The organism is Parasphingorhabdus pacifica, from assembly GCF_054779195.1.
In genome coordinates, this window is sequence record NZ_BAAGYS010000008.1 from 343,927 (window position 1) to 572,926 (window position 229,000).

General features: G+C 67.2%; 212 protein-coding genes, 9 pseudogenes and 1 riboswitch (1 of these 222 cut by a window edge). Of the genes and pseudogenes, 119 read left to right on the forward strand and 102 right to left on the reverse strand.

From position 1 onward, the window contains the following. Window positions 1-455: the start of a GDSL-type esterase/lipase family protein gene (locus ACYVAN_RS13270; protein ID WP_460959312.1), read on the reverse strand. It extends 766 nt beyond the left edge of the window; only the first 455 of its 1,221 coding nucleotides appear in the window; its start codon is at window positions 453-455; its stop codon lies beyond the left edge, outside the window. A gap of 643 nt (window positions 456-1,098) precedes the next feature. Here ACYVAN_RS13270 and gltB point away from each other — a divergent pair. Both gltB and ACYVAN_RS13280 read left to right on the forward strand, forming a co-directional pair. Beyond that, window positions 1,099-5,637, forward strand: coding sequence for a glutamate synthase large subunit (gene gltB / locus ACYVAN_RS13275; RefSeq protein WP_460959314.1), 4,539 nt, complete (start codon window positions 1,099-1,101; stop codon window positions 5,635-5,637). Then, complete coding sequence (locus ACYVAN_RS13280) at window positions 5,630-7,081, forward strand: glutamate synthase subunit beta (protein ID WP_460959316.1); 1,452 nt, start codon at window positions 5,630-5,632, stop codon at window positions 7,079-7,081. The genes gltB and ACYVAN_RS13280 overlap by 8 nt, the downstream gene beginning before the upstream one ends. A 171-nt stretch (window positions 7,082-7,252) precedes the next feature. Here the strand turns inward: ACYVAN_RS13280 and ACYVAN_RS13285 are convergent, their stop codons facing one another. Then, entirely contained in the window at window positions 7,253-7,861 is a 609-nt protein-coding gene (locus ACYVAN_RS13285) for a helix-turn-helix domain-containing protein (protein WP_460959318.1), read from the reverse strand. A 66-nt stretch (window positions 7,862-7,927) separates the two neighbouring features. Here ACYVAN_RS13285 and ACYVAN_RS13290 point away from each other — a divergent pair, with 66 nt between their 5' ends. The 4 genes from ACYVAN_RS13290 (at window position 7,928) to ACYVAN_RS13305 (ending at window position 12,502) form a co-directional block, all read left to right on the forward strand. Next, complete coding sequence (locus tag ACYVAN_RS13290; RefSeq protein WP_460959320.1) at window positions 7,928-8,971, forward strand: NAD(P)/FAD-dependent oxidoreductase; 1,044 nt, start codon at window positions 7,928-7,930, stop codon at window positions 8,969-8,971. A 74-nt stretch (window positions 8,972-9,045) separates the two neighbouring features. Continuing rightward, window positions 9,046-9,669, forward strand: a complete 624-nt coding sequence (locus ACYVAN_RS13295; RefSeq protein WP_460959322.1) for a class I SAM-dependent methyltransferase — start codon at window positions 9,046-9,048, stop codon at window positions 9,667-9,669. Window positions 9,670-9,880: 211 nt separating this feature from the next. Further along, window positions 9,881-10,963, forward strand: coding sequence for a pyrimidine utilization protein A (gene rutA, locus ACYVAN_RS13300; protein WP_460959324.1), 1,083 nt, complete (start codon window positions 9,881-9,883; stop codon window positions 10,961-10,963). A gap of 144 nt (window positions 10,964-11,107) precedes the next feature. Further along, window positions 11,108-12,502: an FAD-binding oxidoreductase gene (locus ACYVAN_RS13305; RefSeq protein ID WP_460959326.1), complete on the forward strand. Its 1,395-nt coding sequence runs from the start codon at window positions 11,108-11,110 to the stop codon at window positions 12,500-12,502. A gap of 27 nt (window positions 12,503-12,529) precedes the next feature. On the opposite strand, the gene ACYVAN_RS13310 is transcribed toward ACYVAN_RS13305, so the two are convergent. The 5 genes from ACYVAN_RS13310 to ACYVAN_RS13330 are packed head-to-tail and all read right to left on the reverse strand — an operon-like array spanning window position 12,530 to window position 19,686. Then, window positions 12,530-14,755: a thiamine pyrophosphate-dependent enzyme gene (locus tag ACYVAN_RS13310; protein ID WP_460959328.1), complete on the reverse strand. Its 2,226-nt coding sequence runs from the start codon at window positions 14,753-14,755 to the stop codon at window positions 12,530-12,532. Then, complete coding sequence (locus tag ACYVAN_RS13315; protein WP_460959330.1) at window positions 14,752-15,705, reverse strand: LysR substrate-binding domain-containing protein; 954 nt, start codon at window positions 15,703-15,705, stop codon at window positions 14,752-14,754. Before ACYVAN_RS13315 ends, ACYVAN_RS13310 begins: the two co-directional genes overlap by 4 nt. A gap of 15 nt (window positions 15,706-15,720) precedes the next feature. Further along, entirely contained in the window at window positions 15,721-16,902 is a 1,182-nt protein-coding gene (locus ACYVAN_RS13320) for a Glu/Leu/Phe/Val family dehydrogenase (protein ID WP_460959332.1), read from the reverse strand. 46 nt (window positions 16,903-16,948) lie between these two features. After that, window positions 16,949-18,103: an NAD(P)/FAD-dependent oxidoreductase gene (locus tag ACYVAN_RS13325; protein WP_460959334.1), complete on the reverse strand. Its 1,155-nt coding sequence runs from the start codon at window positions 18,101-18,103 to the stop codon at window positions 16,949-16,951. Further along, window positions 18,100-19,686, reverse strand: a complete 1,587-nt coding sequence (locus tag ACYVAN_RS13330; protein WP_460959335.1) for an aldehyde dehydrogenase family protein — start codon at window positions 19,684-19,686, stop codon at window positions 18,100-18,102. The genes ACYVAN_RS13325 and ACYVAN_RS13330 overlap by 4 nt, the downstream gene beginning before the upstream one ends. Window positions 19,687-20,042: 356 nt before the next feature. Here ACYVAN_RS13330 and ACYVAN_RS13335 point away from each other — a divergent pair, with 356 nt between their 5' ends. Further along, complete coding sequence (locus ACYVAN_RS13335) at window positions 20,043-20,837, forward strand: SAM-dependent methyltransferase (protein ID WP_460959337.1); 795 nt, start codon at window positions 20,043-20,045, stop codon at window positions 20,835-20,837. Window positions 20,838-20,895: 58 nt separating this feature from the next. Continuing rightward, the gene (locus ACYVAN_RS13340; protein ID WP_460959339.1) at window positions 20,896-21,030 is read left to right on the forward strand and encodes a hypothetical protein; all 135 of its coding nucleotides are present in this window, start codon (window positions 20,896-20,898) and stop codon (window positions 21,028-21,030) included. Window positions 21,031-21,164: 134 nt separating this feature from the next. On the opposite strand, the gene ACYVAN_RS13345 is transcribed toward ACYVAN_RS13340, so the two are convergent. Further along, window positions 21,165-22,796, reverse strand: a complete 1,632-nt coding sequence (locus ACYVAN_RS13345; RefSeq protein WP_460959341.1) for an amidohydrolase — start codon at window positions 22,794-22,796, stop codon at window positions 21,165-21,167. A 94-nt stretch (window positions 22,797-22,890) separates the two neighbouring features. Beyond that, window positions 22,891-23,724 carry a hypothetical protein gene (locus tag ACYVAN_RS13350; RefSeq protein ID WP_460959343.1) on the reverse strand — a complete coding sequence of 278 codons (834 nt, stop codon included), beginning with the start codon at window positions 23,722-23,724 and terminating at the stop codon, window positions 22,891-22,893. A gap of 591 nt (window positions 23,725-24,315) precedes the next feature. Here ACYVAN_RS13350 and ACYVAN_RS13355 point away from each other — a divergent pair. The 4 genes from ACYVAN_RS13355 to ACYVAN_RS13370 all read left to right on the forward strand — a co-directional run bounded on the left by ACYVAN_RS13355 (window position 24,316) and on the right by ACYVAN_RS13370 (window position 28,854). Then, a complete protein-coding gene (locus ACYVAN_RS13355) occupies window positions 24,316-25,482 on the forward strand; it encodes a Glu/Leu/Phe/Val dehydrogenase dimerization domain-containing protein (protein WP_460959961.1) in 1,167 nt (388 codons plus the stop codon). Between the two features lie 325 nt (window positions 25,483-25,807). Beyond that, window positions 25,808-26,011: a cold-shock protein gene (locus ACYVAN_RS13360; protein ID WP_460959344.1), complete on the forward strand. Its 204-nt coding sequence runs from the start codon at window positions 25,808-25,810 to the stop codon at window positions 26,009-26,011. Window positions 26,012-26,168: 157 nt separating this feature from the next. Further along, window positions 26,169-27,110 (forward strand): NAD-dependent epimerase/dehydratase family protein, encoded by a 942-nt coding sequence (locus ACYVAN_RS13365; RefSeq protein ID WP_460959346.1) that lies wholly within the window; start codon window positions 26,169-26,171, stop codon window positions 27,108-27,110. Between the two features lie 370 nt (window positions 27,111-27,480). After that, entirely contained in the window at window positions 27,481-28,854 is a 1,374-nt protein-coding gene (locus ACYVAN_RS13370) for an FAD-binding oxidoreductase (RefSeq protein WP_460959348.1), read from the forward strand. Window positions 28,855-28,909: 55 nt separating this feature from the next. On the opposite strand, the gene ACYVAN_RS13375 is transcribed toward ACYVAN_RS13370, so the two are convergent. The 4 genes from ACYVAN_RS13375 to ACYVAN_RS13390 form a co-directional block, all read right to left on the reverse strand. Beyond that, window positions 28,910-29,383: a thioesterase family protein gene (locus ACYVAN_RS13375; protein WP_460959350.1), complete on the reverse strand. Its 474-nt coding sequence runs from the start codon at window positions 29,381-29,383 to the stop codon at window positions 28,910-28,912. Further along, window positions 29,380-30,345 carry a 3-hydroxyacyl-CoA dehydrogenase NAD-binding domain-containing protein gene (locus tag ACYVAN_RS13380; RefSeq protein WP_460959352.1) on the reverse strand — a complete coding sequence of 322 codons (966 nt, stop codon included), beginning with the start codon at window positions 30,343-30,345 and terminating at the stop codon, window positions 29,380-29,382. Before ACYVAN_RS13380 ends, ACYVAN_RS13375 begins: the two co-directional genes overlap by 4 nt. Window positions 30,346-30,370: 25 nt before the next feature. After that, entirely contained in the window at window positions 30,371-31,258 is an 888-nt protein-coding gene (locus tag ACYVAN_RS13385; protein ID WP_460959354.1) for a beta-keto acid cleavage family enzyme, read from the reverse strand. Between the two features lie 93 nt (window positions 31,259-31,351). Continuing rightward, a complete protein-coding gene (locus ACYVAN_RS13390) occupies window positions 31,352-32,212 on the reverse strand; it encodes a TetR family transcriptional regulator C-terminal domain-containing protein (protein WP_460959357.1) in 861 nt (286 codons plus the stop codon). Window positions 32,213-32,547: 335 nt separating this feature from the next. On the opposite strand from ACYVAN_RS13390, the gene ACYVAN_RS13395 reads away from it, so the two are divergent. Beyond that, complete coding sequence (locus ACYVAN_RS13395; RefSeq protein ID WP_460959359.1) at window positions 32,548-34,110, forward strand: BCCT family transporter; 1,563 nt, start codon at window positions 32,548-32,550, stop codon at window positions 34,108-34,110. A gap of 90 nt (window positions 34,111-34,200) precedes the next feature. Here the strand turns inward: ACYVAN_RS13395 and ACYVAN_RS13400 are convergent, their stop codons facing one another. The 5 genes from ACYVAN_RS13400 to ACYVAN_RS13420 form a co-directional block, all read right to left on the reverse strand. Next, on the reverse strand, window positions 34,201-34,380 hold the full coding sequence (locus ACYVAN_RS13400; protein ID WP_460959361.1) for a hypothetical protein: 180 nt from the start codon (window positions 34,378-34,380) through the stop codon (window positions 34,201-34,203). A gap of 131 nt (window positions 34,381-34,511) precedes the next feature. Beyond that, window positions 34,512-35,264 (reverse strand): enoyl-CoA hydratase-related protein, encoded by a 753-nt coding sequence (locus tag ACYVAN_RS13405; RefSeq protein ID WP_460959363.1) that lies wholly within the window; start codon window positions 35,262-35,264, stop codon window positions 34,512-34,514. Between the two features lie 318 nt (window positions 35,265-35,582). Beyond that, window positions 35,583-37,703: a catalase gene (locus tag ACYVAN_RS13410; RefSeq protein WP_460959365.1), complete on the reverse strand. Its 2,121-nt coding sequence runs from the start codon at window positions 37,701-37,703 to the stop codon at window positions 35,583-35,585. Between the two features lie 121 nt (window positions 37,704-37,824). Continuing rightward, a complete protein-coding gene (locus ACYVAN_RS13415) occupies window positions 37,825-38,319 on the reverse strand; it encodes a VTT domain-containing protein (protein ID WP_460959367.1) in 495 nt (164 codons plus the stop codon). A 175-nt stretch (window positions 38,320-38,494) separates the two neighbouring features. Continuing rightward, on the reverse strand, window positions 38,495-39,205 hold the full coding sequence (locus tag ACYVAN_RS13420; RefSeq protein WP_460959369.1) for a FadR/GntR family transcriptional regulator: 711 nt from the start codon (window positions 39,203-39,205) through the stop codon (window positions 38,495-38,497). Window positions 39,206-39,394: 189 nt separating this feature from the next. Here ACYVAN_RS13420 and ACYVAN_RS13425 point away from each other — a divergent pair, with 189 nt between their 5' ends. The 4 genes from ACYVAN_RS13425 (at window position 39,395) to dhbC (ending at window position 45,228) form a co-directional block, all read left to right on the forward strand. Then, window positions 39,395-40,762, forward strand: a complete 1,368-nt coding sequence (locus tag ACYVAN_RS13425) for an SLC13 family permease (RefSeq protein ID WP_460959371.1) — start codon at window positions 39,395-39,397, stop codon at window positions 40,760-40,762. A 26-nt stretch (window positions 40,763-40,788) separates the two neighbouring features. Then, entirely contained in the window at window positions 40,789-42,222 is a 1,434-nt protein-coding gene (locus tag ACYVAN_RS13430) for an acyl-CoA synthetase (RefSeq protein WP_460959373.1), read from the forward strand. Next, complete coding sequence (locus ACYVAN_RS13435; protein ID WP_460959375.1) at window positions 42,215-43,567, forward strand: carboxyl transferase domain-containing protein; 1,353 nt, start codon at window positions 42,215-42,217, stop codon at window positions 43,565-43,567. The genes ACYVAN_RS13430 and ACYVAN_RS13435 overlap by 8 nt, the downstream gene beginning before the upstream one ends. 410 nt (window positions 43,568-43,977) lie before the next feature. After that, entirely contained in the window at window positions 43,978-45,228 is a 1,251-nt protein-coding gene (dhbC, locus tag ACYVAN_RS13440) for an isochorismate synthase DhbC (RefSeq protein ID WP_460959377.1), read from the forward strand. A gap of 41 nt (window positions 45,229-45,269) precedes the next feature. Here the strand turns inward: dhbC and ACYVAN_RS13445 are convergent, their stop codons facing one another. Further along, entirely contained in the window at window positions 45,270-46,862 is a 1,593-nt protein-coding gene (locus ACYVAN_RS13445) for a beta-N-acetylhexosaminidase (RefSeq protein WP_460959379.1), read from the reverse strand. A gap of 208 nt (window positions 46,863-47,070) precedes the next feature. Then, window positions 47,071-48,948: a propionyl-CoA synthetase gene (locus ACYVAN_RS13450; protein WP_460959381.1), complete on the reverse strand. Its 1,878-nt coding sequence runs from the start codon at window positions 48,946-48,948 to the stop codon at window positions 47,071-47,073. Window positions 48,949-49,476: 528 nt separating this feature from the next. Here ACYVAN_RS13450 and ACYVAN_RS13455 point away from each other — a divergent pair. The 8 genes from ACYVAN_RS13455 to ACYVAN_RS13490 all read left to right on the forward strand — a co-directional run bounded on the left by ACYVAN_RS13455 (window position 49,477) and on the right by ACYVAN_RS13490 (window position 57,238). Continuing rightward, window positions 49,477-49,701: a hypothetical protein gene (locus ACYVAN_RS13455; RefSeq protein ID WP_460959383.1), complete on the forward strand. Its 225-nt coding sequence runs from the start codon at window positions 49,477-49,479 to the stop codon at window positions 49,699-49,701. 116 nt (window positions 49,702-49,817) lie between these two features. Next, entirely contained in the window at window positions 49,818-50,546 is a 729-nt protein-coding gene (locus ACYVAN_RS13460) for a CDP-alcohol phosphatidyltransferase family protein (RefSeq protein ID WP_460959385.1), read from the forward strand. Window positions 50,547-50,695: 149 nt separating this feature from the next. Beyond that, window positions 50,696-51,082 (forward strand): glycine cleavage system protein GcvH, encoded by a 387-nt coding sequence (gene gcvH, locus ACYVAN_RS13465; RefSeq protein ID WP_460959387.1) that lies wholly within the window; start codon window positions 50,696-50,698, stop codon window positions 51,080-51,082. Between the two features lie 117 nt (window positions 51,083-51,199). Then, complete coding sequence (gene garA / locus ACYVAN_RS13470) at window positions 51,200-51,664, forward strand: glycogen accumulation regulator GarA (protein WP_460959388.1); 465 nt, start codon at window positions 51,200-51,202, stop codon at window positions 51,662-51,664. Window positions 51,665-52,040: 376 nt separating this feature from the next. Continuing rightward, a complete protein-coding gene (locus ACYVAN_RS13475; protein ID WP_460959390.1) occupies window positions 52,041-52,517 on the forward strand; it encodes a bifunctional nuclease family protein in 477 nt (158 codons plus the stop codon). A gap of 436 nt (window positions 52,518-52,953) precedes the next feature. Beyond that, on the forward strand, window positions 52,954-53,499 hold the full coding sequence (locus tag ACYVAN_RS13480) for a MerR family transcriptional regulator (RefSeq protein WP_460959392.1): 546 nt from the start codon (window positions 52,954-52,956) through the stop codon (window positions 53,497-53,499). A gap of 92 nt (window positions 53,500-53,591) precedes the next feature. Next, window positions 53,592-53,697, forward strand: a riboswitch (glycine riboswitch). 177 nt (window positions 53,698-53,874) lie between these two features. After that, window positions 53,875-56,775: an aminomethyl-transferring glycine dehydrogenase gene (gcvP, locus tag ACYVAN_RS13485; RefSeq protein ID WP_460959394.1), complete on the forward strand. Its 2,901-nt coding sequence runs from the start codon at window positions 53,875-53,877 to the stop codon at window positions 56,773-56,775. Between the two features lie 178 nt (window positions 56,776-56,953). Further along, on the forward strand, window positions 56,954-57,238 hold the full coding sequence (locus ACYVAN_RS13490) for a hypothetical protein (RefSeq protein ID WP_460959396.1): 285 nt from the start codon (window positions 56,954-56,956) through the stop codon (window positions 57,236-57,238). Between the two features lie 151 nt (window positions 57,239-57,389). On the opposite strand, the gene ACYVAN_RS13495 is transcribed toward ACYVAN_RS13490, so the two are convergent. From ACYVAN_RS13495 to ACYVAN_RS13510, 4 genes are all read right to left on the reverse strand, one after another. Continuing rightward, the gene (locus ACYVAN_RS13495) at window positions 57,390-58,256 is read right to left on the reverse strand and encodes a hypothetical protein (RefSeq protein WP_460959398.1); all 867 of its coding nucleotides are present in this window, start codon (window positions 58,254-58,256) and stop codon (window positions 57,390-57,392) included. Between the two features lie 16 nt (window positions 58,257-58,272). Further along, window positions 58,273-59,328: a hemolysin family protein gene (locus tag ACYVAN_RS13500; RefSeq protein ID WP_460959400.1), complete on the reverse strand. Its 1,056-nt coding sequence runs from the start codon at window positions 59,326-59,328 to the stop codon at window positions 58,273-58,275. Continuing rightward, the gene (locus tag ACYVAN_RS13505) at window positions 59,325-60,671 is read right to left on the reverse strand and encodes a hemolysin family protein (RefSeq protein ID WP_460959402.1); all 1,347 of its coding nucleotides are present in this window, start codon (window positions 60,669-60,671) and stop codon (window positions 59,325-59,327) included. Before ACYVAN_RS13505 ends, ACYVAN_RS13500 begins: the two co-directional genes overlap by 4 nt. 195 nt (window positions 60,672-60,866) lie before the next feature. Continuing rightward, window positions 60,867-61,430 carry a TIGR03086 family metal-binding protein gene (locus tag ACYVAN_RS13510; protein WP_460959404.1) on the reverse strand — a complete coding sequence of 188 codons (564 nt, stop codon included), beginning with the start codon at window positions 61,428-61,430 and terminating at the stop codon, window positions 60,867-60,869. A 217-nt stretch (window positions 61,431-61,647) separates the two neighbouring features. Between ACYVAN_RS13510 and ACYVAN_RS13515 the strand changes: the two genes are divergently transcribed. Beyond that, entirely contained in the window at window positions 61,648-63,123 is a 1,476-nt protein-coding gene (locus ACYVAN_RS13515; RefSeq protein ID WP_460959406.1) for a peptide MFS transporter, read from the forward strand. 51 nt (window positions 63,124-63,174) lie between these two features. On the opposite strand, the gene ACYVAN_RS13520 is transcribed toward ACYVAN_RS13515, so the two are convergent. Both ACYVAN_RS13520 and ACYVAN_RS13525 read right to left on the reverse strand, forming a co-directional pair. Continuing rightward, window positions 63,175-64,575: a pyridoxal phosphate-dependent decarboxylase family protein gene (locus tag ACYVAN_RS13520; protein ID WP_460959408.1), complete on the reverse strand. Its 1,401-nt coding sequence runs from the start codon at window positions 64,573-64,575 to the stop codon at window positions 63,175-63,177. A 113-nt stretch (window positions 64,576-64,688) separates the two neighbouring features. Then, the gene (locus tag ACYVAN_RS13525) at window positions 64,689-65,282 is read right to left on the reverse strand and encodes a TetR/AcrR family transcriptional regulator (protein ID WP_460959410.1); all 594 of its coding nucleotides are present in this window, start codon (window positions 65,280-65,282) and stop codon (window positions 64,689-64,691) included. A gap of 445 nt (window positions 65,283-65,727) precedes the next feature. On the opposite strand from ACYVAN_RS13525, the gene egtA reads away from it, so the two are divergent. The 5 genes from egtA (at window position 65,728) to ACYVAN_RS13550 (ending at window position 70,825) form a co-directional block, all read left to right on the forward strand. Beyond that, window positions 65,728-66,960 (forward strand): ergothioneine biosynthesis glutamate--cysteine ligase EgtA, encoded by a 1,233-nt coding sequence (egtA, locus tag ACYVAN_RS13530; RefSeq protein WP_460959412.1) that lies wholly within the window; start codon window positions 65,728-65,730, stop codon window positions 66,958-66,960. Between the two features lie 40 nt (window positions 66,961-67,000). Continuing rightward, a complete protein-coding gene (egtB, locus tag ACYVAN_RS13535; protein ID WP_460959414.1) occupies window positions 67,001-68,383 on the forward strand; it encodes an ergothioneine biosynthesis protein EgtB in 1,383 nt (460 codons plus the stop codon). A 107-nt stretch (window positions 68,384-68,490) separates the two neighbouring features. Further along, window positions 68,491-69,249 (forward strand): ergothioneine biosynthesis protein EgtC, encoded by a 759-nt coding sequence (egtC, locus tag ACYVAN_RS13540; protein ID WP_460959416.1) that lies wholly within the window; start codon window positions 68,491-68,493, stop codon window positions 69,247-69,249. Further along, complete coding sequence (gene egtD, locus ACYVAN_RS13545) at window positions 69,246-70,217, forward strand: L-histidine N(alpha)-methyltransferase (protein WP_460959418.1); 972 nt, start codon at window positions 69,246-69,248, stop codon at window positions 70,215-70,217. Before egtC ends, egtD begins: the two co-directional genes overlap by 4 nt. Before the next feature lie 131 nt (window positions 70,218-70,348). Then, window positions 70,349-70,825 (forward strand): nitroreductase family deazaflavin-dependent oxidoreductase, encoded by a 477-nt coding sequence (locus tag ACYVAN_RS13550; protein WP_460959420.1) that lies wholly within the window; start codon window positions 70,349-70,351, stop codon window positions 70,823-70,825. A 129-nt stretch (window positions 70,826-70,954) separates the two neighbouring features. Here ACYVAN_RS13550 and ACYVAN_RS13555 read toward each other — a convergent pair whose 3' ends face one another. Together ACYVAN_RS13555 and ACYVAN_RS13560 are read right to left on the reverse strand one after the other, a co-directional pair. After that, window positions 70,955-71,182: a hypothetical protein gene (locus tag ACYVAN_RS13555; RefSeq protein ID WP_460959422.1), complete on the reverse strand. Its 228-nt coding sequence runs from the start codon at window positions 71,180-71,182 to the stop codon at window positions 70,955-70,957. 325 nt (window positions 71,183-71,507) lie between these two features. Continuing rightward, a complete protein-coding gene (locus tag ACYVAN_RS13560) occupies window positions 71,508-72,221 on the reverse strand; it encodes a TSUP family transporter (RefSeq protein ID WP_460959424.1) in 714 nt (237 codons plus the stop codon). Window positions 72,222-72,546: 325 nt separating this feature from the next. Between ACYVAN_RS13560 and ACYVAN_RS13565 the strand changes: the two genes are divergently transcribed. Further along, window positions 72,547-73,764, forward strand: coding sequence for an LCP family protein (locus ACYVAN_RS13565; protein ID WP_460959426.1), 1,218 nt, complete (start codon window positions 72,547-72,549; stop codon window positions 73,762-73,764). A 128-nt stretch (window positions 73,765-73,892) separates the two neighbouring features. Here the strand turns inward: ACYVAN_RS13565 and ACYVAN_RS13570 are convergent, their stop codons facing one another. Continuing rightward, window positions 73,893-76,703 (reverse strand): aconitate hydratase, encoded by a 2,811-nt coding sequence (locus ACYVAN_RS13570; RefSeq protein WP_460959428.1) that lies wholly within the window; start codon window positions 76,701-76,703, stop codon window positions 73,893-73,895. Window positions 76,704-77,013: 310 nt separating this feature from the next. On the opposite strand from ACYVAN_RS13570, the gene ACYVAN_RS13575 reads away from it, so the two are divergent. Continuing rightward, on the forward strand, window positions 77,014-77,661 hold the full coding sequence (locus ACYVAN_RS13575; RefSeq protein ID WP_460959430.1) for a GntR family transcriptional regulator: 648 nt from the start codon (window positions 77,014-77,016) through the stop codon (window positions 77,659-77,661). Beyond that, on the forward strand, window positions 77,613-78,608 hold the full coding sequence (locus ACYVAN_RS13580) for an EamA family transporter (protein WP_460959432.1): 996 nt from the start codon (window positions 77,613-77,615) through the stop codon (window positions 78,606-78,608). Before ACYVAN_RS13575 ends, ACYVAN_RS13580 begins: the two co-directional genes overlap by 49 nt. 476 nt (window positions 78,609-79,084) lie before the next feature. Here the strand turns inward: ACYVAN_RS13580 and ACYVAN_RS13585 are convergent, their stop codons facing one another. From ACYVAN_RS13585 to ACYVAN_RS13625, 9 genes are all read right to left on the reverse strand, one after another. Continuing rightward, entirely contained in the window at window positions 79,085-83,533 is a 4,449-nt protein-coding gene (locus ACYVAN_RS13585; RefSeq protein ID WP_460959434.1) for a cation-translocating P-type ATPase, read from the reverse strand. After that, window positions 83,530-83,898 (reverse strand): hypothetical protein, encoded by a 369-nt coding sequence (locus ACYVAN_RS13590; RefSeq protein ID WP_460959436.1) that lies wholly within the window; start codon window positions 83,896-83,898, stop codon window positions 83,530-83,532. The genes ACYVAN_RS13585 and ACYVAN_RS13590 overlap by 4 nt, the downstream gene beginning before the upstream one ends. 168 nt (window positions 83,899-84,066) lie before the next feature. Beyond that, window positions 84,067-84,768, reverse strand: a complete 702-nt coding sequence (locus ACYVAN_RS13595) for a sirohydrochlorin chelatase (protein ID WP_460959438.1) — start codon at window positions 84,766-84,768, stop codon at window positions 84,067-84,069. Then, a complete protein-coding gene (locus tag ACYVAN_RS13600; protein WP_460959440.1) occupies window positions 84,753-85,940 on the reverse strand; it encodes a uroporphyrinogen-III synthase in 1,188 nt (395 codons plus the stop codon). Before ACYVAN_RS13600 ends, ACYVAN_RS13595 begins: the two co-directional genes overlap by 16 nt. Beyond that, window positions 85,937-86,260 carry a nitrite reductase small subunit NirD gene (gene nirD / locus ACYVAN_RS13605; RefSeq protein ID WP_460959442.1) on the reverse strand — a complete coding sequence of 108 codons (324 nt, stop codon included), beginning with the start codon at window positions 86,258-86,260 and terminating at the stop codon, window positions 85,937-85,939. The genes ACYVAN_RS13600 and nirD overlap by 4 nt, the downstream gene beginning before the upstream one ends. Continuing rightward, window positions 86,257-88,776: a nitrite reductase large subunit NirB gene (gene nirB / locus ACYVAN_RS13610; protein WP_460959444.1), complete on the reverse strand. Its 2,520-nt coding sequence runs from the start codon at window positions 88,774-88,776 to the stop codon at window positions 86,257-86,259. Before nirB ends, nirD begins: the two co-directional genes overlap by 4 nt. Further along, on the reverse strand, window positions 88,773-90,188 hold the full coding sequence (locus ACYVAN_RS13615; RefSeq protein WP_460959446.1) for an FAD-dependent oxidoreductase: 1,416 nt from the start codon (window positions 90,186-90,188) through the stop codon (window positions 88,773-88,775). The genes nirB and ACYVAN_RS13615 overlap by 4 nt, the downstream gene beginning before the upstream one ends. Next, on the reverse strand, window positions 90,185-92,290 hold the full coding sequence (locus ACYVAN_RS13620) for a molybdopterin oxidoreductase family protein (RefSeq protein WP_460959448.1): 2,106 nt from the start codon (window positions 92,288-92,290) through the stop codon (window positions 90,185-90,187). The genes ACYVAN_RS13615 and ACYVAN_RS13620 overlap by 4 nt, the downstream gene beginning before the upstream one ends. After that, window positions 92,283-93,653: an MFS transporter gene (locus ACYVAN_RS13625; RefSeq protein ID WP_460959450.1), complete on the reverse strand. Its 1,371-nt coding sequence runs from the start codon at window positions 93,651-93,653 to the stop codon at window positions 92,283-92,285. The genes ACYVAN_RS13620 and ACYVAN_RS13625 overlap by 8 nt, the downstream gene beginning before the upstream one ends. Before the next feature lie 175 nt (window positions 93,654-93,828). On the opposite strand from ACYVAN_RS13625, the gene ACYVAN_RS13630 reads away from it, so the two are divergent. The 7 genes from ACYVAN_RS13630 to ACYVAN_RS13660 all read left to right on the forward strand — a co-directional run bounded on the left by ACYVAN_RS13630 (window position 93,829) and on the right by ACYVAN_RS13660 (window position 101,285). Then, complete coding sequence (locus ACYVAN_RS13630; RefSeq protein WP_460959452.1) at window positions 93,829-94,656, forward strand: SIR2 family NAD-dependent protein deacylase; 828 nt, start codon at window positions 93,829-93,831, stop codon at window positions 94,654-94,656. A gap of 389 nt (window positions 94,657-95,045) precedes the next feature. Then, window positions 95,046-96,311 (forward strand): NlpC/P60 family protein, encoded by a 1,266-nt coding sequence (locus ACYVAN_RS13635; RefSeq protein ID WP_460959454.1) that lies wholly within the window; start codon window positions 95,046-95,048, stop codon window positions 96,309-96,311. 114 nt (window positions 96,312-96,425) lie between these two features. Further along, on the forward strand, window positions 96,426-97,013 hold the full coding sequence (gene mobA, locus ACYVAN_RS13640; RefSeq protein ID WP_460959456.1) for a molybdenum cofactor guanylyltransferase: 588 nt from the start codon (window positions 96,426-96,428) through the stop codon (window positions 97,011-97,013). A gap of 314 nt (window positions 97,014-97,327) precedes the next feature. Continuing rightward, window positions 97,328-98,443, forward strand: coding sequence for an AAA family ATPase (locus ACYVAN_RS13645; RefSeq protein WP_460959458.1), 1,116 nt, complete (start codon window positions 97,328-97,330; stop codon window positions 98,441-98,443). A gap of 14 nt (window positions 98,444-98,457) precedes the next feature. After that, window positions 98,458-99,420 (forward strand): DUF58 domain-containing protein, encoded by a 963-nt coding sequence (locus ACYVAN_RS13650; protein WP_460959460.1) that lies wholly within the window; start codon window positions 98,458-98,460, stop codon window positions 99,418-99,420. After that, a complete protein-coding gene (locus tag ACYVAN_RS13655; protein ID WP_460959462.1) occupies window positions 99,420-100,412 on the forward strand; it encodes a VWA domain-containing protein in 993 nt (330 codons plus the stop codon). The genes ACYVAN_RS13650 and ACYVAN_RS13655 overlap by 1 nt, the downstream gene beginning before the upstream one ends. Window positions 100,413-100,562: 150 nt before the next feature. Then, window positions 100,563-101,285, forward strand: a complete 723-nt coding sequence (locus ACYVAN_RS13660; RefSeq protein WP_460959464.1) for an MgtC/SapB family protein — start codon at window positions 100,563-100,565, stop codon at window positions 101,283-101,285. 25 nt (window positions 101,286-101,310) lie between these two features. On the opposite strand, the gene crcB is transcribed toward ACYVAN_RS13660, so the two are convergent. From crcB to ACYVAN_RS13685, 5 genes are all read right to left on the reverse strand, one after another. Beyond that, on the reverse strand, window positions 101,311-101,685 hold the full coding sequence (gene crcB / locus ACYVAN_RS13665) for a fluoride efflux transporter CrcB (protein ID WP_460959466.1): 375 nt from the start codon (window positions 101,683-101,685) through the stop codon (window positions 101,311-101,313). After that, a complete protein-coding gene (locus tag ACYVAN_RS13670) occupies window positions 101,682-102,032 on the reverse strand; it encodes a DUF190 domain-containing protein (protein ID WP_460959468.1) in 351 nt (116 codons plus the stop codon). Before ACYVAN_RS13670 ends, crcB begins: the two co-directional genes overlap by 4 nt. Continuing rightward, a complete protein-coding gene (locus ACYVAN_RS13675; RefSeq protein WP_460959470.1) occupies window positions 102,029-102,532 on the reverse strand; it encodes a fluoride efflux transporter FluC in 504 nt (167 codons plus the stop codon). The genes ACYVAN_RS13670 and ACYVAN_RS13675 overlap by 4 nt, the downstream gene beginning before the upstream one ends. Window positions 102,533-102,780: 248 nt before the next feature. Beyond that, complete coding sequence (locus ACYVAN_RS13680; protein WP_460959472.1) at window positions 102,781-103,125, reverse strand: hypothetical protein; 345 nt, start codon at window positions 103,123-103,125, stop codon at window positions 102,781-102,783. A 109-nt stretch (window positions 103,126-103,234) separates the two neighbouring features. Continuing rightward, complete coding sequence (locus tag ACYVAN_RS13685; protein ID WP_460959474.1) at window positions 103,235-106,129, reverse strand: FAD-binding and (Fe-S)-binding domain-containing protein; 2,895 nt, start codon at window positions 106,127-106,129, stop codon at window positions 103,235-103,237. Between the two features lie 251 nt (window positions 106,130-106,380). On the opposite strand from ACYVAN_RS13685, the gene fabG reads away from it, so the two are divergent. The 3 genes from fabG (at window position 106,381) to ACYVAN_RS13700 (ending at window position 109,014) form a co-directional block, all read left to right on the forward strand. Beyond that, window positions 106,381-107,085 (forward strand): 3-oxoacyl-ACP reductase FabG, encoded by a 705-nt coding sequence (gene fabG, locus ACYVAN_RS13690; protein WP_460959476.1) that lies wholly within the window; start codon window positions 106,381-106,383, stop codon window positions 107,083-107,085. A gap of 82 nt (window positions 107,086-107,167) precedes the next feature. Then, a complete protein-coding gene (gene fabI, locus ACYVAN_RS13695; protein WP_460959478.1) occupies window positions 107,168-107,935 on the forward strand; it encodes an enoyl-ACP reductase FabI in 768 nt (255 codons plus the stop codon). 59 nt (window positions 107,936-107,994) lie between these two features. Then, window positions 107,995-109,014, forward strand: a complete 1,020-nt coding sequence (locus ACYVAN_RS13700; RefSeq protein ID WP_460959480.1) for a ferrochelatase — start codon at window positions 107,995-107,997, stop codon at window positions 109,012-109,014. A gap of 88 nt (window positions 109,015-109,102) precedes the next feature. Here the strand turns inward: ACYVAN_RS13700 and ACYVAN_RS13705 are convergent, their stop codons facing one another. The 3 genes from ACYVAN_RS13705 to ACYVAN_RS13715 all read right to left on the reverse strand — a co-directional run bounded on the left by ACYVAN_RS13705 (window position 109,103) and on the right by ACYVAN_RS13715 (window position 110,576). After that, entirely contained in the window at window positions 109,103-109,330 is a 228-nt protein-coding gene (locus ACYVAN_RS13705; protein WP_460959482.1) for a hypothetical protein, read from the reverse strand. Between the two features lie 26 nt (window positions 109,331-109,356). Continuing rightward, window positions 109,357-109,620, reverse strand: a complete 264-nt coding sequence (locus tag ACYVAN_RS13710) for a hypothetical protein (protein ID WP_460959484.1) — start codon at window positions 109,618-109,620, stop codon at window positions 109,357-109,359. 161 nt (window positions 109,621-109,781) lie between these two features. After that, complete coding sequence (locus tag ACYVAN_RS13715; protein ID WP_460959486.1) at window positions 109,782-110,576, reverse strand: hypothetical protein; 795 nt, start codon at window positions 110,574-110,576, stop codon at window positions 109,782-109,784. A gap of 105 nt (window positions 110,577-110,681) precedes the next feature. Between ACYVAN_RS13715 and ACYVAN_RS13720 the strand changes: the two genes are divergently transcribed. From ACYVAN_RS13720 to ACYVAN_RS13740, 5 genes are all read left to right on the forward strand, one after another. Further along, window positions 110,682-111,485 carry a DUF3097 domain-containing protein gene (locus tag ACYVAN_RS13720; RefSeq protein ID WP_460959488.1) on the forward strand — a complete coding sequence of 268 codons (804 nt, stop codon included), beginning with the start codon at window positions 110,682-110,684 and terminating at the stop codon, window positions 111,483-111,485. Between the two features lie 159 nt (window positions 111,486-111,644). Beyond that, window positions 111,645-112,073 carry an NfeD family protein gene (locus ACYVAN_RS13725; RefSeq protein WP_460959490.1) on the forward strand — a complete coding sequence of 143 codons (429 nt, stop codon included), beginning with the start codon at window positions 111,645-111,647 and terminating at the stop codon, window positions 112,071-112,073. A 9-nt stretch (window positions 112,074-112,082) separates the two neighbouring features. Beyond that, entirely contained in the window at window positions 112,083-113,285 is a 1,203-nt protein-coding gene (locus ACYVAN_RS13730; protein ID WP_460959492.1) for an SPFH domain-containing protein, read from the forward strand. A 614-nt stretch (window positions 113,286-113,899) separates the two neighbouring features. Beyond that, the gene (locus tag ACYVAN_RS13735) at window positions 113,900-115,030 is read left to right on the forward strand and encodes an FAD-dependent oxidoreductase (protein WP_460959494.1); all 1,131 of its coding nucleotides are present in this window, start codon (window positions 113,900-113,902) and stop codon (window positions 115,028-115,030) included. A 19-nt stretch (window positions 115,031-115,049) separates the two neighbouring features. Further along, window positions 115,050-115,304 carry a DUF4158 domain-containing protein gene (locus tag ACYVAN_RS13740; RefSeq protein ID WP_460959963.1) on the forward strand — a complete coding sequence of 85 codons (255 nt, stop codon included), beginning with the start codon at window positions 115,050-115,052 and terminating at the stop codon, window positions 115,302-115,304. A 113-nt stretch (window positions 115,305-115,417) separates the two neighbouring features. On the opposite strand, the gene ACYVAN_RS13745 is transcribed toward ACYVAN_RS13740, so the two are convergent. From ACYVAN_RS13745 to ACYVAN_RS13755, 3 genes are all read right to left on the reverse strand, one after another. Further along, a complete protein-coding gene (locus ACYVAN_RS13745; protein ID WP_460959497.1) occupies window positions 115,418-115,987 on the reverse strand; it encodes a DUF1062 domain-containing protein in 570 nt (189 codons plus the stop codon). A 345-nt stretch (window positions 115,988-116,332) separates the two neighbouring features. Then, on the reverse strand, window positions 116,333-117,073 hold the full coding sequence (locus ACYVAN_RS13750) for a VOC family protein (protein WP_460959498.1): 741 nt from the start codon (window positions 117,071-117,073) through the stop codon (window positions 116,333-116,335). 301 nt (window positions 117,074-117,374) lie between these two features. After that, a complete protein-coding gene (locus tag ACYVAN_RS13755; RefSeq protein WP_460959500.1) occupies window positions 117,375-118,106 on the reverse strand; it encodes a GntR family transcriptional regulator in 732 nt (243 codons plus the stop codon). Between the two features lie 143 nt (window positions 118,107-118,249). Here ACYVAN_RS13755 and ACYVAN_RS13760 point away from each other — a divergent pair, with 143 nt between their 5' ends. Both ACYVAN_RS13760 and ACYVAN_RS13765 read left to right on the forward strand, forming a co-directional pair. Further along, the gene (locus ACYVAN_RS13760) at window positions 118,250-119,467 is read left to right on the forward strand and encodes an MFS transporter (protein ID WP_460959502.1); all 1,218 of its coding nucleotides are present in this window, start codon (window positions 118,250-118,252) and stop codon (window positions 119,465-119,467) included. A 176-nt stretch (window positions 119,468-119,643) separates the two neighbouring features. Further along, the gene (locus tag ACYVAN_RS13765) at window positions 119,644-121,077 is read left to right on the forward strand and encodes an aldehyde dehydrogenase family protein (RefSeq protein ID WP_460959504.1); all 1,434 of its coding nucleotides are present in this window, start codon (window positions 119,644-119,646) and stop codon (window positions 121,075-121,077) included. A 66-nt stretch (window positions 121,078-121,143) separates the two neighbouring features. Here ACYVAN_RS13765 and ACYVAN_RS13770 read toward each other — a convergent pair whose 3' ends face one another. Continuing rightward, a complete protein-coding gene (locus tag ACYVAN_RS13770) occupies window positions 121,144-122,016 on the reverse strand; it encodes an oxygenase MpaB family protein (RefSeq protein WP_460959507.1) in 873 nt (290 codons plus the stop codon). Window positions 122,017-122,120: 104 nt separating this feature from the next. Here ACYVAN_RS13770 and ACYVAN_RS13775 point away from each other — a divergent pair, with 104 nt between their 5' ends. After that, the gene (locus ACYVAN_RS13775; protein ID WP_460959509.1) at window positions 122,121-122,723 is read left to right on the forward strand and encodes a TetR/AcrR family transcriptional regulator; all 603 of its coding nucleotides are present in this window, start codon (window positions 122,121-122,123) and stop codon (window positions 122,721-122,723) included. Window positions 122,724-122,842: 119 nt separating this feature from the next. On the opposite strand, the gene ACYVAN_RS13780 is transcribed toward ACYVAN_RS13775, so the two are convergent. Next, the gene (locus ACYVAN_RS13780) at window positions 122,843-124,315 is read right to left on the reverse strand and encodes an amidase (protein ID WP_460959511.1); all 1,473 of its coding nucleotides are present in this window, start codon (window positions 124,313-124,315) and stop codon (window positions 122,843-122,845) included. Then, on the reverse strand, window positions 124,315-125,295 hold the full coding sequence (locus ACYVAN_RS13785) for a D-2-hydroxyacid dehydrogenase (RefSeq protein ID WP_460959513.1): 981 nt from the start codon (window positions 125,293-125,295) through the stop codon (window positions 124,315-124,317). Before ACYVAN_RS13785 ends, ACYVAN_RS13780 begins: the two co-directional genes overlap by 1 nt. A gap of 268 nt (window positions 125,296-125,563) precedes the next feature. On the opposite strand from ACYVAN_RS13785, the gene ACYVAN_RS13790 reads away from it, so the two are divergent. The 4 genes from ACYVAN_RS13790 to ACYVAN_RS13805 all read left to right on the forward strand — a co-directional run bounded on the left by ACYVAN_RS13790 (window position 125,564) and on the right by ACYVAN_RS13805 (window position 128,458). Further along, complete coding sequence (locus ACYVAN_RS13790) at window positions 125,564-126,058, forward strand: DUF3830 family protein (protein WP_460959515.1); 495 nt, start codon at window positions 125,564-125,566, stop codon at window positions 126,056-126,058. A gap of 12 nt (window positions 126,059-126,070) precedes the next feature. Then, on the forward strand, window positions 126,071-126,829 hold the full coding sequence (locus ACYVAN_RS13795; RefSeq protein ID WP_460959517.1) for a maleate cis-trans isomerase family protein: 759 nt from the start codon (window positions 126,071-126,073) through the stop codon (window positions 126,827-126,829). Between the two features lie 163 nt (window positions 126,830-126,992). After that, window positions 126,993-127,757 carry a maleate cis-trans isomerase family protein gene (locus ACYVAN_RS13800; RefSeq protein WP_460959519.1) on the forward strand — a complete coding sequence of 255 codons (765 nt, stop codon included), beginning with the start codon at window positions 126,993-126,995 and terminating at the stop codon, window positions 127,755-127,757. Between the two features lie 14 nt (window positions 127,758-127,771). Further along, window positions 127,772-128,458, forward strand: coding sequence for a GntR family transcriptional regulator (locus ACYVAN_RS13805; RefSeq protein WP_460959521.1), 687 nt, complete (start codon window positions 127,772-127,774; stop codon window positions 128,456-128,458). Between the two features lie 88 nt (window positions 128,459-128,546). Here ACYVAN_RS13805 and ACYVAN_RS13810 read toward each other — a convergent pair whose 3' ends face one another. Next, window positions 128,547-130,034 (reverse strand): NAD-dependent succinate-semialdehyde dehydrogenase, encoded by a 1,488-nt coding sequence (locus tag ACYVAN_RS13810; RefSeq protein ID WP_460959523.1) that lies wholly within the window; start codon window positions 130,032-130,034, stop codon window positions 128,547-128,549. A gap of 127 nt (window positions 130,035-130,161) precedes the next feature. On the opposite strand from ACYVAN_RS13810, the gene ACYVAN_RS13815 reads away from it, so the two are divergent. Beyond that, window positions 130,162-131,418, forward strand: a complete 1,257-nt coding sequence (locus tag ACYVAN_RS13815) for an aspartate aminotransferase family protein (RefSeq protein WP_460959525.1) — start codon at window positions 130,162-130,164, stop codon at window positions 131,416-131,418. A gap of 223 nt (window positions 131,419-131,641) precedes the next feature. After that, the gene (locus tag ACYVAN_RS13820; RefSeq protein ID WP_460959527.1) at window positions 131,642-132,775 is read left to right on the forward strand and encodes an LCP family protein; all 1,134 of its coding nucleotides are present in this window, start codon (window positions 131,642-131,644) and stop codon (window positions 132,773-132,775) included. A 98-nt stretch (window positions 132,776-132,873) separates the two neighbouring features. Here ACYVAN_RS13820 and ACYVAN_RS13825 read toward each other — a convergent pair whose 3' ends face one another. Continuing rightward, on the reverse strand, window positions 132,874-133,761 hold the full coding sequence (locus ACYVAN_RS13825; protein WP_460959529.1) for a lysozyme: 888 nt from the start codon (window positions 133,759-133,761) through the stop codon (window positions 132,874-132,876). A 266-nt stretch (window positions 133,762-134,027) separates the two neighbouring features. On the opposite strand from ACYVAN_RS13825, the gene ACYVAN_RS13830 reads away from it, so the two are divergent. Then, a complete protein-coding gene (locus ACYVAN_RS13830) occupies window positions 134,028-135,773 on the forward strand; it encodes an ABC-ATPase domain-containing protein (protein ID WP_460959531.1) in 1,746 nt (581 codons plus the stop codon). Between the two features lie 87 nt (window positions 135,774-135,860). Next, on the forward strand, window positions 135,861-136,520 hold the full coding sequence (locus ACYVAN_RS13835) for a phosphoribosyltransferase (protein WP_460959533.1): 660 nt from the start codon (window positions 135,861-135,863) through the stop codon (window positions 136,518-136,520). Between the two features lie 220 nt (window positions 136,521-136,740). Here the strand turns inward: ACYVAN_RS13835 and ACYVAN_RS13840 are convergent, their stop codons facing one another. Next, a complete protein-coding gene (locus tag ACYVAN_RS13840; protein ID WP_460959535.1) occupies window positions 136,741-137,130 on the reverse strand; it encodes a hypothetical protein in 390 nt (129 codons plus the stop codon). A 234-nt stretch (window positions 137,131-137,364) separates the two neighbouring features. On the opposite strand from ACYVAN_RS13840, the gene ACYVAN_RS13845 reads away from it, so the two are divergent. After that, window positions 137,365-137,514 (forward strand): hypothetical protein, encoded by a 150-nt coding sequence (locus tag ACYVAN_RS13845; RefSeq protein WP_460959537.1) that lies wholly within the window; start codon window positions 137,365-137,367, stop codon window positions 137,512-137,514. Window positions 137,515-137,662: 148 nt separating this feature from the next. Here the strand turns inward: ACYVAN_RS13845 and ACYVAN_RS13850 are convergent, their stop codons facing one another. Beyond that, window positions 137,663-138,556 (reverse strand): NADP-dependent oxidoreductase, encoded by an 894-nt coding sequence (locus ACYVAN_RS13850; RefSeq protein WP_460959539.1) that lies wholly within the window; start codon window positions 138,554-138,556, stop codon window positions 137,663-137,665. Between the two features lie 76 nt (window positions 138,557-138,632). Here ACYVAN_RS13850 and ACYVAN_RS13855 point away from each other — a divergent pair, with 76 nt between their 5' ends. After that, on the forward strand, window positions 138,633-139,196 hold the full coding sequence (locus ACYVAN_RS13855) for a TetR/AcrR family transcriptional regulator (RefSeq protein WP_460959541.1): 564 nt from the start codon (window positions 138,633-138,635) through the stop codon (window positions 139,194-139,196). A gap of 626 nt (window positions 139,197-139,822) precedes the next feature. Here the strand turns inward: ACYVAN_RS13855 and ACYVAN_RS13860 are convergent. Then, a complete protein-coding gene (locus ACYVAN_RS13860; RefSeq protein ID WP_460959543.1) occupies window positions 139,823-140,017 on the reverse strand; it encodes a hypothetical protein in 195 nt (64 codons plus the stop codon). 107 nt (window positions 140,018-140,124) lie between these two features. Here ACYVAN_RS13860 and ACYVAN_RS13865 point away from each other — a divergent pair, with 107 nt between their 5' ends. The 7 genes from ACYVAN_RS13865 (at window position 140,125) to ACYVAN_RS13895 (ending at window position 149,397) form a co-directional block, all read left to right on the forward strand. Beyond that, window positions 140,125-141,573: an MFS transporter gene (locus ACYVAN_RS13865; protein ID WP_460959545.1), complete on the forward strand. Its 1,449-nt coding sequence runs from the start codon at window positions 140,125-140,127 to the stop codon at window positions 141,571-141,573. A 98-nt stretch (window positions 141,574-141,671) separates the two neighbouring features. Then, window positions 141,672-142,106: a nuclear transport factor 2-like protein gene (locus ACYVAN_RS13870; protein WP_460959547.1), complete on the forward strand. Its 435-nt coding sequence runs from the start codon at window positions 141,672-141,674 to the stop codon at window positions 142,104-142,106. 105 nt (window positions 142,107-142,211) lie between these two features. Next, window positions 142,212-144,626, forward strand: coding sequence for an ATP-dependent Clp protease ATP-binding subunit (locus tag ACYVAN_RS13875; protein WP_460959549.1), 2,415 nt, complete (start codon window positions 142,212-142,214; stop codon window positions 144,624-144,626). Between the two features lie 32 nt (window positions 144,627-144,658). Then, window positions 144,659-145,300, forward strand: coding sequence for a class I SAM-dependent DNA methyltransferase (locus ACYVAN_RS13880; RefSeq protein ID WP_460959551.1), 642 nt, complete (start codon window positions 144,659-144,661; stop codon window positions 145,298-145,300). A gap of 139 nt (window positions 145,301-145,439) precedes the next feature. After that, window positions 145,440-147,374, forward strand: a complete 1,935-nt coding sequence (locus tag ACYVAN_RS13885) for an aconitate hydratase (RefSeq protein WP_460959553.1) — start codon at window positions 145,440-145,442, stop codon at window positions 147,372-147,374. Window positions 147,375-147,658: 284 nt separating this feature from the next. Continuing rightward, window positions 147,659-148,156: an STAS domain-containing protein gene (locus ACYVAN_RS13890; protein WP_460959555.1), complete on the forward strand. Its 498-nt coding sequence runs from the start codon at window positions 147,659-147,661 to the stop codon at window positions 148,154-148,156. Window positions 148,157-148,845: 689 nt separating this feature from the next. Beyond that, window positions 148,846-149,397, forward strand: coding sequence for a gamma carbonic anhydrase family protein (locus tag ACYVAN_RS13895; protein ID WP_460959557.1), 552 nt, complete (start codon window positions 148,846-148,848; stop codon window positions 149,395-149,397). 542 nt (window positions 149,398-149,939) lie between these two features. Here ACYVAN_RS13895 and ACYVAN_RS13900 read toward each other — a convergent pair. Further along, window positions 149,940-150,200: a hypothetical protein gene (locus ACYVAN_RS13900; RefSeq protein ID WP_460959559.1), complete on the reverse strand. Its 261-nt coding sequence runs from the start codon at window positions 150,198-150,200 to the stop codon at window positions 149,940-149,942. A gap of 306 nt (window positions 150,201-150,506) precedes the next feature. Here ACYVAN_RS13900 and ACYVAN_RS13905 point away from each other — a divergent pair, with 306 nt between their 5' ends. The 3 genes from ACYVAN_RS13905 to ACYVAN_RS13915 all read left to right on the forward strand — a co-directional run bounded on the left by ACYVAN_RS13905 (window position 150,507) and on the right by ACYVAN_RS13915 (window position 151,800). After that, entirely contained in the window at window positions 150,507-150,914 is a 408-nt protein-coding gene (locus tag ACYVAN_RS13905; RefSeq protein ID WP_460959560.1) for a YciI family protein, read from the forward strand. A gap of 39 nt (window positions 150,915-150,953) precedes the next feature. Continuing rightward, window positions 150,954-151,226 carry a sigma factor gene (locus ACYVAN_RS13910; RefSeq protein ID WP_460959562.1) on the forward strand — a complete coding sequence of 91 codons (273 nt, stop codon included), beginning with the start codon at window positions 150,954-150,956 and terminating at the stop codon, window positions 151,224-151,226. 430 nt (window positions 151,227-151,656) lie between these two features. Continuing rightward, window positions 151,657-151,800, forward strand: coding sequence for a hypothetical protein (locus tag ACYVAN_RS13915; protein WP_460959564.1), 144 nt, complete (start codon window positions 151,657-151,659; stop codon window positions 151,798-151,800). 77 nt (window positions 151,801-151,877) lie between these two features. Here ACYVAN_RS13915 and ACYVAN_RS13920 read toward each other — a convergent pair whose 3' ends face one another. Both ACYVAN_RS13920 and ACYVAN_RS13925 read right to left on the reverse strand, forming a co-directional pair. Next, window positions 151,878-152,519: an FMN-binding negative transcriptional regulator gene (locus ACYVAN_RS13920; RefSeq protein WP_460959566.1), complete on the reverse strand. Its 642-nt coding sequence runs from the start codon at window positions 152,517-152,519 to the stop codon at window positions 151,878-151,880. 30 nt (window positions 152,520-152,549) lie between these two features. Beyond that, on the reverse strand, window positions 152,550-153,386 hold the full coding sequence (locus tag ACYVAN_RS13925) for an EamA family transporter (protein ID WP_460959568.1): 837 nt from the start codon (window positions 153,384-153,386) through the stop codon (window positions 152,550-152,552). A gap of 115 nt (window positions 153,387-153,501) precedes the next feature. On the opposite strand from ACYVAN_RS13925, the gene ACYVAN_RS13930 reads away from it, so the two are divergent. The 5 genes from ACYVAN_RS13930 (at window position 153,502) to ACYVAN_RS13950 (ending at window position 157,971) form a co-directional block, all read left to right on the forward strand. Continuing rightward, entirely contained in the window at window positions 153,502-154,083 is a 582-nt protein-coding gene (locus ACYVAN_RS13930) for a helix-turn-helix domain-containing protein (RefSeq protein ID WP_460959570.1), read from the forward strand. 194 nt (window positions 154,084-154,277) lie between these two features. Next, on the forward strand, window positions 154,278-154,892 hold the full coding sequence (locus ACYVAN_RS13935) for a TetR/AcrR family transcriptional regulator (protein WP_460959572.1): 615 nt from the start codon (window positions 154,278-154,280) through the stop codon (window positions 154,890-154,892). 36 nt (window positions 154,893-154,928) lie between these two features. Further along, a complete protein-coding gene (locus tag ACYVAN_RS13940) occupies window positions 154,929-155,876 on the forward strand; it encodes an ATP-binding cassette domain-containing protein (protein WP_460959574.1) in 948 nt (315 codons plus the stop codon). A 21-nt stretch (window positions 155,877-155,897) separates the two neighbouring features. After that, window positions 155,898-156,743, forward strand: coding sequence for an ABC transporter permease (locus ACYVAN_RS13945; RefSeq protein ID WP_460959576.1), 846 nt, complete (start codon window positions 155,898-155,900; stop codon window positions 156,741-156,743). 13 nt (window positions 156,744-156,756) lie between these two features. Next, window positions 156,757-157,971 (forward strand): macrolide family glycosyltransferase, encoded by a 1,215-nt coding sequence (locus ACYVAN_RS13950; protein ID WP_460959578.1) that lies wholly within the window; start codon window positions 156,757-156,759, stop codon window positions 157,969-157,971. Window positions 157,972-158,046: 75 nt separating this feature from the next. Here ACYVAN_RS13950 and ACYVAN_RS13955 read toward each other — a convergent pair whose 3' ends face one another. Together ACYVAN_RS13955 and ACYVAN_RS13960 are read right to left on the reverse strand one after the other, a co-directional pair. Continuing rightward, the gene (locus tag ACYVAN_RS13955) at window positions 158,047-159,033 is read right to left on the reverse strand and encodes a malate dehydrogenase (protein ID WP_460959580.1); all 987 of its coding nucleotides are present in this window, start codon (window positions 159,031-159,033) and stop codon (window positions 158,047-158,049) included. A gap of 302 nt (window positions 159,034-159,335) precedes the next feature. Continuing rightward, window positions 159,336-159,908 carry an ASCH domain-containing protein gene (locus ACYVAN_RS13960; RefSeq protein WP_460959582.1) on the reverse strand — a complete coding sequence of 191 codons (573 nt, stop codon included), beginning with the start codon at window positions 159,906-159,908 and terminating at the stop codon, window positions 159,336-159,338. 236 nt (window positions 159,909-160,144) lie between these two features. Here ACYVAN_RS13960 and ACYVAN_RS13965 point away from each other — a divergent pair, with 236 nt between their 5' ends. From ACYVAN_RS13965 to ACYVAN_RS13980, 4 genes are all read left to right on the forward strand, one after another. Further along, window positions 160,145-160,861 (forward strand): 3-keto-5-aminohexanoate cleavage protein, encoded by a 717-nt coding sequence (locus tag ACYVAN_RS13965; RefSeq protein ID WP_460959584.1) that lies wholly within the window; start codon window positions 160,145-160,147, stop codon window positions 160,859-160,861. Further along, complete coding sequence (locus tag ACYVAN_RS13970; protein ID WP_460959586.1) at window positions 160,858-161,274, forward strand: PaaI family thioesterase; 417 nt, start codon at window positions 160,858-160,860, stop codon at window positions 161,272-161,274. Before ACYVAN_RS13965 ends, ACYVAN_RS13970 begins: the two co-directional genes overlap by 4 nt. Window positions 161,275-161,530: 256 nt before the next feature. Next, window positions 161,531-162,337, forward strand: coding sequence for a putative protein N(5)-glutamine methyltransferase (locus ACYVAN_RS13975; RefSeq protein ID WP_460959588.1), 807 nt, complete (start codon window positions 161,531-161,533; stop codon window positions 162,335-162,337). Between the two features lie 144 nt (window positions 162,338-162,481). Next, a complete protein-coding gene (locus ACYVAN_RS13980) occupies window positions 162,482-162,772 on the forward strand; it encodes a 4a-hydroxytetrahydrobiopterin dehydratase (RefSeq protein ID WP_460959590.1) in 291 nt (96 codons plus the stop codon). 1,371 nt (window positions 162,773-164,143) lie between these two features. On the opposite strand, the gene ACYVAN_RS13985 is transcribed toward ACYVAN_RS13980, so the two are convergent. Further along, a complete protein-coding gene (locus ACYVAN_RS13985; protein ID WP_460959965.1) occupies window positions 164,144-164,962 on the reverse strand; it encodes an NAD-dependent epimerase/dehydratase family protein in 819 nt (272 codons plus the stop codon). Window positions 164,963-165,203: 241 nt separating this feature from the next. Here ACYVAN_RS13985 and ACYVAN_RS13990 point away from each other — a divergent pair, with 241 nt between their 5' ends. Beyond that, complete coding sequence (locus ACYVAN_RS13990; protein WP_460959592.1) at window positions 165,204-165,581, forward strand: hypothetical protein; 378 nt, start codon at window positions 165,204-165,206, stop codon at window positions 165,579-165,581. Between the two features lie 145 nt (window positions 165,582-165,726). On the opposite strand, the pseudogene ACYVAN_RS13995 reads toward ACYVAN_RS13990, so the two are convergent. Next, window positions 165,727-165,981: pseudogene (locus ACYVAN_RS13995) on the reverse strand (recombinase family protein); the annotation flags it as partial. Window positions 165,982-166,046: 65 nt separating this feature from the next. Beyond that, window positions 166,047-166,226 carry a recombinase family protein gene (locus tag ACYVAN_RS14000; RefSeq protein WP_460959594.1) on the reverse strand — a complete coding sequence of 60 codons (180 nt, stop codon included), beginning with the start codon at window positions 166,224-166,226 and terminating at the stop codon, window positions 166,047-166,049. A 208-nt stretch (window positions 166,227-166,434) separates the two neighbouring features. Here ACYVAN_RS14000 and ACYVAN_RS14005 point away from each other — a divergent pair, with 208 nt between their 5' ends. Further along, window positions 166,435-167,253 carry a DUF899 family protein gene (locus ACYVAN_RS14005; RefSeq protein ID WP_460959596.1) on the forward strand — a complete coding sequence of 273 codons (819 nt, stop codon included), beginning with the start codon at window positions 166,435-166,437 and terminating at the stop codon, window positions 167,251-167,253. A gap of 106 nt (window positions 167,254-167,359) precedes the next feature. Here the strand turns inward: ACYVAN_RS14005 and ACYVAN_RS14010 are convergent, their stop codons facing one another. The 7 genes from ACYVAN_RS14010 to ACYVAN_RS14040 all read right to left on the reverse strand — a co-directional run bounded on the left by ACYVAN_RS14010 (window position 167,360) and on the right by ACYVAN_RS14040 (window position 174,243). Next, window positions 167,360-168,142: a DUF4158 domain-containing protein gene (locus tag ACYVAN_RS14010; protein ID WP_460959598.1), complete on the reverse strand. Its 783-nt coding sequence runs from the start codon at window positions 168,140-168,142 to the stop codon at window positions 167,360-167,362. Between the two features lie 160 nt (window positions 168,143-168,302). Beyond that, window positions 168,303-169,097, reverse strand: a complete 795-nt coding sequence (locus ACYVAN_RS14015) for a cation transporter (RefSeq protein ID WP_460959600.1) — start codon at window positions 169,095-169,097, stop codon at window positions 168,303-168,305. Then, entirely contained in the window at window positions 169,094-169,453 is a 360-nt protein-coding gene (gene cmtR / locus ACYVAN_RS14020; RefSeq protein WP_460959602.1) for a Cd(II)/Pb(II)-sensing metalloregulatory transcriptional regulator CmtR, read from the reverse strand. Before cmtR ends, ACYVAN_RS14015 begins: the two co-directional genes overlap by 4 nt. Before the next feature lie 319 nt (window positions 169,454-169,772). Next, window positions 169,773-170,924, reverse strand: coding sequence for a hypothetical protein (locus tag ACYVAN_RS14025; protein ID WP_460959604.1), 1,152 nt, complete (start codon window positions 170,922-170,924; stop codon window positions 169,773-169,775). A 70-nt stretch (window positions 170,925-170,994) separates the two neighbouring features. Beyond that, complete coding sequence (locus ACYVAN_RS14030; RefSeq protein WP_460959606.1) at window positions 170,995-172,026, reverse strand: tyrosine-type recombinase/integrase; 1,032 nt, start codon at window positions 172,024-172,026, stop codon at window positions 170,995-170,997. Window positions 172,027-172,166: 140 nt separating this feature from the next. Beyond that, window positions 172,167-172,712 carry an SRPBCC family protein gene (locus tag ACYVAN_RS14035; RefSeq protein ID WP_460959608.1) on the reverse strand — a complete coding sequence of 182 codons (546 nt, stop codon included), beginning with the start codon at window positions 172,710-172,712 and terminating at the stop codon, window positions 172,167-172,169. 64 nt (window positions 172,713-172,776) lie between these two features. Further along, complete coding sequence (locus ACYVAN_RS14040) at window positions 172,777-174,243, reverse strand: MFS transporter (protein ID WP_460959610.1); 1,467 nt, start codon at window positions 174,241-174,243, stop codon at window positions 172,777-172,779. Between the two features lie 57 nt (window positions 174,244-174,300). Between ACYVAN_RS14040 and ACYVAN_RS14045 the strand changes: the two genes are divergently transcribed. Continuing rightward, window positions 174,301-175,005: a TetR/AcrR family transcriptional regulator gene (locus ACYVAN_RS14045; protein WP_460959612.1), complete on the forward strand. Its 705-nt coding sequence runs from the start codon at window positions 174,301-174,303 to the stop codon at window positions 175,003-175,005. A gap of 137 nt (window positions 175,006-175,142) precedes the next feature. On the opposite strand, the gene ACYVAN_RS14050 is transcribed toward ACYVAN_RS14045, so the two are convergent. Next, window positions 175,143-176,177 carry an AsnC family transcriptional regulator gene (locus ACYVAN_RS14050; protein ID WP_460959614.1) on the reverse strand — a complete coding sequence of 345 codons (1,035 nt, stop codon included), beginning with the start codon at window positions 176,175-176,177 and terminating at the stop codon, window positions 175,143-175,145. 106 nt (window positions 176,178-176,283) lie between these two features. Between ACYVAN_RS14050 and ACYVAN_RS14055 the strand changes: the two genes are divergently transcribed. The 3 genes from ACYVAN_RS14055 to ACYVAN_RS14065 all read left to right on the forward strand — a co-directional run bounded on the left by ACYVAN_RS14055 (window position 176,284) and on the right by ACYVAN_RS14065 (window position 180,802). Then, window positions 176,284-177,504: a M20 metallopeptidase family protein gene (locus ACYVAN_RS14055; protein ID WP_460959616.1), complete on the forward strand. Its 1,221-nt coding sequence runs from the start codon at window positions 176,284-176,286 to the stop codon at window positions 177,502-177,504. Beyond that, window positions 177,501-178,931 (forward strand): MFS transporter, encoded by a 1,431-nt coding sequence (locus ACYVAN_RS14060; RefSeq protein ID WP_460959618.1) that lies wholly within the window; start codon window positions 177,501-177,503, stop codon window positions 178,929-178,931. The genes ACYVAN_RS14055 and ACYVAN_RS14060 overlap by 4 nt, the downstream gene beginning before the upstream one ends. 392 nt (window positions 178,932-179,323) lie before the next feature. Continuing rightward, window positions 179,324-180,802, forward strand: a complete 1,479-nt coding sequence (locus ACYVAN_RS14065) for a diguanylate cyclase domain-containing protein (RefSeq protein ID WP_460959620.1) — start codon at window positions 179,324-179,326, stop codon at window positions 180,800-180,802. Between the two features lie 76 nt (window positions 180,803-180,878). Here the strand turns inward: ACYVAN_RS14065 and ACYVAN_RS14070 are convergent. Next, a pseudogene (locus ACYVAN_RS14070) lies at window positions 180,879-181,082 on the reverse strand (transposase); the annotation flags it as partial. A 534-nt stretch (window positions 181,083-181,616) separates the two neighbouring features. Here ACYVAN_RS14070 and ACYVAN_RS14075 point away from each other — a divergent pair. Then, the gene (locus ACYVAN_RS14075) at window positions 181,617-182,225 is read left to right on the forward strand and encodes a DUF5701 family protein (RefSeq protein WP_460959622.1); all 609 of its coding nucleotides are present in this window, start codon (window positions 181,617-181,619) and stop codon (window positions 182,223-182,225) included. Window positions 182,226-182,523: 298 nt separating this feature from the next. On the opposite strand, the gene ACYVAN_RS14080 is transcribed toward ACYVAN_RS14075, so the two are convergent. After that, window positions 182,524-183,171 (reverse strand): ArsR/SmtB family transcription factor, encoded by a 648-nt coding sequence (locus ACYVAN_RS14080; RefSeq protein ID WP_460959967.1) that lies wholly within the window; start codon window positions 183,169-183,171, stop codon window positions 182,524-182,526. 45 nt (window positions 183,172-183,216) lie between these two features. On the opposite strand from ACYVAN_RS14080, the gene ACYVAN_RS14085 reads away from it, so the two are divergent. Beyond that, window positions 183,217-184,155: a class I SAM-dependent methyltransferase gene (locus ACYVAN_RS14085; protein WP_460959624.1), complete on the forward strand. Its 939-nt coding sequence runs from the start codon at window positions 183,217-183,219 to the stop codon at window positions 184,153-184,155. Here ACYVAN_RS14085 and ACYVAN_RS14090 read toward each other — a convergent pair. Next, window positions 184,101-184,901, reverse strand: coding sequence for a phosphatase PAP2 family protein (locus ACYVAN_RS14090; protein ID WP_460959626.1), 801 nt, complete (start codon window positions 184,899-184,901; stop codon window positions 184,101-184,103). The two genes, ACYVAN_RS14085 and ACYVAN_RS14090, sit on opposite strands and share 55 nt — an antisense overlap. 807 nt (window positions 184,902-185,708) lie before the next feature. Here ACYVAN_RS14090 and ACYVAN_RS14095 point away from each other — a divergent pair. Beyond that, the gene (locus tag ACYVAN_RS14095; protein ID WP_460959983.1) at window positions 185,709-185,897 is read left to right on the forward strand and encodes a hypothetical protein; all 189 of its coding nucleotides are present in this window, start codon (window positions 185,709-185,711) and stop codon (window positions 185,895-185,897) included. 216 nt (window positions 185,898-186,113) lie between these two features. Here ACYVAN_RS14095 and ACYVAN_RS14100 read toward each other — a convergent pair. Together ACYVAN_RS14100 and ACYVAN_RS14105 are read right to left on the reverse strand one after the other, a co-directional pair. Next, window positions 186,114-186,164 (reverse strand): annotated as a pseudogene (locus tag ACYVAN_RS14100) (hypothetical protein); the annotation flags it as partial. A 50-nt stretch (window positions 186,165-186,214) separates the two neighbouring features. Continuing rightward, entirely contained in the window at window positions 186,215-186,361 is a 147-nt protein-coding gene (locus tag ACYVAN_RS14105) for a hypothetical protein (protein WP_460959627.1), read from the reverse strand. A gap of 218 nt (window positions 186,362-186,579) precedes the next feature. Here ACYVAN_RS14105 and ACYVAN_RS14110 point away from each other — a divergent pair, with 218 nt between their 5' ends. The 3 genes and pseudogenes from ACYVAN_RS14110 to ACYVAN_RS14120 form a co-directional block, all read left to right on the forward strand. Continuing rightward, a complete protein-coding gene (locus tag ACYVAN_RS14110) occupies window positions 186,580-187,182 on the forward strand; it encodes a sigma-70 family RNA polymerase sigma factor (RefSeq protein ID WP_460959629.1) in 603 nt (200 codons plus the stop codon). Between the two features lie 318 nt (window positions 187,183-187,500). Next, entirely contained in the window at window positions 187,501-188,217 is a 717-nt protein-coding gene (locus ACYVAN_RS14115; RefSeq protein WP_460959631.1) for an SDR family oxidoreductase, read from the forward strand. Between the two features lie 441 nt (window positions 188,218-188,658). After that, a pseudogene (locus tag ACYVAN_RS14120) lies at window positions 188,659-188,949 on the forward strand (SGNH/GDSL hydrolase family protein); the annotation flags it as partial. A 10-nt stretch (window positions 188,950-188,959) separates the two neighbouring features. On the opposite strand, the gene ACYVAN_RS14125 reads toward ACYVAN_RS14120, so the two are convergent. After that, on the reverse strand, window positions 188,960-189,166 hold the full coding sequence (locus ACYVAN_RS14125) for a hypothetical protein (RefSeq protein ID WP_460959985.1): 207 nt from the start codon (window positions 189,164-189,166) through the stop codon (window positions 188,960-188,962). 438 nt (window positions 189,167-189,604) lie between these two features. Between ACYVAN_RS14125 and ACYVAN_RS14130 the strand changes: the two genes are divergently transcribed. From ACYVAN_RS14130 to ACYVAN_RS14140, 3 genes are all read left to right on the forward strand, one after another. Next, complete coding sequence (locus ACYVAN_RS14130) at window positions 189,605-190,534, forward strand: hypothetical protein (RefSeq protein WP_460959633.1); 930 nt, start codon at window positions 189,605-189,607, stop codon at window positions 190,532-190,534. Window positions 190,535-190,701: 167 nt separating this feature from the next. Continuing rightward, on the forward strand, window positions 190,702-192,795 hold the full coding sequence (locus ACYVAN_RS14135; RefSeq protein WP_460959635.1) for a putative bifunctional diguanylate cyclase/phosphodiesterase: 2,094 nt from the start codon (window positions 190,702-190,704) through the stop codon (window positions 192,793-192,795). Window positions 192,796-192,999: 204 nt separating this feature from the next. Continuing rightward, complete coding sequence (locus tag ACYVAN_RS14140) at window positions 193,000-194,394, forward strand: DUF2254 family protein (protein ID WP_460959637.1); 1,395 nt, start codon at window positions 193,000-193,002, stop codon at window positions 194,392-194,394. A gap of 50 nt (window positions 194,395-194,444) precedes the next feature. Here ACYVAN_RS14140 and ACYVAN_RS14145 read toward each other — a convergent pair whose 3' ends face one another. Further along, a complete protein-coding gene (locus ACYVAN_RS14145) occupies window positions 194,445-194,912 on the reverse strand; it encodes an FHA domain-containing protein (protein ID WP_460959969.1) in 468 nt (155 codons plus the stop codon). 250 nt (window positions 194,913-195,162) lie between these two features. Continuing rightward, window positions 195,163-195,615 (reverse strand): STAS domain-containing protein, encoded by a 453-nt coding sequence (locus ACYVAN_RS14150; RefSeq protein WP_460959639.1) that lies wholly within the window; start codon window positions 195,613-195,615, stop codon window positions 195,163-195,165. Between the two features lie 503 nt (window positions 195,616-196,118). Here ACYVAN_RS14150 and ACYVAN_RS14155 point away from each other — a divergent pair. The 4 genes and pseudogenes from ACYVAN_RS14155 to ACYVAN_RS14170 form a co-directional block, all read left to right on the forward strand. Next, complete coding sequence (locus ACYVAN_RS14155; RefSeq protein ID WP_460959641.1) at window positions 196,119-196,616, forward strand: hypothetical protein; 498 nt, start codon at window positions 196,119-196,121, stop codon at window positions 196,614-196,616. Window positions 196,617-196,865: 249 nt separating this feature from the next. Next, entirely contained in the window at window positions 196,866-197,699 is an 834-nt protein-coding gene (locus ACYVAN_RS14160) for an aldo/keto reductase (protein WP_460959643.1), read from the forward strand. Between the two features lie 752 nt (window positions 197,700-198,451). Further along, window positions 198,452-198,862, forward strand: coding sequence for an ester cyclase (locus ACYVAN_RS14165; protein WP_460959645.1), 411 nt, complete (start codon window positions 198,452-198,454; stop codon window positions 198,860-198,862). A 25-nt stretch (window positions 198,863-198,887) separates the two neighbouring features. Further along, window positions 198,888-199,334: pseudogene (locus ACYVAN_RS14170) on the forward strand (Tn3 family transposase); the annotation flags it as partial. A gap of 62 nt (window positions 199,335-199,396) precedes the next feature. Here ACYVAN_RS14170 and ACYVAN_RS14175 read toward each other — a convergent pair. The 3 genes from ACYVAN_RS14175 to ACYVAN_RS14185 form a co-directional block, all read right to left on the reverse strand. Beyond that, window positions 199,397-199,822: a PaaI family thioesterase gene (locus ACYVAN_RS14175; RefSeq protein ID WP_460959647.1), complete on the reverse strand. Its 426-nt coding sequence runs from the start codon at window positions 199,820-199,822 to the stop codon at window positions 199,397-199,399. Between the two features lie 61 nt (window positions 199,823-199,883). Further along, window positions 199,884-200,879 carry an NADP-dependent oxidoreductase gene (locus ACYVAN_RS14180; protein WP_460959649.1) on the reverse strand — a complete coding sequence of 332 codons (996 nt, stop codon included), beginning with the start codon at window positions 200,877-200,879 and terminating at the stop codon, window positions 199,884-199,886. 81 nt (window positions 200,880-200,960) lie between these two features. Continuing rightward, on the reverse strand, window positions 200,961-201,827 hold the full coding sequence (locus tag ACYVAN_RS14185; RefSeq protein WP_460959651.1) for an alpha/beta fold hydrolase: 867 nt from the start codon (window positions 201,825-201,827) through the stop codon (window positions 200,961-200,963). Window positions 201,828-202,027: 200 nt separating this feature from the next. Here ACYVAN_RS14185 and ACYVAN_RS14190 point away from each other — a divergent pair, with 200 nt between their 5' ends. After that, window positions 202,028-202,573 carry a TetR/AcrR family transcriptional regulator gene (locus tag ACYVAN_RS14190; RefSeq protein WP_460959971.1) on the forward strand — a complete coding sequence of 182 codons (546 nt, stop codon included), beginning with the start codon at window positions 202,028-202,030 and terminating at the stop codon, window positions 202,571-202,573. 47 nt (window positions 202,574-202,620) lie between these two features. Here ACYVAN_RS14190 and ACYVAN_RS14195 read toward each other — a convergent pair. Next, window positions 202,621-202,764 (reverse strand): annotated as a pseudogene (locus ACYVAN_RS14195) (helix-turn-helix domain-containing protein); the annotation flags it as partial. Between the two features lie 267 nt (window positions 202,765-203,031). Between ACYVAN_RS14195 and ACYVAN_RS14200 the strand changes: the two are divergent. Continuing rightward, window positions 203,032-203,220, forward strand: coding sequence for a hypothetical protein (locus ACYVAN_RS14200; protein ID WP_460959653.1), 189 nt, complete (start codon window positions 203,032-203,034; stop codon window positions 203,218-203,220). A 206-nt stretch (window positions 203,221-203,426) separates the two neighbouring features. On the opposite strand, the gene ACYVAN_RS14205 is transcribed toward ACYVAN_RS14200, so the two are convergent. Together ACYVAN_RS14205 and ACYVAN_RS14210 are read right to left on the reverse strand one after the other, a co-directional pair. Further along, complete coding sequence (locus ACYVAN_RS14205) at window positions 203,427-204,851, reverse strand: sodium:solute symporter family protein (protein ID WP_460959654.1); 1,425 nt, start codon at window positions 204,849-204,851, stop codon at window positions 203,427-203,429. After that, on the reverse strand, window positions 204,848-206,071 hold the full coding sequence (locus ACYVAN_RS14210; RefSeq protein ID WP_460959656.1) for a metal-dependent hydrolase family protein: 1,224 nt from the start codon (window positions 206,069-206,071) through the stop codon (window positions 204,848-204,850). The genes ACYVAN_RS14205 and ACYVAN_RS14210 overlap by 4 nt, the downstream gene beginning before the upstream one ends. Before the next feature lie 127 nt (window positions 206,072-206,198). On the opposite strand from ACYVAN_RS14210, the gene ACYVAN_RS14215 reads away from it, so the two are divergent. Beyond that, on the forward strand, window positions 206,199-207,170 hold the full coding sequence (locus ACYVAN_RS14215; RefSeq protein ID WP_460959658.1) for an AsnC family transcriptional regulator: 972 nt from the start codon (window positions 206,199-206,201) through the stop codon (window positions 207,168-207,170). A gap of 448 nt (window positions 207,171-207,618) precedes the next feature. Here ACYVAN_RS14215 and ACYVAN_RS14220 read toward each other — a convergent pair whose 3' ends face one another. Next, window positions 207,619-207,885: a hypothetical protein gene (locus ACYVAN_RS14220; RefSeq protein ID WP_460959660.1), complete on the reverse strand. Its 267-nt coding sequence runs from the start codon at window positions 207,883-207,885 to the stop codon at window positions 207,619-207,621. 1 nt (window position 207,886) lies between these two features. Here ACYVAN_RS14220 and ACYVAN_RS14225 point away from each other — a divergent pair, with 1 nt between their 5' ends. Further along, the gene (locus tag ACYVAN_RS14225) at window positions 207,887-208,054 is read left to right on the forward strand and encodes a hypothetical protein (protein WP_460959662.1); all 168 of its coding nucleotides are present in this window, start codon (window positions 207,887-207,889) and stop codon (window positions 208,052-208,054) included. Between the two features lie 279 nt (window positions 208,055-208,333). Beyond that, window positions 208,334-208,564, forward strand: coding sequence for a hypothetical protein (locus ACYVAN_RS14230; RefSeq protein ID WP_460959664.1), 231 nt, complete (start codon window positions 208,334-208,336; stop codon window positions 208,562-208,564). Window positions 208,565-208,631: 67 nt separating this feature from the next. Here ACYVAN_RS14230 and ACYVAN_RS14235 read toward each other — a convergent pair whose 3' ends face one another. The 3 genes from ACYVAN_RS14235 to ACYVAN_RS14245 all read right to left on the reverse strand — a co-directional run bounded on the left by ACYVAN_RS14235 (window position 208,632) and on the right by ACYVAN_RS14245 (window position 210,222). Continuing rightward, window positions 208,632-208,994: an alpha/beta fold hydrolase gene (locus ACYVAN_RS14235; protein WP_460959666.1), complete on the reverse strand. Its 363-nt coding sequence runs from the start codon at window positions 208,992-208,994 to the stop codon at window positions 208,632-208,634. Window positions 208,995-209,179: 185 nt separating this feature from the next. Further along, the gene (locus tag ACYVAN_RS14240; RefSeq protein ID WP_460959668.1) at window positions 209,180-210,004 is read right to left on the reverse strand and encodes an arylamine N-acetyltransferase family protein; all 825 of its coding nucleotides are present in this window, start codon (window positions 210,002-210,004) and stop codon (window positions 209,180-209,182) included. Window positions 210,005-210,006: 2 nt separating this feature from the next. After that, entirely contained in the window at window positions 210,007-210,222 is a 216-nt protein-coding gene (locus ACYVAN_RS14245) for a hypothetical protein (RefSeq protein WP_460959670.1), read from the reverse strand. Window positions 210,223-210,236: 14 nt separating this feature from the next. Between ACYVAN_RS14245 and ACYVAN_RS14250 the strand changes: the two genes are divergently transcribed. The 3 genes from ACYVAN_RS14250 to ACYVAN_RS14260 are packed head-to-tail and all read left to right on the forward strand — an operon-like array spanning window position 210,237 to window position 211,172. Further along, window positions 210,237-210,728 carry a GatB/YqeY domain-containing protein gene (locus tag ACYVAN_RS14250; RefSeq protein ID WP_460959672.1) on the forward strand — a complete coding sequence of 164 codons (492 nt, stop codon included), beginning with the start codon at window positions 210,237-210,239 and terminating at the stop codon, window positions 210,726-210,728. Further along, window positions 210,725-210,925 carry a hypothetical protein gene (locus ACYVAN_RS14255; RefSeq protein WP_460959674.1) on the forward strand — a complete coding sequence of 67 codons (201 nt, stop codon included), beginning with the start codon at window positions 210,725-210,727 and terminating at the stop codon, window positions 210,923-210,925. Before ACYVAN_RS14250 ends, ACYVAN_RS14255 begins: the two co-directional genes overlap by 4 nt. Next, window positions 210,900-211,172: a DinB family protein gene (locus ACYVAN_RS14260; RefSeq protein WP_460959676.1), complete on the forward strand. Its 273-nt coding sequence runs from the start codon at window positions 210,900-210,902 to the stop codon at window positions 211,170-211,172. The genes ACYVAN_RS14255 and ACYVAN_RS14260 overlap by 26 nt, the downstream gene beginning before the upstream one ends. A gap of 81 nt (window positions 211,173-211,253) precedes the next feature. On the opposite strand, the gene ACYVAN_RS14265 is transcribed toward ACYVAN_RS14260, so the two are convergent. Together ACYVAN_RS14265 and ACYVAN_RS14270 are read right to left on the reverse strand one after the other, a co-directional pair. Further along, window positions 211,254-212,009, reverse strand: coding sequence for a sulfite exporter TauE/SafE family protein (locus ACYVAN_RS14265; RefSeq protein ID WP_460959678.1), 756 nt, complete (start codon window positions 212,007-212,009; stop codon window positions 211,254-211,256). A gap of 1,071 nt (window positions 212,010-213,080) precedes the next feature. Beyond that, on the reverse strand, window positions 213,081-213,284 hold the full coding sequence (locus ACYVAN_RS14270; RefSeq protein ID WP_460959680.1) for a cold-shock protein: 204 nt from the start codon (window positions 213,282-213,284) through the stop codon (window positions 213,081-213,083). A 314-nt stretch (window positions 213,285-213,598) separates the two neighbouring features. On the opposite strand from ACYVAN_RS14270, the gene ACYVAN_RS14275 reads away from it, so the two are divergent. Beyond that, complete coding sequence (locus tag ACYVAN_RS14275) at window positions 213,599-214,276, forward strand: HAD-IA family hydrolase (protein WP_460959682.1); 678 nt, start codon at window positions 213,599-213,601, stop codon at window positions 214,274-214,276. A gap of 194 nt (window positions 214,277-214,470) precedes the next feature. Here the strand turns inward: ACYVAN_RS14275 and ACYVAN_RS14280 are convergent, their stop codons facing one another. After that, window positions 214,471-215,352, reverse strand: a complete 882-nt coding sequence (locus ACYVAN_RS14280; protein ID WP_460959683.1) for an MBL fold metallo-hydrolase — start codon at window positions 215,350-215,352, stop codon at window positions 214,471-214,473. A gap of 102 nt (window positions 215,353-215,454) precedes the next feature. Here ACYVAN_RS14280 and ACYVAN_RS14285 point away from each other — a divergent pair, with 102 nt between their 5' ends. Genes ACYVAN_RS14285 through ACYVAN_RS14295 form a run of 3 tightly spaced genes read left to right on the forward strand, consistent with a single transcriptional unit; the run spans window position 215,455 to window position 217,671 of the window. Next, entirely contained in the window at window positions 215,455-215,664 is a 210-nt protein-coding gene (locus ACYVAN_RS14285; protein WP_460959685.1) for a hypothetical protein, read from the forward strand. Continuing rightward, window positions 215,651-217,066 (forward strand): amidase, encoded by a 1,416-nt coding sequence (locus tag ACYVAN_RS14290; protein WP_460959687.1) that lies wholly within the window; start codon window positions 215,651-215,653, stop codon window positions 217,064-217,066. The genes ACYVAN_RS14285 and ACYVAN_RS14290 overlap by 14 nt, the downstream gene beginning before the upstream one ends. A gap of 26 nt (window positions 217,067-217,092) precedes the next feature. Then, window positions 217,093-217,671, forward strand: a complete 579-nt coding sequence (locus ACYVAN_RS14295) for a TetR/AcrR family transcriptional regulator (RefSeq protein ID WP_460959689.1) — start codon at window positions 217,093-217,095, stop codon at window positions 217,669-217,671. Between the two features lie 97 nt (window positions 217,672-217,768). Here ACYVAN_RS14295 and ACYVAN_RS14300 read toward each other — a convergent pair whose 3' ends face one another. Continuing rightward, window positions 217,769-218,608, reverse strand: a complete 840-nt coding sequence (locus ACYVAN_RS14300) for an SDR family oxidoreductase (protein WP_460959691.1) — start codon at window positions 218,606-218,608, stop codon at window positions 217,769-217,771. A gap of 324 nt (window positions 218,609-218,932) precedes the next feature. Here ACYVAN_RS14300 and ACYVAN_RS14305 point away from each other — a divergent pair. After that, window positions 218,933-219,091 (forward strand): annotated as a pseudogene (locus ACYVAN_RS14305) (DUF4158 domain-containing protein); the annotation flags it as partial. A 35-nt stretch (window positions 219,092-219,126) separates the two neighbouring features. On the opposite strand, the gene pip reads toward ACYVAN_RS14305, so the two are convergent. After that, window positions 219,127-220,104, reverse strand: coding sequence for a prolyl aminopeptidase (gene pip, locus ACYVAN_RS14310; protein ID WP_460959973.1), 978 nt, complete (start codon window positions 220,102-220,104; stop codon window positions 219,127-219,129). Between the two features lie 190 nt (window positions 220,105-220,294). On the opposite strand from pip, the gene ACYVAN_RS14315 reads away from it, so the two are divergent. Continuing rightward, window positions 220,295-220,897, forward strand: a complete 603-nt coding sequence (locus tag ACYVAN_RS14315) for a recombinase family protein (RefSeq protein WP_460959693.1) — start codon at window positions 220,295-220,297, stop codon at window positions 220,895-220,897. A gap of 326 nt (window positions 220,898-221,223) precedes the next feature. Here ACYVAN_RS14315 and ACYVAN_RS14320 read toward each other — a convergent pair whose 3' ends face one another. Together ACYVAN_RS14320 and ACYVAN_RS14325 are read right to left on the reverse strand one after the other, a co-directional pair. Beyond that, a complete protein-coding gene (locus ACYVAN_RS14320) occupies window positions 221,224-221,400 on the reverse strand; it encodes a hypothetical protein (protein WP_460959695.1) in 177 nt (58 codons plus the stop codon). 80 nt (window positions 221,401-221,480) lie between these two features. After that, on the reverse strand, window positions 221,481-222,023 hold the full coding sequence (locus tag ACYVAN_RS14325) for an STAS domain-containing protein (protein ID WP_460959697.1): 543 nt from the start codon (window positions 222,021-222,023) through the stop codon (window positions 221,481-221,483). Between the two features lie 280 nt (window positions 222,024-222,303). Between ACYVAN_RS14325 and mug the strand changes: the two genes are divergently transcribed. Beyond that, window positions 222,304-222,912, forward strand: a complete 609-nt coding sequence (gene mug / locus ACYVAN_RS14330; protein ID WP_460959699.1) for a G/U mismatch-specific DNA glycosylase — start codon at window positions 222,304-222,306, stop codon at window positions 222,910-222,912. Here mug and ACYVAN_RS14335 read toward each other — a convergent pair. Then, window positions 222,871-223,605 (reverse strand): TetR/AcrR family transcriptional regulator, encoded by a 735-nt coding sequence (locus ACYVAN_RS14335; protein WP_460959701.1) that lies wholly within the window; start codon window positions 223,603-223,605, stop codon window positions 222,871-222,873. The two genes, mug and ACYVAN_RS14335, sit on opposite strands and share 42 nt — an antisense overlap. 105 nt (window positions 223,606-223,710) lie before the next feature. Here ACYVAN_RS14335 and ACYVAN_RS14340 point away from each other — a divergent pair, with 105 nt between their 5' ends. From ACYVAN_RS14340 to ACYVAN_RS14355, 4 genes and pseudogenes are all read left to right on the forward strand, one after another. Next, entirely contained in the window at window positions 223,711-224,619 is a 909-nt protein-coding gene (locus ACYVAN_RS14340) for an AurF N-oxygenase family protein (protein WP_460959703.1), read from the forward strand. Between the two features lie 8 nt (window positions 224,620-224,627). After that, window positions 224,628-226,277 (forward strand): 4Fe-4S dicluster domain-containing protein, encoded by a 1,650-nt coding sequence (locus ACYVAN_RS14345; protein WP_460959705.1) that lies wholly within the window; start codon window positions 224,628-224,630, stop codon window positions 226,275-226,277. Window positions 226,278-226,304: 27 nt separating this feature from the next. Beyond that, on the forward strand, window positions 226,305-226,502 hold the full coding sequence (locus tag ACYVAN_RS14350; protein ID WP_460959975.1) for a DUF4158 domain-containing protein: 198 nt from the start codon (window positions 226,305-226,307) through the stop codon (window positions 226,500-226,502). 237 nt (window positions 226,503-226,739) lie between these two features. Then, window positions 226,740-227,186 (forward strand): annotated as a pseudogene (locus ACYVAN_RS14355) (Tn3 family transposase); the annotation flags it as partial. A 117-nt stretch (window positions 227,187-227,303) separates the two neighbouring features. Here the strand turns inward: ACYVAN_RS14355 and ACYVAN_RS14360 are convergent. From ACYVAN_RS14360 to ACYVAN_RS14370, 3 genes and pseudogenes are all read right to left on the reverse strand, one after another. Further along, the gene (locus ACYVAN_RS14360) at window positions 227,304-228,194 is read right to left on the reverse strand and encodes an NmrA family NAD(P)-binding protein (RefSeq protein ID WP_460959707.1); all 891 of its coding nucleotides are present in this window, start codon (window positions 228,192-228,194) and stop codon (window positions 227,304-227,306) included. Between the two features lie 143 nt (window positions 228,195-228,337). After that, the gene (locus ACYVAN_RS14365) at window positions 228,338-228,580 is read right to left on the reverse strand and encodes an aldo/keto reductase (protein WP_460959709.1); all 243 of its coding nucleotides are present in this window, start codon (window positions 228,578-228,580) and stop codon (window positions 228,338-228,340) included. Between the two features lie 127 nt (window positions 228,581-228,707). Then, window positions 228,708-228,929, reverse strand: a pseudogene (locus tag ACYVAN_RS14370) (aldo/keto reductase); the annotation flags it as partial. Window positions 228,930-229,000 lie beyond the last annotated feature (71 nt).

Here is a 229,000-nt window from a genome sequence, read left to right on the forward strand (position 1 = left end):
TTGACGCGATCGGGCAGATCGGGGAATCGGACGGTTCCGACCGGTCCGGGCCTGGCTTCCACGGACCCGGTGGTCATGTCCACGGTCCGGACGTTCCCGCCGGACCCACCGGCCCGCCCCATCGGGCGGCCGTCGACGAGCAGGTCGTATACGCCGTCCGGACGGGGCGGGGCGCCCTGGTAGGCCATCTTCGTGCGGAGCGTGTCCAGCTCGACGGTGGTGGCTCGAGTGCGGAAGACCACCCGTACGCCGGAGGGCTGGGCCTCCGCCATGGCCAGCTGCCCGTCGGCGCACTGCGCGCGGGCAGTGGCCGGCAGCCGGTGCGGCAGCAGCCCGTGTTCGGTGTGTTCCAGCTCGAGCGCGCCGCGCAGGAGGTTCGCGGTGATGTGCGTGGTGGTCCAGTCGGTCGTCCGGTGCGTGGTGGAGTCGGGGACTGGATCGTGCTTGGGGGTCACGGCTTCAGCCTGCCAATGGGGAAGCCGGTCCGCACCGGGTTTTCCAGTTGACTACCCGGGTGACCCGGGCCCGATCGCCGCCGTCCGCCAAGTGATCAGCGCGATCGTTCACCGGCTCGGTGGAGCCGCCGCGTGTTCCGTGGGTGCGTCATCTGCAAGGTCATCAGCCCGTGATTCGGCCGGGGGGGGGGAGTCTCGGCAGGCGTGGAACGAGGCGGGTGAAGTGAGCGCCGGGCAAGAGGTCGACACCGTGCGCATCATCACGGTTCGGTGATGCTGAACCGAGTCCGGATGCGTGCGCAGGCCCCGCTGCGACTGCGATTGTGTGGCCAACGCCGCACGAGAGTGGCCTTGCTGTCGAATATGGACGGAGCGGCCGCGCGTGTTTCCGGTGCTCAGCACTGGAAAGGGGCCACCGTCTCACCCAGTGGGAGATATGTCCTGTGATTTACGTCGTGTTACTGGACGGTCGCATCTCGCTCGTTCGATATGTAGAGTGCCCAAAACTGACCGAGTGTGCAACGGCGCATCCTTTTGTCAGTGCCCGATTAGGTTCTTGCGGGCTTGCGCTGAGTGACTCTGCCCTCGCGCGGCTCGTGGCCTGGCGACGGGAGGTCCGATGCCGAATTCCCAGAGTTTGAGAGTGGCGCAGCGTGGCGCCGAACCGCAGGGTCTGTACGACCCTGCCAACGATCGGGACGCCTGTGGCGTCGCGTTCGTTGCCGATATGCACGGTCGGCGAAGCCATACGATCGTGAGCAATGCGCTCGAAGCGTTGCGCAACCTCGAGCATCGTGGCGCGAAGGGTGCGGACCCGGATACCGGTGACGGCGTGGGTCTGTTGACCCAGGTGCCGGACGAGTTCTTCCGGGGTGTGGTCGACTTCGAGCTTCCCGAGCGGGGTGCGTACGCGGTGGGGATCGCATTCCTGCCCGCGGATGCGGACGCGGCCGGCGAAGCGGTCGCGACCATCGAACGGATTGTGTCCGAAGAGGGACTCAGTCTGCTCGGTTGGCGCGAGGTGCCGGTCGAGCAGGGTGTGGCCGGCAGCACCGCGCGTGAGGTCATGCCCGGGTTCCGGCAGCTGTTCGTCGGACGTGGTCCCGAATGCGCGGCCGACGAGACCGCGTTGCAGTTCGAGCGGCGTGCGTTCTGCGTGCGCAAGCGCGCCGAGCACGAGGCCGACGTCTACTTCCCGAGCCTGTCGGCTCGCACCATGGTCTACAAGGGGATGTTGACCGAGACCCAGCTCGCGGGTTTCTTCCCCGACCTGACCGATGAGCGGTTCGCCAGTGCGATCGGTCTGGTCCACTCGCGGTTCTCGACCAACACGTTTCCGGCGTGGCCGTTGGCGCACCCGTACCGATTCATCGCGCACAACGGCGAGATCAACACCATGAAGGGCAACCGCAACTGGATGCGGACCCGCGAGAGCATGCTCGAGACCGACCTGATTCCGGGCGATCTCAAGCGGCTTTACCCGATCGCCACACCGGATGCGAGCGACTCGGCGACCTTCGACGAGGTACTGGAGCTGTTGCACCTCGGCGGGCGTTCGCTGCCGCACTCGGTGTTGATGATGATCCCCGAGGCGTGGGAGAACCACGCCGAGATGGACGCTGCGCGGCGCGCGTTCTACGAGTTCCACAACTACCTGATGGAGCCGTGGGACGGTCCCGCGCTGGTGGCCTTCACCGACGGGACCCAGATCGGAGCGGTGCTCGACCGCAATGGTCTGCGGCCCGGCCGTTACTGGGTGACCGATGACGGTCTGGTGGTGCTGGCCAGCGAGGTCGGCGTGCTGGACCTGGACCCGTCGAAGGTAGTCCGCAAGGGCAGGCTCCAGCCTGGCCGCATGTTCCTCGTGGACACCGACGCGGGCAAGATCGTCGACGACGAGGAGATCAAGGGCGGGCTCGCCGCCGAGCACCCCTACCAGGAGTGGCTCGACGAGGGCGTCGTGCACCTGTCCGACCTGCCCGACCGCGAGCGCGAGGTGCCTTCGCACGCGTCGCTGGTACACCGGCAGCAGGTCTTCGGCTACACCCAGGAAGAGCTCGGGGTGTTGCTCAAGCCGATGGCGGGCGGTGGCGCCGAGCCGATCGGTTCGATGGGCAACGACTCGCCGTTCGCGGCGTTCTCGCACCGCCCGCGTCAGCTGTTCGACTACTTCACCCAGCTGTTCGCCCAGGTGACCAACCCGCCGTTGGACGCCATCCGGGAAGAGCTGGTCACGTCGCTGAGCACGCACGTGGGCCCCGAGCACAACCTGCTCGACCACGACCCGGAGGCGTGCCGCCAACTGGTGCTGCCGTTCCCGGTGATCGACAACGACCAGCTCGCCAAGATCGTGCACATCAACGACGACGGCGAACACCCCGGCCTCAAGCCGGCAACGATCGACATGGCCTACGAGGTCGCCGGTGGTGGGCAGGCGCTGCGTGATCGGCTCGACGAGATCTGCCGCGAGGTTTCAGCGGCGGTCGCCGACGGTGCGCACGTGCTGGTGCTCTCCGACCGCGCTGCCGACGCCGACCACGCCCCGATCCCGTCGCTGCTGGTGACGGGCGCGGTGCACCACCACCTGGTGCGGGAGAAGACCCGGACCAAGGTCGGACTCGTCGTCGAAGCCGGTGACGTGCGCGAGGTGCACCACATCGCATTGCTGATCGGCTACGGCGCTGCGGCGGTCAACCCGTACATGGCGATGGCCAGCGTGGAGGACCTCGTCACCACCGGTGCTCTCAAGGACACCGACGAGAGCCAGGCCACCGCGAACCTCATCAAGGCGCTGGGCAAGGGCGTCCGCAAGACGATGTCCAAGATGGGCGTGTCGACGGTCTCCTCGTACAGCGGTGCCCAGATCTTCGAGGCGATCGGACTCGGCAGCGAGGTGATCGACCGTTGCTTCGCGGGGACCACCTCCCGCCTCGGCGGGGTCGGGTTCGACGTGCTGGCCCGGGAGATCGGTGAACGCCACCGCAAGGCCTACCCGTCCGACGACGTGCAGGCTCCGCACCGGACCCTGAACGTAGGTGGCGAGTACCAGTGGCGCCGCGAGGGCGATCCGCACGTGTTCAACCCGAAGACCGTCTTCAAGCTGCAGCACTCCACTCGGAGCGGGCAGTACGACATCTTCAAGGAGTACACGCAGTCGGTCGACGAGCAGTCCCGCGACCTCATGACCCTGCGTGGGCTGTTCAAGTTCCGCGAGGGGGCGCGCGAGCCGGTCCCGGTCGAAGAGGTCGAACCGGTCTCCGAGATCGTCAAGCGCTTCGCCACCGGTGCGATCTCCTACGGGTCTATCTCGCAGGAGATGCACGAGACCCTCGCGATCGCGATGAACCGCCTCGGTGCCAAGTCGAACACGGGAGAGGGCGGCGAGGACGCCGACCGATTCAGCCCCGACGAGAACGGTGATTCGCGGCGTTCGGCGATCAAGCAGGTCGCATCCGGTCGATTCGGTGTCACCAGCGAATACCTGGTCAACGCCGACGACATCCAGATCAAGATGGCGCAGGGCGCCAAGCCTGGTGAAGGCGGCCAGCTCCCGGGCAACAAGGTGTATCCGTGGATCGCCAAGACCCGGCACTCCACGGCTGGCGTCGGCCTGATCTCGCCGCCGCCGCACCACGACATCTACTCGATCGAGGATCTGGCGCAGCTGATCCACGACCTCAAGAACGCCAACCCGAAGGCGCGCATCCACGTGAAGCTCGTCTCCGAGGTCGGCGTCGGCACGGTAGCGGCCGGTGTCAGCAAGGCACATGCCGATGTCGTGCTCGTCTCCGGGCACGACGGTGGTACCGGTGCCTCGCCGCTCTCGTCGATCAAGCACGCCGGTGGCCCGTGGGAGCTGGGGCTGGCCGAGACCCAGCAGACCCTGCTGACCAACGAGCTGCGCGACCGGATCGTGGTGCAGACCGACGGTCAGCTCAAGACCGGGCGCGATGTGGTCATCGCCGCGCTGCTCGGTGCCGAGGAGTTCGGTTTCGCCACTGCTCCGCTGGTGGTCTCCGGCTGCATCATGATGCGGGTGTGCCACCTGGACACCTGCCCGGTCGGTGTCGCGACCCAGAACCCGGAACTCCGCGCCAAGTTCAACGGCAAGGCCGACTACGTGGTGAACTTCTTCGAGTTCATCGCCCAGGAGGTCCGCGAGTACCTGGCGGAGCTGGGCTTCCGGTCGATCGAGGAAGCAATCGGGCACGCCGAGATGATCGACACCGAGGCCGCGGTCCGGCACTGGAAGAGCGAGGGGCTGGACCTGGCGCCGTTGTCCCACGTTCCGGAACTGGCGGCGGACGCCTCCAGGCACAACACCACCGAGCAGGACCACGGGTTGGAGAAGGCGCTGGACAACACGCTGATCCAGCTCAGCGAAGGCGCGCTGAAGGAAGGCACGCCGGTCCGGTTGCAACTGCCGGTGCGCAACGTCAACCGCACAGTCGGCACCATGCTCGGCCACGAGCTGACCCGGCGCTGGGGTGGCGACGGACTGGTCGACGACACCATCGACGTGACCTTCACCGGTTCGGCCGGGCAGAGCTTCGGTGCGTTCGTGCCGCGCGGCATCACCCTGCGGTTGCACGGTGACGGCAACGACTACGTCGGCAAGGGCCTTTCCGGCGGCAAGCTCGTCGTGCGGCCACCGGAAGGGGCGTCCTACCTCGCCGAGGAGAACGTCATCGCAGGCAACGTGCTGCTCTACGGTGCCACCGGGGGCGAGCTCTTCGTCCGCGGCATCGTGGGCGAGCGGTTCTGCGTGCGCAACTCCGGTGCGGTGGCCGTCGTCGAGGGCGTCGGTGACCACGCCTGCGAGTACATGACCGGTGGCCGCGCGGTTATCCTCGGCACGACCGGTCGCAACTTCGCTGCCGGCATGTCCGGTGGCATCGCGTACGTGCTGGACCTCGACCCGCAACGCGTCAACGGCGAGATGGTCGAGGTCGAGCCGCTCGACGACACCGATCTGGAATTCCTCTCCGATCGGGTTCGCAGGCACTACGAGCAGACCGAGTCGCAGGTGGCCCGTGAGCTGTTGGCGGATTGGAACGGTGCGGCCAAACGCTTCGGCAAGGTGATGCCGAGGGACTTCAAGCGAGTGCTGGCCGCGCAGACCGCCGCCGAACGCGACGGGCGCGACGTCAACGAGGCGATCATGGAGGCGGCTCATGGCTGATCCCAAGGGCTTTATGACCACCCCGCGGGAGACCGCACAGCGCCGCCCGGTCGACGTCCGGATCAAGGACTGGCGCGAGGTCTACCTGGATTTCGAGTCGGACAAACTGCAGAAGCAGGCCGGTCGTTGCATGGACTGCGGCATTCCGTTCTGCCACCAGGGCTGCCCGCTGGGCAACCTCATTCCGGAGTGGAACGACCTGGTCTGGCGGGATGATTGGCAGGAGGCGGCCGAGCGGCTGCACGCCACCAACAACTTCCCGGAGTTCACCGGAACGTTGTGCCCGGCGCCGTGCGAGACGGCATGCGTGGTGGGCATCAACTCGGACGCGGTGACGATCAAGCAGGTCGAGATCTCGATCATCGACCGTGCTTTCGAGGAAGGCTGGGTCACCCCGCAGGTGCCGAACAGCCGCACCGGCAAGAAGGTCGCGGTCGTGGGTTCCGGTCCGGCGGGGCTCGCCGCGGCGCAGCAGCTGACTCGGGTGGGCCACGACGTGGTCGTCTTCGAGCGGGAGGACCGGATCGGCGGGTTGCTCCGCTACGGCATTCCCGAGTTCAAGATGGAGAAGCATCGTCTGGACCGGCGGCTGGAGCAGATGCGCGCGGAGGGCACCGAGTTCCGCACCGGTGTCAACGTGGGCGTGGACGTCACGGTCGAGCAGCTGCGTGCGGACCACGACGCGGTCGTCCTCGCGGGTGGCTCGACAAAGGCTCGTGACCTGCCGACCGCCGGTCGTGAGCTCAACGGCGTGCACCAGGCGATGGAGTTCCTGCCGCTGGCCAACCGCGTGCAACAGGGCGACTACGAGCGCGCCCCGATCAACGCGGAGGGCAAACACGTCGTGGTCATCGGCGGTGGCGACACCGGTGCCGACTGCGTGGGCACGTCGCACCGGCAGGGTGCCGCCTCGGTGACGCAGCTGGAAATCATGCCTACGCCGCCGTCGAGCCGGCCGGAAACCCAGCCGTGGCCGACCTACCCGATGATCTACCGGGTCTCCTCGGCGCACGAAGAGGGTGGCGAGCGGCTGTTCTCGGTCAACACCCAGGAGTTCGTGGGTGATGGCGAGGGCAACGTGCGTGCCCTGCGGCTGGTGGAGGTCCAGAAGGAGGACGGCAAGTTCGTACCCGTCGAGGGAAGCGAGCGGGACCTGCCGTGCGATCTGGCTTTGCTGGCGATGGGCTTCGTCGGTCCGGAGCAGGAAGGTCTGGTCGACGACTTGGGCGTCGAGCTCGACGGGCGCGGCAACGTGTCCCGCGACGCCGACTTCAAGACCACTGTGGACGGAGTGTTCACGGCGGGCGACATGGGCCGCGGTCAGTCGTTGATCGTGTGGGCCATCTCCGAAGGCCGTTCGGCGGCAGCCGGGGTGGACCGCTACCTGACCGAGCGGGATGTGCTTCCCGCGCCGATCGCACCAACGGATCGCCCGCTGGTGTGATCTCGGATCGTTCCTGAGTGGAGCCGGACCGTTCGCGGTCCGGCTCCACTTTTTTGCGTGCTGCGTTCCTCCGATATGGACCGTGAATGCAAGATGGGGTGTTGTCACCGGGTTCTTGCCGGTGTCCGCTGTGGACTGCTGGACGTTCGGACGCTTCGCCCCAGCGGACGCTTACCCACCGGAAGCTTCCCCGCCGGACTGCTTCGCGCGCAGGTGCAGCCGTTCGCCCTGGGGGCCGAAGATGGAGAGGATCTCCGTGGGTTCCGGGCCGGGATTGTAGAACCAGTGCGGGGTGCGGGTGTCGAATTCGGCGGCCTCTCCGGGGGAGAGGATCAGATCCTGCTCACCGAGGAGCAGGCGCAGGCGTCCGGACAGCACGTAGAACCAGTCGTGGCCTTCGTGGGTCTGCGGGTCCGGCTCGCTCCGAGGCCAGTACGGCGGCATGATCTGCTTGAAGGCCTGGAGGCCACCAGGGCGACGGGTCAGGGGGATGAACGTCGCGCCGTGGCGTCTGACCGGACGCGGGTGGATGCGCGGATCCCCGGTCGCCGGTGCGTTGACGAGCTCGTCCAGCTGCACTTGGTGGGCCCGGGCGAGGGGGAGTAGGAGCTCCAGGGTTGGGCGGCGCTGTCCGGACTCCAGCCGCGACAGGGTGCTGACCGAAATCCCCGTCGTCTCGGCCAGTTGAGCCAGCGTCGTGCCGCGCTTGCGGCGCAGGTCCCGCAGCCGCGGGCCCACCGCGTGGAGGACGTCGTCGAGGTCGGGCGCTTCATCGGTCACCCCACCATTTGCCACTCCGGCAAGGTTTCTTGTCAAGTTGGGCGGCGTGGGCGGAGAGTCGTCTACATGACCGACAACCACTTCGACGTCATCGTGATCGGCGGTGGGGCCGCAGGCCTCAGCGGCGCGCTGACCCTGGCAAGGGCACGCCGCCGGGTGCTGGTGCTGGACGGCGGACACCCACGCAACGCTCCCGCTGCCGCGGTGCACGGATTGCTGTCCCGTGACGGCATCGCACCCACTGACCTGGTGGCGCGAGGCGAGACCGAGGTCACCCGTTACGGCGGGGAGATCCTGCACGTCCAAGCCACCTCCGCACGGCGGGACGGGTCCGGCTTCGCGGTGAGCACCGATGAGGACCACGTGTTCACCGCGCGCCGGTTGCTGTTGACCACCGGACTGGTCGACGAACTGCCCGACATCTCCGGGCTGTCGCAGCGCTGGGGGCGTGACGTGCTGCACTGCCCCTACTGCCACGGGTGGGAAATTCGCGACGAACCGATCGGAGTGCTGGCCACCGGACCACGAGCTGTCGAACAGACGCTGCTGTTCCGCCAGTGGAGTTCCGACCTGACCCTCTTCTCCCACACCGCACCCGACCTCACCGACGAGCAGCGTGAACAGCTCGCCGCTCGCGACATCACCGTGACCGACGGTGAAGTCGTCGGGCTGGAAATCACCGACGACCAGCTCACCGGCGTCCGGCTGGCCTCCGGCCGCGTCGCCCCGAGCCGGGCGCTGGCGATCGCCCCCCGATTCGTGGCGCGCAGCGAGATCGCGACCGATCTCGGTCTCACCACCACCGAGCACGCCTTCGGAGAGCACTTCGCAACGGACGCGACCGGACTGACCGCTGTCCCCGGTGTGTGGGCGGCAGGCAACGTCACCGACCTCATGGCCCAGGTCGTCGGCGCCGCCGCCGGCGGTGTCAGCGCGGGTGCGGGCATCAACGCCGACCTCGTCACCGACGACACCCGCCGCGCCGTCGAACGCCGCCGAGGCCCCTTCTCGGCCGACTCCGAGGCACGGAACTGCGAGCGGGTCCTCGGCGATCGCCGCCACGGAATCACCCCCGCGAACCCCGCTGCGCAGGCATCCGGACAGTCCTGACCGGTCATTTTTCAACCTGTCACGGTATTCCGGCCGCCCAGACCAATTCGACCGACCACATAGAGGGATCAACGATGGACGAACGCTTCACCGCACAGTTCTGGGACGAGCGCTATGGCTCGACCGACCGGATCTGGAGCGGCAATCCGAATCCAGTGCTCGTCACCGAGATCGGCGACCTCGAACCCGGCACCGCCCTCGACGCGGGGTGTGGCGAGGGAGGCGATGCCCACTGGCTCGCTCGCCGCGGGTGGCACGTGACGGCCATGGACGTGTCCGAGGTCGCCCTCGAACGCGGCGCCGCCCATGCCGAGGCGGAGATCGCGGACCGGATCACCTGGCGCCACGCCGACTTCACCAATTGGGTTCCCGACCACCACACCTACGACCTGGTGAGCGCCCACTTCATGCAACTCCCGCGCGGATTGCGCGACGTGGTGTTCGAGCAGTTCGCGACCTCGGTTTCGCCCGGAGGAACGCTCCTCATCGTCGGCCACCACCCGTACGACATGCAGACCACGACTCACCGGACTCCCGACCCCGAGCTGTACTTCACGGGGGAGGAAATCGCGAACAACCTGGAGCCCGAACGGTGGGATGTCGTGGAAGCCGCCGCGAGACCACGTCCGAGCTGTGATGCGGAAGGCGGGGAGACCGTCATCCACGACGCCATCCTCCGCGCCCGCAAGCGCCCTTGACTTCAGAGAGCGGAGCCGGACCGTCCGTGGTCCGGCTCCGCTCTCTCGTTATCCCGGTCGTCCCCAACCGTCCTCGCAGTGTTGATCCGGGCCCACGGGCGAGTCCTGGATTCCTCGGTGTCGCGATCGGCCGGGAATTCTGCCGGTTTCCACCCCGGCCGCCCCGGTGAAGTGGCACGCTGGCGGAGGCGAAGATCAACCTAGGGGAAGCATGGATATCGGCGTATTCATCCCGATCGGGAACAACGGCTGGCTCATCTCCAAGACCTCTCCGCAGTACATGCCCAGCTTCGAGTTGAACAAGGCGATCGTGCAGAAGGCCGAGGAGTACGGCCTCGACTTCGCGCTCTCGATGATCAAGCTGAAGGGTTTCGGCGGGGACACGGAATTCTGGGACCACAACCTCGAGTCCTTCACCCTGATGTCGGGGCTTGCGGCCGTCACCGAGAAGATCAGGCTCTACGCCTCCACGCCGATCCTGGCTCTGCATCCGGCTATGGTCGCTCGCATGGCGTCGACGATCGACTCCATCGCCCCCGGCAGGTTCGGGATCAACATCGTCACTGGCTGGGCCCCCGCCGAGTACTCGCAGATGGGGCTGTGGCCCGGCGAAGAGCACTTCGAAAACCGCTACACGCGCGCATCCGAGTACGTCACAGTCATGAAGCAGCTCTGGGCCGACGGCGTCAGCAACTTCCGGGGCGACTTCTACCAGATGGACGACTGCGTGCTCTCGCCTAGACCGAAGGACGGCCACATCGACATCGTTGTCGCCGGTCAAAGCACCAGTGGAATGAAATTCGCCGCGGACTTCGCGGACTACAACTTCATCCTGGGCAGCGGGATCAACACACCGACCGCGATCTCCGACAACGTGGAGCGGCTCCACGGCGTCACCGAGGAGTCGGACCGGGAGGTCGGTGCTCTGCCGCTGTTCATGGTGATCGCGGACGAAACCGACGAAGCAGCCCAGTCGAAGTGGGCGGACTATCACGACAACGCCGATGCGAAGGCGCTGGCGTGGATGGCAGCCCAGTCCTCGTCCGACCAGACCTCCGCTGAAGGCTCCACCTCGAAGACGATTTCGCTGCCCGAAGGGGCGGTGAACCTGAACATGGGCACTCTCGTCGGTTCCTACGAGACGGTCGCGAGGATGCTCGATCAAGTCGCGGACATCGTCGGCACCAACGGGATCATGCTGGTGTTCGATGATTTCCTGGCAGGGATCGAGAACTTCGGCACCCGCATCCAGCCGCTCATGGAGTCCCGCAAGGTCGCTTCCGCCGAGGCCTGAGCACCTCGCGCAGTCCGGAACGCTGCTGGTCGGCACGCAGCCAGCCGGTGCTCGTGACGGGACGTGACGCGTGGACGGGTGCCCGCCTCGCGAATCGTGAACTTCGTTAGCGTAGGGCCCCGGAACAGTGAGCGGGAGGCGATCATGTCGGAGAACCAGGTCAGCGCAGTCGCGGCATTACGTGCGGCACTTCCGGACCATCTGATGATCACCGATCCCGATTCGCTGGGCCGGTACGCCCACGACGAGGCGGAATGGGCGCCCTACGGCAAGCCCGCCGCGGTCGTACGGGCGAGCTGCACCGCGGACGTTGCCGCGACGGTGCGGATCTGCGCCGAGTACGGTATTCCCGTCGTCGGTCGAGGTGCGGGCACCGGGCTTTCGGGTGGGGCGAACGCGGTGGACGGCTGCGTGCTCGTGTCGTTCGAGGCGATGGACGCCATCCTGGAGATCAACCCGCGCGAACAACTGGCCGCCGTGCAACCCGGCGTCATCAACGACGACCTACGCGCCGCTTGCCGCGAACAAGGCGCCTGGTACCCGCCCGACCCCGCCAGCTCGCCGTGGTCGACCATCGGCGGCAACGTTTCCACCAACGCTGGTGGACTGTGCTGCGTGAAGTACGGGGTCACCCGGGACTACGTGCTCGGCGTGGAAGCCGTGGTCGGTGATGGGGAAGTCGTCCGGCTCGGACGGCGTACCGCCAAAGGCGTGGCGGGCTACGACCTGTGCGGGCTGATGGTCGGTTCAGAGGGAACGCTCGGCCTGGTCACCGAGGTCACCGTGAAACTCCTGCCCGGAGAACGAGCACCGGAACGGACCGTCGTCGGCTACTTCGACTCGCTGGTGACGGCGGGCGAAGCGGTGGCCGCGGTGGGGTCCTCCGGGGTAATTCCCTCCGCGCTCGAACTGCTCGACCGGCATTGCCTGCGCGCGGTCGACGAATGGAAGAACATGGGGCTCAGCGACGACGCCGAAGTTCTGCTGCTCGGTCGTTCCGACGCCCGGGGCGAAGCGGGGGAGCGCGAAGTGGAAACCCTCATGCGCTGCTTCGACGAGGCCGGCGCCACCTGGAGCACCCACTCGACCGACGAGCACGAGGCCGATGCGCTGTTCGCGGCCCGCCGGTTGGCCTACCCGGCGCTGGAACGTCTCGGACCCCTGCTGACCGAAGACGTCTGCGTTCCCCGCGCTGTGGTGCCGGAAATGCTGGCGAAGGTCGAAGCGGCCGCGCAACGCCACGACACCCGCATCGCCAACATCGCGCACGCAGGTGATGGAAACCTGCATCCGCTGATCATCACACCGGCAGGCGACGAAGCCGCCAAGGAACGAGCCCAGCGGGCATTCGACGACATCGTCGAGGGTGCGCTCGAACTCGGTGGCACGGTCACCGGTGAACACGGCGTCGGACTGCTCAAGCGCAAGGGCCTGCACGCCGAGCTCGGTCCTGCCGTTGTCCGAATGCACGATTCCGTGAAGCAGGCGCTCGACCCGGCCGGAATCTTCAACCCGGGCAAGGTGTTCGGCACGCCGTAACCGCCCGCCGCGCACCTGCCCCGCTGATCAAGGCTTGGCCAGTCGCACCGCTGCATGCTCGATCGTCTCCTCGTCGAGCAGCACGTGCGTGGCCGCGGCGCCGAGCGGGATGAAGCTGTCCTCGCTGGTGACACGGGCGATCTGACCGTCGAAACCCCCGTCGATCAGTGCCGTGACCACCGATTCGGACACGCCGCCGGAGCGGCGGGTCTCGTCGACGATCAGAGCTCGGCCTGTCGCCGTCGCCGCGGCGAGCAGATCCTCCACCGGGAGTGGAGCAAGCCACCGAAGGTCGAGAACGCGGGCATCGATGCCGCGTTCCCGCAGGCGGCGGGCCACCCGCAGGCTCATCGGCAGCCCGTTGCCGAACGTGACCAGGGTCAGGTCCGTGCCTTCTCCGTGCACTCGCCCGCGGCCGACCGGCACGTGCGGTGCACCCGCTGCCGGGTAGTCCGCGAGCCAGCTGCCGTCACCGGATTCATACAGGTCGCGGGTGTGGTAAAGCGCGATCGGTTCGAGGAAGACGCATACCCGGCCGTCCACCTGCGCCGCCGCCACACAGGTGCGGAGCATCGCGGCGGCGTCGTCCGGACGCGACGGCGAAGCGACCACCACACCGGGAATGTCCCGCAACGCGGCCACACTGTCGTCGTTGTGGAAGTGTCCGCCGAAACCCTTCTGATACCCGTATCCTGCGATGCGCAGCACCATCGGATTCCGGTACCGGCCGTTCGAGAAGAAGCTCAACGTGGCGGCCTCACCACGAATTTGATCCGCGGCGTTGTGCAGGTACGCCAGGTACTGGATCTCCGGAATCGGCAACAGACCCGACAACCCGGCCCCCAGCGCCGTGCCGAGGATGCTCTGCTCGTCGAGCAGCGTGTCGAACACCCGGTTTCCGCCGAACCGTTTGCGCAGACCCCGCGTGACCCCGTAGACGCCGCCCTTGCGCGCCACGTCCTCACCGAAAACCAACACGCGCCGATCCCGGTCGAGCTGCTCGGACAGGCAACGGTTGATCGCCTGGGCCAGTGTGACCGGGCCACCGATGCCCGGCGTCCCCGAAGCGTCGTCGAGCGAGTGCTGTCCACCCTCCGGTGCTGCCGAGACGCGCCGCGCGACGGCGTCCGGATGATCCGCGGCGATGGAGGCCATCACCTCGGAAGCATCGGCGAGCTTGCGGCGTTCGAGCGCGTCTTCGGCCAGCCGCGCCACCTCCGCGCGCACGCCCTCGTAGCGGCGGATCACCTCTTGCGGGGCGAGAATCCCTCGCCGCACGACCTCCCGCGCCGTTGCCAGCAGCGGGTCGCGCTCGTAGTCGGCGAGGATCTCCGTACGTGCCCGATACCCGGATTCCACATCGGAGCCGGCGTGGCCCATCAGGCGGACCGTGCGCAGGCGCAGGAAGGCGGGACGCCGGTGCTCCCGAACCCAGTCCGCGGCTTCCCGGGCTACCACCAGGCAGCGGACGGGGTCGTCACCGTCGACGTCGAAGTACCGCAATCCGGGGTGCTGCCCGTAACACGACTCGATCCAGCCAGCCGGGGTACGCACGCTGATCCCGATTCCATTGTCCTCGCAGACCAGCAACAACGGCATCGGGATGCCCTGATGGGTGCAGTGCAGCGCCGCGTTGATCGCGCCCGTGGCGGTGGAGTGGTTGACCGAGGCGTCCCCGAAACTGCACGCCACGAGGGAATCCGGTGCCCACTCGTGCTCGATTCCCAGCCGCGCGGACCGGTCGAGGGCGAACGCCAGCCCGACCGCCCGAGGCAGGTGTGAAGCGATCGTCGAGGTCTGCGGGATGACTCCGCAGTCACCGTGACCGAATACCTTGTGCCGACCGGCCGAGATCGGCTCGTCGGCCGAAGCGACGATCCCCAGCAGCATGTCCCGGAGCGGGTCCTGCCGGGGAACCTGACGTGCCCGGCGCACGTAGAACCCGCCCGAACGGTAGTGCAGCAAGGCAGGATCGTTCGGACGCAGCGCGGCGGCCACCGCGGCGTTCGACTCGTGCCCGGACGAGCCGATGCTGTAGTAGCCGACCCCGCGCGAGCCGAGCAGGCGAGCCGTGAAGTCGACGTGCCTGCTGCCTGCCTGGGCATCGAACAGGTCGAGCAGCTCACGCGCCGGATACCGGTCCGCTGTCTGGGCCGCTCGGGCGGAGGTCGAAGCCGGGGTTGAGCCGAGCTTCCGGACCGTGGTGCGGAAGTGTTCGTCGATCGGCTCGGGTCGCGTGTTCGTGCTGTTCAAGTCTGCTCCGCCGTGTTTCGTCCGACGTGCTGCCCGATGTCGGTGTGCCAGCTCGCCGCGAGTGCAGCGCAGGATTTCGCCAGGCACTCCAAGGCGATCGGCAGCAGTGGATTCGTGTTCTGCTTCCGGTAGAGGGCTTTGACGCGCCGATGCGGTTGCCATCCGGCGATCCGGCTGGTGCGAACCCGAGCATCGTCGAGCGCCAGGCTCGGCAGGGCGGCCACTCCGAGCCCGCGGGCCACCAGATCACGCACCACGGAGTAGTCGTTGCTCCGGAAAATGATTCGGGGCACGAACCCTCCGGCGGCGGCCAGTCGCACCAATGACCGTGCTCCCGCCGTGTCCTGTCTCGTGCAGATCCAGGCGTCCGTCGCCAGGTCGTTGAGGTCGACCGCGTCCGCCCCCGCCAACCGGTGCGACTCCGGCAGAGCGACTCGTAAAGGCTCGGCCATCAGTTCCTCAACGCACAACTCGATCGGCCACTGACGCGGGTCGAGGTCGTACTCGAACACCACGGCCGCATCCACCACACCGTCGAGGACCCCGTCAATGACCTCGTCCGGTTCCCCCTCGTCGAGCTGGACCTCTGCCTGGGGGCGTTGGGCGACCACGGTTGCCAGCACTTCCGGAAGTACCTGCGCATTGGCGGTGGAGAAACTGGCCAACCGCAGGCTCCCTTCTTCACCGACCACCATCGACCGCACCTCCCGCTCCAGAGCGTCCAGCGCCCCCAACGCGTCGCGGCTGCGTTCGGCCAGCCGCAACGCCAACCCGGTGCTGCGGGCGCTGCGCGCTGCACGCTCGAAGAGCGGCGCCCCGACGGCGCGTTCGAGCAGGACCATCTGCTGGGAGACCGCCGAGGCGGTGTAGCCGAGCGTCCGGCCCGCCTCCGCGAACGAGCCGGTCCGCACGCACTCCTGCAGGGTCCGGAGGTGGATGGGGTTGAGCACTGTTTTCCTCCCGGCTCATCTCGCCGCAGCGGGCATCGCCGCTCCGGGGGCGTTGGGGGAGAGTTGGCCGCGCAACACCATGGCCGTGCGGACCCGGTCACGAGCGAGCTCCAGGGCTGCCTCGTGCGGGAGCACGCCCCTGTCCCTGGCTTCGTCCAGCACGAGCTCGGTGTTGTGGCGGGAGCGCCGTTCCACCTCGCGCAGGATCGAGGCGGGCTCCGGGCGGAACGCCGAGCGTCGGGCGTCCATCGAGAACCCGGCCGCGACAGCGCCGCCCGCGTTGGCGATGAAATCCGGAACCACAGTGATCCCGCGATCCGCCAGCACCGCCTTGGCTGCCGGGGTGGTCGGCAGGTTGGCGCCCTCCACGACGAGACCGGCGCGGATCTCGGCGGCCACCCGCTCGTCGATGACGTCCTGCCCTGCGGCGGGGACCAGAACGTCGCAGTCGACGACGAGTTCTTCGCCGCATGCCGACCGGTGGGCAAGGGATGCGGTGCGGACGCAGCCGTCGCCGAATTCGGCGCGGGCGGCGATCCACCGCCCCATGTCGAGCCCATCGGGATCGTGCACCGCGCCCGCCACCGTGGACAGCGCGACGATCCGGGCCCCGAGTTCGTCGAGGCGCCGCGCAGCGGCAGCCCCGACCGCGCCGAAGCCCTGCAGCGAAACCCTGGCGTTCTCGATCGACCGCCCTTGCCGCGACAACGCCGCGTGGACCGCCTCGGCGACCCCGTGACCGGTCACTCCGAGCTCGTCGTACGGCACACCACCCAGAGCTTCGGGTACACCCACGGCCGCACCCCGGTCCCCGAGCTCGTCCTGGATGATCGCCGCGTCCTTTTCGGTCATCCCCATGTCCAGCCCCGCCACGTAACTCGCAGGGATCTGGTCGGCGAGCTTGCGCGCGAACGCGCGGACGATCCGTTCCTTGCCCGGCGAGTTCGGATCCGCGTTGATGCCGGCCTTCGCCCCACCGTGGAACAGGTCGACGGCGGCCCACTTCCAGGTCATGACCCTGGCCAGCCGAGCGATCTCCTCGACGGTGACCGACGGGCTCATCCGCGTCCCGCCCTTTCCCGTGCCACGGGCGGTGTTGTCGATGACGAGCACGCCCCGCATGCCGGTGCGCGCGTCCGAGACGCAGACGACCTTCTCCGGTCCCCACTCGTCGATGTGCTGCAGCAGATCCGTCACGATGACCATCCTTCGCCGGTGCTGGAGGTGGAACGGCGGTGCGCGTTCAGATGCAGTTGCGCTCGGGCCGCGTCTGCGAACCGGCGAAGCGGGTCGCGTGCAGGCCGCTGATGTCGATCGCCGGGGTGTAACCGAGCACGAGGTCGCGCATCACCTCACCCACTGCCGGGGCTTGGAGAAAACCGTGCCCCGAGAAGCCGGTGGCGTAGAGGAACCGGTCCGGACCGTCGGCGGCGCCGACGAGCGCATTGTGGTCGGGCGTCACCTCGTAGAGCCCTGCCCAGCCGTGCGCGATGCCCACGTCGGAGAGTCGCGGTGCGCGGCGCTGTACGGCGTCGGAGAGCCTGCCGAGCCACTGGTCGTCGGTACCCAACCGGAACCCGTACTCCTCATCCGGATCGGACATGCCGATGAGCAGGCCGGGGTCTTCTTCGTGGAAATAGAAGCTCGTGGCGAAGTCGATGGTGAACGGCAGGTTGGGCGGAAGCTGGTCGATCGGCTCGGTCACCAGGATCTGCCTGCGCAACGGCCGCACCGGCAGATCCACGCCGAGCATGTCGCCGACCTCGGCCGACCACGCACCCGCCGCGCAGATCACGGTGGAGGCTTCGATCGTCCCCGCTTCGGTGTGCACGCCGGTGACACGGCCGCCGGTCGTCTCGACCCCGGTCACGGCGCAGTGCGTCCGCAGCACCGCGCCGTGTTGCCGGGCCCCGCTCGCGTAGCCCTGAACAACGGCTTCCGGAGTGCAGTGTCCGTCGGACGGGGAGTACGCCGCCGCCAACAGCCCGTCCGGGACGACGAACGGTGACATCGAGCAGGCTTCGTCCACCGTGAGCATCCGACTCGGAACCCCGAACCCGTTCTGAACGTCGACGCCACGCTCGAACGCGTCGACGTCGTCGGGCTCCGAGAGCAGGAACAGGTAACCGTTCTGGCTGAGGTCGATCTCGCCCCCGGGACGTTCCGAGAACTTCTCGAACGCCCGCAGGCTGCGGGCGCCCAGCTCGATGTTGACCGGATCGGAGAACTGGGCACGAACACCGCCCGCGGCCCTGCTGCTGCTTCCGGACCCGAGCTCAGCACGCTCCAGCAACATGACGGAGGTTCCGGCCTCGGCGAGGTGGAAGGCGATGCTCACGCCGATCACCCCGCCACCGATCACGACGACCTGGGCTCGTTGCCGGAGCAATCCGCTCATGCGTGACCCCCGAGTTCAGGGGGAAGCCGGTAGTCGAGTTCGGGTTCGACCGTGTCGACATCCATTTGCGCCTTCTGCAACTTGCCCGAGAAGTCCCAGTTCAACGACTGCCAGCGGGTGAACTGGTCGAGGACCCACATGCCCGACAACCTGCCGCCGTTGCCGGACTTGCCATTCCCGCCGAAGGGGAGGTGCGCCTCGGCGCCGGAGGTGGAGTTGTTCACACTGACCATTCCGGCGCTGATGCCCTCGCGGAAGCGGAACGCGGTGGCCGGATCACCGGTGTACACCGCGGCCGAGAGTCCGTAGGCGGGGCGGTTGCCCAGCTCGATCGCCTCGTCGAGCGTCTCGAAGGTGGTCACCCCCACGATGGGGCCGAAGGTCTCGTTGAGGAAGATGTCGTCGTCGGCGCGCATCCCGTCGAGCAGGACAGGGTGGTAGAACAGCCCGGCCTCCGGGTCGCCCTCGAACCCGGCACGGGGTGCCGACGCGGTGATCCTGCCGGTCGAATCCGACCCGAGCACGGTGTGGTGGTCGGCGATCTTGCCGAGGATGCCTTCGAAATTGTCGGCGAACTTCTGGTCCAACATGGGACCGAAGAGCACATCACCCGACGGAACGCCGACCTTCGCGGCGCGGAGGGCGACATCGAGGCGGGAGACGAACTCGTCGTGGATCTCGTGGTGCACGATCAGGTTGCCCAACGAGGTGCAGCGTTGCCCGGCCGTTCCCCAGCCGGAAAAGAGCGCACCTTCCACCGCGAGGTCCAGGTCCGCGTCCCGTTCGACAACCATCGGGTTCTTGCCGCCGAGCTCCAGGCACGGGTTCTGCAGGTATCGGCCGCACAACTCACCGACCCTGGACCCGACCGCGCTAGACCCGGTGAAACCGACCTTGTTCACGTTGCCTTCCTGGAGCGCGGTCTCCAGCCCCCGGAAGGTGGATTCGCCGTCGGTGTGCACGAGGTTGAGCACACCGCGCGGCACACCCGCGCGCCACGCGAGTTCCGCGACCGCACGACCCGCCGCGGAGGCGTACTCGGCAGGTTTCCACACCACTGCGTTGCCGCTCAGCAGCGCGGGTACCAGGTACCAGGACGGCACGGCGACCGGGAAGTTGCCCGCGGTGATCACCACGGCGACTCCGACCGGCTCCCTGAAGGTGAACAGCTGCTTGTCGGGCATCTCCGAGGGCACCGTTTGCCCGTAGAGCCTGCGCCCTTCGCCGACGAAGAAGTCGCAGGTGTCGATGATCTCCTGCACTTCGCCCAACGCCTCGGTGCGCGGCTTGCCGATCTCCCGGGTAACCAGCCGGGCGAGCGACTCCTTGTTCGCCTCGACGAGCCGGCCCAGTCCCGCGATGACCCGCCCGCGTACCGGGGCCGGGACCTGCGCCCACTCGCGTTGGGCGGCCTTGGCGCTCCGGGCGGCGTCCGGGATTGCCTGCGACCCCGCCATCCGTACCCGCGCGACCACGTCGTCGAGCCGGGACGGGTTGCGCGAGAGGTACTCGTGGCCGCCGGTGTCCGACGTCTCGGCCCTCGAGTTCGGGCCGATCACCGAGCTCAACGTCGTCGACTCCACCGACACTCACCTCTTCCTGTTCGTCCCTGCCATCGGTTCCGGCTCGGGCACGGCATGTGTGTTCCAGGCCACGACCGAGCGTCCGGGTTCACCGTAACCGGACACCTGCCCGCGAGCGGAGGATCAGAAGAGTGATTTCTGTTCGGCCTGAGGACCAGTACCGCTGTTGCTCCGATCGAGACCGTCCGGACGTGGGAATCCGCTGGCGGCTCACCGGCTGGTGCGGAGCTTTTTCGCTCCGGACCGTCCGAGTTTCCCGCCGTGCGCCGGAACCGGTGCGCGAATGGGGGTTTGCGGTACTGGGCGGTGTTGTTAGCGTGCGGGAAATTCGGCGTGAGAACGAGGTGTTCTGTTCAGTGGATCCTCAGCAGCAGATTCCGGGTGGGGTCGACGTCACCCGTCCTAGTGCGGCCCGGGTATACGATTACTACCTCGGTGGAGCGTGCAACTTCGCATCCGATCGCGAACTCGCCAAGCGGGTCACCGAAGCCGTCCCCTGGGTCAACGACCTGGCCCGGGAGAATCGGGACTTCCTCCGCCGCGCGGTGAAAGTGTGCGTCGACAACGGGATTCGCCAATTCATCGACGTCGGTTCCGGAACGCCGACGGTCGGCAACGTGCACGAGGTCGCCCAGCAGCTCGATCCACGATGCCGGGTCGCCTACGCGGACAACGAGAAGGTGGCGGTCGAGCACAGCCGCATGTTGCTCGAGGACAACGACCGCGCTCTGGTGGTCGAAGCGGACCTCCGCGATCCGGATGCCATCCTGGGTTCGCCGGAAGTCCGGGAACTCATCGATTTCGACGAACCGGTGGCCCTGCTGATGGTGGCGGTGCTGCACTTCGTACCGGACTCGGACGAACCGGGCGCGGTCATCGAGCGTTACCGGGAACTGCTCGCGCCGGGTAGCCACTTCGTCCTTTCCCACGTTACCGACGACGTGCACCCGGACCGGATCCGTCAGCTCGTGGACCTGTACCGGGGCAGCACGAACCCGGTCACCACACGTGAGTACGCCGAAGTGGAAAGGTTCTTCGCGGGGTTCGAGCTGCTCCAGCCCGGCGTGACCTGGACCGCGGCCTGGCGGACGGAGGCACGCGAGCACCCCGAGGACTGCGCCGTCTACGCGGGAGTCGGGCGGAAGCGCTGATCGGAGGATCATAGCGCGCAGACCTCCGGGTTTAGCATGCCGCAAGCGGGGCGCGTGGATGAACTACAACGAGCAGGCCGCCCAGCTTGCTGGCGCCAAGAGCGAGCACGCGTGGTTGAAGCAGGCCCCGTCGCACGTGCTGCAACAAACCCTTATGGAGCCTGTGGCGACCTCGGGGTTGCCCGGTCTGTGAAGCAGGAGCCAGCACCCCCGCAAAGGGGCCACGCACCAACCGGCTCTAGCGCTGGTTGGAACCCCCGCCGTTAGACGTGGGGAGGAAGTCAGCCGCAGTCCTGATCCGCGCGGGGCCGGGTTCGAGCCCGCGGGTCAGGTTCCGCGGGAGTGCACGATGCGACCGTCGACGAAGGTGAGATCGACGAGCGTGTCCCCGATTTCCTCCGGACGGAGCTCGAACGGGTCGCGGTCGAGGACGACGAGGTCGGCCCGCTTGCCGATCTCCAACGACCCGGTGTCCCGGTCGAGGTGGTTCACCCATGCGCTCCCGGCCGTGTAGGCTGCGAGGGCGTCGGTCAGCTGCAGTCCCTCTTCCGGCATGAACGGTTCACCGTTGTCGGCGGAATCGGTTCGGTTGACCGCGGCGTGGATCGCGCGCATCGGGTCCACGTCCGAAACCGGCCAATCACTGCCTGCGGCGAGCACGGCGCCCGCTCCGCGAAGCGAGCGGAACGGGTACTGCCACTCGGATCGCCGATGCCCTAGCCGGGGCACGGTCAGCTCGACCATCGGCGCGTCGTAAATCGCCCAGGCCGGCTGGATATTGGCCACCACGCCCAGAGTTCGGAATCTGGGGATGTCGCCGGGACGGACCACCTGCACGTGCGCGATCTGGTGTCGCAGCCCCCTGTGGCCGTTGCTCTCCGCGGCCTCGCCGAGGGCGTCGAGCGCATCCTTGATGGCGCGGTCCCCGATGGCGTGGAAGTGCACCTGGAAGTCTTCCGCATCGAGCAGTCGCACCGCCCTGGCAAGCGCCGAGGGGTCCACAAAGGAGAGTCCGCTGCCGTGTGCGCCGAGGTACGGCAACATGAGCGAAGCGGTGAAGTTCTCGCAGACGCCGTCCTGCATGATCTTCACCGTGTCGGCGTGGAAACGCTGTCCGCGTGCTCGGGCCCGGCGCTCGCGGAGATCCTCGATCTGTTCGACACCCCGGTCCCGATCCCACCACAGCGCGCCGCTCGCTCGGCCGGTTAGCAGTCCGCGTCGGTCGAGTTCGACGTAGGTGGGCAGCGCGTCGGCGAAACCGAGGTACTCGCCGACGATGGCGTCGTGCCAGCTCGTCACCCCGTGCGCGTGCAGGTGTCGTTGGCCCGCCAAGAGCGCGTCCTCGTACTCGCGGTCGTCCGCACGGGGCAGGCATCGGCTGACGAGGTCGACCGCTCCCTCGTGCAGGGTCCCCGCCGGTGATCCGTCGGGCTCCCGCTCGATCCAGCCATCCCCGGGCGATGGGGTGTGCCGGTCGATACCCGCGATTCGCAGCGCGGCGGTGTTGACCCATGCGCTGTGGTGGTCCTGGCTGAACAGGCAGGCGGGGCGTTGGCCGGTGACCGCGTCCAACCGCTCGCGGTCCGGGGCGCCGCCGGCGAAGTGCCCCATGTCCCATCCGCCCCCGAGCAGCCAGCCCCGTTCCCCGTGGGTGAATCGGTACTCCCCGATGTGTCGCAGGCAGTCGGCGGCATCTCGACTACCGGAGAGGTCGCACCGCAACGACTGGAGTCCACCGTAGACCGGATGCACGTGGGCGTCCTGAAAGCCGGGAAGCAGGTGTCTTCCACGGAGGTCGATCACTTCCGTTCGCGGACCGGTGACCTCGCGAACGCGTGCGCTGCCCAGAGCCTGGACACAACCCGCCCGGATGGCCACCGCGTCGGTGCACGAACGGGCCGAGTCCATCGTCGACACCGTGCCACCGACGAGAGCGAGGTCCGCGAGTGCGTCCACCATGCCACCTCCTGCCGCGCCGGAGCGCCCATTGTGCCGGTGTGGCCGGACGAGCTGTCACGGGGACCGGTGACGTGGTGGCCGGGTGCGGAACGGGTCAGGAGCGGAACTCGCCGGTAATAGAGGCGACAGCCTGGTCCCTGGTTCGCTCGTCAACGTCCGGGACCCGGAATCCGCTCGCACGGATGTGCGCGGTCAGCTCGGCTTCCGGTGAAACGTTGTGGTGGCGCAGGTAGTAGCCGACCGCCCCCGGCCAGATCCAGCTGCCGTCGGTGTGGAAGGTCAGCGGTACCGACAGCGGTTGATCCGGGGCGAGCTGGTCGGTGTCCCAGCTGCGGGCGGCCAGCACGATCGGTGCGCTTTCGAGGTACTGCACGAGTTGTTCGTGTTCCCCGGCGCCGATCCCGGGACGGTCGAAGGTAGGGCGACCGTCGTCTCCCTGGTCGAAGACCTCGGCGACCCGCAGCGCGGTTCCGGGCGCCCCGGCCCGCTCCGCGAGCCAGGACGGTGTGTTCGCCTCGGCGCGCGGATACCGGGTCAGCTCGTCCGCGTACGCCTCGACCGGTGGAGCGGCCCGCCACGAGGGCTCGTAGTCGCCGTTGAAGTCGACGCTGTAACTGCCGCCGTGCTGGAGACGGTAGAGCGCGCTGATCCAGGTCCCCCGGTCCGGCCGATACATGCCGTGCCGCAGCTGAAGGAAGAGGGTTTCCACCTCGGAGTGCATGCCCAGCGGGACGACCGTGCCGTTGGGGGCGACCAGTTCGGCGGCGAGTTCACCGTGGTCGCCGATCGCCCGGTACTCGATGTGCGCTTCTTGCCAGAGCGGGGGGAGGCTCCGTAGGACGATGCGGCCGATCTGCTGGATGATCTGCTGTTGGGTGGTCTCGTCCAGCGATCCCGGCTCACTGTGGGGTGGCCCCGGTTCGGTCATGCGTGCATCCTCCCAGTCGCCCCGACGCGGTCGGGGCGGTTTCGCTCATCTGCGGTCGGCGCTGTGCCCGTCGTCCGAAGCGGCCGACGCCCGCCGACCGAGAGCTTAAGGCCCGCCGGGCGGGCTCGAGCAGGGCCGGCCGCTGCTGTCGGCGCTACTGCGAACGGAGCCGTCACCGGTTCGCGCGGGATGTCTGCCGCCCCGTCGCTCGGGCCGCCCCGGCTGACTTCCGATGGCTCCTCGAATGTCGGATCCGACGATTGTTGACAATAAATCCGCGGCGGGTTTAGCTTCAATCCATCGTCAACCAGGCACGGAGGTGACCATGCGGGTACATGAGTACGGCCATCCGCGCCCCCTCCGTTGGTTGGCGTCTTCCACGCTCTGGCTACGACATTCATGACCTTCACCGCCGGCCCTCGCCGGCGGTGACGTCGATCGAGTAGCGCGTGTTGCCGACTGGTGTGAAACCGTCGGCGGAGACACGCCCCTTCTGTAGGTACACCGGTGGGTGCGGCGACCCGTGCCCATTTCATGCACTGCACTCGGGAGGAGGTACGGCCGGTGGCACTCGTCGATCGCGACCCGCTGATGAGGGTGACTTGGACAGACCCCGTTACGGGCAAGCGCGGATACCTGGTTGTCCATAGCCTGGTATCCGGGCTGGCGACGGGCGGAACCCGGATGCGTTCGGGATGCACGATGTCCGAAGTGGAGGACCTTGCCCGTGGCATGGCGCGCAAGACCGCGGTCTTCGGTCTGCCGGTGGGCGGAGCCAAGGGCGGGGTCGACTGCGACCCGAAGGATCCGGCGGCGAAGGGTGTGCTGAGTAGGTTCGTCGAGGCGATGCGCCCGTGGATCGACGCGCACTGGGTGACCGCCGAGGACCTGGGGGTGCCGCAGCACCTGATCGACGAGGTTTTCGAGGAGGTCGGTCTCCAGCAGACGTTCCACGCGGCCATCCGGCGTGCGCCGGACGTCGAGCACACGCTGCGCCGGGTGCGAGCGGGGCTCAACGCGCCGGTTCCAGGTGGCCTCCTGCTCGGCGACGTGGTGGGCGGATACGGTGTCGCGCAATGCTGCCTGGGCGTGGTCCAGGCTCGTGGCTGGGACGCGGAGAAGACCACGGTCGCGGTGCAGGGACTCGGCACGATGGGCGGTGGCGCTGCCTGGTACCTGCACGAAGCGGGCCTGAAGGTCGTGGCGGTGGCCGACGCGGCGGGTGCTTTGTTCGACCCTGAGGGTCTGGACATCCCGGCGCTGCTGGACCTGCGGGATCGCTTCGGCGAGGTGGACCGCTCGCAGTTGCCGGACGGGGTGCGTCAGCTGGCCCGTGATGCGGTGCTCACCGCCGAGGTCGACGTGTTGATCCCCGCTGCCGTCTCGTACGCGATCACTCCCGAGCTGGTGCCCGACGTGTCGGCCAAGGTACTCATCGAGGCGGCGAACACGCCGATCACGCCGGAGGCCGAGGAAATGTTGGCAGCCGGAGGTGTGCCGGTCATTCCGGATTTCGTCGCGAACTCCGGTGCGGTGGCGTGGGCCTGGTGGCTGCTGCTCGGTCGCGTCGACGCCGACCCGGTGCTGTCGTTCAGCGTTCTCCGGGAGGAGATGCTGGCCAAGATCCCGCCGCTGATCGGCGCGTGGGATGCCGACGGCACGACTCCGAGGACGGCTGCGCTCCGCCTGGCCGATCGGCAGACCGAGCAGAACAGGGTTGCCGAGGCCGAAGGCCGACTGCTGGTCAGCATTCCTTGATCGGCCGGGAGGGCGCGCCGCGAAGTCGATCGCTCGGCGCGCCCATGCCAGTTTTGCGCCCATTGCCAACCGCAATTGGTTGACGGTTCCAGAAAAATGTCGTATCCCGACTTCGAGTGACAACTGTGTGACAACCCGGTCCGGTAGTGCTAGCGTGTGCGCAGTTGCAGTTTTGGTTCCCATAAGTACTGGAAAGTGCCTGCGAGACTCGTTGTGGCGCAGGCACTTTGTTGTGCCGGAGGCCGTTCGGCCAAGGGTGATCATCTCGGCGACTTGGGGTCTACGAAGTGTTGGCCCTGGCCATCTGAAGTAGGAGTAAAAGAGAATGGCTACCGGTACCGTTAAGTGGTTCAACGCTGAAAAGGGTTTCGGCTTCATTACCCCGGACGGGGGAGGATCCGACGTGTTCGCCCACTACTCGGCGATTGACGCCACCGGTTTCCGTACGCTGGATGAGAACCAGCGCGTGGAGTTCGAGATCGCCCAGGGGCCGAAGGGCCCGCAGGCTGCTCAGATCCGCTCGGTCTGAGTTCGCGGCTAACGAGCGAGTGGCCCGCGCCGAGCCGGCGCGGGCCACTCGTCTTTCACTCGAACCGCTAGTTCTGGCGTTTTGACGCGTGGTTGGCACGCCGTCGGGGGTAGTCTCCCGGAGGCCGTTGCCAGTAACGACGCCATGCGAGGTCCTCGTGTCCCTGCGTGTTTTCGTGGTCGGCGCCACGGGTGTGGTGGGCCGTACGCTGCTGCCTCAGTTGAGTGCGCGTGGTCACCACGTGACCGCCCTGGTCAGGCGGGAAGGGCAGGAGGCGGATCTGGCGGGTGTGGACGAGGTCGCCACCGCCGATTTGCTCGAGCTCGAACCGTTGCGGTTGGTGCTCAAGCAGGCGGCCCCCGACGTGGTGATCCACCAAGCGTCCGCCTGGCGTGGCTCGGACGTCGAAAGCGCCATGCGGGCCACGGCTCGGTTGCGCGATGTGGGGACCCGCAACCTCGTGACCGCATCGGTCGATGCGGGGGTTCCGCGGATGATCGCGCAGAGCACGGTCGCGGCGTACTGCCCGAACGGTCACGACGTACTCGACGAGGAAGCTCCGTTGTGGACCGACGCTCCCGGTGTCTGGGGCGAGGCGGTCCGGGCGGTCGCTTCGCTGGAGGAGACGGTGCTGACCAACCCGGGGATCGAGGGCGTGGCTCTTCGCTACGGTGCCTTGTACGGGCCCGGAACCTGGTATGCCCCCGGCGGCCTCATCCACGAACAGGTCCGGGGCAGTGCGCTGCCGCTGGTCGAAGATCACGTCGGCTTGACCTCTTTCACGCATGTGGACGATGCGGCGAGCTCGGTACTCGAAGTACTTACGGGTGGTGATCCGGGGGCTTTCAACGTGGTGGACAACGAACCGGCGGAGTGCGCCGAGTGGTTGCCCGCTTACGCCAGGATGGTCGGTGGCCCCGCCCCCGTGTCGTTGACGTTGGAGCAGGCCAAGGCGCAGTTGGACTGGCTGACCGTGCATCAGCTGACCGAGCAGCGAGCTGCGACGAACTTTCGCCTGCGGGAGACGATGGGGTGGCGGCCGGGGTGGCCCAGTTGGCGGGAGGGTTTCGCCACGATGTTCGGGTTGTGGCCGGGTTAGTGTCGAAATGTCCGGCCGCCGGCTGGACGCGTCGGTTTTCGCGGTTCTGTGGAACTCGCGTGCCGGGAGATTGTTCCCGGCACCCGTTGGGTGGTATCGGTGAGCGCACCGATACCACCTTTTGTTTTCGGTGCAGATATCTTAGTTCCGCGATTATTCGCATCGGTGCGGGACACGTGCGGACACCGCTGCTGTATCCGTTGTGGTGGCTTTCCGTGATCGGTCGTGACACGAAAGGAGCAAGGTAGGTCTCGGGGCGGGTTTCAACTGTCACACATCGCACGTCTGGGCAGGCGGCGGAATCTGAAGTAATTTCTTCGGAGACCGGCAGTGTGGCCTTCGATCGGGTTTGGGGATCAGGATGACCGCCATGGAAACAGCGCATCCGTTGCGTGATTTACTCCCCGCGGAAAGCGTGATCGACGACCCCGACATCCTGCGAGCGCACCGTAAGGATCGGGCCAACTTCTGTCCTTCCGGCACCCCGGCCGTACTGGTCCGAGCTCGGTCCACTGCGGACGTCGCGACGGTGTTGCGGTGGGCGAACGAGCAAGGCGTCCCGGTCGTTCCGCAAGGTGCACGCAGCGGACTGTCCGGAGCGGCGAACGCGTCGGATGGGTGTGTCCTGCTGTCCACGGAGAAGATGGCCCGAGTGCTGGAGATCGATCGCGAAGAGCAGATCGCGGTGGTCGAACCCGGTGTGGTGAACGCGGACCTGGCAGATGCGGTGGCTCAAGAAGGCCTTTTCTACCCCCCGGACCCGGGTTCGCGGAACATCTCGACCATCGGCGGCAACGTCGCGACGAACGCGGGCGGGATGTGCTGCGTGAAGTACGGGGTCACCGGTGACTTCGTGCGAGGACTGCAAGCGGTGCTGGCCGACGGTCAGGTGCTGCGGACCGGAAGGCGCACGGCCAAGGGCGTGGCCGGATACGACTTGACCCACCTGCTGGTCGGTTCCGAGGGGACGCTGGGAGTGGTCACCGAGGTCACAGTCGCCTTGAGGCCTGCGACCGCGCGGCCGCTCACCGCCGTCGCCTTCTTCCCGACCATCGCCGACGCCTGCCGCACGGTGGCTGATTACCTGGGGGAGGGCCACCGCCCGTCCGTGCTGGAGTTCATGGACGCACCCACTGTGCGAGCGGTCGCTGGAATCGCCGACCTGGGATTTCCGGAAGACATGGCGGCAATGCTGATCGCGCGCTCCGATAGCGAAGGCACGGCGGGTGCCGAGCTGGCGGCGTTCGGGCGAATCGCAGGCGGATTCGCCGCCTCCGACGTCGTGGTGGCGGACGATCCGACCGAAGGCGATCTACTGATGCAGGCTCGGCGGTTGGTCGGCGACGCGGTGGAGCGCCTCGGATCGTTGCTTATCGACGACGTGTGCGTGCCGAGGCGGAACCTGGTTCATCTTGTCGACGGGATCCATCGGATTGCTGACGAACACGGGGTGCAGGTGTTGTGCGCGGGCCACGCGGGAGACGGCAACATGCATCCCACGGTGGTCTTCGACGGCGACGACCCCGGCGAAACGGAGCGCGCGCGCACCGCTTTCGACGCGATCATGGCGCTGGGTCTGGAGCTGGGAGGAACGATCACCGGTGAGCACGGGATCGGTCACCTCAAACGCCATTGGCTCGGCGCGGAACTCGATCCGACGGCGTTGTGGGCGCAGCGCGCGATCAAGCGGTCGCTGGACCCGAACGGCATCCTGAACCCGCACCGAGTACTGCCGGCCGAGTGACCGCGGCCGCCACCCACGGTCGTGTTCACAGACCGCGGGCGGCAGCCGGGCGACATCAGGTGCCGGTGTCCGACTCTCGGGTCGCTCGGGGAGTCGGTTGTGCTATCGAACGCCCCGCCCATTCGGGTGGTGATTCGAGCACGTTTTCGATCTGCTCGACGACCTGGCCCGAGAACTCGACGGCTCGCTCCACACCGACGTGCACGGCGAGGATTTCCTCGGTCGCGACGAGAGTGTCGGCCACCGTCATCTCGTGGCAGATCCGGAGCTTCTTCGGTCCGGACCCGACGAGCCGGGTCGTGACGATCAGTTCGGAATTCGGGGGCACCTCGGCGAGGTAGCGAACATGGGCCTCGACGGTGTAGAGCGAGCATCCGGTCTCGGCCCGGTACCGCTCGTCGATGCCGATTCGCTCCATCAGCGCGTCGGTGGCGAACCCGAAGACCAGCACGTAGTACGCCTCGCTGAGGTGACCGTTGTAGTCGATCCATTCCGGAAGGACACGGCGGTGCAACACGTTGGCGCTCAACGGGGATCTCCGTTTCGGACCTGCTCGACCGCGCGGATCACGGCAATCACCGCGCGGTCCCGATCGGAGACGAGATCAGCGACGCTGCGTCCGTCTGCCGCGTCCTCGCAACCATCGACCATCCGGTCACGTAGGTCGTCGGTGAGTTCGGGGGCTTCGAGCCGGGTCCAGGGCGATTTCAGCGACGGCCCGAAATGGTCGAGCATGTGGGCCATCCCGCCCTCGCCGCCTGCCAGATGGAAGGTCAGGCACGGGCCGAGCAGCGGCCAGCGGAGCCCGGGGCCTTCGGTGATGGAGGTGTCGATCTGTTCGACCGTGGCCTCCCCGTTGGCGATCATGTGCAGCGCTTCCCGCCAGATCGCCTCCTGGAGCCGGTTGGCGATGAAGCCGGGCACTTCTTGGTCCATGGTGATGACCGACTTGCCCGCGGCGGTGTAGAACTCCGATGCCCACCGCACGGCCCAGTCCTCGCTGAGTTCGCCGCCGACCACTTCGACGAGCGGGATGAGGTAGGGCGGGTTGAACGGGTGCCCGACCACCAAGCGTTGCGGGGTGGGGCAGTGTTGCTGCATGTCGGTCATCGGATATCCCGAGGTCGACGATGCGACGACGGTGCGGGACGGGGTGGCCGCGTCGATCCGAGCGAGCAGTTCCTGCTTGAGCCCGAGATCTTCGGGGGCGCTCTCCTGCACGAACTCGGCCTCGGCGACGGCTTCTTCCAGGGTGTCCGCCATGGTGAGGTTGTCCCTGGTGGCACCCTGGGCGAGGCCGAGTTCGACCAGGGCGGGCCAGGCGGCGTCAACCAGGCGGCGCAGCTTCTGCTCGTAGTCGGCGGCCGGGTCCCATACGGTGACCCGGTAGCCGCGTGCGAGGAAGTGCGCGACCCAGCCGCCGCCGATGACACCGGCACCGATGCAGGTGACCCGAGTCGCTTGGGTGGGCGAGGGGAGAGAGGTATTCACGCTGTCCTCCGATGGTTGGCGCGGGTCAGGAACGCGTTTCGAGTCCGAGCGTCCGGCGGGCTTGGTCCGGGGTGGCGACGTTCGAGCCCATGGTTTCGACGATCGTGGCCGCGCGTTCGACCAAGCGGGCGTTGTCCGCCTTGACGCCCTTGCTCAGGTAAAGGTTGTCCTCCAGGCCGACCCGGACGTGCCCGCCCAGCAGCGCAGACTGGGCAACCCAGGGAAGCTGGTTGCGGCCGATGGAGAAGCTGGTCCAGTTGGCCTCGGCGGGAAGCATGTTGACCATGGACTGGAGCACGCCGGGATCGGCGGGCGCGCCGTACGGGATTCCCATGCACAGCTGGTACAGGGGCGGGGCGTCGATGAGGCCTTCCGCGAACATCTTGTTCGCGAACCACAACTGGCCGGTGTCGAAGATCTCCAGCTCCGGCTTGACGCCGAGTTCCTGAATGCGCCTGGCTCCGGCGCGCAGCATGTCAGGCGTGCTGATGTAGAGCTGGCTGCCGTCTCCGAAGTTCAGCGAGCCGCAGTCCATCGTGCAGATGTCCGGTAGCAGCTCTTCCACGTGGGGAAGCCGCTCGATGCCGCTGACCAGGTCGGTCCCGTCGAGGGGCTGGAGCGGGTTCTCCGGGTCGATGAACAGGTCACCACCCATGCCCGCGGTCAGGTTGATCACGACGTCGATGTCGGCTTCGCGGATGCGCTGGAGGACCTCCCGGTAGAGCCCCGTCTCGCGGGAGCCCTGCCCGGTCTCGATGTTGCGGACATGGATGTGAACCACGGCCGCGCCGGCATTGGCGGCGGCCACGGCGTCGGCGGCGATCTGTTCCGGCGTGACCGGTACGTACTCGCTCTTGCCGACGGTGTCACCGGCACCTGTGAGTGCGGCGGTGATGATGACCTCGTTGTTCATCGGAAAAACTCCTCGTTGTGGGCGCGTTCGGCTACCGCCGGGGCGTTCGGGCGCCCGGGCGGTGATTCGGTGTTCTACGGTTTGGCGGCTGGTTCAGCCGCGGACGATCTCGCGTTCGACGTAGTCCCGAAGGATCTGGTGCATCCGCTGTGCCGACCTGCCGGGGCGACCGGTCATCACCTGGATGCCGAGACCGTCGATAAGGGCGGTCAGGCTGACCGCGAGTTCCTCGGCGTCGGTGTCGGTGAACACGCCTTGTTCCTGGCCCTGCCGGATCGTGCGGGCGATCGTTTCGTGCCAGCGCGTGTACGAATCGTTGTGCAGAACCTGGAGTTCGGGATTCAGCGCGGTCTCGTTCCAGATCTGCAACCAGATCGACCATTCGGACCGCAGCAGTCCGGGGGTCGGCAGTTGAAGATCGACCAGTCGCAACAGCCGCTCATGGGCGTCTTCGATGCTGTGCAGTTCGGCGACCTGCCGGTCGAAAGCCAGCCGCACGGAGTAGCGGAGGGTTTCGGTGAGCAGGTCGTCCCGGCCCGGGAAGTAGTAGTGGATCGCACCGGGGCTGGTCCCGCAAGCACGTGCGACATCCGAGATCCGGACCGAGTGGTAGCCCTGTTCGGCGACGAGCTGCCATGCGGCGTCCAGGATCTGCTGGTACCGACCGGCTTCTCGGGCGTTGTCGGGCTCGATCCCGGGAAGAGCCGTCCGCTTGGGAGCGGCCGCGACCGTCTCGACATCGTCCTTGCCGTTGATCAGCCAGTTCACCGTCACGTTGCCGACCTCGGCGATGCGGGTCAGTTCGGTGGGGGTGAACCGGCGGGTACCGGTCAGTGACTTCGACAACTTGGTCGCGTCCAAGCCGATCCGCTCGGCGACCGCCCGCTGGCTGTCCGGGTGGTCGCGAATGACGTCCCGTACCCGTCGACGCAACTCGACTGTCGTGTCCTGCACGACGATGACGCTAGCACCGCATTGCGACAATCGCAATTGTCGCCCCCTGTGTTGCGATGTGTCGCACCGGTGACGGGGTATTGAAGACAGATGAACGGCATTGTGACCTGGAACTTCAAGAAGAAGGCTTGACCCTGGCGGACGAGTGGAGGCACGCTCATCCGGTCTGACTGGCCCGTAAGCCAGTCGAATCGCAATACTGCGGGCGATCCATCGGTGATCGTTCCCGGCGCGGCTGTCGCCGAGGTGCGGACGGAGTTGCCCGGCGACAACACAACCTTGGAGGTGCTTCCGTTATCGGTGTCCCAGCCGAGAAGATTCGGATCGAAAAGCGGGTGTTCTGGCCCGCTCTGCTGCTCGTGGGAATCATCTGCGTGCCGGTCGCGCTTGTTCCGGAGCAGGGCAAGAACGCGCTCGACCTGATTCTGGGCGTGCTGACCGGAAAATTCGGGTGGCTCTACCTGTGGTTCGCCGTGGCGGTCGCGGGCTTTCTCGGCTGGCTGGTCTTCTCCCGCCACGGCCGGGTGAAGTTCGGCGATCCCGACGATGAACCGGAGTTCTCCACGCTGAGTTGGCTCGGCATGATCTTCACCTCCGCAATCGGCGGCGGGATCATGTACTGGGGGATCATCGAGTGGGCTTACTACTACGACGACCCGCCGATGGGGATGCAGCCCCGCAGTGTGGAAGCCGCGCATTGGGCAGCCACCTACCCGATGTTCCACTGGGGATTCACCGCGTGGGGACTATTCTGCCTACCCGCCCTGGCGCTGACCTACGTCTACCACGTGCGCAAGCAGAAGACGCTCCGGCTCAGCGACGCGTGCCGGGGTGTCATCGGTGATCGGGCCGACGGTTGGCTCGGGCGCGGCATCGACGTCCTGTTCATCTTCGGGCTCATCGGTGCGGCGGGTACCTCGCTGGGGCTGGAGGTACCGGTGGTGTCCGAGGGGCTCGCGACCCTGTTGCCGGTGGACAAGGGACTGGTGCTCGACGTCGCGATCATCCTGGTCTGGACGGGGCTCTTCGGTTGCAGCGTGTTCCTCGGACTGCAGAAGGGCCTCAAGCGGCTGGCCAACATCAACGTGTGGCTCGCGTTCGGTCTCGGTGCCTTCCTGCTCGTCGCCGGACCGACCGTGTTCATGATCGACACCTTCACCAACAGCGTGGGCATCCTGCTGCAGAACGTCGTCGAGATGAGCTTCTACAGCGACCCCGTCGGCGGTTCCGGCTTCGAAGAGGACTGGACGATCTTCTACTGGGGCTGGTGGATCTCCTACGCACCGTTCGTCGGGCTGTTCGTCGCCAAGATCTCCAAGGGACGCACGGTCCGCGGGATGATCGGCGCACTGTGCCTGGCCGGGAGCGCGGGGTGCTGGCTGGCGTTCGGTCTGTTGGGCAACACGGCGCTGTTCTACGAGATCAACAAAATCGTCCCGGTCGCCGACATCGTGCAACAGGACGGTGACACCGCGGCGATCATGACCACGCTGTCGGCGCTGCCGCTGGGTTCGGTCGCAGTCGTGATCTTCACTCTCCTGCTGGTGCTCTTCCTCGCCACCACCTTGGACTCCTCGGCTTACACGATGGCGGCCGTGTCGTCGGCCCATCTCCCGCGCGATGCGGATCCCGCGCGCTGGCACCGGGTGTTCTGGGCGGTCGTGCTGGCAGGTGTGTCGATCGTTCTGATGTACGCGGGCGGGCTCGAAGCCCTGCAGACCCTGTCGATCATCACGGCATTCCCGCTGATCTTCGTGCTGATCCTCGTCATGGTCTCGTTCCGCCGCTGGTTGGTGGATGACGCACGTCAACGAGAGTCGAACACGGCTTCGGACGACAGCGGCCGGGCCCCGAGTGCACCGGCGGACGAAAGCGTCCGTCCGCCGGTGCACTCGTAGACTCGGCAGGTTCTCCGGAGGAGGGGGGCCCGCACCGGAGCGCCGGGTGCGGCGAGGCGGCCAGCAGCTGTTCGCTGCCTCCCCGCCCGGTCAACTCCAGTCGTAGGAGTCGTCATCCGGAACGATCTGCTGCTGCTCGACGAAGTCGGCCGGATTGGCGTTCGCGGTCGTCACTCCCGGCCCCACCGCCGTGGCCTCTTCCTCGTCCACGTCGTCTTCCGCCTGACGTGCCTGCTCGGCAGCATCGGCCTCGGGTGTTTCCGGATCCATGACAGCTCCTCTCGGGCCTCGGCGTCACGGTAGCGATTCGGCGGCACGATCGCCGACCGAACCCCTCGTGCCACCCTGCCGCGCTCGACCCGGAGGTTTCAACCTGCCGGTTGCGGGGGTAAACCAGCTACTCAATCCGGTCGGTCGTTCGGGCTGCTCCGGCGGTGCAGGGCGAACATCATGCGTTCAGCAGCCTCTGCGGTGGCGACTTCGAGGCCGCTGTCCAGTCCGGTGTAGACCTGCTGCTTGATCTCGGCCATCGATTCAGGAGAACAATCGGTGGCCAGCGAGTGGGCGTAGCCCCAAGCGGCATCGAGTACTTGGTCCGCGGGTAGCGCGCGGTCGACGAGACCGAGTTGTTCGGCTTCGACGCCCGGCAACGTCCGAGCGGACAGGAGAAGGTCGAGCGCCGTGCTGACCCCGACCAGTTTGGGGAGCAACCAGGCGATCCCGTGTTCGGCGATCAGCCCGTTCCGGCTGAAGGCGGTGGTGAAGCTCGCTTCCTCGGCGGCGAACCGAACGTCGGTGAACAGGGCCGTGACCAAGCCGATCCCGGCGACCGGGCCGTTGATGGCACTGATGATCGGCTTGCGGAGCCCGATCGGCAGGGACAACGGCCGGTCGTCCGGGTCCGAGATCCCGCCCTCGGCGAGGGCCGCGAAATCCGTGCCCGCGCAGAAGCCGCGTCCGGAGCCGGTCACCACGATCGCCCGGACATCGGGATCCTGCTCGGCGGCTTCCAGCAGGTCGAAATAGCGCGCCTGCATGGTCCGCGTCCACGCGTTGAGCTGAGCGGGGCGATTGAATCGCAACAGCAGGACACCGTCGCCGTACTCGGTCAGGACTTCGTCCTCACCGGCTGCGGCCGGGTCGGAGTGGGGCATTCCGATCACCTCCGTGCTGGGCGAAGCTACCCAGACCCGAGGTGCGGCCTCAAGAGAATCGCCAACAGCCGACACCATTGGTCGAATCCTCGTGGTCACCGTGATCGGGCACGGGCTCTGCGGTACCCCGGGCGGCAGCAGGCGCGCCATACCGGAGACCCGAACGGGCGCCGCCACGGCCAGCCCGGAGGGGGGCGGACGCCGATCGCGGTCGGCGTCCGCCACGAGGCGGCGTTGGGCAGCTTCGGGAAGGCACGTCGATGCCGCTCCGCTCGAGTCCCGGTGCGGTCACACCGCACCGGGCGGCGAGCCGAACGGTCACGCCGGAATGGAATCCGTGTCGCGATCCCACACGCGATGTCCGGAGAGAGCCGCGGCGAACTCCTCGACGAAATTCGGGGGCAGCGAACCACCGGTCTGAGCGGCGGTGACCACTCCCAGGTCGGAAACCACGCCGTTTCTTCCGTCGGACTTGCGTATCTCGTTGATCCCCGCCCGCTGGAGCAGTGCGAGCCCCTCATCGCTCGCGGCGACGGGTTTGGCGTGCTTGTAGGCCTCCGCGACGAAGTGGATCGTGTAGCCGTCGCCGGACAGCGCGCGGATACTGTCGGCCCCACCAGGCACGATCACGGCATCGTAGAGGACAGAGGCGACGGTGTGGATCGCTCGATCGATCCGCACCTCGGTGGAATCGCTGCCTCGGACGGTTCCGTCCTGCAGACTCATGATCTCGGCGGTGGCGCCCCGCTCGGAAAGCCCGCGGCGAATCGTCTCGACATCGGCCGGGTCGACCCCGTCGGCCACCAGTACCGCGACCTTGCGGGTGGCGATGGTGCCGGTTACCGAGTTCGCCTGGCTCAGCGCGGGGGAACTCTGCCCGTGGTTCGTGACGACGGCTTCCGCGGGTGGTGTCACCCCGATGCCCTCCGCGACGGCGACCGCGAGCTCGTGGTCGATGTGATTGATCTGCTCGACCGCGTTCTCCCGGATGTGCTGGTGGTCGACTTTGCCGAGCTCGAAACGGAACGCGGCGATGATGTGCTTTCGTTCCCACGGCGCCATGCTGTTCCAGAACAGCGTCGCTTGCTTGTAGTGCTCCTGGAAGCTCTCGCTGCGCTTGCGGATCTTGGAGCCTTCCACCTTCTCCTGGTAGTGCGAGAATGCCCCCGCATCGGCGCCCGCGAGGACCGGACACCCGCCTGCGATGCTGTTCTTGCTGTAACTCGTGCGTCCTCTGTGGACTTTCTGCTGTCCGAATCCGTCCCGCTGGTTGTTGGAGACGTCGGCGATCGGCCGGTTGACCGGCAGCTGCGCGAAGTTGGGGCCGCCGAGACGGATGAGTTGGGTATCGAGGTAGGAGAAGTTGCGAGCTTGGAGCAACGGGTCGTTGGTGAAGTCGATCCCGGGGACGATGTTGGCCGTGTGGAACGCGATTTGCTCGGTCTCCGCGAAGAAGTTGTCCGGGTTGCGGTTGAGCACCATCTTGCCCACCGGCTGAACCGGTACCTGCTCCTCGGGGATGATCTTCGTCGCGTCGAGCAGATCGAAGTCGAAGTCGAACTCCTTCGACTCGTCGACCAGCTGTACACCCAGCTCCCATGCGGGGTACTGGCCGTTCTCGATTGCCTCCCACAGGTCGCGCCGGTTGAAATCGGCGTCCTTGCCCGCCGCCTTCTGGCACTCGTCCCAGACCAGCGAGTGGGTCCCCAGTGCGGGCTTCCAGTGGAACTTGACGAAGGTGCCCTTGCCCGCGGCGTTGACGAACCGGAACGTGTGCACGCCGAAGCCCTGCATCATGCGGTAGCTGCGGGGGAGGGCACGATCGGACATCAGCCACATGATCGTGTGCAGCGTCTCGGGCTGTAGCGACACGAAATCCCACAACGTGTCGTGCGCGGACGCGGCTTGGGGAATCTCGTTGTCCGGTTCCGGTTTGACGGCATGCACGAAGTCGGGAAACTTGATGCCGTCCTGGATGAAGAACACCGGGAAGTTGTTGCCGACGAGGTCGTAATTGCCCTCTCTGGTGTAGAACTTGGTCGCGAACCCGCGAACGTCCCGAACCGTGTCGGCCGATCCACGGGAACCGGCCACAGTGGAGAACCGGACGAACACCGGAGTCTGCTCCTGCGGATCGGTCAGGAACGCGGCCGCGGTGTAGTCGGAGAGCCAGGTGTCGTAGGGCTGGAAGTATCCGTAGGCACCCGCGCCGCGAGCGTGAACCACCCGCTCGGGAATGCGTTCGTGATCGAAGTGGGTGATCTTCTCTCGGGCGTGGAAGTCCTCGAGAAGGGTCGGGCCGCGTTCGCCGACGGTGACCGAATCATCCGTGTGATCGACTCGCGTGCCCTGCTGGGTCGTGAGGTATGTCCCTTGCGGGTCCTGACGAACGTGATCGAGCTGCTCCTGCTTGTCGCCGTGCTGCGAACGGTCAGGCATGCCGAGCCTCCGAGATGCGTGAGTGGTCTTTCACGCTCGGTTTCCCGCATGCGCTGACCGGTATGCACATCTCCCGGGTACAAGGCGCCCCTGAAGGCGTGATGTCGTCCGCCCCGGCTGCTCAGCCGCCCAGCGCGGACGGAAGGTAGTGGGCCAGGCCCGGAATCGCCGCGATCAGCAGGAAGTGGAGGATTCGGCCCGGGACGCTCACGGCGAGGAAGCCGGCCGTGGGTACGCCCGCCGCGCCTGCGAGGAAGCACAGCGCGGTGAACGGTGGAAAGCTCAGGACTGCACTGACGAACAGGGCGCTGAGGCCCCACCACGGTCGCTCCGCGGTTCGTGCGTGGAACTTCTCCAGCCACGCCGCCCAGCGACCACCGCTCTTCGACTCGGTCATTCGGGTGATTCGTCTTCCCAGTGTGAAACTCCCCTTGCCCGCGAGGTAGAAGAGCGTCTTACCGGTCATTTGCCCCACCGCGGCGGCCAACGCCAACGGCCACCAAGTCAGCCCGTCCACGGTGGAGAGCACCCCGAGCAGGTAGATCTCGATGTTGACCAGCGGAAAGACGCTGCCCAGCGCGGCGGTTCCGAAGGTGGCCCACAGCCAACCCATCATCGGACGAGCCCAGCTCGCACGCTACCGGGGGTTCGGTTCCCGTCGTCGGATCGGGCGCGGACAGAAATCAGGACGTACTCCGGACGAGTGGTGGGCTGATGATGTTCGCAGGATACCGGCCGTCAACCTGCTCCCACCGGCCGCGTGCGCCCACCCGCGAGCGGTCGCGTGCCGGCTACTCGGTGTCGTCGTCCGGGGTCCAAGTAAGCAGGCGAACGCGGCTCACCGTGCGGAGGTGCCTGCGCATCGCCGTGACCGCCGCGCGAGGTTCGCCTGCTCGGATGGCCGTGGCGATGCGCTCGTGCTGAGCGAGCGATTTGGGTGGCCGGTGCGGTTGGCGCAGCGACTCGTTGCGGCTCTCGGTGATCTCGTCGGCGATCGTGCGCATGAAGCCTGCGAGCGTCTGGTTGTGCGCGGCGGCGGTGACCGCCGCGTGGAAACGCCGATCGCCCTGGTTGCCGAGTCCACCCGCGTCGATGTCCGCGCGCATCTCCTCGAGCGCCGCGTCGAGCTCGGCGAGGTCGGAGTCGGTGCGCCGCTCGGCGGCGAGTTCGGCCAGTTTGGTCTCCATCGCCTCCCTGGCCTCGAGGATGTCGGGCAGGCGTCGCCTGCGGGCCACGAGTTCGTCGACCGGTTCCGGTTCCCATTGCTTGCTGAGCAGGTAGGTGCCGCCGCCGTGCCGGACCTCGACCAGGCCCTGGACCTCCAGTACGACGATCGCCTGCTTCACCGAAGCCCGGCTGACCCCGAGCCGATCGGCGAGTTCGCGTTCCGGCGGCAGTCGGTCACCGACCGCGAGTTCCGAAGCGGCGACGTGCTCCCGCAGGCGCTGCACAACCTGTTCGTAGAGGCGTGGGCGCGCCAGTGGGCGCAGGGCTTCGGGCACCGGAGGCCTCCGTGAACGATGCGGACCGGGTTTTCGCCAGGTTAGCACCGGACAAGTGGACGAGTGGCCGATCCACGCCAAGGTCACCTATTGACTCCAGGCGAACGACGGCCGCAAAGTGGTTCAGCCAGTAAACCACTGTGCCGCGCATCACCGAAGCCGTTTCGGGAGCCAGGCGAGGAGGCGGGCATGTCGCCCCAGCTCATATCCGTCGTTGCGCTGATCGGGTGTTTCATCGTGGCCACCACGATGCCCGTGAACATGGGAGTGCTGGCCTTCGTGGCCGCATTCCTCGTCGGAAGCCTCGCCGGTGGGCTCTCCGAGGACGAGGTCTTCGCCGGCTTTCCCGGGGACATCTTCGTGGTCCTGGTGGGCGTGACCTACCTGTTCGCCATCGCGCGGGCCAACGGCACCACGGACTGGTTGGTGTACTGGGCGGTCCGGTTGGTCCGTGGCCGGTTGGCGGTCATCCCGTGGGTCATGTTCGGCATCGGGGCGCTGCTGACCGCGATCGGTGCCGTCAGCCCGGCGGCTTGCGCCATCGTGGCGCCGATCGCGTTGAACCTGGCCGCACGGCACGGGATCAATCCGCTCCTGATGGGCGCGATGGTGGTCCACGGGACGCAGGCAGGCGGTTTCTCGCCGATCAGCGTCTACGGGACGATCGTGAACGGGGTGGTCGCCGAGAACGGTCTGCCGGGCAGTCCTGTCGTGCTTTTCGCGGGCGCCTTCCTGGCCAACCTCGCGATCGCGGGCGTGGTCTTCGTCCTCTTCGGCGGCATGCAGCTGATCCGCGCACCACGAGCCGAGCAGGTCGCCGTCGCGGTAGGCGGTGGGAGCCGCGAGACCCCGGATACCGGAACCCTTGCAACCGGAACTCCTCCCACCGGAACCCCGGCAACCGGCTCCCCGACAACCGGAGCATCGGGTGGTTCGGAACCGCTGGGGGAGGAGCTGGTGTTGAACCGCGACCGGATGCTCACGCTGCTCGGGTTGGGGATCCTCGTGGTGTGCACGCTGGTCTTCGGGCTGGACGCGGGATTCGTGGCGATGACCATCGCGCTGGCCCTCACGCTGATCTCGCCCAATACGGCGCGGAACGCGACCTCGGAGATCACGTGGCCGACCGTGTTGCTGATCTGCGGTGTGCTCACCTACGTCGGGGTGCTGCAAGAAATGGGCACGATCGATTACGCGGGGAATGCGGTGGCCGGTGTTGGAATCCCGCTGCTGGCCGCGCTGCTGCTGTGCTACATCGGCGGAATAGTGTCGGCATTCGCCTCGTCGGTCGGTCTGATGGGGGCGTTGATCCCACTGGCGGTCCCGTTCCTGATGCAGGGCAGCATCAGCGCTGTCGGGATGGTCACGGCTCTGGCGGTTTCCGCGACGGTGGTGGATGTGAGCCCGTTCTCCACGAACGGGGCGATCGTGCTGGCCAACGCCAAGGGTGTCGACCGCGACGTGTTCTTCCGGAAGCTTCTGGCCTACGGCACAGCCGTGGTGGTGGCCGCGCCGACTGTGGTCTGGCTCATTTTCGTGGTGCCCAATTTCGGGTGAGATGTTCGGTGAGCATGGAGGTTCGCATGGACGGGTTGTTTCCCAGGCTGCAAGAGGCCGGAGTGGGGGAGGCACTGCGCTTCGGTGATCGCGCGCTGACCTACGGCGAGTTGGCCGGAGTGGCTGCCGAAGTGGTCGAGCGAGTGGGAAGCGCACGACGTGTGGCTGTGTGGGCCACGTCCGGACCCGAGGCATGCGCGGCCGTGGTCGGCGGTCTGGTCGCCGGTGCGGCAGTAGTTCCGCTGAATCCGAAACTCGGCGAGCGGGAGCTGGCGCACATCGTGGAGGACAGCCGCCCGGAACTGCTGCTGGCGGCACCGGGTTTCGAAGCGCCGGCCGAGCTGGCCGGCATTCCCCTGCACGAGGTCGATCTCGCGGAATGGTCCAAGCCGCTGCCGCCGGAGCCGGTCGAGGACGGTCCCGCGCTGATCGTCTACACCTCGGGGACGACCGGTCCGCCAAAGGGCGTGGTACTCCCGCGTGAGGCCGTTCGCGCGAACCTGGACGCCTTGTTCGAGGCGTGGCAGTGGACGGCAGACGACGTCCTGGTGCATGCGCTGCCGCTGTTCCACGTGCACGGTTTGATCTTGGGGACGCTGGGTCCGTTGCGGATCGGTGGCAGCGTGCACCACCTCGGCAAGTTCACTTCGAAGGCCGCGGCCGACGAATTGGCCGGTCCGGCGACCATGATGTTCGGCGTTCCCACGATGTACCACCGCCTCGCCGAGGACGCCGAAGCAGACCCCGCGATCGGCGACGCCGTCGCCGAGGCGCGGCTGCTGGTTTCCGGATCCGCCCCGTTGCCCGCCGTCCAGCACGAGCGCATCGCCAGGTTGACCGGTCAGCAGGTCGTCGAGCGCTACGGAATGAGCGAGACGATCATGAACTGCGGCGTGCGCGCCGACGGTGACCGCAGGCCGGGGTACGTCGGGTTGCCGTTCGCAGGCGTGGAGCTCAGGCTCGTTGACGAGGCGGGTGTCGAAATCGAGGTCAGCGACGACGAGACCGTCGGCGAAATCCACGTGCGCGGGCCGAATCTGTTCACCGAGTACCTCAACCGGCCGGATGCGACCCAAGCCGCGTTCGTCGACGGTTGGTTCCGCACCGGGGATGTCGCGACTCGAGCCCCGGACGGGTACATCCGCATCGTCGGACGTACCGCGACCGACATCATCAAGAGTGGCGGTTACAAGATCGGGGCAGGAGAGATCGAGAACGCGCTGCTCGAACATCCGGCGGTAGCCGAGGTCGCGGTCGCCGGTGAGGACGACCCGGACCTGGGGGAGCGAATCGCCGCATGGATCGTGCCCGCTCCCGGTCGGTCCGCCGACGAGACCGAGCTGAGTGATCACGTGGCCAGGTTGCTCACCCCGCACAAGCGCCCGAGGGTGGTCCGCTTCGTCGAGGCGTTGCCGCGCAACGAGATGGGCAAGGTCATGAAGAAGGCGCTGCATGGGTGAGCACGTCGGAGCGCGTGAGCTGGTCGAAGCCGTCTGCGAGCGGTTCGAGGAGTTCACGGCCCGGCCGGCTCACGCGCCCGACGGCCCGTTGGGGTGGCCGGGTTACGAGGAGCAGCTCGAACGGGCCGCCGACCGCACGGGAGCGGGCGAAGCCGTGGTGTGCGGCCGAGGATGGGTGGCCGACCGGCCCGTCGTGGTCGTCGCGTTCGAGTTCGGCTTTCTCGGCGGGTCCGTGGGAGTGGAGACCGGTGAGCGGATCGTGGCCGCTTTCGAACGGGCCCGAGAACTGCGGTTGCCGGTCATCTCGCTGGTCGCCTCGGGCGGCAGCAGGATGCAGGAGGGGACGTGCGCGCTCGGGCAACTGCAGGCCATCGCCCGCGCGTGCCTGTTGACCAAGCAGGCGCGGATTCCGCATATCACAGTGCTGCGCAATCCGACCACGGGCGGGATGTGGGCATCGCTGTCGGCTTCGGCGGATCTGGTGCTGGCATTGCCGCACGCCGCGGTGGCTTTCGGCGGCAGTCGGGTTCGAGATTCGGCGGAGAACGGGGCTGCGTTCACGGCCGAAGGGAAGCTGGCGACCGGGCAGGCCGACGGCATCGTCGATGAATCCGAGCTGCCCGGAGTGCTGGAACGGTTGGTGGTGTTGCTGCACCCGCAGTGGTTGTGCCGCCCACCGGAGCCCGCCGACCTCCCGGGGGCGTTGGCGGGGCCGGACCTCCCGGAGAGCGGGTGGGAGGCGGTGTTGCGCGCGCGTGAGGCGCGGCGCCCGCGTGCGAGTGAGTACCTCGATCAGTACTTCACGACCCGCTTTGAGATCAGCGGCGATCGCGCCGGTGGTGTCGATCCCGGAATCATGTGCGGGTTCGGCTCCCACGACGGGCGGACGGTGGCGTTCGCCGCGCAGACCGGGAGCTCCAACACGCCCGCCGGATTCCGGACGGCCGCGAGGCTGATTCGGCTGGCCGACCGGATGGGGACCCCGATCCTGACGCTGGTCGACACCCCGGGAGCAGCGAACGACGCGGAGTCCGAGCAGCGTGGGGTCGGGCCGGCGCTTGCGGAGTTGTTCGCAGCGGTCGCGGAGGTTCGGGTCCCGATCACCACCCTGGTCATCGGGGAAGGCGGCTCTGGTGGGGCACTGGCGTTGGCGGCGCCGGGGCGGACCTGGATCTCGGCCGATGCTTACTTCGCGGTGATAGCTCCGGAGCTGGGAGCCGCGATCCTCAAACGAGATGTAGACGAGATCCCCGAGTTGGCGGACCGGTTGCACTTGCGGCCGCAGGACCTGCTGGAGTTGGGCTTGGTGCGGGGGATCGTTCCACCTCCTCGTGATGATCACTAAGGGTGTTGATTACGCCTCCGGAGTGAGAAGTCTGCCCCGTGTTGTCGGGGCCTGGAGGGCTTTGGAATGCTCTCAGTGATCGATACCACCTGAACCGGGTCCTGCGTAGGGCCATCCGTGCTCTAGACTCGGACCAAGTGGGTAAGGTTAGCCTTTCCTTTCTTTGGTGTCCCGGTGTGGAGCGATGAGGGGTACGGAACGGATGCGAATCAGCGGCAGGACAGCCGTGGTGACCGCCGAGGTCGACGGTTCGTCCCGGCAACGGTCGAAGCGACGGACCACGTCCCGGTGTCCACGAACCGGATCGAGCGCTATCCCGTTGACGCCGGCCCCGCAGGGCGGGCGACTCCACCGGTCCTTCCCGCCTGAGCTCGCGAGCACGGCGACCCCGCTGCACCGGAAGGTACACATTGACCACCGACAGTGAGATCCGGCCCGCCGGTAACACCGAGGAGTCCACGGCCGCGAGCGCGCTGGACGACTACCGCGCGGGTGACTCCTTCTTTTTCGCCTCGCCCCGGTCGGCCATGCTGGCCCGCGGCGTCGAGGGGACGGTTCCGAAGGTCGAGTGCGCGACTCGGCGAGGTCTGGCCGAGCGCGTTGACGAGTTCCTCGCCGGTGCAGCGGATTTCGGTCGAAGCTCCCCGATGGTCGTCGGCGCGGTGCCCTTCGCGGACGACCTGCCCGCACACCTCGTGCTGCCCGGCGAGGTCGTGCGTGAATCCCCGCTCGCGGCGGGCCGGGTCCCGACTCCGACCCCGGCACGCGCGCCGGACGGCGCGCTCCGGCAGGTGCCGAGCCCCGACGAGTATCAGCGCGGCGTGCGTCGAGCACTGCGGCGGATGGACGAGGACGAACTGAACAAGGTCGTGCTCGCCCGGATGCTGGAATTCTCGCTGACCGAGCCCATCGACACGAACGCCGTGCTGCGCAACCTCGCTGCCGGAGATCCGAACGGATACACCTTCGCAGTGGATCTGCCGGTTCGAGGTGAGGACGGTTCCCGCGACTCGTTCGGCCCGAAGCCCAGGCTGGATCGGACCCTGATGGGAGCGAGCCCCGAACTGCTCGTGTCCAAACACGGAAACCGGGTGCGTTCGAACCCGATGGCAGGCTCCCGGCCGCGCGACCGGAACCAGGCCGAAGACCGCCGTAGGGCCGACGAACTGCGCGGCTCGGACAAGGACCTGCGGGAACACGCGGCCGTCGTCGAAGCGGTCGCCGAGGGGCTCCGCCCGCTGTGCCGAAACCTGCGGGTCCCGCACGAGCCCTCGCTGACCAGCACTGCCGCCATGTGGCACCTGTCCACCGAAATCACCGGCGAACTGCGCGACCCGGACACCTCGTCGCTGGAACTCGCGACCGCGCTGCACCCGACCCCGGCGGTGTGTGGAACGCCCGTACCCGCCGCACGCCGGATCATCACCGGCACCGAGCCGTTCGAGCGAGGCTACTACGCGGGCATGGTCGGGTGGAGCGATTCATCCGGTGACGGCGAATGGGTGGTGGCCATCCGCTGTGCCGAAGCCGAGGACGAGATGCTGCGCCTCTTCGCAGGCGCCGGCGTCGTCCACGGCTCCGATCCGGTGGAGGAACTCGCCGAAACGTCGGCGAAGTTCCGAACCGCACTAGCCGCCATGGGACTGGAACGAATCCTCTGAACGAGCTCGCACCTGTGTTGCCTGCGTGGTTCGGTATCCGATCACCGTTCCGGCGGCCACGGAACCTGCGGTGATCGGTAGTAGTCGATGCCGAGGAGGTCCCACCGGGGGGCCTGTGCGGCCAGGCGCCGACGGAACCCCTCCCAATCGTGGGTCTCGGCCGCCGACCAACCCAGCTCGGCAACGGCCGGTAACCTCGGGAACGCCATGAACTCCAGGTCGTCCGATGTCTCCAGGGTCTCCGACCACAGGGGAGCTTCCACTCCCAGAACCGATTCCTCCGGAACGTCCCGCAGATGGCTGCCGGGGTTCCAGCCGTACGCGTCCGCGACGTCGGTGTAACCGGCCCAGTCCAGGCCGAGTTCGGTGCCCTCGTCGTACTTCATGTCGAGATAGGCCTTGTTGGCGGGCGAGAGCAGAATCTTGTTCCCGCGTGCGGCGGCCTCCGCGACCAGCGGATCGGAATCGGCCGTACCCCAGTACTGGACCACTGCCGACGGAGGTGGAGTGGCTTTGGCGTACTCGTGCCAGCCGATCTGGGTCTTGCCGTGTTTCTCGACGATCGGCAGGACGCGGTCCATGAACGTCCGGTATTCCTCGTCCGAAGTCGCATCGGCTTCGTCGCCGCCGATGTGGATGTAGCGCCCCGGGGTGAGGGCCGCCAACTCGCGGATCACGTCGTCGACGAATCGGTAGGTGACCTCCTTGTCCACGCACAGCGAGCTGAAACCGACCTCGATACCGGTGTAGAGCGGTGGTGCGACGCCATCGCAGTTCAGCTCGGCGTACGAGGACAGCGCGGCGTTGGTGTGCCCGGGCATGTCGATCTCGGGCACGACCGTGATGTTGCGGGAGGCAGCGTAGGCGACGATCTCGGAGTATTCCTGCTGCGTGTAATAGCCGCCCGGGCCACCGCCGACCTCGGTGCTGCCGCCGTGCTCGGTCAGTCGGGGCCAGCTGTTGATCTGGATCCGCCAGCCCTGGTCGTCGCTCAGGTGCAGGTGCAGGTAGTTCAGTTTGTATCGCGAGATCTGGTCGATGTAGCGCTTGACCTGTTCGACCTCGAAGAAGTGCCGTGCCACATCGAGCATCGCCGCTCGATGGGAGAACCGGGGCCGATCGACGAGCTCACCGCCGGGAACCGTCCACGGGCCGGGTTCGACGCGGTCTCCGTCGATCTCCGGCGGGAAGAGCTGACGAAGCGTCTGCACCGCGTTGAACAGCCCGCCCGGTGCGTTCGCGAGAACGGTCACCACCTCGTCGGTGATGCGGAGCCGGTATCCGGCAGGGCCGAGCTCGTCGTCCGCGGTCAATCGCAGCTCGACATCACCCCGCTTTGGTCTTCCGCGGTTGATCGGAAGCGGGTAACCGGTCGACGGCCGAAGAATCCCGGCGAGCTGGTCGGCTGCCGCGCGGGTCCCCGCGCCGGCCCGGAGTCCGCTCGTCTTGGTCAGCTCGAACGTCGCGGAAGGGTCGGCGTGCACGGACACCGGAGCGGGTACCACGTCGTGCAGGCGGGACGACTGGTCCGGAGCGCTGAAGGCCGCCGGCGTCGCCCCCGCGGTGGCGAGGAGGAGCGCCAACATCGCGCCGATACCGAGGTGTGTCTTGGAGCGTGGCCTAAGTCGTGTCATGGGCACCCACTTGGGTCGGAAATACCGGAGGCTCCAGAGGTATAGACCAGACTCGTGGGCGGCGTCAGCCGCCGAACGGAGGCTTTGCCGCTACCCGCCCCTGTAACCCGCCGCTCCCGGCGCGTGGATCCCGTACGACACCAGGTGTCCATCAGGAGTGCGCTCGCTCGGGTGACCCGCTACCCAGCCGGTCACCCGAGCGTCGTGCTCAGTCGGCGCGAAGTGCCGAGCGCAGGTTCTCCAGCACCGACGGGTCCTCGATCGTCGAGGGCACCGTCGCTTTGCCGGTATCGGCGATCTCCCGCATCGACTTGCGCAGGATCTTGCCCGAACGGGTCTTCGGAAGGCCGTCCACCACGTCGACCTCCCGGAACGCGGCGACCGGGCCGATCTGATCGCGGATCGCCGCCACGAGCTCGGCGCGGAGAATCTCCTCATCCACGTCCGCGCCCGACTTCAGTACCACGAAACCGCGTGGAACCTGCCCCTTGAGCGGGTCGTGCACGCCGATCACGGCGCACTCGGCCACTGCGGGATGCGCTGCAAGGACCGCCTCCATGGAACCCGTCGACAGCCGGTGACCGGCGACGTTGATCACGTCGTCGGTGCGACCCATCACGAACACGTAGCCGTCCTCGTCGATGTATCCGTTGTCGCCGGTGATGTAGTAGCCGGAGTACCGCGACAGGTACGACTGCCGGAACCGCTCGTCATCACCCCACAGGGTCGGCAGGTTTCCCGGCGGCAGCGGCAGTTTGACGCAGATGGCGCCGTCCGTTCCGGCCTCCACCGGCTCCCCGGCTTGGTTCAGGACGCGGACGTCGTAGCCCGGGACCGGGACCGTCGGTGAGCCAGGCTTGACGGGCATCGGTTCCAGACCCCGCGGGTTCGCGCAGATCGGCCAGCCGGTTTCGGTCTGCCACCAGTGGTCGATCACCGGCACCCCGAGCTTGTCCACCGCCCACTGGTAGGTCTCCGGGTCCAGCCGTTCACCGGCCAGGAACAGGGTTTTCAGGCTGGAGAGGTCGTAGTCGGCGAGCTTCGAGGCCTCCGGGTCGACCCGTTTGATCGCGCGGAACGCGGTGGGCGCGGTGAACAGTGCTTTCACCCCGTGATCGGAGATGACCCGCCAGAAGGCACCCGAGTCCGGAGTGCCGACGGGCTTCCCCTCATAGACCACGGTCGTGGCACCGACCAGCAGCGGGGCGTACACGATGTAGGAGTGGCCGACCACCCACCCGACGTCGGAGGCGGTCCAGAACACGTCGCCGGGTCCGATGTCGTAGATGTTGCTCATCGACCAGTGCAACGCCACCGCGTGGCCACCGTTGTCCCGGACCACTCCTTTCGGGCGCCCGGTCGTGCCGGAGGTGTAGAGCACGTACAGCGGGTCGGTGGCCCGGACCGGAACGCAGTCGACTCGTTCGGCGCCCTCCATCGCGGTGTTCCAGTCGACGTCCCGCTCCCCGAGTTCGGCAGTGGCTTGCTCGCGCTGGAGAACGACAACGGCACCGGATTCGTGCGTCGCCAGCTCCAGTGCCTCGTCGACGATCGGTTTGTACTCGATCACCCGTCCCGGTTCGAGACCGCAGGAGGCCGCGACGATCACGCTAGGTTGGGCATCATCGATGCGCGCGGCAAGCTCCTTCGGGGCGAAACCACCGAAAACCACCGAGTGGATCGCGCCGATTCGCGCGCAGGCGAGCATGGTCACCAGCGCTTCCGGGACCATCGGCATGTAGATGACCACCCGGTCACCCTTGTCGACGCCTTGGTTCCGCAGCACCCCCGCGAACCGGGCAACTTGGTCGAGCAGCTCCCGGTACGTCCATCGCAAGAGGGTTCCGGTCATCGCCGAGTCCCAGATCAACGCCACCTGCTCGCCACGGCCGTCCCGGACGTGGCGGTCGACCGCGTTGAAGCACGTGTTCATGACGCCGTCGGGGAACCACTCGTAAAAAGGCGCCCCCGAATCGTCCAGCGCTCGCGCCGGTGCGTTCTCCCATTCGATAGCGCCCGCTGCGTCGAGCCAGAACCCTTCCGGGTCGGACAAGCTCCGCCGATGAGCTTCGGCGTAAGCACCCATGAATGACCTCCCGCGGTCGCTGCCGTGTGTGTTCCACCCGTTCCCCAGCGTGGGACGGCCGGATGTGCCGACCCTCACACAGGGGGCGGGCGCGGACATCATGCCGGAGCGACGGCCGCACGGCCACGGACGGTGGGGTTGATCGCAGGATTCGGCGTGCGCCGGAGGGCAGTTCGGGGAGGTCTCGGTCGGATCGGCTCAATCCGTCCGGGCGGCTTCGAGTCGCCGGCGCGGCGTCCGGCCCGTGTGCTCGTGGAGCTCCGGGGGCCCTTGACTGCCGAACGGTCCGCCGCGGAATGTCGAACGACCTGCTGTGGGACGACGAACGGTCGATCTTGCTTCGGCCCGGCTGATGTCCCGGACCGGGGTGGTCCCGCAACTCGGCGCCCGGAGCGTGCCGTCCGGCGCTGCTCCCCGGATTCGACGAGACATGGAGTGATCGGGAACACACAATCGGTGGTGGTCGGCCCGGCGGAGTTAACGCGCCATGCGAGCGGACCGACATCCGAATTGGAGGTGGCAACGCTGATGAACACGGAACCGACGTCTGCGTCCGGAGATGTCGACGGCGACCGCTGGTCCGTCGAACTGCCCACGATGCCTTGCAGCGTGGTCTGGAGCAACGGACATTCCTTCGTGCTCGAAGGCGTCGGAACCCGGGCCAGATGGGCCGGTGTCGACGACCGCGGGCGAGCCAGGTTCCTCACCGACGCCGATCTTCAACGCCGTGGCTGGAGCCACAACCGAAGCTGAACGTGTGTCACGGGCGTGGCCGCCGCAGGTCGGAACCCCGGCGTGTGGCACCCTGATTCCCAAGCATTCTGCGCAACGCGCACAAGTGGCGTTCGTGCGAACAAGGGGAGGGGCTCGTGGTGCAGGAAGCCGATGGCACCACGGATGGAACACCCGCCGGGTTCGACGGCCGGAGTCGCGAGGAAGGTCGCGAACCGGAAGGTCGGCAGGAGTCGGAAGTCGGCCCGCCCGACCCGGGGATCGATCGGATCAAGGAAGTCGCGGCCGGCGTCTGGAGCGAGCCGTGGCTGACGTTTCCCAACCTGCTCAGCGTGCTGAGGCTCGCGGGCGTGCCACTGTTCCTGTGGTTGCTGTTGGGACCACAGTCGGACCTTCTCGCTCTTCTCGTGCTCGTCATCAGCGGTGCGACCGACTGGCTAGACGGGAAGCTGGCGCGTTGGCTCAACCAGTACAGCAGGTTGGGCGAACTGCTCGACCCCGGGGCGGACCGCCTCTACATCATCGCGACGTTGGTGGCCTTCGTGCTGCGCGACGTGATCCCGTGGTGGATCGCTGCCGCGCTGATCGGTCGCGACGTGCTCCTCACGCTGTGCCTCCCGATACTGCGCTTCCACGGTTTCGAGCCTCCCGAGGTGCACTATCTCGGGAAGGCTGCGACGTTCTGCCTGATGTACGCCTTCCCGCTGTTGCTCCTGGTGCAGGGCGACTTCGCGTTCTCCGAGGTCGTGCGTCCGATCGCCTACGCGTTCACCTGCTGGGGCGGGGCGTTGTACCTCTGGGCGGGAGTGCTCTACCTGAGCCAGGTGATCTCGGCGGTGCGCTTGTCCAGGGCTGCCGGGGACTGAGCTCCGGGTCCCTGTGGGTGCCCAGCCCGCCTGCCCAGCCCGGCTGCACAGGCCGTCTTGCGGCTGGACAACCGGGCAAATAGGCTCGCCGGACCTAGCGATCACCTCGTGCGAGGGGTTCGAGAAGTCGAGCAGGAAGGCGGACCCAGGTGACGGCCCCGGAAGGGATCAAGTACACCCATGATCACGAGTGGGTTCTGCGCACCGGTGCGGACACCGTGCGGATCGGCATCACCGAGTACGCCCAGCAGCAGCTCGGCGACGTGGTCTTCGTTCAGTTGCCCGACGTCGGCGACAGCGTCGATTCCGGCTCGGGCATTGGTGAGGTGGAGTCGACCAAGAGTGTTTCGGACATCTACGCTCCGGTTTCGGGTGAGATCGTCGCGAAGAACGAGCAGCTCGACTCGCAGCCGGAACTGATCAACTCACAGCCGTACGGCGAGGGCTGGATGGTGGAGATCAAGCTCGGCGATCCCTCCGCCCCGGATGAACTTCTCGATGAGGACGCCTACCGAAACCTGATCGACCAGGGCTGATCACCTACGGCTCACGTCGCGGCCAGCCGATGTTGGGAGTCGCGCGACTGCGGCCTGGGGAGACACGGTACGTTGGTGCGTACTTGGCATGACCCATCCGCGTAGAGGAGAGCTCAGGTGAGCACGAACGACGGGCCCGGCGACGTTCCGCCGGAGCAGTCACCGGAGACCACCTCGGTCTTCAGGCCCTTCCTCTCGGAGCAGGAAAGCACCGAGAGTGCCTCCTCGGAGCCTGCTGCCTCCGGGGTTGACGCGCTGCCCGCCGGGTCCGCCCTGTTGGTGGTCAAGCGAGGCCCGAACGCGGGCTCGCGATTCCTGCTTGACCGCGAGACCACCAGCGCCGGACGTCACCCGGACAGCGACATCTTCCTCGACGACGTCACCGTTTCCCGGCGCCACGCGGAGTTCCGCCGGGAGGGCAACGATTTCGTGGTCGTGGATGTCGGCAGCCTCAACGGCACCTACGTCAACAGGGAACCTGTGGACACCTCGGTGTTGGCGAACGGTGACGAGGTACAGATCGGCAAGTTCCGATTGGTCTTCCTGACCGGTCCGATCGACGGCGGGCAGAGCGGCCGCTGAGGCGGCATCGGACGAACATCGGGGCGGCGCCCGGAGGGGTGTCGCCCCGATGTACCGACGGGAGGAGCGAGCAGCACTCGTGCTCCCGTCGGTGAATGTGACGATGCGGCGAACTACCCGCGATGAACACGACTTTTCGACCGGACCAGGCCATCGGACCGGGTTTTGTCGCCTCCCGCACGGTGTATCGTGGCGTGTTGTTGCTTGATTCAAAGCGATCAGACTCCGGTATTCGATTCCGTCGAACCGGGTGGGCTGGGCGAACGGTCGGAAGCGATGGGCGTGTCCGCCGTATCGCGGGTAGCGTCGGAGGCGTCGGTGCGCGATCCTCGACGGGGAAGTCACGCTTCGGCGCGCTGGAGGAGGCGATGTGACGATGAGCAGCGAGATGCGCGTCGTCGGCGTGCGAGTGGAACTACCAGCCAACCAGCCGATCCTGTTGCTGCGTGAGAACGAAGGCGAGCGGTACCTGCCGATCTGGATCGGATCGGTCGAGGCGACCGCGATCGCGCTGGAGCAGCAGGGAGTGCGACCTGCCAGACCGTTGACCCATGACCTGCTCAAGGACGTCGTCGGCGCTTTGGGACGCGAGTTGGAGCAGGTGAGGATCACCGATTTGCAGGAAGGCACGTTCTACGCCGAACTGATCTTCGACGGGGATGTGCGAGTCTCGGCGCGACCGAGTGACTCGGTTGCGCTGGCACTGCGCATCGGAGTGCCGATCCACGCCGACGAGGGTGTCCTCGATGAAGCCGGGTTGATTATCCCGGACGAGCAGGAGGACGAGGTCGAGAAGTTCAAGGAGTTCCTCGATTCGGTGTCGCCGGAGGATTTTCGGGGAGCCGACACCTGAGGTCTCCTGAACCGCGAGTTTCGTAATCAGCCCCGGACACGATAGTCGTGTCCGGGGCTGAGCTTTGGCCGGTAGTTGGTAGCCGGTAGCCGGTGCCGGTGCCGGTGCCGGTGAGCCGTCCGATCGATCCGCCCGGGCGGAGTTCGAGCGTGGGTCGTCCGGCGGACTCGTCCGGGCCGAGTAGAGCCGTTCGGCGGGGCGAGCGGCGCAGGCTGATTCGCCCGAGTTGTCGGTTCGGGTGCGTTGCGGTACGGGCCCCCGCGCGTCGCGTTGACCTGTCCGCGGGCCGGGCTTACCGTCGAATCACGCGAATTGCCCTGGTGTGATTTTCCAGGTCCGTTGTTCGCGGCCCTGGATCGTGTCGGTTCGGGCCCTGGTGGGCTCCGGCAGTCATGCCGGACGAGGGGAGGCAGGCGTGGTCGAGGAAGCACCGAGGGTGGAAGCCACTGCAGAGCAGGGAGAACTGTTTCCGGACGCTTCGCAACCGGACGAGCTTGTCGGGTATCGGGGTCCTGCGGCCTGTCAGATCGCCGGGATCACCTACCGCCAGCTGGACTACTGGGCGCGTACGAAGCTGGTCGGCCCGTCCATAAAGGGTGCGGAGGGTTCCGGCTCGCAGCGGCTCTACTCGTTCAAGGACATTCTGGTGCTCAAGGTTGTCAAACGACTCCTCGACACCGGGGTTTCGTTGCACAACATCCGGGTAGCGGTGGAGCATTTGCGGTGTAGGGGTGTGCAGGACCTCGCCAGGATAACGCTGTTCAGCGACGGGACCACAGTTTACGAGTGCACCTCTGCGGAGGAGGTGGTCGATCTGCTCCAGGGTGGCCAGGGAGTGTTCGGGATCGCGGTCAGCGGTGCCATGCGAGAGATCAGTGGAACGATCCACGAGTTCCCGGCCGAGCGCGCCGACGGTGCCGCGCCGCTCGCGCCGGTTGACGATGAACTGTCCCGTCGCAGGCGTGACCGCCAGACAGGGTGACGGTCGAGAGCGGGTCGCATCCAGTTTTGTGGGATCAGCTCACATTTGCGGGATGAATTCGTAGCTCTATCGGGTAGGCTTCGCCGCATCGTCGACCCCGTGCGGGAGAGACCGTCCGCGATCGAGAGGTCGTGGGCGGCGCCGAAGGAGCAACTTCTCCCCGACAACCTCTCAGGCCAGCTGGACCGTACGGGCGAGATACCTCTGGAAAGAGGGTTCACCACAGCTGTGGTGGTCCCCGCCGACGGTGCAAGCCGGGTGATATGGCCGGCGAAGCTCTCAGGCGTTCGTTTCGCGGACACAGACAGAGGGGGAGACGCAACACTGAAGTGTGTTGCCGCCCCCTTTTTCAGCCGCGATGTTGGAGGTTCGGCGATGGCCGTTTCCCACGACCGTGTTCCCCTGGCCGAGCTGGAGCGCGGTACCCCGTTTGCGGACCGTCACATCGGCCCGTCACCCACCGAGCTCTCCCGGATGCTCGACGTCGTCGGCGTCGGTGACCTGGAGGAGCTGGGTGACCGCGCCGTGCCGGAGGGTATCCGCGAGGGTGACCTGAAGCTCGCGCTGCCCGAACCAGCCAGCGAAGCGCAGGCCCTGCGGGAGCTGCGCGAGTTGGCCGATCGGTGCAGCCCGCAAGCGGAGATGATCGGACTCGGGTACTACCCGACGGTCACTCCTCCCGTGATCCGTAGGAATGTTCTCGAAGACCCCGCCTGGTACACGGCGTACACGCCCTACCAGCCGGAGATCTCCCAAGGGCGACTGGAAGCGCTGTTGAACTTCCAGACCATGGTGGCCGACCTGACCGGCGTTCCGGTCGCCAACGCCTCGATGCTGGACGAGTCCACGGCCGCCGCCGAGGGAATGACCCTGATCCGGCGAGCGGGCCGTGCCAAGTCCGCCCGGTTCGTGGTCGATGCGGACATCATGCCGCAGACCATCTCGGTGATCGAGACGCGTGCCGAACCGCTGGGCATCGAGATCGTCATCGCGGACCTGTCCAACGGCGTCGCCGGACTTCCGGAAGGGGAGTTCTTCGGTGCGCTGCTGGCGTACCCCGGTGCGTCCGGTGCGGTGCGGGACCACGAGCAGGTCATCGAGGAGGTCCACAACCGAGGTGGCAAAGCTGTGGTCAGCGCCGACCTGCTGGCACTGACGCTGCTGCGGTCGCCGGGCGAGGTGGGTGCCGACGTGGTCGTCGGCACGACTCAACGCTTCGGCGTGCCGATGGGCTTCGGTGGTCCGCACGCCGGGTACATGGCCGTCCAGAAGGGCATCGAGCGCCAGCTGCCCGGGCGTCTGGTCGGCGTGAGCGTGGACGTCGACGGAAACCAGGCGTACCGACTGGCTCTGCAGACCCGTGAACAGCACATCCGGCGGGAGAAGGCCACGAGCAACATCTGCACGGCGCAGGTGCTGTTGGCGGTCATCGCCTCGATGTACGCCGTCTACCACGGGCCGGAGGGGCTGCGGGCTATCGCGACCCGCGTGCACCGGATGGCGACGCTGCTCGCCGAGCAGCTTCGCGGTGCCGGCTTGAACGTCGTGCACGGTGAGTTCTTCGACACCGTCGTCGTCCGGGTGCAGGGCAGGGCCGACGAGGTGCTGGCCGCTGCGCGCCGCGAAGGTGTGAACCTCCGCAGGGTCGATGCCGACCACGTGGGTGTGAGCTGTGACGAGACGACCGACCGGGCTCGCCTGGCCGCGGTCTGGAAGGCCTTCGGCGTCTCGGGCGACGCGGCGGTCGACGTCGACGAGCTCGACTCGGAGACCGCTGACGCGTTGCCGGAGCCGCTGCGGCGCACGTCCGAGTACATGACCCACCCGGTGTTCCACACCCACCACTCCGAGACCTCGCTGCTGCGGTACCTGCGTGCGTTGTCGGACAAGGACGTCGCCCTGGATCGCAGCATGATCCCGCTGGGTTCTTGCACGATGAAGCTCAACGCGACCGCGGAGATGGAGCCGATCACGTGGCCGCAATTCGGTGAGTTGCACCCGTTCGCGCCCGCGCAGGACGCCAAGGGGCTGCTCGAGCTCGTGAGCGACCTCGAGGGTTGGTTGGCGGAGATCACCGGGTACGACGCGGTGAGTCTGCAGCCGAACGCGGGCAGCCAGGGCGAGTTCGCCGGGCTGCTGGCGATCCGCGCTTACCACCACAGCCGTGGTGAAGCGGAGCGCGACGTGTGCGTGATCCCCGCGAGCGCGCACGGCACGAACGCGGCCAGTGCGGTGATGGCCGGCTTGCGGGTGGTCGTCGTGCGGTGCGATTCGGCGGGCAACATCGAACTCGACCACCTGCGTGAGGTCGTCGAAACGCATCAGGACGACCTCGCCGCGATCATGCTCACCTACCCGTCCACGCACGGTGTTTACGAGAACACGGTGCAAGAGGTGTGCGGGCTGGTGCACGATGCCGGCGGCCAGGTCTATGTCGACGGCGCCAACCTCAACGCGCTGATCGGGCTCGCCCGGATGGGTAAGTTCGGTTCCGACGTCTCGCACCTGAACCTGCACAAGACGTTCTGCATCCCGCACGGCGGCGGTGGGCCCGGAGTGGGACCGATCGGCGTCCGGGGGCATCTCGCGCCGTTCCTGCCCAACCATCCGCTGCAGCCCGCTGCGGGGCCGCAGACCGGCGTGGGGCCGATCAGCGCGGCTCCGTGGGGTAGTGCCTCGATCTTGCCGATTTCGTGGGCCTACGTGCGGATGATGGGCGGTGAGGGCCTGCGTCGGGCGTCCCTGACGGCGGTGGCTTCGGCGAACTACGTCGCCCGTCGCCTGGACTCGTACTTCCCGGTGCTCTACACCGGCAAGGACGGGCTGGTCGCCCACGAGTGCATCCTCGACCTCCGCGAGATCACCAAGATCAGCGGTATCACGGTCGACGACGTGGCCAAGCGGCTGGCCGACTACGGCCTGCACGCGCCGACTATGTCGTTCCCGGTGGCCGGAACGTTGATGGTGGAACCGACCGAGAGCGAGAACCTCGCAGAACTCGACCGGTTCTGCGAGGCGATGATCGCCATCCGCGTGGAGATCGACAAGGTCGTCGCCGGTCAGTGGCCCGCGGACGACAACCCGCTGTGCCAGTCGCCGCACACCGCGGTTTCGCTGACGGGGGAGTGGAAGCACTCCTACAGCCGGGAGGACGCCGCCTACCCGCTGGGCGCCGACCCGACGAAGGTGTGGCCGGCCACCCGGCGCATCGACGGTGCGCATGGTGACCGGAATCTGGTTTGCTCCTGCCCGCCGTTGTCCGCCTACGAGGACTGACGTTCGTTCGTCGAGTTTCATGCGAACGGCCCACCTCGTTGCTCGGGGTGGGCCGTCGCAGTTCAGGCAGGTGTCGGCTCGCGTCGTTCCCGGGTAAAGCGAGGGGGCGCTGCCGAGTCCCCGCCGATGGACTACGGTTGGCCACTTCATGTGACCGGCTCCGAGAGGAGTGGAGCAAATGCTCACTATCAGTGAGAACGCCGCTGAGGTCATCAAGGTGGTGCTCGCCGGTGGAGATTCCGGCGAGGGCTCCGGCCTGCGGATCGCCCCTGCGGGGGATGGCTTGGAGGCGGGTGGCCTGCAGGCCGCTATCGCCAGCGAACCGCAGAGCGACGACGAGGTGATCGAGGGGTCCGGCGTACGGGTCTTCCTCGAGCCACAGGCGTCGGCGTTGCTGGGTGACAAGGTGCTGGACGCCGAGCGGGACGACAACGGCGAGCTCAGCCTGGCCGTCCGCGACTGAAGCAGACTCGACAACACCGGCCCGACGAATCCGCTCGGGCCGGTGTTGTTGTGTTGGGCGTGCCCGGTGCGGCGTCCGGGCCTTCGCATCGCGGTTCGACAGCCTCCGGACCTCAGCGGGACGTTGCCGCGGGGGCGGTGGCCTCGTCCGATCAATTTGCCCAGGCCAGCAGGTCACGGCAGATCTCAATGAGCCGTTGGCGCAGCCCCGTGGCCTCGTCGGCGAAATCGCGCTGCTGCCGGACGTAGTCGGCTCGCCCTTCCGGGGTTTCGATTCGGACCGGCGAGTACCCCAGCTCGGTCAGGTCGTACGGGCTGGCCCGCATGTCGAGCGTGCGTACCCGTGCGGCGAGATCGAAGCAGTCGGCCACGAGCTCGGCGGGCACGAACGGGTCCAGTTTGTAGGCCCACTTGAACAGATCCATGTTGCCGTGAAGGCACCCTGGTTGCTCAAGTCGTACCTGATCGGCGCGCGCCGGCTGCAGCGCGTTGAGCGGGCGTGCCTGCGGGGTGAAGAACCGGAAGGCGTCGTGGTGCGTGCACTGGATCTGCATGGATTCCACGACGTCGTCGGTGCCCTCGTGGCCCAATCGCAGCGGCCAGTCGGTGTGCCGGACGTCGGCAGGATCCGTCTTGTACAGCATCGCCCATTCGTGCAAGCCGAAGCAGCCCAGGCGAGGCTGTCGGGACGCGGTGGCGCTGAGCAGCCCCAGGACGAACTCCGCCGTGGTCTTCCGCGCCGCGGTCAACGCTTCCGGAACCAGCGCGACGCCCTCGGGTGTCTCCACGAAACCGGTGCGGTGCAGGAACTCCGCCCCGCCCGCCAGAGCGACCCGGTGTCCGGGCTGCCACCGCTCCAACCGTGCCGGGCGGAACGAGTAGTAGGTGAACAGGAAGTCCAGCACCGGATGTTTCTCACCCTGCTGCCTGCGTTGCCGGTGCGGCCCTGTCCACTCGCGGACCCGCGCCCGATGCTCGTCCTGGCGAGCACGCCACTGCGATTCTGACAGCACCAACATCGCTGACCAGGGTAGGTCAGGAGCGGTGGAGCGAGTTCACGTGCGTGCCGTCGCGCACCGTCCCGACGTACTCCTCGACGAGATCCTCCAGCGCCACCACGCCGAGCGGGGTGCTCTTGCGGTCGATGGCGGTCGCCAGGTGGCTGCGCTGACGTCGCAGCGAGGCGAGCGCCTGGTCGAGCCGGGAGTCGGCGAGCACCGTCGGCAACCTGCGGATCCGGGACGGATCGACCGGTGTGGACGGGTCGCTGGCCGCCTCGTCCAGGATGTCCTTGACGTGCAGGTAGCCGAGCATGCGGCCGCTGTCCGAACAGATCGGGAAGCGGGAGAAACCGGTGGTCGACACTGCTCGTTCGACATCGCCCAGCGTGGGACGTTCGGGCAGCGTACGCAGCTCGCTCATCGGCACCAGGACGTCGCTGACGGTGTTCTCCATCGAGGACAACGTCTGCGCCAGCCTGCGGTGCTCGGAATGCTCCAGCAGGCCCTCCCGCCGCGATTCCACGAGCAGCTCGGCCAGTTCGGACGAGGTGTAAGCGGTCTCCAGTTCGTCCTTGGGTTCGATCTTGAACATCCGCAGGACCGAGTTCGCCATCATGTTGAACACCGCGATGAACGGTCGTGCCAACTTGACGAAGGCGACGAGTACCGGAACCAGCCACAACGCAACTCGTTCCGGATCGGCGATGGCGAGGTTCTTGGGGACCATCTCGCCGACCAGGACGTGCAGCACCACCACGAGCGCCAGCGCGATCGTGAAGGCCACGGCGTGCAGGATCGGGGACGGAACGTCCAACGGCCCGACGAGCCGTTCGAGCTGGTGCGCGACCGCGGGTTCGCCGAGACGACCGAGCCCCAGCGAGCACAGCGTGATGCCCAACTGGGCACTGGTCAGCATCAGCGAGCCCTCCTGGCTCGCCTTGATGACCGTGCGGGCGCGGGAGATGCCCTGATCGAGCAAGGCTTCCAGCCGGTCCCGACGTGACGAGAGCAAGGAGAACTCGGCTCCGACGAACAACGAGTTCAGCAGGAGCAGCCCGACGGCCAGAAAGATGGCGGCGGTGTCGTTCATCGGAGCGCTCCTCGTTCGTCCCCGGACACGGCCGGTGCGGGTACCCGCCCCAGGCGGAGCTCCGCGATCCGATGCCGGTCCATCCGGGTCACTGTCATTCGCCAGCCGTCGATGTCGACGCCGTCACCCGATTGCGGGATCCGGCCGAGCTCGGCCAGCACCAGTCCCGCGACCGTCTCGTAGTCGCCGTCGGGGATCTCGAAACCGGTCGCTTCCCGAAGTTCGTCGGCGCGGAGCAGGCCGGAGATGGCCCAGTTGTTCCCGCCCAGCGGCTGGACGGCCGCGGCTTCTCGCCGGTCGTGCTCGTCACGTACGTCGCCGATGATCTCCTCGACGACGTCTTCGAGGCTCACGATGCCCGCGGTACCGCCGTACTCGTCGACGACCAGTGCGAGCTGCAGTCCCGACCCGCGGAGGCGGTTCAGCAGCGAGTCACCGTCGAGTGTCTCGGGGACGGTCGGCACCGGGCGGGTGAGCGAACCGACCCGGGTGCTCCCACGCTCGTCGATGCGCACTCCGAACGCCTGTTTGACGTGCACGACTCCCTGGACGTCGTCCAGGTCACCGGCGTGTACCGGAAACCGCGAATATCCGGTTCGCCGTGCGAGGTCGAGGAGGTCGAGCACGCTGGCGCTGTTGGCCAGCGACTCGACCTTGACCCGGGGAGTCATGAGCTCGTCCGCGCTGCGGTCGCCGAACCGCAGCGATTTGTCCATCAGCACTGCGGTGGACTCGTCGAGGGTGCCGTGCTCGGCACTGGAACGAACGATCGAACCGAGTTCTTCCGGGGAGCGCGCCGACCGCAGTTCCTCTTGCGGTTCGATCCCCATGCGCCGCACGACCCAGTTGGCGCTGTTGTTCATCGCGTCGATGAGCCAGCGGAACACCTGCGAGAAGGTGGAGTGGTAACCGGAGACCGCCCGAGCGGTGGGCAGCGGCCGGGCGATGGCGAGGTTCTTCGGCACCATCTCGCCGAAGACCATGGACAGCGTGGTCGCCAGCAGGAGCGCCAGGGCGAGGGAGGCCGCGCGGGAGGCGGAGTCCGAAAGTCCGGTGAGCAGGAACGCGGGCCGCAGCAGATCGCCGATGAGCGGCTCCGCGACGTACCCGGTCACCAGCGTCGTCAGAGTGATCGCGACCTGAGCGCCGGAGAGTTGGAACGACAAGGTGCGATGGGCACGCTGCACCGCCTTCGACCGCCGGTCCCCGGTGTGGGTGGCATGCGCGTCGACTGTGCTGCGCTCGAGTGAGGTCAGCGAGAACTCAGCGGCTACCGCGAGGGCGGTGCCGAGCGTGAGGATGCCGACGAAGACGAGGCCTAAGACCGCCAGCAGTACTTCCATCAGATGCCCTCCCGCCCCGACGGGGTGGGCATGGTGTGCGGAAAGCCGGGACAATGAAGTCCCGGCCTCATACTGCCTTCAGGTGAAGGTGCCTGGGGCACTGCGGTTGTCACTCCTCAGAAGAAAAACGCCGATACCCGACATTGTATCCGGGTGAATGGGCCGATGGGGCGTGAACAATGTCCCAACGGTCGCTCACGGGCGGCGTCCGAGCAAGCTCAGCAGGCGGGTCTGAACATCGGCCTCCGCGCTGACCGGACGTGGTGGGTCGAAGATACCCAGTCCCTGCATGGATTCGACCTGTGGTTCGAACACGGTGTGTATCGCCTCGGCGAGTTCGGGGTCCAGCCGCTCGTCGGCACCGATACCTCGTGCCAGGTCCCAGGCGTGGACCGCCAGATCGAGCGTCATCTGCCAGCCGTAGTCCTCCGCGGGGATCACCCCACCCGTCACGTTGACCTCACCGGTCGCCGCGCCCGGTCGGTCCCACGCCTCCCGGGCGACGATGCTCGCACGCGCCCACGACTCGACGGGGTCGGACCCGAGCACATCGCCGTCGAAGCGGTCGCCGACCTCGTCGAGAGTGGATCCGTCGAGCAGCCACGGTGCCCACAACTGCTCGGAGGTGAGGTGGTTGACCAGATCGCGGACCGTCCACTGGGAACACGGGGTGGGGTTGTGCCACTGGTCGGCTTCGACAGCGTGGGCCCGGTCGTCGAATTCGGTCATCGCCCGGCGATGGGCGTGCAGCAGTCGCATGGTTCCTCCCTGGCTGGATGCGCGGGCCGCGCTGGGTACGGCACGGAGCGTCGCGGGACCAGTGTGATCGGTGCTCGCCGTACAGTGCGAGCCGGAACGGTGCCGCTCGGGGCGTATTTTCGACGCTGCATGTTCTTCGAAATGATGTAGGGCGTAGCCTCCCGCAGGTCGTTGCGCGGCTACCGCCGCGCTGTCATATGTACGAGAGGACGTGATCGTGAACACCGCGATTACGGACGCATCGCAGCGGCGGTTCTTCGGACATCCCCGCGGCCTGTCCACCCTTTTCTTTACCGAGATGTGGGAGCGCTTCTCCTACTACGGGATGCGCGCCATCCTGGCGTTGTACCTGTACACCGCGATTCGCGAAGGCGGTCTCGGGCTCCCCGAGGCGACCGCTACATCGCTGGTCGCCGCCTACGGCGCGAGCGTCTACCTGACCGGGATCGCAGGCGGCTGGCTCGCCGACCGACTGCTCGGAGCGCGGCGGTCGGTGCTCGCCGGCGGCGTGCTGATCATGTGCGGCCACATCAGCATGGCCATCCCGGGAGGGTTGGCCACGGTCGGTCTCGGCCTGGTGCTCATCATCGCGGGTACGGGGCTGCTCAAGCCGAACGTGTCCAAGATGGTCGGTGATCTCTACGCCGAGAACGACACCAGGCGGGACGCCGGGTTCTCGCTCTTCTACATGGGGATCAACGTCGGTGCGTTCACCGGCCAGATCATCACGGCGTTCCTGCAGAGCGAGATCGGCTTCCACTACGGTTTCGGAGCAGCCGCGATCGGTATGGCCTTCGGCCTCGTCCAGTACGTGCTGGGTGGTCGTTACCTCGGTGACGCGGGGCTCAAGCCTGCCAACCCGATCCCGGACGAGGACCGGGGGCGCGTGCTGGGCAGGGTCGTCGCGATCGCGGTCGGGTTCGTCGTGGTGCTGGGCGGACTCGTCGTGTCCGGCGTCATCGGGATCGCCGGCCTCGTGAACCTGGTGACCCTGATCTCCGCGGTGCTGCCGATCGTGTACTTCACGGTGATGCTCCGCAGCAGGCAGATCACCGGTGTCGAGCGAGACCGGCTGATCGCCTACATCCCGCTTTTCCTGGCCACGGCACTGTTCTTCCTGCTGTTCGAACAGCAGGCGACGTCGCTCGTGGTGGTCACCGACGCCCAGACCAGTCGAGAAGTGCTCGGGTGGGAATTCCCCGTCGGCTGGTTCCAGTCGGTGAACCCGCTGGCCATCATCGTGCTCGCACCGGCGTTCGCGCTGCTCTGGCTGAAGATGGGTCAGCGGCAGCCGAGCACGCCGATGAAGTTCGTCGGCGGACTGTTGTTCGTCGCGCTGAGCTTCCTGTGGATCGTGCTGTCCGGCCAGTTCCTCGGTGCGGACGGCAAGCACGGGGCGATGATGATCGCGCTGGTGTTCGTCATCATGACCATGGGTGAGCTGATGCTCTCCCCGGTGGGCTTGTCGGTGACGACGAAGCTCGCTCCGAAGGCGTTCGCGTCCCAGACGATGGGGTTGTACTTCCTGGCGCCTGCTCTGGGACAGGGCATCGGTGCGCAGGTGGTGAAGCTCTACTCGCAGGAGAACCAGAACATGTACTTCGGTGTCATCGGGTTGATCACCATCGGGTTCGCGGTGTTGCTGGCCGTCGGTAGCAAGCGGATCAAGCCACTGATGCACGACGTGCTCTGATCGAGCCGGTCGGGCCCGCACCGGTTGGTGTGCGGGCCCGGCGTGGTCGGCTCAGCGGAGTTCTTCCCGCTCGGTCGCGTCCACGATGGCTTCGACGATCCGGTCGACATCGGAGCCGGTGGTCCGCCAACTGCTGACAGCAGCCCGCACCGCGGGCGTTCCGTTGTGGATGGTGGGAGTCACGAAGGTCTCGCCACCATGGGCGATCGCTCGCACGAGCCGGTCCACCCGTTCCACGGTCGGATCTTCGGCGATGGTGAAGCACACGATGTTGAGCCGGACGGGAGCCAACAGCCGGAGCCCGGCCACGCCGGAGATCCGGTCACCCAGTGCGCGGGCCACCGAGATGGTGCGCTCGACGATCTCGCGGTGCCCGTCTGCACCGTAGGCGCTGATCGAGAACCACGCGGGCAGGGCTCGCAGGCGACGTGAGCTCTCCGGTGCCAGGTGGACGAAATCGGGGTCGGCGGCAGGCAGCCCGACGTACGAAGCGGCGTTCTGGAAAACCCGCACTTGCAGGTCCTGTCGTGAGTTGAACTGCACTGCGCTGTCGTACGGCACGTTCAACCACTTGTGCAGGTCGACGCACACCGAATCCGCCTCGGCCATGCCCTCGACGAGGGTGGCATTCTCGGGGGAGAGCGCGGTGAAAGCACCGAAAGCCCCGTCGACGTGCAGCCAGAACCCGAACCTCCGCCTGAGCTCGGCGATCGCGCGCACCTCGTCGAAGTCACCGGTGTTGACCGTGCCCGCGTTGGCGACCACGATCGTCGGTCGACCGGCGGTGCGCTCGAGCTCGGCGGCGAGCCGTTCGACGTCGATCGATTCACGGCCGTCCCGGGTGGCAATCCGGCGCACGCTGTCACGCCCCATGCCGAGCATCGACAACGCCTTGTGGATGCTGGAGTGCGGGCTGCCGGAGAGCACGGCGACGTCACCGAGCGCCCCCACTCCCGACTCGGCAACCGAGACACCGCGTCGCTCGCCGAGCCATTCCCGGCCGACTGCCAGACCGACCAGGTTCGACATGGTGGCGCCGGAGACGAAGTTGCCGGTGAACCGTTGGGGCAGGCCGAGCAGTTCCCGCAGCCAGCCGACCGTTTCGCGTTCGAGTTCCGGGGCAGCCGAGTCGGTCCGGGTGACGACGTTCTGGTCGAACGTGCTCGCCAACCAGTCACCGGCGACGGCGGCGGGCGTGGCACCACCGGTCACGAAACCGAGGTAGCGGGCCCCCGCGCTGCCGGAGAACCGGTCCGCCCAGCGTCGCTGGAACAGGTCGAGGGTCGCTTCTCCGCCGAGGCCCCTCTGCGGTAACGGTGCGGTGTCCACCGCCGCTGGGGGCACGGCGGCAGGACGCTCGTCGACCGCTTCGAGCGTTTCGACCGCGAACCGGTGGGCGTGTGCGAGCAGTTCCGAGAGCCTGGCGAGATCTTCTGAGAGGGCAGGATGCACGGCGGACGCTCCCACGGTCGGTCGGGTCGAGCATCACCGATCGTAGAGCTGTTCAGGTTTCCGGTCGCGGTCCAATTCCGCGCGGCTGGAATGGTCCGGGATCGCTCGCCGGGTCACAAGCCGCGATGGCGGCGAACGCTCTCCTCCACGACGTCCAGCACGGGATCGAGGTCGTCGGCGGGAAGTCCCATCGCCAGGTGCGAGACGAGTCCTTCGAGGACGAGTTCGAGGTACGAGGTCAGCACGCCGATGTCCACATCGTCGCGGAGATTGCCGGAATCGCGCTGCCACTCCAGCCGCGCCCTCGTGGCGGTCGTCAGTTGTTCGGAACGCTGTGCCCACCGTTCGCGGAAGTCGGTGTCGGTGCGCAGACGGCGCGAAACCTCCAACCGGGTGCCGAGCCAGTCGGCCCCGGCCGTGTGGTCGTGGTTGTCGGTCGGGTGGTGGAGCAGATCGCGCATCACCTGCACGAGCCCCTGCTGGGCGACGACGTCGGCCATCCTCTCGGCGTCGTCCTCGGCCAGCGCGAGGAAGAGCGATTCCTTGTCCTTGAAGTGGTGAAAGATCGCTCCTCGGGACAGTCCGGTGGCCTCTTCGAGCCTGCGAACCGTGGCGGCCTCGTACCCGTGCCGCGCGAAGCATGACCGGGAGCCGTCGAGGATCTGACGGCGCCTGGCGTGGAGGTGGTCCTGACTGACCCTTGGCATGGGCTGATCGTCGCAGCTCAGGTTGGCCGGTGGCAATCCGTACGTACGTTTTGCTGGCTTTCGCGGCTGCTGAGAAGTCGTCACGATACCGTTGATCTCCTGACCGATGCCGGAGGGCACCTCGACCCCGTGGCTCGGCGCTGGATGCCGCTCGGTGCGGTCACCGTGTGGTCCGGCACCATCCGGACCGCGATGAATCGGCTCGGTCCCGGAGCAGGTCGCCGCGATCGAAGCCGCATCCGGCGCGCTGCAGGCTCACGACGAGGCTCTGCGCGGCGAGTGGTCGAGCCCCTCCCGATCGGCCTCCTGCTACCGCGACGAGTCGGAAGGACGACACACCGAGGGAGGTGTTCGATAACAAATCGCCGCCCCCAGGACAAGGCTGTGCGATCCGCGTGCTCGGCCGGTAGCGTCGGTGAGCAACCCACTACAGGTGGTGATCACAGTGACCGCGTCTCTCGACCACAGATCCGCGGAGTTCCCGACATCCCGAATCCGTACCCGGGCCGAGGCCGAGACGTATGTGGCGTCGGTGTGCTTCAAACACGGGCCTCCGGAGCTGCTCGGCATCGAACTCGAATGGACCGTGCACCACGCAGACGACCCCCGAAGACCGCTCGCGACCGAGACGCTGAGCGATGCTCTCGGGGCCTACGCCCCCACCTCCCTGTCCCCGGCGAGCCCGCACCGACCATTGCCGAACGGATCGGTGCTCACCGTTGAACCCGGTGGCCAGGTCGAGATCTCCAGCCTTCCGGCGAAGTCGATGCGCACCCTGTTCGCGACGGTCGTCGCCGATGCCGAGTTTCTCCGCAGACTGCTCGGTCGCGCGGGACTGACGATGGGCGAGCAAGGCACGGACCCGTGGCGTCACCCGAACCGTATTCTGCGAATCCCACGCTACGCGGCGATGGAGAACGCGTTCGACCGCATCGGCATCGACGGTCGGCTGATGATGTGCAGCACCGCGGGTATACAGGTCTGCATCGACGTGGGCGAACCCCATCGCACGGCCGCGCGATGGGCGGCGCTGCACGCGCTCGGTCCGGTGATGATGGCGATGTTCGCCAATTCCCCGAGCCTGTTCGGTGAGTCGACCGGTTGGGCCTCGACACGCACCCGTGCGCTGCTGCGCACCGACCCGCCGCGCACCAGGCCGGGCCCGATCACCACGGACCCGGCCGCGAGCTGGGCCAAGCGGGTGCTGGACACCGCTCTGGTGTGCGTTCGCCGGGAAGGCGACGACTGGAATGCCCCGGTCGGAGTGACCTTCGCCCAGTGGATCCAGGGGGCGCTGGAAGCTCCACCGACACGCGACGACCTGGATTACCACCTGAGCACGCTGTTCACCCCGGTTCGCCCGCGCGGCTACTTCGAGGTCCGCTACCTGGACGCCCAGTTCGGTGACGACTGGATGTTGCCAGCCGCGGTGCTGATCGCGCTGTTCCGCGACGAGGCGACGGTGGACCGCGTGCTCGAGCTGGCTTCGCCCGCTGTCGGCCGGTGGGTACACGCCGCCCGGAGTGGTTTGCGGGATCCGGCGCTGGCCCGCAGCAGTCGAGACATCGTCCGGCTCGCCCGGCACAACATGGCCGACATGGATTGCCCGCACGGACTGGCCGGACGTCTCGACGAGGTCGCGGGTGAGCGACTTGCCGGAACCGACCGGCGAGGCTGAGAGGCACCCCGGTTCGTTGACGCTGAGAGGTGAGGAATCGGTGACGATCGGAAACACCAACCCGACCGACGAAGAACCGGCCGTTCGCTACGGCGACCTGCACGAGCTCGGCACCGAGCAACTGCGGGCCAGGGCTGCCGACGAGCTCTTCCGAACGCGCAGGCGTAGTGCCCACCTGACCGATGTCGTGGACGACGAGGACCTGGTCAAACAACACTCCCCACTGATGTCCCCGCTCGTGTGGGACCTCGCCCACGTCGGCAGCCAGGAGGAGCAATGGCTGGTCCGGGACGTGGGAGGCGCCGAAGCGATCCGACCGGACATCGACGACATCTACGACGCCTTCCAGCACGCGAGGTCGGACCGCCCGCGACTTCCCCTGCTCGGCCCGACGGAAGCGCGCGCGTACGTGCGAACGGTGCGGGACAAGGTGTGGGACCTGCTCGACCGGACGCCGTTGGAAGGCAGACCCTTGGTCGAACAGGCATTCGCCTTCGGCATGATCGTGCAGCACGAACAGCAGCACGACGAGACGATGCTGGCCACCCACCAACTGCGGCAGGGTGCTCCGGTACTGACCGCCGACCCGCCACCGGCCGCTCCCGAATCCGGGAAGCCGGGCCCGGAGGTGTTGGTTTCCGGCGGAGCCTTCGTGATGGGCACCTCGACCGAGCCGTGGGCGCTGGACAACGAACGGCCGGCTCACGAGGTGCACGTTCCGGGGTTCGCGATCGACACCACCCCGGTGACCAACCGGGCATTCCGGTGGTTCGTCGACGCGGGCGGTTACGACCAGCCGCAGTGGTGGAGCGATGCCGGATGGGCCTACCGGCAGCGCGCGGATCTGCACGCTCCCCGGTTCTGGGAGTTCGACGGACGTGACTGGCTGCGCCGCCGGTTCGGACACGTCGAGCCGGTGCCCGGCGACGAACCCGTGGTCCACGTGAGCTTCCACGAAGCCGAGGCCTACGCGAACTGGGCGGGCAAGCGGTTGCCGACCGAGCAGGAGTGGGAGAAGGCCGCCCGGTTCGATCCCTGGAGCGGGCGTTCCCTGCGCTATCCCTGGGGCGACGACGACCCTGGGCCGGAGCGGGCGAATCTCGGGCAGCGTCATCTGCAGCCTGCGCCTGCCGGCGCTTACCCGGCGGGCGCCGCGCCCTGCGGGGCCAGACAGATGATCGGCGACGTGTGGGAATGGACGGCCACGGACTTCTCCCCCTATCCGGGGTTCGTCGCGTTTCCCTACCGTGAGTACTCCGAGGTCTTCTTCGGGCCTGACTACAAGGTGCTGCGGGGAGGCTCGTTCGGCACCGACGCTGCTGCGTGCCGTGGAACGTTCCGCAACTGGGACCACCCGATCCGGCGACAGATCTTCGCGGGTTTCCGGTGCGCGCGGAGTCTGGACACCGACGAACTCGCCTAGCGTGCGGTACGGCGGTGAACGTCGCGGACCGTGAATCGGCGCGACGCGACGTTTCGCACCCCCACCGGAACCGCTGTCCTGGCAGATGGCTGATTGAGGGGACACGAATGTGCCGTCACGTGGGTTATGCGGGGCCACCGGTAGCCCTGGACGAACTACTCCTGGAACCCGCGCATTCCCTGCTCGAGCAGTCGTGGGCGCCTCGGGACATGCGGAGCGGTGGAACAGTGAACGCCGACGGCTTCGGGGCGGGTTGGTACCTGTCGGGTACCGCGGAACCCATCCGATATCGCGCCGCGGTTCCGATGTGGACCGACCGGGCCTTCGCCGCGTTCGCCTCCTCGATCCACGCACGTGCGGTGCTCGCGGCCGTGCGGTCGGCCACGGTCGGGATGTGCGTGACCGAAGGTGCATGCGCCCCGTTCAGCGACGGGAAGTGGTTGTTCAGCCACAACGGCAAGGTGCCGGGGTGGCCGAACTCGTTGGCCAAGGCCGCGGCCGGGCTGGACGTGGTGGATCTGATGACCCTGGACGCGCCGACCGACTCGGCGGTGTTGTGGGCGCTGCTGCGGCAACGCCTCGACACCGGCGAGGACCCCGCCACCGCTGTTACCCGCCTGGTCGAGGAGGTCGTCACGGCCGTCCCGTCCGCCCGGATGAACCTGTTGCTGACCGACGGCACGCTGCTGGTGGCGACGACCTGGGCCCACTCGTTGTGGCTGCGCCGGGACAGCGACTCCGTCACGATTGCCTCGGAGCCGTTCGGTACTGGGCCGGGGTGGCAGGAAATTCCGGATCGGCGACTGGTGGTCGCCGATGCTCGCCAAGTGCGGATCACCGCACTCGAAGAAGGGGACAAGTCGTGACCGGACCGGAGTTGACCGTTCACTTCACCGCAGCGGACGCAGCACGGCAGTTGCGCAACGACGCGCGGGAAGGACTCCGCGACGAGCCGAAGTGGTTGTCGCCGAAGTGGTTCTATGACGCCGCGGGCAGCGAGTTGTTCGAACGGATCACCGAATTGCCCGAGTACTATCCGACCCGGGCGGAGCGTGACGTTCTTCAGCAGAACGCGATGGAGATCGCGGAACTGACCGGCTCGGCCACGTTGGTCGAGCTCGGCTCCGGTTCGTCGGAGAAGACACGGCTGCTGCTCGACGCGTTCCGCAAGAACGGAACCTTGCGCGCGTTCGTTCCCCTGGACGTTTCGGAATCGGCGTTGCGCACCGCGATGAACCTTCTCGCGGCGGACTATCCCGAATTGGACATCAACGGGGTGGTCGGTGATTTCACCACCGAGCTGGCGGCGTTGCGCCACGGCTCCCAACGCCTGGTCGCGTTCCTCGGCGGCACCATCGGGAACCTCATCCCCGCGGAGCGTGCCGAATTCCTCGCCGGAATTCGTGCCGCGTTGCAGCCTGGGGAGTGGTTGTTGCTTGGCACGGACCTGGTGAAGGATCCCGACCGGTTGGTGCGCGCGTACGACGACGCGCAGGGAATCACCGCGGAATTCAACCGCAATGTCCTGCACGTGCTGAATCGCGAGTTGCTGGCGGACTTCGTCCCGGCCGATTTCGTTCACGTCGCGCGGTGGAATGCCGAACAGGAGTGGATCGAAATGCGGTTGCGTGCGACCCGCCCGATGCGGGTGAACGTCGCGGAACTGGCCCTGACCGTGGATTTCGCCGAAGGTGAGGAACTTCGTACCGAGGTGTCGTCCAAGTTCCGGCGCCAACGGGTCGCCGACGAACTGGCCACGGCCGGTTTCGACCTGCATCGTTGGTGGCTCGACGATGCGGGCGATTTCGCCCTGTCGTTGGCACGGGCGCGGTGAGAACCGCCTGTGCCGCGATCGGCGACTACCACTCGATGCCGAAACGTCGGGTGTTCGCCAACGGCGGATGGAAGAATGACTTGATCATGCCGCGTTGTTTCGAGTTTCGGGTGCTGAAAGAATGATCGTCCGTGAAGGCATTGAGCAGGTTCGCGCAGTCGCTGGGAAAGCAGGAATGGTTCGCCAAGGTCGGTATGAAGCTGGCTCCGGTGGATCTTGCGGTGCAGGAGCGGACCGGTGGCCGGGTCAGTCTGCTGCGCATGGCGGGTTTGCCCTACCTCGTGTTGACCACGACCGGACGTAGGAGCGGGCGGCCGCGTTCGGTGCCGTTGCTCTACGTGCCGCACGGTGCGGACTACCTCGTGGTCGGGTCGAATTGGGGGCAGCAGCACCATCCGTCGTGGTCGGCGAACCTGTTGGCCCATCCCGATGCGAGTGTTCGGGAACGAGAGCGCGAGGTGGCGGTCCGCGGCCGGTTGGTGACCGGTGAGGAACGTGAGCGCCTGTGGCGGGACGTGATCACCAAGACCTGGCCCGCGTACGACAACTACGCGGAGCGCGCGGGTGACCGGGAACTCCGCGTCTTCGCGTTGCGTCCGTCCGAGTGAGCGTCACCGCACCGAGTGCCCTCGACCCCCGGTCGGACGATCCGGAGTCGAGGGCACTCGGTGCGGATTCCGGTTTCGCCCGGCCCAGCCCGGAAACGGGAAACCACGTTGAGCCGCGATCGCGGCCGATCAAGGCCCGTCGAGCTCCTCCGGTGAGGATGAGGTCATAGCCGCCAGACAACGCACGCAGGGCATTCCGGCCGGTCGATCGGACACCTCCGCCAGCGTCGCCCGGATTTCGAGGCCGCAGAGGGTGGGCCACAGAGCTGGTGGTGAATCGCCGTCCGGTGCTTCGGCGAGGTGTGCCTGCCGTCGCGATTCGCCGACGACGCCCGCAGCGAAGCGGACAGCCACCATCCCGATCACCGGAGAACACCGGCAGTGGGCGGGAGGGACGCGCTCGGTCGTACGGATGCGTCCTGTGGCGCGAGTGTGCGTGTCGAGTGTGTGATCAAGTTGCCACCTCCGAAACGGAGACGCGGCCGGTGCAGGGGTGTGATGCCGGATGGGGTCGATCATTCACCAGTTCGCCTGAACGTACCAGCGCCGTTCAGCCCAATCGCCCCGGCAGCGTGCTGACCGCCGGGCCGCGGGTGCGGTGTTCCGGCCTGCCGGCGGCGGTGAGGTCAGCGGGAACCGGGGCGGGTGTGGCGTTCATCGCCCCCCATCTCGGTGACCGAACCTAGCCGAGCACGATCAGCATGATCGCGCTGCCTCCGGCGAGGGCGAGTACACACGGACGTGTCCACCCCGCGTCCAGGAACCGGCGCAGTGGCCCGGACACGGCGAATCCGGCTGCCATGAAGGGCAGCAGAACCGCGCTGGCCCACAGTTGCGTGCTGCCGATCTGCCCACCCACACCGAGTGCGCTCAGCGACAGCAAGCTGCCGACCGACATGTACGCGGCCAGGGTCGCCCGCACGGTAGGGCCGTCCTCGTGCTGGTAGAGCAGCGCCACAGGTGGTCCCCCGATGGACGAGGACGTTCCCATCACGCCGCCCGCGAATCCGGCGACCAGGAGGGACCGGGGAGCGGGACGCGGACGCCAGGAAAGCAAGGACAGCAGGATGCACCCGAGTACGAGAACGCCGACAGCCACCGTGAACTCCCGTGGTGGAAGCGCGGCCACGAGAAACACGCCGACCACCACACCCGGCACCCTGCCGATGACAGCGGGCAACGCCCCCTGCCAGTGCACGTGGGGAAGTTCGCGCCACACGGTCAGGGCCGAGAGGACGAGGGCGGCGAAAAGCAGCGGCACCGGGACGAAGGCGGGGGACAGCAACGCGAGCAGGGGAGCCGCGATGAGGTTCATGCCCAGCCCCACGGTGCCCTGGATCGCCGCGCCGAAGAAGAGCACGACTCCCGCGATGGTGAACAGGAGGGTTGTCGACACCGGTTGCCTTTCGTCGTGCTGTCGTGGTCCTCGATGCGAAGCGCAGGATCAGTGCGGGATCGGAGTGGACCCGTCGGCGCCAGGAGCCTACCCGCCGGTGTTCTGCGCCTCCTCGCGTCCGGCCGAGCTCGCCGAGCGCGGGTAACGTGACCTCCTGGTTTCCGCTGTGCGGCGATGTCCGTCGGTACGTGGTTCAAGGGGGCTTGGGGTGCGACCTCCAGCGAACGTCGATGGTGAATCGGGCCGCTCGTCCGCGACCGCGGTGCTCGCGCGAAGAAGTTCGAGGACGCTCGTCGCCGGGAGGTCTGTCGTCGCGCTGGTCTCGGTGGCCGTACTTCTGGTGTCCGGCTACGCGTGGGCGAACTTCCGCGATCTAGCGGAGGGGCTGAACCGGAGCGCCCTCACCGACGAGGCCGGGCCGGACGGCGCGGTCGACATCCTGTTGGCCGGGGTGGACAGTCGTACCGATGCGCGCGGCAACCCGCTGCCCGATGACGTGCTCGACCGCCTCCGGGCCGGCGACAACGAGGCGCACCTGACCGACACGCTCATGCTGGTGCACATCCCGGAGGACGGTTCTGGCGCGGTGGCCTACTCGTTCCCCCGCGATACCTACGTGCGGATCCCGGAAGGGCACGGCAAGCACAAGATCAACTCCGCGTTCGGGCGCGGCAAGGCGGAGGCCGCCGAGAGATTGCGCGCACGGGGGGTGAAAAGCAGCGCGGAGGTCGAACGCCGGTCGGCGAGCGCGGGCCGCAAGCTGATGTTGCGGACGGTCGAACAGCTGAGCGGAGTGTCGATCGACCACTACGCCGAGGTGAACCTGCTGGGCTTCTACGAGATCACCAAGGCGGTCGGAGGGGTGCCGGTCTGCTTGAAGGGACCGGTCGAGGACGAACTCTCCGGCGCGTCCTTCCGCGCGGGTCACCAGAAGATCTCGGGCTCGGACGCGCTCGCGTTCGTGCGCCAACGTCACGGCTTGCCGCGTGGTGACCTCGACCGGGTGGTGCGCCAGCAAGCGTTCCTCGCGGGACTGGTCCGCTCGATGCTCGACGCCGGTGTGCTGACCGACCCGACCAAGCTTCGGAGGGTGATCGAATCGGTGCAGGCCTCGCTGGTACTCGACGAGGAGTGGGATGTGATGAGCTTCGCCCGGCAGCTGGAAGGGCTGGCGGGTGGCGCTGTCCGTTTCGAAACGATTCCGGTCGAGAACACCGCGTACCGGACTCCTGATGGCACGGCGATCAAGATCGACCCGGCGGAGGTCCGGCACGAGATCCGCACCGCGAGCCACGGACGACCGCTGCCCGCGGTGGAACGAACCGAGGCAGCGAGTCCGATGGAAGAACGGTACGCGGCTGCCGGTGAATCCGTGGCCCGAGACACCGGGCGAACGGGCTCCGTGCCGAATCGAGAGGCGGCCGAGATCTCGGAAGAGGAGGCCACGGCGACGACCGGCAGCGAGGAGCCTACCGACGACGCCACGACCACGCCGACGCCTGCCCCGAAGATCACCGCCGACGGGATCCCGTGCGTGAACTGATCCGAAACGCTCACTCGCGTAGCGGCCGAGCGGCGTGCAGTTCACGGAGTGCGGAACGAATACGGGGGCCGGCACGCTTGTGGCGTGCCGGCCCCCGTATTTCGGTTGCCTGCCGGATCGGCAGGTGATCAGGAGCGGATCATGTTGCGCAGCACGTACTGCAGGATGCCGCCGTTGCGGTAGTAATCCGCCTCACCGGGAGTGTCGATGCGGACGTCCGCGTCGAACTCCACGATGGAGCCGTCGGCCTTGGTCGCCTTGACCTGGACCGTCCGCGGGGTCTCACCGTTGTTGAGCTTGGTGATGCCGGAGAGGTCGAAGGTCTCGGTGCCGTCCAGACCCAGGGATTGGGCCGTGCTGCCGTTCGGGAACTGCAGCGGGATGACGCCCATGCCGATCAGGTTCGAGCGGTGGATGCGCTCGAAGGATTCGGCGATCACGGCGCGGATACCGAGCAGGCTGGTGCCCTTGGCCGCCCAGTCGCGGGACGAACCGGAGCCGTACTCCTTGCCGCCGAGCACGACCAGCGGGGTGTTCTGGGCGGCGTAGTTCTGCGCGGCGTCGTAAATGAACGCCTGCGGTCCGCCTTCCTGCGTGAAGTCGCGGGTGTAGCCACCCTGGACATCGTCGAGCAGCAGGTTGCGCAGCCGGATGTTGGCGAACGTGCCGCGGATCATCACCTCGTGGTTGCCGCGACGGGAACCGTAGGAGTTGAAGTCCTTGCGGTCGATGCCGTGGTCGCTGAGGTACTTGCCCGCAGGCGAGTCCGGCTTGATCGCACCGGCCGGGGAGATGTGGTCGGTGGTGACCGAATCGCCCAGCAGCGCCAGCACGCGAGCACCCGAGATGTCGGTGACCGGCTCCGGTTCCGTGCCCATGCCGTCGAAGTACGGGGGCTTGCGCACGTAGGTGGACTCGGAGTCCCACTCGAAGGTCTCGCCCTCCGGCGTCGGCAGCGAGCGCCAACGCTCGTCGCCCTTGAACACGTCCGCGTAGTCCTTGGTGAACATCTCCTGGGTGATCGCCGAGTCGATGGTCGACTGGACTTCCTGCGGGCCGGGCCAGATGTCGCGGAGGAACACCGGCTGGCCTTCGGTGTCGGTGCCCAGCGGATCGTTCTCGAAGTCGAAGTCCATCGTCCCGGCCAGCGCGTAGGCGATCACCAGCGGCGGCGAGGCGAGGTAGTTCATCTTGACGTCGGGGTTGATCCGGCCCTCGAAGTTGCGGTTGCCCGACAGCACCGAGGTGACCGAAAGGTCGTTCTTCTGAACAGCGGCCGAAACGTCTTCCGGCAGCGGTCCGGAGTTGCCGATGCACGTGGTGCAGCCGTATCCGACCAGGTGGAAGCCGAGCTTCTCCAGGTACGGCCAGAGACCGGCCTTCTCGTAGTAGTCGGTCACGACCTGCGAGCCTGGTGCCATCGAGGTCTTGACCCACGGCTTGCGGGTCAGGCCCTTGTCGACGGCGTTACGGGCCAGCAGTGCGGCGCCCAGCATCACCGAGGGGTTCGACGTGTTGGTGCAGGAGGTGATCGAGGCGATCACGACCGCACCGTGATCCAGCTCGAAGTCGCCCAACTCGTCGGAGGAGACGCTGATCGGGTTCGACGGACGACCGTCGGCGTTCTCCGCGGCCGAGTGCACCTTCGGCTTGTCGGCGTCGTCCTGGTGGGTCACCGACGGTGCGTCACTGGCGGGGAACGATTCCTTGCCCGCCTCGTCGAGGGCCGCGTCGTCGGCGCCTTCGACCGAAACGTAGTCGGCCAGCGACTTGCGGAAGGACGACTTGGCGTTCGTGACCTCGATGCGGTCCTGCGGACGCTTCGGCCCGGCGATGGACGGCACGACGGTCGACAGGTCGAGTTCGAGGTACTCGGAGTACTCCGGCTCCGCATCCGGGTCGTGCCAGAGGCCCTGTTCCTTCGCGTAGGCCTCGACCAGGTCGACCTGCTCCTGCGCACGGCCGGTGAGCTTGAGGTAGCGGATCGTCTCGTCGTCGATCGGGAAGATCGCGGCGGTCGAGCCGAACTCGGGGCTCATGTTGCCGATGGTGGCGCGATTGGCCAGCGGCACCGCGGCCACACCCGAGCCGTAGAACTCGACGAACTTGCCGACGACGCCGTGCTTGCGCAACATCTCGGTGATCGTGAGCACGACGTCGGTGGCGGTGGCACCTGGGGGGACCTCGCCGGTGAGTTTGAAGCCGACCACGCGCGGAATCAACATCGAAACCGGCTGACCGAGCATCGCGGCCTCGGCCTCGATGCCACCGACGCCCCAGCCCAGCACGCCGAGTCCGTTGACCATCGTGGTGTGCGAGTCGGTGCCGACGCAGGTGTCCGGGTAGGCCTGGCCGTTGCGGGACATGATCGAACGGGCCAGGTGCTCGATGTTTACCTGGTGCACGATACCGGTGCCCGGGGGAACGACCTTGAATTCGTCGAAGGCGCCTTGGCCCCAACGCAGGAACTGGTAGCGCTCCTTGTTGCGGCCGTACTCGAATTCGACGTTGCGCTCGAACGCGTCCGAACGGCCGAACACGTCGATGACCACCGAGTGGTCGATGACCATCTCGGCTGGGGCCAACGGGTTGACCGAGGAGGCTTCGCCGCCGAGTTCGGTCACCGCTTCGCGCATGGTGGCCAGGTCGACCACGCAGGGCACTCCGGTGAAGTCCTGCATGATCACCCGAGCGGGGGTGAACTGAATCTCGGTGGACGGCTCGGAGCTGGGGTCCCAGCCGGCCAGAGCACTCACGTGCTCGGCCTTGATGTTGGCACCGTCTTCGGTGCGCAACAGGTTTTCCAACAGGATCTTGAGGCTGTAGGGCAGGCGCTGCGCGCCGTCGACCGCGTTGAGCCGGAACACCTCGTAGGAGGCGTCACCGACTTTCAGCGTGCCGCGGGCGCCGAAGCTGTCCTTGCTGGCAGGTGCAGTCACGTTCAACTCCATCTCGCGACGGGCGCAAGTTCGGGAACGACAGCGAGTCTCGCGCACGTCGGCCGAGCGTGCGCGAAGGCCCGCGTCCAGCGGCAACAGTACGCTTGTCCTATATGCGGCCTCAAGGCAGGGCCCCGAAAGATCGGAGCGGGTGTATCGGTACGTGCAAACGATCGGTTTTTTCACGAGCAGGTCGGCGGTTCGTTCGCCAGGGGAAATCGCGACGACTCCCGTGGACCCGCCGCGCAGGATTGCCCCTCGAGCCGGAACGCAATATATTGCATGGCGGCACGGACGGGGAGGAATGATCATGACGCGTCCGCAATTCACCGCATTGACCCGGCCGAGTGCGTCCGAACAGGTGTACCGAGTCCTGCGGGAGAAGATCGAGGACGGTTCCCTGCCGCCCGGGGAACAACTGGCCGATGCGGAACTCGCCGGCGAACTCGGTGTCAGCCGTACCCCCGTCCGCGAGGCGTTGCGCCGCCTCGTCGACCAGGGAGTGGTCGAGATGGTGCCGGGAAGGCACACCCGAGTGGCTCCCGTGGATGAGAACGACGCTTCGCGAGTCCTGCCGCTGCTGTCCGTGCTGCACGAGTTCGCGCTTCGCTCCGCGTTTGCCCGGATGACCAGCGGCGACCTTGTCGAGATGGGCGCGTGCAACGAGCGCATGCGCGAAGCGCTCGTTCGGGACGACGCCGTGGCCGCCCAGAACGCCGACGGTGCCTTCCACGCCGTGATCATGCGCCGGGCCGACAACCCGTACCTGTCCACCGCCGTGGACGTGATCGCGTTGCACGCCCGCAGGCTCGAATCGCTGTACTTCCGCGAGCACGATCCGGGCATGGAGTCCTGCGACCAGCACGAGCGGATCATCGAAGCCATCCGAGAGAGCCAGGAGGAGAGGGCGTGCGAACTGATCCGCGCGAACATGCGACGGGGTCCGGGACACCGGTAGGCACGGGGAGCCGACCGAGGTTCCGCGGTGGACTCAGGTCCACCGGCCTGTTCTTCGCGCTCGCTTCCGCGTTCTGTTTCGGCGGTTCGGGGCCCTTTGCGAAACCCCTCATCCTCGCCGGATTCACCCCGCTGCAGGTCGCGTGGATGCGCCTGATGGGGGGTGCCTTGTTGATGCTGCCGTTCGCGTTGCGGCACTTCCACGTGGTGCGCCGCGTACCGAAACTGCTGCTGGGGTACGGGCTGTTCGCGATCGCAGGTGTGCAGGCTTTTTACTTCGCGGCGATCGCCACCGTGCCGGTCGGGGTGGCGCTGTTGATCGAATTCCTCGGGCCCGTGATGGTGCTCGGTTGGATCCGGTTCGTGCTGCGCAGGCCGGTGACCCGGGCCGCTGCGCTGGGTGTTGCCGTCGCGATGGTGGGCCTGGCCTGCGTGGTCGAGATCTGGAACGGTCTGAGCTTCGACCCGTTGGGACTGCTCTTCGGGCTCGCGGCCGCCGGATGTCAGGCCGCTTACTTCCTGCTCTCGGACAGTTCCGACGACGTCGATCCCCGCGCGCTCACCGCTTACGGGCTGTTGATCGGTGCCGGAGTGGTCACCCTGCTCGCGCGTCCGTGGCGGATGGAATGGAGCCTGTTGGCCGGTCAGATCCAGCTCGCCGGCACGGACGTCCCGGCGATGCTCGCGGTGGGCTGGGTGGTGCTGGTCGGCACGGTGCTGGCGTACCTGACCGGCATCGTCGCGGTACGCAGGTTGTCCCCGCCGGTGGCGGGAGCGGTGGCCTTCCTCGAGCCGGTGGTGGCCACCCTGCTGGCCTGGATCATGCTCGGCGAGCATCTCGGACCTGTCCAGCTCATCGGGGGAGCGTTCGTGCTGACCGGGGCGTTCATCGCCCAGCGGTCGGCAGCTCCCGGACTTCCCGGCGACGGGGAACCACTCGGAACATGAACCCGCGTGCTCGGGTGGACGTCACCTTCGTTCCGGGCCGGGGCCGTGGGTGTCGAGCCGGGGAGTTCCGGTTCGATCGACGTCGCACGCGGTCCGGAACCGTCCAGGACGTCGGTCCCGTCGGGGGTGTCGGGGTGGGCTCAGGCCGGCCGGGTGATTCCGGCGAACGCGGTCTGAGCGAAGTGCACGACGACCTTCTCGATCAGGGCAACGGCAACGCCGACGAGGACGGTCGTGAGGATCTGCGGCATCGGGCTCGGCTTTCTGCGCGGTTGTCTCGCTCCTGCACTTCCACGATGGACGATGCGGGTGAGTGGATTGCGGTCATGAAGTGACAGCAGGGTGAACCGGAGCGAAAAATCGAGTGTTTCCGCAGGTGGGATGGCGACCGGCCAGTCAGGTCGTGGCTCGGCGGGCTACAGCGTTCCCACTGTTGTGCGGAGGTCCTCGGCAGGGCAGTCGGCGGACGCTGACCATCATCCCCGAACCGGGAGCGCTTCGAGCACGTGCGCCCCCTGAGATGTGACCCGCCCGCCGACCCCGCGCGCCGGGGCCGGGGAACCTTCAGCGGGTCGCGACCCCGGCCAGGCGTGCCAGACGGCCACCAGCACCGCCGCGGCGGTCGACGAACCGAGGGCGACGGCCCAGTGATGGGGAAGTAGGGGACTGCTGCCGAAGAAGTGGCTGATTCCCGGCACCTGGACGATCGCGGCCAGGAGCACCAGCGACGCACCACATGCCAGCAGCACCAGCGGGGAACGCCCGCGCATGGCGACGGTTTGCGCGAGCTGCGCGGACACGAGCGCGACCAAGCCCGTGGTGCGCGCTTGCCCGGCTGTGGACAGCGGGCGAACCAGTAGCCAGGCCAGCCCCGCAGCGCCGGCGGTGGCGCCCGCGCGCAAGTAGACGTCGTGGGTCAGTGCCTTCCCCAACGAGGCGTCCGGCCCCTCGGCGAGCAGGCTCTCCGGGGTCGCGCGGGAGGGTGGACGTACGGCGATCGCGGTCGCGGGCAACACGTCGGTGAGCATGTTGACCACCAGGAGCTGGCGGGCGTTGAGAGTGGCGTTCCGGCCGAGCAATCCAGCTCCCAGCGAAAAGCCGATCTCGCCGAGATTGCCGCCGAGCAGGATCGCCAGCGCGTCCCGCACCGAAGCCCACATGCCCCTTCCCTCGACGATGGCGTCGGTGAGGGTCTCGATGCGGTCGTCGGCGACCACCAGGTCCGCGGTCTCCCGGGCCGCCGGAGTCGCCCGCTCGCCGAGTGCGATCCCCACGTGCGCGAGCTTGATGGCCGGCACGTCGTTGACGCCGTCACCGGTCATGGCCACAACCCGCCCGGACGAGCGCAGGAGCCGGACGATGCGTGCCTTCTGTGCAGGAGTGACCCGGGCGAAGACCGAGACAGTTGGTAGTTCGGCGCACAATTCGTCGTCGTCGAGCCCCTCCAATTCGGCACCGTGCATCACCCGTTTGTCACCGAGCATGTTCAGCTCCGCGGCGATCGCCTCGGCAGTGCTCGGATGGTCTCCGGTGATCATGACGGCATCGATGCCGGACCCGTGCAGACGGGCGACGGCCTGCGCCGCCGTCGGGTGCACAGGATCGGCCAATCCGAGCAAACCGAGGAGGACCAAACCATCCACATCGGACTCGTCGAGCTCGGTGCCGGAGCGGTGCGTCCGCTCGGCCACCGCGAGAAGCCGGTACCCCTGCAGTGCCAACCGCTCCACCTGCTGCTCGACCCGAGCCCGAGCCTCCGCGTCGAAGGGAACGTCCTCACCTTGCCGCTGCCAGCGGACGCATCGGTCGAGTACGACCTCCGGTGCGCCCTTGACGTGCAATTCGGCGGCACCGTCCCCGGCGCGGAGCACCGCATGGAAACCCCGCGAAGGCTCGAACGGCAGCTCGGCGACGACGTCCTCCTCCGCGCCCGACCGAATGCCGACATCGTCGGCGCCCGCCAGCACCGCCCGGTCGGTCGGGTGCGGCAGCGGCCGGTTTCCGTTCTGTCGCGGGCTCGCTGCCAGCGCCGCCGTCACGATCCGCCGACACCAGGGATCCGGCGTCTCCAACGGAGCCTGGCGGAGCCCGTCGGAGACCTCCCGCAGCTGGATGCGCCCCTGCGTCAGGGTGCCGGTCTTGTCGAAGCACAGGGCGTCCACTCGGCCCAGCGCTTCGATCGTGGCCGGGCGGCGGACGAGAACGCCGCGACCGGACAGCCGGTGCGCGGCCGCGAGTTCGGCCAGGGTGGCCACGAACGGCAGGCCCTCGGGCACCGCTGCCACCGCCAGGCCCACCGATCTGCCGATCGTGCTCGCCAGGGGCACCCCGCGAAGCAGGTCGAGCACCAGCAGGCCGGCGCCGCCGCACACCGACAGCGGAAGCGCGCGCTTGGTCAGCTCGGCAAGACGGGCATCGACACCTCCAGCTCCATCGGGCGTGGTTCCGTTCTCCTGTGTGGTGCGTCCGAGCTCGGTGCTCCTGCCGGTGGCCACCACGACCCCTGTCGCGTTGCCGGTCGCCACGACCGTGCCCTGGTAGAGCATGCAGGTCCGATCGGCGACCGTGGCCGCAACGGTGGCGTCGACGGCCTTGCCCACCAGGTTCGATTCGCCGGTCAGACTCGACTCGTCGGCTTCCACCCCATCGGCCTCGACCAATCGGCAGTCGGCGGGCACGGCGTCACCGGCGTGCAGTTCGACGATGTCCCCGGGCACGAGTTGATCGGCGGGAACGTTGCGCGTCCGACCTTCGCGCAGCAACCGGGCGGGCACTTGGCTGGCATCCAGCAGACGCGCGAGTTCGCGATCGGTGGCGACGCGCTGGAGTCCCTCGATCAGTGCGCTGATCAACAGGACACCACCGATCAGAACGGCATCGACCGTGGAACCGACGGCGGCCGAGACGACCGCGCCGACCGCCAGTACCGGAGTGATCGGTGTGATCAACCCGTCCAGCGTCGCGCTCAGCCACCCCGTGCCGGTATCCGCGGCCGTCATCGGCGGCTCGCGCTTCGCGGCCGACCGTTCGCTGAGTCCGGTGCGGGTGGTGGACAACGCCCCCAGCACGGCGGTGATCGGCATCGTGTGCCACGGCGTCCGCTCCCGGGGAACCGGGGGAGGCGTGCTCGCGGCCAGCACGGCCGACCACGTGCCCATGGCGAGGGAGAGCAACGTCGCGGTGCTCATCGGAACGGACGCGCGCGTGGGAGCTCCGAGGGAAGGGCCGAGTGCGCCGAAGGCCGCTGCCAAGCACGAGGCTGCCGTGGAGATTCCCGCGGCATACCTGCTGACGGTCCGCGCGTTGTCCGTCGCGAGCAGCAGTGTGTGCACCACCGACTCGTCCGGGCAGATCAGGTCTGCGCCCCACGGCCTCGGCTGGTCCGCTCGCGCGAGTCCGATCCCGAGGTCGGCGGCCGACAACGCCTGGTGTTCCTGTGCAGAGACCACGGCGACCACTTGCCCGGCTTCCTGCAGCTGCCGAACCGACTCGGTCATCCGGCCACCGGCCACCGCATGGCCGGAGATCAGCCGATGCCCGATCCGCTCGCCCTCGCCGCTGATCACCACCTCGCCCACCGAATCCGCTGCTTCCAGCAGGGCTTCCGTGAACGGCTGCAGCTGGTCCACGATCGCCACCAGCGCCCGCAGCTGATCGCGGCGGTGGATGCCCACCACGTTCGCGCCCCGCCGTGATTCCGCGTCGAAAACCTCCCGCAGATTCTTGGGCAAGGAGTCGGGATCCGTCAGTGGTGCTGCGGTCCAGTCGCCACCGGCCCGGCGTCTCTCGGGGTGGTCCGGGTCGAGAAGTTCGTTCGCTCGCTCGAACATCTCCGCAGGATCTGCGTCCGGGTCGGCCGGGAACACGTTGTCGACCACTCGCTGGCCCGTGAGCAGAACCCGTGGGTCCAGCACGACGGTGTCGACGCGATCCAGCCGCCGCAGCGATTGTCGGTCGAAGATCAAACCGTCCCGACCGCAGAGCGACACGGCCAGTTGAGCGGCGAACGCCTCCCGGCCCGCCTTGGCAGGCCGGGGAACACCCGCCAACAATGCCGCGAGCGATCGTCGCGGATCACGGGTGGCGGCGAGCACCGTGCCATAGCCCGCCAGGGCCATCCCACCGGAAATGCTCGACACTCGCTCGACCGGTCCGTCCGGGAGCGGCCGAGGCCGAATGGGTGGTTCCCCCGGCGAATCGGTGTCGTGTACCGGCAGCTCGCTTTCCGCCTCCCAGCGGCGCCACGCCTGATTGCGCGCGAAGACCTCGCGCGTGGAGCAGAACCGGCCGCACGCGTCGGTGAGCACCGGAAGAGGATTGCCGCTCAGGCTCTGGGACACGGCACCGCCCAACGCGAGCGTGGTGTCGGTGGTGGCACTGCCGAGCCGGGTGACCGCCTCGCTGCGCAGCCACGGCACCGAGTCCACCAACGAGACCGTGGCGGGCACCAGCGGGGACACCCCGCGCACCGGCAGCAGCGATGCGACGGCCGCGTAGCCCACGCCGAGCAGGCTCACCCCCAGCGCTCCCACCTCGCGCAGCAGGGCGTCACCGTTGGCGGGGTGTTCCTCCCCGGTGGGCGCGCATTCTTCCCGATCGAGTCCGTGCTCCACCTCGAACTCGCTGATCACCCGGGCAAGTTCCGCGTCGCTCACGAGGTCGGCGGACCGCTCGACCACCGCACGCCCGAGCACTGAGTTGATCGTCGCGCGACGGACCCCTTCGATCTCGGCGAGACGTCGGATCAGTTCGGTGGCCGCATGCTCGGTGCCGGGCAGGTGGATCCCCTTGACTTCCACGTGGGCGCGCTCACGGCCCGCCCACGAACGCCGGTCACCTGGAGCTGCCGCCGCCGACCGCAGTGCCTCGCTCACCGGATCGGCCAGGCCCCGAAACGTCGACAGCAGCCAGCCCAGGCCGCTCATCCGGCGTCGTGCTGCCGGACGTTTCGCGTGACGAGAGCGTTCCCGATACCGATGGCTACCGCCACCGGCCATTCGATGAAGCTGAACGCCGCGCCTGCGGCGAGTCCACCGTAGAACAGCGCTTGGTCCCGAGACGGCAGCTGGGACCGAACAGTGTCGACCGCCGCGGTCACGTCCTGCTGACCGGGCAGGTGAAGATCAGGCCGGTGGAACTGCGCGGTGACGAACGGCAGTTCGACCGTGGGGCCTTCCCGCCCTTGTGCTTCCGCGCCGGCATGGCTGGTGGAGTCGGTCGTGGTCGACTTGCTCCGGCTGGTCTTCTGCCGCCCCCGGGAGCTTTGCGACGAGCTGGTTGCCGTGGCCATGAGAACCCCTCTCGCAGGCGATGCGGAACTACGAGGATACGCCGGATCCGTCCGTTCGCACCGCGTGCGACTCGGCGGCCATGCGAGGAAAACAGCGTCCAGCGAAGCTGCTCGGCGCCCGATCAGCGAGGCCCGCCTCGGCGCCGTGGCGGGTGTTCGCCTCCCGGTTCAAGCGGCAGGGGCGCACTCCCGGCGAACCTGCCGGTAGCGGTTGACGATCAACTCGACCACGAACGGATGTGCCCCGATGGGGTCGGCGACCCCGATCACGTCGAAGTCGGTGAGCCGCTGGTGGAACAGTCCGGGCGCGAGCAGGTACGGAGCGATGAAGACGTTCCGCTCATCGGTGCAGAGATCACCGGTGAGCGGATCGGCGGTGCTCACGAAACTCGGTGCCAGCCGCTGCTCGCACAGTTCGCCCAGCAGTTGTGCGGCGGTGCGCACATCGCCCAGCGCGCGCGGATCCGAGGATCCCGCGGCCGAGAACAACACCCGATCACCCGGCCGCCACCCGGCTTCGGTGAGACGTCCGAGCATCGCCTCGGCCAGCGGCCGGGACGGGCCGAGAGGAGGAACGACGAGCACCTCGGAATGACGCCCGGTCGCCGCGAGCTGCTCCGGGAGATCGGTCCGCACGTGGTAACCCGCGGCCAAGAAGGCGGGCAGGGCCACCACCGGCCCCTCGATCGAGGCTAGTGCTTCGGCCACGGTGGGGCCGATGACATCGACGTAGGCCGCACGCACCGGCACGTCGAGCCGGGACGAGACGGCAGCGCTGAGCGCCTCGATGACCTCGGGGCCCGCCGGGCAACGAGTGCCGTGTGCGACGAGCAGGAGGGTGCTGGAGGACGGGGTCACGGAACTGCGCATCGAGGTGAGTCCTTCATCGGTTCCAGGGGCAACCGGTAACCGCGCTTGATGACGGTCTGCACGAGTTCGGGAGCGCCCAAGGCCGCCCGTAACCGGGCGATCGCCTGTTCGACCGCGTGCTCGTCCACCGGTCGCCCGGGCTCGGAAGTGGAGTTGACGGCTGCGGCGAGTGCGCTCCGGGGCACCACGTGGCCGGGATGTTCGGCCAGCGCGCGCAGCAGTGCGCGCGCGTTCGGGGACAACGGCTTCGGAATGCCGTCGACCACGGCGGCGTTCCCGCGGAGCTGGAGTTCGTGACCTGCCACCGGCAGGCGAGGAGAACGCTGGGGCAGCACTTCGCACAGCGTGCGAACCAGCGCGCCGACCCGGAATCGGGCCGGAAAGATCACGGGCACGTCCAGTTCGGACAACGGACCGGCCGAGACCGGACCCACGCAGGCGGCGAGTACCGGACCGTTCAGTGCGGAGAGCAGATCGTCTCGCACTCCCAGCCGGGTCGCGACCGCGAGCATGCTCGCCGCTGCCGGAGCACTGGTGAAGGTCACGGCATCGACTTCTCGCGCGCACACCGACTGCAGCAGGTTCTCCAGAGGAACCGGATCGGCCGGGGTGGTCCAGCGGTAGACCGGAACCTCGATCACCTCGGCTCCCGCGCAGCGCAACGTCTCGACGAAGTCGGAAAGCGGTTGCCCGTGCAGCTGGACGGCGACCCGCACTCCCAGCAGCGACTCACCGAGCAGATGTTCCAGGAGTTCACCCGACGACTCGGAGTCCGGGGACCATGCGTCCGGCAGCCCCGCGGTTCGAACCGCGCCACGAGCCTTCGGCCCCCGCGCGAGCACGCGGGCCCCACGCAGCGATTCGAGCAGTTCCGCACCCATGCCCCAGCTCTCGGCCGCCTCCACCCAGCCGCGAAATCCGACCCCGGTGGTGGCCACGGCCACATCGGGTGGTCGATCGAGGCACGCTTCGGTGACGCGCCGCAGCTCGGTGTCGTCGGCCATCGGCAGGATCCGGAGCGCTGTGCCGTACACGACTCGGCCGCCGTTCCGTTCGAGAAGGGAACCGAGCTCGCCTGCCCGGCGCGCGGCGGTGACGCCGATGGTGCAACCGGTCAGTGGCGCGAGCTCCTGCTTCGGGCCACTGACCGCGGTGGAGGAGGACGAAGTCACGACTGTCCGATCTCCACGACGTCGTCGCGCAGCCGGACCGCGAACGTGGGCAGGCGTGCCTCCGGCGTGTCGAGGCAATGCCCGGTGCGCAACGAGAACACCTGCTTGAGCATGGGGGAGGTGACGGTCGGCTCACCCTCGCGATCCCCGACGATGCCCCTGCTCATCACCCCGGCCCCGCAGAACGGATCCACGTTGCCGACGGCGAAAAGCTCGTTGTCGAGCGTCCGGAACACGGCCACCGGTTGTTCCTCGAACAATGCGGGAATCCCGAGCTCGGGACGCAACTTGTCGAACTCGCACACCCGCTGCCAGCTCATGCCAGTACCTCCGGTTTCCTCGTCGACGGCATGGGAAGGGACACCCGGGCCGGGCGGATCTGCCCACGCTCCTCGGTGAAGCCGATCGTCGGGTCGGGCGCTTCAGGCGCGTTGACGAAGGACACGAACCTGCTGAGCTTCTCCTGATCGGTCAGCACGCCGGCCCACTCGTCCTGATAACCGTCGACGTGCTGCTCCATGGCTGTCTCGAGCTCCTCGGCGATGCCGAGGGAGTCGTCGACGACGACCTCTCGGAGGTGATCGAGTCCGCCTTCCAGCGACTCGATCCACGCCGAGGTGCGCTGCAACCGGTCGGCGGTACGCACGTAGAACATCAGGAACCGGTCGACGAGCCGGATCAGTTCCTCGTCGCCGAGATCGGCGGCGAGCAGTTCGGCGTGCCGCGGGGTGAAACCGCCGTTGCCGCCGACGTAGAGGTTCCACCCCTTGTCGGTCGCGATGATCCCGAAGTCCTTGGACCTGGCCTCGGCGCATTCCCGGGCGCAACCGGAAACACCCGACTTGAGCTTGTGCGGTGACCGCAACCCCCGGTAGCGCAGTTCCAGACGGATGGCCATCGACACCGAGTCCTGCACTCCGTACCGGCACCAGTCGTTTCCTACGCAGGACTTCACGGTGCGGAGAGCCTTGCCGTAGGCGTGTCCGGACTCGAACCCCGCTTCGACCAGCCGCCGCCAGATCTCGGGCAGCTGTTCGACCCGCGCGCCGAACATGTCGATGCGCTGACCGCCGGTGATCTTGGTGTATAGACCGAATTCCTTGGCGACCTCGCCGATCGTGATCAGCTTGTCGGGCGTGATCTCCCCACCGGGAACCCGGGGAACCACCGAGTAGGTGCCGTTGCGTTGCATGTTGGCCAGGAACCGGTCGTTGGTGTCCTGCAGGCCGGCTTGCTCACCTTCGAGGATGTGCCCGTTGCCGAGGCTGGCCAGGATCGAGGCCACCGCGGGCTTGCACAGATCGCAGCCGCGTCCCGCGCCGTGCTTGGCGATCAGTTCGGAGAACGACGTGATCCCGGTGGCCTGGATGATCTCGAACAGTTCCGCGCGGGACTGCGAGAAGTGCTCGCACAGCGCGTTCGACGTGCTCACGCCGCATTCGGCGAGCAGGTTCTTGAGCATGGGCACGCAGGACCCGCAGCTGGTACCGGCTTTGGTGCAGCCCTTGACCGCCGCGACGTCCTCCAGCTCCCGTTCGTCGATCGCCGTGGTGATGTCCTGCTTGGACACGTTGTTGCAGGAGCAGATGACGGCGTCCCCCGGCAGCGCCCCGGAATCGACTCCGCTGCCCGCCGGAAGCAGCAGTTGTTCGGGAGGCGCGGGAAGTTCGCGGTCGACCAGCGGTCGCAGCACGGAATAGGCACTCGCGTCGCCGACCAGCACGCCGCCCAGCAGTGTGCGCGCGTCGTCGCTGAGGACGAGCTTGGCGTAGGTGCCTGCGGCGTTGTTGGCGTAGACGACTTCCAACGCGCCGTCGGTGGCGCCGTGGGCGTCGCCGAAGCTGGCCACGTCCACGCCCAACAGCTTGAGCTTGGTGGACATGTCGGCACCGGGGAACGGTGCGTCGCCGAGTTCCAGGAGTTGCTCGACGACGAGCTCGGCCATGCTGTATCCGGGCGCGACGAGGCCGTAGCACCGGCCTCCCACCGCCGCGCATTCACCGATGGCCCAGATGTGGGGGTCGGTGGTGCGGCAGCGGTCGTCGACGAGGATCCCGCCGCGGTCGGCCCGTTCCAAACCGGTGGGTTCGGCCAGCTCGTCGCGGGGGCGGATCCCGGCGGAGAAGAGCACCAGGTCGCTGTCGAAACTGGTCCCGTCCGCCAGCGTGACCCCGCGCACCCTGCCCTGGTCGTCGGCATCGATGGACTGGGTCGCGGCGCCGCAGTGCAGATCCAGTCCGAGCTTCTCGACCAGGTCGGCCAGGACCTGCCCGCCGCCCTCGTCGACCTGCAGCGGCATCAACCGGGGTGCCATCTCGACCACGTGCGGTCGCATTCCCAGCAGGCGCAGCGCATTGGCCGCCTCCAGACCGAGCAGACCACCGCCGATCACCGTGCCGGGGCGTCCTTCGACCGCTGCCTCGCGGATCAGGTCGAGGTCGTCGAGCGTCCGGTAGACGAACGAACCTTCGAGGTCGTGGCCTGGAACCGGTGGTACGAACGGACGTGAGCCGGTGGCGAGCACGAGCGCGTCGTAACCGAGTTCGCCACCGCCGGTGGTGGTCACCACGCGGGCCTGCCGGTCGATGTGCGCGGCGCCGGTGTCGAGCCGGAGGTCGACCATCGGGTCTTCGAGGAAGTCGTGGTCCGCCAGGCTGAGGTCCTCGGCGCTCTTGCCGTCCAGATAGGACGAAAGGGCGACGCGGTCGTAGGCAGGCCGGGATTCCTCGGCCAGCACCACGATCCGCCAGGTGTCCGCGGCATCACGGGCGCGAAGGTCCTCGATGAGGCGGTGGCCGACCATTCCGTGGCCGACGACGACGAGCGTGCGGGTCATGCGGCGCCCTCCTGTTCGGTCAGTTCGGATCCGTTGGTCTTCAGCGAGCCGCACATGCGGCGAACGTCATCGGTGCACCCGCCGCACCCGGTGGTGGCGCGGGTGGCCTTGGCGAGGTCGGCGACCTCGCGTGCACCGTTGTCGAAAGCCCGGATCAGGGCCTTCTTGGTCACGTTGTTGCAGCGGCAGACGACCGAATCGGCGGGCACCTCGGTGGGGGCCGAACTTTCGGCGGTCGCGGTGCCCAGCAGTAGTCCGAGCCGGTCGAACGGCACCGGGAGATCCCGGTCGTGCAGCTGACTGATCGAGGCGATGGCCTGCGGGAAGCCGAGCAGCACCGCTCCGGTGACCCGCTCGTCCTGCAGCGCGAGTTTCGCGTAGCGGCCACGCGCTGGGTCCGACAGCGTCACGAGCTCGGCATCGGGGCTGTCCAGCGCCGCCACCGAGCCGATCGAGGCCAGATCGATCCCACGAGCCTTCAACCTGGTGACGGTGCTCGTACCGGAGTATCGGGCCTGAGCGCCGGTGAGCACTTGGGCGAGCACTTCGGCCTGGTCCCACGCCGGAGCGATCAATCCCGGAACATCGCCGCGGTGTTCCGCGCAGTCGCCGAGCGCGTGCACGTGCGGATCACTGGTGCCCAGCCGATCATCGACCACCACGCCGCGTCCCACCGCGAGACCGGCGGGCTCCGCGAGTTCGGTCTCCGGGACCACACCCGTGCAGAGGACGAGCACGTCGGCGGCCAGGACCTCCCCGTCGTCGAGGGTGAGCTTGCCGGGCTCGTAGGCGACCGCTTTGCGATCCAACCGCGTCCGAGCCCCCAAATCGTTCAGGCTCGAGGTGAGCATGCGGCCGCCGACCGGATCGAGCTGGCGGTCCATCGGATAGGGCTTGGGGTGCACCAGGGTGACCTCGACGCCCCTGCCCTGCAGCCCCCGGGCCACCTCGACCCCGAGAATCCCACCGCCCAGTACCACCGCGTTCGCGGCGGAGTCGTTGATCCGCTCGCAGTCGTCGAGGGTCCGCATGGTGACGACACCGTCGGCGTACTCGTCCGCGCCGGTGAGCACACCGGGGGTGTCCGGAATTCGCGCCCGCGCGCCGGTCGCCAGCACCAGCTCGTCGTAGTGGTGGGTTTGCCCGTCGTCGGTACGCGCGAGCTTCTCGGCGGTATCGATCTCGGTGACAGTCACGCCGAGCTCCACCCGAACCCCTTCGGGGAGTTCCGGAAGCGTCACCGCCGAGGCGGTGAGCGTGTGATCGAGAACCGAACCGAGCAGGATCCGGTTGTAGGCGGGACGCGGCTCGGCACCGAGGACCGTGATCGCGCCGCTGTGGCCGTGGTGGTGAAGACGTTCGGCGAGGCGATGTGCGGCGGGACCGTTCCCGATGATCAGCACGTCGCTCATGCGCGGACCTCCTCGTCGGTGCGCACGGAGCAGTCGGCCGATTCGTAGGGTTCGATCCGGGCCGAGCACACCTTGAACCCGGGCATTTTGCTGCGGGGATCGAGCGCGTCGCTGGTGATCAGGTTCGCGCGTCCTTCGCCGGGAAAGTGGAACGGCAGGAAGACGGTGTCCGTGCGCAGCGTGCCGACCAGCCGTACCCGAGCCACGACGCTCGACCGGGGCGAGCTGATCACGGCGAGTCGACCGCCGCGTATGCCCGCGCGCTCGGCGGTGTCCGGGTGGACCTCGACGAACGGTTCGGGTGCGGCCGAGTTGAGTTCGTCGACCCGGCGCGTCTGCGCCCCCGATTGGTACTGCGCGAGCACCCGCCCGGTCGTCGCGTACAGCGGAAAGTCCGCCGTGTTCGGTTCCGCGGAGTCGCGGTGCTCGACCTCGGCGAAGCGGGCCCGCCCGTCGGGGCGGGCGAAGTCGTCCAGGAACAACCGCGGTGTTCCCGGGTGGTCGATATCCGGGCACGGCCAGTGCAACGCCTCACCGGAGTCGAGGCGTTCGTAGCTGATCCCGGAGTAATCGGCCCGCCCTCCGCGGGAGGCACGCCGCAGCTCGTCGAACACCTCGCGTGGCGAGGTGGGGTAGCGGTGGCCCGGTTCGCCGAGGCGAGTGGCCAAGCCGTGCAGGACTTCCAGGTCCGAGCGGGCGTGCGAAGGCGGGGCCTGCAGTCGGCGGCGCCGCAACACCCGGCCTTCGAGGTTGGTCATGGTGCCTTCTTCCTCGGCCCATTGCGTGACCGGCAGGACCACGTCCGCCATCGCCGCTGTCTCGGACGGGACGAAGTCGGCGACGACCAGCAGGTCCAGTGCCCCGAGTCGTTCGGTGATGTGCCCGGCGTTCGGTGACGAGACAGCGGGATTCGACCCGAACACCAGGAGTCCGCGCGGGCCGGTTTCGGTGCCCAGCGAGTCCAACAGCTCGTAGGCGCTGCGGCCGGGCCCTGGGAGCGTGTCCGGTTCGACTCCCCAGACCTCGGCGATGTGCTCACGCGCGGCCGGATCGGTGATCATCCGGTAGCCGGGGAGTTGGTCGGCCTTCTGGCCGTGCTCACGTCCACCTTGGCCGTTTCCCTGTCCGGTCACGCACCCGTAACCGTTGCCGTCCCGACCGGGCAGCCCGAGCGCCAAGGCCAGGTTGATGAACCCGGCCACCGTGTCCGCGCCGTTGCTGTGCTGCTCGGCCCCCCGCCCGGTGAGGACGAAGGTCCGTTCGGCATCACCGAGCATGCGCACCGCCGCCCGCTGGTCGGTGACCGGCACTCCGGTGACGCGTTCGACGCGTTCCGGCCACCACGTCATCGCACGCTGCCACGCCTGGTCGAAGCCGCTGGTCCGCTCTCGGACGTAGTCGACGTCGGCGTGGCCATCGGCCACCGCGATGTGCAGCAGCCCCAGGGCGAGTGCGAGGTCGGTGCCGGGGGCGGGCTGTAAGTGCAGCGCGGCCCGCTCGGCGGTCGCGGTGCGGCGGGGATCGATGACGACCAAATCGGCCTGGTTCAGGTGCTGCATCAGCGGTGGCATCGTCTCGGCGACGTTTGCTCCCGCCAGCAGGATCGCGTCTGCTCCGCCCAGGTCGGTCACTGGGAACGGCAGGCCGCGGTCCACGCCGAACGCGGCGGTGCCCGCGGCGGCCGCCGCGGACATGCAGAACCGGCCGTTGTAGTCGATCTGGCTGGTACCCAGCGCCAACCGGGCGAACTTGCCCAACAGGTACGCCTTCTCGTTGGTCAGTCCGCCGCCGCCGAACACTCCCACCGAGTCGGGGCCGTGCTGCTGCTGGATACCGCGCAGTCCGGCCGCGATGGCCTCCAACGCGGTGTCCCAGTCGACGGGGACGAGCCTGCCGCCGCGCCGCACCTGCGGGTGCCGGAGCCGGTCGGGTGTCTCCAGCAGGCTCGGTGCCGTCCAACCCTTCTGGCACAGCCCGCCCTGGTTGACCGGGAAGTCCTGCAACGGGCGGACGTCCACGCCGTCGCGTTCCTTGGTCAACCGGGTACCGCACTGCAATGCGCAGTAGGGGCAGTGCGTCACCACCGTTCGCAGCTCAGGCACGGGTCGCCTCCGGACGGGTCGATGCGGGTTCGTGGCGCAGGTACATCCAGAAGGTGATCACAACGCACGCCGCGTAGAAGCAGAGGAACGCGGCGAACGCGAGGTCACCCGTGCCCTCCGGGCCGCTGTAGGAGCCGCGGAAGGTGAGGTTGATCAGCACGCCACCGAGGCCGCCGACCGCGCCCGAAATGCCCATCACCGCGCCGGACAGCCGTCGGGCCTGCGCGAACGCGGCCTGGACGCTGTGTCCTCCGGTCACTTCCGCCTCTGCTTGCCTGGCGAAGACGACCGGAATCATCTTGAAGACGGATCCGTTGCCGATCCCGCTGAGTACGAACAGCATCGTGAACGCCAGCAGGAACAGCGCGAACGAGTTCTGCATCGAGGCGGCCAGCAGCAGCGCGGTGCCTGCCGCCATGCCGATGAAGGTGCCGAAGGTCACTCTGGCGCCTCCCCAGCGGTCGGACATCCATCCGCCGGCGGGGCGGGTCAGCGATCCGAGCAGCGGGCCGAGGAACGTGCAGGACGCCGCCTGCAGCGGGGTGAAGTCGAACTGGCTCTGCAACACCAGGCCGAACGCGAAGCTGTAGCCGATGAACGAACCGAACGTTCCGACGTAGAGGAACGACAGCGACCAGGTGTGCTTGTTGCCCGCCGCTTGCTTCTGCATCCCGGGCTCGGCGCGCACGGCGTCGATGTTGTCCATGCGCAGCGCGGCCAGCAGCGTCGCCAGCACGATCAGCGGAAGGTAGACGGCGACCACGTAGGACGGGTGCGTGCCTCCGGCGGTGGCGATCACGAGCAGCCCGACGAGTTGGATCACCGCGACTCCGATGTTGCCGCCGCCCGCGTTGAGTCCGAGCGCCCAGCCCTGCTGCCGCTGCGGGTAGAAGTTGGTGATGTTGGTCATCGACGAGGCGAAGTTGCCGCCACCGACACCGGCCAGCGCGCCGATCACCATGAAGACCCACAGCGGTGTGCTCGGTTGCTGGATGAAGTAGAACGCCAGCAGTGCCGGTACCAGCAAGATCGCTGTGCTGAAGATCGTCCAGTTCCGGCCGCCGAACCGGGTCACCGCGTAGCTGTAGGGCAACCGCAGGAGGGAGCCGACGAGAGTGGGCGTGACCACGAGCAGGAACTTCTCACCGGCGGCGAATCCGAACCCGATTTCCGGTGACATGAACAGTACGAGTACCGACCACAGGCTCCACACCGAGAAACCGATGTGCTCGGAGAAGATGGACACGAAAAGGTTTCTGCGAGCGATGTGCTTTCCGGAACGTTCCCAGAAGTCGGCGTTCTCGGGATCCCAGCCGTCGACCCAACGGCCGGGTTTGCTCCGCGGAGCCAGTGTCGTAGTCAATTCGAAGCCTCCTCGAACAGTGCTGCGACCACGTTAGGAGCACGGTGTTTCGGGGGATCTCGGGTCGAGTTACCGAGTTGGAAACCCGTACTCACACGGGGTCGGCGCCACGCGTGAGGGCACCACCGGGGCCGATGACCCCACCGAAACCGGAAATGGCACCGTTGGAGGCGTGATGGAACGTGACACCGACCGGCGTGCGGTGCGGGATCGTGCTCGGGAACTGTTCGCCACGGCCCGTCGGATCACGGCGCTGACCGGTGCCGGTGTCTCCACCTCATCGGGAATCCCGGACTTCCGCGGCCCCGACGGTGTGTGGACCAAGAACCCGTCTGCGCAACGCCTCACCGACATCGACAGCTACCTAGCCGACCCGCAGGTACGGCAGCAGGCGTGGCGGCACAGGTCCGAGCACCCGGCGTGGAAGGCGGTGCCGAGCGCGGCCCACCGCGCGTTCACCGACCTGGAGAACGATGGTCGTCTCGGCTCGTTGATCACGCAGAACGTGGACGGCCTGCACCAGCGGGCCGGGCTCACCCGCGAGAAGGTACTCGAACTGCACGGCTCGCTGTTCGGCGCGGTGTGCTGGGACTGCGGTGCCACCGGAGCGATGCGCGCTGTTCTGGAACGCGTGGCAGCAGGGGAAGAGGATCCGGAGTGCCGGTCCTGCGGCGGCATCCTCAAGTCGACCACGGTCTCGTTCGGTGAATCCCTGAACGCGGAGGTGTTGCGCGCGGCGCGAGGCGCGGCGCTCGACTGCGACCTTTTCCTGGCAGCGGGAACGTCGCTGACCGTGTCGCCGGCATCCGGCCTGGCCGAACTGGCGAACAAGGCCGGAGCGGCCCTCGTGATCTGCAACGCCGAGCCCACTCCTTACGACGAGTTGGCCTCGGCGGTCCTGGACGAGCCGCTTGACGAGGTGCTTCCCGAACTCGTTTCCGTCCCTCGGGTGGACTACCAACGCCCGTTGAACACCTGGGCAGACCCCAGCACCTGGAGCTGATCCGGAAGTCCGCGCCCGCGGCGCCTTCTGCCGATTCGGCGTGCGCACACCGCCGGAGTCCACTCGGTGCGACCAGTCTTTCCGAACGGGGCAGGCCTGCCACACCCGCTCCCCGTGGCGTGTTTCGACGCTCATTTCGCACCCCGATTCGCACGGTGCCGTCGGCAGCACATGGCGCTCGTGTGGTTCAAGTGATTGAAGCGTCGGCATGTTTGCGCGGTGCTGATGCATGCGGCTGGGACAAAAGTGGCGAAGTCTCTGATCGTCCGTACGATCCATTCGGAGTAACTGACAGCTCCAAATGGAGGCTCCGGCGGCAGGAGGTGGCGGTCGTGATTCGACCCCTATCCGTGGTGCGTTGTTTGCTCTGTGCGTCGCTGGCAACAGCCATGACGGCCACGGTCGCTCCGGGAGGTGTCGCGGTACCGCCACGGCCACCCAACCCCAGCGACCGGGAGATCGAGGCCGGGCGCCTCGAATCGCAAACGGCGGCCGCCAGAGTGGGGGAGCTGACCAACCGGCTCGCACAGGCGGAGTCCAAACTCGCGGGATTGACCACGGAGGTCGAACTCGCGATGGAGGACGCGAACCGGGCCAGGGTCGACCTGCAGCGCGCCGAACGGGACGCGCGTGCGGCACGCGGGACCGCCGAGCGCGCGGCGGCCGAGGTCGAGGACGCGGGGAAGCGGGTCGAGCGCCAGCGCAAGCGTCTCGACGGATTCGCGGCGGGCAGTTATCGGCAGGGCAGTTCGGTCGGCTCGGCCACCGCGTACGTCGGATCGAACCACCCGGAGGAGCTGCTCGACCGGGCGGAAATGCTCGACGTCCTCAGCGTCTCCCAGCAGAAGCTCCTCGACGAGTTGCAGCGGGCAAGGGTGCAGCGGGCCAACCGCGATTCGCGGGCTCGGGACGCGGCCGAAGAGGCGGAGGCCAAACGCGCCACCGCGGCCCGTGCGCGACGTGCCGCCGAGCAGGCCCGTACCGCCGCAATCGAGGCCCAGCGAACGCAGCGGCAACGCGCACGCGGGTTCGAGGCCGAGCGTGCGCAGGTCGAGGCGGAGCTGGTCGCGGCACGGGAACAGGTCGACGGCCTCGAAGGTCAGCGCGAGGAGTTCCAGCGGTGGCTGAACGCGAAACGGGAAGAGGAACAAGCCGCGGCACAGCTGGCCGCGGAGCAGGCGGAACAGGCCGAGGCGGCGACAGAGACGTCGACGTCGCAGGAGGTGGCCTCCGGGAGTTCCGTCGAAGTCGTCGTGCAGCGAGCGCTCGCCCAAACTGGAACGATCTACGCGTGGGGCGGAGGCAACGCGCACGGGCCGACCCAGGGAATCCGCGACGGCGGGGTCGCCGATGCGCATGGTGACTACCTCAAGACCGGTTTCGACTGCTCCGGACTGATGCTCTACGCCTTCGCGGGAGTCGGTGTCAGCCTGGACCACTACAGCGGCTATCAGTACCAGTCGGGCACGCGTGTGCCGGTCTCGCAGAGGCGGCGTGGCGACATGCTGTTCTGGCGATCTGGAGGCAGCATCCACCACGTGGCGCTGTACCTCGGGAACGGGCGCATGGTGGAGGCGCCGTACTCCGGTGCGCGGGTACGGGTCACTTCGGTCCGGTACGGCGGGCTCGCTCCGTACGCGGTCCGGATGTTCTGACCGGCATCGACGCGCGCGTCGCTCCGCCCCGATTCCGCGAGTGAAATGCCTGCGGATCGAGATATCGATGGGCAGCGGAAGCGGGATGCTCGCTGCTGTCAGTATTTTGCTGTGGTGGTCGAATTCAGCGCGGTGATCCTGGCCGGAGGGCGAGGCCGTCGACTCGGCGGAGTGGACAAACCGGCTCTGCCGCTCGGTGGGCGGTCCTTGCTGGGGCGCACGCTCGACGTGGTCGCGTCGGCGCGCGAGATCGTTGTGGTGGGCCCCCGGCGGGAGGTGCCGACCGAGGTCCACTGGGCTTGTGAGGACCCGCCCGGCGGCGGGCCACTGGCAGGAATACAGGCCGGGCTGCAACGGGTGTCGACCGAAAGTGGGCTGGTCGTCGTTCTGGCGGCCGATCATCCGTGGCTGACCACCGACACGGTGTCGAGGCTGCTCGCTGCCGCAGTGGGCGAGAAGACCGCCGAGCGGGATCAGGCGAGTTTCGGCGCGGTGTTGGTCGACCGGGACGATCGCGCACAGTGGCTGGTGGGGGCCTGGCGGATCGAGGCGTTGCGCGACGTGATGCCTGCCGAAGCGACGAACCGGCCGGTTCGGCGGTTGCTCGCCGCGCTGGAGCCTGTGCGGGTACCCGCGGTGGATGCCGAAGCCGTGGATGTGGACACGCCGGAGGAGTTGCGGGCGGCCAGAGGCAAGCTCTGATCTGAGGATTCCGTTGAACGTCGTCGACGTTGCTGCCGCGATCACGCACGGCTTCATATATCGAATACCTCTGTGACTTCAGTGTCGAATGAAATTAAATCTCCGATGGCAGGAAATCAACCAAACGCAGGGAAACGGCACTTCACACCGGTCACACCGTCGATGGGGTTGAGTGCGGGTGGAGGTGTATGCCCCCACGCGCGGGTGGGTCTGCCGCGTGCCAGGATCTTGCGAGATTCCGCCGAGTACGGTCGGTGGCTGCGGGGGGTGGGATCGCACCCAGCAGACCGTTGGTGCAACAGGAGGTTCCAGAAGTGACCGAGGCCGGGTACGGCGAGGGCGACAACGCGGGCACGGACGCTCACTCGGTGGAGCAGGTGAACACGCCGGCCCGGGACGCGCAGCTGCTGGAGCGCACCGTCTTCGAGGTCAAGCGCGTGATCGTCGGGCAGGACCGGCTGATCGAACGGATTCTGGTCGGATTGCTGGCCAAGGGTCACATCCTGCTGGAAGGCGTCCCCGGTGTGGCCAAGACGCTCGCGGTGGAGACCTTCGCGCAGGTCGTCGGCGGATCGTTCTCCCGCTTGCAGTTCACTCCCGACCTGGTTCCGGCGGACATCCTCGGCACCCGCATCTACCGCCAGGGCGACGAGCGGTTCGACGTCGAACTCGGCCCCGTGCTGGCCAACTTCGTACTCGCGGACGAGATCAACCGCGCACCGGCGAAGGTCCAATCGGCGCTGCTGGAGGTCATGGCCGAGCGCCACGTCTCCATCGGTGGCGAGAGCTTTCCGATGCCGGATCCGTTTCTCGTCCTGGCAACCCAGAACCCGATCGAGAACGAGGGCGTCTACCCGCTTCCTGAAGCGCAGCGCGACCGCTTCCTGTTCAAGCTGCACGTCGGCTACCCCTCCGCCGAGGAGGAACGCGAGATCATCTACCGGATGGGTGTCAGCTCGCCCGCCCCGGACGCGGTGCTCGACCCGGGGGAGCTGACCAGGCTGCAAGGGGTCGCTTCGAAGGTGTTCGTCCACCACGCCCTGGTCGACTACGTGGTGCGGTTGGTGTTGGCCACGCGAGCTCCGAACGAGCACGGCATGTCCGACATCGCGGGCTGGATTTCCTACGGTGCTTCGCCGCGGGCGAGCTTGGGCGTGGTCGCCGCGTCTCGGGCGCTGGCCCTGGTCCGGGGACGTGACTACGTGCTACCGCAGGATGTCGTCGATGTGGTTCCCGATGTCCTGCGACACCGGTTGGTCCTTTCCTACGACGCGCTCGCAGACAACGTCCCGGTGGACCACATCGTCAACCGCGTGTTGCAGGCGGTTCCGCTGCCGCAGGTCTCGGCACGTCCGCAGAACGCCCCGCAGGCCATGGGGCAACCAGCCGGATCAGGGCAGGCTCCGATGGGGACGAACCCGCGCCAGTGAGGGACGAGTTGACTGTGTCAGCGGAAGACGAACCCGGCCCGAGCGAGGACGGCGAACGGCCGTCCTGGGCACCACCGTCCTTGGAGAGCGGTCGGATGCACGCCGCGCTGCGGTCGCTGGAGCTGACCGTGCGCGGTCGCCTGGACGGTCTGTTGCAGGGCAACCACCTGGGACTCGTTCCGGGGCCGGGAACGGAGCCGGGTGAGGCGAGGGTGTACCAGCCCGGTGACGACGTGCGGCGGATGGACTGGGCGGTCACGGCGCGCATGGCGGAACCGCACATCCGGCAGACCGTGGCCGACCGGGAATTGGAGACCTGGGTCGCGCTCGACCTGTCGCCGAGTCTGGACTTCGGCAGCGCGGCGTGCGACAAGCGCGAACTCGCGATCGCCGGGTTGGCGGCCGTCTCGTACCTGACCACCGGTGGTGGTAACCGGGTCGGTGCGGTGGTGGACAACGGATCCGAGCACGTGCGGTTCCCGGCTCGGGGAGGGGCGGCGCAGGCCAGGGCTCTGCTGCGGAAGATCGCCGAGGTGCCGCGCGCCGATGAGGGCACGCGGGGCGACTTGAGCAGGTTGCTGGAATCATTGCGGCGCCCGCAGCGCAGGCGCGGTCTGGCCGTGGTGATCTCGGACTTTTTGGGTCCGACTGATTGGCAGCGGGTGTTGCGCGGTCTGGGGGCGCGGCATTCGCTGCTGGCCATCGAGGTCGTCGATCCGCGCGACCTGGAACTGCCCGACGTGGGAACCGTCGTGCTGTCGGATCCGGAGACGGGAAAGCAGCGCGAAGTGCGAACCACGCCGGTTCTGCGCAGGGAATTCGCAGCGGCAGCAGCGGCGCATCGAGAGGATGTCGCGATGGCGCTGCGCCGCGCGGGGTGCGCGCACCTGGTGTTGCGAACGGATTCTGATTGGATCGCCGACGTGGTGCGCTTCGTGGTCGCGCGCAAACGGGGCTGGTCCGGGGGAGCGGCTTGATGTTGAGTTTCGGGGGGTTCGCGTCCCCGCTGTGGTTCCTGCTGCTTCTCGTCGTCGCGCTGTTGGTGGCGGGCTATGTATGGGCTCAGCGTCGTCGGCAGCGGGACGTTCTGCGGTTCAGCAACCTGCAGGTGCTGGATCGGGTTGCGCCGAAGCGGCAGGGTTGGCCGAAGCACGTCCCCGCGGCGTTGTTGGGGGTCTCGCTCATCTTGCTGACGGTGGCGCTGTCCGGACCGACCGCGGAGCAGCGGATCCCGCGTAATCGGGCGACGGTGATGCTGACGGTCGACGTGTCCTTGTCGATGATGTCCAAGGACGTGGCACCGAGCAGGCTGGAGGCCGCGAAGACCGCGGCGAAGGAGTTCGCGGACGAGCTCACGCCGGGGATCAACCTCGGTCTGGTGTCGTTCGCCGGGACGGCGACCGTGATGGTGATGCCGACCCCGGACCGCGCCAGTGTCAAGCAGGCGATCGATGGTTTGAAGCTGTCGGAGGCCACGGCTACCGGTGACGGGATCAACGCTTCGCTGTCGGCGATCGATTCGTTCGGCAAGATGGTCGGCAACGCCGGGGGCGGTGGGGGCGCTCCGCCTGCGCGGATCGTGCTGTTGGCCGACGGTGGTCAGACGATCCCGCGGGAGTTGGACGCGCCCAGGGGGGCTTTCACCAAGGCTCAGGAGTCGAAGGACGCGGGTGTGCCCATTTCGACGATCTCATTCGGTACCGAGCACGGCTACGTCGAGATCGAGGGTGAGCGGCAGCCGGTGGAGGTCGACGACGCGGCGATGAAGGACATCGCGCGGCTTTCCGGCGGTGAGTTCCACAAGGCGGCCAGTGCCGAGCAGCTGCGGTCGGTGTACGACACGTTGGGTGAGCAGATCGGCTACGAGATCAAGCGCGCGGATGCGAGTAGACCGTGGTTGGTGCTGGGTACGTTGGCGGCGATCGTTGCCGCCGGGGTGTCGCTGTTCTTCGGTCGCCGGCTGCCGTGAGGTCGTGGCGGGCCTACCGGAATCGCGGTGATCGCTCGATCTTGGTGACTGCCGGCTGATCACCGTAGTGGGCTGATCACCGGTCGTTCCGGTCGGATCCCCGAAGGTTGTTCCGCTGCCCGGGGTGGGTTTCGGCGTTACGTTGCCTGGGTGACGGACGCGGTTGTGATCGGATTGCGCGAGGTTCCCCTGCTGGTGGAGTTGGGGGTCGCGCTGGTCCTTTCCAGTCTGATCGGCCTGGAGCGGGAGTTCCGGGCGAAGAGCGCGGGCTTGCGTACGCACACGCTGGTGGGAGTGGGCGCGGCGCTGTTCATGCTGGTATCGAAGTACGCGTTCGGCGACATGCTCGCGTTCGAACGCGTGTCATTGGACCCGTCACGGGTGGCTTCCCAGATCGTGTCGGGGATCGGCTTCATCGGTGGTGGGTTGATCTTCGTGCGCCGGGACGCCGTGCGTGGATTGACCACGGCCGCAACGGTGTGGGTGGTCGCGGCCGTCGGTATGGCGTGCGGTGGTGGGCTCGTGGTGTTGGCGACCGCCACGACGTTCGTGCACTTTCTCGTGGTCGTCGGGTATCCGCGCGTGCTCCGGTGGGTGCGCGGCTCGGTTCGTGACCCGCAGCTGGTCCGCATCGGGTATTTGGATGGGTACGGTGTGCTGCGCGCGGTGCTGACCCTGTGTACCAGTCGGGGACTGAAGGTCTTGGGGCTGGAGATCGAGCGCGAGGACACCGATGGTGAGCGGCAGCGGACCGCGGTGGTGGCGCTGCGGTTGCAGGGCGGGGTGGCGGTGTCCTCCCTGATCGAGGAGATCAGTTCGATGCCGGGCGTGCTGCATGTGGCGATGGGGGACAGCACCGAGGCGAGTTTCTGAGTGGCGGTCCGACCGGTGGTGGCGCTCAACCCCAGAAAGCGTGGGCGAGTGCGATGCCGGTGAAGGCCGTACCGAGACCGGCGATGATGCTGCCCAGGGCGTTGATCACGGCGAAGAACCGAGCTCCCGATTCGAGCAGGCGCAGTGTTTCGTAGGACAACGTCGAGTATGTGGTCAACGCTCCGCACAGACCGGTACCGACCAGCAATAGCGCTTCGGAGGACGCCGCACCGGCAGCGGTCGCCCCCGTGATCAGGCCCAGAACGAGGCAGCCGACCATGTTCACGGTGAAGGTGCCCCATGGGAACACGGTGTCGTGGCGGGCCTGCACCACCCGGTCGGTCAGGTACCGCAGAGGCGCGCCGATCATCGCCCCGATCAGGACCAGCAGCCAGGTCACCGCGAGTCGTCCTTCTCGGAGTCCCAGCGGACCAATTCGACCTCATCCAGAGTCGCCGCACCTGCGGTGAGCAGTTCGTCCAGCTGCGGCACGAAAGCCCGCACCCGCTCTGCGGTGTCCACGATGATCACGACGACCGGTAGGTCCTCGTTCAGCGACAGCAAGCGCTGGGTGTGCACCAGAGAGGAGGTTCCGAAGCCCTCGATGCCGTGAAACACCGACGCGCCTGCCAGGCCGGCCGCGTGCGCCCGGTGCACGATCTCGCTGTAGAGCGGCTTGTGGTGCCACGAATCGTGCTCGCCGACGAAGACCATCAGCCGCATCGCCCGCCCGGTCTCGCTCGTCATCGCTGTCTACCGGCCCATCGCTGTCTACCTGCCAACAGGGCTCGAGTGGCCGCGGCGGCCGTCCCCACTGCCACGAGCGCCGCGATCAGCGTAACCGCCAGGTACAGCGTGCCCGTCACGACGTGGCCGGTCGCCACCAAGCGTTGGATGTCCACGGCATAGGTGGAAAAGGTCGTGAACCCACCCAGCACGCCGGTACCGATGAACGGGCGGACCAACCGGTGCGCGCTCCACACCTCGGTGATCAACACCATGAACACACCGATCGTCGCGCACCCGACGAGGTTGATCCCCAGCGTCGTGATCGGGAATCCGTTCGGGGCGGACGGCCACAACAGCCCCGCCCCGTATCTGCCGACAGCTCCGAGCCCGCCGCCGACGGCAACCACGATCAGCACCAGCCACTGCCCGTGCAGCAGCTTCGGGCGGCGCGCGGGCACCGTCATGTCAACACCAGGGCAGGTGGACTCCGCAGCACCCTCGGAGGAACTCGCTGCCATGTACACACCCCCACTCGCGCGGCGTCCACGGGGGCGCACACCTCTGCTGAGCAGGGACCGTCGGCGGCCGCCGTGCCGCGGTGGGAAGGCGGCGGGCCCCACCGCCGCACGGCGTCCCCCGCGGACACCGTGCGCCGATCGTAGCCGACACGCCGGCTCCTCTCACCAAGCGTGCGTGGGCGATGCTGTGGCCGCCGGGCTGGCACGATCCCGGCGGCCACAGCGCCCGAGCGGTTCGGTGCGGAGGGTCAGGGAGCTTCGTGGTCGGCCCAGACCTTGACGCTCTTGGCGGTGTCTTCGGGGAATTCCTCGCCTGCGCCGAGGGTCCACACGCTGGGGCCGCCGCAGTCGGCCTTCTCGTAGACCTCGACCTTGTGGTCGGTGTAGTTGACAAGGCGCGCAGCGGTGACGGGTTTGTCGTGCTCGTCCTTGAAGGTCGTGCAGGATCCGTTTTCCGGGTCGGTGATCGCGTGTGTCCGGCCGGAGGGCTCCTGCCAGAGGATGTCGCCTTCGGCTGCGTGTACGGACAGGGGACCTGCCAGCATCAGCAGGGCTGCTCCCGCGATCGTCGCGGCGGTGGAACCAGCGCGCATCACAACTCCTTCGTGCTCGGTGTTTCGGGCATTCCAGGAGTAACGGACTTGGACGTGATCGGCCAGGCGGATCACACCGCCGGGCCGTGGCGTGCACTCGAACAGGGATTCATCGCCGGTCGAGACCGAGTGCCCGAGCGATCAGGGTCGCCAGGTGCACGGGCTCGGCGTCGGTGGCCTGGCGAACCTGGGTTCGGCAGCTGAAGCCGTCGGCGACGACGTCGGTGTCGGCGCCGGCCTCGCGAACGGCGGGCAGGAGGGTTTGCTCCGCGCATGCCATGGACACGTCGTAATGCCCCTTCTCGAATCCGAAGTTTCCGGCGAGTCCGCAGCATTGCGGATCCAGGACACCGGCGTTGACCCCGGCGGCGTTCATGGCCGACCGGTCGGCTTGGAACCCGAGTTCGGAGTACTGGTGGCAGTGCATCTGCACCACGGCATCGGTGGTGGGAGCGGAGTCGGGGCGCTGCCACTGGTCCCGGGTGGGTTCGACCCATTCGGCGAAGGTCTTGGTGGCCTTGGCCAGGGCGGTGACGTCGGGGTCGCCCGGAGCGAGTTCGAGCGCGTCGTTGCGCAGGAACGCGGTGCAGCTGGGTTCGAGCCCGACCACCGGCATGCCCGCGTCGATCTGGGGGCGAAGGAGGCGTGCGGTCCGGCGGAGCACCTTCCGCGCCGTTCCGAGCTGGCCGGTGGAGTGCCACGTGAGTCCACAGCAGACCTGCCCGCGCGGGAACTCGACGGTGTGGCCCAGTTCTTCCATTACGGCAACGGCGTCCTGGCCGATGTGCGGATCGAAGTGGTTGGTGAAAGTGTCCGGGAAGAGCACGGCGCGCGTCGTCCCTCCCGAACCGGTGGTGCTTGCTCGCCCGGCCCACCAGGAGCGAAGAGTGCGTGGCGCGAGGGCAGGGATGCTCCGTTGCGGCGCGATGCCGCCCAGCCGTTTGATCAGCGGCGCGAGTGGACCGTTGAGCAATCCGTTGGTGATGCGGGGCAGGTGCTGGCCCACCGCGAGGGCCAGCGGCAGGAACCCCATCGAGTAGTGCGATGCCGGGCGTGGGCGGTGCCGGTAGTGCCGGTGCAGGAACTCGGCCTTGTAGGTGGCCATGTCCACGCCGACGGGGCAGTCGGTCTTGCAGCCCTTGCAGGACAGGCACAGGTCCAGCGCGTCGCGGACCTCCTCGGAGCGCCAACCGCCCTTGACGACCTTGCCCGCCAGCATCTCGAACAGTAGGTGGGCCCGGCCGCGGGTGGAGTGCTTCTCGTCCTTGGTCACCCGGTAGCTGGGGCACATGACGCCACCGGAGGGGTTGAGGCACTTGCCGATTCCGACGCACCGGCGTGTGGCGGTGGCGAGGTCGTTGCCGTCCTCGTGCAGCGCGAGCGTGGTCCGGCTCGGGATACGAGGTGGCGCCACCAGCAACCGCAGATCGGAGTCGAGCGAGCGCGGGCGCACGATCTGCCCGGGATTGTGCAGGTCTTCGGGGTCGAAGGCGTGCTTGAAGCGTTCGAACGCCTTGATCACTTCGGGCGGGTACATGGTGGACAGCAGCTCCGAACGGGCCTGGCCATCACCGTGCTCGCCGGAGACGGAGCCGCCGTGGGAGACCACGAGCTCCGCGGCGGCTTCCATGAACGACCGGTACTGGGCCGCGCCGGAGTCCGACAACAGGTCGAAGTCGATGCGTACGTGGATGCAGCCGTCGCCGTAGTGCCCGTAGGTGACACCGCGGCGTCCGAAGCGTTCGAGCAGCGCGTCGAAACGACGCAGGTACGCACCGAGGTTTTCCGGCGGGACGGCCGCGTCTTCCCAGCCGGACCAGCGTTCCGAACCATCCGACATGCGGGTGGAGTAACCGGACCCTTCCTCGCGGATCTTCCACAGCGCCGCGATGCGGGCAGGTGCGGTGTGGACCACCGACTCCGTCCGGTCGCCCATCGTCCGCACGATGCGCTGGGCGGCGGCTTCGGCCGCGCGCTGGTCCTCGCCGCCGGTCTCGACCAACAGCCAGCTGCGACCGCCGGGAAGCAGTCCGAGCGCCGGTGACTCCGGATTGCGCTGGCGGACGACGTCGACGAGTTCGGGGCTGAGTCCTTCGATGGCGAGCGCGCCCAGGCCGCGCAGGCGAGTGACCTCGTCTGCCGCTGCGTAGGTGTCGGCGAAACCGAGGACGGTCAGCGCACGCGCAGCGGGGGATTCGACGAGTCGGACAGTGGCCCCGAGCACGGTGGCGCAGCTGCCTTCGGTCCCGACGAGGGCGCGGGCGAGGTGAAAACCGTTCTCGGGAAGCAACTGGTCGAGGTTGTATCCGGAGACCCGGCGGGTGAGATCGGGAAAGGAGCTGCGCACGAGGTCGCCGGTGTCGTCGGCGAGCGAGCGCAGCTGTTGGTGGAGTCGTCCGATCCGGTCGCCGCGGGCGCAGAGCGCGTCGAGCTGTTCCGGGGGAGTGGGGCCCGCTCGCAGCCGCGTGCCGTCGCTGAGCAACAGGTCGAGGGAATGGACGTTGTCGACGGTCTTGCCCCATGCCACCGAGTGAGTGCCGCACGAGTTGTTGCCGATCATGCCGCCGAGGGTGCAACGGCTGTGGGTGGACGGATCGGGCCCGAACGTCAAACCGTGCGGTGCGGCGGCGGAGCGAAGCGTGTCGAGGACCACACCGGGCTGGACGGTGGCCGTGCGGGCCTCCGGGTCCACGTCGAGTATCCGATTCATGTGGCGGGCGAAGTCGATGACCAGCCCTGTTCCCACCGCGTTGCCCGCGATGCTCGTTCCGGCGCCGCGACTGGTGATGGGCAGGCCGTGCTCGCGCGCGAAGGCGATCGTCGCGGCGACGTCGGAGTCGTTTCGGGGAAACACGACTCCGGTCGGCAGCTGCCGGTAGTTCGAGGCGTCGGTGGCGTACAGCGCGCGCGTGCCGGGGTCGAACCGGGCGTGGCCGTCGAGTGCCGCGCGCAGGTCCGCGGCGAATTCCGGCACGTCGGCCGCAGTGGAAGGTGTGGCGGTCATTTCGGGGGCCCACTCCTCCAGGATCGGGATCGGTGCCAGTGTCTGCTGGCAGTTCGCTGCAGTCCATCATGTTGTGGGTGAGCCACGACACGGCGCGTCGATATCTGTACCTACGCGATGAGGGAGTACCCGCTGGTAGCCGATACTGTCTCGGCGGGTCGAAACGAATCTTGGACCGTGCCCGCGTACTGGTGTCCCGGCCGGATCGTTCGCCCTGGTTCTTCGAAGGGTGATCTGGAGGTAGATCGACAGTGGCACGGTCGGTACTGGTGACCGGCGGCAACCGCGGTATCGGGTTGGCGATCGCGAGGGCGTTCGAGGCAGCGGGGGACAAGGTCGCGGTGACTCACCGCGGCTCCGGTGCCCCTGAAGGCCTGTTGGGGGTGCGCTGCGATGTGACCGATGCCGGTCAGGTCGATGCGGCGTTCGACGAGGTCGAGGCGGAGCACGGCAAGGTCGAGGTGTTGATCGCCAACGCGGGCATCACCGACGACGGTCTGCTGTTGCGCATGGGGGAGGATCAGTTCGGTCGGGTTCTGGACGCGAACCTCGCCGGTTCGTACCGGGTGGCCAAGCGTGCCGCGAGCAGCATGCTGCGCAACCGGCGTGGACGGATGGTGTTCGTGTCGTCCGTGGTGGGCCTCTCCGGTGGTGCCGGGCAGGCGAACTATGCGGCGAGCAAGGCCGGTCTGGTGGGGTTGTCGCGGTCGATCGCGCGAGAGCTCGGTTCACGCAGCATCACGGCGAACGTGGTCGCGCCCGGATTCGTCACCACGGACATGACCGATGAGCTCTCGGAGGAGCGGAAGAAGGAGATCCTCGGCCAGATTCCGTTGGCCCGGTTCGCCGCGGCGGAAGAGGTCGCGTCGGCCGTGGCGTGGCTGGCTTCGGATCAGGCCGGTTACATCACCGGTGCGGTGCTCCCGGTTGACGGTGGCCTGGGAATGGGCCACTGAGGACGGTTCTTTTCGTGCGGACCGGACGTGCGGTCCGGTTGTTGCTCTTGTTGTCGCTTTTTGTTCGCTGTGGAGGATGTACGTGAGCGGGTTGCTCGAAGGCAAGCGGGTTTTGGTCACGGGCGTGATCACGGATGCGTCGATCGCATTCCATACGGCCAAGGTCGCCCAGGAACAGGGTGCGGAGGTAGTGCTCACCGGGTTCGGGCGGTTGCGCCTGATCGAGCGGATCGCGCAGCGGCTGCCCAAGCCGGCGCCGGTGATCGAGCTCGACGTTACCGACCAGGAGCACGTGGACGGGTTGGCCGAGAAGGTGCGGGAGCACGTGGACGGCCTCGACGGGGTTGTTCACTCGATCGGTTTCGCACCGGCGTCGTGCCTGGGCGGGGACTTCCTCGCGGCCCCGTGGGAGGACGTGTCGAAGGCTCTCGAGGTTTCGGCCTACTCGATGAAGTCGTTGTCCACGGCTGTGATGCCGCTGCTGGGGCAGGGTTCTTCGATCGTCGGAATGGATTTCGACGCACGAGTCGCGTGGCCCGCCTACGACTGGATGGGCGTGTCCAAGGCCGCGTTGGAGTCGACGTCCCGGTACCTCGCACGGGAGCTGGGTCCGCGAGGAGTGCGGGTGAACCTCGTCTCGGCGGGCCCTGTTCGGACGATGGCGGCCAAATCCATCCCCGGCTTCGAGGAGTTGGAGGCCAACTGGGGCGAGCGCGCGCCGTTGGGCTGGGACGTCGAGGACCCGACTCCGGTGGCGCAGTCGGTGTGCGCGGTGTTGTCGGACTGGTTGCCGAAGACGACGGGGTCGATGGTGATGGTCGACGGGGGAGTGCACGCGATGGGCGTGTGACAGACGTCGCGGCTTCACCCAGGCGGGCACCTCCGAACGCTCAACGGCATCATGGTCGGGTGAGCTTTGACGCGTTGCTGTTCTTGTCGTTCGGGGGCCCGGAGGGTCCGGAGGAAGTCCGTCCGTTTCTGGAGAACGTCACCCGTGGTCGCGGGGTGCCGCCGGAGCGGTTGGACGAGGTCGCTGAGCATTATCATCACTTCGGTGGCGTTTCACCGATCAATCGGCTCAACCGTGACATCATCTCCGCGTTGGAAGCCGAACTGCGCGAGCAGGGCAGGCAATTGCCCGTCTACTTCGGCAATCGCAACTGGCACCCCATGATCGAGGACGCGGTCGCGAGCATGGCCGACGACGGTGTGCGGCGGGCGCTGGTGTTCCCCACTTCGGCGTGGGGCGGGTATTCGGGTTGCAAGCAGTATCACGAGGACATCGCGCGAGCCCGCGAATCGGTCGGCCAGGAGGCGCCGGAGCTGGTCAAGCTGCGCCAGTTCTTCGACCATCCGCTGTTCGTGGAAGCCAACGCGGACGCGGTTCGGCGGGCTTTCGCCGAGCTCGGGGAGGCGGGTCGGCAGGCGCGCTTGGTGTTCACGGCGCACTCGATCCCGCTGAAGGCCGACGAGTTGGCGGGCCCCGACGGTGAACCGGGATGGTATTCGCGGCAAGTTGCGGAGACGGCCCGGCTGGTCGCCGATTCGGTGGGCGTGGACAGCTACGACGTGGTCTGGCAGTCGCGGTCCGGGCCACCGGCCGTGCCATGGCTGGAACCGGACATCGTCGATCACGTCGAGCAGTTGCACGATCGAGGCGTGGAGTCGGTCGTGGTCAGCCCGATCGGGTTCGTTTCAGATCACCTCGAGGTGGTCTGGGACCTCGACAACGAGGCCGCGGAGAAGGCCGCCGAGTTGGGCATGGGCTTCACCAGGGCCGGGACGGCGGGTACCGATCCTCGGTTCGTTCAGATGATCGCGGAGCTGGTCGCCGAACATGTCGACCAGGTGCAGCCGCGGAAGCTGTCGGTGCTGGCGGCTGCGGGGTGCACCGCCAACGGTGAGCCCTGCGCGCCGGGCTGCTGCTGAGGCTCGGACCGGCGCCTCGGGCACTCCTGGCGGAGATTCCGGGGAAACGGCGCGATGTGGTTGATGGCACGTGCCCGGCGACGTCGCGTCATTTCGCCGCGGTCTTCTCGGCACGGGCCAGGAACAACTCGGTGCAGCCGTCCACCAAGCCGTCCTCGCTGACCTGCAGCGTGCCGTCGAGCCATGCGGTGAGCGCGCGCGCCAGTCCGCCGACCAGGAACTGGGCGGTCAGGTCGACTTCGGTGCCGTCGGCGAGTTCGTAGAAGTCCCTGGCCTGTCCGCTGAGCAGGTCGCCGAACAGTCGGGTGGACCGCAACCGGCGCTCGGCGATGACGGGACTGGTCAGGGCCGCCGAGAACAGCAGCCTGCCGCGCGCCGGGGGTCTTCGATGATCTTCTGCACGATGTTGCCGAGGGCGGCCCTGGTCATGGCGGTCGCGTCCGTCGCGGCCGTCTTGAGCGCCTCGACCGTACTGGTGGCGATCTCGTCGATCACGTGGTCGTAGATGCAGCGCTTCCGCGAGGAGATGCGGCTGCACTGGAGCGAACGAGACCAACGGCGCTTCGACCGGTTGATGTCGACGATCGGAGCCGTACTGCGACGCACCCCCGGCCGTGCGCGCGTTCCCCTACAACTACTACCTGTGGGACCTGCGCCGACGGATCAGGAAGGGCAAGCCGCTCGTGTGAGAGCACGCCGAGCCGCCTTGCCGCATTCAGAGTCCGGCCACTCACCCGCATGCGGCGGACGAGCGGGCCGGGCCCGGTTCAGTGCTGGTCGGCGCGGTCGGTCAGCACGCGGACCATCTCGGCGATCGCGGCGCGCCGGGCAGCTCGGACCGAATCGAACAGCGGTTTGAGCGCGTCCATCCGAGCGCGGGTCGCCGATGCCGAGAGCGCGCCGCCGGGGGCGTCGTCAGTGGCCACCCAAAGGATCGCTTCGACCTCGGCGGCGCGCTGCAGTACCCGCAAGGGGCGCTGCGGAACGTCGTCCGGCCACGATGGTTTCGGGTGGGAGGAGACCGTTTCGGAGATCTCCTCACGCACACCGGGCCGGTGCTTGGCGATGTCGAGATCGATCAGCGTGCTGGCGGCTTCCCGCATCGCCGAGGACATCCCGTGTTCGGCTTCGCCGATGGGCAGGTTCTCGAACGGAGGAAGTTCACCCGTCGCGAAGATCGTCCAACGCAGGATTCCCTCGGCGACGCGCTGCGGGACGAGTCCCAGACCTACCTCGGGCAGCACCGCCGCTTCGGCATGCCGCAGGGCCGCGTTCGTGAACTCGGAGGCTCCGCCGAGTCCGCGCACATCACCGGCGACCGGGAGCACCAGCTCGCCGGTACTCGCGCCTGCCTTGCGCAGCGCGGCGAGCAACAGTGCCGGCCCAGCGGGTGTTTCCCCCGGGCCGGGAAGGTCCAAAGTGGTGGCGAGATTCTGGTCGGCGGCCTGCACTTCGTGCACCTCGGCCCACGTGCTGAGGGCATCGAGCACATCATCGGAAGCGGCTGCGCCGTGCAGCCATGCGGAGGTCCAGACGACCATCGTTGCGCTGGGACATGACACGTCCATCAAGCCTACGGATCCGGTGCGGTTGCCGAAATTCCGGGGGTGAGTATTCGCGGCGTGGGCACTCGCCGGTTCGACGGCGCTCCGATTACTGTCCCGAAGGTGCGTTCGTTCAACTACGGAAAAGATGTCCTGACAGGTCGGCGGCGTCGTTCGGTTCCCGAGATCGCGGCCGAACGCGGACTGGTGGTCGAGGATGCCGCGAGTGGCTTCTGCGGCGCGGTGGTGCGGGTGGAGAAGGGAAACGTGGTGCTCGAAGATCGCCACGGCAAGTACCGGTTGTTTCCGATGCGCCCGGCAGCTTTCCTCCACGAGGGCAAACCGGTGACGCTGGTGGAGCCGTCGCAGCAAGCCCCGGCAGCAGCACCGACCAGGTCCGCCTCCGGGTCGGTGCGGGTGTCGAACCTGCGTGCGCGCGAGGCTCGCGGCAGCCGGATCTGGGTGGAGGGCGTCCACGATGCCGAGCTCGTCGAGCGGGTGTGGGGGCATGATCTGCGGGTCGAAGGAGTGGTGGTCGAACCGTTGCACGGGGTGGACGATCTGCCCGGGATGCTCGACGAGTTCGGGCCCTCACCGGGACGCCGGATCGGGGTCCTGGTGGATCACCTGGTTCCGGGATCCAAGGAGTCGCGACTGGTGTCCGGCATCGACGATCCGAACGTGATGATCACCGGGCATCCATACGTCGACGTGTGGGAAGCGGTCAAACCTGCCGCGGTCGGTATCGCGGCGTGGCCGAGTGTGCCGCGAGGAGTGGAGTGGAAAGAAGGGGTGTGTGCCGAGCTCGGCTGGGGTGAGCCCGCGGAGGGGTGGCGGCGCGTACTCGCGGGTGTCACCAGCTTCCGCGATGTGCAGACCCCATTGCTCTCGGCGATGGAACAGCTGATCGACTTCGTCACGGAGTAGCGCCGTTCGCGGGAGTGCCGAACGGGTGAGCGCAGCGGGACTCCGTTCCTGCTCCGCTCACCCGTTCGGCTGAACGCCAATCGGGTATTTACCGTCACGCGTCAATCTTGCCGGATTTCGGCGGGCGCTGTGCGGCGTTCGGTCTGCCAGTATGAATGCATGGTCTCCGTACTGTGGTTGATCGCGGCCGTAGTGCTCATCACGGCAGAGACGGTCTCCGGGGATTTCGTGCTGGTCATGTTGGGGGCGGGTGCGCTCGCAGCTGCCGGCGCGTCGGCACTGGGAGTGCCGCTCGGATTGGATGCGGTGGTCTTCGGCGTTCTGTCCTTGGGATTGATCCTCCTCGCTCGACCTGCTCTCAAACGGCGGCTGCAGACCGGTCGCGACCTCAAGACCAACGTGGAGGCGTTGCCGGGCAAGAACGCCGTAGTGGAGGCCACGGTGGATGCGCATGGTGGGCGGATCCGCATCGAGGGCCAGGTGTGGTCGGCCCGAGCGCTTGACGAAACCCAGGTAATCGAGGCGGGGCAGACCGTGACGGTCGTGGAGATCTCTGGGGCCACTGCCGTCGTGTGGGCTGGCCCTTGAGGAGGCGAAGTGGAGCCGATCGGAACGATCGTGCTGGCGGTCATCGCGCTGCTGGTGATCGTGATCGCGGTCAAGGCGGTACTGGTCGTGCCGCAGGCGCAGGCGTCGGTGGTGGAACGACTCGGGAAGTTCCGAGGTGTGGCCGAGCCGGGGTTGAACTTCTTGGTGCCGTTCCTGGACAAGGTTCGGGCGCGGATCGATCTTCGGGAGCAGGTGGTCTCCTTCCCACCGCAGCCGGTCATCACCCAGGACAATCTCACGGTGTCGATCGACACCGTCGTATATTTCCAGGTCACCGATTCGCGTTCGGCGGTCTACGAGATCTCGAACTACATCGAGGGCGTCGAGCAGTTGACCACGACGACGTTGCGCAACGTCGTCGGCGGGATGAGCTTGGAAGAGACCCTCACGTCTCGCGACCAGATCAACACCCAGTTGCGCGGGGTGCTGGACACGGAGACGGGTCGTTGGGGCATCCGCGTCGCGCGGGTTGAGCTCAAGGCGATCGACCCACCGCCGTCGATCCAGGATTCGATGGAAAAGCAGATGCGCGCCGACCGAGAGAAGCGCGCGATGATCCTCAACGCCGAGGGCGAGCGGGAATCATCGATCAAGACCGCCGAGGGCCAGAAGCAGTCGCAGATCTTGGCCGCCGAGGGGGCCAAGCAGGCGGCGATCTTGTCCGCCGAGGCCGATCGGCAGTCGAGCATCTTGCGCGCTCAGGGTGAGCGGGCCAGCCGGTACCTGCAGGCTCAAGGGCAGGCCAAGGCCATCGAGAAGGTGTTCGCCGCGGTCAAGCGTGGAAAGCCGACTCCCGAGTTGCTCGCCTACCAGTACCTGCAGACCTTGCCGCAGATGGCGCAGGGCGATGCGAACAAGGTGTGGATGGTGCCCAGCGACTTCGGCAAGTCGTTGGAAGGTTTCGCCCGCATGCTCGGAGCACCGGGGGAGGACGGCGTGTTCCGCTACGAGCCCCCGGCAGAGGAAGCGCCCGAGGCGAAGCCGGAGGAGGACGACGAGTCGGTGGCGGCGTGGTTCGACACGTCGACGAATCCGGAGGTGGCCGAGGCGGTGCGGGCGGCTGAGGCAGTGGCCCGCAAGGAGGTGCCCAGCCCCACGAATCTGGTCGGTCGATCGGGAGCGCCGCAGGCCCTCGGTGGCGATGAGTCGACCGAGCCACCTACTGCCGGACCTGGTGGTGCGCTCGGCTGATTCCCGTGCGGCAGCGACTCGGGCGTCGCTGCCGCAGGGGAGCAGCACGTCCCCGAGTTTGCGAGTAGTCCACGAGGACGCTGACGAAGAGAACCGGAGGAATCGAGAACGTCGCGCCGTTGATGGGCAGGTTGCCGACCAGCATCGCGTCGGGCTGGCCTTCGCCCGTACCAACGGAGCGTTCGAGCGCGACGGTGGTTCAGTGTTGCCCTCCATCAATGGTCAGCGCAGTGCATAACTACTTAACAGCCACGATAATTTCAGTACTGACCGAAACTAACGCACCAAGTAACCACCTCACAAAACACCAGAAAGCGCAACGAGCTGCTCGCACTGCTGCTTGACCGAGAACTTGGGCTGTTTGCCGCAGCTTGCCCCTCGGCGAGCTGCGGTCATCCCTTCCTTCGTGCGCATCCGCAGCAGGTCGACCTCGAACTCGGGAAGGTCGCCAGGATGTTGAAGAACACTTTGCCCATTGGGTAGGCCGGATCATAGACGGGATCGTTGGCTCTGCTGGGTTGATTCCCAGCAGTGGCGCAGAGGCCGCCGCCGGCATTGTCTTGGCTCGATGAGTCGGGTTGGTGTGGTGTCTGTGGCTCGGGAATCATGTACTGGTGAGCATTCGGAGCGTTCTTGTGGTCGGTGCGGGGATCGCGGGCTCGACGCTGGCCTACTGGTTGGGGCGAGGTGGGATCGACACCACCGTTGTCGAGAAAGCGGCAGCTCAGCGTTCGAGCGGAAGCCCGGTGGACGTTCGTGGCCCCGCCCTGCCCGTGATCGAGCAGATGAACTTGCTGGGTTCGTTGCGTGAGGCGGCGACGCTCGCGCGCTCGCTCACCGTTGTGGACGGCAGCGGTGGCCGTATCGGCTGGATTCCCTCCCAGGCCAGCACTGCCGCGGTGGAGATCCCACGTAGTGCGCTGGCCGCGATCCTGAACCGTGCGGCAAGTGCGCACACCGAGGTCATCTACGACGACAGCGTGCTGAGCCTGCGCGACGACGGACAGGGCGTGGATGTGACCTTCGAACGGGGTGCGCCGCGCCGTTTCGATCTCGTGGTCGGCGCCGACGGGCTGCACTCGCGAGTGCGTCGACTCGCCTTCGGACCCGAACCGCGGTTCCTCACCCACCTTGGTCTCTACATCGCCACGACAACCCTGAAGTCGAGCACCGCGGATGGGGCCGTGCTCATGCACAATGCACCCGGCCGGGCGGTCGCGGTCCATCCCGCCACCGGTCGCGAGATGGCGGCATTCATCTTCCGCGGTCCTGCGCGGCCGACCATCCGTGACCAGGACATGGGTCACAATAGGCAGCTGGTGCTCGACGCCTACAGCGGCATGGCATGGCGGGTGCCCGAACTCCTCGACCGAGTCCGTGCCAGCGAGGACCTCTACTTCGACTCCGTCAGTCGAGTACGGCTCGATTCCTGGAAGCGGGGCCGTATCGTCCTCGTCGGCGACGCAGCGAGCTGCGTCTCGTTGCTCGGCGAGGGATCCAGCATGGCCATCGCCGGCGCGGCCACCCTCGCGCGCGAGCTCACCGCCCAGCCGGGCGAGCTCGCGACGGCATTGTGCCAATACGAACACACGCACCGGAAACGCGTGATGCGACGTCAGCGCGGCGTCGCGATCGCATCCCACCTCCTCGTGCCCGCGACCCGCACCGGAATCACCGTGCGCAACCTCCCCTTCCGGCTCTGGCCGGTGATGGCGGCAGCTCGCAAAACCCGACCGACCGCCTAGCACGGATCCCCCAACGGAGCTGGAGCGCTTCTTCTGCTTCGATGACGCCGACCGCGTCCCGGTTGGGCGGCACCGCGGCGAGCGCAACCGCCTGGGCTTCAGCCTTCAGCTCGCCACGGTGCGGTATTTGGGGCGTTCCTGGCGGATCCGCTGGAGGTGCCCACTGCGGTGGTGGACGCTAGAAGGCTGGAGAAGATCCGTGTCAGATCGAACGCTACGAGGGATCGTTGCTGTTCACGGCTTTGGCGATCAGTACTCAACGGGCGCTCGTTGAGTACTGATCGCCACGCGCACACCGTGGCCGTCCAGCGGCGACTCCATGCGGCCGGAGCCGCCGCTGGGCGAGGTGTATTTCGCATGGATACTTGAGGGGATCGCGCGTCGCGGTTACATCCCGCTGGTCCCGGCCATCACGGCAAATGTGAACCCGGCGCTCGTCGGACGGCGCAGCGGAATGTCGCACTTGATCCGGCGCAGCACCTCGTTCCTGCTGAGGCCGAGCCCTTGCGCGATGAGCCGCTCTGGGCGCACCGGCACCAGATCCTCGAAGACGACCTTTACTTGGACCGGCCACGCCTCGTCCAGCCGTGCTGACGGGGTGCCCAGCCGCCAGGCCCCCGTCCAGTCGAGGGTGAAACGGTTGCGCCGGGCGAGCAGCGGATCCAACAGCCTTGAGACCACCAGCTCCGGATCGTTGACGCGGTAGCCGTCGAGCTCGGCCGGATCGAAGGATCTGACCGGCACTCGCTCGTGCACGGTGAGCTTGCTCGTCCGATCGCAGGACACGCAGCGGACCAGTAGCCACACGTCCAGCAGCTTGCCGTTGGCGTTGACGCGGAACCTGCCCTCGCCGATGGTGGCCGACTCCGACCGACAGTCCACGCACCGCAACGACAGCAGAGGCAGCCTGGTCCGACGAACGACCCAGCGCAGAACGGTATGAGGTTGTGAAGACATGAGCTCTCCAGAGCTGACACGAGGCCGATTGCGCACGGCCTCAATCGCTGTATGACCGGGCGCGCATGGGCAGCCCGGCATAGCCGACGGGAGGGTCGGCTTAGAGGTGAGCGGAAGAAGGTGTCAGGTCTACAGAGCAGGCGGGGTCATGCGGTCTTGTCCTCTGTCCTCACTGCGACGGGGCCGCAGGCAACCTACGAGAAACCGGAAGGAATGCTCAAACGGTTTTCCGATCGGAACTTCGTCGGTGCTACCGGGACCCTCAGTGGCGCAGGCGATGGTGTCGTCGAGGCCCGGCTGGTAGCCGTCGCTGGTTTTCACGGTGAGGGTCGGCAAGGCTCCGCGTCAGAGCGGGGTGAGGAGGCAGAACTCGTTGCCTTCCGGGTCGGCGAGGACCGTCCACGGCACGTCGCGCTGGCCGAGGTCGATGTCGGTGGCGCCGAGATTCCGCAGCCGGGTCACTTCCGCCGCTTGATCGTCACCGGGGTACGGCCGGAGGTCGAGGTGGACGCGGTTCTTCACGGTCTTCACGTCGGGTGTGTGGTGGAACTCCAGGTACGGGCCGACCCCCTTGGCGGAGCGCAGTACCGCGTGATCGTCGGTGACCTCGTGCAGGGTCCAGTCCATCGCCTCGCCCCAGAACCGGGCCATGGCCCGCGGATCGGCGCAGTCGACCACCACTGCGGCGATCGGCCCGGTGTCCCGGTAGGTCGTCCGGGGCTCCCGCACGCAGAACTCGTTGCCTTCCGGGTCGGCGAGGACCGTCCACGGCACGTCGCCCTGGCCCACGTCGGCGGGGGTCGCGCCGAGGTTCTGGAGGCGCGCGACCAGGTCCGCGTGATGGGCCGCCGAGGTGGTGGCGAGGTCGACGTGCACGCGGTTCTTCACCGTCTTGGGTTCTGGGACGGTAATGACGTCGATGCAGACGGCGGTGGGGCCGGGATAGACGAAGCCCACGGGATTGATGTTGGTCACGATGCCGGGTTCCTCGACGGAAGTACTCCAGCCCAGCGCCTCCGCCCAGAACTGGCCGAGTGCGGAGTCGTCCCGGGCATTCATCGCAATCTGAACAAGCCGCGTTGTCATGCCGCTGATCGTATACCCGCGCGGATCTTGGAACCGTTCGTATTCGCCTGCCGCAGGCGGGTTCGTCCGCGAAAGTCGGAATCCCGTTCAGGCATCCCTGCATCAACTGACAAGCCGTGCCCGGCTGTGGGGCAGGATCGGGAATCGGTCCGCTACGAGTCACCGACCGGCGTCCACGACCCAACCAGCTCATCCCGCCGCCGATCACCTGTATTCAAGAACGCTTCCGCCGCGTGATCGGCACCGGCTCCGGCCCTGCTTTGTCCCTCGTGGCAGGGGGAGTCCAGAGCCAACGAGGAAATCAGCCTTCGTCTGTGGGGGCTTCGAGCATGGGGCCCCCGGAGACTCCCAGTGCGCGCACGGTGTCGAGGAGGTGCTCACGCAGTCGGGCTTTGGCGAGGGCGGCATCGCCGTGTCGGATGGCTGCCGCGAGCTTTTCGTGCTGGTCGGTGATGCGCGGGCGGCGGGTGTGGGTCCGGGCTGTGGCGGTGATGCGCATTTGCCGGTCGCGTAGCGCGCTGTAGAGGTCTTGGATCACGGGGTTGCCCGCGGAGGAGACGAGTCGGGCGTGGAAGTCGCGATCGGCCTCGTGCATGTCCGCGTCGCTGAGGTCTGCGACGTTGCAACCGGGGTGGCTGACGAGTTCCTCGCCGATCTCGGTCATCAGCTGAACCCCTTGGGCGGCGAGCGCGTCGATGGCGAAGCTCTCCAGGGCCAGTCGCGCCTCGACGAGGGAGCGGGCTTCGGTGGGTGTGACCGGGACGACGAGTGCTCCGCGTTTGGGGTAGAGCCGGAGGAATCCTTCGGTCTGCAGTCGCAGGAACGCTTCCCGGACCGGGGTGCGGGACATTTCCAGGGTGGTGGCGATCTCGCCTTCCGACAGCAGGTGTCCGTCTGGGTAGGTGCCGTCGAGGAGTCCGGTTTTGACGTGGCGGTAGGCGCGGTCGGCGGCTGGTGGCTCCGCGGTCTCGGATGGGGTGCGCCCCGGGGGTGTGGCCGGGGACACGGGTTCGGGTGGTGTTGCTCTCGACACGGGGACATCGTACTTGGAGCCATCTTGTATCTAAGGTGAATACAAGATGGGAGGGGTTATTCGTGCATGACACCGCAGTGAGGGACGAGCCGGCTGGGAGAACTGCCGCCCGGCAGCGGAGCGCCGAGGCCGGTCCTCCTCGGATGGCCTGGCTGGTGTGGGGCGTCGGAGCCGTCTGTTACTTCGTCTCGCTGTTCCACCGGGCCAGCCTCGGCGTGGCGGCTCCGGCGGCGTTGGAGCGCTTCTCGTCCGGGCCCGCGTTGCTCGCGATCTTCTCGGCGCTGCAGCTGGGTGTGTACTTGGCCCTGCAGGTGCCGTCGGGCGTGCTCGCTGACCGTCTCGGTCCGCGCAGGGTGATCGCCGCCGGAATGCTGGCGCTGGGAGTCGGTTCGGCGATCTTCGCCGTCAGCGGTTCGGCGGTCGGTGGTGTGGCCGGCCGGATGCTGATCGGTTTCGGCGATGCCTTCATGTTCACGAATGTGCTGCGACTGGCCGCGCAGTGGTTCCCAGCTGAGAGGTTCGGCAGGATCGCGGCGTTGACCGGTTTGATCGGCGGAACGGGACAGTTGGTGTCGACCATCCCGTTGACCGCGTCGCTGTCCGGGCTGGGTTGGGTCCCGACGTTCCTCGGTGCGGCCGGGGTGACGATGCTGCTCGCGGTGGCGGCTTGGATGCTGATCCGGGACCGTCCCGCCGCAGTCGGGCCGCAGGACGAGCGGGCTCCGGAGGAGCGCGTCGGGCAGACGTTGCGCGCGGTGGTGGGCAGGCGCGGAACTCGGCACTCCTTCTGGGTGCATTTCGTGCTGATGTCGCAGTTCCTGGCGATCACGGCGCTGTGGGGTGCGCCTTGGTTGACGCAGGCGCAGGGGTACGGCGAGAGCTCGGCGGGCATGTTGTTGATGTGCTGCGTGCTCGTGTTCATCGCCGGTTCTTGGTTCGCGGGGCAGTTCATCTCCGGGCGGACCGGGCGGCGTGAACGCTTCACCTTCGGGCTGTCGGTCGCGGTCGCCGTCTCCTGGCTGGTGCTGATCGGTTGGCCGGGTGCGCTGCCCATGCCGGTCCTGCTCGCGGTGCTGGCGGTGATCGGTGCCGGAGGTGGTGCCTCGATGCTGGCCTTCGACGGAGCGCGAGCGGCGAATGCGGCCCACCGGTCGGGGACGGCTACCGGAGTGGTGAACATGGGCGGGTTCACGGCGGCTGTGTTGATCCAATTGTCCGTCGGGCTGATGTTGAGGTGGACCGCGGATCTTCCGGTGGATGTGGCCTATCGGTGGGCTTTCGCCCCGGTAGTGGTGCTGCTGGCGGTGGGTACTGGCGTGCAGGTGGTGTTGCGGGAGTCGCGGGTCTCGCGGATCGGTTGATCCGTCGCCGGGGCGAGTTCGTCGTCAGGCGCCGGCCTCGGCGATAGGGTTTGCTGTTGACGCCGCCGAAGCGGTCTGTGCCGTGCGGGGCCGGGAGGTCGGTTCCGTCCTGAATGTCTCGCGTGGTTTCGCGCGGGCGGCGGGAGTACGACCTTGTCTGAGGCGATGGAGGCTTCGTGACCACGCTCGAACTGCGCAATTTCGTCGATGGCGGCCAGGTGGACACGGTCGCGGGTGAGACGTTGCCGCTGGTGGATCCGAGTACGGGTGAGCAGATCGGTACTGCTCCGTTGACGCGTTGGACCGACGTCGACGAGGTGATGCGGGTCGCGGCATTGGCGTACGAGGCGTGGTCGCAGACGACTCCGAGGGAACGGCAGATGCTTCTGTTGCGCATCGCCGATGCGGTTGAGGCTCGCGGTGCGGAGTTGATCGCGGCGGAGTGCCGGAACACGGGCAAGTTGTGGTCGGTGGTGCGGGATGAGGAGTTGCCCGCGGCCGTCGATCTGCTCCGGTTCTACGCGGCGGCGGCAAGGGTGCTCGAAAGTGGCGCCGCGGGGGAGTACGAGCGTTCTTACACCTCGTTGGCCCGCAGGGAGCCCATCGGTGTGTGCGCGCAGGTCACGTCGTGGACGCATCCGCTGTTGTTGGCGGTCTCGAAGTTCGCGCCGGCGTTGGCGGCGGGGAACACGGTGGTGCTCAAGCCGGCGGAGACGACGCCGGTGAGTACGGCTTTGTTGGTGGAGATCGCGGGGGAGTTGTTGCCGCCGGGGGTGCTGAACCTGGTGTGTGGCGATCGGGACAGTGGCCGGGCGATGGTGGCGCACGAGGTGCCGGGAATGTTTTCGATCACCGGTTCGGTGCGGTCCGGTATGGAGGTGGCGGGGTCGACGGCTGCCGATTTGAAGCGGGCTCATTTGCAGCTGGGGGGCAAGGCGCCTGCGGTGGTTTTCGACGATGCCGATTTGGGGCGTGCGGTCCCGGAGATCGCGCGGGCTGCGTTCGGCAACGCCGGGCAGAGCTGTACCTCTGCGAGTCGGGTGTTGGCGGGGCCTGCGGTCTATGACGAGTTGGTGGCGGGGTTGGCCGAGCGGGCTCGGGAAATGCGGCCGGGGGCTCCCCGGGATTCGGGTGCGTCGTTCGGGCCGTTGAACAGTCTGGGGCAGTTGGAGTTGGTGGAGGAGCATCTCGACCGCTTGCCCGAGCACGCGCGGCTGGTGGCTGGTGGCCGACGGGAGGGGACTGCGGGCTTCTTTCACGAAGCCACGGTGTTGGCGGGGATGGAACAGGATGACGAGCTGGTGCAGCACGAGGTGTTGGGGCCGGTGGTGACGGTGCAGCAGTTCTCACACGAGCAGGAGGCGGTGGAGCTCGCCAACGGGGTGCGGTACGGCTTGGTGGCCAGTGCGTGGACTCGGGATCACGCTCGTGCGATGCGGATGGCGAGGCGGTTGCAGGCGGGCACGGTGTGGCTCAACGCGCACCATCCGTTCGTGGCGGAGATGCCGCACAGCGGGTTCAAGCATTCGGCGTCGGCGCGGGATTTCGGCAGGCACGGTTTGGAGGAGTACAGCCGTCTCAAGCACGTGATGTCCTATGTGGATGATTGAGCTGGTGGGCGGGTGGCTGCCGGAGGTGCGTGCTGAGTTGCGTCTCGCGGGGTGTGCCCGCACGGGTCATGCGTTGCCGGTGGCGCGCATGAGTTCCTTGGCGTAGCGGATGCGGCGGGTTTGTTCGGCGGTACCGATGTACTTGTCGGGGAGCACCTTCATGCCTCGTCTGGTGATCCTGGCCAGTCCGGTTGAGGTCGTTTCGAGCGCGCGTGCTCGGCGACCGGTGGCGGGCAGTCCGAAGTGGGTCCGGGCCCAGCCGGGTAGGAGTGCGACGCCGAGTCCGGCAAGGTAGGGGTAGGCGATGCGCAGCGCGCTCAGGCGGATGGGTGCGGGGGTGTTGGCCCACATTTTCGAGCCGCTTCGGGCGCTTTCGGTCATGCGTAGTTCGGGGCGCATCCGTTCGAAGTAGTTCTCGAGTTCGGCGACCGAACCGGGGACGCGTTCGGGGTCGAGTCCCACGACGGCTGCCGATCGGCGTTGTTCGTTGACGTAGGTGTCGGCATCGGTGTTGGTGAGGGGGACGCCTGCGGCGCGGGCGACGAGCAGGTAGGGGTAGATCTCGGCGCAGTGGACCCAGCGGAGGTTTTCTTCCTCGTCGATGCGGAAGCTGCTTCCGTCGTCCTCGTCGGTGCCGGTCAGGACGCTGTGGATGCGGCGGACGCGGTGGCCGACCCTGTCGACTTCGTCGAGGCTGCCGAAGGTTCGGGTGGAGACGAAGTCGGCGGTGCGGAACAGACGGGCTAATGCTTCTTTCCGTTTGAGCAGTGCCGAGTTCTGGTAGGTGCCCCACATGGAGTGGGGGTGCAGGGACTGCAGTGCCAGGGCGCTGAATGCGCCGATCCACATGGAGGGGTCGATGTGGATGCGCCAGGTGATGGAGTCGGGGCCGTAGAGGCCGGTGTCGGTGGTGGAGGTGTGGTCGTCGGTGTGGGTCATGGGGTGCCTCCTACCCAAGTGGGGTTACAAAGAAACTAGATCTGTATCTTTGTTTCCACAAGACGCGATTCGCCAGCGGCGAGTCCGGTAGCGTGCGAGGCACCATGAGGGAGTCGTTGTTGCAGCGGGCGTTGCTGGCCGAGGACGCCGACGTGGACGAGCTGGCCGGCCGTGTCCTGGATGCGGGGTTGGCGTGTTTCAGCGAGCGGGGTTTGCGGCGCTCGACCGTCGAGGACATCGCGCGTCGCGCCAGGGTGTCCCGGGTGACGGTCTACCGCCGGTTCGAGAACAAGACAGTCCTGGTGGAGGCGGTGTTGTTGCGCGAATGCCGTCGATGTTTGGCGGCGCTCGACGAGGCGGTCACCGGCACGGAGCTGCTGGAGGAGCGCGTCGTCGAAGGTTTCGTGTTCGCCTTGCGGTATGCGCGGGAGCATCCGCTGGTGGGCGGCTTGCTGCGGAGCGAGGCCGAAGAGGTGCTGCCGTATTTGACCGTGCGGAGCGGTACGGCCCTGGGGGTGGTGCGCGAATACCTGGCCGAGCACCTGCGGGCGGTGGGGCGAGCGGAGTTCGATCCGGTGGGGGTCGCCGAACTCATGGTGCGCATCGTGGTCTCGTTCGTGCTCACGAGCGAGAGTGCGATCGAGCTCAACAGCGATGAGGACCTGCGGCGGTTCGCCCGCGGCTATCTGTTGCCGCTGGTGCGGTGAGTACGGTGCCGCCGGGTCGGTAGTGGGTGCCGGTGGTGTCTAGCGGTGGCGCTGCGGAAGCGTTGCGAGGCACGGTGGTGGTGTCCGCTCGGGGGGGCTCCGACGCGGACAATGGCTCCTCACGGTGTGGGGCGGCTCCACGGGCGTGCTTGTTCGAACGCGCGAGCGGCTCGCAGGAGCAGTGCGTCGGAGTGTCGCGGCCCCACGATCTGCAGCCCGATCGGAAGGCCGTCGGAGGTGAAACCGCACGGCACGCTCGCGGCGGGCTGCTGGGTCATATTGAACGGGTAGGTGAACGGGGTCCAGCTGGTCCACCGGGGCTGCTGGGATCCGGGCGGAACTTCGAGTCCGGCTTCGAACGGGCGGATTCCCACGGTCGGGGTGAGCAGCAGGTCGTAGGTTTCGTGGAAGGCGCCCATGCGCTGGCCGAGGAGCATGCGGGTGTTGGTCGCTTCGAGGTAGTCCTGCGCGGAGTAGGTCAGTCCTTGCTCGCAGATCTCGCGTAGTCCGGGGTCCAGCTGGGCGCGCTGCTGGTCGGAGAGGTGCTCGATGGATTTGGCGGCGCCGGCGAACCACAGCACGTGAAAATCTTCGACCGGGTCGGCGAATCCGGGGTCGGCGTTCTCGATCGAGGCGCCGAGCTGTTCGAACACTCGGACGGCGGCGGTGACCGAGTCGGCGATCTCGGGATCGACCGTGGCGAATCCGAGATCGGTGCTGAAAGCGATCCGCAGGCCGTGCACGCCGGTGTCGAGGCCGTCGAGGAACGACGTGGTGGGTGGTTCCAGCGCGGACCAGTCCCTGCTGTCCGGTTCGGACAGCACGTCCATCAGGAGGGCGGTTTCGGTGACGGTGGTGGTCATCGGTCCGGCGTGGGCCATCGTGCCGTACGGGCTGGCGGGGTAGTGCGGGATGCGCCCGTAGGTGGGTTTGAGGGTGCAGATGCCGCAGAAAGCGGCCGGGATCCGTACCGAGCCGCCACCGTCGGTGCCGATGGCCAGCGGAGCCATGCCGAGGGCGACGGCGGCCGCCGCGCCGCCGCTGGAACCGCCCGCGGTGCGGGAGGGGTCCCACGGGTTGCGGGTGATGCCGGTCAGAGGGTTGTCGGTGACGCCCTTCCAAGCCAGCTCGGGTGTGGTGGTCTTACCGACGAAGACCCCGTTGTGTTCGCGCATGCGGGCGACGGTGGGGGCGTCGACGGTCCATTTCTGGTTGGGGTCGACGTTGCGGGAGCCGCGTCGGGTGGGCCAGTCGCGGGTGAGGAAGATGTCCTTGATGGAGATCGGTACGCCGTCGAGCTTGCCCTGGGGGAGACCTTGTTGCCAGCGTTGCTCGCTGGCACGGGCTTGGCTGAGCGCGCGTTCGGCGTCGATCAGGCAGAAGGCGTTGACCTTGTCGTCGGCCTCGTCGATGCGTCGCAGGGTGGCTTCGGTCGCTTCGACCGGGGAGAGTTCACCGGTCGCGAAGCATTCGAGCATGCGAGTGGCGGTGAGGTCGGCGGCTGTGGTTGCGGTGTTTTCGGGGTTCGAGCCGTCCGGTCCCGGAGTGGTGGGGTTAGACGGGGGTTGGACGGCTTTCGCGGTCTCCACCATTACTTCTGCTCCGATCCGCTGACGTAACCACGTTCTTTGTCGACGACGTTGCGCAGAGGCCGTGCATCGAGGTAGCTGCGCAGGTTCGTGCAGAACAGTTCGACCAGTTCGTCGGTCCAGCCCACGGTGTCGCCGGACATGTGGGGTGAGACCAGCACGTTGGGCATCTCCCACAGTGGAGAGGCGTCGGGGAGGGGTTCGGTGTCGAACACGTCGAGCGCTGCCCCGGCCAGCCGCCCGGCGGTGAGTGCTTCGACCAGGTCCTCTTGTACGACGAGTTCGCCGCGGCCGACGTTGATCAGGCGGGTGGTCGGTGTGAACGCAGCGAGCGCCGTGGCGTTGATCAGTCCCTTGGTCTGCTCGGTCAGCGGTGCGGCGAGGACCACGTAGTCGAATTCGGCGAGTACGTCGGTCAACCGGTCGGAGCAGTACACGTCTCCGAAGTCGGGGTCACCGTCCCGTGCGACGCGGCCGGCGCCGTTCACGCGCATGCCGACTGCCGAGAGCTGGCGGGCGATCGCGCGGCCGATCGGGCCGGTGCCGACGACCAGGACCCGTTTGTCCTCGATTCGTTCGGTTTCCCGGTGGCGCCATTCCTTGCGGTCCTGAAGTCGCACGCTGCCGTGCAGGTCCTTGGCGAAGGAGAGGATCGTGCCGAGGACGTATTCGGCCATGGGCCGGTCGAACACTCCGCGTGAGTTGGTCAGCGCGACGTCGGAATGGATCAGTTCGTCGAACAGCAGTCGGTCCACGCCTGCGCTGGCCGCGTGTATCCAGCGCAGGGAGTCGGCGGCGGGCCACGCGGCGGCGACCGCGTCGGATCGGAAGTGCCAGACGAAAAGTACGTCGGCTCCGGGTACGGCCTCGGGTAGTTCCTCACCGGTGGCGTAGCGAACCTCGGCGTGCTTTTCGATGTCGGCCATCGCGCTGGGGTGGGTGCCGTCGTGAAGGACGACGACGCGGGGGGGATTCGAGGTCATGACCTGCCTTCGAACTCGCGGGCGTGCGGACTGCGGCGGAACCGCTCCGGCCGAGGCATTGACACGCTATGAACCCCTCGTAGGATTGTCAACAATCCGCAGGTGCTCCCGCAGCCTGGTGTCGCTCCATCGAGGGAAGGCTGCGGGACGGCGGGTCTCCGGCCCCTACTGTGGGGCACGGCGTGGCCTCATCAGGGCGACGAGCCGAGACCGGTGCGCGGAGACCGAACAACTCGACTCACCCCCCAAGCTGAAACGGACATGAAGAATGCCCAGGTACTTGTCGATCACGTTGGAGCAACGAGGTGTCTCCTGCGTGGCCGAGCTGCTGGACAAGGACGCACCGAGGACCTGCGAGGCGGTGTGGCAGGCGTTGCCGCAAGCCGGGCCGGTGCACCACGCCAAGTACGCGCGCAATGAGGTCTACACGATGGTGCCCAGGTTCGCACCAGAGGAGCCCGGTCAGGAGAACCCGACCGTGACGCCGATTCCCGGTGACCTCGTGTACTTCTCCTTCGATAGCGGCATGCTCGATCGTGAGTTCAAGGAGGAGAAGGACATCGACGAGCTCTCCGGCGTCATCGACCTGGCGGTCTTCTACGGCCGGAACAACCTGCTGCTCAACGGTGATGTCGGGTGGGTTCCCGGCAACGTCTTCGGCTCGATCATCGAGAACCTCGGCCAGTTCGCGGAGGCGTGCAACGACGTGTGGCGCTCCGGCAGCGTCGGTGAGCGCCTCCGCTACGAACGCCACTCGGGGTGACGGGAGAAGCGGATGCCGCCACCTGACGGACTCGGGGCGGTGTCGGGACCGGAGCCGCAGCGCGGTGTCGGGGTGATCGCCCCGTTCGATCTCGCGATGGACCGAGAGCTTTGGCGGTGGACGCCGGAGAACGTGACGTTGTACGTGACCCGGACGCCGTTCGTGCCGGTGCCGATGAATGTCGAGATGGCGGCGATGATCGCGGACGAGTCGGCTATCCACAGCGCCACCCGCGACCTGCTGTCGCCGGAGCCGGAAGTGGTCGCCTACGCGTGCACTTCCGGCAGCTTCATCCACGGGGTGACCGGTGAACGCGGGTTGCTCAGGGTGATGCGGGAGGCGGGTGCCCCGGAGGCGGTGACCTCCTCCGGGGGGTTGGTGCAGGCGCTGGAGGTACTCGGCGTCAGTCGCATCGCGGTGGCCACGCCGTACGTGGAAAGCGTGACCGAGCGGTTGCACGGCTTTCTCGACGAGAACGGCATCAAGGTGGTCACGAGCGTTGGTCTGGGGCTGCTGGGCCAGATTTGGAAGGTCAATTACCAGCAGGTGGTCGACATCGTGCGATCGGCGGACCGGCCCGAGGCCGAGGCGATGTTGATCAGCTGCACGAATCTGCCGACCTACGAGATCATCGGGCCGCTGGAGCGGGAGCTGGGCAAGCCGGTGATCACGGCCAACCAGGTGACGATCTGGGCGGCGCTGCGCGCCATGGGGCTGCAGGCGGTGGCTCCGGATCAACGCTTGATGCAAGCGGCGCCGCTGGCTGCCTGATCAGCGTGTCGATCGAATCACGAATGCATTTACACCATATGGCAGCCCGGAACGGTGCGGTAACATTGTCGACAATCGACCGTCCGTTCCGGGGCTGGCTCGTTTCGTAACACCGTCATCCGATGGTGCATCACTTGACGTCGACAAAGGATGGAGCCTCCCGGTGTCGCACACCGTTGGAATTCTCTACCCCGGATACAGCGCCGAAGACGACTACCCGACCCTGGAGACATTGCTCGGGTCCGGGTACCGGCTTCCGCTGGTGCACACGCTGATGCGTGAAGACGCCCACCGCGTCGACGCGCTGCTCGATGTCGGCTCGGCCGATGTGCTCGCGGAAGGGGCCGAGGAGTTGCTCGGGGCCGGCGTGCAGTCGGTGATCTGGGCGTGCACCAGTGGCAGCTTCGTCTTCGGTTGGGACGGTGCCCGAGAGCAGGTCGACAAGCTCGGCGCGGTGACCGGACTGCCCACCTCCAGCACCTCGTTCGCGTTCGTGCATGCCGCCCAGCGGTTGGGGCTGGGCACGGTGGCCGTGGCGGCGACCTACCCCGGTGATGTGGCCGATCGGTTCGTCGATTTCCTCGCGTCCGCCGGGATCGAGGTCCGCAAACTTTCCAGCCGGGGCATCGTCACCGCCGCCGAGGTGGGAACGCTTCCCCGCGAGGAGGTGCTGGACTTCGCTGCCGCCAACGATGAGGTGGGTGCCGACGCGCTGCTCATGCCGGACACTGCGCTGCACAGCGTGGGGTGGCTCGACGACCTCGAACAGCGAGTGGGCAAACCGGTGCTGACCGCCAACCAGGTCAGCGCGTGGGAAGGATTGCGTCTGGCCGGAGACCAGAACGCGCATGAAGGACTGGGAACCCTGTTCCGCCAGGCACCGTGCGTGGGTGCCGGGAACGGCGAGAGGGGCGTTGCCCCGAACTGAGGAGGTGGTGTGCCGTGCTCGGAGTGGACGAACAGAAGCCAGGCGAATTAGAACCGGTGCAGCGCAAATCGACCGCGGCGATCGTGGCCGATCAGCTTCGTGCCGCGATCATGTACGGCTCGTTGCAGCCGGGCAGTCAGATGGGTGAGGCCGAGTTGGCCGCGCGTCTCGGCGTCAGTCGTGGTCCGTTGCGAGAGGCGATGCAGCGTTTGGTGCAGGAAGGGCTGTTGGAGAGCGAACCGCACCGGGGCCTGTTCGTCACCACCCTCGACGCGGGTGACGTGCACGACATCTACCTCGCTCGGCTGGCGGTGGAACGGGCCGCGTGTGAGCAGATCGTCCGTGGTCACCGGGTGGAGGCGGTCGCCGAGCTCACCGCGGCTCAGGCCAGGATCATCTCGGCCGCGGGCAAGGGAGACCTGATCGAGCTCAGTGATGCCGACCAGGAGTTCCACGAGACGCTGGTGCGCGTGTCGGGAAGTCCCCGGTTGCAGCGGATGGCTCAGACCCTGCTGGTGGAGAAGCGCATGTGCCTGACTGCGCTGCAGGACAAGTATCCGGCCGATGTGCAGGCGCTCGTCGACGAGCACGGCGGGTTGGTGGACGCCATCGAGGCGGGGGACGAGGAGCTCCTGCTGGCCCGGCTGGAAGGGCACATGAACGATGCCCTGCAGCGGCTCAACGTTTCCGACCTGAACTGATCGTTCGGAGTATTGGGGTCGCGGTGCCGAGGGGCGCACGCACGTGGGGGCTCGGCCCGAACCCGGGCCGAGCCCCCACGTGCTGTGATCACAGGCCGCCGACGGCGACGTACTTCGTTTCGAGGAATTCCTCGATGCCGACCTTGCCGCCTTCACGCCCCAGGCCGGAGTGCTTCACTCCGCCGAACGGAGCCGCGGGGTTGGACACCATGCCCTGGTTGAGTCCGACCATTCCGCTGTCGAGCGCCTCCGACATGCGCAGTCCGCGTTGCAGATCGCGGGTGTAGAGGTAGCTGACCAGCCCGTATTCGGTGTTGTTCGCCTTGTCGATGACGGTTTGCTCATCGGTGAAGGTGGTGATCGGTGCGACCGGCCCGAAGATTTCCTCGGTGGCCATGCGGGCTTCGACGGGCACGTTGTTGAGCACGGTCGGCTGGTAGAAGTAGCCGTCGCCGTCGCCCTTCTCGGCACCGACGACGACTTCGGCTCCCCGTCCGACGGCGTCCCGCACCAGTTCGTCGACCTTGCCGAGCTGGGTGGAGTCGATCAGCGGACCGACTTCGACCTCGTCGGTGACACCTCGACCGACCCGCATGTTCTGCATGCGTTCGGCCAGTTTGCGGGAGAACTCGTCTGCGACGTCTGCGTGCACGTAGAAGCGGTTGGCCGCGGTGCACGCTTCCCCGCAGTTGCGCATCTTGGCGAGCATGGCGCCGTCGATGGCCGCGTCCATGTCGGCGTCGTCGAAGACGATGAACGGTGCGTTGCCCCCGAGTTCCAGCGACACCTTGAGCACTTGCTCGGCGGACTGCTCGATGAGCTTGCGGCCGACCTCGGTGGAGCCTGTGAACGAGAGTTTCCTGGCGCGGCCGTCTCGGATCATCGGTTCCATCAGCCGGCCCGCACCTCGGGCGGTGACGACGTTGAGCACTCCGTCGGGGAGCCCGGCCTCGATGAGGATGTCGGCGAGGGCCAGCATCGACAGCGGGGTTTGGTGTGCCGGTTTGATGATCGAGGTGCAGCCTGCCGCGATGGCCGGGCCGATCTTGCGGGTGCCCATGGCCATCGGGAAGTTCCACGGGGTGATCAGCAGGCTGGGGCCGACCGGCTGGCGCATCACCAGGAAGCGGCCCTTGCCGTTGGGGGCGACGGCGTAGTCACCGTCGATGCGGACGGCTTCTTCGGCGAACCAGCGGAAGAACTCCGCGGCGTAGGTGATCTCCGCGCGTGACTCGGTGAGAGGTTTGCCCATTTCCAGCGTCATGAGCAGGGACAGTTCTTCGTGGCGCCGGGTGATGATCTCGTAGGCGCGGCGGAGGATCTCGCCGCGCTCGCGGGGCGGGTACTGGGCCCATGCGTGTTGTGCCTCGTTCGCGGCGGCCAGGGCTGCCAATCCGTCTTCAGGGCTGGCGTCGGCCACCGAGCACAGCGCCTTGCCGGTCGAGGGGTCCTCGACCTCGTAGGTCTTGTCGCCGCTTGCCGGGCGCCACTTGCCGCCGATCAGCAGCTGTTTCGGGGCTGCTTCGACGACGGTGGCTTCCTTCGGGTGCTGCTCGGTGGTGTTGGTTCGAGTCATCGTAAGTGGCGGACCCTTCTGTCGGCTGTCGTCGGCGGTGGACAGGACGCAGCGGTGATGGTTGCATGTCAGTCGAGATTGTCAACAATCCTACAGTTCGCCCGGTTACTACAGCTTGGAGTCGATCATGGCTGAGCTCTCGCCGCTGTTGAAGCAGGCGACGCCAGTGCTCGCCGCTCGCGGGGAAGGCGTCCACCTCTACGACGAGGACGGTCGCCGATTCCTCGACTTCACGGCCGGAATCGGGGTGACCAGCACTGGCCATTGCCACCCTCGGGTTGTCGAGGCGGCGCAACGCCAAGTGGGCACCCTCATCCACGGCCAGTACACGACGGTCATGCACCGTCCGCTACTCGAGCTCACCGAACGTCTCGGCGATGTCCTGCCGACCGGTCTGGATCGGTTGTTCTACCTGAACTCCGGAAGCGAAGCCGTTGAAGCGTCGGTCCGGTTGGCCAGGCAGGCAACCGGCCGCCAGAACATCGTCGCGTTCCAGGGTGGCTTCCACGGGCGCACGATGGGCGCAGGCGCGCTGACAACATCGGGGGTGAAAGTGCGCGCGGGTATCGGCCCGATGATGCCGGGCGTGTCCCACACCCCCTTCCCGGAGGCCTACCGGCACGGGTGGTCCGAAGCCGAGGCGGTGCGGTTCGCGCTGGCCGAGCTCGACCAGCACCTGCTGACGGTCACTGCGCCGCAGGACACGGCCGCGATCATCGTCGAGCCCGTGCTCGGTGAAGGCGGTTACATTCCGGCGCCCGCGGAGTTCCTGGCCGGATTGCGTGAGCGGGCTGACCGGCACGGCATCCTGCTGATCGCCGACGAGGTCCAGACCGGGGTGGGCCGTACCGGCATGTTCTGGGGTCACGAGCACTCCGGTGTGCGGCCCGACATTCTGATCACTGCGAAGGGCTTGGCCAGTGGTTTTCCGCTGTCGGCGATCGCGGCCGGCGCCGAGCTGATGTCTCGCGCGTGGCCGGGTTCGCAGGGCGGCACGTACGGAGGGAACGCGGTGGCCGCGGCCGCGGCGCTGGCGACCCTGGACGTGGTGCGGGACGAGGGGCTCGTCGACAACGCCGCCGAGCAGGGTGTGCACTTGATGGAAGGGTTGCGGAAGGTCGCCGCCGAGTTTCCGGTCATCGGCGACGTACGCGGCCGCGGGCTGATGGTGGGCAACGAGTTCACCACTCCGGACGGGCTTCCGGACACGGCCACGGCCACCCGTGCGCACCAGGCCGCGGCCGAGCGGGGCCTGCTGTTGTTGACCTGTGGTCCGCAGGGCAACGTGGTGCGGATGATCCCGCCGCTGGTGGTCAACTCCGAGCAGGTCGACGAAGCGGTGGGGCTGTGGTCGGAGGCTGTCAAGGCCGCGGTGTCGGGCTGATCGTGTCGTAGTGGTGCCCGGCCGACCGACCCGGGCACCACTACGAGCTTGTCGCCGTGCGCATCAATGCAGTCACCCGGGGAGATGGCCCGGCGGGGGTCTCGGCAGGTTTTCCATCCCGTTCCGGTAGCGGTGTGTACCGATGAACTCGGCCTCTGGGATGCTTCACGCCGAAGGTCGACACGGAACGTGTCGGCGAGTCGACTCCGCAGGTGTGAAGGTCATGAGTGATTGGTCGGCGAATCCGCCACCTAGGGGCCGACGGCCGCAGGGTCGCGGCTATGACTACTACCAGCAGCGATCCGCGCCACCGACCTCGCAGGCGGGTGGCAGGCCGCCGCCTCCTCCTCCGGGAGGGCAGCGGCCGCCGGCGGGTGGACCGCCACCGCGCCCGCCGCGCAAACCGAAGCGGTGGGGACGTCGTATCGGTGTCGCGCTCGGTGTGGTGGTGCTGCTGTTGGGTGGCCTGGTCGTCTACGCCGACAGTTTGCTGCAGCGGACCGCGGCACTGGATTACGAGGGCCGCAGTGCGGACACGCCTGGTGCCAACTGGTTGGTGGTCGGTTCCGACAGCCGGGAGAACCTGGACGCGGGCCAGCGGGAGGAGCTGTCGGCAGGTGATGCGGCGGGCCGCCGCACCGACAGCATGATGCTCATTCACATTCCGGCTGGTGGTGGGGACCCGGCGATGATCAGCCTGCCACGGGATTCCTACGTGCCGATTCCGGGGCACGGCAAGGACAAGCTCAACGCGGCGTTCTCCTACGGCGGTCCCCAGCTGTTGTCGCAGACCGTGGAGACGGTCACGGGTGTGCACATCGACCACTACGCCGAGATCGGTCTTGGTGGTTTCGCCGGCCTCGTCGATGCCGTCGGTGGCGTGGACATGTGCCTGGACAAGCCGATGAACGACCCGAAGGCGGACGTCAACCTGCAGGCGGGGTGCCAGGAGCTGGACGGGCCGGCAGCGCTCGGGTTCGCCCGGGCCCGCTACTCGCTGGAGGGCGGTGATCTGGAACGTGCTGAGAACCAGCGGAAACTTCTCGGGGCGTTGGTCGATCGGGGCACCAGCCCGACCACACTGCTCAACCCGTTCCGCTTGTTCCCGCTCGCCCACGCCGCGGGTGAGACGTTCCTGGTCAACGACGGTGACCACGTGTGGCACCTGGCGTCGTTGGCCCGGACGATGGGGGACATCAGCAGCGGCGAAGGTGTGACGACCAACGTGCCCTTCGGCGGTTTCGGAACCAGTTCCAGCGGCCAATCGGTCGTTCTGTGGGACAGCGAGAACGCGCTGCGGCTGTTCGGGGCGATCGAGAAGGATCAGCCGATCCCGCCGGATCTCATCGAGCAGTAGTTCGTGTCGATGCGGGCCTCCACCGGGTGTTCCGGTGGAGGCCCGTGCTCATGAGTTGCGCGGATGCGGGCGGTGGACCGCGTCGCGCGGTCGCTGCTTCATCGGGTGAAGCGTAGTAGCTGTGGGTAGCCGCCGTTGAAGCTGTTCTGGTCGCCGGGGAAGATGCCGCTGTTGTCGAACTGCCAAATCGTGTGAAAGTTCCAGCCGGCCGGGAGTGCTCCTAGGAAGTCGTTGTAGCGCGCCACCCAGAGCGGGTTGTTCCGGCCGAAGTGCGGGTTGGCGCCGGTGCACTCGTTCCACCAGTTCGTGGTGGTGTATATGGCGGGAAAGCGTCCGGTCCGTTGGTGGTAGGTGTTGCTGAAGTCGGCGAGCCAACGGGACATCTGCCGGGGATCCAGGCCGTAACAGGCGGGGCCGTAGGGGTTGTGCTCGATGTCGAGTGCACCGGGCAGGGTGCGCCCGTCGGGTGACCAGCCACCGCCGTGATCGACGAAGTAGTGGGCTTGGGCGGCTCCCGTCGAACGATCCGGCAGCGCGTAGTGGTAGGCGCCACGGACCATGCCCACCGCGTAGGAGCCGTCGTACTGCTGTGCGAAGTGGCTGTTGCGGAAGCCGGTTCCTTCGGTGGCTTTGACGTAGGTGAACCGGGCTCCGTCGGCCCAAGCCCGCCGCCAGTCAACATCGCCCTGATGGCCGCTGACGTCCATGCCCGCGACCGTTCCGGCCGGGAGGGTTCGGCCGCGCTGGCCCGAGCCGGGGCGGGTGGTGTCTATGCTGTAGCCGGCCCACGCTCCGTGCGGATCGTGCCGGTCCAGTCTCGGAGGAGAGCCAGTCGCCGCGGGGGACGCGTTCCCGTCGGATTTCGGAGCGTCGGTCGCCTCGGCGGTCCGCGCGCTCAGCAAGCCTGCGGCCATGATGGTCAGCGCGAGCACCATGGCGGCGGCTTTCCGGGGTGGGGTCGAGTGAACGTTGTGCGGAAGTACCACTGCGGATCGCCTCCTTGCGGGATGCGTGCTGCGTTCGTCGGTGCGTGCGCAACTGTGGCGACGCAGCGACGTCCCATGGTCATTCGCAAGGCGAAGGGTAACGGGAGGCGCGGCTTTCTTCGGGCATTCCTGCGGCGTTTCGTCCGGTCTCGCCCATCGGTACCAGCGATGTGGCCGCGTCGTGTACGGAGCCCGCGGCGACCCACATCGTGTGATCCGGACCTCCCGATTGGATTCTCCTCCCGTACTCGGGTACGCCTCGGGGCATGGCACAGCGAACAGGTGGCCCGGGAGGCGCACGACGTGGTGATCGAGGAGGCCGGGGGGCGCGTCCGGCCGGTGGGCGACGAGACGCGAACGGTCTCCGCGACGAGCTGCGGGCTATGGACGGAAGCAGTTACGGGCGCTACAAGTCGTTGACCGGTACGTGGTCGTTCGGTGATTTCGAGCTGGAGGTCCAGCGCGTGCAGCCGGATCCGTACGCGCCGGCCAGCCGCTGCGAAGTGCGGGTACCGGCTCGGATCGCGGACTTCCCGGAGTCGTTGCGGTCCACTCCGGTGCGAGCGCGCGCGTTGGCGGACTTCGTGCTGCGGGCGATCGACCGCCGGTTGAAGGACAGCCGGTTGCGGGTCGATGCGGGCAAGCAGCAGGTGATCGAGCGCAGCGCTTGCCGCATCGTGGACGGCGACGTGCTGTTGCGGGTGGGGATCGACATGCCCGGACGCGGCCGCACGATCGACGGGAAGGCGGCTGAACGGGCGTTGTGCACGGACCTGCCGGAGGCGGTCGAGGGTGCGTTGCGGTATGCGACGGCCGACCAGCAGAAGCTGGGCGAGTTCGTGGACTCCGTGGAGGACACCGACGCGTTGCGGGAGCAACTGCGGGAGCGGGGACTGGTTGCCTTCGTCGCCGATGGCGCGCTGCTGCCGCGTCGCAGCGGCATCGACGACCGGCCGCTCGAGGGTGGCGTCACGTTCACCTCGCCGGAGTCGTTGCGGGTGCAGATGCGGGTGCCGCATCGGGGCACGATCAGCGGCATGGGCGTTCCGGAGGGCATCACCCTGATCGTGGGCGGTGGTTTTCACGGAAAGTCCACGCTGCTGCGGGCCCTGGAGAACGGCATCTACGATCACGTTCCCGGTGACGGCCGGGAGCTGGTGGTCTCTCGTGCCGACACCGTCAAGGTGCGTTCGGAGGATGGCAGGCGGGTGCATCGGGTCGATGTCAGCCCCTTTGTCAGTCACTTGCCTACCGGCGCCGACACCACGGACTTCTCCACCGAGAACGCATCCGGATCGACGTCGCAGGCGGCTTCGATCGCCGAGTCGATCGAGGCTGGGGCGGGTGTTCTGCTGGTCGACGAGGACACCGCCGCGACGAACCTGATGATCCGGGACGCCCGGATGCAGGCACTGGTCGCCAAGGAGTCCGAGCCCCTCACTCCGTTCGTGGACCTGATCCGCCCGTTGCACCGTGAGCTCGGCGTGTCGACGGTGCTGGTCATGGGCGGTTCGGGTGACTACATGGACGTGGCCGATCGGGTACTGATGATGGATTCCTACGAGGCGCACGAGGTCACCGAGCAGGCGCGAGCACTATCGGAGAAGTCGACCGGACGGCACTCCGAAGCCGACTGGTTCCCCCGCGTGCGCAACCGCGTGCCGGATCCGCGCGGGCTTGCGGGGGACAGGCCGAAGATTCGTTCGCGGGGGCGGGAGGCCCTGACCGTGGGCGAATCGACGGTGGACTTGCGGGCCGTGGAGCAGATCGTCGACCCCAGCCAGGTCACCGGGATCGGCCTGGCCTTGGTGACCTGCGCTCGGTCGGGGCTGCTGGATGGCAAGCGGACGGTCGCCGAGGTGCTCGATGCTTTCGACGCCGAGGTCGCCGCCGACGGGGTGTTGGCGGTCGATCCACGTCACGTGGGTGATTTCGCGGTACCGCGTCGCCACGAACTCGCCGCTGCGCTCAACCGGCTGCGGACCTTGGAGATTTCGGCTTTCCGCGACTGAAGCGACCTGGGTCGGTTTGCTGCCGGCGATCGCGGGGCATCACCGGGGAAAGCAGTGTTGATGTGTTGCCCCCGGGAGGTGGTCGCGATGGTCGGCTCTGCCGAGCGGGCCGATGAGAGCTATCGCGATCGGCGCCACGCGGGCCGGGTTCTCGCGCGGAGTGTGGCCGATCGGGAGCTGGTCGAACCGGTAGTGATGGGACTGGCTCGGGGCGGAGTGCCGGTGGCCGCCGAAGTGGCTGCCGCGCTGCAGGCCCCGTTGCGGGTGGCGGTCGCCCGCAAAATCGGGGCACCGGGACAGCCGGAGCTGGCGTTGGGGGCGGTAGCTGCGGAAGGTCCGCCGTATTACGACGAGCCGTTGCTGCGGGCTTTCCACCTGGATGAGGAGTCGCTGACCGGTTCGTGTGAGCGGGAGCGCGCTGAAGCCCGTCGCCGTGAGCGGGCTTATCAGCAGGGGACCGCGTTGCCGCTGGCCGGTCGCGACGTTGTGCTCGTCGACGATGGGTTGGCCACCGGGGCTACCGCCCGAGCTGCGGTGCGGATGCTGCGGACGGTGAACCCGCGCAGCATCATGTTGGCCGTGCCGGTCGGGGCGCCGGATGCGGTGACCGCGTTGCTGGAGGAGGCCGACCGGGTCATCTGTGTGCTGCAGCCGGTGGCTTTCAGCGCGGTGGGGCAGTGGTACCAGGACTTTCGGGCTACCACGGACGAGGAGATCCTGGACATCCTCCGCGAAGTCGCGGTGTGAGGCGAAACCTGCCGGTGGGTGGAGACGGGGCTTGAGTCTGGTGAGTTCTTGTGATCGAGCGACCCGTATTCGACGTGGCGGGCCAGCGCGCTGTCACTGATCGTGGTCGCCAGGGGCGTAGCGGTTCCAGTTGCCTCCGGCCTCGGTCAGGACGCGGGTGGTGTGCTTGTCATGGAAGCAGCATGAATTGGCGTAGCGCTGAATGCGCCCCCCGCCGAGATCAGGATTCGCGGATACGGAGTCCGGTAGGGGTGAAAAGGGTGTGGCACTCGGGACAAGTCAGGCCAGCTGCGGTCTCGTACACGCGCACGCTGCGGCAGTGCCCGCACACCCAAGCCCGGTAGGCAGCGCCCGGCACTTCGGGATGCGGCGGGACTGGATCCTCGGCCCACAGTTCCAGAGCGGTGACGATCTCCCGGTGGCGGACCTCGCCGATGCGCTTGCACTGCCACAAGGCGTACTCGTCGGCCTGCAGCGCGGATTGCAGGTCCTCTACACAGCGGTAGCCCTCACGCTGCAGCAGGTTGATCAGCCCCTCAGCCAACCAAGTCCGTAGCACCGTCACCGGGGTCTTGCCCGACTCATCGAGCGTGCGTGCACTGTCTCCCATGCACCTATGATCCCTGCCGAGATCGCATCATGACCGTGAAACCCGCAGATCGGACTGATGGCCTGCGGCAACACGGAACTGCCCCGGGCTTTCCTCCTAACCCGGCCGAGGCGCGATCGCCCCGGAGAATCCGTCTCAGCGCTTCATGATTTCGCGTCCTGGGGTGTTTACGAGGTAAACACCCCAGGACCACCGAGCGGTGGCTCACTTGTCGAAAACTACATGGTGCACTCGGTGTTCTACTGCGTCGCGAACATGCCCGGCGCCGTGGCCGACACGTCGACCAACGCCCTCACCAAATGTCACCCTTCCCTACGCGGTGGCGCTGGCCGACAAGGCTGGAAGCAGGCTCTTGCCGACGACAAGGTGCTGGCTCGGGCCTGAACACCCACACCGGTGCGCTCACCTGCGCGCCCGTCGCCCGGGCCAACGGCCTGGATTTCACCCCGGTGACAGACCTGCTCGCCTGAGCAACGGGATTCGCCGCTGCGCGTCGTCCAGTTTCTGCTCGAGGACGACGCGTAGCCGGCTTTCAGATGACCACGACCCGGCGCCCGCGCGTGTGACCGGCATGGCTGTCGATGTGCGCCGCCGCGGCATCGGCGAGCGTGTACGACTTCTCGACCGGGATGTGGAGCTTTCCCCGCGAGATGAGGTCAACGGCCTCGGCGAGCGCTTCCGGCACGCTCCCGGCCACGCCGGAGAATCGGACGCCGAGCTGCGGCGCACCGAGATCGGCGATGGAGATCACCTTCTGCGGATCACCGGTCAACTCGACGAGCTCGCTGATCACACCCGAACCGGCCAGATCGAGAGCTGCGTCGACACGGCCGAGCTGCCGCACCTGCTCGACCCATCCGTCGCCGTATGTCACGGCGACGGCACCCAGGCTACGCAGATAGTCCTGGTTCGCGGCCCCAGCCGTGCCGATCACCGTGATGCCGCGGTCGCGGGCGATCTGCAGCACCGCCGAACCGACTCCCCCGGACGCACCACTGGCCAGCAGCGTCTGCCCGGACTGCACATCGACCTCGCGGATGATGCGCAGCGCGGTCTCCACCACGGAGGGGTACCCGGCCGCCTCTTCGAACGCCAGCCCCTCGGGCATACGGGCCCAGGCCGACAGCACGGCGAACTCGGCATAGGTGCTCGAGCCTTCGCCGAACACGTGGTCGCCGACCTCGACCCCTTCAACGCCCTCGCCGACCTCGTCCACCACCCCGGAGGCGTCGAGCCCGACTCCGGCGGGCAACTCGATCGGATGGACCTCCTGGAACTGGCCTTCACGGACCCTCCAGTCGTGGGCGTTCACGCCCGCCGCCCGCACGGCGATGCGTACCTGTCCAGGGCCCGCGTGGGGCTCCTCGGCGTCTACGAGTTGCAGAACGTCCGGACCGCCGAACTTGGCGAAGCTCGCTCTCTTCATGTCGCCGACCGTAACGCTAACGGTTAGTGTTTAACAACTGATACGCCTTTGTACCTGATAGCTTTAAGGGATGACTGTGCCGTCCGGACGCCGTGAGCGTAAGAAGGCCGCGACCCGCCAGAAGATCGCTGACACCGCCCTGGGGCTCTTCCTGGAACGCGGGTACGACGCAGTGGGCATCCGTGACGTGGCCGCTGAGGCCGACGTGGCCGTCACCACGCTCTTCTCCCACTTCGCCTCGAAAGAGGCCCTGGTGTTCGAGCAGGACGAAGACTTCGAGCAACGCCTCACGCAGGCGGTCACCGGCCGGGTGGCGCACGAGCCGCTCATCCCTGCGCTGCGCCGCGAGATCCAAGCCCTGGTGCGACATTGCACGGCGGAGGGCGCCGCACCGATCTGGCGCATGGTCGACGAATCACCCGCCCTGCGGGAATACGAAGAGTCGATGAGGCTGCGTCATGCAGAGGCGCTGGCAACGGCCATCGCCGCCGATCTCGACCTGTCACAGACCACAACGGCCTGCCGGACGATCGCGAAGTTCGTGATCGACGCCCATTCGCTGGCCCGTGAGGCGGCCGATCCGGAGGCCGCGGTGGACGAGATCTTCCGGATGATCGAGGCGGCCTGGGCCGTCACCTGATGGGCGAACGACTGTTCCTCCAGGAAAGGCACCTGCCCATGCCAGCCGCTGATCCGCGAATCCTGGAGCCGATGCTCCCCTGCTCTGCGGCACGACTCCGACCCGCCTCGACGCGTAGACCTCTGTAGGCGATCCAGGCGGCTACGACTGCACCGATGAAGGCCGCTTGCAGCCGGCGTGGGTGAAGGGGCTTGAGGAACATTCGTTCCGAATCGTGCGCTAGAGGACTTGAGCGTCGGTAGTTATCGCGGATAAGCAGGCGGAGTCACCGACCATGCAGCCGGGTGTTCTCCCAGGGGCGGCGAGCGCACTACCGCAGATAATCACCAACTACCTGCGGAACTATCCCAATGGCGAAACCGCATCAGCCGTCATACGGCACCTACCAGCACGATCAACGCTTAGCGCACGATCCTGCATGGATGTTTCCTCAGGAGACGGCGGGCTCTACGCGGTGCTGCTGCTTCGTCGATGCCCCGCCCGCCGACAGGCCACCGTGCCAGAAACACCGGCCGTCAGCGTCTTCGAGTTGTCGAACCGGCCCGCGGTCTGGAGTCGGCTGACGTTTCGTTCCGTAGGTATGCCGGACCCCGGGCGGTCGCCGCACCTGCCCGGGGTCCGAGGGCTCATTCGGAGGCGTCGGGTTTGTCGCCGGGCTGTGGTGGCTCCGGGCGCAACACCTCGGGGTCGTCATCGGCGGGCGGCTCGGCGTCCAACGCCTCCTCGGCCCGCGTGGGGTGGCCTCCGCGCAGGAATCCCTCCATCTCCTTCTCGAGGGCGTCGTCGTGTGCCGGACCGTGCTTGTCGCTGCCGCGCTCCACGCCGGCCTCCTTTCGTCGACATTGCCTCACGCACGGCGTACCCACCTGTTGGGCGAGATATTCCCAAACTTTGAAGTTAGGGAAACTAAAGACCTAGACTCTTCCGGGTGACCTCCGATCTCACGCGTTCCCCAGCGGAAGTAGCAGTACAGGGGAGCGCGCGACATCGGCTCTCCCGCGGTCTCATCGCCGCGATCACCTTCGGCAGCGTCCTGCAGGCGCTCAACGCCTCGACGATGGCCGTGGCGCTGGTCGACATCCGCGAGCAGTTCCAGGCCGGCGCGGCCATTTCCTGGTTGATCTCGGGTCTCTACCTCGCGACCGCCGTCGGTTCTCCGGCTGCCGGCAGGCTGGCCGATCTTTACGGCCCGCGCCGCATCCTGCTGGTGTGCTTGGCCCTGACCCTGGTCTCCTCGGTCGCCGCACCGTGGTCACCGAGCCTCGGCTGGCTGATCGTGTTCCGCACGCTGCTCGGAGTCGGCACCTGCGCGGCCTTCCCCGCCGGACTGGCACTGCTGCGTTCGGAGTCCGACCGGCTGGGAATCACATTGCCCGCTGCGGCACTGAGCGCGCTGACCATCGGCGGGCAGGTGATGATCGCGCTGGGCCCGGTGCTCGGCGGGGTGCTGGTGCAGTACTGGGGTTGGCCGGGAATCTTCCTGGTGAACGTGCCGCTTGTCGGGGTGGCGACGGTGATGTCGCTGATCTGGTTGCCCCGGGACGCGGCCACGCGGTCCACGGCATCGCGCTCGGTGTTGCGCACGCTCGATCTCGTCGGCTCTGTGCTGTTCACCGGCGTCATCGCGGTCGTGATGCTGTTCCTGTTGTCGCTGTCAAGGCAGCCGCAGTGGTGGTGGCTTCCGATCCTGGTGGTGCTGATCGCGGTGTTCGTCCGGTGGGAGCGGCGCGCCGAACAGCCGTTCCTCGATGTCCGCTCGCTCGCGCGCAACCGGGCCTTGTCCACCACCTACGCGCGCACCTGCCTGACCTACGTCGCCTTCTACCTGGTGTTCTTCGGCTTCCCGATGTGGCTGCAGAGCGGCCGTGGGTTGCCACCCGGCCAGGTGGGGCTGGTGGTGTTGCCGATCGCGCTGGTGGCGATGGGGGCCGTGGGCGTCTCGGCCGCGGTGTTGCGTCGGGTCGGGTACCGGCCGGTGTTGATCGCGGGGTCGGTGCTGCTGCTGGTTGGTGGCGCGGGGGTGATGCTGCTCGACCACAGCAGCGCGGTGCTTTCCCTGGTGCTGGTGGCCGCACTGTTCGGGTTGCCGAACGGGTTCAACAACATCGGTAACCAGACCGCGCTCTACCAGCAGGCGGCGGCGGCCGATGCCGGAGTCGCCGCTGGTCTTTACCGCACCTCCCAACACGTGGCGGCGACCATCGCCGCGGCTGTCATCGAACTGTGCTTCGCGGGTGGCGTCGACGATGCCGGTGTCGGCAGGCTCGGCGCGGTGATCGTGCTCATCGGCGCGTTGCTGCTGGCGGGGATGGCCGCGGGGAGTGTGCGCGGTTGGTGGCGACGCACCCGGCCGACGTCTTCTCGTGACACCCCGTGACCATGCGGAGGCCCGTGGTCCCGTCTGCATGGTCACGTGCGGCACGATGCCGGGATCGATCGGGACGAACTCCACCGCTGTCATCGAGGAGCGAACGCATGAGCACCACCGACCGGTTCCGCACCGCTGTCGAAGAACGTGACCTGGATGCCGTGACCGATTTGTTCTCGGCTCAGATCCGGTTCTTCAGCCCCGTCAAGTTCACTCCGTTCGAGGGCCTGCCGATGGTGCGGGGGTTGTTCGGGGTGCTGCTGCGAACGTTCGAGGAGTTCCGTTACGTCGGCGAACTCGACGGCAGTGCGCAAACGAGCGCGGAGCAGGACCCGGAACCCGCGCACCTGCTGATGTTCCGGGCGAAGATCGCGGGCAAGGAGGTCCACGGCATCGATCTCCTCCAGTTCGACGACCGTGGGCTGATCGACGAGTTCACCGTGATGGTGCGGCCGATGTCGGGATTGGCCGCCCTCAGCGACGCGGTCCTGGCCGGGCTGCGGGCCGACGGCCTGGTCCCGGATGCCGCCGAACTCGGCTGAGGCCGGCCGGTCCGGTCGCGCCGGTCCGGGTCAGCGCCTGCGGAACTGCCGCCGCGATGCCGCACCGCACGGAAGGTCAAGATCGAGACGTGATACGACGTACCGGTGAACAGCAGTGTTGGTGATTCCTCGGCCGCCTTCGAGTCCTTGCTCAGTTCGTTGTTCGACGCGCACGCGTCGGATGAGCGGACGGGGTTGGGCTCGGCGCAGGTGGGAAGTGCCGGGGGGATCGGGATTGGCGAGCTGCTGGACGCCCAGGCGCACGACATCCTGTCCACGGCCATCCAGGCCACGGTGGAGTGGGGAAACCGGGAGCTCGACAGCACGCATTTGTTGTGGGCGGTGACGCAGGTGCGGTCCACCGCCGAGATGCTGGCCGATTCCGGTGTGCAGGTGGACGAGCTGGCCGCGCGGGTGCGCACGGTCGTCGGCACCTTCGACGGGACGCCACAGGCCGGGAAGTGGCGCAGGCCCGTCCTGTCGGCCACGGCGCGGCGCGCGTTGATGGGGGCGCATCAGCAGGCCGTCGGGGAGGGCGCGGAGGCGGTGGGGGCGCGGCACGTGCTGCTGGGGCTGGCCACCGATGCCGATTCGGTGGCCGGTCGGGCGTTGGCCCGGGCCATCGAGCGCGGTGAGCGCTCGCGGGGGGCGGGCCCCACCTCCGGCGCGTCGAACAGCACTCCCCGGTTGGACGAGTTCGGTCTGGACATGACCGAACTGGCCGGGTCGGGCAAGCTCGATCCGGTGGTCGGCCGGGCGGAGGAGATCGATCAGGCCATCGAGGTGCTGGGGCGGCGTTCGAAGAACAATCCGGTGTTCATCGGCGATCCCGGCGTGGGCAAGACGGCGATCGTGGAGGGATTGGCCCAGCGCATCGTCGACCGGGAGGTGCCGTGGCCGCTGGCGGGAAAACGGCTGGTGTCGCTGGATCTGGCCGGGATGGTCGCCGGTGCGAAGTACCGGGGCGAGTTCGAGGAGCGGTTCCGGGATGTGATGAACGAACTCCGCAAGCACCGCGACGAGGTGGTGGTGTTCATCGACGAGTTGCACAGCATCGTGGGTGCCGGTGCGGGGGAGGGCACCATGGACGCGGGCACGATGTTGAAGCCGGCGTTGGCACGGGGGGAACTGCACCTGATCGGTGCCACCACGGTTGAGGAATATCGCAAGCACATGGAGAAGGACCCGGCGTTGGAGCGGCGGTTCCAGCCGGTTCTGGTGCCCGAACCCACCGTGGAGGACACGGTGCAGGTGTTGCGGGGTTTGCGGGAGCGCTATCAGCGCCACCACCGGGTGCGCATCGATGACGAGGCGCTGCGGGCCGCGGCACGGCTGTCGCAGCGGTATCTGACCGACCGGTTCCTGCCGGACAAGGCCGTCGATCTGCTGGATCAGGCGTGTTCGCGGGTGCGGCTGCGTCGGGGCGGTTCGGTTCGAGAGGCGTTGGCGGAGGAACCGAGTGTCGAGCCCAACGACATCGCCGATGTGGTCTCCCGGCGCACGGGGATTCCGGTGTCGGACCTGACCGCGGCGGACAAGCAGCGGTTGTTGAATCTCGAACGGCATTTGCAGGACAAGGTCATCGGCCAGGATTCGGCGGTGCGGTCGGTCTCGGAAGCGGTACGGCGGGCACGCGCCGGACTCGGCGACCCGGAGCGTCCGATCGGGAGTTTTCTGTTCCTGGGTCCGACGGGGGTCGGCAAGACCGAGCTGGCGCGTGCGCTGGCACGGGCGCTGTTCGGCGACGCCGACCGGATGATCCGCTTCGACATGGGGGAGTTCCAGGAGAAGCACACCATTTCACGTCTCATCGGTGCGCCACCCGGCTACGTCGGCTATGGCGAGTCGGGCCAGCTGACCGACCGAGTGCGGCGCCAGCCCTACTCGGTGTTGTTGCTCGACGAGGTCGAGAAGGCGCATCCGGACGTGTTCAACACGTTGCTGCAGCTGCTCGACGCGGGCAGGCTGACCGATTCGCAGGGTCGGGCGGTCGACTTCCGCAACACGGTGGTGATCATGACCTCCAATATCGGTGCGGATCGGATTCTCGACGGAGCCACCGGCCCGGCCGCGTCGGAAACGCCTCCGGAAGCTCTGCTGGAAGACTTGCGGACGTTCTTCCGTCCCGAGTTCATCAACCGCATCGACGAGGTCATCGTCTTCGCCGCGCTAGGTGCTCCCGAGCTGCGGGAGATCGCCGCCTTGCTGTTGGAACGCACTTACGATCAGCTGCTGGCCCAGGGTGTGCGGCTCGAGGTGACCGAAGCCGCCGTGGAGTGGTTGGCCCAGCGGGGCTACGATCCGCAGTTCGGTGCGCGCCCGTTGCGTCGGACGATTCAGCGTGAGCTCGACAACCGGTTGGCCGAGCTCGTTCTCGAGGGGGCGTTGCCCACCGGCAGCAGGGTGCTGGTGGAGGTGCTGGCCGAGGAGCTGTCGCTGGAGGTGGGTCCGGCGTGGGAGCCGTTCGGCGGTGGCCGCCACGCCGCACCACGTGGGGAAGGTCAGCACGTGTTCGGTTGATTCCCGTACGTTCACTCCGGGATCCTGATGTTGTGGACAAAGATCACGCAGCGACCTTCGACCTGATCGGCGAGCGATACGAAAAGGAGTTCACCGAGCGTGCGCAGCAGTACCGCGCCGGTGAATGGGTGTTGGAACGATTGCCGCAGGGGGCGGCGGTACTGGATCTCGGTTGTGGCACGGGCGTTCCGACGGCCCGGCAGTTCGCCGATGCCGGGGTGGACATCGTCGGTGTCGACGAGTCGGAACGCATGCTGGATGTGGCGCGCAAACACGTCCCGCAAGCGCGGTTCGTCGCTGGGGATATGCGCAACGTCGATGTCGTCGACGGTGAGTTCGACGCGGTGGTGATGTTCTTCGCGTTGCTGATGCTCTCGCGCGCCGAGATCGGCGAGGTGTTGCGGGCGGTGCGGCAACGGTTGCGCGGCCCGAAGCTGGTGTCTCTGAGCATGGTCTACGGGGACTTCGACTCGTTCCCGATCAACTTCATGGGGGTCTCCATGGAGGCCACTGCCTACCCCACGGATGAGCTTCTCGACGTGGTGCGGGAAGCGGGGTTCCGGATCGAATCGATGTGGGAGGCCGACAGCGGCGTGGAGCGTGATCGCGTGGAGCACCACATCTTCGTGTGCGCTTCGGTGGACGAGGGTGCTGTGGACGACGCCTCGGCATGATCCCGATCCGGCACCGAACGGGTGCCGGACGTGCGTGGCGGGGTCGGAGTGATCGTTTCGCGGTGGTGACCGTGGGGTATGCCGGAGTCGGCACGTTCGCCCCGCCCACGAGCATCCGATGCGGAAGGAGGCCGCGCCGATGGCGCGCACTCTCGCCCACAAACTCATCGACTCGCATCTGGTCGACGGACAGATGACTCCGGGGGAGGAAGTGGCCATCGCCATCGACCAGACCCTCACCCAGGACGCGACGGGCACGCTGGTGATGCAGGAACTCGAAGCGTTGGGGTTGCGCCGGGCCCGGACCGAGGCCAGCGTCCAGTACGTCGACCACAACCTGCTGCAGACCGACGAGAAGAACGCCGAGGACCACGAGTTCCTGCGTTCGGCGTGCCTGCGCTACGGGCTCTGGTACTCGCAGCCCGGCAACGGTGTCTCGCACCCCACGCACATGCAGCGATTCGGGATCCCCGGCAAGACGATGGTCGGCTCGGATTCGCACACGTGCGCTGCCGGTTCGTTGGGGATGCTGGCCATCGGGGTGGGCGGCCTGGAGGTGGCGATGGCCATCGCCGGGCAGCCGCTGCGGGTGCGGATGCCCGAGATCTGGGGCGTGCGTCTGACCGGGCGGCTGCCCGAGTGGGTTTCGGCCAAGGACGTCATCTTGGAGATGCTGCGCAGGCACGGTGTGTCCGGCGGGGTGAACCGCATCATCGAATACCACGGCCCCGGGCTGGAGGGGCTGTCGGCGATGGATCGGCACGTCATCGCGAACATGGGTGCCGAGCTGGGAGCGACGACCACGGTGTTCCCCGCCGACGACGCCGTGCGTTCGTTCCTGCGTTCGGAGGGCCGTGAAGCCGACCACGTGGAGCTGGCGGCTGATCCCGGCGCGCGCTACGACGTCGAGGACCACATCGATCTGTCCGAACTGGAGCCGCTGATCGCCCGCCCCTCCGCCCCGGACAAGGTAGTGCCGGTGCGTGAGGTGGCGGGCACCGATGTGGGTCAGGTCGTCATCGGTTCCTCGGCCAATCCCGGGTTGCGGGACTTCGCGGTGGCCGCTGAAGTGGTGCGTGGTCGGCAGACCGACCGCAGTGTCAGTTTCGACATCAACCCGAGTTCGCGGGAGATCTTCGCCGATCTCACCCGCATGGGTGCGACCTTCGATCTCATCGCGGCCGGCGCGCGCATCCATCAGTCCGGGTGCATGGGCTGCATCGGGATGGGCCAGGCACCGGCGGTGGGCCAGAATTCCCTGCGTACCTTCCCTCGCAATTTCCCGGGGCGTTCGGGAACGCGGGAGGATTCGGTCTGGTTGTGCTCGCCGGAAACCGCGGTTGCCGCGGCGTTGCACGGGCGGATCGTCGATCCGCGCACGCTCGGCGAGGCTCCGGTGGTGTCGCTACCTGAGGTGGCGGCGGTCAACACGGACATGTTGGTGGCCCCCTTGCCGGAGGACGAGGCGGTGGGTGTCGATCTGATCAAGGGCCCCAACATCTCGGCGTTGCCGGAATTCTCCCGGCCTCCGCAGGACCTGCGGGGTCCGGTGCTGCTCAAGGCCGGTAATGATGTTTCCACCGACGAGATCTCACCTGCCGGTGCGGCGGCGTTGCCATTGCGGTCGAACGTTCCGAAATTGGCGGAGTTCACCTTCACCCGCATCGATCCGGACTATCCCCGGCGCGCCAGGCAGGCGGAGGGCGGACATCTGGTCGTCGGTGGCGAGAACTACGGGCAGGGGTCCTCGCGGGAGCATGCGGCGATCACACCGCGGTACCTCGGGTTGCAGGCGGTGGTGGCCAAGTCGTTCGCCCGCATCCATTGGCAGAACCTCGCCAACTTCGGGATCGTGCCATTGGAATTCGCCGATCCCGTCGATTACGACGGCATCGACACCGGGGACGAGCTGTTGGTCGAGGGACTACGGGATGCGCTGGTCGGCTCCGGGAAGACGACTGTGCGCAATACCACGAAGGGGGACTCCTTCGCGGTGGTTCACCGACTGTCACCGCGACAGGTCGAAGCTGTCCTTGCGGGGGGAGTGATTCCGCTACTCGCTTCCGGACGGTGACCGGAACGCGGGTTCTCGACGCTGGTATTGGGCACGACCACCGGCCCGGAACAAACGGAAAGAAACTTCAAAAGCGCAAGGTGTCACCCGAAAGTGCGGCCTCTTGTTGGCTGTCTCGGATGCTTCTACGGTGGAAGGTGCGGTTGAGCAGCCAGCCACGAAGACCAGCCCACCGCTGGTGGGAGCAACGAGTTCTTCTCGGAACCGTGGCCGCCGGCCGTAGAAGTCGACCGGAACCGAGGGGGTTCTACGCGGCCATCGGCCTGACCCGACAGGGAGGGAACATGATCCTTTCCAAACCGAGCACGACCTCCATTCCGCACCGCCGGGCGGGCACCGCACCTCCCGCCGAACTGCCAGCCGACGAGACAGCGGAGGTGGTGGCGCCCCGTCAACCCGGTGATCCGGTCACCGCGGAGCCGATATTCACCCGCGGCATGCACCTGACCGTGGAACGACCTCAACCTGGTGTGGTCGTAGTGCGCATCAGAGGTGAGATCGACCTCGCCTGCGTTCCGCGCTTGACCGAACTGATCCGTCAGCGCCTGACGGCCGCCGTGCTGCGGCGACTCGTGCTGGATCTGTCCGAAGTGACGTTCTGCAGCACAGCCGGTTTAGAACTCGTTCTGCACGCGCAGAACCGTTCCGAGCAGCGCGGCATCCCGATGTCGATCGTCTGTGGCCACGGTGCCGTGCGACGGCTGCTGGAATTGACCGCTCTCGAATCCCGGTTCGACTGCCAGGACAGTGTCGCCGAAGCCTTGGCCGAGCAGCCCGACTGATCCTCGACGCGTCAGGGCCCGCCGGTTCACGCGTCCGCTTCGGCGTGCGCATGCCGAGGCTCAACAGGACGACGGCAAGACGAGTTCGGCGAGTAGCTTCGACCATGTTTCGTCATCCTCGCCGTGAGCGGATGCCACGGGCACGCGACGTGGACCGCGACATCGTCGGCGGCCATGACCCGCCCGGCCGCTTCCAGAACCGAAGACGACGATGCGCCCTTTCCGCCCGGAATGCGCAGACCGCGCAGTTCACGGCCGTATGACATCGACATCTATGTGCAGCACGATCGGCCCCGGTGGCAACACACCGGGGCCGATGTCTGCCACCGGCAGTCGCCGAACCCCGGGGGTGGCCAGGTAGTCCATCCTCGCCGGGCCGGGATCACGGCCGATCGACCAACAGCGTCCGCCGCTCGTCGATCGGCCGCAGCCCGAGCGGTCGCGCAGCAAATCGGGGCCCGGGGCTCGGCTCGAACTCCACGGTGTGGCCCGCCCATCCGCCGGGCCGACGCGATCCCGGGGGACCGAGCGGGCTCGAACGGTCTCCGGTGGTGCACGGGCCCGATACGGTGCGCACGGTCCGGCCACGACGCACGCGAGCCCCCGGGGGGGGTGAGTCGAGAGTGGACGGGCACCAATGTGGCGCTCTGCGAGGTGAGGCCGCCACGACCGCGAAAATGGGAGGACACGTGACCGCACAGCAGCAGGCGTTCACCATGGCCATCGACGGCGTCGAACCCGACGTGGCACCGGAGGCGTGGGTGGCGCCCGGAGCTACGTTGATCGGCCGGGTATGGCTGCACGCCGGTGCGAGCGTCTGGTACGGAGCCGTGCTTCGCGGTGACACCGAGAACATCAGCATCGGAGCGGACAGCAACATCCAGGACGGGTGCGTGGTGCATGCCGACCCTGGCTTCGCCGCGACAGTGGGCGAGCGGGTCACGGTGGGGCACCGTGCGGTGCTGCACGGCTGCACCGTTGGCGACGATGCGCTGATCGGGATGGGCGCGGTCCTGCTCAACGGTTCGTCGGTCGGCGCCGGTTCGCTGGTGGCCGCCGGTGCCGTCGTGCTGGAAGGCACCGAGATCCCACCTGATTCGCTGGTGGCCGGAACCCCCGCCAAGGTGCGCAGGTCGTTGACCGACGAGGAGCGTTCCGGGCTGCGATTGTCGGCCGAGACTTACGTCGCCAATGCCGACCGGCACCGAAACGCGTTGGCCGAACAGTCGATCGAGGGCTGATGCACGTCATGCCTTGGTCGCACCCGCCGATGGGTGTGACCAAGGCATGTTCGCAGCAAAACCCGTTCTTGCCGGGGGCGAGCTTGGAGTGTCGGCCCCGGTCTCATCGGAGATGTCGGGGCCGGGATGTCCGGAGACGGAGATCTTCGGCTGGCCGCACGCATCGAGCGGTCAGCGCTGCGGCGGCTGCTGCCTCGAGAGGGTCGACTGCGGGTGGCGCATCACCGTGCGTGCCCGCTCCATTTCGCGGGCCATTCCTCCCAGCCAACGAACCATACCTGCCATGTCGCGCCCTCCAGGTCGCTTGATCTTCGTCGGATCAGGCATCCGCTCGCCGACAGCGCCGAGTGCTGTCACCCGGAACGTCGTTCCTGATGGGGGCGGTGTTTCACCCAAAAAGAAACGAAATGATAACGGACAGCTGGAGGTGTTGACTTCAGACCGTGATGACCCGACGTGTCCAGCCTGAAAGCCCCGGGTAATCGGGCAGAATGCGCTGGATTGGGACCCGCGAGCCTCCGAGGAGGACCTGCTCGAGTGAGTCAGCTCGGATGTGCTCCCACAGCGTCACGAAGCTCCTCGCCCATCGCCTGCCCCGACTCGCGGGCGCAATGCGCGCAGCAGAAGAATCGGCCATTGGCCTCCACGCCGTGGCCGAGGATGCGGCAGCTGCAGTGTTCGCACTGCGGAGCCAACCGCTGCGCCGCGCATTCGAACGAGTCGAACGTGTGCACGTTGCCGCCGACAGTGTGCACTTCGAAGCTCATCCAGTAGTCGTTGCCGCAGACCTCGCACCTAGCCATGATGTTCCTTTCGCAGAGGGCGTCGAAGATCCCAGGATGCGGCCACGTGCATGTGTCGGCAACCTGGATAATCGCCGCTCAGCCGCCTGCGTCACCCCCTGGGGCCTCCGATGCCGCCGCGGTTGTGCCTCCGCATCCACACGATTGAGCGGGACCCTGCTGGTCGCTACGGACGCCCCAGGGGCGGTGACGTCCAGAAGCAGGCCTAGAACTCGCTTCCGCGAGTGTCGAGGATGTCCCGCTGGCTCCGTCCCAGGAACACGAGTGGCCACGACCGGCCGCGCGACGAAGAGAAGGAGACCCATCATGAAATACCTGCTGCTGAAGCACTACCGAGGCGGCCCGGCCCCCGCTGCGGACCAGGCACCGATGGACCAGTGGACGCCGAAGGAGGTCGACGCGCACATGCAGTTCATGCACGACTTCGCAGCCCGCTTGGAAGAGACGGGCGAGTTCGTCGACGCCCAGGCACTGGCGTCCGAGGGCGCGTTCGTGCGATATGACGGCGAGGGGTGCCCACCGGTGACCGATGGTCCGTTCGCCGAGACCAAGGATCTCATCGCCGGCTGGATGGTCATCGACGTGGAATCCTGGGACCGCGCGGTCGCACTGGCCGGAGAGCTGTCCGCCGCTCCCGGGGCGGGCGGTGCGCCGATCCACGAGTGGCTCGAGGTGCGCCCGTTCCTGTCCGGGCAGCCCACGGGGACCGAGTGAACGAGTCACTGTTGCGGGAGCTGGTGCTTGCGGTGATCGGTGTCCTCGTCCGGCGCGGATGCCCTGCAGGAGGCCCTGATCCATGCACTGGAAATCTGGCCGAACGATCCACCGCGCGATCCGAAGGCGTGGCTGGTCACGGTCGCGTGGCGCAGGTTCCTCGACGCCGCCCGTGCCGAGGCATCGCGGCGGGGACGGTGCCGTGAAGGTCGAGCCCCGGCCGACCCGGGGGCCCGCCACGGACGACACGCTGCGGCTCTACTTCCTGTGCGCACACCCGATCCTTGCCCCAGAGCTCGGCCGTCGCCCTGACGCTGCGCGCGGTCGGTGGCCTGACGACGCGGCAGATCGCGACGGCATACCTCTGCTGCATCATGCGCGTCGCGCGTCTCGAACCGTCCCGGGAGGTCGCTTGGGTGCCGCTTGCCGAGCAGGACCGGTCGCGCTGGGACACCGCCCTGATCACCGGGGGCGTGGCGATGCTGCAGGCGGCACTGGCCCGTGATCGGCTGGGCGAATACCAGGAGCAGGCCGCGATCGCCGCCCTGCACGCGGACGCCCGGCGCACCTCCGAAACGGACTGGGTACAGATCGTGGAGTGGTATGACGAACTGCTGTCGCTCACCGGCGTTCCCTCGTACGGCTCAACCGCGCAGTGGCGGTCGGTGAGGTCGACGGGCCGCGGGCCGGCCTGGCGGCGCTGTCCGAGGTGGACGCCGGCCTGCCCAGATATGCCGCGGCGGTGGCATATCTGCACGAACGGGCCGGTGGCCTCGAACGCGCCGCCGCGTTGTATGCCGAGGCATCCCGCGCCGCGGCCAGCGTGCCGGAGCGTGACCGCCTCACCCGCGAAGCCGTACGGGTGCGGCAACTGCTGTGGCCGTGAGTTCGGAATGACAGACCTAAATGGGGCGAGGTGATGTGGAGGGTGGGCACACGAGGGGTTTCTGGTTCTGTCAGGGGTCAGTATTTCCACGGGCCGATGCGGTCCCGTCGGCGGCGCTGCTGACGTGCGGTGGGGGCGTCGAGGCGTTGGCCGCGTTCGGTGAGGGCTTCGGCGACGGCCGTGCGGTGTTGGACGGGTTTCTGGTCGTCGTATTTGAATTTGGCCACCACGTTGGTGACCTGCAGATGCAGACCGCGGATGCCGGAGAGCATCCGACCGTAGGGTGGCTGGTCGGCGGCGATGGGGGCGTGGTCGCCGTCGGGTTGGAAATGGGTCATCTGGCGGCGCAGCAGCTCTGCCTTGGACTCGGGGTCGTCGACGATGCTGGCGCAGCAGTTGAACTGGACCGCGGTGTAGTAGCTGGTGGGCACCCCGTCGGAGGGTGATGTGCTGGCTTTGGCCCGCCAGGAGCCAGGGATGAAGGCGTAGTCGCCGATGACGGTGAAGGTTACGTTCGGGTTGCGCTCGATCGACGCCCAGACCGGGTTGGGCCGGGCCAGATGGACGAGGAGGTGATCTCCGTGGCAGGTGAAGTGGGTCGGGACGACGACGGGCGGCTGGCCGTCCGCGCCGTTGACGGTCAGTTGTCCGAAGTCGTGCCCCTCGGCGATCCAGCTTTGCCATTCGGCCTCGTCCAGGGTGGCGTCCCAGGGGTGCACCAACATGCCGTTCTCCTTTGTTCGGGGTGGTCAGGTCACAGCCAGCAGGCTCACGGCCACGGCGGCGGTGCCCAGGCCCATGATCTGGCTGCGATGGATGCGTTCGGCGGTCACGCCACAGGCGAGTAGGACCGTGCCGGCGGGATAGAGGGCGACGATCACGGCGACGATGCTGAGGTTGCCGCTGCGGGCGGCGAGCAAGAACAGCAGGTTTGCCACGGAATCCAGTGCCCCCGCGGTTGCTGAGAGCGCGTACGCGGGCCGCTCGGAGCCGAGCTTGCGGTGCATCAGTCCCGCGGCGGCCAGGGTGATCGTCGAGGAGACCGCCCGGCCCACGATCAGCGGAGCGACTCCGCTGTCGGACGGAGCCTGGTGCAAAAAGATCAGCTGGCTGGCGATGGCGGTGCCCGCCCCGAGTGCCAGCAGCAGCGCGGCTTGTGAGGGCCGTGCCGCGCCCGCACCAGGTCCAGCGCTGACCAGGACCACCGCCACCAGGGCCAGCGGCAGGCCCACCAGTCCGGCGGCGGCCAACTGCTCGCCCTGCAACAGTCCCAGACCGACGGGTAGTGCGGCGGAGACCAGCGCGGTCACCGGTGAGAGCACGTTCATCGGACCGACCGCCAGGGTGCGGTAGAGCAGGGCGAACGCGGCGGCCGAGGCGACCCCCGACAGTGCGCCCCAGCCCACGGTCGCGGGGCTGAACGAGGCACCAAGCAGCGGCCACAGCAGCAGTTCGACCGCGAGGCTGGCCGGAGCCGCGATCACCACGGTCCGCAGCACATGCGCCCGACGGGCACCCAGGCCGCCGAGGAAATCGGCGCACCCGTACGCGAGCGAGCTTCCGAGGGCCAGCAGCAGAGCGATCACGGCACACCCCCGCACTAGTCAATGAAACGACCGGACAGTACGGTAAAGTGACCAGAGTGGTCAACCAAATGACCGTCTGGTCCATTGGAATGGCCCGCATGAGAGTGGTAATCACATGGTTGAGACGACGGCAGCGCTCCGGGCAATAGCCTCCAACGTCCGGGCGGCCCGCATCCGCGCGGGCCTGACCCTGGAGGAGCTCACCCGGCGTGCCCAAGTCAGCAAGGGGGCACTGGTGGCGCTGGAAAAGGCCGAGGGTAATCCCAATCTGGCCACCCTGGTCCGGCTGGCCGACACCCTCGGCATCTCGGTTGCCGCCCTGATGCAGGAAACACCCGAAAGTCGCGTCCGCGTCGTCGCCGCCGAGTCCGTGGCACCACTGTGGACCGGAGAGCGGGGCAGTCAGGCCCGACTCGTGGTCACCGCCTCGGGGGCAGCCCCCACCGAGGTCTGGCACTGGCAGCTGGAACCGGGCGAGGAATACCCCAGTCACCCCCACCAGGCCGGAGTCGTGGAAACCGTCAGTGTCACCTCCGGTCGGATGACCCTCGTCGTCGACGGCGCCGAATACGCTGTCGAGCCCGGGCAGACCGCCATGTTCGACGGCGACATCCCACACGCCTACCGCGGAGCGGGCACCGAAACGTGCCGCCTGATCATGACCGTCCATCTGCCACCGGGCCCCGCCGCGACCTGATGTGCGCAGGGCACGCGAGCTTCAACGGTGGGTGTCCCGGCATCCGCCCGCGCTGATGCCGCACGGCCACGACCACAGGCGGCCGGCCCTGCCGCGACGCGCACCTGTTGGTCAGGGCCGACAGGACTTCCCTCGACCCGAAACCTCCTCACATATTGGTTGACTGAGTGAGCACTCACTCATACACTTTGGGGGTGTCCGCGAAGCAGGGGCGACGTCGTGCGCCCGCGATGAGTCCTGATCACCGGCGGGACGCGATCATCCAAGCCGCCCTACCGCTGGTCTCCGAACAAGGAGCCGCCGTAGCCACCCGACGAATCGCCGAGGCCGCAGGCATCGCCGAAGGCACGATATTCCGGGTCTTCGCGACCAAGGAGGAACTGCTACACGCGTGCGTGTCCGAAGCCTTCCGTCTCGACCACGTCCAAACCGACCTACAACGCATCGGTGCGGACGACCAGACCGAAGCGAAACTCGAACAAGTGGCCACTCTGATCGGCGAGCACTTCACCCGGCTCGGCACGCTGATGCGTGCCCTGGCCACCACCGGCCACGACCCCCGGACCACCGGACACGCGACCGACGCCGAACCCCACGACGGCCCCTGCCAGTACGTGCGAGGACTGGCCGAACTCATCACGGACCTGCTCGAAACCGACCGGGACCGCTTCACGGTCCCCACCGGCGAAATCGCACACCTGCTGCTGGGAATGATCCTGAGCCTGCGGTTCGACCCACGCGCGCAGGAAGACCTGCCAGCCAGCATCGCCACCCGCATCCGGGTGCTGCTGCACGGCGCACTGCGCTGATCACACAGAGACCAACACAACTGGGGAGGCCAATTCATGGCTGGGCCGATCATCGAGGCCACCGGGATCACCAAGCGCTTCGGCAAGGTCACCGCACTCGAGGACGTCGACCTGCAGGTCCCGCAGGGCAGCGTCCTCAGCCTGCTCGGGCACAACGGCGCGGGCAAGACCACTCTGATCAACATCCTGAGCACGCTGCTGCCACCGAGCAGCGGCACCGCCACCGTCGCCGGACTGGACGTGGTCACCCAGAGCCACCAGGTGTGCTCCCGGATCGGCCTGACCGGACAGTTCGCCTCGGTCGACGAGCAACTGTCCGGCATGGACAACCTCGTGCTCATCGCTCGACTTCTCGGAGCGACACGACGCGAGGCAAAGCAACGCGCCGGGGAGCTGCTGGAGCTGTTCGACCTGACCGACGCCGCCAAACGCCCCGCCCGCACCTACTCCGGCGGGATGCGCCGCCGACTCGACCTGGCGGCAAGCCTGGTAGGACATCCCGACGTGATCTTCCTGGACGAACCCACCACCGGCCTCGACCCCGTCAGTCGACTCGACCTCTGGCAGGTGGTCGAAGACCTGGTCCACGACGGCACCACGGTCCTGCTCACCACCCAGTACCTGGACGAAGCCGACCGGCTGGCCGACTCGATCACCGTGCTCTCCGCCGGCAAGGTCATGGCCTCGGGGACGGCAGGAGAACTCAAGTCCCAGGTCGGGCAGCGCAGCGTCACGGCCACGCTCTCCGACCCCGCCGACGCCACCACCGGGATCGGGGCACTCACGGCCGCGGGCCTGCACCCCACCCACGACGGCCAGCGGCACACCTTGACCACCCCGGTCACCGCCTCCCGTGACCTGGCAGTGGTGGTACGCGCTCTGGACGAGGTCGGCGTCGAGGTCGGAGAACTGGCCCTCGGCGAGCCGACGCTGGACGACGTCTACCTCGCCCTGGCCCACCAAACGTCCGCGCCGGCCGCGTGACCCCCGAAGGGACAATCTGCGATGACCACCACGATGACCACCACGACCACCGGCCAGGACACCACCGCCGGCCCTGACCGCACACACTGGCGCGGCACCGGAGTCCTCACCCAGGTACGGGTCCTGACAGGACGGTCGCTGCGCGCCCTCGTCGCCGACCCGCGCCTGGTCATCTTCAGCCTCTTACAGCCGATGATCATGCTCGTGCTGTTCAGCCAGGTCTTCGGCAAGGCAATGGCAGGCAGCGTCGCCGAACAGAGCGGCAGCTACATCAACTACCTGATGCCGGCCATCCTCGTCACGACGGGCATCGGGTCTTCGCTGCAATCCGGCGTCGGACTGATCACCGACATGAAGAACGGGGTACTGGCGCGCTTCCGCTCGCTGCCGATCCGGCTGGGCTCGGTCCTGTTCGCCCGCAGCATCGCCGACCTCGTGCGCACCGCGTTCCAACTGGTGGTCCTGGCATTGGCGGCGACGTTACTGTTCGACTTCTCCCCGGCAGGTGGCGCTCTGGGCGTCGCCAGCGCGGTATTGCTGGCGCTGTTCGTGAGCTGGGCGCTGACGTGGGTCTTCCTCGCGATCGCCGCGTGGGTCCGCAAGGAAGAGGTGATGCAGAGTGTCGGCTTCCTCGCCATGTTCCCGCTGATGTTCGCCTCCAGCGCCTTCGTCCCACTGGAAACACTGCCCGGATGGCTCCGGGTCGTGGCTACGGTGAACCCGATGACCTACGCCGTCGACGCCTCCCGAGACCTCGCACTGGCCGCCCCCGCGGCCGGCGGCGTCATGGCCGCACTCGCCACCAGCGCCGTGCTGTTCGTGGTCGGCGCCGCCTTCGCCCTGCGCGGCTTCCGCCGCCCCTTCTGAACTGGGTAATACCGTGCACTTTCTGTTCGTCAGCCCCTCGGCCCACGGTCATGTCAACCCCACACTGCCGCTCGTGGCGGAACTGACCGGCCGTGGACACCGCGTCACCTACGCCACCCACGACATGTTCCGATCCGCGGTCGAGGCCACCGGGGCGACCCTGGCTTCCACTGGCGACGCGGCACCACCCGCCCCGCCGCATCGGGAGATCACCCCCGAAGCGTTCGCCACCCTCATCGAACACCTCCTCGACCGCGCCCGCGCCACCTACCCCTCCCTGGTCGCCCGCTTCGACCAGGACCCGCCGGATGCCGTGTGCTTCGACACGATGACGATCCTCGGCAGCATGCTGGCCGAGAAGTTCCAGGTCCCCGCGATCCCGTTGACCCCGAGCTTCGCCAGCAACGAACACTTCTCGATACGCGATCACGTACTACCCGCTGATTTCGACCTCGAACACCCGGCCCTGCTGGAAGCGTTCGGCAAGCTCGGCACGTTCGCCGAAGACAACGGCCTCAGCAGCCGACCTCAACCATTGGCGCCGCCCCCGCACGCGCTCAACATCGTGTTCGTCCCACGGCAATTCCAGATCGCCGGTGAGACCTTCGACGACCGCTTCCGCTTCGTGGGCCCGTCTCCCGGAACACGCGTGTCCACTCAGGACTGGCAACCTCCCGGCGAAGGTCGACTGCTGTTCATCTCCCTGGGAACCGTGTTCAACAACGATCCCGAATTCTTCCGAACCTGCCTCGATGCCTTCGGCGACGGATCCTGGCAGGTCGCGATGGCCACCGGCACGCACATCGACCACTCCGAATTGGGGCCGATCCCCGACAACGTCGAGATCCGGCCACACTTTCCACAGCTGGAAGTGCTCCGGCACGCGGACGCGTTCGTCTCCCACGCAGGCATGAACTCGACCATGGAAGCCCTCGACTACGGAGTACCGCTGATCACGGTTCCGCAGATGGGCGAGCAGGAGGCCAACGCCAACCGAGTCGAAGAGCTCGGCCTCGGACGCCGACTCGACGCCGGACAGAACACGGCTGACGAGCTACGCACCACCGTCGACGAAGTCGCCGACGACGCGGCCATCCGCGGCAACATCACGAACATGAGCGAGATCGTGCGCCATGCCGGGGGAGCGGTCGCCGCAGCCGAAGCCATCGAAGCCCACCTGGCGGAACTTCCCACACCGGTGACGTCGAGGTCGGACAGCGTGGCCTGAACACACCTTCTCGGAAATCGACACACAAGTCGGGGCCGCACCCAACCAGGGTGCGGCCCCGACTCGAGCGGTAGGTCAGACCAGGCCGAGACCGCGGACCGTCTCGCGCTCCTCGCTGAGCTCGGCGACCGACGCGTCGATGCGCTCACGAGAGAAGGCGTCGATCTCCAAGCCCTGCACGATCTTGTACTCGCCGTCCTGGCAGGTAACCGGGAAGGACGAGATCAGGCCCTCCGGAACCCCGTAGGAACCGTCCGACGGAATACCCATCGACGTCCAGTCGCCCTCGTCGGTGCCGTTGACCCACGTGTGCACGTGATCAATGGCCGCGTTGGCCGCCGACGCCGCCGACGAGGCGCCACGGGCCTCGATGATCGCCGCGCCACGCTTGGCCACGGTCGGGATGAACTCGTCGGCCAGCCACGACAGCTCGACCTGTTCGGCGGCGTTCTTTCCGCCGACCTCGGCGTGGAACAGGTCCGGGTACTGCGTGGCCGAGTGGTTGCCCCAGATCGTCAGCTTCTTGATCTCGGTGACCGACACGCCCAACTTCTGGGCCAACTGCGTCAACGCGCGGTTGTGGTCGAGCCGGGTCATGGCGGTGAACCGCTCGGCAGGCACATCGGGAGCGTGGGCCTGGGCGATCAGAGCGTTCGTGTTGGCGGGGTTGCCCACCACCAGCACGCGAACATCGTCAGCCGCAGCGGCGTTGATGGCCTCGCCTTGCGGCTTGAAGATGCCACCGTTGGCCTCGAGCAGGTCGCCGCGCTCCATTCCCTTGGCGCGCGGACGGGCACCGACCAGCAAACCGACATTGGTGCCGTCGAACGCGGTACGGGCATCGTCGGTCACATCAATGCTCTGCAGCAGCGGGAAGGCGCAGTCGTCGAGCTCCATCGCGGTGCCCTCGGCGGCCTTGAGACCTTGCGGAATCTCCAGCAAGCGGAGCTTGATCGGGGTATCGGGCCCGATGAGCTGCCCAGATGCGATCCGGAACAGCAGCGCGTAGCCAATCTGGCCAGCAGCACCAGTGACAGTGACGGTGACGGGCGCTTGGGTCATGGAAGTATCTCTCCTGCTTGCCGAGGGGTGTTCGAGCCGATGCTATCGGCCGGCCGCCGCTGGAAGCGCGACCCCGCCACGGATCACAGTACTCGTGTCGCCGGACCGATTCAGCACTCCTGACGGGGCCCGGCGCGTGATGGTGTAGTTCACCGACACCCCCGCTCAAGCCGTTCCTGGTGCACATCTACGACAAGCTCAACGTCGACAACCGCACCGCCGCGATCCCCACAGCACTCGAACGCGGCATCATCCGCACCCACTGACCACCCACCCTGGTCGGTCGTCAGAGAAAACCCCGCTCAACGCCCCTCGATGTAAGCCACACCCCGGGCGGTCAGACCGAAACCGCCACCGGAACTCTCCACCAACCCCAGCTCCCGCAACTTCCAGACGTCCGACTTCAACCGGGACACCGGCCGCGCCAGAACCGCCGCAAGCTCGGCCGCCCGCGCACCCGGACGATCCCGCACCAGCTCCAGCAACTCCACGGTCCACAGGCCACGCGACGACGACACGTCCCAGCGCGCCAACCACCGGTCGATCTCCGCACGCTGCCCGGACCCCAACACGGCCGGCTCCGGCGACGGCTGCCGATCCGCGCCCGCGAACGACAACCCGACCCGGTACACCCGACCCGCACCGTGCTTGTCCAACGACGACCGCAACCCCTGCAACGATCGGAACCCCGCCTGCTCGGCATCCGAAAAAGTCAACTCATCCGGATCGACCTCCCGAACCTCACCGACCCGCACGATCCCCACCGGCGTCGACACCCTCGTCCACGCCCGCACCTGCGGACTGCTCCAACGCCGAAACGCCACCGTCACTTCACCGGCCGCCACACCGCGCAGCACCCGTTGGCTGAACAACACACGTCCACGGTAGCGACCACGACCACCACGGACTCGCAGGCACCACCCACGCCGAGACACCCCACCGGAGCACCCTTCAACAGAGGGGAAGGGGACAGGTGACCGCGGCACAGCACCACCCGAACCACAACAGCGGCACGACGACACCCACCTCCGCGACACCCATTCCGCCAAAGCACCAGGCGAATCCACACATCCAGTTCCCACAACTCGCCTCACCCGGGCAGAATCGGCACATGCTGCAGGCATGCCTCAACGGCGCCCGATCGCCACGCGAGCACCACCACCTACCGGTGCGCCCCGAACACCTGGCACAAGCAGCCGCCACCAGCATCGAAGCCGGCGCCACCGCCCTGCACATCCACCCCAAATCCAACGATGGCGTCGACAGCCTCCACCCACACATCGTGGCCGCCGCGCTGCGTGCGGTCCGCGCCGCCGCGCCCGGCGTCCCCGTCGGCATCACCACTGACACATGGACAGCCCCGGACCCGCACGAACGCGTCGCGGCCATCCGCACCTGGACCATGCTGCCCGACCACGCCTCGGTCGACTGGCACGAACCAGGAGCCGAACACGTCGCCGAAACCCTCCTCGACCGCGGTATCGGCATCGAAGCCGGCATCCACTCCGGCACCGACGCCCCGGAACGCTTCCTGAAAAGCCCCCTTCGACCGAAAGTTCTGCGCCTGCTCGCCGAAACCGCCGACCTCACCGCCCGAGGTGCAACCACCACCGCCGAAGCCCTCCTGCAACGACTACAGCCGGCAACCACACCGATCCTGCTCCACGGGCGAGCCGCAGGCGCATGGCCAGTGCTGCGAATGGCACACCGGAACAGGCTCGACATCCGCATCGGCCTCGAAGACACCGTGTTACTTCCCGACGGGCAGATCGCCGCCGACAACGCCGAACTCGTCAGCGCTGCCCACGCCCTCATGGAGAACCGATGACCGCATTACCCACCACCGAGCTCACCCAGCTCCTCGAAACCATGCCCTTCGCCGAAGCAGTCGGCATCCGGCTCGACTCCGCTGCCGACGACGAAGTCCGCGGACACCTCCCGTGGAAAGCCGAACGCTGCACCGCGGGCGGGATGCTGCACGGAGGCGCACTGATGACCCTCGCCGACAGCACCGGGGCCATTTGCGCCTACCTCAACCTGCCCGAATGCACCACGACAACCACCATCGAGTCGAAGACGAACTTCTTCCGCGGGATGCCCTCCGGCGTGCTCCACGCGATCAGTCGCCCGCTGCACGTCGGACGCACCACCATCGCCATCCACACCGAACTGTTCGACGACCGGCAACACCGTATTGGACACACCAGCCAAACCCAGGCGATCGTCCCCACCCGTCCCTGACCACCGGGCCACCACCACGACGTCGTTCCCGCAGTGCACCCGGCCCAAAAAGGACCGAGACCATTCCACGACGGAGAAACGAGCGGTTCGAACCGTCCGAAGCGAGCCAGGCGAGGGGAGCGGTGCCCGCATCGGTGCGCTCGGAACCCGCGACGGCACACGGACCACCACCCGCTCCGGACGCGTTCCGCTCTGCGACCATCGCCCGGAGGAAGTGCGCCGAGAGACCTCGTCGGGCACCCAGGAAGGTGCGCTCATGTCAGCTTTCACCGACTCCACCGCAACCGAGATCACCACAACGTTGCGGAACGCGGGGTGCGTCTTCGCCGAAGACGAAACGCGGCTGCTCCTGGCCGCGGCACGCACACCGAACGAGCTCACCAACCTCGTCGACCAACGCGCCGCCGGCACCCCTCTCGAATACATCCTCGGCTGGGCCGACTTCTGCGGCCTGCGCATCGCCGTGGAACCCGCCGTGTTCGTCCCTCGCCGCCGGACCGAATTCCTCGTCCACCAGGCAGCCGCACTCGCACCCCGGAACAGCCTCGTGGTCGACCTGTGCTGCGGTACAGGCGCGGTGGGCTCCGCCTTGGCCACGCTTCTCGCCAACATCGAACTTCACGCCGCCGACATCGACCCCGCCGCGGTGCGGTGCGCCCGCCGCAACATCACCACCCAGGGACACGTCCACGAAGGTGATCTCTGCGCCGCGCTGCCGACCACGCTGCGAGGCCGCGTCGACGTCCTGGTCGTCAACGCTCCCTACGTGCCGACCGAAGCGATCGCAACGATGCCACCGGAGGCGCGTCTGCACGAGCCCAACCGAGCCCTCGACGGCGGCTCGGACGGGTTGGACGTGCACCGGAAAGTGAGCGAGATGGCCCCGCAGTGGCTCGCACCCGGCGGTCACCTTCTGGTCGAATCCAGCGAGCAGCAGGTCCCGCGGCTCATCGAAACTTTCACGCGGCACGGTCTGCACGCGCGTACGGTCACCTCCGACGAATTCGACGCCACACTGGTCATCGGCACCAGCCCGGCAGGATCGGGGAACCGCTCGCACTAGTCGCATGTGGTGGGGGATCCTCCCGAAGCGCACACGAGCAGGGGAGCGGACCCCGAGGAACTGGTGCTGCGGTGTCGAGCCTGCAGCCCCGGCACGTGAGAACATCGCTCCGGACACATCGATCATGCGCAGAACGGAGGGTCCATGCCTGAGCTGCTGGACGAAATCACCATCGAGAACCGGTTGGCCGAACTACCCGGCTGGCAACACTCGGAGGGGACCGTCCACAAGACCTGGGAGCTCAAGGGTTTCCTCTCGGCGATGACGTTCGCGAACGCGATCGCACATCTCGCGAACGAAGCGAATCACCATCCCGACCTGAGCGTGCACGGCTACAAGATGCTGTCGGTCCGCATCACCACCCATTCCGAAGGTGGAGTGACCGAGAACGACCTCGTACTCGCCGAACGCATCCAGAGCCTGCACCAGGACTGACGACCCGCTGAACGGGACAGTCCACACTGGAACGTGCGAGATCGGACCGGACGCGCGCCCGAACAAGCGGAAGCGGGCGGAACGGCAAATCCGTTCCGCCCGGCAAACTCTTCAACCGAGCCTCGTGGAGGGTCCGGGCCCCACCACACCAGTGGAGTGGGGGCGCGCCATGGCTCGGCGGGAGATCAGCCCGGCGGACCGAAGACGTAGCCGGGTGTGCGCCTCCGCCGACGGCACGGCGATGAACCACTGGGCTAATAGCCGATCCCCGGGCTGCGGGGGCCGATGTATTCGACCGGCGCCGTCCGCCATTCGAACCCACGTCGAGACCGACGTAGTCTGCTGCGTCCGGTAGGTGCATCGGGGAAGTGGTCGGGGCGAGCCGATAATCGTTTACTTAACATAATGTACATTATCGGCATTTTGGAGACCTGCGATAACCCGAGAAAGGGGTTGCTCTGTCGGCGGTTTCGCGGTGTGACGGGCCTGCGTGGCAGGTGCGTCGGTCGTCATGCCGCGCGCCGGGGCGACATCGATAATGTCTCGTGAAAGCGCAAAGCCGGCTGCTGATCGACCGGTTGACGGATGTCATCGTGCGGGTGTCCGGATGCTCTTCGTCTCATGGTCGTCGACATCTGCGCCGCTTGATTGCTTCGCGGTTCCTGACGGCCAGTTGTTTCCCGCATCGGGCCCACTCGCCGGTTCGCTGTTTAGCGTCACTGTGACGGATTGAGCCGGAAGGGTCAGGCCGAAGGGTTTCGCATGCTGAGGACGCCGACCAGTGAAGCTGATGATCATGGTCGGCTTGTCGCGACCGGAACGAATCGACGCTGGCGGCATCGTCGGCCATTCAATCGACGTCAGCGCGGTGCGGTCGACGGCCGGATCGTGAAGTGTCGGTGTGTGGCTCGCTGTGAGCGGGTTCCGACTCCGGGCAAGTGGCATCTCACCCGGACCCCTATCCGGTCTCGAACAGGACTCGCATCCATGTTTGGTGGATAATGAAGATTATCCACCAAACATGTTCATGTTGGGACTTTCGTGCTCGGCTACTCGCCTGCTCGATCGGTCGGCTGCTCCGGCCGAGGCTCCGTGAACGCCGCGGCCGGGCGTGTGCTTCGCCTCCGCGGTCGCGCGTGGCTGACGGCCGTGCCCTCCCCCGAGGCGACACAAACCAGACCTACGGTCGGGCACCGCTCCCCTGTGCGTTCGCGATGCAGCGTCGGTTCCCCGCGGGAATCGGGAACCAGCTTCTTGTCCTGAACCGGCAATTCGGACGAACACCGCGGTTCTCTCCCGATTCGGTGTGACCGGTGCGCAGGAAGAACTCGCACAAGAGGCGCCCGGGAAATGCGCGAGCCGTGCCGGGGATCAGTGCACGGAGTGGGTCCATCCAAGCAGTCGCCTGGCCTTGTCGCAGTCGTAGAAGCCGCTGTTCTCGTGAAATGGGCGGCGGACGGGAACATCCGGCCAGTGGCGTCGGGCGAGCTCGGCGGAATCGATCTCGACGACCGTGTCCGGGGCAACGAGGTTGACGACCTCGTGGCCACCGCCCGAGCGTTCGAGTGCCAGGCGCAAAGCGCGGGTGGCCGCGTCGTTTCGCACGTATCCCCAGAGGTGGTTGACGAGCAGGGCTTGGTCCATGTCCGGCGCCTGGGCGGCGGCGTTGGTGCGGTCCGGGGTGGCTCCGTGGAGCCGCAGGCTGGTGATGGTCATGTCGGGGTGTGCGCGGGCGAAGCTGTCCGCTTGTTGTTCGCTGATCCATTTGGACAAGCCGTAGGGATCTTCGTTGTAGGTGGGGTGCTGTTCGTCGACGGGAAAGTAGTCGTAGCGGGCGCGGTGGCTGAATGCTCCTCCGATGGCGTTGATGCTGGAGGCCAGGCAGACCGTGTTGATGTGGGACCGGACCGCGGCGGCCAGCATGTTGTAGCTGGCGGTGACGTTGGTGTTGTGCACGGTGTGATCGGGTTCGTGTAGTGGGTTCGGAATGCCGGCGAGGTGGATGATCGCGTCCGCTCCGTGGAGGGCGTCGTGGAGCTGGTGGAAGTCGCACGCGTCGGCTCGTCGAGGCTCGATGCCGGGTTGTGGTGCTGGCGCGGTGCGATCGATGGCTCGGACCTGGTGACCGGTGTCGGTGAGCTCGCCTACGAGGATGCGCCCGATGTTGCCGTTGGCGCCGGTGACTGCCACGAGCAAGTGGGCCTCCGTGATGGGTGAAGCACGTGCGTGCGCGCTGTTCGTAGTCGTTCGGTGGGCATCTGGTGCCAGGATCGAGCTGACCGTACTGGTGTTGCTCGCTGTACGGGCGTGGCGCGCCGTTTGCCTCCGCTGGACGTGGTTTGGTGCTCCCTTTCCCCACCCTGGTACTCATCGCCGGGAAGTGCTGTCGCACGAGGTCGCCGCGGCGGCTGGTTGGGGGGAACATGGGGTGATGGCTTCGTCGTCGCAGCATCCGTTGGAAGGCCTCTACCAGGCACGGGAGGCGCTCGACCAGAGTGCCACCGAGCAAACCCGTGTTGACTTGGAGCAATTGGACTGGCCCGCGTACGGCTCGGCGCTTCTGGGGGTGCTCGGGTCGCTGGATCACTTCACCCAGGTGCTGGTCGGTCGGATCGATGGCGCCGACCGTGATGAGCTGTACCGGCACGCTGTGCGCGATCACCCGCACATGGCGCTGGATCGTGCGGTCGAGCACTTGCGGTATCTGCGCCAGGTGTTGCAGACGGCCGTGTCCGAAACCGAGGGCTACTGGGAGGAGGCCCAGCACATTCGGGAGGACACGGCCGACCGTCCGCAACGCTCGGAGTGAGGCCCCGTACTCCTGAAGCTGTCCTGAGCCGCAAAGTAACGGGAAGCGGTGGCCATCGGGCCTTGGTGGAGCTCTGGTCCCGTTGCAGAGTGCGGTAGACCGTGGTGCGGGAGACGGTGAGGACCTCGGCGAGGTCGGCGATGGTGTACTCGCCAGTGCCGTACATCCGCACGAGCTCGCGCTGCTGCTTGGTCGAGAGCTTGGGCTGCTTGCCACGCAGCTTCCCCCTGGCCTTAGCCACGGCCATGCCTTCCTTCGTCCTAGCCCGCAGGAGGTCAACTTCGAACTCGGCGAAGGTGGCCAGGATGTTGAAGAACATCTTTCCCATCGGGTCGGCCGGGTCGTAGACCTGTCCGCCGAGGGAGAGCTTGATGCCGCGTTCGGCCAGCGAGTCGCCGATGGCGCGAGCGTCAGGGCACCGATCGGGCCGAGTCGGTCGAGCTTCGGGACCGCGAGCGGGTCGCCCTAGTGGACGGCGGCGAGTGCCTGATCGAGACCAGGGCTGGCTCGGGTGGTACCGGTCAGGCCGTGGTCGAGGTAGATCCGTTCGTCGGCGACGCCGAGCTCGGTCAGGCGTTGGCGTTGGGCGGTGAGGTCTTGCTTGTCGGTGGAGCAGCGCGCGTAGCCGATGATCGTGGCGCTCATGGCGCGCGAGCGTACGTCTTATCCCCCGACGACCGGAATTTTCACCGTACGGGGTATCTGCAACGTCGCTGGTCGAGGTCGCGGCGAGTCACACCACTGATCGCCGGGTGTACGTAAGGGGTTCGGTTTCGTACACGGTGCGGCGGTGACGTGGACCCGTCACCATGGCCACCTGCGAACACAAACGAATCGACGAGTGAGCAAGACCATGACTGATCATGAGAACACCACAGACTACGATGCGCCGGCGCTGCCAACCGTGGTCGACCGGGCCACTTTCCAGGCCGAACTGGATGCGCTGCGCGTGCGGGAGAAGGCGCACACCCGCGAGGGTGATGCGATCGCGGCGGCCCGACGGCGTCTGCCCATGGTCGAGGTAGACGCCAACCTCGAGCTGCTCGGGCCTCACGGGCCGCTGACCCTGCTCGACGCGTTCGAAGGTCGCCGGCAGCTCGTCGCCTATTACTTCATGTGGAACCCCGGCCGGCCCGCTGTCGAGCAGTGCGAGGGCTGCACGGTGTATACGAGCCAGGTCGGCGAGCTGTCCTACCTGCACTCCCGCGACGCCACCTACGCAGTCTTCTGCCAGGGCCGCAACGTCGCCGTCGGCGGGGCCGATCCCCGGGTGAGCTACGACGAGAGCCTCCGCTACCGCGACTTCATGGGCTGGGACATGCCGTGGTACTCAGCACAGCCCTCCCTCGATGCGCTCCTCGTCGGTCGCGAAATCGGCTTGTTCCACCTGGTGTGCTATCTAAGAGACGGCGATCGCGTCTTCGAGACCTACTGGACCAAGGGCCGCGGCGTGGAGGCGATGGACTACAGCTGGGCGTTGCTGGACATGACCATCTACGGGCGACAGGAGGCCTGGGAAGACTCGCCTGCGGGCTGGCCAATCGGGTGGGAGGTCAACGAAGACCAATACCGGACCAACGGACGTCCCACCGCCCAGTGGTCACGACTCGAAGCCGGACGCTCGGACGACCTCGGAACCGCTGGGGCGGGGACGGCACCTGGACCCCACTAGTCACTAACGGGGATCCCTCAGCGGGACGGGAGCGGAAGGTCGAGGCGTGTGTTCATGTCCAGGCGGAAGCGCCCGTAGGGGTTGATGTTGGACCAGAACAGCGGGCTCAGCGCCCGGCGTTCGTGAGGGCCGAGGAGTTCGTCCCAGCCGGGGCTGTCGAGGACGTTTTGCAGCAGCAGGGTTTGACGGCCACCAGCTTCTCCGAGGCGTCGGCGAACAACCCGTCCGGCAGCCTCAGCTGGCGCACCGCCGTCAACTTGTCGATCTCGGCCAGCACCGTCTCCAACCCGATCTGGCCGGGATCGGCGTTCAACTCCGCCAACAGGCCCCGCCCCGCGGAGTCGTCCTCGGCGACCAGGGTCTCCAGCGCAGCCACACTACGCTGATAGACGCTCGACAGTGCGCAGGCAAAACCGCTGCTCGAACGTCGAACGGGCCGAACCGATGAGGCGGTCCAACCGTCCGGGTGGCTCGATCCCCTCGGCGCGACACCGCACCAACACCGCCTGCCGCAGCCGGTCCTCACGCAGCTCACCGGGCAGACCTCCTCGGCCAACCACCCAGCCAGCTTGTCCTCATCACCGCGAGAGAACTCACGAAAGCCGAACGCGGTACGGATCTGGGCGCGGTGATACTCGATCGAGCGGGACCGCCACGAGTAGCGACCGAACTCCTCGGCATCCACACCGACCTGCTCAACGACGTAGCCGACCGCCTGCGGCGGGACCTCCTCGGCATGCCGCGGGAACCGCGCTTCGATCTCGAAGAACTTCAGCAGCAGGGCGAACCCGAGCCGGGTCGCTCCGGACTTGTTGCCCACCAAGCGCCAGTCGTCGCCAACCAGCGTCCACGACTCAACCAGCTCATCCGAAGCCCACTCACGTTGCACAGGCGCACGCTATCGATCATCGTTCACACCCACGCCCGAGCCTCCGTTACTTTGCGGCTCAGGACAGCTTCAGGAGTACAGGGCCAGTGAGCGGCGATCAGGTGCACTGATCTGGTGGGCGGCGTTCTCCCCCGCCAAGTGAGCGGGTGGCCCCGGTGCGCTACGACTCGTCGTGCTCGCAGCAGTCGTCGGGCGTGTGGGGGTGGCCGATCAGAGCTGTGGTCGGTGCGCAGCAGGCGTCGCCGCGCCAGGCCTCGCGTCCTTCCTTGAGCGCGACGGCCGCGATCACCAGCGCGACGATCGGGTCGGCCCAGGACCAGCCGAACAGGCTGTGGACCAGCAGTCCGACGAGCAGTACCCCGGACAGGTAGGTGCACAGCAGGGTCTGCTTGGAGTCGGCCACCGCACTGGCCGAACCCAGCGCGCGGCCGGTGAACCGCTGGGTCAGGGACAGGCCGGGCATGATCAGCAATGAGAGGGCGGCCAGCACGATGCCCACGGTCGATTCCTCGGCGCTGCTGCCACCTGCCAGGGAGCGGATCGACTCGGCGGTGACGTAGGCGGCGAGTGCGAAGAAGGACACTGCGATGATGCGCAGCGCTGTGCGCTCTCGGGTTTGGCGGAGTGTGGCGTCGCCGGCGGAGAACTGCCAGGCCACCGCCGCCGCGGAGGCGACCTCGATGACGGAGTCCAGTCCGAACCCGATCAACGCTGTCGAGGAGGCACCGATACCGGCCGTGATCGCCACGACCGCTTCGATGACGTTGTAGCCGATGGTGGCCGCTACCAGTAGCTGGATGCGCCGGGACAGTACCGCCTGCCGGGCCGCATCCGGTCCCGTCGTGGTGGTGTCCTCGGAAGCGGTGGGTTGTTCCGGTGTGCAGCAGCCGTCCGCACATGCGGTCTCGGCCATGGTGTCGGCGGCCGGATCGCGCCGGGAGGAGGCTTCGGTCATCGTGGCGCGACCTCCTCGGTCTCGGCGGTGGTGGGTGTGTCTTCCTCCGCGCAGGTTTCGCTCGGTTCGACCGCGAGCACGACCTGCACCATTTCGCTCAGCGCGTGGGCGAGGTGGGGGTCGGCGAGGGCGTAGTGCACTTGCCGACCCTGGTATGTGGCGACCACGAGCCCGCAGCCGCGTAGGCATGCCAGGTGGTTCGACACGTTCGAGCGGGACAGGCCCAGCTCGTCGGCCAGTCGGCCCGGGTAATGCGCCCCGTCCAGCAGGCGTACCAGGATCCGGCACCGGGTGGGGTCGGCCAGTGCCCGTCCCAGACGGGCCAGTACCGCCTCGCGAGTCTCACACGTCAACATACCCAAAACTGTACAGCGAATACTGAACTGAAGTCCAAGGCGACCGCCCGGCGGCGAACGTGGTCGACCTGGGTGCGCAACCGAGTAGTCTATGGCTTGGTGTGGATCGCGTATCCACAAGCAGCTCCTCCCCCACACCAAGATGGCTCCCGCCCGTGCTCTGCTATCCGGCCATGGGAGCCCAGGCGGCTATGTTGTTGTTCTTGCCCCAGCTCGCGTGCCCGGCGGGGTACGACCTCGGCCTGTCCCCCGCCGGGCACCTAGGGCGCGGGTTCGGCGACCGCCGTGGCGCCGCGTTGACCACGCCTGCGCGACCTGTTCAGCTCGCGGGTTCGGCAGGGTCCGCGCTCGTCGGTGCCGGTTCCGGTGGGCGCTCGCGGAGGGTGCGCAGTTCGGCCAGCGCGTCGTCGAGCTGCCGCTCGGCGCGTTCGGCGCGGGTGAGTGCCTGGGTACGGGCATCTTCCACCGCGGCCAACCGCTGCGCGGCGGATTCTTCGGCCTGCCGTAGCGATCTGCCTGCTTCCGCGCGCGCTTCGGCGAGCTCGTCGGCGTGGCTGCGGCGCATCCGGGCGAGTTCGTCGAGGTGCTGCTGGGCCTGCTCGCGTGCCTGCGCCAGCTCGGTCTTGACCTCGTCGAGCCGGGTGGTGGCCTGCTCGGAGGCTTCTTCGGCGCGAGTGGCCCGCTGCACGGCTTCATCTCGCTCGCGGGTGTGCGCGGTCAGCTGTTCTTGGGTCTCCTCGCGGGTCCGCTGGAGTTCCTCGTTCGCTTCGTGCTGAGTCTGCTCGGCCTCTTCGCGGACTCGTTTGATCTCGTCGTCGGTCTCACGTCGGATGGCGGCGATGGCGACGTCGGCTTCGTTGCGGGCGGCTTCGGCGTCGTCGATCGCCCGCTGGCGGGCCTCCTGGGCTTCGTCGATCGCGTTGTCCCGCTCTTCGCGGGCGGTCTCTGTTTCGGTCTTCGCCGCTTCGGCGGTCTCGGCCGCGTCGGTGGCCGCGGCTTCGGCGGCGGCGCGGGCTTGTTCGGCTTCGCGTCGTTGCTGCTGGGCATTGGCCAGGGCGTGTTCGGCCTGGGCGACCCGATGCGCGGCCTCGGCCTGTGCCGCCTGCACTTGAGCTTCGGCCGCACTGGGGTCGGCGATGCCGTTGAGTTCCTCGATCGCGTTGCGCAGATTGCGGGAGAGCTGCTCGGACAGGGAACGGTAGTGCCGGAGCAGTTCTTCGGCGCGCAGCCGAGGAGCCGGCGTCGAACTCGGATTCGTCACTGCGACCGCGGAAGTGGCGGAAGTGGCGGTGTCCGACTGCTCGGCATCCAGCCGTTGCCGTTCCTTCCACGCTCGCCACCGGGTGTGTTCGGGAAGATCGCAGTACTCCGACGGTCGACCTGGCCCGCCTGTGCGCACCACCGGCCGCGTGCAGCCGGGAAACTTGCACCCGCCTTCGCCGACCTGTCCGGACTCCTGCTGATCACTCATGTTCGGAAGTTACCAACAGCGCCGCATGCCCTGCCGACCACACGGGCCCCGGACACGAACCCCGGACCGGTCACTCGTCGGAACCGGTCGCGGCGGCCACCACGTGCGCCGGGTCCCGGGTCAACGACAACGCCACGTGGTCGTACAACTGCGTGACCGCCGCCGAGGAATGTCCCAACGCGTCGCGTCGATCCTCCAACGCCGCTCCCCGCTCTCGAGCGATCGTGTTGAACGCGTGTCGCATCGAGTGCGGTGTGATCCGATTCGGCATCGGCACACCGGCTTGCTCGGCCATGTTCTGCACCAGCCGATAGATCTGATGTCGGTTGACGCGCTTTCCGCTGCGGGTCACCAGCAACGCATCGCTACCGCGGGGACGCTCGGTCAGGTAGTCGTCGAGCAACGGTGCCAGCTGCGCGGGGATGGGGCGATTGCGCACCTTCCCGCCCTTCATCGACACCGTCAGGATCCGCACTCCGTCGCGCTGGCCCAGGTCGCCCAGGTTGGCGTTGCACAGCTCCGACACCCGCACGCCCAGGTCGATGAGCAACGCCATCGCCAGCGCAGCGCACCGGGCGCCCAACGTGCGGTGCTCGTGGCCGCGGCTGGCATCGAGAATCGCGGATGCCTGTGATTCCGACACGCTGGCCGTCGGTGAGTGCTGTCGGTCGTAGCGGGGCCTGGCGGCATCTCGTGCCGGGTTCGCATCGATCGCACCTGCGCGCACGAGGAACGTGTACCAGCTCGAGACCGAAGCGAGCTTGCGAGCACGGGTGGGGGCCGCTAACGGACGACCGGTGCGTGGGTTGGTCGCCGCGGCCAGTTCGGTGCCGTACATCTGCACCTCCGGAAGTCGCACTTCCAGCGGTTCCAGGTCGCGGCGCGTGCACCACTCCAGGTATTCCCGCAAGTCCCGCGCATAGGCGGCCCTGGTGGCTGCCGAGTCAGTGAACGACCCCAGCCATGCTGAGACAAGGCCGGACACCGTGTGGCCCGTTCTGGTTTCGGCCGCCAGCACCTTCGTCTGCTCGTTGTGAACCAACTCGGCGTGGTCGGCTGCCTGCTCCATCATCGCCCCGGTTCCCGTCCGACCTTCCGTCAACCCCGGTGATCATGACAGAACCACGGGCACGGCCGCAGTGGTCCCCACCGCACCAGCGAGGCGTCCGGCCACCGTGCTATCGGTCCCGCGTCCGGCCACATCCTTCTGTACTGTGGCCGGTCTCCTCGCATCCGAGTCCGCTATTGGACGGCGTTCCTGATCCCGGCGAGGGTGGTCTCGATCCCGGTGCGTACTTCGGCGATCCGGGTGGCCACGATCTTCCCTTCCTTCTCCGGCATCCGATCGATGGCCAGGCTCAAACCCGAACGCGCCGGCCCCAACCACGCCGAATGCCACAGTCGCGTGCCGCCCGGCACGGTTTCCAGCTCGAAGCGCCACGTGGCCATGGGGTCGATCTCGGCGTCGGTATCGGCCTTCGCCTCGGAGCCGGGGTCGTCACCGAATGCCGGGTCGGCACTGAGTACCGCCCACGCGAACACGCGGTGCGGATCGAGTTCGACCACTCGGGAGATCGTCGACCACGTCCCCAGTGCGGGATGTTCGTTGTGGCCGATGAATTCTGCGCCGACCGCAGGTTCGTTCGCGTCCCGCAGCCATTCCACGCGTTGCAGTTCCGGGCTGAGTCGAGCGGGTAGTTCGATGTCGGTCACCAGCTCCCACACCTTTTCGGGCGGGGCGGGGATGTGTTCCTCGCAGCGAACGCTCGGACCGTCGGCGTAGCGCACAGCACCTACCTGGAGCTGACGGCGGGCGTCCGTACGGATGCCCGGTGATCTCAGCGGCGCGAGCCTATCCAACGATCTCGGACGTTCGGTCCCCGGTTCGTCGGTCCGCGCCCGCGGGCAAGGTCATCGCGACCAGAGCCACGGCCAGCAGGATCACGGCGATGGCCAGGAAGGCTCGGCCGTATCCGGCAGCGCCCTGAACCGCACTCACATCCGGTCCGGCGAGCGCGACGAGCATGGCGAGTCCGAGCGCGCCTCCGATCTGCTTGGTGGTGTTCATCAGTCCGGATGCGGCCCCGGCATCGGCTTTGTCCACGCCCGAGGTCACCGTGGTGGTGATCGGCGTGTTCAACAATCCGCTGCCGGTGGAGAACACCACTGCCGGACCGAGAATGCCCAGCATGTACCCGCTGTTCGGGCCGATGCGGCTCTGCCAGGCGAATCCGGCCGCGGCTACCAGTGCCCCGACCACGATCAATACTCGGTTGTCGAGGCGGCCCATCAACCAGGGCGTCACCCGAGTACCCACGAGCATGGCCACGAGCGTGTGCGGCAGGAAAGCCAGACCGGTCTGCAGTGGCCCGTAGTGCAAGACCTGCTGCATGAACAACGTCAGGAAGAACCACATCGGATTCAGGCAGGCACCGGCCAACAGCATCACGATGTTGCCCCGCGAGATCGAGGGGCTCGCGAACAGCCGCAGCGGCATCAGCGGTGTTCGCGCGAATCGGGCTTCGACGAGGAGGAACGCGGTCAGGGACCCGGCCGCGATGAGCAGCGGCAGCGCTGTCGCCGGGGCGTGCACACCGTGCGCCCGGATTTGGGTGATGCCGTGGGTCAGCGCCACCAGGCCGGCAGTCGCCAGTACCGCCCCCGTGACGTCGAGTCGCGGTCCGCGCGCTTTCGGGCGCTCACCGGGCAGGTATCGGACTGCGAGTACGACGACGAGAACGCCGATGGGCACGTTCACCAGCAGAACCCACCGCCACGAGAGGTATTCGGTGAGTACCCCGCCGATGAGGTTGCCCGCCGTACCGCCGGCGATCCCGACGGCTGCCCAGGCCGCCAGTGCGCGCGTGCGGGCGGGTCCTTCCGCGAAGGTGGTGGTGAGGATCGTCAGGGTCGCCGGGGCCAGTATCGCCGCACCCAACCCCTGCATCGCGCGGGCAGCCACCAGCATGCCCGGGTCGACGGCCAGACCGCCCGCGAGACTGGCGGCCGAGAACAGCACGGTGCCCAGGCAGAAGACCGGTTTGCGACCGTAGAGGTCCGCGAGGCGCCCACCGAGGAGCAGCAGTCCGGCGAAGATCAGTGTGTAGGCGTTGACCACCCACTGCAGGTCCGGTGGGGCGAAGTCGAGGCTGCGTTCGATGGTCGGCAGCGCCACGTTGACCACCGATATGTCGAGCACGACCATGAACTGCGTTGCGCAAGCCAGTACCGGTATCACCAGCGACCCGGTCTTGGCCCGCCCGGAGTTCTCCGCATGAGGAGAAGCACCTGTGGCGCGCTGCGGCACCAACCTGTTCACCTCGTTTCCACCCCAGCTTTTGTGATACATACGTATCACAAAGGAGGTGGGCGTGCGATGCCACGAAGGGTTGATCACGATCGACGACGAGCCGACATCATCGACGGCGTGCTCCGGGTCGTGGCCCGCGAGGGCCTGCACGCGGTCACGATGCGCGCGGTGGCCACCGAGGCGGGCGTGTCCGTGCGACTCGTGCAGTACTACTTCCACACCAAGGCGCGCCTGATGCACGCCGCGCTGCGTTACCTCGAAGAACGCAGTGACCGACGTTGGAACGCCCGGCTCGACCAGCTCGACGATCCCCCGGCCGCGCGCGCCTACCTGGAGACTTTCCTGGCCGAGGCGCTGCCCACCGACGAGGCGAGCCGCACGTTCCACCTCGTGTGGACCTCCTACGCGGTGCTCGCCATGACAGACGCGGAACTGGCCGAGCACCCCTTCGTCGAAGGTCCCGACCACTTCGAGAGGGAGATCGCAGCGGTGTTGCGTCGAGCGCAGGAAGCCGGTGATCTCGACGGTGATCGCGACGTCGCGATCGAAGCCGCGAGGATGACGACTCTCAACCACGGCTTGGGAACAAGCGTCCTGATCGGTCAGCGCACCCCTGCCGAAGCCATGGAAGTGCTGGGCTACCACCTCGATCGCCTGTTCGTCGACGGGCCCAGTTCGCGTTCGCATGCGCCTGAGCCCCCGCCTGAGCTCCTGGCCGAGCGGCCACGGGTTGGCGACGAGTCCGCTGGTTCGTCGACGGGGAGCCCGTAGCGGTTGGCGGTCTCCGTGGTCGGTCCACCCCTTGTCGAGAACCGCAGCTGTCGCCACCTCGCTCGGCACGGGCGTGGTGGTAGCTCACTTCGGGGACCTCGCGCTGCCGATTCACGCCGGGGCGCGGATCTTCTCAGTCAGTTGCGGCCGGGGTCCATCGGTGTGGCGCGGGGCCAAGGGACGATCGGCGCGTGGCCCCGCGCACGGCCGGACTGATCCAGCAATCGACCCATACGTTTCGGCGTCCGCAGGTTCACGAGGGTGTCGCGCACTTCGAGGACCGGGTAGCTGCGCGCCAATGATAATTCGAGTCGCTGGACCGCATTGATCGAGCTCAGCCACACCGTGGCGAGCAGGTTGTGTTCGCCGGTGAGAGTTGCGCATAGCCGGACCTGCGGTAATCCCGCCAGCCCGGCAGCGACCTCGTCGACCCGGTCCGGCGCGACCCGTCCCCGCAGCGTCACCGTGACCGGGAGACCGACGAGTGGTGCGGCCACTTCACATCGCAGTGCCAACATCCGTGATCGCAGCATCGCGGTGAGGCGGCGGCGCGCGGTGGCCGGGCTGGTTCCGACGCCTTCGGCGAGTTCCGCGTAAGACGTGCGACCGTCGGCCGACAGCAGCCGGACCAGTCGTCGATCCAGCTTGTCGAGGTTGGTGGCGGCGTGGTCACGACCGGGCTGGAAACCCCGCGCCAGCTCGGCGTGCGCGGAAGCCCCCAGGGCGCGCAGCCTCCAATGCATCCCTTCGCTGTAGAGGCGGGTGACCAGCGAGGTCGACGTGGCGGTCAGCCCCGGCATCTGCTCGACGCGCCGCTGGAGGTAGTTGTTGAGCCCCTCGAGATCGTGCGTGACAACGGTGAGAACGATGTCCTGGGCACCCGCGGTGATCTCCACCGAGACGCAGCACAGGTCTTGCGTCAACGCATCGGCGACGTCTTCCTTGCATCCCGGCACGCACCCGAGCGTCACGATCGCGATGCAGTAGTCGCTGCTGAACTGGGCGCTGAAGTAGGCGGTGATCCATGTGTCACCTCGTGCGGCCAGTCGTCGCCACCGTCGCGCCACCGCATCCGGGGAATTGATGCCGAGCGATCGGGCCACTGTCGACCACGGCGCCCGCGGCCAGATCTGCAACGCGTTGATGAGCGCCAGGTCCGACTCCTCGAGCATGACCGATCCTTCTACCACAACCCGGGATCATGACGGATTCATCGGTATTCGACCAGGTTCGCGGCGCGCTGCCACATCATTCGCGCATCGGAGGAGAGGAGACGCGATGACCATCCGTACCGATGCCGAGCGGCTGTGGGGCGATCTGGTCGAGCTGCGACGCGCATTGCACCAGGAGCCGGAGATCGGCCTGCAGTTGCCGAAGACGCAAGCGAAAGTCCTCAACGCACTCGACGGGCTCGAGCTGGAGATCACGACCGGCGACGCCCTCACGTCGGTGACCGCGGTGCTACGAGGTGGTCGGCCAGGTCGAACGGTTCTGCTGAGGGCCGACATGGACGCGTTGGAGATGACCGAGAAACTGGACCTGCCGTACCGGTCGGTGAACCAGGGAGCGATGCACGCGTGCGGCCACGACCTGCACACCGCGATGCTCGTGGGGGCGGCTCGGCTGCTCGCCGCGCGCCGCGATCGATTGACCGGCGATGTCGTGTTCATGTTCCAGCCCGGCGAAGAAGGGTGCGACGGGGCCGGCCACATGATCGCTGAGGGGGTGTTGGACGTGTCCGGGCAGCAACCCAGTGCTGCCTTCGCCCTGCACGTACTGTCCGCCCACTGGGAGCGCGGCACCTTCGTGACCCGACCCGGGCCGCTGATGTCCGCCTCGGACGGCCTATACGTGACCGTTCGAGGTCGTGGCGGTCACGGCTCGGCACCACACCATGCGCGAGATCCCATCCCGGCGACCTGCGAGATGGTCACCGCCCTGCAGACGATGCTCACCCGGGAGATCGATCCGTTCGAATTCGCCGTCCTGACAGTGGGATCGCTGCACGCCGGAACCCGCCGCAACATCATCCCTGATCAGGCGAGCTTTGAGGCAACCATCCGAACCTTGGACCCGGACGTGCGCCGCCAAGTCGAGAAGCAGGCGATACGGCTGGTGGAAGCCGTGGCCGCCGGCCATGGTGTGGACGCCGAGATCCACTACGAACCCGAGTATCCCGTTGCGGTGAACGCCGAGGAACAGACCGCCTTCACCACGGACATCATTACCGAGTTGTTCGGTGCCGACCGTTTCCGAGAGGTGGCTCGCCCGTTCACCGGCTCGGAGGATTTCTCCCGAATCCTCGCCGAGGTGCCGGGCGCGATGGTCTTCCTGAGCGCGGCACCGACGGAGCAGGATCCCGCGACAGCGGCGCCGAACCACTCCCCGTTGGCGTCGTTCGACGACGCCGTCCTCGCCGATGGCGCGGTCGTCTACGCAGAGTTGGCCCTGCGCCAACTCGCGCAGCCCGCCGACGATGGTTCGAGGAGGCACCTGTGACCACATCGTCTCCACCTCCCACGGGCACCGAACTCCTCGCTCGTCTCGACCGCCTCCCCCTGACCAAGCCCCATCGCCGAGTCATGTTGCAGGGTGGGATGGGGTGGCTGTTCGAGGGCTACGACGGCGTGCTGCTCGGCTACGTGGCCTCGGCTGTTGTCGTCCTGTGGTCGATCGAGTCGGCTCTGGCCGGCTGGCTACTGTCCTCGGTGTTCATCGGTTACCTGGTCGGAGCCTTGATCGCCGGGGTGCTGGCGGACCGGATCGGCCGTCGCCGGGTGCTGATGTACGCACTGCTGGTCTACGTCGTGTTCACCCTGGCTGCGGCGACGGCTTCCGATCCCGGTGAGCTCATCGTCTGGCGGGTGCTGAGCGGCGTCGGGATCGGCGCGGAAGCCGCCACGCTCATACCCTACGTTTCGGAATTCCTGCCCGCCCGCAGCAGAGGTCGTAACGCCGGCAATACGATGATCTTCCTCGGCGTGGGGTACGTGCTCGCGGCGTTGACCTCAGTCGTCGTGATCAGTCCCCATCCGGAACCGGGCTGGCGCATTGCCTGTCTGCTCGGAGCTGCGCCGGTGCTGCTCCTGTTGTGGTGGCGGCGCAACCTCGCGGAATCTCCGCGCTTCCTCGTGGCTCGAGGACGGTTGGCCGAAGCCAACGAGATCGTGGAACGGTTCGAGCGGGAAGCAGCCAGCGCCGGGGTATCGGTCGAGCCCGTGCCCGCGAGCGAACGCGGTGAGCGCGGGCACGAGCCCGTGCCGGGCAGGCGCAACGCGTTGCGGCAGTTCGCCGGCCTGTGGGGATCGGGACTTGCCGGGCGCACGGCAGTGGTGTGCGTGCTGTGGTTCACCTACCAAGCGACGCACTACGGCTACTCAACCTGGCTGCCCACGCTCCTCGTGCTCAAGGGGTTCACGATCACCGAGAGCTTCTCCTTCGGCCTCGCGGGTGCTGTCGCTCAGATTCCTGGCTACTACGTGGCCGCCGCGGTCAGTGATCGATTGGATCGCAAGTGGACCATCGTGGTCTTCCTCGTGATCAGCGGCGGTTGTGCGGCCGGTCTGGGCGCCGCGGGCAGCAGCGTGGTGATCTTCTGTTTCACGGTGGCCTTGTCGTTCTTCATGAGCGGAGCTGGCGGCACCATCTACGTCTACACGGCCGAGGTTTACCCCACCGCCAGCCGGGCTACCGGCATGGGCCAGGCGAGCGCGACGGCTCGTGTCGGAGCGATTCTGGCGCCGGTGGCGATCGGCTACCTCTACGCTGACCTCGGTTTCGGCGGGGTCTTCACGATGCTGTGCGCAATCCTGCTGCTGGGCACCGTGCTCCTGGCGGGGTTCGGCCTACGCACCGCTGGGCGGAGTCTCGAAGATCTGCAGAGCGCCGAGCCGACAAGGGTCGCAGGCGACCGAACCACGCCGTGACACTCCGTACCTGGGTACTGGAACGGGCGCCCGGGAACACCGAAGCTCCCGCGAGCCGCAGAGTAGCGAGACTGCTTCGCTGATGGGTGATCAGTCAGCGCTGAGATGGCGATAGATGGTGGGGCGGGTGACGCCGAATTCCAGGGAATGTCGATCACCTATCGGTCCCCGATCAGCTTTGCGGACTGACTGTTTGTCCGCCCCCTTCAGATGTAGGATTACGGGGCTCTCGGACGGGCGGGGATTTCTGCGTCATCGTGTTCGTGTGCCCTGGAGTGATTCTCATGATCTATCTCGCTATCGGGTGCACGTCCGTGGATCATGGACTCGCGACGCACGCGTCGTTTGTCCTGGTGGAGGTCTGACCGTTCTGGCGACGTCTAGGGTCGGATATGACGGGTCAGCGATGGCGTTTCACGGCGGTCGGTATCGCCGTCGTGGTCGTTGCTGCCATTGCCTTGGTGGTATCCGGGCTCGTCGATACCGCGGTGAGCCGGCTGGTGGCTGACCTGACGGGTCTGCTGACTGCCGTCATGGCTACCGCGGCCTTCGCCTGGACCGGGTGGCGCCAGCCAGGTGACGAGCGGCGGTGGCGATGGATGATGGCCCTGGGCCTCGCCGGGGAGACAACGGGCCAAGCGTTTTGGACCTGGTACCGCACCGTCGAACACCACACGACGCCGTTCCCCAATACTCAAAACATGTTCTATCTGGCCCTGCCAATTTTCGCCTTCTTCGCTTTGCTGAGCGTCGCAAAAAATGAGAGGGCCACATTCAAACATCATGATACGGCGTCGCCGCGCATGGCACTCGTACTCGACGGGCTGATTATTGGCGGAAGCCTCCTGGCACTAACCTGGGAGATCACGTTCAGCGCAGTTCTGCGTGCCGGAAGCCCGACCGCGGGGAGATTGTTACTGGATGTGTCCTACACGATGGCCAACCTGGTGCTGATCGTCATCGCAATCTTGTTCGCCGTGACACTGCAGAGCATGTGGCGTATTCCGCTGGTCTGGCTCATGAGTGGTCTCATCGCCATCGGGTTTACGGAAGCAGCCTACGTTTATGCGATCAGCAACGGAACGCTCCCACCTCCCACGGCGGACATTGGCTTCATGGTTGGGCCGGTACTGCTGTTTGTGGCCGCCGTCACGCCTGAGCGCAGATTTTCGCGACGAGTTCCTCAGGTCCCACTCTTGCTCCTGCCCTACGTCCCGTTGACCGCCGTATGCGCGTTCACCATCCTGAGTTCCGCACGAACCGGACACGCCAATGTCGGCGAGATCTACTTCCTCGTCGGCGTGGTTGTTCTGGTCGTCCTCCGGCAACTCGTAACCTTGCGACAGTTGTATGCCGCCCACCGGCAACTGGCCCACCAGGCGACACATGACCCCCTCACCGGCGCAGCTAACCGGACTTTGCTGTTTTTCAACCTGGAGAGAGCACTGTCGCGCTCTCAGCGGAAACCACATGACCTCGGATTGATTTATGCTGACCTGGACCACTTCAAAGAATTCAACGACATGCTCGGCCACGAGGCCGGAGACACCGCTCTGCGCACTGTCGCGGCTCGCATCAAAGACTGCATCCGGCGAACGGATCTGCTCGCCCGCGTCGGTGGCGACGAATTCGTTATTCTCCTGGATCCCGCTCCCGATGACCCGCACAATCTAGGCCGGCGAATCCAGTCAACGCTGCAGGAGCCCGAACACCTCGGCGACCACTCATACGTAATCAGCGTTAGCCTCGGGTACGTGCCACTCATTGCCGGCGACACCCCGGACCAAGCGCTCACTCGAGCTGACACTGCCATGTACCGGGCGAAACGCACCGGACGGAAGGGTTTCAGCATCGATACCGGAACGTCCTAGCCATCGCTCCCGGTTCCGGCCGAGGAATGAGGGGAGAGTTTCGTGATGCGGGGAAGTCACAGCTGGCACCGGAGCCCCGACGAATGGCTTCCGCGTAGGAGGCGGGTCACGGCACACCACGCGAACATCATGACGCTCGCGCAGCCAGGAGACCCACGCTCTCAGCCAGGCGATCGGGCAGCACGTCGATGCGAGGATGGCTTGCCGCGTCCATGACCACGGTCGCATGCCGCTGTCGGCGTGCGAGCACGACATCATCAACACCGGGCCAACGCTTCACCGCAGGGCCGCGGCAACAACGCTGCGGCCCTGCCGAGGCTGGCCGACACCCGATTGACGCACCAGCGGGACACTGGTGCCGTACCGACCCGTGCAGCGAGTACCCAACGCATCGGCACTAAGGCCCTGCACCATCGGTCGCCGGCGGCCTCACCCTCGACTGGGCACGCTGACCTGCGCGACCGATCCTGACCAGCATTTGATCACTTGGACCGCCGAACCCGAGACCCCCAGCCACGACAGGCTGCGCATCCTCACCTCCCGGACCGCCGAACACCGCTCGCCCGCCGGTGAGAAGGCAGACGAGCCAGAGTCGTAGCCCGGTGGTTCGCGAGAATCACGGTGTCCGGGTGCGTACGCTCTCCAGCTCGAACTCACAGGTTCCCACGGGGCCAAGTACCGGGTGGCCGGTTCGCGGCTGCTGCAGCCGTGGCGGGTTCGCCCTCCGCTGCGGAACATCCGATGCTGCTGTGGCGTTAACTCGTCGGTGGTCGGATCGGCCAGGCCACGACGAGCTCACCTCGCGGAGGTACGGATGCCCACAGTTGATGATCAGCTTGCCGACCTGGGCCGGCAGATTGAGTGGCTGGTGCAACGCGGCATCCCCGCGTTGGCCGGGATGACCGAGGAAACCTTCCGTGAACACGCGACCGCGCTGGAACACCATCAACCCGAGCTGCCGTCCGTACTCGCAATCAACCGCCGGCTGGTCCCGGCACACCGGATGATCGACCTGATCGAGCTGCGTGGCAAATCCGGTTTCACCACCATGAGCTTCGAGGACATCGCGGCTTTCGCTCCGACGCCGGACCTCGACATCCCCGATTCACCGCTGTACCTGATCACTGGTATCGACACTGGTGGACAGACCCGCAATGTCCGCCCCGACGACGCATTGCCGCTGATTCGTTCGGCCGGGCGGACCCCGTTGACCTTGGAAGAAGGGCTCGCGCTCGCGCTGCAGTACCCGCAGTGGCTGCGGGAACGGAACTGCTTCGAGATGCTGGGCTCGCGTGCCGGGGACAAACGGGTCACCGGTATCTGGGTGAGCAAGGGCTCGCCCCGGCTGGGTTGGTGCTGGGGCGGCAATCCGCACACCTGGCTCGGTATGGCCTCTGCTTCCGGCCGGATCGGCCCGAGTTGAGAACCTTTACCGTCACCGTGACATGCCCCGTGTGCGTGTGCGTGGGTATCTCGTCCGCTCGGGGGTTGAGGAACATCGGAACGATGGACACCGCTAAACCGTGACCCGCGGACGCGGCCTATGGCGGTCCGAGACGCTGCCCCGGCGGAGCTGGAGCGATACTTCTTCCTCGATAATCCGGCGGCCAGTACGGCGCCACTGAAGATCTGAGCGGGAACGAGGTCGCCGAGGATCCATCGTTGGGCAGGGTGCAGTGCGGCCGCGATGGTCATCGACGTTCCCGGGAACCAGTGGTGGATCAGGCGGCGGTGACGGGAAAGCCGTCGCGGCGCCACTCGAGGATGCCATCCTCCAGCAACGCGGCCTCGCGTCCGCTGGCCTGCAGTAGCCGCACCGCGTCGTAGGACAGCACGCAGTAGCGTCCGCGGCAGTAAGCAACGACCTCGGTATCGGCCGGGATCTCGGCCAACCGGTCGGCCAGCTGGTCCACGGGAATGGAGACCGCGCCGGGCACGTGCCCGGCGGCGTACTCCTCGGCGGGGCGCACGTCCAGCACCAGTGCCCTGCCCTCGGTAGCGGCCCGCAGGAGTTCGTCGCGGCCGACCTGCCGGATGCCTGCGGTGTCGAGGTAGGCGCGGCGGACGGTTTCCACATCGGCGCGGTAAGTATCGGCGACCCGACACAGCACCGACAGCAACCCGGCCACATCATCGCCGGCTAGTCGATACAACACGCGCGTTCCCAGCTTGCGCGTGGTCACCAGCCCGGCTTCGTGCAGCACCTGCAGGTGGGCCGAGGCTGTGGTGAGCTTCAGCCCCACAGTCCGGGCCAGCTCCTGAACCGGGCGTTCGCCCTGGGCCAGCAGTTCCAGCAGTTCCAAACGTTTGCCGTGCGCCAAGGCCTTACCGGTGCCGGCGACGGCGTCATACAGATCAGTCTTGTCCATGACCACGCGCGCATTATTCCATAATTACGTGGAACAATGGAATACATGTCCAACCTGCACCACGACCAGCAGGACCACTGGCAATCGGTCTATACCGCACACCCGGACATGTACGGCTGGCGGCCCTCCGAGCCCGCGCAACACGCAGCGGAGGTCTTCCGTACTGCTGGGGCGCGCACGGTGCTGGAACTCGGTGCCGGGCACGGCCGGGATGCGCTGCACTTCGCCCGTTGCGGATTCACCGTGCCCGCCACCGACTTCAGCTCCACCGGGCTGGAGCAACTGCGCGTTCAGGCCGACCACGAGGGCTTGGGCGGTTACGTTGCCCCGACCGTCTGCGACGTCCGCGATCGGCTGCCGCTGGCCACCGACAGTGTGGATGCGGTGTTTGCACACATGCTGCTATGCATGGCTTTGTCCACCGCAGAAATCCACGTCCTGGTCACCGAGATCCACCGGGTGCTGCAAGCCGGCGGCACCCTGATCTACACCGTGCGCCACACCGGCGACGCGCACTACGGCACTGGCACGGCCCACGGCGACGACATCTTTGAGCACGGCGGCTTCGCCGTGCACTTCTTCTCCCGGAGTCTGGTCGACGCGCTCGCCGACGGCTGGCACCTGCACGACGTCCACCCCTTCGCCGAAGGCGAGCTGCCCCGCCGACTCTGGCGCATCACCCAAACCATCCCCACCGAGACCCCACATCCACGCGTTAACCGCGAAGTTCGGACTTGCGGGGGGCGCGCGGGAGGGAAACTGGGCCACGTCATCCGCAGGTGCGCGCGGCCGAGCTCACCGTCGCCAGGCGGCGGAGTCCCGGACCTGCTGCCACCGGGCCAGCGCACTACCTCTTTCCTGGTCGGGGCCAGCGACTGGGTCACGCTCATCGGACCGCCGATCATGCCCCACAGCCCTGCGTACGCGGGTCAGCGACGCGCGAGGTCTGCCAGCATGCGCCGCGCGGGCAGCCGGAGCCGGTAGACGCTGAGCAGTGCTGTCGTCAGTCCGATCCCCAACAGCAGGCCGGCCAGTACATCTGATGGTGAGTGCACTCCGAGCACCACCCGCGAACACATGGTGACGGCGATGAGCAGCATCACCACGAGCACCACACCGATGCGTTGCCAGCGCACCGACAAGACTTGCGTCAGCAGGCACGCGACCATGAGATACACCGCGGCCGAGTGCGCGGCATGCCCGGAGGGAAAGCCGAATCCGTCCTCCATCGCGACCATGGGCAGTGCGGGTGGACGGGGCCGGGCGACGGTCAACTTGATGAGCTCCACCGTCGCGGCGGTTCCGATCGAGGCCAGCAGCAGCAGAACCAGCGGCGCCCATGATCGGAATACCCGTACCAAGGCGATCCCGGCCACCAGAGCCACGGGTGTCACCACCAGGGAATCGCCCAACCACGTCACCACCGCGAAGACCTCCAGTCCGCCCGGTGATCGCAGTGGTCCGGCCATCTCGGCAAGGCGCCGATCCAGGCCCACCAGCGGTCCTTGTTCGAAAACCTGCTCGGCCAGTCCGGCGAAGCCGAAGGCGCACAGGGTGCTCAGCACCAGACCGAACACCGCGGGCAACCACGGCCACCGCTGCGAGACGACCCGCAGGTCCGCGCTCACGCTTGTGGACTCGGTACTTGCCTGCACGAGCTCGGTTCGAGCTCCCGCCGGCGGAGCCATACCGTCTTCCTGAATCTCATCGGTCTGTCGTTCTGTGCCCACCCCTACGAGGTTACTGAGTGCGCAGACCATCGCCATCACGTGATCACCGGATCGTGGAGACAACTGCCATTCTGTCGCCGACGGGAGTGTTCGGGCTTTGCGGGCGGGGTTTCGAACCGCTTTTGTCGCCACAGAGGCCCGGATTCGGCTCAGGCGGAAGCCTCACCGGGCGCCTCAATCCTGACCGTGCCCTCGTCCTGTTTTTGTCACGGTGACGACCCCCTAGTTTTGGTCCGCCCTGCATCCCTGCCGGGATTGCGTTGATTCCGTTGCGACAGCTCGCCATCGATGGGGCGCCGACGGCGAGCCAATCCGAACTGACCGCACATAAGCGCGATTATGCGCGCACGCTTTTGCGGACATTTCAGCCCCAGCAAGTTTTTTGTTTCGTTGACTGTAAAACGTAATCGAGCAAACGGTAATGAAAGTCTTGGCAGGCTGGGGAACGACGCATTTGCGGGTTGGAGTCCGACGTTCAGTCCGGCTTGCCTGCCGGAACCAGCGAGTTGGGCGACCGGACTGGGTGGTGCGTGCGTCCCCGGTCCGGTTTTTCACGTTGATTCCGACGGATGTGGCATTCGTCGATCCCGGCCGGGGTAGAAGGGTCGGCGGACCGGCTGGGGCTTGCCGTCGCCCTGTGTTCGTTGCCGTGGCTCGGGTTCGTTCCGCATGAGCTCGGCGCGCGGGCGGCGGTGGTGCGCCTGGCGAGTCGCTGGAGATGGAGCATGATTCGCCGACGTTGCTGTTTCGGCTGGCGTCGATTACCTGATTTCGGCGAAGGTGATCCGCGCGGGTCCGGTGACGGTGATGGAGCGGGTCGCGCATGCTCGCGAGATTGCACGGCAGGAAACATTTGACCGGCTGGCGCCGGAGTTCACCGACGAGCGTCGTGCCGCGCTGGACAGTCTGCTGGTGGACCCGACGATCGGTGAGGTCGGTGATCGTGTAGTCGCCTGTGTCGTGCATGCGCCGCAGCTCGGCTTGCTGCTTCGATGAGAGCTTGGGCTGTTGCCGCGCAGCTTGCCCTTGACGCAAGCGACGGCCATGCCTTCGCGGGTGCGCATCCGCAGGAGGTCGACTTCGAACTCGGCGAAGGTGGCCAGGAAGAACATCTTGCCCATGGGATCGCGTGGGTCGTACCTGCCCGCCGAGCGACAGCGCAACGCCGCGAGCCACGAGGTCATCGCGGATGGCGCGGGCGTCTGGCACAGAGCGGGCGAGGCGGTCGAGTTTCGGTACGACCAGGGTGTCGCCGTTTCGCACCGCCGCCGGTGCCTGGTCGTCCAAGCCGGGGCGTGCTCACTTGGTGCCGCTCAGGCGTGGTCGAGGTAGATCCGCTCGTCGGCGACGCCGAGTTCGGCCGGACGCCGGCATTGGGCGGTGAGGTCTTGCTCGCGATGAAGCAGCGGGCATAGCCGATCAGGCAGCCAGACGTGATCGACAGTGTAACGCTCAGCCACCCCTCACTGAGATTTTCACCGTACTAGGTATCTGAGACGCTCCTGGTCAGCGTTTCGCCTGATCGATGTCCGTCACCGGGTCCAGATCGAAATGTGCGTAAGGGTTTTTCTGCGGACGTCTAGTGAGTGGTGATTTGTCGCCCGCGTGTCACACCCGAGGCCTCGTCACGTGTCTGATGGGAAGTAGGCAAGCAACTCGGCAGGACTGGCTAGGACCGATGGCTGACTCGGAAGCAGACCGCACGACGCAGTTCGAACGTCATCGGGATCAGTGTTTCGCGACGGCCTACCGGATGCTGGGCAGTGTGGCCGATGCCGAGGACATCGTGCAGGAGAAGTGGCTGCGTTGGTCGACTCGGGACCGCTCGGAGGTCACCAACCCGGGGGCGTATCTGGTGCGCACCGCGACCCGCCTGGCGCTGAACCGGTTGCGCACGGTCCGAGCACGGCGCGAGTCGTACGTGGGCCCGTGGCTGCCGGAGCCGCTGATCACTGAGCCGGCCGAGGCGGATGCGGCCGAGCCGGTGATGGTGGCCGAGTCCGCCTCGGCAGCGATGTTGGTGGTGCTGGAGACGCTGGCGCCGATTGAGCGGGCGGTGTTCCTGCTGCGGGAGGTCTTCGGCTACCCATACGAGGACATCGCAACCACACTGGGCCGTTCGACGGCCAGCGTGCGTCAGCTTGCCCACCGGGCACGCGAGCACGTGCAAGCGCGCCACCCGCGATTTGGTGCTGACCGGGTTACCCAGCGCCGCGTGATCAAACGGTTCTGGCCGCCTGCCAAGGCGGCGATCTCGCAGCAATGCCGAGCTCGCCCCTGAGGCCACGCTCTACACCGACGGCGACGGCAAGGTGAAATCCGCGCGCAGCCCCATCATCGGAGCCGGAAAGGTGGCCCGCTTCCTGGCCGGGATCCACCCCGGCTCGCTTTCACCGGCGAGCATTCCAGCTCGCAGAACTCAACGGGCAGCCGGGGGCGATCACCTGGCTCGAGGACGCACTCGATGCCGCGATCACCGTCGATGTCGTCGACGGGCACATCCAGCGGGTCCACCTAGTGGTCAACCCGGACAAGCTGGCCGCCTTGAGCCACCATCTGACCAGCACGGCACAGCAACGACACGAAGGATGATCTCAGCATGCGCATCGCCATCGCCGGAGCCACCGGCCTCATCGGCCGCCGCCTCGTCCCGGCCGCCCGGCAAGCCGGCCACGACGTCGTCGAGCTGTCCCGAACTACCGGCGTGGACCTCAGCGACGCCTCGGGATTCGACCTCACCGGCGTCGACACCGTCATCGACGTCACCAACTCGCCGAGCCAGGAGCAGCACGAGGCGACGACGTTTTTCACCTCGGTCGCCGAGAACCTCGGGCGTGCCGCCACCGCCGGGGGCGTGCGACGCACGGTCGTGCTGTCGATCATCGGGGTCGATCAGACGCCCGAGGACGGCTACTTCGTCGCCAAACTCGCCCATGAGCACGCAGCACAGAAGTACGCGCCCGGCGTTCGGGTCCTGCGCGCCGCACAGTTTCACGACTTCGCCGGTCAGATGCTTGGCTGGATGCGCGACGGGGACACGGCCACCATTCCCGATTGGCCCACCCAGCCGGTCGCTCTCGACGAGGTCACCCGCGTCCTGCTGGAGCTTGTCACCCACGAGGACGGCGCCCCGCTGTGTGAGCTCGCGGGACCACAGCCCGAGCATCTGCCGGACATGGTGACCCGGCTGGATCCGTCGGTGACGGTCGCTGCAGGCCCAGCGAGCGACGCCGTCCGCGGCGGCGCCCTGCGCCCCGGGCCCGGTGCGATCATCGCGGGGGACGACTTCGCCAGCTGGCTTGCACGAGCCCGCTGATCCTCTCAGTGAGCCATCCGCTACCGAGACGTTGGCGCGACCGATTAATGCGGCGAGCGGCTGGGGGCGATCGCAGTAGGTCCCTGTAGGTGTCTCTGGAGGCGGCACGGTAGCCGATGCTGGTCATCGAGATGGAGCACCGGTGCGAGATCTACGGACGCTGAAACCGATCCGCCCGGGCCGAAAATCATGTGCGGGTCACCGAACCTGGTTGACAGGCTGGAGCGCACCGATCACGGGGTGCTGCCGCACCGGCTGCCGCTCGGGCCCGTGCCCAGTGCGCCGACGGGCAGTTGGCCATGGCGCCTGGCCACCAAGGCGGTCTACCAGGGTGTCCCGGCCCGGCCCGACGGTGTATACGAGCTGCTTGTCGACGGCAGCACGGCCGGCCAGGCCAGTGTGACCGGCGGCAACGTCCTGACCGTGGACACGACCACCGGGATGGCCGAAACCCGGCCCGGCCCGGTCGGCACCGTCCGGTCCCCGGTCTGCCCGACCGTGCGAAAGACATCGAGGTCTGGTTACGCCCAACGAGAGCACCCAACTGGTCACCTTGCGCACCGACGCCTCCTCGAGCCCGTCCCGAACAAGAGCCGCAGGGTGTGGCTGCACCACGGCAGTTCGATCAGTCATGGCTCCAACGCCGAGAACCCCACCGGGACCTGGACCGCGGTGGCCGCCCGCCCTCGAGGCGTGGAACTGATCAACCTGGGGCTGAGCGGCAGTGCCCTGCTCGATGCGTTCACCACCCGCGCCCTGCGCGCGACACCCCGCCGACCTGATCAGCGGCAAGATCGGAATCAAACTGGTCAACATCGACCTGATGCGGCTGCGTGCCTTCCGGCCCCGGCGCCTTCGACTTCAGCGCGCTCAGAGCCGGAGAACTGCGGTTCCGGGCCACCAGCGCCCCGGCGGAGCGCGCCGCCGGGAAGCTGACACTGAACGTCATCCGCGACGAACTGACCCGCATGGTGCAACAGCGGGACGGCCGACGACCCTCACCTGCACTACCTCGACGGGCGCGACCTCTACGGCAAGGCGGACTTTGCCGAGCTTCCGCTGCCCGACCAGCTCCCACCCCGACGCCGCCACCCACCACCTCATCGGCGAACGCTTCGCCGACCTAGCTTTCCGCGTCAGCGGGCCGTTCGCCGCTGAGCCAGGCTGATCGGCGGCAGTCCGCAACGGAGATCCGCTTACGTACGGGTGTCTTGGCGGTCTGGCGCTCAGAAGAGGGCGTCGCCAGGCACCCGTACGCAAACGGGTCCATCGGCTGACGGTCGTGATACACCGTCGGCGGGATGGACGGCGCGCTGCGCTGCGATGCCGCTCGCGAACGTCGTGATGGCAAACTCTACCTGTGGATAACGGGTCATCGTCCGAAGTGGTGGACACCGTCGGCCTAGAGAACGCTGCCGAACTGTCCCTGACGTCCTTCTGCTGGTGGCGCGCCGATCTCCCGCAGGACGTATGCGAGGCCTACTGGCGTGACGTGCACGGGATCATGTTCGCGCGCGTTCCGGGCCTGTGGCAGTACCGACAGCTGCGCCTGGAAGGCAACCAGCCCGATCTCTGGCCGACAGTCCAGGGACTCTCCTTTGATGCGCCAGGCGTGGGTCAGCCTCATGGCATGCCGCACGGGCTCTTCCTGTCCGAGGCTGACCTGGTCGCGTTCGGCAACAATCCGCTCCCGAAGGAGGCCATTCCCAACGACGCGCACAACTTCATCGGCCGCATCGGTGCGCTGCTGTCGCCTCCCCACAGTGGCCGCACGCTCATCGACCGGATCAACGATCCTGCCATGCAGGGCCCTCCCCCGGTGCCCACCTTCGTGCTCTGCTTCGTTCCACGAGAGGGAGCCGTGTCGCCCGAGGAGGTTCATCGCTACCTAACCGAGCATGTCGCACGTCCGTGGAGTGAACATCCGGATGTCCTGCGGTTACGCGTCGAGCCGCTTCCTCCCTACGAGCAATCCGCGATGAGCTCGCCCGGTGTCGCGCACCAATGGCCGAACGACGAGACCTATCTCGGCTGGATCGAGCTGGCGGTGCGCAACGAGGGCGTGCTGGGCGATCTCCTCGCGGGCGTGGCCGCCGACGAACTTGCCCAACGGGTCAGGGCCGTGCACACCTACCCGATCCGCGAGGTCTACACGATCATCTCCGCGGGACGGCCAACCGAGGTCGGCCTGCGCGGCTATCCGGCCGTGCAGACGATCACCGCCGCAGGCGCGGACAATCAGCACAGCGAGACCATCCTGAACCTCCTCTTTGGCGATGCTGTGCAAGGACGGGATCAACCCAGGCGGCGAATCTAACTGGGGTGTCGATACCGTTCCGGCACCCTGTCTGACGCTGTTGATGACCAAATCCGGGCACACCTCGATCCGTAGCCTGTCGCGCTATGCTCGGTACTTCGAGCACGATCCCGCCGCGCCAAAAAGCCAGCCCACGATGAGGCCATGGCAGTTTCTGAGGGGGGCTGATGCAGGAACAACCTGAGGCCGGCGCCGGCGGCCAGCACTCGGGGATCGCTCGGTTGCAGGCGGCAACCGAGGCCCGGCTGGGGGTGTTGGCCGCGGACCTGCGGGAGTACGCCACCCTCGTGCTCGATGCGACCGGTCACGTGCAGCGGTGGGATCAGGCGGCCGAACACATCCTGGGCTATCGCAGCGAGGAAATCATCGGCGAGCACCTCTCCGTGTTCTCCCCGCCCGAGCAGGCCGCTGCCGGGCGTGCGGACTGGCAGTTGGCTCAGGCCACCGAATTCGGCAACCATGTCGAGGAAGGCTGGTGCCGGCGTCGGGACGGCACCCACTTCTGGGCCCACGTGGTGATCACCGCACAACACACCGCGGACGGCGCCCCGGCGGGGTTCCTCCAGGTCCTCCGGGATGAGAGCGAAGCCGGTGCCCGCCAGCAGCGATCCAGCCGACGGTTCAGCGACCTGTTCGACCTCACCCCGGTCGGGATCGCGCTGTTCACCGAAGCCGGGCATGTGCTCGATGCCAACGAGGCGTTGTCCCACCTGTTGGGTTATCGAACACAGGACCTGAACGGCATGCCAGCCATAAGCCTGCTGCACCCAAACGACCGGGACGCGGGCCTCATCGCCGACGAAGCAGGGAGTTCCCGCCTGAACCAGCCACGGGTGCGCCAGCGGATGTTGCTTTCCTCAGAGGGATATCCGGTGCCCTGCGAGGTGCTCAGTACCCCGTCGGTGGCCGACGACGGAAGCCGGTTCTGGCTGGTGGTGTTCCAGGACATCACCGAGTGGCAACGCCTGACCGACAAGCTGCGGCACCAAAGCACCCACGACGAGCTGACCGGGCTGCTCAACCGCATCGGCCTCAACGAGCTGCTCGGCACCGTGCTGCAAGGAGGCGCCGAGCGAGTCGCCGTGCTCTTCTGCGATCTGGACAATTTCAAGCGCGTCAACGACGCGCTCGGCCACGAGGCCGGTGACGAACTACTCACCGCCGTGGCGCGGCGCCTGACCGACGGGTTGCCGTCCGGGTGCACCCCCGCCCGCCTGTCCGGCGACGAATACCTGATCATCTGTTCGGACGTCGAGGCCCTCGGCGGTCTGGAGGCCTTCACCACGTGGGTGGCCGAGCTGCTGCGCACGACCGTGCCGCTGCGCGGGCAGCTGGTCACCGTGTCGGCCTCGATCGGGGCGTCGATGCTCGACGCCGACACCGCCGGGACGAACCTGCTGCGCTATGCCGACACGGCCATGTTTCACGCCAAGAGCAAGGGCCCCGGACGAATATCGCTGGCCAACCGCGCCCTGATCGGCACGATGGAAGAGCAGCTGGGTCTCGAAGGCGAGCTCCGCGAGGCCCTCCACAATGACTCGCTGACCCTGCACTACCAGCCGATCCTGGACTGCGACGGTGCCGTGGTCATGGCCGAGGCGCTGGTGCGCTGGCCACACCCCGACCGCGGGCTGCTTTCCCCCGCACTCATCCTGCCTGTGGCCGAACAGGGTAACCTGCTGCGCGCACTGGACCGGTGGGTCCTGCGCACCGCACTGCGAGAGGCCGCCAGCTGGCCCGCCCCGAACGGCTCTCCGGTGCACGTCGCGGTCAATATGGTCGAACTGCTGCCGCACGATCCGGAGTTCGTCGACGAGATCACCACAGCCATCACCGAGACCGGCATCGAACCGCACCGCGTGGTCCTGGAGATGGTCGAAACGTCCCTGGTCGAGCTGCCCACACAACCGCGCCAGGCCATGGTCGAACTCGCCGAACGCGGCGTGCGCTTCGCCCTGGACGACTTCGGCACCGGCTACTCCTCCCTGGCCCGCCTCAAAGATCTCCCCACCCAGATCCTCAAACTGGACCGTCAGTTCGTCACCGGCGTGGAGACCGACCCCGCAGACGTCGCCATCGCCCAAGCCATGATCGGCATGGGCCACGCCATGGGACGAAGCTGCGTGGCCGAAGGCGTCGAAACCACCGGCCAATTCCACGCCCTCCACAACCTCGGCATCGACCTCTACCAAGGCTGGCTCTTCTCCCACGCGCTCCCGCTCCCGGAGTTCCACGCCTATCTCAACCCCCGGCAGGCGTAGCAACACACCAGACCCCCGACCCGCACACAACGATGACTCACCCCCGAGCCCAAGCACGAAGTCACCAGAACCAGGACCGTCGAGACCCACCTCGCGGCTACCGGGAGCTTCGGGAGAACTGGCCTTCTGGACGGCCGCAGGGCTGGGCCGGTGCTTCTCACCAACAGGCACTCTCGGGTAGAGCGTGACGATGGAGGATGTGACATGGCTGGCAACGGTGGCCGGGGCGGAAAATCGAGGGCGCGCCCGCGTCATCGCAATCGGGTGAGCTACTCGCTGCGTGAGTTCTTGCTGGTGCCTTTGGTGGTGGCCGGCCTGTTGATCGTGCTGGCGGTGATCGCCAGTGTGCTCGATCGTAGCGCGCAGCACTGGGCGTGGCCGATGTATCAGGCTGTGTCGACGGTGGTACCGGCGGAGGTGACGACCACGTTTCTGTCCACGGTGACGCCGGGCCTGCTCACGGTCATCTCGATCATTTTCTTTGTGCTGTTGATGGCGGTGCAGCACCAATCGGCGACCTACAGTCCGGTGGTGCTGGACCAGTTCCTGCGACGCAAGCTCAACCAGGTCTTCTTCGGTTTGTTCGTCGGCTTGACCGTGTATTGCCTGTTGGCTCTGGCCCTGGTCCCCTCGGGAGCGATCATGGCCGGGACACTGGCCCTGCTGCTGACGACGATCACGCTCGTGTGCCTGTTGGTGTTCGTCTACAGCACAGTCGATCAGATCCGTCCGAGTGCGACGGTGTGGATGCTGCAGCAACTGGCGGGGCAGGCCCGGGCAGGCCAGCAACCACTGCTCGCTCGCTGCCGCGCGCAGGCGCAGCTCACCGATGTGCCCACCACCGAGGTCACCGCGGGGCAGGCCGGTTATGTCGTGCACATCAACGGCGATCTGCTGGCCCACGCCCTGCACCCGGTCAGCGACACGGCCGAGATCGAACTCCAGGTGGCCATGGGCGAGCACGTGGTCTCCGGCGGCGTGCTCGCCAAGGTACGCGCCGATGACCAGGCCGAACGCAACCGCCTCGCCGAGGCCGTCCTCGATGCGCTGTGGCTTGGCCGGATGCGGGACCTGGGCCGCGATGCGGCCCACAGCGTGGACCACCTCTCCAACATGGCCTGGGCGGCCACGGCCACCTCCGCGGACCCGGAAGGCGCGCGGATCACGGTCGAAACGTTGCACAGCCTGCTCATCACGTTTCAGGAGCAGGAAAGCCAACATTCCGCCGGCTCGCACGGAGGCCCGTTGCCGCTGGTCTACAACGACCCCGTCATCGGCAAGGTCCTCGACGGGCTCACCAGCGTCATCGCCGCCTCCGGACAGTCCGGACAACACCAAACGTGCGGTGCTGTCATCACCGTCCTCTCCCGGGCACTGCCCCAGCTGGAGCCCGACAACCAGCACATCGCCTTCGACCGGCTGCAGCGGGTATTGCCGACCGCGCTCAACCACGTCTTCACCTTCGAGATGGAACACGCTTTCGACGCGATGCAACAGGCCATGTACGAAACCGAACTGCCCGATGGGGCCAAGCGCATTCGGCAGATCAAAGAGCAAATGCGGGAGAACCAGCTCCTAGCCGACCCTGCCGAAGAATGAGTCCGAGATCGCAAGGAACCCGGGCGGGAACCCCGCATCGCTCGGTGGACTCAACAAGCCGACCTCATCACGCCCCCGCCCCCGCCCGCGCCCGCTGGCGTCACGGCGGACTGCGCCGGAAGCTCACCGGGGGCCAGGCTGACTCGCCCCGCAGCTCTACGAGGCCCGCCAGAGAGGTGGAAGGCGAATCGGGCTTTGCCGACCCAGATCTCATCTCCGTCGGCGAGCTCGGACTGCTGCCTCAGTGGGCGGCGGTTGAGGTAGATACCGTTGAGTGAGCCGGTGTCCACAAGGGTGTAGCGACTGTGATCGTCGTGGTGGAGTTCGGCGTGGCGCCGGGAAATGGTGGCATCGTCCAGAACGATGTCGCAGTCGCGGGCCCGGCCCAGTGTGATGTGCCCGTTTGCGAGGGCGATGCCGGAGCCCGTTCGGGGCCCGCGGGTGGGTACCAGCGTCGCCCAGTGGGGACGGCTGCACGCGGTTCGGGGGTAGCCATAGCTCTTCTCTCCTGCACGGATGGATCACGTCGTGTCGGGTAGCCCGATGTGGGTGGGAGTCCTGCCTAGGCGTGCACCAGCCAAGGCCCTACCGGTTTTCATCAGTGCAGCCGGTGGGGGGGTTGCCTCAACGTGGCCGTGCTGGTGTCGCGGTAGGAGGTGTCCCGTTACCGATCCCACTGTTCGGCCCGCGGGGGCGGCAGCCGCGTGAGCTGGCCACTCACGTCTGATCCTGATGCTGACGATGCCGACCCGTGCACTGGAACTGTGCTCAGCCAGCGGCATGGACAGGGCTTTCGCGGAGACGGCCGGCGAGTTCGGCGATCGCGGCCTCGACGGTGACGTAGGTGGGCACGGTCTCGCTCCACCCGGCCGCGTGCAGGGCGCGGTCCACGCACACGGGTCTGTCCACGATGCAGATCGTCATCGCACGGCCGGCGGCGCGCCGGTGGGTGTGGGCTAGTAGTTCCAGGCCGGCCACGCCCAGGAAGCGCAGCCCGGACAAGTCAAGGATCACGCTCTCGGCTGTCGAGGACAACCGCGGTGCCAGTAGTTCATGCAGGCGTGGGGCGGTTCTGCCGTCGAGTTCACCGGCGATGTGCACCACGATCGAGGTGCTGGTCGGACGCGAGAGCCGCAGCGTGATGCCGGAAGTGGCACTAGCCGCGGAGTGTGGTCCCGCATCCGTGGGAACACGCTTTGGTGGCGTCGTAATAGTGGTCATGACTGCCTCTCCAGAGTGGGGCAGCCAACGAAGGGAACAGAACAGACGATCCCGTGACGAAATCCCTGGCCCCGCAATACGAGGGAGCAACAACCACGAAATAGGAACCGGCGCGAACACTTCGATCAGGCTGTCGCGTTCGGCTGGTGGGTCATTCAGGCTGCCGACTCAACCACCCACCACCATACCGGTCGAGTACAGCCCGGCTGACCTGCAGAACACCGGGCGGCCCACATCAGCGCCAGGACTCCGGCGACGAGGGACCGCGACGAGCGCCACGGCCTCACCAGCCGAGACCTCACACGGTGCTGTGAACAGGGTTTACCGGCGGTCGTGTCGTGGGCATCCCCGAAGGACTACGGCAAACGGTTGAGCAGTCAACCCGCACCACAATCCATCCGTGCCGGAGACGGTCTCGTGGATTCGGACAGGGAGATTGCGGTTTCTCCCGCGACCTGCGAGTGCCCTTCCAGCACAGGACTTCACGGCCTTTGGCGGTGGCGATGAGTGAGAACGACAGCGAACCAGAAATGCCCCAACCCTGCGACGAGTGGCACGAGCTGATCACCGCTGCTGCCTCCGCGGGCCGCTGCGCGGCCCGAGAACTGGCTCTGCGCTGTTCGGCCTGGCATCTTGACCGAGCAGGCAGCGTCGGCATCCACGTCGAGCCCCTCGACTCCCCCGCGGCGATCTGGCTGCAGAGCACCGGACAGGCCGTGGCTACCGGGTCATGCACCGGCGCCCTCGTCCCGGTCGCCCTCACCGCCGCCGACCTGCACCCTGCTGTCGACGCTCCGAGCAAGGCCCGCTCCCTGCGCGCCGCGCACGCCTACGCGGTTGCCTATGGCACCATGCTGGCCGACGAAGCCGGCGTCTCCACCGAGATCCGCCTTGTGCCCGACGGGGTCCCGATGCCGGCGCAGCCGTCCCCGGCCGCCCAAGATCGCCCTTCGGTCCAGTCGCCAAGCTCGGGCTCGATGTCGGAAATCTCCCGCCACTGACCCTTCTGAACGAATCTTCCGCACATGCTCGAACGGGGTCTTCTCACGTTCGCCCTAGGACTGCACACATGAAGTGTCGGCGGTCGCGAACTGCTCGGCGAGATACTCCACCAACTCAGGACCACCGAGATCAACGCTTAAGCGCCGATTCGGGAAGGCGTTCGTAGGTGGGTACGTGCGGGAGCGTGCCGTGCATGCACCATGAACCTTGCGAAGCAATACAGCGTTCTCGGAGAAAGCAGGCAGACGATGACGACGGACCGAACGGTGACACTTCCGTCCGGAGAAACCGTACCCGCACTGGGGCAGGGCACCTGGCACATGGGCGACAAGCCCACCAAACGCGAGGATGAAGTCGCCGCTCTGCGCCACGGGCTGGATCTGGGTCTGACGCTGATCGACACGGCGGAGATGTACGGCAACGGCGCCGCCGAGCAGCTCGTCGGTGAGGCGATCCGCGGGCGCCGCGACGACGCGTTCTTGGTGAGCAAGGTCTTGCCCTCACACGCGGATACCCGAGGAACGATGCAGGCCTGCCACGCCAGCTTGCGTCGCATGGGCACCGACCACATCGACCTGTATCTGCTGCACTGGAGGGGTGCCGTGCCATTGGCTGAGACCGTCGAGGCATTCGAGGCGCTGGTGGCCGAAGGAAGTATCGGATCGTGGGGCGTGAGCAACCTCGACGTCGACGACCTGGCGGACCTCCCCGCGCACGCTCGCCCGCAGACGGACCAGGTGCTTTACAACCTGAGTCGTCGCGGTCCCGAATACGACCTTTTGCCCCGTTGCCGGGAACTCGCTCTTCCTCTCATGGCCTACTCACCGGTCGAGCAAGGCCGCCTGCTCGACGACGACCAGCTGAACGAGGTGGCTTCCGCCCACGGGCGGACACCCGCACAGGTAGCGCTGGCGTGGGTATTGCGCCACGACGACGTCGTCGCCATTCCGAAGGCGTCCTCAGTGGCCCACGTCGAGGACAACCGCAACGCGTTGTCCCTCCACCTGACCGAGGACGACCTGCGCGTTCTCGACACCACTTTTCCGCCTCCGACACGGAAACAGCCACTGGAGATCCTCTGACACGGGCTGGGCTCCGGAAGCTGTCCCGAGCCGCAAAGTGGCTGGGTGCGCTGGGATTTCCTCTTGCGCACTGTGAGGTCGGCCCGTGCTCACATCTGTGTTCGTCCGAGTACGAGTCATTTTGCGGTCAGTCCGGAGATCTCCGGTCAGTCCGGGGCTGACGGATATCTTCTTCGCTCCGTGGAGCAGTTCGGGCGGAGGGTGCGAGATGTCGAATCGGTTGAGGTCATCTATGTCTTCGAGAGCAGTGTGAAACCACCCCGGAGCACATTCGTGCGGTCGCATTCATGTTCCTGTCGCGCTGCTCCTGTCCAGTGGTGGCGTCAGAGCGTCGCCCGTCGGAAGAATTCAGTCGCGCAGGGAATTGAGGCTCGCGACGAGCTGGTCGGTCAATGATTGCCCTCCGTGCCCGGCATCGTCGACCGCGATGAGTGTGCTGCCCGGCCATGCCCGGTGTAGCTGCCATGCGGTGTCCAGCGGTCCGGAGATGTCGCATTGGATGCGATCAGCCGCCCGCAGGCCGCTCCCGAGTCACTGTATTGACCTGCATGGACTGTTTAGCGCCGTCTGCCGTTCGGATGTTCATCACGCCCCGTGCTGTCACCGTTCGTGGTCGCTACGTACCCCCCACCGGCGTCGACTTCGTTTGTGGCTCCAGGATTCACCTCGAGTCGGATTCCTCTGGCAGCGCCCTACCGTCTGTCTAGCATCAGTGGTGTACCTGCGTATCCACAGGTGGAAAGGGGTTGACCATGTCCGAGGCCACCGACATCCAGCAGAAGATGTTCGACCTGGTGCGGCAACACGACTTGGACGGGCTGCGGCAGCTCTACCACGACGACTACGTCTACCTCGACGCTGAAGGGGAGCAGCCCGGAGCGGAGGCCGGCATCGCAGTCGCCGACAAGTACAAGACTGCATTTCCCGACCTGACGTTCGAGACCCGCAGCACTCTCGCGTGTGGGGACGACGTCGCGGTCCGGGAACTCACGGTACGGGGCACGCACGAGAACGAGCTTGACGGGATCGCGCCAACGGGGCGGAAGATCGAGGTCCTCTTGTGCAACATCGTCGAGATCCGGGACGGCAAGATTTACCGCGAACGTGAGTACTACGACAACTACAGCATCCTGCGGCAGCTGGGCGCGATTTCTAACACCTGAGTGACAACTCTGGTGGGTCGTCAGCGAGCACCGGTTCAACCGTCTCCATGACGGGGCGGCCGGGTACGGCCGCATCGCCAAAACCCTGCACATGCTGGCCTTCGTTGACGCCGATGCGACCTACCGGCGCCGCATCCACACCCAACTCAACACCCAGGAATCCCGCCACGCGCTGGCCCGCCGGATCTTTCACGGCAAACGCGGCCAGCTGTACCAGCCCTACCGCCAGGGCCAGGAAAACCAACTCGGCGCGCTCGGGTTGGTACTGAACATGGTCGTACTCTGGAACACCGTCTATCTCGACGCCACCATCAAACAGCTGCGCAGCCAGGGCTATCCCGCCCGCGACGAAGACCTCGCCCGCCTGTCACCGCTCGGATGGCGACACATCAACCTCCAGGGGCGCTACGCCTTCATCAGCAGCCCACCAGGCGAGCTGCGACCTCGACGCGACCCCAACGACGAGCTCTGAACTCTGTACGCAAGGGATTGGTCAGTGAGACGGATCATAGGACCAATACAGCGGGTCGGACGTCAAGCTTGGTCGCGGGCGATGTTCTGCAGGCGCACCTGGCCGTGGGCGAGCGCCTTGCCTTGCTCGTTGGTGATCGTCACGAGCCAGAGTTGCTGGGTGCTTCCCTGGTGGATTGCCTCAGCTCGGAGTTCGGCGCGCCCTCCGGTGCTGGCGCGGAGGAAGTCGGTGGCGTTGTGCAGGCCGACGGCGAATTGGCCGCGGTCGGCGACGGCGGCGGAGGCTCCAATACTCGCGGCGCTTTCAACGGCCGTGGTGTAGACACCGCCATGTACCACGCCCCAGGGCGTGTGATGGTCGGGGCCGAGCTCGAGGTGTCCGCGCACATGGGTGGAACTGGCTTCGTCAATGACAAGACCTGCGGTGGCCACGAAGCGACTTGCGCTGTCCGGGTCGACGGGCGGCAGGTCGGCGGTGTGCTCGGTCATGGTGGTGCTCTCCCTTGGGTACGTCGATCGGAAGCTCGACTGTTTCGCTGGCTCGGTGTCTCTAGGACTTGGTGAGGACGACCTTGCCTTTCGCCCGGCCTGTCTCTTGGTAGGCGAGCGCGTCGGCGGTGGATTCGAGGGGGAAGGTTCGATCAATGACGGGCCGGATCGCTTCGGAGTCGATCAGATTGGTGATCTTGGTGAGCTGGGCACCGTCTGCGCGCATGAAAAGGAACGAGTAGCGCACGTCGTAGCGTCGGGCGGAGCGCCTGGTTGGCAGGCTGAGTGCGGTCATCGCTAACCGCAGGGGCCAGCCGAGTCCGAGTTGGTCAGCGAACTCGGGGTCAGGTGGGCCGGTGACACCGATGGCGATGCCGCCAGGCTTGAGCACGCGTAGCGACTTGGACAGAACCTTGCCGCCTTGGGTGTCGAGGACGACGTCGTAGTCGCGGGCGATGGTCTCGAAGTCCTGCGTTGTGTAGTCGATGACGACGTCGGCTCCGAGGTCGGCGACCCAGTCGAGGTTTCTGGTGCTGGTGGTGGTGGCGACGGTGGCATCGAGGTGTTTGGCGACTTGGACGGCGTGGGTGCCGAGACCGCCGGAGCCTGCGTGGATGAGCACTTTCTGCCCGCGCTGCACGTCGGCGCGTTCCACGAGCGCTTGCCAGGCGGTCAAGCCGACGAGCGGGACTGCAGCCGCCTCGGGCATGGTGAGCGTGGTCGGTTTCGGCGCGAGGTCCCGCTCGTTGACGGCGATCCGTTCGGCGAACGTTCCGATACGGTTTTTGTCGACTCGTCCGTAGACCTTGTCGCCTGCGGCGAAGCGCGTAACCTTCGACCCGCCGCGGAGCACCACTCCGGCCAGGTCGTTGCCCAAGATCAGTGGCATGGCATAAGGCAAGAAGAGTTTGAAGTCTCCGTTGCGGATCCGGGAATCCAAGGGGTTGATGCTGGCCGCGTGGATGTCGACGAGCACGTCGTGGTCACCAAGGTCGGGCTCGGGGACGTCTGCGGCTCGGATCGGGCCTTTGTAACGATCGATGACGTGGGCCTTCATCGTCGGTTTCCGTTCTGTCGACGGTGTGGTGGTCGCTGACGGCTGGTGGGAACCGCAGCTCGTAATGGACGACGGGGTGGGTCACGATGTCTCTGCCCGGTCGAGGAACTCGACGAGAGCAGGGGCGAATGCCTCGTGATGCTGGAAAACGCCGCCGTGCCCGGCGTCGCGGTAGATGACCAGCTCCGAGCCGGGGATGCGGCGGTGCATCTCGTAGGAGAGTGCCGAGGGCACCGTGCGGTCGTTGTCGCCGTTGGCGATCAGTGTCGGCTGGGTGATCTTCGAAAGATCGGACGGAGTGCCGATGCCCCAGCGCACGATCGCGACGAGCTGAGTCAGGAACCCAGACACCGTCATCGGTGCGTCTAGGTCGGCGGTCCGTTCCTCAAGGCGTTGGATGAACGCCGCGCCCGCTCGTTTGCCCTCCGGGTTGCGGTTGAAGAACAGGAACTCCTTGGGGTCGCGGCGGGCGATCGCGGCGCGGGTGATCCCGGAGAAGGTGACCACGGGGACGTTCACGATGCCTCGACCACCACGGGGACCCGTGCCGGCCAGGACCAGGCGACGCACGAGGTCGGGGTGGCGCTCGACGAGGATTTGGGCGACGAAGCCGCCGAGGGAGAAGCCGACGACGTCCACCGTCACGTACCCGAGGGCGGCGATGAAGGCGTAGGCGTCGTCGGCCATCGCCTCGACAGTGTCGGGGACGGAGCCGGTGGACGCGCCGACACCGCGGTTGTCCACCGCGATGACGTGGTGTCCGGCTGCGACAGCGTCGATGACCCGCGGGTCCCAGTTGTCGAGAGTGGCGGCGAGGTGGACCAGGAACACAACCGGGACGCCGCCACTCGGACCGAGCTCGCGGTAGGCGAACGTGATTCCGCCAGCCGCGACCGTGCGGGTCGGCGCCTTCGCGTACGAGGTGACGACCTGATCGTTGCTGTTCACGTACGACTCCCCACAACGTTCGATGCGCTGGTCCCGCGGTGCCCGGTCAGCGTCGCCGACACTGATTCCTCGCTCACGCACGTCCTCCTCGATCAAGCTTCAGGTAACTATGTATGATGACCGACATAGTATTTGGAGATCGAGACGCAGGCAAAGGGATGGTAATGACACGGCGCGCCGATCCACGACCGCGGGCCGCCATGGTGGCTAGCACCGTTGCGTTGATGCAGGAACGCGGGGTGGAGGCGACCTCGTTAGCCGACGTGCTCGCCCACAGCGGGACTCCGAGGGGGTCGATCTATCATCACTTCCCCGGCGGCAAGTCACAGCTCGTCCAGGAGGCAACCCGTTCGGCCTCGACCGACATCACGACCTTCCTAACCCGCCTGCTCGACGCGGGTGACACAGTGACAGCGCTGCGAGGCTTAGTGGACTGGTGGCGCCGCGGACTCGCCGAACACGACCACGCGTTCGGGTGCCCGATCGTCGCGGCAGCACTGGGAACCGATGAGGAAGCGCGCGAGCTCGCCAGTCGGGCCTTCGCGGACTGGGCCGAACTGATCACCGAATCCCTGGCCGCGGACGGCATGCCCCCCGAACGCGCGCGATCCGTGAGCACCCTGTTTCTCAGCGCACTGGAAGGCGCCCTCGTCATAGCGCAGGCAAAGCACGACGCGGCCCCGCTCGACGACGTCATAGCCGAGCTCGAAGCACTGGTGCACGCGGACCACGTTCGAAAGCCCTAAACTTTCCACGCACAGGGGTACCGGTAGCACACGCCGAAAATCAACGGTTAGCTCGTGGGCTTGAGGTGGCGGTAGATGGTGGGGCGGGTGACGCCGAACTCGGCAGCGATCTGGTTCACGGTGTAGCGGTGTTTGCCGTCGCCACCGGTTTCCTCGTACATCTCTCGTGCCAGCTTGGCCTGCCGGGGACTGAGCTTGGGTTTCTACCTATCGGTGCGGTACACGGGCGGCCCGGGGTCGTGGACCTCCGGCCGCGTGAGAGTGCGATGCCGCGTTTTTCACTGGGGTAGCTGCTGGCTTCTCGTGCCGATGCCGTTCAGGAGGGTGGTGACGACGCGATCGGCGAGTTCGTCGGTGTTGGTGGCGTGTTCGGTGTGTTCGTGGATGGCTATGTCGAGTAGCGCATAGTAGGTGCGTTGCGGCCAGCTCAGGTCTGCCTCGGCCGGCAGGAGGCCTGCTTGTTAGGCGCGGTTGAGCAGCTGCAGGCACCGGTGGGTGATCTGCTCCTGCAGCGTTGTGACTGCCTCACTCCACGGATGCACGCCAGCGGCGACTACACGATCATCGACCTCACCGAGCTGTTCTCCGTCTCCCGGCCGACCGTCTACCGCACCCTGCAGCGCGACCCGAACGGGCAAGCACGCTGACCTGCGATCAGGGGCTTAGCGTTCAATCTGTCCCGGTTCTTCCTCAGACCCCTTCAAGCGTCATAATGTGACGCTTGAAGGCGAGCCAGGATCGAACATCGCCGCAGCGCACAGCCTTACGAAGACTGAAACGTCGCTGAGTTGTCCTGTGTGACGCGGAGAGCGTCCTCCGGCCTATCGCCGCCGATACCGCACTCGCGCCCCGGTTACTGCTCACTCGCGCCGACCGCCGACGAGTTCGCGGTCGGCTCGGACCTGCGTGGCTGGGTTGCCAGGCTGCCGAGGATCAGTGCGAGTACCGACAGCGGTAGCGCGACGAGCACGCTGTTCCAATCGTGTGGCTTGTCGAGGGCGAACTCCCATACCAGCGTCGCGACGATTCCGGTGATCATGGACGTGATGCACCCTGCCGAGGTCGCCCGTTTCCACAGGACCGTCGCGAGTAGCGACGGAGTGACAACGGCGCCGTACATCGTGTACGAGAACACCTGGATCGCCAGCACACCGGGAAAGAGCTCGCCGACGGCGAACGCGCCGGCGCCCAGCACGACGATCGCGATCCTGGTGAGCAGTAGCTCTCTGCGGGAGCTGTGTTCCTTGCGCGTTAGCGAACGGTAGATGTCGTGTACCAGGTTGCCTGCTGAGGACAGCAGGTACGAGTTGCCCGTGGTGATGATGAACGCGGTGGCGGACATGAGCATCAGTCCGCCCAGGACCCCCGGTAGTGAGTCGGTGGCCAGTCGTAGGATGGCCGTGTCGGGCTGGATCGCTGGCAGCAGCACGACCGCGCCCATGGACAGCACGATGACCGATCCGTAGAAGAGCACGTCCCCAGCGAGGAATCCGAGCGTGGAACGCTTCGCGACTTCCGGGCTGCTCGCCGCGGCGATCCGCTGGTACAGGTTCTGGTCGCCGAGGATCAGCAGCAGCGTCGGCAAAATGTAGCCGATTAGCTGAATTGTACTGAGCCCGCCGCTCCAGGTGAGGTGGTCAGCGGGCAGCGCCTCGGTCAGCCCGCCGAAACCGCCGAGGCCCACCAGCACGAAGATAACCCCGCCGATCAATCCCACGGTGATGAGCAGCGCGCTGATCGCGTCGGTGTAGGCCACTGAGATCAGCCCGCCGCTGAACGCGAGGAACACGATTACGATCAGGCCAGCGACCTTCGCGACGCCCTCAGGGAAGCCTGTCGTCAGGTGCAGGATGTAGCCCAGTCCCCGCACTTGCTCCGACATGATCGCCGTGTAGGCCAGCAGGATGGCAACCGCGGTGATGATCCGCACCGAGGGGCCGTAGTGGCTCTGCATGATCTCGGGAACCGTGTACTTGCTGTACCGGCGGATCCGCTTGGCCAGGAACAGGTAGATAATCAGGATGCCCAGCGGGGCGCCCAGGCTGTAGAAGATGCTCGCGAGCGGGCCGTATTGGTAGGTGAAGGCTGCCCGGCCCATGAGCGTGCCCGCGCCGGTCCAGGTCGCCAGCAGTGTGCCGATCAGTACGAGTCTCCCGAGGCGCTGCCCGGCGAGCATGAAGTCGTGGTTGTTCTTGATCTTGCGCGTGGCCCAGGTCCCGATGCCGATCATCACCAGGACGTAGCAGCAGATCGTGATCAGGGTGCCGGTGTCTGTCATCGCCCGCTCCTAACTACGGCACCGGCCTGCACGACCGTGCGGATGTTGGCGGGATCGGCCAGCATCGTGACGTCGTCGAGCGGGTCGCCCTCCACAATGATTAGATCCGCGTGCGCCCCCGGTGCGAGCGTGCCGATTTCGCCGTCCATGCCCACCAGCCGCGCCGCGGTGGTTGTCGCTGCCCGGATGACCTCCAGCGGGCTCTGCACCTCAGCGCGGATGCGGAACTCCTCGTTCTGCTTGCGTTGCATCCCACCGAGCAGGTCCGAGCCGTAGGCGATGCGCACGCCGGCACGGGCGGCGCGTTCGAGAGCACCGAGCCCGCCGTCGAGCACCTCGGCGACCTTCTCCCAACTGGCCTGCGGCAGGCCGTACTCGCGGCCTTCTGCGTGCAGCGCGTGGTACGTGACTAGCGTCGGCACGAGGAAGGCTTCCCGTTCCAGCAGCAGTTCGATCGTGCGCTCGTCGAGCAGGTTGCCGTGCTCGACGCAGCGCACACCGGCTTCGAGTGCTCGATTGATGGCATGCGGCGGGTAGGCGTGCACGGTGACGTAGCGCCCGGCGGCCTCGACCTCCTCCACCGCGGCGCGCAGCTCGCCCACAGAGTATTGAGTGGAACCGATGCGGTCGCCCAGGGACGAGACGCCACCGGAGGCGTGCAGCTTGATGTGGTGGGCGCCGCGGCGGAGCTCTTCCCGGACTGCCTTGCGCATCTCGTCCGCGCCGTCCACGACCCTGCCTGTTCCGGAGCAGCACGGGTGGTCGTCGACGTGGTTCTCCTCGACAGACCGCTTGTCCCCGTGCCCGCCCGTCTGGCTCAGAGCCTTGCCGCCGTAGATCAGGCGCGGCCCGCGGATCATGCCGCGCTCGCGCGCCTGGGCCAGGCCGACGTCGGCGCCGCCGGTGTCCCGGACGGTCGTGAAGCCGCGGTCGAGCATCGCGCCCATGTTGCGGATGGCACCCGCCGTGGCGTAGGTAGGCGGCGCGTCGGCGACCTCGCCGAGATCCGCGCTGAAGGCGAGCACGTGCACGTGGCAGTCGATGAGACCGGGCAGGACGGCCGCGCCACGGGCGTCGAGCACGGGTACGTCCGCGGACGTGGTGATCCGATCGTCGACCTCGGCCACGCGGCCATCGCGACACAGCAGGTCGGCTTGCCGATAGTCACCCGTTTCCACGTCGAGCACGTGCGCGTTGCGGACAAGCAGGGATGGGGCCATCAGGCACGCTCCAATCTCCGGCAGTGGACTATGACCAAAAACACTCTCGATATAAAGCGAACCTGTCAACAGTGGAGGGCCTTATGGCATTCATCATTCACATGGGCGTACGTGGTAGAAACAAGCCATGTCCGCTGACGCCCTCGAGGGCGGCGACCTGGATCTGGTGGCCGCGCTGCAGATCGCCCCGCGCGCGAGCATGCAGGTACTCGCCACGGCGCTCGGGGTTTCCACGGGAACGGTCAGCAGACGCATGGCACGGCTGCGCGAACAGCATGGGGTCCGGATCGTCGGGCAGGTGCCGTGGTGGCTCGACGGTGCAACGCCGCACCATGTCTGGATCTCAACCACACCGGGCAGCACGAACCAGGTGGCCGCCGCAGTCGCGGAGCTCGACGAGGCGCAGTTCGTCGCCACCACCACGGGACGCGCCGACGTGTTCTGCATCCTGCACCCGGCCCGCCGCGCCGACGCAGCCGACCTGCTGACCAAGACGCTGCCATCGATCCCCGACATCGTCGGCACGCACTCGGAGCCCGGGCTGCACCGGTACGCCTCCGGATCGTCCTGGCGAATCAAACGGCTCGGTGCCGAGCAGGAACGGCAGCTGTTCGAGCACCGCCACGGCCCGCTGCCGTCCGCTCCGAACCCGTTCGGCGACGAGGAACGGGAGGTCGCCGGCGTGCTGCAGCGCGACGGCCGGGCGAGCGCGGCCGATGTCGCCCGAGAGCTGGGTAAGAGCGCGTCCACTGCCTACCGGCTGACGCAGTCGCTCCTGGACCGCGGGCTGGTGCAACCGCGAGTCGAGATCGAACCAGCGTTGCTCGGCTACCCGCTCGAGGCGGTGGTCTCGCTCGCCACGTCGGCGAGCACGATGCGCGAAACCGCAACCGCGCTTGCGATGCATCCCTCCGCTCGCTACGTAACCACGGTTGCAGGCACGTCCTCGGTGATCCACCAGGGATTGTTCCGGCATGATGACGACCTCGCCACATTCCTCACCGACGACCTCGGTGAACATCCCGGAATCACCGCGTTCGAGGTGTCCGTGGTGCTGCGCGTACTAACCCGCTACTGGACGCCCCACCGCGGCGGCTGAGCCTGACCGGGGTTTGACGAAGAACCGGAAATGGTGGGGGCAGCGAGGGAGCCGGATCTCGATACCGGAGGTCTCTCGGCGTGCGCACTGCTCCGGCCCAATCACCCCGGACGGGGTATTCCACCAGCGCACAGCACCACTCATGAGGCGGTGAGAGGCTCTATGCGGCGCACTGTCCACACCCGTGCACGCGGGCGTAGTGCTGGCTCTCGGCCACAGGGGCATTGGAAGTGGACGAGTAGGCCAGCGTCAGCGCCGCCTTCCGTCGTGGCCTGAGCCTCAAAGTAGTGGGGACCACTGCCCGTGAGGCCTACTCGGCCGGCACCGTGTTCGGGTCGCCATAGAGCGGTTTTCGCGACACCGCCCGTATGATCGCCCCGGCGCGAATACGGCGCGACACAGGACAACTCAGCGCCTTTAGGCTCGGGACCAGCGTCGATGACCCTGCTTACAGAGCCAGGGCGACGCGCAGCGCGTCGTCGACGCGGCGCATCGTCTCCGGGGGCAGGGCGCCGTAGTCGCGGGTGACTTCGTCGGGATAGACCTTGTCGATGTCATCAGCCGAGACCGCTCCGGTCCACGGGGCGTCCGCGGGGTACTCGGGGGTGGCGGTCCTCGGCTCGTCCGTTTCGAGGGGGGATCGAGCAACTGGAACAGTATCCAGCCGCCACCGGTACGGGGCCGAAGTCGCGACGGTGGCCAGAAGGGTCGACATCATGACGCAGCGGAAGCAGCAGCCGCGGGAACACAGCTCCGACCCGGCTGAAGGAATCCGGCAACCCGAGGGCGCGGAAACGACGACCACGCACGACACACGGCCGCGAGGACCGACCACCGAGGCGGACCGGCGGCCGCACGCCGACGACGCGGCGGAAGGTGAGTGAGCTGACTGTTCAGCAAACTGGACGCTGTAGCGTTCCGCGCCGTTCAGTTGCTACCGATAACCCACGCTGCGCCAGCTGACCGACGGGGAGATCAGTCTCAACTGACCATGGACGTGTGTATCCGGTTCCCGCCCCTTACAGGACCAGGCGCCGGCGGCCGAGCAGGAACCGACCAGCACGAGCTCACCGCGGCGCCGGTCTCCCGTCAGCACGAAACCGCCGGCGAAATTCAGCCGCAAACAGCGAGGCCGTACTCGCTACAGCCGAGCCGAGCTGGACATGATCCTAAGGCTCGAAGAACACCTCCAGGATGGCGCACGAGAAGACACCCCGTGGGAGTTCGAGACCCTTCTCGGGCTCGGACGTGACCGGCTCGACGAAATGGCGCGCCGGGGCCACCCCACCCGGGAGTACGTCGTGTTCGGCACCGAGTGGTGGCTCTACGTCTGCAACCGGCTCGCCGAAGACCCTCAACGTCTCTTCCGAGCCATAGCCGACGCCAACGCCTAGCTGGAGGGCTGCTGTCATAGTCAGTCGGTCCCGCATCCACGTGGTGGGTGCGGGGCCGACCATGTGCCTACAGACGTGCGCGAGCAGGTCTCGGTCGAGCGCCTGCTACCGAAACGCCCAGGTGCTTCCGCAACCGCTCCACATCTTCGGCGAGATGCGCTGTCGTGTTGACGGACAAGTCGGCACCCGCATCACTGGCGAGTGGGCGACTGCGGCCGGCGCCGCGCTGGTCGAACAGCACGCCCCAGAAGGCCTGTGGGTCGAAGTACTGGCGCGCCCCGACCGTGCAACCACTTCCCGGACCGCCGTGCAGGAATACCGCCGGGATGCCTGCTGGGTTGCCGATGGTTTCCCAATACAGCTGTTGCCCGTCGCCAACGTCGAGCATGCCGTGTTCGCACGGATCCACTACCGGGTAACGCTCACCCACCGGCACATTCTCACACCGAACAGCCCGTCACTGCGAACGCGGTCGTGAACCTCGGCCAGCTTGGTCATCACCAGCACCTCGCCTACATCCTGTTCCGGCCGGTCGGTGATTCGACGGTAAACTCCTACCTAGGGAGCAGATGCAACCTTGATTCGGCCGGTGGGGCTCAGGCAGCGGATGTCGGCTCACTGCGCCGTGGTCAGGGACCCGAGCAGCGCGGTGATCTCGGAGCGCGCCAGCCGTATACCGAACCGGCCACCCAGCGCCTCCTCTATCTCGGTGTCGCTGAGTTCGCGCTCGGTCGTGGAGCCGTCGGGCAGCATCCGACTGAGGCTGCGGCCGTGCAGCCGCAGATGCGCGTCGCCCTCCTTGCGGATGACCACCAGCTGTTTCACGAAGGGCGAGGAGGGGTGGGTGGCGGTGAAGTGGTTGGCCACCAGCACGTCGGAGGCGTGCTGGGGTGCGTCGTCAAAGCTGTAAAGGGTCTTCCACTCGTCCCCGCGGCGCTCGAGGACCTGCCAGTCACGTTCGCCGTGGGGCATCAGCTGGTAGCTCCAGTCGCCTTGGGCTTGCGGCCCGGCGTCTCCCCAGGGAAGGGCGTCGATCAGGCCGGCGCCGAATCCGACGTCGGCCAGCCACTGCTGATCGTCGGCGTGGACGTGCAGCATCATGTGCGATCGTGCTGGTGGACGCCCTTGGTGGTCGCCGACACGGGCGAGGAGGCGGTTGACCGAGTAGCCGAGCCGGTCGAGCACAGCGGCGAACAGCACTCCGTGCTCGTAGCAATATCCGCCGCGACCTGCGTGGACCAGCTTGGTTTGCACGTCGTCCAGCTCGACCGAAATCGTCCTGCCGAGCGGAATATCGAGGTTCTCGAACGGGATCGCCGCCACGTGGGCGCGGTGCAGTCGTCGTAGTGTCTGCTCGGTCGGTGCCAGGTCGCCGGTGTGGCCGACGCGCGCAAGATAGGCGTCGAGGTCGAGTTGGTCGCTGGCCCACTCGTCGGTCACGGTCATTGCTCCTCCGGTCGCCAGTGGACGACCTTGGTCGGGGTGATGCGGTTGATCATCTCGTGGAGTGTCCCGGAGGGCCAGTTCGCAGCTTCCCGTGCCGCCGCCCTGCACGGCTCTGCCTGCTGGGTGGCGGGGCGGTTGTCGGCGTGGATGCTCGGGATCGCGGCCCCGAGAAACACGTTGTCCAGCCCTTCGGGCCAGATTAGCGTCCTCACACCTGCGTGCCACCTTGCGTCAGGACCTGACCGCAGCGCTCAAAGGCAAAGACCCCATCGCCATCGCCGCGCTCCGCTCGGGGCTCGCAGCCATCGACAACGCCGCAGCACCCGTCGTCGAGAACTCGGCTGTCGAGAGCGAACACGTCGCAGGAGCGATCGTCGGCCACGGTGCCGCGGAGGTCGAACGTCTGCCCCTGACCGAACCGGAGCTGCGCGGAACCATCGAAGCGCAAGTGCAGCAGCGGTCGGTCGTCGCGGACGAGTACGACCGACTCGGCCGCGACGACCTCGCCCAGCGCATGCGAGCAGAAGCCGACGTGCCCGGCCGGTACGTGGCCGGTAGCCGATCGGTCTGTGGCGGGCTCCGACCCGAACACCCGCACGTGGTCCCTCGAATCCGAACGGACAGCACCCATTGCTGGGCGCAACCGCAATGGCCGCGCGGTCGGCTGACGCCGGTTCACCGGCACATGTCGGTTCCGGACCGTATGGTCAGGCCATGACCGTCGGTGCGGGCGCGCAGCTGCATGATCAGCTTGATTGGCATTGGCGCGAGCAGCTGCGCCCACGATTGGACGGACTGGTCGACGCCGAGTACTTCTGGGAGCCGGTCGACGGGTGCTGGAACGTGCGCCCCCGGAAGACCAGCACTCCTGGTGCTGCGGACGGAGGGGGTGAGTTCACCGCTGACTTCGTATGATCAGTCTTTCCCGTACGCGGGCACTGCCACGCTGGCACTGCGCCAACTCGATGAGGCCTACCACAACTGGAGCACCGGTGTGCTCGGCCTGACCGTCGAGGAGCTTGCCGCCCCGTGCGGACCGGCGGAGGGCCCGTGGGCAGACGCTTCGATGGCTGAACTGGTGCTGCACATCAATCGCGAGGTCATCCACCACGGTGCCGAGATCGCACTGCTGCGCGACCTTTACCGCCACCGGACCGGGTAACGCCGAGGCCCCGAGAGGTCGGGGCGATCGCCGGTCTTCGCTCCCCTCAGCACTTCAGCGCCCCAGTGCTGTGGCCGGTGGTCAGCCGTGCAGGACGAGGTAGGGAGCCAGGGCGAACAGCGTGACCACGAGAGCGTATTTCAGGTTTCGGGTGGGCAAAGCGTGCGCGATTTTCCAGCCCAGCAGGACACCGGCCAGTTCGGGAATACCGACCAGGGCAGCCAACGACCAGTTGATGCTGCCGTGGACCAGATACCCGAGACTGCCCACACCGGCGATGACGATCGACTGGACTTGGGCCGAAGCCAGCGATTCCAGCACGGGAACGCCGAGGGCGATCAGCAGTGGAACGGTGAGCATCGGTCCGCCCACACCGACGATGCCGCTGGCGGCGGACACGCCGAACCCGAGCCCGACCACCAGCGGTGCCGACGGGTGAGCCAGAGTGGCGGCCGGCTGGTGCTTCTCGCGATACCACACCAGCGCGGCCACCACGGCCACGAGCACCCCGAGGATCAGTCCGAACAGGCGCTGCGACACCACGGTGTTGACCAGCACCCCGAGCGGGGTGCCGAGCACTGCGCTTCCGGCCAGGATCAGGGCCGTGCGGCGGGTTTCGGGGTCGCGCAACTGTCCGGATCGGGTGAAGGCGGCCGTGGCCAGCGCGCCCGTCGCGATGTGCGTGACGATGGCGGTGCCGGCCACCTCGGCAGGAGACAGATCGGTCAGGGCGAACAAGCCGATCGTGGGCAGCACCCCACCCGGGCCGAGAGCGGTGATACCGATGCCGCCGACGAGCCCGAACATTCCCAGCAGAACCAGAACCGGAACCGACATACCTGCCGTCACCGACCTGCCGCCGCATGGACGTGCGGCATGTCGTGGCAGTTGGCAGGCACAGCACCCTCCGCGGAAGAAGACGGATACGCCGACGTGGTTCCGCCGGTGGTCAGCCAGTCTCGCTGCGAGTGCGGTGGCAAGTCGCCAACGCGCGGCGACCGGGTCCCCGGCCGACCTCGACGATCTCGTTCACGGCCACATGATATCCATCCCGGCAGCGCGTCGGGTCACGCGATGCGGCTGTTGTCACCGATGCACGCGGGCCGGGCGGGTTGCCACATGCCCGCAGCGGGATCACTTATGCGATGGGGCGCTGCGAGGAGATGCACGCTCAACTGCGGTGGCTGCGGCCAAGCACCCATGCGGTCATTACGGGCGAAGCGGCCACAGTGGAACGTTTACTGCGCTTGGTGGATTCGCGCGGCACACCACCGAAAGGATTGCCGCAGCTCGACGACGTGCACGGCACGACGTTTCTCGGCCTGAGGTTGCGCGCGCTCGATGTGCTGGTCCGCGCGGTTCACCGCAGTTCCACAATGGACTATGGCTTGCTGCGACCGGGGCGGCGCGATGTGCGCGCGGCCCGGGGATGTGCGCGCGGCCGCCGGGGCCTCGAGGCGGTGCGCGCTTCAGGATCGTCCAGCCGCCCGAATGCCGGTCACCGGTCTGGACTGGACTGGAGGGAGTTTCAGTCGACCTCAGGACGGGTCGAACGGTGTACGCAAGTCGCGCATCCTCGCTTCGCTGTGATCAGCGGTGGGGCTGAGGTGCTCCGGTTCCCGCACGTGTTCCGGTTGGACGAACTGCACGGGAGTCACCGTGTCCGTCGCTTCGGTGTGCTCACGAGGGGTCGGGGTGCGGCGGGAGTTCCGGCCGGTGGCCGACATACCGCTGTACTGCTGCCGCGGGGGGCGTACTGCTGTGTTCGTGCTGATGGAAATCCTTCCTCGCCGCGCTGTTACCGAGCGCGGGTCAATCTGCGAGGCGGCCGCTGAAATATAGGCCGCTGAAATGGGCGGTGGCTCCCCCGCAGCGCGAGGGAGCCACCGGAAAAGCAGAGAGCAGTCCTCAGACCGCCCGCACCACGTCGGCCTGCGGGCCCTTCGGGCCCTGGCTGACGTCGTAGGTGACCTGCTGGTTCTCTTCAAGCGTCCGGAAGCCGGAGGCGTCGATCGCCGAGTAGTGGACGAACACGTCCGGGCCGCCCTCGTCCGGGGCGATGAAGCCGAAGCCCTTTTCGGAGTTAAACCACTTCACAGTTCCGTTAATCATGTCTTTCTCCTCCTGGGAGCTGGGGTGTATGACGGGCAACCACACCGCGTGGCCACCCGGGCCGGTGATCTCAGACGGCACCTACTCCAGCTACAACCAAAGAAAGAAGCTCGCCCGCATCAACATCCTGCGAGCATGCGCAAACACGAACCCAGAACCAACGGCCAACACAAACCCTACACGTCCCCGGCCGGAAAAGCACAACCCCACGACACAGACGCGCCACTTTCGTGTCGACACTGGATTGCTCTGCTCCGAGCAGGTGGATACCGTCGCGGCATTCCCGATGATCGGCTCCCGCCGTAGGAGGAATCGTGCCCCCTGGTCTGCGCGCTGTGAGCTTCGACGTTCTCGAAACCCTGCTCGACCTGAAGCCGATGGGCGCACGGCTCGAGGAGATCGGGCAACCCGCGACCCTGTTGTATCCGTGGTTCCTGCGCTGCCAGCGAGATGCCCTCTGCCTGGCGGTCAGCGAAACTCCGACCTCGTTCCCCTCCGTCGCGCGCCAAGCGCTGCGCACCGCCACGGAACACACCGCCGACGAATCCGCCATCGATCACGTGCTCGCGGGCTTCGGAACACTGCCGGCCCATCCCGACGCCGAACCGGCGTTGCGCAAGCTCGCTGGGGCCGGGATTCCGGTGGGATGCCTGACCGTCGGCTCCCGGCAGGTCACCGAGCAGTTCCTCCAGCAAGCCGGACTCGCCCCGTACGTGCGAACCATCACCACCGCCGAACAGGCCGGTATCTGGAAACCCGCAGCCGGGCTGTACCAAACCGCGGCCGCCGATCTCGGCGTTATGCCGGAGGAGATGGCACTGGTCGCGGTACACGCTTGGGACTGCCACGGCGCCAAACACGCCCGTTGTCCCACTGGTTGGTGCGCGCGGCTGGAAGGCCACTACGGCGACGTGTTCACTCCACCGGACGTGACGGGGCGAGACCTCGTGGAGGTCGTCGACGGCCTACTGGAGCTGCCCGGCACCGGTTGAACCACGGCGACGATCGGTTCGGCCACGCCGTGCACCAGGGAGGCCAGTGATCATCTCGGCCCGTGCGGGCGGTCACTGATCAGTGTGCTTGCTCGTGGCCGTCCCGGTGTCGATCGCCTTCCACCGGAGTGACCACGCACCGCGCCGGGGTGGCTGGGACGGAGACGGCGGTAGACGGTCGAGTGTTCTCTCGTTCAGTTCGGTTTACCCGCCGGATTCATTCGATACCCGTTCCGATGGGCCACGATGGTTCCAGCAGTCGGCGGGGCGAAATGCGTCCCCAGCACGAGCGTCCCCGTTCCCGCGAGCGAAGCGAGCAGGTGACGTCGTGTCACCTCAGCTTGGGAAGGGTCGATGTCGACACAGCTGGTGATGGCGGGGTCGGCGAACTGGACGGGGTGGTGGGCGCAATCCCCCGTGATGACAGCGGTTTCGCCGCCACTGCGCACTTCGACGGCGAGGTGACCCGGGGTGTGGCCTGGTGTCGACAGCAGACGCACGCCCGGGGCGATCTCGACGGGAGCGTCGACGAGGTCGAGCAGGCCCGCGTCTTCGACGGGACGCACCGAGTCGCGGAACATCCGGGCCCGGGATTCGTCCATGTCGTAGCCGGACCAGAATTCGCGTTCGGCGTGCGAGGTGACGTAGCGGGCATTCGGGAAGGTGGGCACCCACTCCCCGCCGCGAAAGACGGTGTTCCAGCCGACGTGGTCGGCGTGCAGGTGGGTCAGTACGACCAGGTCCACCGACTCCGGCGGGAATCCGGCGGCGGTGAGCCGCTCGAGGTAACCGGTGCGCAGATCGTGCCAGGCCGGGTTTGCCCGGGTTTTGCCGTTTCCGATGCCGGTGTCGACGATCACGCGCGTGCCGCCCGCCGTGAACGCGAAGCTGTGGCTGTCGATGCGAAGGAGACCGTCGGCCGAAGCGAAGTCCGGACGCAGCCATTCCTGCTGTGCGACCACGTCGGCAGTGGCTTCGGGCAGCAACCAGGCGCCGGTCGCGAGCGGTAGGGATGTCTCGTCGATCCGGTGAACGACGACTTCGCCCACGGTCCAGGGCGGGTTTTCGTTGGACATGCTCACCACTCCCCCTTAAGGCAATATCTTTGCTTTTGTTGACGGTACGTCGTAGGGTCCTCTAAAGCAAATAATCAGCCTTTGCGGCCAGAGGAGTGCCACATGCCATCCGACCCCCTCATCCCCTCCGAGGCCGCCCGCTGGGCCGCCCGCGCCGGACTACCACCGGACACCGCACGACTCAGCGGCCTCGCGGCCACCGCCGACCACGTCCACTCGGTCGTCTCGACGCTGCGCGAACTGGACTTCGCCGAAACCCCGCCCGCCTTCGCGTACCGCTCCGGAGAGGAACAGACCTTTGCATCCCTATGAACTGACGGTGGCCGCCGCCGTGAACGAGATCCGGCAGCAGCGCCTGTCCCCGCTCGAACTGGTCGAGTCGGTGCTCGCCCGCATCGACGAGGTCCAACCACGCCTGGGCGCCTACGTCACGGTCACCGCGGAAACGGCTCGCCGCGCGGCGAGCCAAGCACGCCCCGACAGCTCCCTGCCCGGGATCCCAGTGGCCCTCAAGGACTTGATCGACGTCGCGGGTGTGGCGACTTCGGCGAGCTCCCGCGTCCGCGACGGGCACCGCGCCGAGGCCGACAGCACGGTCACCGCACAACTCGCGAAAGCCGGGGCAGCTGTGGTCGGCAAGACCCACACCCACGAATTCGCCTACGGGCTCATCACTCCCCAAGTACACAACGCCTGGGACAGCGGCCGCGTCGCCGGAGGTTCCAGCGGCGGTTCGGCCGTCGCTGTGGCGACGGGCGCCGCGACCTTCGCGCTGGGCACCGACACCGGTGGCTCAATCCGGGTGCCCGCCGCCCTCAACGGAGTCGTCGGGCTCAAACCGACCTACGGACTCGTACCCCGCCACGGCGTGACGAGCCTTTCCTGGTCGTTGGACCACGTCGGCCCAATCACCCGCACCGTCGAGGACGCTGCGTTGGTCCTGCCCGCTCTCGCCGGACATGATCCGCGCGACCCGGCCTCGTTGCCCGCCCCGGCGGGCAACTACCGGATCACCGCGGACTCGGACCTGACCGGCTTGCGCGTCGGTGTGCCGCGCAACCACTTCTTTGACCACGTCGATGCCGAAGTCGACCGGGCCGTCCGCGCGGCGATCGACCGGCTGGAATCCCTCGGCGCGCGGCTCACCGAGGTCGAGATCCCCATGGCCCGCTACCTCCAGGCGACCCAGTGGGGACTGATGGCTGCCGAGGCCTCGGCCTACCACGAGCGGACGTTGCGCCAAACGCCCGAAGACTACGGAGAAGAGATCCGGACCCTGCTCGAAGCCGGTGAGCTGATGACGGCCGGGGACTACCTGCGCGCCCAGCGCGCCCGCACCCTGATGCGCCAGCAGTGGGCCGGACTACTGGAAGAGATCGACGTGATCGCCGCGCCGACAGTTCCGGTGACCGCGGTGCGCGAGGACCAGGAATCCCTCACCTGGCCGGACGGCACGGCCGAGTCCGTCACGGATGCCTACGTGCGGCTCTCGGCACCGGCCGACATCACCGGCGTTCCCGCGCTGTCCTTCCCGGTCGGGCGGGACAGCGCAGGGCTGCCGATCGGGATGCAACTGCTGGGCCGCCCGCTCGACGAAGCCACCCTCCTGCGCGCCGCGCACGCGTACGAGCGAAACCGAACTCCCGAGGAGGAACGCGGCATGAGGCCCGTCTCGACGCAGACCGTTGCCGCTCCGCCGCCACCCAGCCAGTAGCAAAGAGTTTGCTTTAAGGTGGGGGAATGAGCCGGAAACCGTTGGTGCGCCCCGGCGGACGCAGTGTCCGGGTCCAGGAATCGGTGCACGCTGCCGTGCGAGACCTCACTGCCGAGGTGGGACGTGCAGCATTGACCGTACCGCGGGTCGCCACACGCGCCGGGGTCACGCCCTCGACGATCTACCGCCGTTGGGGAGACCTTCACGAACTTCTGTCGGACGTGGCGGTGGAACGGCTGCGCCCCGAAGCGCCGCCGGAAGACCACGGCTCGCTCGCGGACGACCTCACCGCGTGGACCGAGCAGTTCCTGGACGAAATGAGCTCGCCGGCCGGGCGCGCGTACATCCGCGACGCACTCCTCGGCGACCCCGATGGCGACAACGCCGGGCAGTGCTCGGCCTACGCAGCCGATCAGGTCGAGGTCATCCTCGCCCGCGCACACGGCCGAAACGAGCGGGTTCCCGGCGTGGAAACCGTGCTGGACCGGGTGGTCGCGCCGGTCATGTACCGCATCCTGTTCCGGCCCTCCGGGCTCGACGCCGACTACGCGCGCATGCTCGTGACCGATCTGCTCGGCACGCAGATCCAGGGGGCTGTGCCCTAAGGTTTCGCCAAGCTCGGGTACCGGTTCGGACAGCACGGTGCCGTCGACACCCGGCGGACGCCCATGTTCGGTTCGCGCCCGGCGGCGATCGCCCGTGTCAGCTGCCGGCGTCGATCACGTCGAGAATGTTCTGGGCCCTGGTTCGGGCGCCGTCGGCGACATCACCGCAGGGCAGGGAATGCAGCACGTCGTTCTCGACAGCGGTCAGGACGCGCCGTGCGGCCTCGGCCGGTTCGAGCATGTCCTTCATCGTCTCGTTGATCGACTCGAGGATGGTCTCGGCGTCGGTTCCCAGCTTGTCGAGCCATTCCTGCTGCTGCGTCATGTCCCAGGTCCCTTCCACCATGGGTGTGCGCACGAATCCCGGGCACACCACGGTGACCCCGATCGGTAGCCCGGTCATGTCGAGTTCAGCGCGCAGTGCCTCCGAGGTCGCCACCACCGCATGCTTGGAGGCGCCGTAAGAGGCGCTGAAGGGTGTTCCGGCGAGCCCCGCGATGGAGGCGGTGTTGATGACGTGACCGCGGCCCGCGGCGACGAGGTGCGGCACGAAAGCGCGGATGCCATGCAGTACTCCGAACAGGTTGACGTCCACGACTCGTCGCCACTGGTCCGGGTCGGCCTCCCACAGCGGCTTTCCTTCATGGGGGGCGATTCCCGCGTTGTTGAACACCAGGTCGATTCGCCCGAAGTGTTCCATGACTCGTTGAGCCAGTGCGGCCATCGCTTCCGCGTCGGTGACGTCCACGGCAGCGGGTAGGAACTCACCGTCACCTCCGGATGCGACAAGTTCGTCGACCGCTGACCGCACCTCGTCCTCGCGCACGTCGACCGCCACCACGGAGACACCGCGGCCTGCCAGCTCGGTGGCGATGGCACATCCGATTCCTCCGGCGGCCCCGGTCACGACGGCCACCTGCCCCGCTTCGATCCGCACCCCAGTTGCTCCTACCAATCGGATGAACTTCAAACTACCGCCGGGGCGACGGTTTCGGCAGCGGATTTCGGGAATCGTGCCGCCGGGCCGGCTCGGGTCCACTCCGCATACGACATCAGGCTCGCACTGCTGACGTACCGCTGATCCGCATCACCGACGGGCGCTTCCGCCTGGACATGGACACCCAGCTCGACATCGCCACTGTCACCAGCTGAACCGCCACGTAGATCATCTCAGTAGGGATCGGGGTCTAGGGAAGAGCCGTGAGAAATTGAACGCTAGGCTCTTGATCGCAGGTCAGCGCGTGGTGTGGGATGCGGGGCCGTGTCGCTGGAGTTCTTGAGTGCTGAGCAGGTAGAGGCTTTCGGGCGGTTCACGGGTGCGCCGTCGCAGTCGGAGTTGGACCGGTTTTGCGTGCTCAGCGATACGGACGTGGAACGGGTGTGGCAGCGGCGGCGTCCGCAGAACCGACTCGGCTTCGCTGTGCAGCTGGTGAACTCTGTACCGAAGGGGGTCCCTCAGCGAGGCAGGTTGAGTGTGTGGAAGGAGTCCAAGGCGGCGATGAGTTCGCTTGTGAAGCTGCCGCCCCCGTGGCCGGCATCGTCGACAACGACGAGTTGGCTGCCCGGCCAGGCTCGGTGGAGCTGCCAGACGGTGTCCAGCGGCCCGGAGACGTCGAAGCGTCCGTGGATCAGCACCGCGGGAATGCCGCTCAGTCGGTCCATCGCGTTGAGGACCTGATCGTCGGCCAGGAAGCAACCGTGGCTCCAGTAGTGGGTCACGAGCCGAGCGAATGTCATGCGAAACGTCGGGTCCTCGTACCTTGGGTTCGGTGTCCAGCCTGGCATCAACGACACGTGCGTGTCCTCCCAAGCGCACCACTGCCGTGCCGCCTCTTCCCGGGTGTGGAGATCGGGGCTGGCCAACAGCCGGGCGTAGGCGGCACAGAGGTCCTTGTTGCGTTCGTTTGCGGGTAACGTCGCAACAAAGCGCTCCCACTCGCGCGGAAAGACCCGTCCCATATCCCGAGTGATCCAGTCGATCTCCCGCCTGGTGCCCGCTGTCACCGCACCGAGCACCATCGCCAGTACCCGCTCCGGATGATGTTGGGCATAGACCAGGCCGAGCGTCACGCCCCAGGAGATCCCGACGACAATCCACCGGTCGATGCCCAAGTGCTCGCGCAACCGCTCAATGTCGGCCACCAGGTGCGCGGTGGTGTTCGTGGACAGGTCCGCATCCGGCTCGCTGGCCAACGGACGGCTCCGTCCGCAGCCGCGCTGATCGAACAGAACCGCACGAAAACCGCCCGGGTCAAAGTGATGGCGAGCATCATGAGTGCTACCCGATCCTGGGCCGCCGTGCAGGTACACCGCTGGTGTACCAGCAGGGTCTCCGACGGTCTCCCAGTACAAGACGTGCCCGTCTGTGACCTCCAACAGGCCAGACTCATAGGGCTCAATGTCAGGGTATCGATCTTCCATGTACCCAAGCATCACCCTTGCGCTCAGCGCACCGCCAACCCCTCCCTGACCAACGACTCGCGCGACGCCGTCGCGTCCGCAAGGGACCCCCCACTGAGACAACACCGCCCGGCCGATACGGACACGAGATGAAGCCACGAGCTGGCGTTCCTCTGACCAGGGTTGTCTCAGTAACCTAGTACGGTGAAAATCTCACTGAAGGGTGGTTAACCGTTACACTCCGGATCATGTCCGACATCCTGGTTGGCTACTAGCGCTGCTCCACCGACAAGCAGACCTCACCGCTCAACGCGAACGACTGGCCGAGCTCGGCGTGGACGCCGACCGGATGTATCTCGATCATGGGCTCACCGGCACCAAGAGAACGCGGCCCGGGCTCGATCAGGCGCTGGCCGCCGTCCGAACTGGCGACACCCTCGTGGTGCCCAAGCTCGATCGGTTGGCCCGGTCGGTGCCGGACGCTCGGGCCATCGGCGATGACCTGGTCGAGCGCGGCGTCGCGCTGTCGTTGGGCGGACAGGTCTACGATCCGGCCGACCCTATGGGCAAGATGTTTTTCAACATCCTGGCCACCTTCGCCGAGTTCGAGGTCGATCTCCTGCGGATGCGCACCCGCGAGGGCATGGCCTTCGCCAAGGCGAAGGGCAAGCTGCGCGGCAAACAGCCCAAGCTCAGCCCCAAGCAGCAGGCCGAGCTAAGGCGGATGCACACCAGCGGCGACTACACGATCACCGACCTCACCGAGCTGTTCCCCGTCTCCCGGCCGACCGTGTACCGCACCCTCCAGCGCGGCCCGGACGGGTAAGCACGCTGACCTGCGATCAAGTGCTTAGCGTTCAATTTCTCACGACTCTTCCCCAGACCCCTGATCGCATGGGCAGCCAGCGTGGGACCGTCGACATAGAGGTCGGCAGGGCTGCGACGCTTGACCTCCTCGACCTCAGCAGCTTCGAAACGTCGCTCGAGCCGGGTTCGGCGCGTGCTGATGGCGGACAACGTAGTGGAGTAGACGATCTTCTCGGCGGCCTGCCAGATCTCAGCGAACTCGGCGGACTCCGGCGATTGGGTGGCGACTGACGGGTCGGTCTCCCAGCCGATCATCATCTCGTACATTCGGCGATGCTTAGCGGGTCACGGTTCGCCGTCGTCGTCGATGATGACTCGGCCGCCGCCGAGGGCGGCGACTTGGTGGTGAGCCCGGTCAAGGGCAGCCTGGCGGCTGGCCACGATCGGGGCGGTGTGTTGACCTTCGAGGTTGGTGATCTGCCAGCCGGTGAAGAGGCCGGGGACGATATGTCGGGTGGGCACTGAGTGCTCTCTTCCTGGTGTTGGCCGCGTTCGCGGCCTCGCGAAGCGGCGTGTTCGTCGGCGGACCTCGGTCGGCGAGGTCAGGCCACCTGCATCACGCGAGATGCGTTCGATTCTTCGACGTCCGACATGTCGGAGGCGGTGCGGGCGGCGGCGACGCCGGTAAAGCACGGCAGGGCTGTATCGGCGCCGCCCGCTTTCAATGCGCGTTCGACGGCGCGGCTGGTGTTGATCACACTCAGCGCGATTCCGCGCTGGTGGGCGTAGGCGTGCGCGCAGGCGAGCAGTTCGAGCCCCGCCACACCGAGAAAGGTGAGTTCGCGGAGGTCGACCGCGATCGCGGAGGCGTCGGTCAGCAACCGTGACCACAGCAGCTCGGCCAGTCGTGGCGTGCTGAGCGCGTCCAGTTCTCCGGAGGCGGCCAGCACCGTCAGCCGGGGTTCGGTGATGCTCGTGCGTGCTCGGAATCGAGAGCGTGGTTCGGCCGCACGGGATACCTCCCCGGAACGGGTCCGGGGTGCTGGCGCGGTCGCGGTCAGGTTGTGAAAGCAAGTAGCGGTGTACAGGGAGAAGGCTCCTAACAAGCCCCATTCGGCAACTGCACGAATGAGGGCCGGCCGCACGGGGCCGGGCAGAGATAGACCGCTTGGCGGTCCCTATTCGTCGACGGATGGCGAGTGTGGAGTCGCGGCGACCATCATGGTTCGGTCTGCCAGCTGTCTGTCGCACTCAGCCAATCCGCGTATGATTCTACTGATCTGTCCCGCTCACTCTCGCCCGGGGGCGAGACCCGGCCAGCGAACACTCGTTTTTCCAGGTCAACGTGCTGCGAATTGTGGCCTTCGACAGAGCAAGGAGAGCTCGCCGGTAGGATCGACGTCGCGGTCGGCGGTCGGAGGTGCGGTGTCGACAAATCGGCCGAACTCCCAGGAACTCGACGCTGCCGCGGGGGCCTCGATTCCGGACGTGATCGCTCCGGGACTGCGGGTGCTGTTCTGCGGCATCAATCCGGGTTTGTGGTCCGGGGCCACCGGGCTGCACTTCGCTCGTCCGGGCAATCGCTTCTGGCCCGCCCTGCACGCTTCGGGGTTCACCGACCGTCTGCTGCGACCACACGAGCAAGAGAAGCTGCTCGAATACGGGCTGGGCATCACCAATCTCGTCGGGCGCGCGAGTGCGCGGGCACAGGAGCTCGCCGACCGGGAACTCCGCGAAGGCGGCCGGGTACTGGAGCAGACCGTGCACGACTACCGGCCGGAGTGGGTGGCGATCGTGGGGATCACCGCCTACCGAAAAGCTTTCGGCGAGCGCGGTGCGGTGGTGGGCCCGCAAGGACGCGGGATCGCCGGCGCGCACGTGTGGGCGTTGCCCAATCCCCGCTGGCCGACGAGTTCGCCCGGCTGCGACGCACCACGGAGTGAGCGGCGGTGTCTCCGCTGCCGGGAGGCGATGATCCGGTCGTCGGGCCGACTACGCGTTCCCGGCGTCCTCCGGGTCCCGGGAGACCGGTGATGGCGCGGTGAGCTTCGGTGTGGCCAGTGGCTCGTGCGGGTCGAGTGCGGCGCCGCCTGCTTGGAGGGTGTCGTCGAGGAGTCGCCATACCCAGCGGGTCAGCAGGTCGGCGAGCGCCTCGCGCTCCATGTCGTGGGGGTTTTCCAGCCACTGGGTGGTGCTGGACTCGACGAGTCCGACCACCGCGAAGGCGACCGGTTCGGCCACGCGAGTGTCCAGCTCGTATGTGCGCAGGTAGTGGGCGAACAGGTGGGTGAGGTGTCGCCCGATCGCCGTTTTCACATCGGTGATCGCGTCCTGCTGGCCGAGGTGGGCCGATAGCGAGTGCATGGTCAGATAGCGGTAGAGGTGGACGTGGTCGGCGAGCCAGCCGATGTGCGCGCCGATCCCGGATCGGATCATCTGCATGGGCGTGCCCTGCGGGTTCCACACCGGTGCCAGCTCGGCGGCGATCAGTTCCGCGGCCCGGTCGGCGATGGCGCTGTGCAGGTCGGAGGCGTCGGCGAAGTACTTGTACAGCCCGGTGCGTGCGACGTGGGCCTCTTCGGCGATCCGTTCGACGGACGCATCGGGACCGTGCTCGGCGATGGCGCGCAGGGCGGCCTCGACGAACTCCCGTCGGCGGCGTTCGCGCTGGCCCGCCCAGCGCGCTGTCCGCCCGTCGGTGCGGCCGGGCGCGGATGAAGAGGTCATGCCCAGGATGTTATCCGGCGCTGATCGGTTCTGTACCTCACACCAAGTATCAAGTACGCTCTGTTCCTGTTACTTGGAGTACGGTCTAGTACGGGAGGGTGGGCCATGACCATCAGTACTGCGCACGGTCAGCAGGGCAACCGCGAACACGACGTATCCGAACGTCTGCTGGACTCGGCCGCGACGTTGTCCTACGACCCGAACACCGAGATCGACTGGTCCGCACCGCTACCCGACGGGCAGTACGGACTCAACCCGGAGTGGAGCACCCTCTACAGCACGCCGCTCTGGGACGAGATGACCGAAACGCAGCGAGTCACGCTGACCCGGTACGAGGTGTGCTCGATCATGAGCACCGGCATCTGGTTCGAACTGATCCTGCAGCAGCTGATCCTCCGCGACCAGTACATGAAGAACCCGGCCAACGCGGAGTTCCAGTTCGCGCTCACCGAGATCGCCGACGAATGCCGACACTCGATCATGTTCGCGCGGATCTGCGACAAGCTCGGGGCACCCGCCTTCACACCGAACCGGGCTGTCGTCGAACTCGCCCGACTGCTCAAGTCCACCGCCAGCGGTGAGGTGGCCTACGGGGGCACGTTGGTCGCCGAGGAGGTCCTCGACGTGATGCAGCGCGACTGGATGCGCGGCGAGAACGTGCTCGACATCGTCCGCACCAGCTCCAAGATCCACGTTGTGGAAGAGTCGCGGCACATGAAGTTCGCCCGCCAGGAGGTCCGCGAACACATGGACGGCATCGGTTCGGTGCGCCGCAACACCAGCGCGACGATGATCGCCGGCATCGCCTACGTGATCGTCAGCAACCTGGTCAACGCAGGCGTTTACCGGGCCGCCGGACTCGACACCCAACGTGCGGTGGCCGCCGCGGCAGGCAACGAGCACCGCAAGTCGATGATGCGCAACGCCTGCTCCGGGTTGATGGAGTTCCTCTCCGAGGCACGGCTGCTCAATCGACCCGCGGTGTCCCTGTACCAGCGCGTGCACATGATCTGACCCGGACCATGGCTTACGCGATCACCCAAACCTGCTGCACCGACGCCTCGTGCGTAGCCGCATGCCCGGTCAACTGCATCCACCCCACCCCCGGCGAACCCGACTTCGGCAGCACCGACATGCTCTTCATCGATCCGCAGACCTGCATCGACTGCGGCGCCTGCGCGGACGCGTGCCCGGTGGACGCGGTAATCCCGGTCGACCGGCTCTTCGGTGCCGACACCGTCTACGCCGAACTCAACCGGCAGTACTTCGACACCGCCGAAACGGACAACTCCTGGAACGAGCCAGAGTTCCCGCGATCCCTGCCGAATCATCTCAACGCTCCCCGGATCGCCGTCGTGGGAACCGGCCCGGCTGCCGGCTACACCGTGCAGAACCTGCTGCGCACCACCGATGCCGACATCACCGTGATCGACCGGGTGCCGGTTCCCGGAGGTCTGATCAGATTCGGCGTCGCACCGGATCACCACACGACCAAACAGATCGGCGACACCTTCGCCACCGCCTACCGGCACCCGCGGGTGCACATGCACCTCAACGTCGAGATCGGCCGCGACATCACCCACGCCGAACTCGCCGCACACCACCACGCGGTGATCTACGCCGTGGGTGCCGCCGGCCACCGAGAACTGGACATCCCCGGTGAACACCTCGCGGGCAGCATTCCCGCGACGACGTTCGTCGGATGGTGCAACGCGCAACCGGACATCCCCGCCGGCGCCGTCGACCTCTCCGCCGAGCGGGCCGTCATCGTCGGTACCGGCAACGTCGCACTCGATGCCGCACGCCTCCTGCTCACCGACCCCGACGAACTCGCCCAGACCGACATCGCCGAGCACGCGCTGGACGCGCTGCGCGCCAGCAAAGTGCGCGAGGTCGTACTACTCGCACGCAGAGGACCGGAACACGCCGCCTACACCCGCCCCGAATTCCTCGCCGTGCGCCACCGTCTCGAGGCCGACATCGTCGTGGACGCACACGCGGGACTGGCCGAGGACCTCGCAGCCGCCCCGGAGACATCCACCGCCGGACTGCTGCACGAGCTGCCAGTGCGACAGGTGGACTGGCAACTCCCGCCGCCCGAGCACAAACGACTGGTCCTGCGGTTCCACTCGTCACCGACCGCCGTGCTCGGCGACGAACACGTACGGGCCGTGCGCACCGAAAACGGCGATGGCGTACTCGATATCCCGGCAGAGCTGCTGGTGCGCTCGATCGGCTCCCGCGGCGTACCGGTACCGGGCGTGCCGTACGACCCGGGCACCGGAGTCGTCCCGAACACCGCAGGGCGGGTCGACGAGTCCGGTACCTACGTCGTCGGATGGGCCAAACGCGGGGCCAGCGGCGGTATCGGGGCCAACCGCGCGTGCGCGGCCGAGACCGTCGACGCGTTGCTCGACGATGTCGAGGCCGGACGGCTGACCGAACCCGCGAACAGTACGGAGGACTTCACGCGCCTGATCCGCAGGCGCAACCCAGAAGCCCTCGGTCGTCGCAACGCCGAAACCATCGACCGCGCCGAGCAACGTCGGGGGCGGAACGCCGGCAGGCCCCGGATCAAGTTCGCGACCGTGCCGGAACTCCTGCGGGCCAGCAGGCGATTCCGCCGCACCGCGCGCACCCACGCTGGTGAGATCCAGGAGGCCGAGGGCTGACGGGACTTTTCCGAGGTCACCAGCCAGCTGAGTGAGTGGCTCGACGCCCGCGCCTGGACCACCGGCGACGGGCCGAAAGCACTCTTCGACGCCGCGGTGGGCTGGCTGCGCGAGCGAGAGGTGCTGCTGCCCGGGGCGACCAGGCCTGGCGCGGCTGGTCGGTTCGTGCCGGGAAGCGGTGACGCAGCGGTTGTGAGAGACGCTGCACGATCTGCTCGACGATGACCAGCGCGCCGCGCTCGACGGTCTGCTGGGGGTGCCAGAAGGGCACCGGCATTCCCGGCTGGACCGGCCCGACACCCGCGACGGCGGTGTCGGGCCCGGCGATGGTCGACACGCTCCAGCGGGCCGCGGAGATCCTGGAGTGGGGTTCGCGTCGCCGAGGCCGACACCGAAGTCGTGCCACCTCGTCGATGACCTGGCGCAGCAGGCCGCCGACGACGGGGATCGAGTCGACCTGGCGGCGCTCCCGGCGCCATCGCGCACTACGGGCGGATCGAGAAGACCCTGCATGTGCTGCGGATGGTCGACGCACCGGCTACCGCCGCGATATCAAAGCTCAGTGCCAACCTGCAGGAAGTCCGCCACGCGCTGGCGCGGCGGATCTTCCACGGCCAGCGCGGCGAGCTGCGGCAGCGCTACTACGAAGGCATGGAAGACCAACTCGGCACCCTGGGGCTGGTGCTCAACGCGATCGTGCTGTTCAACACCCGCTACCTCGGTGCCGCGACCGCCGAACTGCGAGCCGGTGGCTACGAGGTGCGTGACGAAGACGCGGCTCGGCTCTCGCCCTTCGTGCGCGGCCACATCAACATGCTCGGCCGCTATTCCTTACTGGTCCCGGGACTGGCGGGCGTGCTGCGCCCGCTGTGCGACCCATCCGAACCCGACGAGGAAGAGAGCAACTGATCACGGGCGGGCGCCCTCGACGATTTCCTGGAGGCGCCCGCCCGGTTGGGCCTCTCGGACGCTGGTCCGGCGGGACTGCCGGTGGAAGGTCGATTTTCAGCGTCTTCGCAGGACTGGTCAGGAGGCGTTGAGCGCAGGCACGAATTCGGTCTTGATGAATGTCTCCAGTGATGTCGGGGTGGTTGTTTCCGGGGTTCGTGACCGGTCCATGCGCAGGTGACCCGTGTTCACGGCGTGCGGGACTTCCGTCATCATCGCGGCGACGTTGTCCGACACACCGGCTTCGCGCAGCTGCTCGTGGAAAGCCGCCACGGTGCAGCGTTCGTAGGTCACGGGTGCGTCGATTGCTGTTGCGATCGCCTGTGCGACCTCGTTCATGGTCACGTCTCGTTCCCCTTGTAGTTCCCGGATTCGTGTCCCGGTCTGTGGTCGTGTCAGTTCCTCGGCCGCGGCGATGCCGACGTCGGTCGTCGTGATCAGCGGCAGTGGTACGTCAGGGTCGAACGGTGCGATGAGCCGGCGGTGGGTGCGCACGGAGTCGAGGTGGTCGAGGAGGTTTTCCATGTAGTAACCCGCGCGCAGCCACGTGATGTCGGCTCCGGGAACGGTCGAGAGACGGTTCTCGAAGCGGTGCAGGCCTGCAACGGGGCCGGTTCCGGTGGCATGTTGTGCTCCCCAGCTACTGAGCGCTACGACACGGGGCACCCCGGACTGGGTGACAGTGTCGGTGAGCGCGGCTGCCGCCTGGTCTTGGAAGGCGGCGAAGTCGGGGTGGTCGGGGATGTAGTTGGGTTGGATGACCACGTAGGCGGCATCGGCCCCGCGCAGAGCGGTGGCCATCGCGGTCGGGTCGGATTGGTCGGCCTGATGGATCTCGGCTCCGTGGTCGGCAAGGTGCGCGAGGTTGCGCGGGTCGCGGCCGACTGCTCGCACGTTGTGGCCGTGTTCCAGCAGGTGTGATGCTGCCGCGCGGCCGGTGCGGCCGCTGGCTCCGGTGATGACGTACATGATTCTTCCTGTGTCAGTATCGGTTTCCGGCTACAGGTGCGGCGATGGCGGAGATCTCGGCGAGCTCGCCGGGCACAGACTGATTCCGGTGGCTACGAGGTCCTCTTCCAGGTAGGAGTGCAAGCTGCGCAGGCCTCGCTCCGTTACGTGCGGCAAGCTCGGTGAGTTGCTGCGATCCGTTGGTTGTGCGCGAAGTTCCGCTCGGAGAAGCGGGCGAAGCTGCGGCGCAGATCTTGCGGTGGCAAGGAGTCCTGCGAATTGATCGTGCCTGTCAGCAGACCGCGGCCGAGTGGTGCGTAGGCGACGACGCCGATGCCGAGTCGGCGACACGTCGGCACGACCTCGTCCTCGATGTCCCGAGACCACAGCGACCATTCGGTCTGCACTGCCGCGATGGGTGTACTCGGTGGGCTCGCGTGATCTCCTCGGCGCTGGCTTCCGACAGTCCGAGGTGACGGACCCCGCCGCCACGAGCTCGGCCATCGCACCGACGGTCTCCTCGACCGGCACGTGCGGGTCCACGCGGTGCAGGTAGTACAGGTCCACATACTCGACGTTGAGTCGTTGCAGCGAGCGGTCGATGGCCTGGTGCACGTAGGCCGGATCGGCTCGGACGGTGGCATCGGTGTAGTCGGCGTCGCGCACGATGCCGAACTTGGTGGCCAGAACCGCTCGGTTCCGGCGATCGGCAAGTGCTCGCCCGACCAGGCGTTCGTTTGCCCCGCGCCCGTACATGTCCGAGGTGTCGAAGAGCGTCACGCCCTCATCCAGAGCGCGGTGGATCGTCGCGATCGACCCCACCCCGT

Bases quoted from the DNA above. Each gene is read 5' to 3' on its own strand.
- ACYVAN_RS13725 (WP_460959490.1), top strand. From the start codon at position 111,645: ATGGTCTCCGTACTGTGGTTGATCGCGGCCGTAGTGCTCATCACGGCA.
- ACYVAN_RS13590 (WP_460959436.1), bottom strand. From the start codon at position 83,898: ATGGCCACGGCAACCAGCTCGTCGCAAAGCTCCCGGGGGCGGCAGAAG.
- ACYVAN_RS13500 (WP_460959400.1), bottom strand. From the start codon at position 59,328: ATGAACGACACCGCCGCCATCTTTCTGGCCGTCGGGCTGCTCCTGCTG.
- ACYVAN_RS13975 (WP_460959588.1), top strand. From the start codon at position 161,531: ATGTCAGCTTTCACCGACTCCACCGCAACCGAGATCACCACAACGTTG.
- ACYVAN_RS13415 (WP_460959367.1), bottom strand. From the start codon at position 38,319: ATGATGGGTTGGCTGTGGGCCACCTTCGGAACCGCCGCGCTGGGCAGC.
- ACYVAN_RS13405 (WP_460959363.1), bottom strand. From the start codon at position 35,264: ATGCCCCACTCCGACCCGGCCGCAGCCGGTGAGGACGAAGTCCTGACC.
- ACYVAN_RS13425 (WP_460959371.1), top strand. From the start codon at position 39,395: ATGTCGCCCCAGCTCATATCCGTCGTTGCGCTGATCGGGTGTTTCATC.
- ACYVAN_RS13400 (WP_460959361.1), bottom strand. From the start codon at position 34,380: ATGGATCCGGAAACACCCGAGGCCGATGCTGCCGAGCAGGCACGTCAG.
- ACYVAN_RS13810 (WP_460959523.1), bottom strand. From the start codon at position 130,034: ATGACTCGAACCAACACCACCGAGCAGCACCCGAAGGAAGCCACCGTC.
- ACYVAN_RS13900 (WP_460959559.1), bottom strand. From the start codon at position 150,200: ATGGCTAGGTGCGAGGTCTGCGGCAACGACTACTGGATGAGCTTCGAA.
- ACYVAN_RS13785 (WP_460959513.1), bottom strand. From the start codon at position 125,295: ATGACCTCGAATCCCCCCCGCGTCGTCGTCCTTCACGACGGCACCCAC.
- ACYVAN_RS13510 (WP_460959404.1), bottom strand. From the start codon at position 61,430: ATGCGACTGCTGCACGCCCATCGCCGGGCGATGACCGAATTCGACGAC.
- ACYVAN_RS14115 (WP_460959631.1), top strand. From the start codon at position 187,501: ATGCGCATCGCCATCGCCGGAGCCACCGGCCTCATCGGCCGCCGCCTC.
- ACYVAN_RS14180 (WP_460959649.1), bottom strand. From the start codon at position 200,879: ATGAAGGCCCACGTCATCGATCGTTACAAAGGCCCGATCCGAGCCGCA.
- ACYVAN_RS13670 (WP_460959468.1), bottom strand. From the start codon at position 102,032: ATGACGAGCGAGACCGGGCGGGCGATGCGGCTGATGGTCTTCGTCGGC.
- ACYVAN_RS13820 (WP_460959527.1), top strand. From the start codon at position 131,642: ATGAGTGATTGGTCGGCGAATCCGCCACCTAGGGGCCGACGGCCGCAG.
- ACYVAN_RS13290 (WP_460959320.1), top strand. From the start codon at position 7,928: ATGACCGACAACCACTTCGACGTCATCGTGATCGGCGGTGGGGCCGCA.
- ACYVAN_RS14360 (WP_460959707.1), bottom strand. From the start codon at position 228,194: ATGTACGTCATCACCGGAGCCAGCGGCCGCACCGGCCGCGCGGCAGCA.
- egtC (WP_460959416.1), top strand. From the start codon at position 68,491: ATGTGCCGTCACGTGGGTTATGCGGGGCCACCGGTAGCCCTGGACGAA.
- ACYVAN_RS14015 (WP_460959600.1), bottom strand. From the start codon at position 169,097: ATGACCGAAGCCTCCTCCCGGCGCGATCCGGCCGCCGACACCATGGCC.
- ACYVAN_RS14065 (WP_460959620.1), top strand. From the start codon at position 179,324: ATGACGGGTCAGCGATGGCGTTTCACGGCGGTCGGTATCGCCGTCGTG.
- ACYVAN_RS13430 (WP_460959373.1), top strand. From the start codon at position 40,789: ATGGACGGGTTGTTTCCCAGGCTGCAAGAGGCCGGAGTGGGGGAGGCA.
- ACYVAN_RS14255 (WP_460959674.1), top strand. From the start codon at position 210,725: ATGACCGTCGGTGCGGGCGCGCAGCTGCATGATCAGCTTGATTGGCAT.
- ACYVAN_RS14230 (WP_460959664.1), top strand. From the start codon at position 208,334: ATGATCCTAAGGCTCGAAGAACACCTCCAGGATGGCGCACGAGAAGAC.
- ACYVAN_RS13615 (WP_460959446.1), bottom strand. From the start codon at position 90,188: ATGAGCGACGTGCTGATCATCGGGAACGGTCCCGCCGCACATCGCCTC.
- ACYVAN_RS13490 (WP_460959396.1), top strand. From the start codon at position 56,954: ATGCTCACTATCAGTGAGAACGCCGCTGAGGTCATCAAGGTGGTGCTC.
- ACYVAN_RS13970 (WP_460959586.1), top strand. From the start codon at position 160,858: ATGACCGCATTACCCACCACCGAGCTCACCCAGCTCCTCGAAACCATG.
- ACYVAN_RS13990 (WP_460959592.1), top strand. From the start codon at position 165,204: ATGGCTTCGTCGTCGCAGCATCCGTTGGAAGGCCTCTACCAGGCACGG.
- ACYVAN_RS13945 (WP_460959576.1), top strand. From the start codon at position 155,898: ATGACCACCACGATGACCACCACGACCACCGGCCAGGACACCACCGCC.
- ACYVAN_RS14165 (WP_460959645.1), top strand. From the start codon at position 198,452: ATGTCCGAGGCCACCGACATCCAGCAGAAGATGTTCGACCTGGTGCGG.
- ACYVAN_RS13355 (WP_460959961.1), top strand. From the start codon at position 24,316: ATGAGGGTGACTTGGACAGACCCCGTTACGGGCAAGCGCGGATACCTG.
- ACYVAN_RS14215 (WP_460959658.1), top strand. From the start codon at position 206,199: ATGTCCGCTGACGCCCTCGAGGGCGGCGACCTGGATCTGGTGGCCGCG.
- ACYVAN_RS13965 (WP_460959584.1), top strand. From the start codon at position 160,145: ATGCTGCAGGCATGCCTCAACGGCGCCCGATCGCCACGCGAGCACCAC.
- ACYVAN_RS13455 (WP_460959383.1), top strand. From the start codon at position 49,477: ATGAACACGGAACCGACGTCTGCGTCCGGAGATGTCGACGGCGACCGC.
- ACYVAN_RS14280 (WP_460959683.1), bottom strand. From the start codon at position 215,352: ATGTCCAACGAAAACCCGCCCTGGACCGTGGGCGAAGTCGTCGTTCAC.
- ACYVAN_RS14295 (WP_460959689.1), top strand. From the start codon at position 217,093: ATGAGCCGGAAACCGTTGGTGCGCCCCGGCGGACGCAGTGTCCGGGTC.
- ACYVAN_RS14265 (WP_460959678.1), bottom strand. From the start codon at position 212,009: ATGTCGGTTCCGGTTCTGGTTCTGCTGGGAATGTTCGGGCTCGTCGGC.
- ACYVAN_RS14285 (WP_460959685.1), top strand. From the start codon at position 215,455: ATGCCATCCGACCCCCTCATCCCCTCCGAGGCCGCCCGCTGGGCCGCC.
- ACYVAN_RS14025 (WP_460959604.1), bottom strand. From the start codon at position 170,924: ATGAGTGATCAGCAGGAGTCCGGACAGGTCGGCGAAGGCGGGTGCAAG.
- ACYVAN_RS13295 (WP_460959322.1), top strand. From the start codon at position 9,046: ATGGACGAACGCTTCACCGCACAGTTCTGGGACGAGCGCTATGGCTCG.
- nirB (WP_460959444.1), bottom strand. From the start codon at position 88,776: ATGACCCGCACGCTCGTCGTCGTCGGCCACGGAATGGTCGGCCACCGC.
- ACYVAN_RS13840 (WP_460959535.1), bottom strand. From the start codon at position 137,130: ATGGGAGACAGTGCACGCACGCTCGATGAGTCGGGCAAGACCCCGGTG.
- ACYVAN_RS13350 (WP_460959343.1), bottom strand. From the start codon at position 23,724: ATGACCGAACCGGGGCCACCCCACAGTGAGCCGGGATCGCTGGACGAG.
- ACYVAN_RS14155 (WP_460959641.1), top strand. From the start codon at position 196,119: ATGAGTGAGAACGACAGCGAACCAGAAATGCCCCAACCCTGCGACGAG.
- ACYVAN_RS14160 (WP_460959643.1), top strand. From the start codon at position 196,866: ATGACGACGGACCGAACGGTGACACTTCCGTCCGGAGAAACCGTACCC.
- ACYVAN_RS13795 (WP_460959517.1), top strand. From the start codon at position 126,071: ATGCCGCCACCTGACGGACTCGGGGCGGTGTCGGGACCGGAGCCGCAG.
- ACYVAN_RS14150 (WP_460959639.1), bottom strand. From the start codon at position 195,615: ATGACCACTATTACGACGCCACCAAAGCGTGTTCCCACGGATGCGGGA.
- ACYVAN_RS14095 (WP_460959983.1), top strand. From the start codon at position 185,709: ATGGAGCGGGTCGCGCATGCTCGCGAGATTGCACGGCAGGAAACATTT.
- ACYVAN_RS14335 (WP_460959701.1), bottom strand. From the start codon at position 223,605: ATGACCTCTTCATCCGCGCCCGGCCGCACCGACGGGCGGACAGCGCGC.
- ACYVAN_RS14080 (WP_460959967.1), bottom strand. From the start codon at position 183,171: ATGGACAAGACTGATCTGTATGACGCCGTCGCCGGCACCGGTAAGGCC.
- ACYVAN_RS14210 (WP_460959656.1), bottom strand. From the start codon at position 206,071: ATGGCCCCATCCCTGCTTGTCCGCAACGCGCACGTGCTCGACGTGGAA.
- ACYVAN_RS14085 (WP_460959624.1), top strand. From the start codon at position 183,217: ATGTCCAACCTGCACCACGACCAGCAGGACCACTGGCAATCGGTCTAT.
- ACYVAN_RS13505 (WP_460959402.1), bottom strand. From the start codon at position 60,671: ATGGAAGTACTGCTGGCGGTCTTAGGCCTCGTCTTCGTCGGCATCCTC.
- ACYVAN_RS13525 (WP_460959410.1), bottom strand. From the start codon at position 65,282: ATGCCAAGGGTCAGTCAGGACCACCTCCACGCCAGGCGCCGTCAGATC.
- ACYVAN_RS14045 (WP_460959612.1), top strand. From the start codon at position 174,301: ATGCCACGAAGGGTTGATCACGATCGACGACGAGCCGACATCATCGAC.
- ACYVAN_RS14175 (WP_460959647.1), bottom strand. From the start codon at position 199,822: ATGACCGAGCACACCGCCGACCTGCCGCCCGTCGACCCGGACAGCGCA.
- ACYVAN_RS13745 (WP_460959497.1), bottom strand. From the start codon at position 115,987: ATGTCTTCACAACCTCATACCGTTCTGCGCTGGGTCGTTCGTCGGACC.
- ACYVAN_RS13760 (WP_460959502.1), top strand. From the start codon at position 118,250: ATGGCCTGGCTGGTGTGGGGCGTCGGAGCCGTCTGTTACTTCGTCTCG.
- ACYVAN_RS13345 (WP_460959341.1), bottom strand. From the start codon at position 22,796: ATGGTGGACGCACTCGCGGACCTCGCTCTCGTCGGTGGCACGGTGTCG.
- ACYVAN_RS13410 (WP_460959365.1), bottom strand. From the start codon at position 37,703: ATGCCTGACCGTTCGCAGCACGGCGACAAGCAGGAGCAGCTCGATCAC.
- ACYVAN_RS14340 (WP_460959703.1), top strand. From the start codon at position 223,711: ATGACCATCAGTACTGCGCACGGTCAGCAGGGCAACCGCGAACACGAC.
- ACYVAN_RS13555 (WP_460959422.1), bottom strand. From the start codon at position 71,182: ATGGTGGCTGTCCGCTTCGCTGCGGGCGTCGTCGGCGAATCGCGACGG.
- ACYVAN_RS13830 (WP_460959531.1), top strand. From the start codon at position 134,028: ATGGCACAGCGAACAGGTGGCCCGGGAGGCGCACGACGTGGTGATCGA.
- ACYVAN_RS13980 (WP_460959590.1), top strand. From the start codon at position 162,482: ATGCCTGAGCTGCTGGACGAAATCACCATCGAGAACCGGTTGGCCGAA.
- ACYVAN_RS14055 (WP_460959616.1), top strand. From the start codon at position 176,284: ATGACCATCCGTACCGATGCCGAGCGGCTGTGGGGCGATCTGGTCGAG.
- ACYVAN_RS13780 (WP_460959511.1), bottom strand. From the start codon at position 124,315: ATGGTGGAGACCGCGAAAGCCGTCCAACCCCCGTCTAACCCCACCACT.
- ACYVAN_RS13630 (WP_460959452.1), top strand. From the start codon at position 93,829: ATGGAACGTGACACCGACCGGCGTGCGGTGCGGGATCGTGCTCGGGAA.
- ACYVAN_RS13930 (WP_460959570.1), top strand. From the start codon at position 153,502: ATGGTTGAGACGACGGCAGCGCTCCGGGCAATAGCCTCCAACGTCCGG.
- ACYVAN_RS13495 (WP_460959398.1), bottom strand. From the start codon at position 58,256: ATGTTGGTGCTGTCAGAATCGCAGTGGCGTGCTCGCCAGGACGAGCAT.
- ACYVAN_RS13685 (WP_460959474.1), bottom strand. From the start codon at position 106,129: ATGACCGCCACACCTTCCACTGCGGCCGACGTGCCGGAATTCGCCGCG.
- nirD (WP_460959442.1), bottom strand. From the start codon at position 86,260: ATGAGCTGGCAGCGGGTGTGCGAGTTCGACAAGTTGCGTCCCGAGCTC.
- ACYVAN_RS14270 (WP_460959680.1), bottom strand. From the start codon at position 213,284: ATGATTAACGGAACTGTGAAGTGGTTTAACTCCGAAAAGGGCTTCGGC.
- ACYVAN_RS13680 (WP_460959472.1), bottom strand. From the start codon at position 103,125: ATGCGCGCTGGTTCCACCGCCGCGACGATCGCGGGAGCAGCCCTGCTG.
- ACYVAN_RS13595 (WP_460959438.1), bottom strand. From the start codon at position 84,768: ATGCGCAGTTCCGTGACCCCGTCCTCCAGCACCCTCCTGCTCGTCGCA.
- ACYVAN_RS13675 (WP_460959470.1), bottom strand. From the start codon at position 102,532: ATGGCAGCGAGTTCCTCCGAGGGTGCTGCGGAGTCCACCTGCCCTGGT.
- rutA (WP_460959324.1), top strand. From the start codon at position 9,881: ATGGATATCGGCGTATTCATCCCGATCGGGAACAACGGCTGGCTCATC.
- ACYVAN_RS13790 (WP_460959515.1), top strand. From the start codon at position 125,564: ATGCCCAGGTACTTGTCGATCACGTTGGAGCAACGAGGTGTCTCCTGC.
- ACYVAN_RS13475 (WP_460959390.1), top strand. From the start codon at position 52,041: ATGAGCAGCGAGATGCGCGTCGTCGGCGTGCGAGTGGAACTACCAGCC.
- ACYVAN_RS13360 (WP_460959344.1), top strand. From the start codon at position 25,808: ATGGCTACCGGTACCGTTAAGTGGTTCAACGCTGAAAAGGGTTTCGGC.
- ACYVAN_RS14135 (WP_460959635.1), top strand. From the start codon at position 190,702: ATGCAGGAACAACCTGAGGCCGGCGCCGGCGGCCAGCACTCGGGGATC.
- ACYVAN_RS13955 (WP_460959580.1), bottom strand. From the start codon at position 159,033: ATGACCCAAGCGCCCGTCACCGTCACTGTCACTGGTGCTGCTGGCCAG.
- ACYVAN_RS13280 (WP_460959316.1), top strand. From the start codon at position 5,630: ATGGCTGATCCCAAGGGCTTTATGACCACCCCGCGGGAGACCGCACAG.
- ACYVAN_RS13450 (WP_460959381.1), bottom strand. From the start codon at position 48,948: ATGGGTGCTTACGCCGAAGCTCATCGGCGGAGCTTGTCCGACCCGGAA.
- ACYVAN_RS13385 (WP_460959354.1), bottom strand. From the start codon at position 31,258: ATGAACAACGAGGTCATCATCACCGCCGCACTCACAGGTGCCGGTGAC.
- ACYVAN_RS13835 (WP_460959533.1), top strand. From the start codon at position 135,861: ATGGTCGGCTCTGCCGAGCGGGCCGATGAGAGCTATCGCGATCGGCGC.
- ACYVAN_RS13815 (WP_460959525.1), top strand. From the start codon at position 130,162: ATGGCTGAGCTCTCGCCGCTGTTGAAGCAGGCGACGCCAGTGCTCGCC.
- ACYVAN_RS14125 (WP_460959985.1), bottom strand. From the start codon at position 189,166: ATGACGTTCAGTGTCAGCTTCCCGGCGGCGCGCTCCGCCGGGGCGCTG.
- ACYVAN_RS14190 (WP_460959971.1), top strand. From the start codon at position 202,028: ATGGTGGCTAGCACCGTTGCGTTGATGCAGGAACGCGGGGTGGAGGCG.
- ACYVAN_RS13770 (WP_460959507.1), bottom strand. From the start codon at position 122,016: ATGACCCACACCGACGACCACACCTCCACCACCGACACCGGCCTCTAC.
- ACYVAN_RS14140 (WP_460959637.1), top strand. From the start codon at position 193,000: ATGGCTGGCAACGGTGGCCGGGGCGGAAAATCGAGGGCGCGCCCGCGT.
- ACYVAN_RS13305 (WP_460959326.1), top strand. From the start codon at position 11,108: ATGTCGGAGAACCAGGTCAGCGCAGTCGCGGCATTACGTGCGGCACTT.
- ACYVAN_RS13370 (WP_460959348.1), top strand. From the start codon at position 27,481: ATGGAAACAGCGCATCCGTTGCGTGATTTACTCCCCGCGGAAAGCGTG.
- gcvP (WP_460959394.1), top strand. From the start codon at position 53,875: ATGGCCGTTTCCCACGACCGTGTTCCCCTGGCCGAGCTGGAGCGCGGT.
- ACYVAN_RS14050 (WP_460959614.1), bottom strand. From the start codon at position 176,177: ATGCTCGAGGAGTCGGACCTGGCGCTCATCAACGCGTTGCAGATCTGG.
- cmtR (WP_460959602.1), bottom strand. From the start codon at position 169,453: ATGTTGACGTGTGAGACTCGCGAGGCGGTACTGGCCCGTCTGGGACGG.
- pip (WP_460959973.1), bottom strand. From the start codon at position 220,104: ATGCTTGGGTACATGGAAGATCGATACCCTGACATTGAGCCCTATGAG.
- ACYVAN_RS14000 (WP_460959594.1), bottom strand. From the start codon at position 166,226: ATGAGCGCCACGATCATCGGCTACGCGCGCTGCTCCACCGACAAGCAA.
- ACYVAN_RS13635 (WP_460959454.1), top strand. From the start codon at position 95,046: ATGACGGCCACGGTCGCTCCGGGAGGTGTCGCGGTACCGCCACGGCCA.
- ACYVAN_RS13435 (WP_460959375.1), top strand. From the start codon at position 42,215: ATGGGTGAGCACGTCGGAGCGCGTGAGCTGGTCGAAGCCGTCTGCGAG.
- ACYVAN_RS14345 (WP_460959705.1), top strand. From the start codon at position 224,628: ATGGCTTACGCGATCACCCAAACCTGCTGCACCGACGCCTCGTGCGTA.
- ACYVAN_RS14225 (WP_460959662.1), top strand. From the start codon at position 207,887: ATGACGCAGCGGAAGCAGCAGCCGCGGGAACACAGCTCCGACCCGGCT.
- ACYVAN_RS13775 (WP_460959509.1), top strand. From the start codon at position 122,121: ATGAGGGAGTCGTTGTTGCAGCGGGCGTTGCTGGCCGAGGACGCCGAC.
- ACYVAN_RS13905 (WP_460959560.1), top strand. From the start codon at position 150,507: ATGAAATACCTGCTGCTGAAGCACTACCGAGGCGGCCCGGCCCCCGCT.
- ACYVAN_RS13885 (WP_460959553.1), top strand. From the start codon at position 145,440: ATGGCGCGCACTCTCGCCCACAAACTCATCGACTCGCATCTGGTCGAC.
- ACYVAN_RS13890 (WP_460959555.1), top strand. From the start codon at position 147,659: ATGATCCTTTCCAAACCGAGCACGACCTCCATTCCGCACCGCCGGGCG.
- ACYVAN_RS13850 (WP_460959539.1), bottom strand. From the start codon at position 138,556: ATGAAGAGAGCGAGCTTCGCCAAGTTCGGCGGTCCGGACGTTCTGCAA.
- ACYVAN_RS13445 (WP_460959379.1), bottom strand. From the start codon at position 46,862: ATGACACGACTTAGGCCACGCTCCAAGACACACCTCGGTATCGGCGCG.
- ACYVAN_RS14220 (WP_460959660.1), bottom strand. From the start codon at position 207,885: ATGTCGACCCTTCTGGCCACCGTCGCGACTTCGGCCCCGTACCGGTGG.
- ACYVAN_RS13585 (WP_460959434.1), bottom strand. From the start codon at position 83,533: ATGAGCGGCCTGGGCTGGCTGCTGTCGACGTTTCGGGGCCTGGCCGAT.
- ACYVAN_RS14005 (WP_460959596.1), top strand. From the start codon at position 166,435: ATGACTGATCATGAGAACACCACAGACTACGATGCGCCGGCGCTGCCA.
- ACYVAN_RS13750 (WP_460959498.1), bottom strand. From the start codon at position 117,073: ATGACAACGCGGCTTGTTCAGATTGCGATGAATGCCCGGGACGACTCC.
- ACYVAN_RS13940 (WP_460959574.1), top strand. From the start codon at position 154,929: ATGGCTGGGCCGATCATCGAGGCCACCGGGATCACCAAGCGCTTCGGC.
- ACYVAN_RS13325 (WP_460959334.1), bottom strand. From the start codon at position 18,103: ATGAGCGGATTGCTCCGGCAACGAGCCCAGGTCGTCGTGATCGGTGGC.
- ACYVAN_RS13870 (WP_460959547.1), top strand. From the start codon at position 141,672: ATGAGCACCACCGACCGGTTCCGCACCGCTGTCGAAGAACGTGACCTG.
- ACYVAN_RS13655 (WP_460959462.1), top strand. From the start codon at position 99,420: ATGTTGAGTTTCGGGGGGTTCGCGTCCCCGCTGTGGTTCCTGCTGCTT.
- ACYVAN_RS14205 (WP_460959654.1), bottom strand. From the start codon at position 204,851: ATGACAGACACCGGCACCCTGATCACGATCTGCTGCTACGTCCTGGTG.
- ACYVAN_RS14075 (WP_460959622.1), top strand. From the start codon at position 181,617: ATGCCCACAGTTGATGATCAGCTTGCCGACCTGGGCCGGCAGATTGAG.
- ACYVAN_RS13340 (WP_460959339.1), top strand. From the start codon at position 20,896: ATGAACTACAACGAGCAGGCCGCCCAGCTTGCTGGCGCCAAGAGCGAG.
- ACYVAN_RS14110 (WP_460959629.1), top strand. From the start codon at position 186,580: ATGGCTGACTCGGAAGCAGACCGCACGACGCAGTTCGAACGTCATCGG.
- ACYVAN_RS13575 (WP_460959430.1), top strand. From the start codon at position 77,014: ATGACGCGTCCGCAATTCACCGCATTGACCCGGCCGAGTGCGTCCGAA.